The following is a 168,197-nucleotide window of genomic DNA, read 5'->3' as shown; positions in this document are numbered from 1 at the left end:
ATTCAGGGCGGGGTGATTATACCCTCAGTAACGCACGTTAAACTGCATATAACCATACCCCTCGCGAGCACTCTGGCCGTAACTCACTGAGGACGGGTTCAGGGGAATATAACCAAACTCTAAGGTTTCTTCATCTAGGCCTAAAATATAAAAAGTAGCTGCCGATACTAACATAAGTCCCATCATAATGACCATAGGTCCCCCTACCAACTGCCTATCCCTGCGGTTTTCCATTGGTAAAGTCCCGGCTACACGTTTCAAATTTTTAGCTTTTGACTCGGCATCATCAATGATCGAATTTTGAACTCCATACCAAAAGAAAAACTCGTTAGGGTTATTCTGATAAAAAGAGGAGATGGCACTCGCATTCACAAGTGTTACCTGAGACCGGGCCGCTGAATAAGCCTGCCTCGAAGCATAATTCAAATACACATAACTTGCATAAAACAAAAGAGAACCATACAATGAATAGGTGGCAAAATCTTTATACGTATGATCTAAAAAAACGTTTTGTTTATTTTTATAATAAACATCTGTTTTTCCCTCTCTCATCTGCACATCAACCACAACTTCTTCATTATCATGTGCATCCACTGCTCGAAAACTATCTATATGGCCTTCTTTTGAAATTCGTAATCGATTCATTCCCGAAGGAATAGCCAGATGACTTAAAGGTGTTTTACCTAAATACTGTATCCCCAAATAAACATCTGATTCTACATTTGAAGTAACTGTAATAAATGAATTACTCAATTTTAAAGAAAGTTGAACATCCAATAAAAAAGGTTTCCCTTTCTCTAACTGAATTTCTTGTTTATAAGGATGAAACCCTTCTTTGAAAACAAACAAAGACCTTTTACCAACGGGAAATTTTTTTCCAATTAAGGGAGTTTTTCCTAAATAAATCCCATCTAAGTAAACAAGGGCCCCCTCCTCTCCCGCCGCAGAAACTTCCACGGCAGTTGTATCTCTCCCTTGCAGTTTTTCCCTGATGGATTCTCCAAGAGGACCCATTTCTTGATATGCCCGAATGACAGAAGTTTTGTGTTCAAAAGGAATGGTTTTTCCTTCAAAGTCGTCGTAAAGAAACACCTTGGTGAATAGTTCATTATCCTTCACTTCAAAGGAACCACCAACAATATAATCACAATTTAATTTCGTAGCCAAACCAAAAGATTCATCTGGTGTAGGAGCCTTCCTATCCCATTGTTGTTTGATAGTGACTTTTATATAACGTGGATCTTTTTCTGGAGCTAGTTGCTTTTTTCCAGAACGTAAATCTTGTAAGTCTTTCTCGTCATTAATCTCTTTCTTTTTTCTTTTTACATTTGGAGATTCCGCATCTATCTTCTCTTGCAAAGTCAAAACAGGTGCATCTCCAAAAGAATGATACACTACATTGGATTTGGGATGTTCCACATAGGTATATTCTAAATTTCGAAGTTCCGAAAGTAAAACCGAAGGAATCCCTTTAATTAGGTATTCTTTTGTGGGATCAGGAGTGGTAGCAACAAAAGGAAATAAACATAAATTGCGGGACGATTCATAGACAACGCTCCCTTTGTAACTTTGGTTAGGGAAATTATAATAATCATCAATAGAATATAAGGGCAACGTATTAGATACAAGTCCCAAGATGATGAATAATGCTGAAATTTTATGTTTCATTCTTTTTTTGGTTAGATCCCAAAGAATACACCAAAGATAAAATGGCAACTATCGGAAGCAAAACGGAAACAGGTGACTTGTCAAAATAATCTTTAGAAAATGAGATCTGTTCTCCAAGCCCAGGCCCAGTATCACCAAGCGATGTCTGTATTCCCAAATAAGAAAACAAGGCTGTTGTCATCACAACTGCAGGTAATCCGGAAAAAAATAAAAAACCAAACATATCCCGAAGAGCAGGTAGATAATGCAAAAGAATGAGATGATAAGGTTTGGCACCCATGCAGAGAGATGCCGAAAGATAAGGGCTTTGTTTAATTTCGCGAATCTTGGCCGTGAGGGTTTCGTAAGACAATGCCCAATCCGCAACAAGAATCGCAACAAAAATCGCAAATGGATGGTTGGGTAAGAGACTCATTACAACTAGGGCAAATAATAAAGAAGGGATTGCGAGAGACACTGAAACAATTCCTGACAGAACCCATTCCGACCTTTTTGGAAAAAAAAGAGAAAGGGCGGACAGAACAAAGGACACAAAGAGAGTCAAAATTCGAGCGGGAACAACAAGAAGGATCGTGGAGAGAGATCCGTAACAAAATAAAGCAAAATTGTCACGACCCAATCGGTCCGTACCTGCCATAAATCCGGGAGAAAAGATTGGTAAATTGTTATTGGTTAGGTCTACGTTTACCGGTGCAGACAAAACAGTCACACCAACGAGAACCATTCCAAAAAAGAAAACCCTGATTAAGGTAGAAACAGATACCACCTTTAAACACCACCGGAAAAGAATCTTTGTAGATAGAATCCAAGACGATTCAAAACATAAAACAAAAGTCCCGAATACATAAGTAGTGTTGCTAGTAACTTCGTATCCATAGACTTAATCGAATAGTATAAAGACTTTCCAATTCCTGGGAAAAAGAAAATTTCCTCTACAATCATAGCTCCTGATAATAAAGATCCAAAATCTAATACCAAAAGTATCAGGGCAATCGGTAAGACTTTTAAGAAAATTTCTTTTCCAACAATATGACCCCAAGGATAGGATCTTGTTTGTAACAACTGTACATACTTCGAATCTGCTTCTTTACGAATTTCTGGCAATAAATACAAGGACATACGAGCATAAATACGAGAACCAAGAGCGATTCCAGGTAAAACTACATAGTAAGTGTTCCCCAATTCATACCCGCCAGGAGGAAACCATTCCAATCGATAAAAAAATATAATTAACAAGAGTATGGCGACTATGAATACAGGAGTAGATAAAATTAAATTAGAACTAACAGATACAAAATTGTATAACAATCCTGATCGAAAATATGTAGCAGCAAGGGAAAGTCCAAAAGCAAAAAGAGACCCAAAAAGAATACTAAAGATGGCTAAATGAAATGTGGAAAGAAAACGAGCGCCGATATGAGAATATACAGTCTCACCATTTTCAGTTTTACCTCCCGATTCTAAAATCAATGATTTCCAAAACTGAAAATAAGATGATAAAAAATCATTATCTTGATTTTGGATCGTAGTGATCCCTGCATCAGCATACAAATAGGATTTATCTTTTGTGTGGAATTCAGAAACAAAACTACTGATACAAGATAACAGCAGTAAAAAATACAGAAAACGGAAAACTTCCGACTTCACTGGATTAACTTTTGGAAAGGAATGCCTTTTGAATTTCTTCGAAATTTTTGGCTTTGATGAGTTTTTCTCTTTCTTCGGGAATGTTGAGTGTTTTTGCAATTAAAGCCAAAGTTTTGATATGATCCTGGAATTTGTTCTTCGGAACAATCAACATGATAAAAATTTGAACCAAACCGTGATCAAGTGCATCAAAGTCGATACCTTGAGGAGCAATTGCCATAGCACATTTCAACTCATTTACATAATGAACGGAACAATGAGGAATGGCAACTCCACTTCCAATGCCAGTAGACATAGACTTCTCCCGATTCATTAGAGAGGAAACCGTTTCCTCTTCATGACTAGGATCTAACGTTTGTGTGGCGACCATATGAGAGATCATTTTTCGAATGGCATCTTCTTTAGTAGATGCTTTAAAATCGAAAATGATATTTTTAGGGTCAAGAATCTCCAGAAGTTGATTCATATGGTATAACTTACTCCCACCTTTTCAAGATCGACTTATTTTCCAAGAAAAACCCTGACTAAGATGCCTTCTAAAAGAAAAAAAACAACCAAGACCAAAATCGCACTTATCCCCATTTTACCCACAAAAAAGGCAATGGGAAGTAAAATGGCAAAACTGAGCAAGGAAACATAATACGATCCGTAAAAATTCCGGCCTGGACTCATGTGTAAAAAGAAAGCAAGTGCAGAATAAGAAAGAATCCAATTAAAACCTAACTGGCCGGAACCAATCCCCCAAAGGGAAAACAAAAAAAGCCATCCCAGGAAAAATCCAAGTAAAACGGTTCTTCGAAACGATACCCAAGCAACACCCACAAGAACATAAATACCAAGACTATCGGCAAACGATAAATACTCTGTCCCCTTCCAAGGAAGATTGCTAAACCACGGGAGTGTCAAAGGAAGAATTGAATTCTCAAAAGAAATCCCAGTCCAGGAAGTGAGTTCCACAGGAGTCCGGAAGGAATATCCCAACAAAGAAAACACAGTGTCCCAAATCAAAACAAAGAAGAAAACCAAACTAAAAATAGGAACTCGTAAAGAATACTGTTGGCCCAGAAAATAATGAACCACCATCGCAAAAACAAAGGATACCGGTAACAAAATAGGATGTAACCAAGTGGTTGGTAAAACAAGAAAAACAAGGATTAATTGCGACAATAACCCTAACCAATATGGTGATTGGTTGGCCCGAATCGAAAAACCAAAATAGATTAATGTGAGTATAGAAGTGATAACAATTGGTAAAACAGGAATTGGTACTACATGCGCCAATGAGTATCCAAGAAAACCGATTAAAGTCAAAAAATAAAAGAAATCAGCAAATATCTCTGAGGATTTTACCCCCCAACTATTTTCAGATAGAATATAAAGGTTTTTTAGCATATTGTAACGGTAGTTAAACCACAACTCCTTCAATTCGTTTCCGAATATCAATTCCGGAAGGACAATATACAGTACAGATTCCGCAGGATACACAGAGGTTCTTTTCAAACTCTTCAGTTTTCCCTTTAATCAATTGAACGGGATTTGCATGAGTAGGACAATAGTTGTTACATTCCATACAATCGATACAACTGAATTCTTTTCTAGAAGCGGGTAGTTTTTCGTATAAAGTAATGGAGTAGTGTTCGTAAATATTAAAGTAACCAAGAGAACCTACATCCATAGGTTTTACTTCTTCAAATACAGTTTCAAAAGAAGCAATTTTATATCGTTTGTCTAGGTTAGCAGGAATGAAGGCCAAAGCTTGACCATTGGTTAAAAAAAACTGACGAGGTTCTACATCCATTCTTCCTTTACGATCCACCAGAAAAACGGCAAGATGCCTTTTCGTAAAAGGTTCGTTATAGTATAACTTTCGTAAAATATGAAAGATTGTTTCAGCACCTAAAAACAAAACATGATTTTGGATTAAAGATTTTCTAGTTTTATCAACAGACTCATGGAATTGTTTGTGCAAAAAATATTCTGGAATTCCATCGGGATGTTCAAAATTCAAAGTGGGAACTTCAAAAAAATTGGATACTTCAGCTTTCGGAAATACTAATTGTAATAATTCAATAAATGCTAAATACGCATCTTTCATATCCCGAAGGATCATTTCCTCAAAGTTTAAATGTTGGTATCTACAAAATGGTGATAAAACAATTTTGAACGCCAAATCTTTGTTAAATTTTTGAAAGTAATCCTTTAGAGGAGTTTCCATCAAATCCAAAGAATACAAAGCACCTTCATCAAAAGACTCAAGTAGAGTTCCAAAATCATATTTTTTGAAATGATACGGGGAGGTAGTCGACCAAGATCCATCTTGTTTGATCTGGAAGTACTTTTGGTCTGGAGTTAAATTGGCAACTCCATTGACAGGAGCAAGCACCTTCATCCCGTTATGTGCAAGCATAACTTGACCGTGGGTAACTCGAGTGGGATAGGAATCAGAGAGAACGCTGCCCGCAGGAACGGGGATCAGGAATTGACCCTGAATCGTCCGTTCTTTTTTGTTTTCAGTTTTGTGAAGTTTGCGAGCGAAGGCGCGAGGTAACCTGGGGAACAACACGCCGATAATAATTTAGACGGCTTTCACCATGTAGATTTCGTCTTTGATTGGGAGTTCTTTTTTCAAGTTCTTGATATAAGGTAGAATCTCGCCCATTTCTTCATAATACTCGCAGTTGGTTTGCATACGACGAGCTACAGTAAAGTATTTATAAAGTTTTTCTTCACCGGAACGTTTTGACCATTTCTTCTTGTTACATTTGACTCGAAGAATGTATTTATCTTGCTCCGATTCGTATTGGCGAACGACAACACAATGCAAACAGTTCGCGCAGTAGACTTTTTCACTCATGGATGACCCCTGAACCTAGGTTGAATTTACAGCTTTTTGGAAGGAAAGGTTTCGTCAAGTAAGTACCATCGCTCTTCCTAAGCGACGGCACGAAGTTCCTTTTCTGCTTTGGTCGCTGGTTTGAATTTCCAGAACGACTCTGCTACAGAAAGGTAAGAGACATAGAAAAAACCGATAGAATAGAGAACCATAAACCCGATCATATATGGTTTTCCGACCATAAAGGAAAGGTAGATGCAAAATACACAATAGGCACCCATAAAAAATTCAAGGAAAGCACGGTAATCAACAGGAACCACATATTTGATTTTGTCCTGCAAACTATCTCCTTCTTTCTCAATGCGGAGTTTTGGAGTGCGTTTGAAACCTGATTGGACGCCAAAAACAGCTTCCACCCAAGCGTAAGTGTTCATCACGGCAATGCCTGTTCCGATCATCACAAGGATAGGAAGGTAAATCAGTTTGGATTTCCAATCTTTGTGGATTTCTCGTTGAGAATATGCGTAAAAAATAACAGGTCCCATCGATCCGATGGAAAGAACGGCTGCAGATCCAAAAAGAATTTCCATAGGGAGGTCATCCATCTTAAATCCCGCCCAAAATTCCATAAGGAGGAGAGGAGCGGTGAGAAGGATATTGATGATCATGAGAGGATGAACAGAATAATTGATTAAGTGAGTGATCGCCTCGCCTTTGATTTTCCAAGATTCATTCGATTTCCAAATGCGTGGGATTAGCTTCACAGCAGTTTGGATAGATCCTTTGCACCAACGAAATTGTTGTGCTTTGTATGCGTTCATTGTCGCAGGGATTTCTGCCTTACAAACTACATCTTTGATATAACGGAATTTCCAACCTTTGAGTTCAGCACGGTAAGAAAGATCAAAATCTTCCGTGAGGGTGTCGTGTTCCCATCCACCTGCATCTTCAATACAAGAACGTCTCCAGATCCCGGCAGTTCCATTGAAGTTCATCCAAAGGCTTGCCCCGTTTCTTGCGACCTGTTCGATCATAAAATGACCATCGATTCCAAAACTTTGTGCTTTGGTTAAGATATTATAAGTTTCGTTGATATGGCCCCAACGAGTTTGAACCATTCCTATGGATTCATCATCAAAATATCCCATAGTGCGAAGGAGGAAATCGGAGTCTGGTGTAAAGTCAGCATCAAAGATCGCAATATAATCCCCTTTTGCTTTTGCCATCCCTTCATCAAGAGCACCGGCTTTGTGGCCTTTACGGTTGGTTCTGTGAACGTGTTCGATCCAAATTCCTTTTTTCTTGTACTGAGCTACAAGTGTTGCGACCTTTTCAATGGTTTCATCAGTAGAATCATCAAGGACTTGGATTTGGAGTTTTTTTGCAGGATATTCGAGGTTACATGCGGATTCGATCAATCGATCTACAACATAAAATTCATTAAAAATAGGAAGTTGAACCGTAACCGTAGGAAGGTTTTTATCCTTTAAAGAAAGGAGTTTGGTTTCATCCTCCGCACAATTTTGTTTGTATCTGCTATACAGAAACACCATAAGGTAGGTGTGTAACCCGAAGTAGAAGAGAACCAAAATATCAAAGCCGTAAAGAACCAAAAAGGATATAGATAAAAACGTCAGCATAGTTATAGTCAAAATCGGCACATGGGGCGTTTTGGTCAAACATTTTGTGCACCGCCAAATAAAATTAGATTTTCTTTAGTTTGCGAATGTGGCCTATCCAACATCTTTGGTAGCAAATTCTATGGATTCTCAATGGAAACGTTTCTGGGAAACCGGCCTATTCCCCTCACTCGAGTTTAGTCTTAGCCTTTCGATCGGTTATGTGCTTTCTCTATTCTTTTATGTAGCCGGATCTGAACTTGCGCTGATCGACCGAACGGATACGGCCTATCCCGTTTTACAAATACTTCTTGTAGTTTCATTTTCTGTTGGGTTCATTTACAGAAAATACAAACAAACGTTACCTGTTGGTTTGGCAATTGCAATACTTGTAGTAGCCATTCTCCAAATCTTTTGGTTTCTCCGAGCTAACTCTGCAGAGTTTCTAATCGATTATATTTTTTCCTTTGAGTTGGTTTTATTAAGTGGAATTCTCTCTGCATTTTCAGTGGGTATTTATGGGGGATCATTACGTGATTTTCGTTTTTTAAGTTTTGCGCTCGGAGTGACGGCCTTTACTTTTTATTCTTTATTTGAACCCAACCAAAACTACTCCATGAAGGTTTTGTTAGCAGTTCTTTACATCTTATTATCTTTGTATTTGATTAATAGTCTTGTACAAAGAAATCCCTACTCTAGCAAATTTTACAAAATCCGCTCCAAGATCGGCAAACATCCGCTATTTGCACCATTTTATCGATCTGCATTATCACTGCTCATCTCCTATTGTATTTTACATTTATATTTCCAACCCGGCCCTAAAATACCACTGATCTTATCTGTGTCATTTTCTGTGATTTTCGGTAGAGTTTTGTCCCTACTTGGAGGTTTAAGAAAAGAAACAAAAGCTGTATTTTTGATTGGAAGGGTTGCCCTTCTATTTGCATTTTTCTTTTTTATCTACCAAACCTATTGGAGTTCTTTCTTCATTGCACTTTGTATCATCACAGGTTCGATTGTGGGATTTTTTAAACCAAATAAAACAGCATATAAAGAATATATGTTCATTGGGTTAGAAACTAGTATTTATCTTGGCCTTTCTTTTTTGTTATACTTTTGGAACCTACCAATGGGAATCCGAACCGTCTCAGCGCTGTTATTCGTTCCAGTATTAATGTATCCATACTTAATGCAAAAACATATCGTAAGATTGCCAAGAATTTTGATGTTGGTTATGGCGACCATTATCGTATTACTTTTCTTTTCACCACCGACCATTAGAACCAACTCCCCATTTTCAAAAAAAGAAATCTTTGATCCGATTCCTTTTGCTATTACGAATATAGCCTTCAATGAAGAGGATTATATTTTTTACAAATCTGTTTTACCTTTTGAATCCAATCCTTTTTTGCCTAAACGTTCTGAAATCAAAGGGAAAACCGTAGTTTTAGGATTAAGCTCCAACCAATCACAAATCATATCGTATATAGAAAGGTTAAGCCAAGAACAACATCCATTTCTCATTCTTACAACTAGAAACAAATCTAACCAATTCCATCATATCAACGCACTTTCTCTTTTGAGTAGAAAGTCTTATTGGAATTTCGACATTTACTATCCGAGTTATTTGGAATCAAAAATTGGATTTTCGACTGCTCTCCCTGCGGATTGGAAATTCAAATATTTTGCAGAGAAACTGGATAATGCGTCAACCATGGAAGTAGTTGCGACATTAGATTCTATATTAAAATATTCTTCCGGTGACTTACGAAAGGATGCTTTAGAGATCAAACATCTATATTATGAATCCTTTGCCGAATATGCGAGATTTTATCATAACATTGGACAAAACAAACTAGCATTAGATGCCATTGCCGTTGCAAGAAAATTTGAACCTCCCAAACCAGATTTGCTGCGAATTGCTTTTAATAGTTTAAAATTCACAACTCCGGAAGCAGAATACATTCCGATCCTTGAAGATCTTAGTGCCGATTCCGAGTTTCAAGAATTTGCATGGAACTCTTTGATTCCAATGTTTGAATCCTTAGGAGATTGGAATCATGCACTTCTTACAATGAGTTCCTTGGAAAGATTTTATAGATCAAACAATCAAACTGATCAAGCCAACGAGCTAGAGTTAGCTCGAGTTCGACTATTTATCAACCAAGAAAATTGGAAAGAAGTAGAACCGATCATTGCAACCAGGATGAGAGAAAATCCGGAGTCAGTGATTTGGGAAAGATTAAAAAATGAAGTTATAGAAAAAAAAGATTCACTTCGAAGGTTGAGCACTCGACCTGATGTGAGAGAGGCAAGAATCCAATGATCCATTCCACAATTCTCGGAATTCTCGCGGCCGTTTTATCGGTCTTTGTTGCTATTTTGATTGAAGGGGCTTCTTTACGTTCCTTCTTCCATTTACCCGCAATGTTACTAATCGTCGGTGGAACGTTAGGTGCCACTTTTGCATCTTATTCGATTTCGCAAATCACCAAAGCTGTCAGAGATACAAAGTTTGTACTTTCTAGAAAAAAAGAAACAGATCTAAAATTGATCTTCTTTCGATTTTGGGAAAAGGCCAGAAAAGATGGGTTGTTGTCTTTAGAAGATGAAGCAAAAAAACTAGACAATCCTTTTTTACAAAAAGGAATCCAATTGATTGTGGATGGATCTGATCCTCGAACCATTGAAGAAATACTATGGGAAGCTCACGAAGAAGAAGAAAAGAATGATTTAAAATCAGCAAAAGTATTTGAAACTGCAGCAGGATTTTCTCCAACCGTAGGAATTATCGGAACTGTGCTTGGCCTTGTGACAGTTTTGGAAAATTTAGATGGTGGCACCAAGGTTCTTGGACAAGGGATCGCTACAGCATTTATCGCAACCTTTTACGGAATTTCTTTTGCTAACTTAATTCTACTGCCTATTTCCAACCAAATGAAAGTGATCGCAAAACAAGACAGTAACGAACGACAAGCCATCATGAGAGGAATTTTATCTCTTCAGTCAGGTGAAAACCGAAGGATTCTTGCAGAACGCATTGATCCCTTTGTTAAGTATTAAAATTTAAACATTGGATTCAGGCTTTATACAGAAAAGTTGATGGATTTTTTCATCCCGGAAGTCCGCTGGAATTGATTCCTTGGTACGATTTGTACACTGAAATCCTCGTTGAGTCCATTCTTCCTCTGCCACTTCCATTTTGAATTTTCTAAAGTTGGTAGAAAACCAAATTTCACCATTATCGGTTAAGAACTTTGTTAACAATAACAAAAGAAGATTTCTGTGTTTGGTTTGAACATCCCACTCTTCTCTCATTTTTTTACTATTAGAGAAAGTTGGTGGATCAAGAAAAATTAAATCATAACGTTCTCTGTTTGGATTTTTTGTTTCTTCTTCCATCCACTGTAAAATGTCAACATTGATGATTTGATGGTTTGTTGACTTAAACCCATTGTGTTCCAAATTTTTCAAAGCCCAATCACAATATGTTTTGGAAAGATCTACGCTTTTTGTTTTTTTGGCTCCACCTGACGCAGCATAAACGGAAAAAGCTCCTGTATAAGAAAATAGATTTAAGACTGATTTATCCTGAGATGCCTTTCTGATCCAATCTCTCGTGATTCGATGATCTAAAAATAGTCCCGTATCCAAATAATCAGAAAGATTGGTTCGAAATTCCAAATCAGATTCTTTTACCCACTCAAAGTTTCCTTCAATCGATAATTTATCGTATTGGTCTAAACCTTTTTGTTTTTTCCGTCTTTTTAAAAATAAATGTTCTTCATCAATTTGAAAAACATCACGAACAATGGAGGCAATACGATCAAAACGTTCATCGTGTCCATCTTCTGCTTGAAATCGTAAGGAACTTTTATCGTATAAAACAAAACCACTGGGATAACGATCTAAAATACAGGATACTTGTGGGATGTCTTCCGAATAAATTCGGTAACATTCAATGGATTCTCGTTTTGCCCATTTTTCGCGTTCCTTCTTTAGTTTGCGGAGGCGGTTTTCAAACATGGTAAGGGCACCAAATCCCCGTTCGGTCATGGAATTTCCTTTATAGCGGAGGTTGGGAATTTTTAGGTAGATGTCCCCGCCCTATCTAGATTGGGTGGGGTTATCCACCCGCCACCCAATACGCTCCATCTACCACGACCCGCCGAAAAAGTCCTTCATAAATCAAAATCCAAATGATTTTTTTAAATTCAGTTCGTGTTTTTGATTGGTTGAAGAGAGATCACAGAAAAGACTGTCGGCTATGTCCACTAAAGATACCACCTTCATATATTGTGACGGTAGTTCCCGCGGAAATCCAGGCCCAGCAGCCATTGGTGTTTCCTTCCAAAACAATGATGGAATTGAATTTTTTTCTTTATCAGAAAAAATAGGAAACGCCACAAACAATGTTGCTGAATGGCAGGCCTTGTATCGAGGAATGGAAGAAGCAATCAAACAAAACTTACAAAAAATAAAGTTTAGATTGGACTCCGAATTAGTCGTCAAACAGATGAAAGGTGAATATAAGGTAAAAAACAAAGACCTCCTTGTTTTTAAAAACAAATGCGAATCTTTAAAGTCTTCATTTCAAAACTTTGAAATCCAATACATTCCGCGTGAACAAAATGCAAGAGCTGACCAATTGGCAAATATCGCACAGGATACAAAAAATTGATCTTACGAATTCAAAGGAGTCTGCTGTCTATCTTTGTTTTAGTAATCACTTTATCAGATTGTCAAAAATCAGCTTCTCGCCAATTGGATGACTTATTAGATTCTGGATCTTCTTTCACATCAGCAACCTTCTGCGAAAAAAACAAATCTCAATTGATCGAAAGAAAAGAAGACTGTGAAAAGGTCACTAAGTTGGCGCAGGAGGAAATCGATACAATTCTGAATCGAAGGTTAGATTTAGGAATTGCACCAGTGATTGTGGAAAAAAACAAAGGAAAGGAAATTGAAGAATTTCTTCAAGTCCACACTCGAATGGGAATTCGTTATTGGGAAATCTGGAAAACCAACGTTATTTTAGAATAGACAATCTCCCCCCATCGCAGGATAAACAAATCATGGCTGGAGATCCTTCTCAAATACTAAAAAAAATCGGACTCAAAGTAACAAAAAACCGAGAACAAGTTTTGTCCATTCTCCAGGGATCTCCTAGACCTTTAAACCACCAGGAAATCATGGAAAAACTTCCCAAAGAGGAATCTTGGGATCGTGTCACCATCTACAGAGCCTTATCCGATTTAGAAGAAAAAAACCTCTTAAACTCACTCCACTCTACCGATCGAGTCACCTATTTTGAGTTAAAGTCTGATGGGAACCATATTGTCTCAAAAGCACACGGCCACCTCATTTGCAACAATTGCGGTAAAATTGAATGTATAGATGATCCTTGGAACGGAATTCCTTCCGCCAAACAATTGAAAGGTTTTTCTACAGAATCAGTTGAAATTGTTTTCAGAGGCAAATGTAGAAATTGCCAATAGACATTCAATCTCTAGTCCCGAACAACTACCTAAATCATCTACATCAAATTGACTCCGTATTGAAAGGAGCAGGTTACGAATGTTATCTTGTTGGTGGCTCTGTGCGTGATTTGGCAATGGGCAAAATTCCAAAAGAATACGATTTAACAACAAATGCAGAGCCAAAACAAGTAAAACGTTTATTTCGAACTGTCATCGATACTGGAATTGAACATGGAACGGTTACGGTTGTTTTAGACAGAATCAATTATGAAATCACAACATATCGCATAGACAAAGATTACACAGATGGGCGGCGCCCCGATCATGTTGAATTCGGTACAACACTCTCTGAAGATTTAAAACGAAGAGACTTTACGATGAATGCACTTGCTCTCGATATACAAACAGGACTTCTTATCGATGAACATTTTGGTCTGAAGGATATCGAACAAAAAACAATTCGCACCATAGGCAATCCGATCAAACGATTTACGGAAGATGGTTTACGTCCCATTCGTGCATTACGATTTGCGAGCACTTTAGATTTTTCAATTGAACCGGAAACCAAAAAGGCAATTCAAGAAACAAAACAAATCACAAAAAAAATATCCTTAGAACGTTTTCAAGATGAAGTTTTAAAATCCTTTTTAGGTCCGAAACCATCGCGTATGATACAACTTTTGGCTGAGGAAAGTATCTTCCAAATTTTTCTTCCGAATCTGCCGAACCAATTATTTCCGAAAGATGGTATTTTAGAAAGATTAGATCAAACTTCCAAAGATTTAACAGGTCTGCAATTGGCATTGGCATTCTATGCACTGTTAAACGATGTTTCACTGAAAGAATTAGAAATCATTTTAAGGACATTAAAATTCTCTGGTATAAATACCAAAGATTGTTTATTGTTCTTTGAATTTTTAAAAAAATGGGAACAAAAACAAAACTTTACCGATATCGATGAGTTTGTCTTCAAGAAAGAATATTTAGCGCCAGTTAAGCGGCACTTTCAAACTCGACTCTCCGTTGATACCGAATGGATTCAAAAACTCAATCCCATATTCGGACCAGCGACTTCAGAACTGACTCAAATCTGGGGACAAAATCCCCCTCTTCTCCTTGCAGATTTGAAAATCAATGGCAATCATTTGGCAGAATCTTTCCCTGACTTGGCAAAAACTAACTATGGAACCGTTCTAAATCAGCTTTTAGATCTTGTCCTACACACGCCTAAAGAAAATGAATATTCTGGACTATTACGTCACTCTGCCCAAATAATAGGCAATTTGATCAAATAATTTCGTTTCTTGCTCAAACGAGAGGTTCAAATTGTTCTATTATTAATCAAAAACTCATTTTTTTTTCAATGATAACCCATTCAAATACAGCGTTTCTCTTTTTTCTTCCCTAGCTACCCAGTTCCGTCGTCAACCTGGTACACAACTTGCACAACAAGTTCACATAGGAGAATGGCAAATGAGAAATAAATACACTCTGTTGGCGACGATTGTTGCTACCTTATTTTCCCAGGCTTCCCTTTTTGCTCAGGATAAAAAGGAAAAGGATAAGTCTTGGTATGAGTTGGTAAATTTTTCCGGATATGTGGACGTATACTATAACTATACTACAAACAACCGGCAAGGGGCTACCCAAGATACAGCGGGAACTTTCCACACTTACAACAAGCAGTTTGCTGTAAATGCAGTGAAACTCTCGATGGAGAAGTTGGCGGATAAAGAAAGTCCATGGGGTTTCCGTTTAGATATGCAAAACGGACAGAACAACATGTACCAAGAACGTCCGTATCAAACAACAAACTCTCTTCATAATATGCAGTTGTTACAACAAGCTTATGTTTCAGCATACTTCCCGGTTATGAAAGGGTTGACTGTTGACGTAGGTAAAATGGCAACACATATTGGATTAGAGCTTCTTGACTCAAAGGATAACATCGCTTACACGATAGGTTACGTGTTCTTTAACACAATCCCATTTATCCATACAGGTGCGAGAGCAAACCTCCAAATTAATGATAGATTATCAACAGGTCTCTATCTTTATAATAGTGCCCAAGGAACTGGCTACACAGGAAACGGACAGCAATTTGGTTACAATGGATTGGCTCCTTACGGTGATGCAGCAGGTGGATCTAGTTTAACTAGCACTGCACAACATGCATATGCTGATGGTCCAAACCCTACAAGAGCGATTGGAACACAAGTAAAGTATGATGTAGTACCTGATAAATTCCAAGTAGTATGGAACACTTTGCAAGCCAACGATAACATCAAAGGTAGACAAACTAACTCTCTATACTATCTTGAACAAGCGTCCGGAACTACTTTCCCTAAACAGTCATCTTTTAAAACTGACCATTGGATGATCCAAAACTTGATTTTGATCTACAAACCTACTGACAAGTTGACTACTATCTTTGACTATACTTATGGTGAAAGAGCTGGTCAAACCAACACAGCAGCGTATGGTTACGAAGAAACTGGAATCACAAAAGCAAAGTTAGACACAGCTTTACCAGGACATGTGCCTGATTTGCATCCAGGTCTAGTAGCAGCTGGATTTACAAAAGACACAAGTTTCACTCGTCAAGACAAAATCAAAAGAGTTTACCAAACTTACCAACTCCAAGCGAAGTATCAGTTCACGAACTTCTTTGCACTTGGTTTCCGTTTTGAGTATCTCGATGACAAACGTTACGGTGGATCACTTGCTGTAAACCCTCCTCTATTTGCAGTAACTCCAGCAGACAGATACGACCTTAAATTCCAAGATTCTATTGGCGCAAGACCTGTGAGTAACTACGGACAAATCAAAACTCTCACTTTCACACCTACTTTCAACCTAACAGAAAACCTCCAAGTTAAAGTAGACTTAAGAAGAGATTGGGGTCCTGGACAACAATTCGTAGACACTTCCGGAAGACCGGCTTCCCACCAAAATGGTATTATCGTCGGTATGGTAGCGAAATTCTAAGGAGAAAATGATGAAAATGAATAAGAAATCCTTTAAATCTGGTTTAGTAGGAACCTCTTTGGCACTTCTTTTGCTGACCGGCATTGTCGGTTGCACAGAATCCGGTGCTAAAAAAGAAGATAACCCTACGGCTCTACTTTACCTGGTGAACAATTCTGCCGGTGTAAATGATGTTCAGAGGCTTTGTATAGCAGCTTATACGGCAGCTAACTCTTGTGTCGGTGGCAAGGAATACTTCAACGCTGGAACAGGATGCTCTCTCGTCAAATTGGAAGGAAAAACCACTGATGATTTAACTGCACTTAAAGATTGCGTTCTATCAAAAGTAAGTGATCCGATTCAACCATGTAATTTACCTCAGTTCACTTATGGCCTTGCGCAACAAGCCCTTGCAGGTGCTTTTGCAGCATGTAACAAAGCGTATACAACAACTGCCGGTGCAACTGTCGACTTGACCGGTTACTTGGTATACTAAGAAACCTTAAGTCAGGAGACATTCTCTCCTGACTACCTTCTTCTTTTTTAAATCCTTCCCTTCATATTATCGTTTTTAAATTCCTTTAACCGCATTTTTTCACCATAAAATTCATTTTATCGAATCTATCTTATAAAGGATGAGTCATTTAACAGAAGAGATTGTTGGTTCTGGATTTATGTTGAAATACCAAACCACAACAGTTTAGTTTTTTATTTGAACGGAACGACATTTAATGGAAGGAAAATCTTGAGGAAGGATTTACTTCCTCAAGATGACAAAAGATTTATGGTTTTTTATAATCTACTTTTTCAACAAAGTATCTTCGGAAGATTACTGTAATTTCTTTATCAGGAGGAGAGTCTCCAGAAAATTTGCTGATAGGTCTCTTGTACACCCAGTATTCTCTATCTCCTCCTCGTTTGATTTCGTCTGGATCACCGATATACCCTCTTACAAAATTTCCATTTTTACCAGGTAATGTATCTTTGATCTCTTGCCGAAGTTTCATGCCAGCAAGTTGTTCCTCTGTTAGCTGAGCTAACGCCTCTTCACGTTTTTCCTCTTCAGATTGCATGTCTTTTGCCGACTTTGACATAAAATCTCGACATTTCATTTCATCTTGAAAGGTCTTCATACAGTTTTCAAAAAGATTCTCTTGGTTTTTTACTTCCAAGGTGCGTGCGCAGGAAACTGCGACAAACATTAACATTAATATCAGGGATCTGTTCACAAACCCTCCCATTCTTTCCTCTATAAAATTAAATGATTGATTTATTGAATATCAATAATCGTTAGAAGGTAAGCGGATTTTTTTCATACATCTATATATGGATTCAATTTTATATGTCAAAATTTCTCTCTAAGTTTTCTATCCAAAGTCGACTCTTACTTCTGCCAATACCGCTCATTGTATCGCTATTCATCATTCTGCTTATTTTAGTACAGTCTCTAAATGGAACGATTGAATTTGCAAAAAAAGAACAATCAGGAATCCAAACAATCAAACCGATTTATCTCACTTACCGGGAAGGATTGAAACGATTCAAAATTGGAGAAGAAAATACAAAAGACTTATTACCTCTCCTTGAATTAGCAAAAAACAAAATCCAAGAAACAGAACTTTTACAGTTAGATACTAAAGAAATTACAGTCTGGAACCAATACAGTCGGATTACAAATTTTGACCAATCTACTTATAAAAATTTTTTAAACGATACACAAGAACTAGCACTCAAGGTTGGCGACTTCTCTAATCTCATTTTGGATCCTGAAGTGAATTCCTATTATCAGATGGAGATCATCTTCTTCAGAGTCCCGGAAATCCTGAAAAATATAGGTATTTTGAATGAAGTAATCCGTGAAGAGTATTTAAATAACAAAACAACACAATATTCTAGCGTTAGTTACACGAGAGCATTAATTTCAATTAACTCGATTGAATCTACGTGCACCGAGATTCAAAAATCATATACTAAATCGATTGAAGACCAGTCTCCTTATGTGGAGGAATTACAAATTGCAATAGAAGAGTCAAAAAAATCCTGCGAAGTTTATTTAGAGGAATTAAAAAAAACTTTTCTCCATTCTCAAATCAAACCAAAATCCTCAGGAGAACTTTTTTTATTGTTAGAAAAAGGGAATCAATTAGCTGGTAATATTCAAGATCGTTCTATTACAATTCTTGAGAAACTTGTCAACGATCGAATCCAATATTTATCTTTCCAAAGAAACATAAATATTTGTTTGGTTTTTAGTTCATTACTGATTTCTACTCTGTTTGTTGTTTTCATCTTTCGAAGTATCAACAAACCTTTGATAACAGTACTTTCGAAAGTAAATGAATTATCGAGTGGAGAGGCGGACCTCACTAAAACTCTTCCGAACTTTGGTTCCAATGAAATTGGGAAAATCACAAATTCTATTAATCTTTTTTTAAAAAACCTCAATCACATCATGAACCAATTAAAAATATCGGTGAGTGATTCTGAAAAAGTTTCCTATAAGTTAAAACAAGATGCCATTTCTGTTTCAGATAATGCTTCTTCTTTAGCCTCTATTTCGGAAGAATCAGCTGCATCTTTGGAGGAACTTACAACTTCTTTCGAAATAATGTTTCAATTCATTACAAATGAAACAAAAAACATTATAAAAATTACGGAAGAAATGAAAACGATAGAAACATCTATTTTTAATATTGAGAAAGCATTATCACAATTAACAGACCAATCCGTCACTTCGACCGACTTAGCCAATCTTGGGAACGTTTCAGTTCAAAACACAAATCAGGCTATGTCTGAAATTCGTTCCGTAACAAAAGAAATCACAGGAATTGTCGATTTAATTACAGAAATTTCAGAAAGAACCAACTTACTCGCATTAAATGCAAGTATCGAAGCCGCTCGAGCAGGGGATGCAGGAATGGGTTTTGCTGTAGTGGCCGAAGAAATATCCAAACTAGCCGATAAAACTCAAACCTCTGTTAAAAATATTAAACGACTCATTGATAAAAGTAATTCTGTGGTGAACATTGGAGCAAACCATGTCCATGAAACTGTAGATGCACTCAGGGAAATTGTTGAACAATCGAAAAGAATGCAAGTTGGTGTAGACCACTTAAAAGCAGAAATGACAACTCAAACCAATAGTTTGGTCAATGTTACAAACGAACTAAACGGTTTACAAGAAATGGCGGAAACTATTGAATTTTCAAGTCGAGAGCAGAAAAAAGCTTCTGAAGATATGGTGAACACAATCAATACCTTGTCAGGAAATGCGCAAGAACTTGCTAACAATTCAGAAGATTTAAACCAAGTGAGTCAAAAAATTGGAGAAATTGCAGGAACCATTGCAATGGTAACCAACTCTTTTCATACTCAATAGTGAATTGGGACGTTTGCGATAAACACTCCAAGTCAAAACATTATAAAATTTTCCACAAATTCATAAAACCAAATCTAAAAATAGGATTGCTGAATTAAGGGACCTTTCCTTGTTTGGTTTCTATGTTCTCATCTTTCTTTCGTTTTTTTTCAAAATTCCAATTAAATATAATCATTTTTTCCATAATTCAATTAACTATTGCTAGCTGTAATTACACTGATACTGTAAAAGAAAATGACTCACCTATAATGAATTGGATTACTTTATCTTTGATTTCAAATTACTCTTACATCACCGATTTACAAAGGAGTGCTAAAGAAAAGATAGGTATATTACCAAATTCAGCTCCTGGAGCAGAATCAGATAACCAAGCATTAATTAGCTTGGGAAACAAACTTTTTAGAGATAACAAACTGTCTTCTAATCACGTACAATCTTGCCTCACTTGTCATCCGATCGATGGTAATGCTGCAGGTATGGACAGGCAATCCACCTCAAGAGGAACATTTGGACAACTCGGAAAACGAAATACTCCCACAATTCTCAACGTTGGTTTTTTACCGATAATTTTTTGGGATGGTCGAAGAAATACATTGTATGAACAGGCCATTGATCCCTTTGTAAATCCGCTAGAGATGTCTTTATCTTCAGAAACAGAATTATTAACACGAATCCAAAATGACTCCAGTTATAATTCGTTTTTTGCCAATGCTTTCCCTGAATCTCCGACTCCGAGTATCCATGCAATCCGATTAGGACTTGTGGCATTTGAAAGATCCCTAGTATCAAAATCCAGGTTCGATGAATTTTTAGAATCGAACGTTCTCGCATTAAAAACTGATGAATTAAGTGGATTAAAAATATTTTTAGATGTGGGTTGTACAAATTGTCACAGTCAAAATCTCTTAGGTGGATCTCAGTTTGCAAAATTAGATACGACTCACTCTTACAATACAAATGATTTAGGAAGGTCTGAATTCACGGGAAACGCTACTGATCATTTTTTCTTTAAGGTTCCGCCTCTACGAAACGTAACATTAACAGCACCTTATTTTCACGACGGTAGTGTTTCTACAATCAAAGAGGCAGTTCGTCGTATGAATCTTTACAATCTGAACCGGTCCATTAGTGATTCAGAAATTGATTTACTTGTTTCATTTCTAAAAACCTTATCCGACAAAACAAAGACAAACTAAATGTATTGACAAAAAATATCGAGGTTGGGACTGTGACATTACCTTTAGGGAGGAAACAGGTGAAAGTCCTGTGCTGACCCGCAACTGTGATGCATACAACATAGCATAAACTATGTTAGATGATAAGCCAGATCTTCCCCGCAATTTTTTCTCGTGGATTGGGAACTTTGCACACTTACACATTTCTGTTCCAACAACAGATTTTGTAAAGGGGCCCCGAAGGTAAACTTGGGGCACCCGTATGGAAAAAACACTACTTACATATCTATCTATAGATTTTAAGATTTCTCGTCTTTTGACTTGGATAAACCTATTTCCTGTCCGTGTTCCCCTAAATTCAAATCAAGATTTAGGAGAATCTAAATGAAAACCTCACTTAAACTAACACTCGTGATGTTATCTACACTTTTTATCACTGCATGTGCAGATAATGGCAAAGTAGACAAATCGGAAGCTGACAATAATTTAGTATTAGGGTTATTGAAAACAGCAGAGGCATCTGCAAAAGAAGCAGGTCAAATTGAAATTAAAGGTACATACTTTCAAGCTAGCTGTTCTGCTGGAACATGTAGTACTCCTGGCTCCAACACCGTTTCTATCCAATCCAATTTCGGAACCACAACAGGATATTTGTACGTTGATTATGTAAATGGTGCAGGAACATCAACCTATCGAGTAAATGCAGAAATTGTTGAATTTAGCAATACAGATCGGGTGCTTTATTACAAACCAAAAAACAGTGCAAACATTTCGGCCTTGATATGGACGATTACTGCTGAAAATGAAATTTTAATTTGTGATGTATTTAACGGCAAACCAACATTAGCTGAAACTAAGACAGATCTAACTTCAAGAAAAGCATCGGGAACAGTTTATACAACAAATCCCAAAGCTGCAGGTTGCAATGGATCATTTGCATTTAATTTCTTAACTAAAACTTTTTAATATTAAAATTTTTGCCTTTATTCTCTTGGATAAAGGCAAATAGGAGACAATTCATGGGTCAGTTCCTAACAAAATCAAAACTATTCTTGTTCTTAATCACTTTGACTTTTTTGCAATGTTCTGAGAAAGAAAAAACTAATGACCTCATATTACCATTACTAGCACTACCGCTTGCAAATTCTTCTTCTGTGGGTCCATGCCCACCAACAACTTTACCAACTACTATCCCTATTGCAAATACAGTTGTCTCTGCTAATTCCAGCGTGAGTGGATTCAATAACTCATCTAAAGCAATCAATGGTATTTGTGGTGGTGGAGAGTTTTCAGGATCTTTGGATGTTTATGCATTAAATTTAACGGGAGCTGGAGCAACCATTATTTTATCCTGGGCAGGAAAGACAGTAAAGAACGTTACTGGAATTGATTTTATAGTATATGAAAATCCTTTTAGAGTTTCAGAAACTAGTGATCGATATGCCTTTGATCCAATGGTAGTTCAAGTTTCCTACGATGGAACCAACTATTGTGGATTTGATCTAAGTGGCTTTAATTCATCTGTAGCCGATAGTAATAAAATTTCTTCTTGGCCCGGATTTGGTGGTCTTCGGCCTGTTCTTTATAATATGGCCACTAAACCATTTACCTTAACTGAATTGTTTACATCTACAGGAAGTGGATTTTTGTTAGGTGGCGGTGATGGATTCAATCTTGATGATTTAATCGTTGGAGGACCTGGTGCCAATTGCGATACGACTGCTCGTTCTAATATTCAAACAAATGGTTTCAAATTTATAAAAATGATTTCTGCATCGGCAGTTACCAACCCCAATACAGGATCAGGATATGTTTACCCTCATTCATACGATAACGGCTCCGATATTGACGGTGTGGTTGCTAAGTCTATTGAATGAACGAATCCTAATCCATCAATGAAACTACAAAATCGAACTTAAAAATGAATGTATATTTTTTTCCTGATTCGGATTCAAATGAGGACTAAAATTTAAAAAATCCAACTCCCTTCAATGAGAGAAAATTCTCAAGTAAGAGTTGGATTTTTTCCTAAATAGAAGTAAGTTGATTACTTCTTTCTGCGGCTAGACTTTCTTTCTGATCCGCCACCAGAACTTGTAGTGGAAGATACCTGAGGTTTCGTTTTGTTGGATTTAATTTCATTCCCAAACATATCCACTTCCGCTCTCTGCTCCTCACCAATTTTTTTGTATTCTTTTGGTGAAGATTCATCTTGATTGCGATCTGAATCGGTGACTTCAATTTTTAATAAGAAAGAAACAACTTCGTTTTTAAGACTTTCCACCAACTGATCGAACATCTTAAAACCTTGTAATTTGTATTCAATCAAAGGATTTTTTTCACCATATCCAACAGTCCAAATTCCTTCTTTCAAATGATCCATTGCGTAAAGATGTTCTTTCCAACGATGGTCCAAAATATCTAAAAACACATTCCTTTCAATGGATCTCCAAACCTCTTCTCCTATGGAAGAAACTTTGAATTCATACAAATCTTTGACTAATTTTGATACAATTTCAAAAATCTTAAGCTGTGGATTCGATTCTTTTTTGAATTGTTTTGCATCAATATTTTCGTTGATACCTAAACTATGTAGCCACTCATTCAGCGAGTCCATCTCCCAAGCATCCACATTGTTTCCTTCACAATAAACAATGACTTGATTTTCAACAACTTCATCAAAAAAGTCTACGATGGTTCGCGACATGTTTCCTTTATCTAAAAGTTCATTACGAATGCCATAGATGTAAATCCTTTGACGGTTCATTACATCATCATACTCTAACAAGTGTTTTCTGATATCAAAGTTATGACCTTCCACACGTTTTTGAGCTCTGGCAATGGCATTGGATACCATACTATGTTCCAACTCTTGACCTTCTGGCATCTTGAGTGTATCCATAATACGAGCGATACGATCTGAACCAAAAATTCGCATTAGATCATCTTGTAACGATAGATAAAACCGAGAAGACCCCGGATCCCCTTGTCGACCAGAACGTCCCCTAAGTTGGTTATCAATGCGACGAGACTCATGTCTTTCTGAACCAATGATATGCAAACCACCGGCACCTATCACAAAGTCATGATCCACTTTCCATTTTTTTGCTTCGGTTAGAATTTTATTACATTCTTTTTTAACGCTCTCGTTACGGATCTCGGTTATTTTAGATTCGGCTTCTTCAAACTTTTGTTTGATTAAATGTTCCCGGAAACTATAAATGATTTCGATTTCCGCTTTGGCTTTGATACCCAAGGAGTCAGAAACTTCATCCAACTTTTCCAAATCTTCTTTATATTTAGGTGCACCACCGAGTACAATATCTGTTCCTCTACCTGCCATGTTGGTAGCAATCGTAATGGCTCCTGGTCGACCAGCATTAGCAACAATTTCCGATTCTCTCTCATGTTGTTTTGCATTTAAAACGTTATGCGCAATTCCATGTGAAGTTAAGAGTTTGGATAATACTTCAGATTTTTCAATCGAAATCGTCCCAACTAACACTGGTTGTTTTCTGGAAACCTTCTCTTGAATGTCTTTAACGACGGCATCAAACTTTTCACGTTCTGTTTTATAGACACGGTCAGGGTTATCTTGACGTTGGATCTTTAAATTGGAAGGAATCACAATGACATCTAAATTATAGATTTTTTTGAATTCTTCCGCTTCAGTATCCGCAGTTCCCGTCATACCTGCTAACTTTTTATAAATACGGAAATAGTTTTGAAAAGTAATGGATGCTAAGGTTTGTGATTCGCGAGCAATAGTCACACCTTCTTTTGCCTCTAAGGACTGGTGTAATCCGTCAGAATATCGCCTTCCCTTCATCAAACGGCCGGTGAACTCATCAACGATAATGACTTCGCCGTCTTGGACTACATAATCTTTATCTCTATAAAATATCTTATGTGCCTTTAATGCTTGTTGTACGTGATGAACAAGTTCAATGTTTTCAGCTTGATACAAGTTTTCAACACCCAATAACTCTTCCACATGATGGACACCTACTTCAGACAAAATTACATTTTTTGCTTTTTCATCAATTTCATAGTCTTCCCCTTCAATAAGTTTCGGGATAATTTTATTCACTTTGAGATATTTGTCTGTAGATTCTTCCGCAGGGCCGGAAATGATTAAAGGAGTCCTTGCTTCATCTACTAAAATCGAGTCCACCTCGTCCACAATTGCAAAGTTATGTTGTCTTTGTACACGATGTTCTTTATAACTCACCATGTTATCACGCAAATAATCAAATCCAAACTCGTTGTTAGTTCCGTAAGTGATGTCTGAATTATAAGCTTCTTTTCTTTCTTCGTGATCCATATCATGTTGAATCACACCTACCGTAACCTTTAGGAACTCAAACACTGGGCGCATCCAATTCGCATCTCGCTTCGCCAAATAATCGTTTACTGTTACAACATGAACCCCATCGTCGGAAAGGGCATTTAAATAAATCGGCAAGGTAGAAGTTAATGTTTTACCTTCTCCAGTTTTCATTTCAGAAATATTTCCCCAATGTAAAGAAATACCACCCATCATCTGCACATCAAAATGGCGCATACCCAAAGTTCGATAAGCCACTTCACGAACCGTAGCAAACGCTTCCGGCAAAACATCATCTAAAGTTTCTCCAGCCGCCAACCTTTCTTTAAACTTTATAGTTTGTGCAGATAAGGTTGCATCGTCCATCGCTTTGATTGAGGACTCAAAAGAATTAATAGCTTCTACAATTGGATTTAATCTTTTTAAATCCCTTTCATATTTACTGCCGAATAAAATTGTTAATATTTTTTGAAACATACCGAGTCCGTTATAAATTTATAATATTTCGAAATATTGTATTGGCAGTTTCTGCCATTACTTTCTGTTTACTTGCGATTTCAGAAAAATCACCTGTTCCTTTTGCGATAAACTCTTTGTGAACCGACTGCCAAACATTTAACATTTCTAAAGTTGGTTCTAAATGAGTTTGAAAAGCAAAAAGTTTGTTTTTATATGCGAACATCTGATTTGCATAATATTCACTAGCGAGCAAATGTTCTGCACCTACAGGGATATCAAAGATATCTTCATGAAGGTGAAAAGCAAGGATCGACTCTTTCTCTATTCCTTTAAAAATAGGATGTTCTGGTTTTAAAACTTGCAAATCGGAAAACCCCGTTTCAGGTCCTTTGGTTCCAGGGCGAACGTTCGCACCTAATGCCTTTGCAATGATTTGGGAACCCAAACAAATCCCGATGAGTTTTTTGTTTGGTAGTGCCACAACATTGTTTACAATATCATAATACGGTTTAAAAAACTCTTGTTCTGCAGGATCAGCAACAGACTGCGGACCACCTAACATAACTATCAAATCAAAATTCAAATGAATTTCAGGCATCAAATGGATCCGTTTATCATAAGCATTTTGATAACTAATCCTGTAACCTGCTTCGCGAAGTAAGGGTTCTAAAATCCCTGGACCTTCACAATCGATAAATCTTATGAATACTGCTCTCATAATGATTCCATTCCAAATTGATATCGAAAGAAATTGAACTTAGCATCTTTTCGAATGACATCTGCTGATGCCTGTTCCGAAATCGATCCTAAAAAATTATAATACAATCGCATAGGTTTAGTCACAAACAACATCGTCTCCGGTGTTCCAGTGATTAGCCCCCCTTCTTTAACGTGGAAAGGTTTTTTCATAAATACTATGGGAACTTGAATATTTCTATTTTTGACTTCAATATCCATTCTTTCCTTTGCCAACTTGTATACTTCACCAAACGGTCGATCGTCGGTAATATCAGGTACAATTTGGTAAGGATCCACAACCATGTATAAAGCTTTCGAAGGAAACTGACTTTGAATTTCTGCATGGAGGAGATTCAGTGCAGGAATTTCTTTCCAACAAGGAACACAATCTGGGGAGTAAACATTGAGTGCGATTTCTTCCTTTTCGAGTTTGGAAAAAGAAATTTCGGCACCACTTTCGGTAAGCCCGACCCAAGACTCCTCTCCAAAATAGGAGGATTTTGCTGGGGCACAACTAATGAGACATAAACTAACGATTGAGATGAGGGAAATTTTCATATAGCCCGTATGTTGGACGTTCCATTCCCATGGTTTGGACTACAAGAAGGCCTGTAAAGTCCGTTTTCGAACTTTCCCTTGACATCTGACCCCCACCCCTCAGGCTGGTCTAACATTCCACTCACTGCCTCCGGGGAATCAACAAAACATGAGCCAATCGCATAAAGAAGACTTCGATATCGTATCCTTAATAGAACTTTGCCGGGAAAAAAAATACGAAACTTGCGTGGCCGGTTTCAGCACGATCGATAAAATCGAAAAGATCACTCTCCCTAAAAAATTAAAGAACCGTAAACTAACAGTTCAGGCATTATACGCACTTACAAATGATATGGTTCAGTGGAAATATCTTTCCTCTGAAGAAAAAGCCCTTCTCCAAGCAGAAAAAGACAAACTTGCGGGAGTTACTTCCACAGCAGGTGCTTCTTTTGCACCTCATGCGGAAGAAGATATCGAAGAAGATTTTATCCCAGAAGAAGAAGCTCGTAAACCAGAACTTGAAGATGGTTTCGAAGACGAATTTGGTGATGATTCCGACGACGAGGACGAAGAAGACGATGATGATTTCGACGACGACTCTGATGATGACGATGATTCAGATGAGGATGAAGAGGACTAAGAGGTTACTCCCATTCCTCTAGTCCCTCATTTCCAAAACAAACTTCTCTATAACTTCCAAAATTCCGACCAATCTTATCTACACTCAAGAGTCTCCCCTGAAAAGGAGGCTTCGAGGTTTCTAACAGGCTTTCGTACTGATTCTATTCCTGTCGTTTTGGGAATTGGCGCTTTACACATTATTCGCACTTATTTAGAAACACCAAACGAACACCAAACGATCGTTTTCTGGGAAGCTCACAAAGAAATTTATGAATTAGAGGAATTCCAAACGGAAATTCAAACCTTAAGAAATGAGGCAAAATCCAAAGGATTAGTTTTGTTTTTTATTACAGGAAAAAGTCCTAATTGGTCAGATTTAAAAGACAAAATCAAGAACCTTCCACATAATGCCAGATCCTCACAATCAAAATGGAGTTTGTACATCACTCCTAGTTATGAAAGAATGTTTCCGGACCTCACGAAAAACTGCCAAACAAACTTTCAGAAAGAACTATCCATAAACGAAATCAATCAAAACACAATCCAACATTTCAGTAAGTTATGGACACATAATTATTTAAAAAATAGGATCGGTCTTTTTTCCAACAAAACGAGTTTCCAATGGTTCCAATCCTTTGCCGGAAAAAAAACGTCTGTTTTGTTTGTGGGTGCAAGTCCTGGTTTAGAATTGGACCTTCCGAGAATCCAAAAAGAAAGAGACCACTTTCTGATTTTTGCCAGTGACACAGCGCTCGGATACCTCTTACCAAACGGGGTGATTCCTGATTATATTGTTTCCTTTGATTCTGGTCGAGGGACAACCTATCATTTTTTATTAGACCTTCCGAAACATATACCCATCATTACTTGGTTAGGCGGTGCAGCATATATTTTTGAGCTAACCAATCCTAAAATTTTAGTCAATACGGGCCATCCTCTGGACCAAATTATAGAACATTTATTTTCAGAAAGTCTGGGAAAAACATGGCCCCATTATTCCAATCCCAGTTTGAATTTACTCGGGATGGTATCTTCCATTACGGAATCGATAGAAAACAGGGAATTTTTTATAAGCGGTGTTAGTTACTTAGCAGAACGTGGAAAGTCCCATTGTAAAGGAACTGGATACGAAAGATATTATTTACCAGAAACAAATAGATTTAGAAGTTTAGAATTGATCACCAAACGTTTGTATTCTGGTGAGAGAAAAGGCAAAAATCAAAAAGCCTGGGAACAAATGAATCCCAATGGATCACTTTCTGGCATTCAATTTCTTTCAGAAACAAAGGAAATCAGTTTCCGATCAAAAAAAGATCAGGAACATTCCCTAGAAACATTTCAGGGTTTTCCCCCATCATTAGCGGAATTGGCAAAGTGGGCCGACCAAGACCATTCCGGCATCATCCATAGGAAAACTCTCAACACTTGGTTGCGGTTTTCACTAAGTTAAGCACCGAATAGGACCGGTATTTCTTGTAGGTTCCATTCTGCTTTTTCTTTGTTTGCGGGAATTCGATCAAAACCTTTTGTTTTTTTGGATTTTGCCTTAGGTCTTTTTTCTATATCCTCTAAAATTCTTTCCAATCTCTCTTGCATGAGTAAATGCAAATTCATTTGGTCTAACATATCCATAGTGATTTCCTCCACTGTTGTAATCACTATACAAGTCCCCTGGGACAAAATAGAAATTGGATGGGAAAAAAATATCTATTGCGTCCAAAAGAAATTAAAATATAAGAGTGTTACGGGAAAAAGCGTTTGTGAATTTTCAAGATATTATCTCTCAATTAGAGACTGCAAAAGAATCCAGAATCAACTTTTACTTCGTTACAGAAGAACAAAATCAGGAGATATACGCATTACTTGTCCATGTAATGGGGTATATGGATAAACTCTATTTAGTCGAAGTCATCTTCACTGTTCTAAAAGAACTCCTGATGAATGCCAATAAGGCAAATGCAAAACGCGATTATTTTACCCGTGAAAATTTAGACATCCAAAACGCTGGTGATTATGCAAAGGGAATGTCCCGATTCCAAGAAAATATCATCATGAAATGGAATGAACAATTGGAGAGGTTAGACGGTGGAAATTACTACATTAGTCTCCTAATGAAAGTCGAAGGAAAATCCATCCATTTTGCAGTCGAAAACAACGCACCCATTACCAAAGAAGAACTAGCAAGGATTAATCGAAGAATCGAAGTTGCGAAGAACTACAATGACCTATCAGACGCTTTTACGGATGTTTCGGACAGTACAGAATCTGCTGGTTTAGGGTTAGTACTCATTCAACTCCTCTTAAAGAATTCTGGAATTGGATCTGAAAAATTCAAAATATTTACAAATGAAAAGATAACGCGCGCTACACTATCTGTACCAGAAGTTACTACTCCTGTAGAAATCCAAACAGACTTAAAAACAAAACTTCTAAACGAAATTGATGGCCTTCCGCCACTCCCTCATTCCCTTACAAAAATCATCCAACTTTGTAACAATCCTGATTCTGATTTACATATGATTTCGCAAGAAATCGAAAAGAACCCTGCTCTTTCTGCGGATCTTTTGAAACTTTCCAATTCAGCTTTTTTTGCTAACAGAAGCCAGGTAAGTTCCATCTTACAGGCGGTGAAAGTTGTAGGATTAAAAAATCTAAGAAATCTACTCTATGTATCTGGTGTTCGTAAGATTATGGATGGCCAATACGGCAAAATGATGGATGTTTGGGATCATTCCAGCCGTTGCAGTTATTACGCACGTTATCTGGCTACAGAAAACAATCACACCAATAAAATTGCCGATATCATCGCCGTCAGTGCCCTGTTACACGACATTGGAAAATTCCTTTTACTATCTGTGGATCGAGGTTTTTTCAAAAAAATCGAAACCTACCAAAGAGGAGTCGATTCGGGCAACTCAACCCTGTTGGAAGAAATGGCAATTGGACTCAGCCATCCGCAACTTGGAGCCCTACTTGCTGAAAAATGGGAATTTCCTTTAGACTTACGTGTGGCTATTGAATACCACCATAAACCATTCTTAGCACCTCAAGAATTACGTGACCTTGTGGAAGTGATATATATGGCGAATATGATGGCCGATTATCATGAACAAAAAAAGGGATTCTATGCGATTGACAAAATCCTACTCGCAAAATTTAATTTAGATAATATCGATGTGTTCTCTGCTGCAGTGAACAAAATCGAACTATTATTTAAAAAATCGAATGAGTGAAGTGATCCGTTTTGAATCTGTTTCCTTTGTTAGAACAGATAAAAAAATTTTAGACAATGTTAATTTTTCACTGAATCAAGGTGACTCTCTTGCCATCATTGGAAGAAACGGAGCCGGAAAAACAACTCTCATCAATCTACTCTTTGGTTATTCATGGCCCACCACTGGTTCCATTTCGGCATTTGGGGAAACTTATGGTGAAACTCCAATGGCACCCTTACAAAACCGAATTGGAATGGTACAACCCGGCCACCAAGAAACCTTATTACAAAGACTCACCACATTTGAAATGGTACTCACTGGTGTGATCGGAACCCTGGGACTTTATAAAGACCCAACAGAAGTACAAGAAAAAACCGCAGAATCACTGTTACGTTCCATAAACCTAATCCACAAAAAAGACCAAACATATTCCACACTTTCGTCTGGGGAAAAAATGAAGGTTTTACTTTTACGAGCCTTTGGGACAGGAAAAGAAATCTTAGTTTTAGATGAACCAACTGCTACTTTAGACATCACTGCTAGAACCGATTTTGGAAAATCATTATCCCAATTAAAAGATAACAATCCCAAACTCACAAGAATTCTCATCACTCATAGGATCGAAGAAATCCCGGAAGATTTTTCTAAAATTCTTTTATTAAAAGAAGGTAAGGTGATTAGTTTTGGGAAAAAGTCAGAAGTATTGACAGATAAAAATCTTTCGGATCTTTACGATTTGAATTTGTTAGTAAGTGAAAAAAAAGGACAGTATTCCGTTACTATCCTTTCCTAATCCCTAAACCAATCTGCCTTTGATGGGAAGAACCATCAGTTCTTAAATGGATTTTGTGAGTCCTATGTTCTAAACTGTATCGTAGATTGTATACAGTTTAGAACGATTCGTATTCGTGATTAGTAGTAGGGAACTACCAACTAGTTGGAATACATGGATCTTTCAATAAAGTTGGAAGCACTACAACCTGTAGTTCCCACATCGGAGATGGTTTTGTCTTGTGCGATACAGAAGATTTTCCACCAACGATTGGAATGGTTTGGTGCAATGGAATAGTTTCTTACTTCTCCCACACTTCCTTTAAAAACCCGAACATTGGCGCCAGAGATTCCCATAAGAGCTTCTCCCGACCAATTGTAGATACTGTAGTAACGATTTGGTTGATTCCATACTGATCCTTGGAGTGTGATCGTCTCAGGCCCATATCCGGTTGTGATATCATAATCCAAACTTCCGTTACCTGCACCGAGAGGAGTTTTGTTATTCCAAACGATGCGATTGTTAGCTGAATTTCCGTATTGTAAGTGCGAATCCAAGTCACGAGGTTTCGCACCCCAAGAAAGGACCACTCGCATTTCGTTATCAGGAAGGATTGGAGTCACAAGTATGTTTTGGTTTGCCGGTGTTTCCGAACCTGCAGAAACTACTGTTCTGTAAGTAGTGGAATAGTTTTCCGAAACCGAAGTACAATCCCCTCGTTTTCCAGAACCAGAAACTTCTAAAGTATAGTTACCTGGTGGCACAGAAGGAATCACATAAGATCCATCAGTGGAAGTTTTAACAGAACCAATCGTAACTCCATTTGCATCGATGGCATAAGCTCCCGATTTTACATTCACACCAGGTCGAATGCGAGCTGTTAGGTTACAAACTCCTGTGTTATACAACGCCGATAGAGCACGTCCTGAAATCGAACCGCTGGTTTGGCTTCCTGGAACAAAGGTAATGATATCAAAGTTAGTGGTAACATCTGCTTGGATGTCCACAATTCCTTCTACGGATGCATAACCTGCCGAGACAAATCGAACTTTCCAACGACCTGCGTTGATGTTAAAAATTGTGTATTGACTAGCATTGGAGAAAATCGTTGAGCCGGTTGCAATGGAAGAAGGTTGCACACCTGCTGATGGACGTAAAGTCCCTCCATTCGGATCAACAATCTCCAAAGAATACGTTCCAAGGAAAGAAAATCCACCTGGAGTTCGAACAGATCCCGATAAGTGACCACGTCCATCATTGGTAATGATAGGAGTGTTCACAACGACTGTTCCTCCACCAGTTCCCACTTCTACCGGGAAGTAAGTGGTGATTCCATTTTTTTCCACACGGAGTTGGTAAGAACCTGGTGAAAGGAATGGGAAACTATAACTACCGTTTGATTGCGAAGATACGGATCCAACAATTTGGTCGGAACCTGAAGTTCTTGTAGCAGAAACCGAACAATTCGGAGAATCAAATCCACCAGAACAGTCTCTATGAACATCAGCGGTAAAATTACCACCGACCAAACGACCGAGAGTCACGGTAGCACCGCTTACATTTTGAGTGGATACAGCATCTGTCACCACACCAGTGACAGTGGCTCTTGGACTATGCATCACGGTTCCGTTCAGATTGAATACAACAGGAGACGAAGCATATTGGTTTGATGCAACAGTAGATGTGTCTACTCGCAAACTTGTAGAAGATAAGTAACTCAATTGGTAGGACGGAGCCACTCGATCCACAACGATGAGTTGGTAAGAACTTTGACGGAAGTTGTATTCATTACCATTAATCACATCAATAGATGCATTGCTGTCATTAACTCTAGCAATGTTAGGTGATTGCGCGAGAGTCGCGGCAGATCCTGTTCCCAATTGGTATAAAGCATAACCAACGCGACCGGCTTCATCATTCGTAAAAGGAACAGGAAGGATGGTTGGCAAAGTCACCACATAGGAACTACCACCAAAACTAAATTGTCCTGCTGAAGTAGTTGTAATGTGAGCGAGGCTGGATCCATCTGCAGCAGTGTTTCCAAGCAAAACCACAAAAAGTCCCGATTGGCTGGTATGAACAGAGTTAGCAGAAGGAGCCGTATCACGAACAGAAATTGTTCCAAGGATTTGGGAACGAGTTGCAATGGAGGTCATAGAAATGGTTCCCGCATTGTAATTGTTTCCATTCAAACTCACTTGGAGTGGATTGGAAGAACAAGGTGCAGGGTTAGATCCACAGTAGTTTTCAAACCCAGGAGCAGAAATGTAATAAGACCAAAGCCCACTCGCTCCAAGGAAAGATACTTCTTTGGTCGTTGGATTGACTTCATAGAGTTTGTTTCCATAAGTTTGGTATCCCCATGGGCCAGAACCTTGTACGGCCGCCAAACAAGAAGCAGTTGGATTCACTGCGCAGGAACAAATAGAACCTGTTGGATTTAGGGAACAATTGGTTCCCGAGACAGCACTCAGTGCTTCCACAATCCAAAGTTTGACCGCATTCCCAAGTTTAGGATCATCTTTCAAATACAACAGGCGAGACGGCGCTTGGTTTGCCGATGGTCTCACGTTGATCACAGTTCCAGCAACATGGTCACCATTGGAATCTTTTACAAATCCAGTCACAAGGGAAGGTTTTGCAACGATGTAGATGGGATCCGTAAGGGCTACATTTTTGGTTCCTCCAGTAGGAGAAGCAGTAAACAAAAAGGACTGAGACACTGTGTAAAATACAGGGTTTGATACTTCTATGTAATAAACACCATTGGTCAAATAACTGCCTTCAATGGTAAAACTTCCATTTCCAGTGATTTGCACTGTTTGTAAAATCGCACCTTGTTCATTCTTTAATTTGATTGTGAACACAGTAGTAGAGTCAGAAGGAAGGGCTCCGTTCAGAATATTTCCCGTTAAATGGAGGTCACTTTCTGTTGCAGCCATCCAAGGCAGGCTTGTTTCTCCTAAGTCCACTTGAGCGACAGTATTTGGATTGGTTCCAGGGAATGTATAATGAATGAATTCTGTTATATTTGCAAAAGGTTGTCCAGATACTTCTACGGTATCACCAGAATACACAACCGTGTAATTTCCGTTAGGAAGTGGATTGATAGAAATAACGTAAGTTCCATTGGCATTTGTCACACCAGTTCCAACGGTATTACCATTGGCATCAAGAATAGAAACTGTGATCCCAGCAATAGGGCCCGCAGGTACAGTGACTCCACCGCCAGAAAACCCAGGACTTGTCACTACACCGGTAAATTGTGCAGGTCCTTGCCCGTAATACAAACGTTCCGCGAGAAGATTTCCCACATTTACGAGAGTATAAGGATTTTGAGTGGGATCAAAAACAAAAGAGAAGTCTTGGTAAGTATAGTTGAGTCCATATCCTGTATTAATCAATACACGATAGTTATTATTGGGAAGATCAGTTAAATCAAATTGAAATTTTCCATTGGATTCTGCATTGGTTGAAGCAACGAGAGTGTTGTTTTCACCATTAGCAACTTCTATTCTAACAGAGATTAAAGTAAGGTCGATACATCCAGGAGCTTGGGGAGCACCAGGGTTTCCACAAACTACATTGGCAGGAACACCTGCAACTACGGGAACAATGGTTCCAATCACACGAGCCGATCCATGATTAGGAACTTCTTGTTCGGAATTGTTACCAGGCACCTCATCCGGATCGGTAACACCGACGGAATCACCTGGAGGTGGGAGAGGGACTCCATTGGAGTCTGGAGGAGTCACACTTCCATCTCTTGCATCTGATACAGCACCACCGGTTCCTAATAAGAACCAAAACGGCATTGATTTCTTTTTGCGGGAACAACCCACCACTGCCAAAGATATGAGAACGAGAATTGTTAAAATTCCTCGAACGCGCATAGACTTACCCTCTAATCAAAATTCGCTTTGTGGCAAAACCACAGATTTTCCAATACACTTCGGGAAATACCTAAGAACCACCGAAGTGTACCATTTGTAGTCTGTTTCCGTACACAAATCAAACCTTTTTTAGGGGTATCGGCAAAAAAAATAGAAAAGTAACCCAATTGAGGGAAAAATCACCGAAGGTAGGAATTTCGATTGCCCTTGTCCCTAGTTTTTTAGCCTACTCATAGCGGAATATGTGGGAGAATTGGATCACACCAGAACAATGGAAACTCCTGATGATTCCGTTTACTTACGGATTTGTGGGTTGGGTGACCAACTGGTTGGCACTCAAGATGACCTTCTACCCCATCCAATTTCTGGGAATTCCGCCCTATTTGGGCTGGCAAGGGATCATTCCGAGAAAAGCGCATAAAATGGCAAGTAAGTCCGTAGATGTGATCACGGAGCGCCTTCTCAATATCAAAGAAGTCTTTTTAAAAGTAGATCCCAAAAAAGCAGAATTATTATTTTTACCTGCACTAGAACCTAGCATCCGCTATACGATGAAAGAATTCTCAGATAGTTTGGATCCGAAACTTTGGGATATGATCCCTGAAGTGGTTCGAGAAGAAATATACCATAAAGTCAGACGAGAAAGTGGGGTTACCATCAGGAAGGTGATTCGAAAACTTCAGAAAGATATCGATACTCTGTTCGATGTAAAGGCTTTGGTTTTAAAAAAATTATCAGGTAATAATGTAAGTCTTGTAGTCGAACTTTTCCAAGAGGTGGGAGCTCCCGAGTTTCGATTCATTGAACGATCTGGATTTTATTTTGGATTTCTTTTGGGTCTTGTCCAAATGATTTTTATGATTTATTTTCCCATACCTTGGACCCTTCCCATTCAAGGAGTGATCGTAGGGTATCTTACGAACTACCTCGCTTTAGAAATGATCTTTCGTCCCCTACTTCCCAAAAAGTTTTTAGGACTCTTTACTTACCAAGGTTTGTTTTTAAAAAGACAAACAGAGGTCTCCAGACTTTATGCAAAGTTAGTGAGTGAAAAAATTTTGACTCCAAAAAACATTCTCTCTGAACTAATTTTCGGAAAGGCTTCCAAAGATATCCTCGATATCATTCGAAAAGAAGTGATCCAACATGTAGATACAATTACTTTTCTTGCAAAACCAGCACTTTATGCTGCTGGGAAAATAGATGAGTTTGATGCGGCAAAGGAAAGGATAGCTGTTGCTATGGCCGATAACGCTGTAGAAAAATCGTTTCACTTAGAAGAATATTTAGGTGAGGCTTTAGAGATTGAAATGATGATGGGAGATCGAATGTCGGCTCTTGCTCCAAAAGAATTTGAGTCTATATTGCGGTCTGCGTTCCAAGAAGATGAATTGTTATTAATTTTAGTGGGTGCAGTACTTGGTGCTGTAGTCGGATGGTTTCAAATGGTATTTCTCGTATGACAAAAACAATACTCATCACTGGAGGCAGTGGAGTTCTCGGAAAAGAACTTCTGTATGGTTTGATAGAAGACTATAAAATCATAGCTATCGGTAAAAACTATGTTAGTTTTCCAGACTCCCTTCGTTTCCATAAAAATTTTAAGTTCTATGAAAGGGATCTTGCGACTATAAACAAAGCTGAAGAGTTTCTGATTCCCGAATCCATTGATTTAATTCTTCATTTAGCAGCCGTAGTTTCTGGAGTGAAAGTTACGGAAGAAATGTACCACCAAATTAATGTTAATTCCACAAAGTTACTTGTCGAATTTGCAAAATCAAAAAATATTCCTTATTTTGGGTTTGTCAGTTCTGTTTCTGTTTATGGATCCAAAGAAATCGATTTAAATATAAACAGTGAACGATTGGGAAAAACCATTTATGCAAGAACCAAAACCTTGGCAGAAAACTACGTATTAGAATCTGGTAGGACTTATTCTGTATTTCGATTGGCAAGTATCTATGGCAAAGGTACAAAAAGTTTTATCTCAAAATTAAGATCTCTCACTAAACGAAGGATATACCCGTATATTTCCTCCAACCGCAAAAAATCGCTCCTTCATATAACCGATGCCACGAATGCCTTACTTACCTGGACCAAACAAACATTAAATGGAAAATCTCCAAAACCGGTCTATGTATTTTCCCATCCAGAATTTGTGACAGTAAACCAAGTAGTTGCCACCTTTCAGGAACTAGGAATCGCAAAAAGATTCCTCCTTCCCATCCCTGTGGGTGGGTTCACCGGAAAAATCCTTGAGTTTGCCTTTCACACTCTGTCCTTTTTAAGAAGAAAACCCTTTCATGGCTCTCCCCTCCAACCTTTGGTAGAGTCTGTGGCCATTTATGATTCCCAATCCTTTGAAAATTTAGGAATTTTTCCAGAACGAGATTTACGAAAAGGACTCGTCGACTATCAATAATCAAGGTACTCGGGGCCGATATTCTAAGTATGAAAAAGCGACTTTGTCTACTTATTTTATTATGTCTTACTCTTTCTCATTTAGATGCAGCAACTTGGATTGAAGATTCCTTAAGTTTCGCATTTGAATTTCCAAGAGGTTGGGCAAAGTCAGTTTTACGCCACCCGGATACCGTTCGGATCCAGTTTTCGAAAACAAACAGAGAGGCCATCTTACAAATTGATGTCGCTCGCCGTACCAAAGAATACGACATCGACCGGTTTATAGAAGAAACCGTGGACACCTTTCTCACAAAATACCCAGATCTAAAATTGGTTCGAGAAAAAATGTTAGAGAACGAAGTGGCAGGATTTGATGAATCCGTCTTTGTTGTGTTACATTATACAGAACACAAACAATTGGTTTCCAATCGATTTTTGTTTCATAGAAAGGGTGGATTGTATTATGTAATTCAAGCCAAAACACCTAGGGCCTATTTTGCAAAGTATTCCAAAGACCTGGACCTGGTGATGAAAAGTTTTCGAAGAGAAACTCGCACTAAAAATAGATGGCGTAATGATAGTTTGGCGTATTTAGATCCAGTCAAAGATGAACGGATCATCCAATACATATCTATTACCATAAGACCAATCGATTCCTATCCTCATGAACAAGGCGCCACTAATAAACAAGAAGATGGATGGTTGTTTTCTGTAGAAGGAAACAAAAAACCAAATCCAGGGGAATGGGACAATCGCCCAAAACCACAAACTGACAATGGTTATACTCCAGCAGATGTCAAACCTGACACTCCTACCTCAGATGAACCTGTGGTGATTCCTGATAGTTCTGGATTGTAGTTTTTCATTCAACCTTCATTAATACCAATCTTACCGTTAGACCAAGCAAACTTCCCTGGAAATCCGGGGAATTTCTCCAAGCCCTACCTCCCTGAAATTTCTTTCATTTTGGTTGACGAAAATTAAGGACTCAGTAAATCGTATATTTACGATATACTATGGCCCAAAACAAAAAAACAGAATTCCCGGAAAAAATACAAAGAATTGCCGGCTTTACCAAACTACTTTCTCATCCAGCAAGGCTTGCCATTTTAGAAGTTTTAGCCAATCGCCAAACATGTGTTTGTGGAGAGATTGTCGAAATATTACCTCTGGCTCAATCTACCGTTTCCCAACATTTAAAAGAATTAAAAGAAGGTGGGCTAGTGAAAGGAGAAGTGGAAGGAACTTCCTCTTGTTATTGCGTTCACTGGGAAAATTTATCTAAAGCTTTTGATGAATTTTCGGAATATATCGAATTCATCAAAACATTCAAAAAGAATAAGTCGGAGAACTGTTGTGAGTGATGTAAAAAATATTTTAATCCTCTGCACTGGAAATAGCTGTCGAAGTCAAATCGCTGAAGGTTGGATGCGACATTATGCAAAAGAAAAAGCAAATGTATATAGCGCCGGAATTGAAACCCATGGAGTGAATCCAAAAGCAATTGCGACGATGAAAGAAGCAGGAATTGATATTTCAAGCCATACCTCTAATCATATCAATGAATACAAAGGTATCGAATTTCATTTTCTGATCACAGTTTGCGACCACGCAAAAGAATACTGCCCGTATTTTCCTACGAATGCAAAACGTTTCCACCATAACTTTTCAGACCCTTCCAAAAAGATAGGAACGGAAGAAGAAATTAAAGAAAGTTTTGCAACAACTAGAGAAGAAATACGGAACTATTGCGAAAATTTTGTGAACGAAGAATTATAGGAGAAACTAAAAAATGAAAACGCTTACATGGAAAGATTTTAAAACTAATTTAGATTTATATCCAGAACTTCACTTAGAATTTGAATATGGAAAAAACCAAACTATATTTCCTAATTACCATATTACCGAATTCAAACTGGCAAACATCCAATCGGTGGATTGTGGTGGAAAGTCTGATTCTTGGACGGAGATCATTTTACAAGTATTAGAACCAAAAGTAGAAAAAGATACCGATTCGATGACACTTGCTAAAGTAAGCTCCATTCTAAAAAAAGTAACAACTTCAATGGTGATTCCAGAAGATGCTACATTAAGAATTGAATTTGGTAACGAAGAAACGGCAATGCGACAGTATTTTGTATCTGAGATGCAACCAAAAGATCGATCCTTACTCATCCAACTAAAAGATGGAAAAACAGAATGCAAAGCTAACATTAGTTGCGGATTACCAAAAGATATCGTTACTTTTCCAAAATTAGAGAAAACAAATACTTCTTGTTGTACACCGAAAGAAACTACAGAAAACGTAATTGAACCAGCAAGTTGCTGTTAGATGATAAAATTCGACTCAATCGTCATTAAGAATTTTTTCTCATCCAACTTTGGTATCGTTTGGTCAATCTTGACAAACGAATTTGATCCAATAAGAGTCGCAAAATAGGTGATACCTTTACTGTAGGACGTTTATTTTGCGACAAACGATTCAATTGGTAACGAACCATAGCCATATTGGCCAAACCTTTTAAGGTTTTCGATTTCCAGTTTGGTTCTGGCAAAACTGGGATTTCTTGTTTCTCCTCTTTCCAATCATTGGGAAGATTGGGATTGAGGGCAAGAGCAGTAGCAATACCAACAAGAGGAACTCCCGATTCTAAAACTGATTCTGCAATTGGTTTTCGTCGAATTCCACCTGTAACCAAAATGGGAACAGTTGCTGTTTTTGCAACCTCACTTGCAAACTCCAAAAAATATGCTTCCCGAGAAAGTGTAGATCCATCCCGAGACTCACCTTGCATAGCAGGGGCTTCATAATTACCACCTGACAATTCGATAAAATCAACACCTAACTTTTGTATTTTGGAAATAACTTCTTTTGCATCCTCAAACTGAAAACCACCTTTTTGAAAATCAGCAGAGTTCAATTTCACCGCGACTATAAAACTTGGTTTTACGGATTTCCGAACTACACGGATCACTTCCATTAAAAATCTAGATCGGTTTTCTAGACTTCCTCCCCAAATGTCCTCTCTTCTGTTGACTAACGGAGATAAAAACTGACTGATCAGATAACCGTGGGCCGCATGAATTTCTACACCATCAAATCCTGATTCTTCAGCCAACTGTGAAGTTTTTGCAAATCGTTGAATGGTTTCTAAAATCTCTGGTTCGGCCATAGCTTTTGGTTGGCCCAGTAGTTTAGATAAATTTCCAATATCTACTGGAACCGCCGATGGAGCCCAAACCTCACCACCTAACTTTGCCAAAACTTGTCGACCTGGGTGATTGATCTGCATAATGATCTTCCCTCCTGCGACTTTTGCTCGAGATGACCAAGTTTTAAAGGCATCAAGTGACGATCCTGCCTCAAGAACAACACCTCCCGGTCCTGTCATGGCTCTGTGATCAATCATTACGTTACCAGTAATCATTGCCCCAACTCCACCTCGGGCCCAGGATTCGTATAAATTCCAAAGAGCTTTGTCTGGTTCTAAATTAGCATTGGAAAGGTTTTCTTCCATCGCTGCTTTGATCAATCGATTGGGAAGAGTCACTCCATTTGGTAGAACAAAGGATGAAAATAGAGGGGATGTGTTGGCCATTTGTATTGTTTAGACCGCACAAATGAAGAAATGAATGCCTCTTGCGATTTCTATTTATTTATTTTTCGATTCCGTTTGTTTTCATACATACGTGTATCGGCAACCGCCAGTAAGGCATCCGGTTCAATCCCATCTTCTGGATAAAAGGCAATCCCCAAACTGGTTTGGATTTGGAGTTTTGTTGTCTCGAACTGGACTTCACCTTCGACCATCTTTCTTAGGTTACTAAGATGCGCAATCGCAGACTCTTTTGATTCCTGATGGATCATAATGAGACCAAATTCATCCCCTCCCAGGCGAGCAAAAACATCTTGGTCTGGGACTAAATGTGAAAGTCGATTTGCAAATTTGGATAAATAAAAATCACCTGCAGCATGTCCGAGAGTATCATTCACTACTTTCAGACCATCCAAATCAAATAAAGCAACAGTGATATTAGACTTATCATTTTGAAGTCGGATTAATCCCCTTCTTAGATAATCATAAAAGGCAGAACGATTGTAAATACCAGTGAGTGCATCGTGACTGGCAAGGTATGCCATAGATTGAAGACTTTTTTCTCTTTCTGCCCATCTGTATGCATTATGTAAAATGGCTGCCAGTGTACCTGATAACATGTTCAACACATATGTATCGTCAGATGAATAGGCATCAACTTCAGAACTTAGAACTTTTAATACACCCAATATTTCGGAATCAAAATACAAAGGCAAAACAATCATAGAACGAAGGCCAACACGACGACATGCGTCCCTATTGACTCTGTCATCTAATTCGGAATCAATACAGTATAAAGTTTCTTTGGATTGAAGGCTGAGTCCAGAAAAACTACCTTTTATGGGAATTCTAAGGCCAATTTGTTTTTCTGCAATACCACTTGCTGCACGGTAAACTATATCTTCACCTTCTACAAGTTCAAATACAGCACCGCTTGAACCAGTGATCTCTTTTGCACGAATCGTGATGAGATCTAATAAATGAGGTACATCTGGTTTGGTAGCAGTTAATTCTGTTTGGAGTTTTAGTATTTTTTCTAATGTTGAATTAGAGAAGTTTTCCATAGTCACACGTGGAAATATATTCTGAAAACTCCTCTCTTTTAATCTAGCTTAATTTTTTGATTCCCTCTGCTATGCAGTAATTGGCAATCGCAAGTAAGATATGAAAGATATCAACATTCAAAATGGTTCCGGTTGATCCCTTAGTACCAATCACGAGTCCTGCAACAATAAACAAAACAGAACCAATGATTCCCATCACAGCAGCATTTGATTTTCTAGGGAATCGTACTAGAGAACTAATCAGGATGATAAACATCGCAATTCCACCAACTACTGTCGAATAAATACCCAATGGATAGAGATAAGAAAATGCTAAGTAGAGAAGAAACGCGACAGCGATGAAAAGGAAAAAAGTTTTTTCCGACAAAGAACGAAAGGTGAAATGAAAGAATGCCAATCCTAAAAGAGGAACACCCACACATCCAGACAATCCGACAAAAAAACGATAGATAGAATCTAATGTATTGATTCCGAGGAAGTGAATGGAACCAAGTCCTGCTGAAATTCCGATGATGGCAAATCCATACAAAGCGGAACGAGACGGAATGGGAGACTTCCCGACGAACCGATAAGCCATCGCCAGGGAAACTAAGGAAAGGACTAAGTCCGAAAGAAATGTTGAGAAAACCATGGCACGAATTAGAACTAATTTAGTACAAGAAGCAAGATAAAATAAACCAGCCCGTTAGAATAAATTCAGGGAACTATGACTCTTTGGGATTTTAGAACAATGTCTTGGATGATTTCGTCTAGTTCCTTTGCCGAATCCATTAGGTGGTCTAGACTTTTTTTCTCTTCTGCGGGAGATAAGGTTCCCGTTTTGATCAGATCCACAATTCCCATAAGTTTGGCCAAAGGATTTCGCACCACATGGGACTGGGTCCAAGCAATGGCCTTAAGTTTTTCATTTTGAGTTTGAATGGCCGTAATCTGGACAACTCGTTCAGTCACATCATGAAAATTATCCACAATCCCACCGATACTTTCATCCTCCAGTAAGTTGGTGATTGTGGATTCCATCCACCTCCAAGAACCATTCTGGTGTTTGACTCTAAAATTATGGCTCGGAAGGGAATTTCCTTCTGGAAGGGTTACAACCTCTTCCAATCTTTTTTTGATTTTGGGAACATCATCAGGATGGAGGATATCAAATAAATTCATCTCCATAGCTTCGGATTCTGAATATCCCAGAACTTTGGTAATGGATGGAGAAACATATTTAGCATAACCGTTTGTGGTAAGAATGGCAATGGCATCTGCCCCATTTTCAACAAGAGCACGATACCTTCTCTCGCTCGAAACAAGTTCCATTCGTTTCACCATTAAATCGGTAATGTCTTTAGAAAAACAGGCAAGACCTGTGATATCTTGGTTTGTATTTCTGATAGGATTAAAAAATACTTCGCGGTGTTCCTCTTTTCCTGTAATCGGACTTAAAAACCTTTCGTATGTTTTAAAAGTTTCGCCAGATAATCCTCTTTCATAATAACCTTTCCACTTTTCATAAAAAGCTTCCCCTTGGTTTAAAATAAGAACAGAATCTCCTTCTTTGGCAACGGATCCGAGGAGAAAACCCATCACATCCAAAAAAGATTGGTTGGCAGCAATCAAACGGAAGTTAGAGTCTAGCGACCAAATTAAGTCAGAGGTTCCGTTGATCAGGGCTTCTTGGTTTTTTTTAATACGAATCAGATTTTCTTCTGCACTTACTTTTTCAGATATATCACGAGTGACACTGAGTACAGAGATGATCTCTCCTGATTGGTTGGTAAGTGGAACGGCTGTACTTTCCATCCAACGTTTGGTTCCTTTCAGACCGATGATTCGAAACCGTGCACTGGACTGGATTCCTTGGAGGGCATTTTTATGTAAGGATTGATAAAATACCAAATCCTCTGGATAGATTAAGTTTTCTACTTTTTGACCCAAAGCATCTTCTGGGTTGTCGGCTTCTATCATTTGTAAACCAGCAGGATTCATTTCGATCAGGATTCCTTCCGGGGAAACTACTTTCACACATTCCGGTTCAGATTGGAGGATGGTGCTGAGTCTGAGTTCCTTATGCAAAAGATTTTGATAGGCTTCTCTTTGTTCGGTGATGTCCTGGAAAATTCCGACAATTTGCAGAGCTTCGTTCTTAGTACCTCGAACAACTTCGGCAAGAGAGTGAATGATTTTAACTTTTCCTGTTGTGGTAATCAATCTACATTCTAAATCGTAGTCGATTCCCGTTTCTAAAACGTCTTGCATATGTTTGACGGCCCGTTCTCGGTCATCAGGATGAACAGATAAAAATCCATTTTCTAAGTCCACCGGCATATTTGACGGATCCATTTCTAAAATACGAAATACTCCCTCTGACCAATGTAAGGTTTGGTTAACGAAGTTTACTTCCCAATGCCCGAGTTTTCCCAATGTTTCCATTTGGCGAAGGATGAGTTTGTGATTTTTCTCTTCTCCTGTTAAGGCAGAATGAGGGGTTATATGATCATTCTCTTTTTTTTCCACAAAAAGTCATACCCCCTAAACAGAAGTATGATTCTGTCAGACAAAGAAATGGAAGTCAGCCTTTTTTTAACTTAAAAATAGAAAATCTAACATTGTAAAGATGGATGGAAACCGCCAGGGATACGAAGGATGCCGTAGGCACCCTGATTTGGCAAAAAGACAAATCAGGGTGGAGCGAACGCGGACTCCGGAGTAGCCCGCCCGGGCGGCCAAAGAAAAATATTTAGGTTATTTTTTTCTCAAAACAAATGGCTGTAGGATCTGAAACCCATTTCCCAAATGTTGGGATTTCTTTGAATCCAAAGTTTTTGTATAAAGTAAGCGCTTCTGGTTGTGGTGCACCCGCTCGTAGAATCATGGAAGAATAATGATCCATTTGAGCTTGTTTTTCCAGATCAACTAACAAAGATTTGGCGATATTATTTTTTCTGAACTTGGGAAATACATAAACCGCATCCAACTCACACTGCACATCATTGAACTTTGTATAAGCGGCCGAGCCCATTACTTCATTTGTTTCACGATTTTCAGCGATAAAAAACTTACCTTTAGGCGGTAAAAAATCGAGGAAATCCATTGGGTTGGGGGCCCGGAATCCATATCGATTTTGAATTTCTTCCCAAAGATGATTCAAACAAAGTCTGGAATTTGAATCTAAGGTTTCTACCACGCGAATTGTGAAATTTTGCTCCATAATTGTAAAAAGATGAACTTCGTAATATTAAAATTTGCAAATATATTTTTTAAGTGGAGAGAATTTGGCTGGTGTTGTATAGGGAAGTCATTGGGTGGCGGGTGGACGCACCCCACCCAATTCAGGGTGGGGATACCTACATCCAATCCAGTACCGCCGATCCAACCAAACCCAAATCTTCGCCCAAAATAAAAAAACCCCCTGACAATCGCCAGAGGGTTCTTTTAAAACCATTCGGTATTCTATTTGAATATTCGAATTAGTCTTTTTTAGAAGCTGCTTCTTTGATTACGTAAGCTGCAATTTCGTTCTTTTGGATTTGAGTGGTTCCTTCGAAGATTGTGAGGATTTTTGAATCTCTCATTAACTTCTCAACAGGATACTCTTTTGTGTATCCGTATCCACCAAAAATTTGAACTGCGTCAGTAGCACACTGAACCGCACATTCAGAAGCATATGCTTTTGCAATCGCAGAGTATTTTGGAAGGTTAGGATCGTTTGCGTCAGAAAGACGAGCTGCTTTGTAAGTGATCTCTCTTGCAGTTTCTACTTTGATTGACATATCAGCTAACATGTGTTGCACTGCTTGGAAAGTTCCAATTTTAACTCCAAACTGTTCTCTCTCACGAGCGTAACGAGCTGCGTGGTCAAGTGCTGCTTGTGCTACACCCACACCCATAACCGCTACGAACGGACGAGAAGCATTCAAAGTTTGAAGAGCGTAAACGAAACCTAGGTTTTCTTTTCCTACGAGTGCGTCTTCACCTACTTCACAATCTTCAAAGATAACTTGGTGAGTGGAAGATGCTCGGATTCCGAGTTTGTCTTCTTTTTTACCAACAGTAAGACCTTTTGCGCTACGTGGAACGTAGAAACAAGAAACTCCACGTGTTCCGCGATTTTTATCAGTATAAGCAAATACAGTAAAGGCTTGTGCATCAGATGCACCAGTGATCCATTGTTTTGCTCCGTTGATGATCCATTTGTCGCCTTTTTTCTCAGCGCGAGTGGTCATACCAGGAACGTCAGAACCAGCACCTGGCTCAGACAAACAGAAAGAAACTCCGAACTTTCCGTCCGCAATTTCAGGAAGCCATTTTAATTTTTGTTCGTGAGTTGCGCCTTTTAGAATTGGAAGGATTCCAAGACCAGTGTAAGCAAATCCGAGAGCGATTCCGAGGCATCCGCGAGAAAGTTCCTCGATGGCTAAACACTGCTCGATCGCACCAAGTCCCCATCCACCGTATTCTTCTGGAATGACAAGACCGTTAATTCCGAGTTCCGAACGCATTTTATTGATGAGTTCTGTTGGGTGTTGGTTTTTCTCATCCCAGTGCAATGCGACTTCATGTGGGATTTCTTTTTTTACGAAGTTACGAACTAAATCTCTGATTTCAAGTTGTTGCTCTGTGAATTGGCTATACATTCCGGGATGTTCCTTCTGAGAATGGGGTATTTACTACCTTTTTTCGTACGACCCTTCCTGTGCCAAGGGTTTTTCTCTCTTTACAAGAAAGCAAATACACTGTAAAATTTTCCATTTGTATGGCTAAATCGTGTTCTTTATTCCACAACCTCCGACAGCTGTCTGCTGTTTTCCTTATCACCGTTTCCTTCGTCCTAATTTCCTGTTCCGGACGACCGAAATACGAACCCAAAGCAAATCTAAGTTATGCGAACTTTGAAGTTTACTTCCAAGAGAAATTGGCAGAAAGTAAATTAAAAAACCATAGACCGGGAAACGAAGAACGTTATATCAGTTTTGGTAAAAAAACTCCCTTAGCTTTTTTATACATTCATGGATATGGTGCTTCTCGTGCGGAAGGAGAAGAGGTGATGGAAAAATTGGCAAAAAAATTTAAAGCCAATACGTACCTACTTCGCCTACCAGGCCATGGAACAAACAAAGAAGACCAAAGAGATCAAAATTTTAACAACTACTTAGACGCTTCGCGCGAAGCTTTGTATATGATGCAGTCTCAAGGAGACCGTGTAGTTGTATTTGGAAGTTCTATGGGAGGACTCCTTGCCACTTGGCTTGCATCCGAGTACCCGGAAGAAGTGGATGGTTTGGTTTTAGCAAATCCATTTTACGCTCCAGTAGATAGTAGTTTGAATTTATTCAATTATCCGGGTGGCCTTACCTTCATTCATTTACTCAAAGGAAAAGTGCGAGCTTCCGTACACAATAACAATCCCAAGGTGTTGCCAGAAAGAAATAACTATTGGTACCCAGAACAATACTTTGCATCCCTTGCAGGTGTGAATGATTTACGAAATTATGCAGCAGTTCCTGATGTGTTTAGAAAAGTAACTTCTCCCGCATTACTTCTGTACTACTATAAAAGTGATAAAGAACAAGACCCAACAGCAAGTGTTCCTAAAATGTTAGAAGGATATACCAACTTTGGATTGGACAAAACTCCAAATACACTCAACCGCAAGGTGGCTGTAGAAAATGGAATGCACGTTCTGATGTCTAAGTGGGTGATCACAGACAAAGCTTTTATCGAAGCACAAACAGAAAAATGGCTGACTGAGCTTTCTAAATCGAAGTAGATTCAGTCTATAGAAGAAAGGTAGATCAAAACTACCAAAGGAGACTTGATTCCATGAAAGCATCCAAGGAACGTATTGCACTTGTCACAGGGGCCAACCGAGGGATTGGAAAACAAGTCTCCATCGATCTCGCAAAACAAGGAATCTATGTTCTCATAGGTTCCCGAAATCCTGGAGAAGCCGAAGATACACTTGCGGCAGTTCAGACCGTTGGCAAAGGGGAAATCCTTTCCCTTGATGTTTCCAAAGAACAAAGTATCAGCGAAGCATTCGATACCATCACGGGAAGTTTTGGAAAATTAGACATCCTCGTAAACAATGCGGGGATCTTTGCTGATCCCGGCTCTTTCTTTGATACCACAAGTGAGGACTTACATAGAACCCTTCTTGTCAATCTTTACGGGCCACTCCGAATGATTCAGATTTTTTTACCAATGATGATCCAAAACAATTTTGGTCGTATTGTGAATGTTAGTTCAGGAATGGGTCAACTATCCGAAATGGGTGGCGGGTATCCAGCCTACCGTATTTCTAAAACTGCCATCAATGCACTCACAACTCTTTCCAGTGTAGAAGCTGTGGGAAAAAATATAAAAATCAATTCGGTATGTCCTGGTTGGGTGAAAACGGATATGGGCGGTGCCAGTGCCACAAGGCCTGTCGAAAAAGGGGCAGAGACAATTGTTTGGGCAGCAACGCTACCGGATCAGGGACCTACAGGAAAATTTTTTCGGGATAAAAAAGAGATTAGTTGGTAGGAGTGGCGGGACTCATTGCAATCTCAAAACTTCTTGTTGAAGATAGACATATGTGATTCAATCCACCTTTGGTATGTATTTCCATTGACGGACGCCGAGCTAACATAACAAACCTATAGGCGAAAATACAAAAGAGAAAACCATTCATGAAACACAGAACCATACTCTTACTGTTTTTGATTGTCTTATCCATCAATCCACTATTTGGAAAGTTAATTGATACTTCAAAATTAGCAGAGGGAGATATTATTTTTCACGAATCACTCTCTGAACAAGCAACGGCCATTAAATTAGCAACAAAATCCAGATACACACATGTCGGAATTATTTTCAAATATGGGAATACTTACAAAGTTTTAGAAGCCGTTGAACCTGTAAAATTAACAGACTTAAATTCTTTTATACACAGAGGAACAAAGGATCATTATGTGATCAAACGCATTCATAATTCAAAACAAATCTTAAATCCTGAAACAGTTCACAAAATGAAAGATTATGGCAATTCATTACTCGGCAAACATTATGACATCTATTTCGAGTGGTCTGATGACCGAATTTACTGCACGGAACTCGTCTGGAAACTTTATGATCAATTTACAGGAATAAGAATCGGTAATTTAAAAACCTTAAAGGATTTCGATATTTCCTCAAAGCCAGTCCAAACATTAATGAAAAAAAGATACGGAAATCAAATCCCCTATTCTGAACCTGTCATTTCTCCTGTTGATATGTTTGATTCTTCAGAATTAGTGACCGTGATCTCGCACTAATAACCTTTAGTGGATGAATCCAATGAAATCATCCATGCCCCAACCAAATCAAAAGGCATGGATACAATTGCGAACCTATTCCTATCCAATCTTTACTAACAACTTATCCAACTCCAAATAACACTCCGCCATTCCATCTGCTGCGCCAGATTCTACCATCATCTTACACACTTCAGCAGAAGCATATCGGCACACATGTGTCATCAGTGTCCTGTTCCCTTCCGTAGTAAAGGTACGAGATTCGAAAGTTGCGTTCGGATCTTCGGGTGCATTCGGATCAAAAGCCGACATTTCAAAAATGTAATTTTCGGTATTGGCTAGTTTTTCAGGAACAACCACTTCACGAAATGTTCCATAAACACCGGATTTGTTTCCTTTTTGGTCTACATAAAGATAGAGGTATTTGCCACCTACTTTTAGATCTTGTTCGCAAGTATCAAGAACCATACCTTCGGGACCAATTAGCCATTTTTTCATTAACTCAGGTTTGGTGTGACAATCAAACACCAATTCCCTTGGTGCGTCGAAGTAACGTGTAAATACAACTTCCGTTTCACCTCGAAGTTTCACCTTCACTTCATTTTTATTTGTTTCCATTTTTTTTGTCTCCTTTGGTTTGTATGGTTTGTAATTCTATAAGTAGTCCATCTAACACTTGATAACGTTTTTCCCAAATCTGACGGTATTTTTCAATCCAATCGATGGCAGTTTTGAGCGGGGCCGTTTCCAATCGGCGAGGTCTCTCTTGTGCACGAATGGTTGTGGAAACAAGCCCGGCCTCTTCCAATACTTTAAGGTGTTTGGATATCGCAGGTTGGCTCATTCGAAACGGTTTTGCAAGTTCCATAACCGTTAGGTCACCTTTAGCAAGGCGCATAAGGATCGCCCTACGAGTGGGGTCGGCGAGAGCAGAGAATGTGGCATCGAGAGTTTGCATAACTAATTGGTTATATAATCAGTAAGGTATATAAATAAAAAATGTCAAACCAATTTCTGAAGTAGAGAGAAAAGAATTTATGCAAATGGACGAATTTCTGAATTTTTCTTTCGTTTGGCTCGAAGGTTCCTTTAGGAATCAGACCTCGAATCTGTCTAAGGAAAGGTGGGAACGGGGTTGAACCAAGTTTAGAAAGACACCGGCAAAATAAAAAATGAACGTTCGTAAAATTAACAAAAACAATATAGATATCGCAGTCGTTGACTCAGAAGAAACTCTGATTACCGACGGATCCTCTGCCCTCGACTTTTTTGCCACCATCCAGTATGATTCGGACTGCGACCGTTTTGTTTTGAAACGATCTCATTTTGTCCCTGATTTCTTTGATTTAAAAACAGGACTTGCTGGAAACGTATTACAAAAAATAGTCAACTACCGGATGAAACTGGCAATCGTTGGTGATTTTTCTATTGATTCGAGTAAAAGTCTCGGTGATTTTATTTACGAAATGAACTCGGGAAAAGATGTTTTTTTTCTGCATTCAGAAGAGGAAGCAATCAGCCGCCTCAGTGGTGTTTGACAAATTTGTTTGTTACCCAGTTTTTGTTTATGGAAGTCATTACTAAAAAGAACTGGGTAACTTAAAACCAAATTTAAGGAATTGGGTAATCCTTCTCCAAAAATACAATTTTAGACAACAAATCGATATTATGTTTTTCAATCGTGGTTGCAAGTCCAATCCCCATTAGTTCAAACACACGTTGGAACAATTCAACAGATTCAATCTCTTGGTCTTTCAATCCATAAAACCCTAAAACTCCTATGGTTTGGTTGTGAACCTTCAATGGGAATTCCATAAGACAAGAAACACCTAATTCTAATAAGTGGGTGCGAACCCTCGGAGTGAAACTTTCCGCAGTTTTGTTTAGAATGATGGCCGAAGGAGATTCGTTGTTCTTTGCGAATTTAGATTCTTCCTTGGAAAATCTTTGTCCCTCAAAAATTCCATGTACATTTCCTTCGACAAGACTGTATTCCCAATCATCACCAATTTTGGAGGCAATGAGTCCAAGTGGCAAACCAAAAAGTCGAGTTCCTGTTTGTAAATAATTTCGGCATATTGTTGTTAGGTCATTTGATCGAGAGGAAAGAAGACGAAATAATTCCGCCAAAGAATGTTTCACGAAAGATGCTGTATTTAAAGTTTGCGAAATTAAATTTTCATTTTTAAATCGAATTAACTCTTGGCTGAGTTGATCCGCAATCACATCGATGAGTTTTAAATTTTTAAATTTATGTTTGAACTTATCCTCAACAACCATACCAATAACCCCAATTACAGTCCCAATATCAGAACGAATAGGATATCCCAAATACATTGCCGAAGTTTTTTCTAGAAAAGTTTCGGTGAGAGGTTGAAAAAAGGATTCTTCACCCACCAAATTCATTTCAAAAATCATATTGGAATCCACTACATGGTGGCAAGGTACCGAATATTTAGAAACAAGTTCAGGGATATGAAATTCAGAGCGACTCTGAAGTGCCAACAAACGAAAGTTCTGTGATTCTGGAAGGTATTCAAAAATCCATGTAGTAATGATTTCTGGGATCCTTGCGATGGTTTGTACAGTTTGGTTCCATATATGTTCAGAGGGTAAACCTGAAGCAAAGGAATGTAGGTCGTCCGCAAGGTCTGCGGTAAGAGAAATTCCAGAAAAATAATGGTTGGGAGCCAATTCAGAAAGCATATCAAACCACCTCTCCCGTCCATCCCACCAGGACATCTCCAAGGAGCTAGAATCTAAATCTGTTATATGGGATTTTTATCCACTATAACGACCAATATCTTTCCAGTTAGTGCAATCCAGTGCCTTAAGCGACTTCCTTCCCCCGAGCTGCTTCTAAAATAGAAAACCACTCCACTCGAGTGAGAGGATAGGAAAAACATTCGGCGGCTGACTGGATACGATTGGGATCATTCGTTCCCAAAATGGGAACAAGCCCCGCAGGATGGTTTAGAAACCAGGAGTAAAGAATTTGGTCTACGCTACACTCGTATCTGGTAGCAATTTCTTTTAGTTTGGAAACTAAGGCCATTTCTCTTTCCGACTTGGGTGAAAAAATCCGTCCTCCCCCTGTAGGTGACCAAATCATTGGATGGATTTTATGTTCTAACGCCTGGTCGAAAGTTCCATCAAACAAGGGTTCTGTGTGGAATGGATGAAACTCTACCTGGTTTGTAAAAAGTGGTTTCTGATAGGCTGATTGTAACATTCGGAACTGTGAGGGCGTAAAATTCGAAACTCCAAAGTGATTTACCTTTCCCTCACGAGTTAGAACTTCAAATACATCTGCTAGTTCATAAGGATCCATGAGAGGATCTGGTCTATGGATGAGAACCACATCCAATTTGTCGACTTGGAGTTTTCGTAAGGATCGTTCCACGGAATAACGGATATGTTCTTTGGATGTATTGTAATGTTTGGCGGGAAATTTAGATCCAGGTATTTGGATCCCCGTCTTTGTAATGATTTTGATTTTCGATTTTAAAGAAGGTAACTTAGCCAAAGCACGACCAAATAGTTCTTCATTTTCGAAATTTCCATAGATGTCCGCATGGTCAAAGGTATCAATTCCCAAACTGAGACAGGTTTCAATTTTTTCTAGGATTCGCTCTGGAGAAGTTCCTTCTTTGTCTTCATGTAACCTCCAAATCCCATAAACCAGTCTTGAGATAAAAAATTTATGTTTAGGAAATTCAATTTGTGGAACTTTCATTTTCTTTCTCCGGTAGTGAGTGGAGTGACTGGAATCCCTTTGGGTTTTCGATTTTGCGCTTCTGCAAAGTTAATGGTTTGTAACTTAGGAAGAACTGATTTTGCGAATAGTTTAGATTCTTCAATCAAAGGATAACCAGAAAAAATAAAAGCACGAATTCCCATTTGGATGTATCTTTGGATTTTTTCATAAACTTGTTCTGGAGTTCCGACAATCGCAGAACCACATCCAGAACGAGCAAGACCAATTCCCGACCATACCATTGGTTCAATAAAAAGATCAGGATCTGCAGACTTACGAAGTTCATCTTGGCGAAGTACTCCTGCGGAATTAGAATCTAAAGCACGATGTTTGATATCATTTGCTTTATCAATATCAACTCTAGATAACAAACGTTTTGCTGCGTCCCGAGCCTCTGCCTCTGTTTCCCTAACAATCAAATGGATACGAAGACCAAAATCGATTGTCCGTCCAAAGGAAGCTGCACGAAGGCTTAAGTCCTTCATTGTGTCAGCCAGTCTTTCTTCTGTTTCTGGCCACATCAAAAATACATCACAAAACTCAGCACATAGGGCTCTGGCATCAGGAGAAATCCCACCGAAGTACAATAGGGGCCCTCCGTTTTGTTGGTAGGATTTTACAGGATCTGAAGGTAGATCAAACTGATAGTGTTTCCCTTGAAACTTGATTTGATCCTGAGTCCAACCTTGTTGTAAAATTTGGATGACCTCTTTTGAAATTTCATACCTTGTTTTTGAATCTTTTTGGGTTCCGGGAAGGTCAGAGGAAATAATATTGATATTGAGTCTTCCCTTTAACATATGATCCAAAGTCGAAAGAGTGCGAGCAAGCATAGGCGGATGGATTTCACCACACCGAATGGCCGTTAGGAGAGAGATTTGTTTTGTGAATTGGGAAGCAGCCGCAGCGAATGTCAACGTATCCTGTCCTGTTTGGTAAGAAGAAGGAAGTAAAATGTTTTGGTATCCGAGTTCGTCCGCCAAACGGATGATATCCGAACAATGTTCGAAACTGGATCGTAAGGAACCATCTGGCACTCCTAAGTATTCATAGTCTCCATTACAAAGGTCACAAAACCAGGACACTTCTACGGCAGGATTTTCGGATCGAATGGTGGGTGCTTTCGGGATCGGATTCATTGTTTTTCTACTGGAAGATAGATCTCGGACAAAGACAAGAGAGAATTCCCGAAAATCTATCGCTTGCCATAATTTCAGAAAATATCTAATATGGCGAATCAATTATCTGTTATGATAGCTACAACCGATATCTTATTTTTTACAGCCACCTTCGTTCTTGTCCTCGGTGTGGGGATGTATGCCGGCAGAAAGGAATCCTCCTCTTCGGATTATTTTCTTGGCGGACGTAGCCTTCCTTGGTGGGGGATTGCTGGATCCCTATTTGGAACCAATATTTCCGCAAACCACTTGGTCGGAATGCTCGGCATTGGATTTTCCGTTGGATTTGCTCAAAGTCACTATGAATTTGGATCCATTCCTGCCATTGTTCTTTTGGCTTTTGTTTTCCTCCCCCTATTCCGTCGCAAAAAATTCTATACCCTCTCCCAATTTTTACAAGGTAAGTTCGGACCTACCGCCGGCAGGATCTATTCTGGGATCTCTCTTATTTTGATCACTATCCAACTGACTGGTGCCTTGTACATTGGTGCTCGGAGTTTCCTTCCTTTTTTAAAAGATGCGGGAATCCAAATGACCTACACCGAACTTGTCCTTTGGATTGCGTTTACATCTACCATCTACACTTGGTTTGGTGGTTTAAAATCAGTAGTTTACACCGACGTCATCCAAACAGTCCTGATTTTGGCTTCAGGCTTACTTCTAGCCTATCTCTCCATTACAAGACCCGAAGTGGGAGGGATTTTTGAATTATTAGCAAAGGAAGGAAGTCGGACGGATGGACTTAGCAAAATGAATTTGTATCTGCCACCGAACCATCCAACTCTTCCGTGGACTGGAGCATTGAGCGGACTTTTTTTGTTACATATTTTTTATTGGAATACCAACCAATATGTCGTACAGCGTACGCTAGGTGGTAAATCTTTAAGAGAAGCACGACTAGGAATTTTAATTGGAGGTCTACTCAAACTAACAGTTCCTTTTTTTTCCATCCTTACCGGGGTGGCTGCTTACCAAATTTGGACAACACTTGGTGTAGCTACAGACATCGCACCCGACGAAGCTTTTTCGAAACTAGTAGTCCTAGTAGTACCTTTGGGTTATGGGTTGATTGGGGTGATTCTTGCAGGACTCCTCGGAGCAATTTTTTCAAGTATTGACTCGATGTTACATTCTGCAGCAACTCTATTCACAATTGATTTTTATAAACCGTTTAAGGAAAGATCGAATCAAAAACTGACGGATGTAGAAGAAATGAATTCCGGCCGAATTTTCCTTTTGATTTTTTCTGCTTTGGTCACAATCCTAGCCATTCTCTTTGTAGATCCCAATTCAAAGAAAAATTTCTTTATTGAACTATCAAACCAAAGTTCTCATTTTACCCCTGCTCTCCTTGTAGTTTTTTTGTTTGGAATTATAAATCTAAAAATCAGTAGTCGAATGATTTGTATTACTATCCTTCTGACTCCAATATTTTCTTTTTTACTTCCTTCTCTATATTCCAACTTCTCTCCCCTATTTATAAAAGAAATATTTGGTGAAGAACTCAACTTCTTACATCGAGTTTTTTTCAGTTTTCATTTTGCGATTCTGATTCTCTCTCTTGCGGCTTATTTCCAAAACCGAAAAAAGAGAACCAATCAAGATGAAAAATCGAAACTGCTAAAACCTTTGAATAAAAGCATTGAGATTTTTACTCTACAAAGTATTTTAAAATCTAATACAAAGTATTGGATTCTATTTATCGTTTTATTTTTTGGTTTGATCGGCATAAGAATCCTAATTCCAGAAACAAAAGTTTTTATATCTATTGCCGGTTTTTTACTCTTTATGGTTTTTTCGATCTTCATCACACTTCAAAAAAGATCACCAAACCAAAACATAACTTCCTTATTTCGAAAACGCGACGAATGGCTGTATGGAATCCTTTTGGGATTTACATTTTTGTTTTACCTTTGGTTTTAAATTCGTTTTAAAATATGATTAGCCATGATACAATGGAAACATCATGGCTCGAAAATCCAAGTTTAGCATTGCTACAAGAGAAAATCGAATCATACATTTACTCTCCCAAACAGACCACAAAACTTCCGCTCAGTGGGCTTTGGATTGTGTAGAAAGAATATTTTTCTACCTTAAAAACCTCGAATACGAGGAAAATCGTCCGCAAATCGCTTTAGATACATTAAAAGAATGGATAAAAACAGGAAATTTTAGTATGGCAGTCATACGAAAAGCAGCATTGGATTCCCATGCTGCCGCAAGAAAGATCGACACTGATAACGAAACAAAATCTGTAGCACGAGCTTGCGGACAAGCCGTTGCCACAGCTCATGTAAAAACTCATGCGATAGGTGCCGCCAGCTACTCATTACAGGCCATTCATAGAGCAAACTACAATTTAGACCCTGAGATTGCTGTCCAAAAAGAAAGGGATTGGCAATACAATCATCTACTGGAATTACAAACAAGACTTAACACCAACTAACAATGTTTATCTTTGAAAAAGCCAATCAGAATTACAGAAAACCACTTCTAACTTTAATGTTTATTTTTTTAACAATGTTGACTTTGTTTTTTGATCATCCAGAATCTTATGCATTCACACCGAAAAAGGAGTTAGGTTTCAGCCTTGTTTCTTCTATTTTCTTTAACTCTTCTCTCACCGAATGGTTTTCTAATGCAGTATATTTATACATGTTTGCTGATAATATCGAAGATGTAGTGGGGCATTTTTATTTTTTCATTTTATTTATTTTTTTTGGGATCTTAGCCAATCTAACTTATTTTCTATTTCATATAAATTCCATTGTACCCGTAATCGGAACTTCCGGGGTTATCTCTGGAATTCTTGGAATGTATTTTGTATTTTTTCCCAACGTAAAAAGTACGATGGTATTCGAAAAAACTACCATTCATGACGTACCAATCTTTATCAGTCTTAGCGTTTGGATTCTCATTCAATCCTATTTCTATATTGCTGAATCAAACAACGAAGTGCGGAGTGTTTATGGCGGACAGGTTGTAACCTTTTTAACCGGTATGGGTTTTGCCCAAATCTTTATTCGATACCAATTTTTAGACCGACTGGAACATAATTTACGTCTATCGACTTTCATCAATAAAACTGTCCTTTGTCCTTCTTGTAATAAACCGATCCCTGCCAAAAAATATGGAAGGTTTCATTGTTCGGCATGTAATACAAATTTCTTTTTTGATCGCCATGGAAAAAAATTTCTTTAACTCACTAAACAATGAGTTCTAGTTTCGGATTTCTTTTCAAAATTCATTCGGTAAATTAATTTCTCATCGACAATTTCTTTCCCTCATTTAAAATCCTCCGTTACCTCGACGTTGGAGAAACTTAGATGCAAAGAATCTCGTTCCTTTTTATATTGATAACCCTACTCCTCTCCCAGGTTCAAGCGGAAGAAAAACCAACCGCGCCACCCCTCCCTAAAGAAGGTTATTATATCATCACCTATAAAAATTACTCAGTCAACTTAGAGATTGATGCCAATGGCTATGAAGTTCGTGGTGGGAATTCGAATGACGATTCTTCGGGACAAGCAGACATCAACTACTGGATCCTCCCCGGTAAAAACAAAATCAAAATCCGACTGACAGAACGCAAAGGCAAACAGAAGGAAACGGAAGGTCTATCAAAAGAAGCAGAAGTGAAACTACTGATTGGACAAAAAGGACAATTTCCTGATGAAGGACTTCTAATACATCACTTTCAATGGCCTTCGAACAATAATACAAAGTTAGGTGAATGGTTCGAAATAGAATTCAATCCACCATTTAATCCACCAAGTCATTTGTGGGAACAAGCAGAAGCCATCACTCTTACAAAAGAAAAAGAGATTTCTGTCATTACTTTTGCAAAAGAACTCACTGAAATTCTCAACACAAAGGATTCTAAAAAAATCCTTACCTGGACACAATTTCGTTCTAAAGACACATCCGAAGTTCGTTACTATCCTTATGTAGAAGCCGATGAACTAAAATCCATAGCTGGTATGACAAAAGCGATCGGCTCCAGCTGGAAACTGGATACAAAGAATACAAAGTTTACCTTACTCTGTAACAACCAAATCTTAAGTGTAACCAATCAGAAAGGTGATCCGATCATCACTTCCAAAAAAGGAGCTGCCATTCCACTTTATCTAAGTTGGATCGGTGGTAAGTGGGTGATTGTACGTTAATTTATATAGGAAATTCGGATTTAAGGATGGCCATTGGTATCGTTGACCAATAGACATCCTTAAATTTTGTATTGTCTTTTAAGAGACCTTCCGCCTTAAAACCTGCTTTTTTATAACATAGGATTGCAGAGTGATTAAAGTCATAAACGTTCAAAGTAACACGATTGAGTTTTAATTTTACAAAAGCAATTTTTAGCAAATGATGGATCAATTGAAACCCAATCCCCTTACCTCTCAAATTTTCATTTCCAATTAGAACTCGAGAAATGTGAGCAGAACTGTTTTGCCCATCTATGCTAAGTTGTGCATGGGCAATCAGTTGAGAATCCTCTACACTCACAACAGAATACATCTGAAACTTATCTGGATATTCTAAAGAAAACTCCAAATCTTTTTTCAGTTGTTCCCTTAGTGTATCAAATCGATAAACAGGGCCTGCCCATTCTAATAAAAATTTTTGATTTGGCGTCCAAGATAAAATTGCACTAATTTCTTCTTCAGAGAATTGACTTAGGTAAATTTTCATATACTATCAGAACGATCGTAAATCCGATCAGCAACCCATCTTACCATTTCCGTTTCGTTCGTTCTGAAATTGCAAATATCTTCTTTGGAGAACTAATTCCTTTGAGTTTGTGTTCTCCGAGTTCTTCCCAACGAATGGGAATTTGGTTTGCCAAATCCTCAGATGCCAAAACGGCTTTTCCTAATTCCCCACACATACCCGCAATCCGACTCGTCATGTTGACAGCTTCGCCTATCACTGTAAAATCCAATCGTTCAGAAGAACCTATGTTCCCATAAAGGATTTCACCTGCATGTAAACCAACTCCATGATGGATTGGTAGTTTTTTTTCTAATTCTCTAGTTTGATTATGCAAAAACAAACCTTCACCTAACTTTCTAACAGCGAGAAGTACTTTTTTCCCAACAAAAATTTTATTGGATTCGGAATAAGGGAAAACTGCTAAAATTCCATCGCCTAGTAGTTTTAAAACCTCTCCCCCATGAGATTCGATAAGTGGGATCGCAAGCCCGAAATAATCATTTAACAACTGTATAATTTCTGGTGGAGATAACTTTTCACTCATTCCTGAGTAATTACGAATGTCAGAAAACCAAATCACCGATTTGATATTGTCTAGTTCACCTAGATAAATTTTACCAGAATACACAGTAGACCCGGTTCTTTTTCCTAGATAAATACTAAGAAGAGATTCAGTTAATTCATTTTGAATAAAATTCATCCATTGCAATGAAATGATTTTAAGAACTAGGTGTAAAAAATTAAGTTCGTCTTGCGACCAACCATTTGGTTTGTCCGTAACTAAGCTGAGGAAAGCAAAACCAGCTCCTTTTTGGAAAATGGGTACAGCAAAATAACCGGTTGCTCCCAAAGGAGCTAAATCTTCCAGAATGGGATAAGGATACTTATCCCCCGTATGATCTGCAAAACCAAAGTAATACGTCTTTTTGGTAGACATTACATATTGAACAGGGCTTACCGTAAACTGAGAGGTTTGTAACGAACCCAACCGAAAACGAACTTCTCTAAGAAATCCATTTTCAGATTCTATTGTAGTTTTTGAAATTAAGAGTGGATTTGTGGTATCATCAAAATATTCTAATTTTCCTTTAGGAACCCAAGTATACGATAATGACTCTACCTGAGGGTGCATTGTACGTGTTCCCATATTAACTCGTACAATCTGATAATCTAACTTCTGTAAATAACCAATACATTTATCGAATAATTCTGCTGAAGACTTAATTTCAGCCGATTCATTCGAATACCACTCTATAAATTCAGCGATCATTATCCTATTTGACTTCTAACGTTAACTCAAAGTCACCTTCAGTTATATTTTTTGCCCCGCTCACTCCAATAAAAACGCGATAAGGATTACCAACTGCACGAAGTTCGATGGATTGCGGTTCTGCCGGTTTCGAAAAATCAGGAGAGCCAATCCAAGTAGGGTGTGAGGCTTCGCAACTGACGGCTCCATATACTTTGGGAGGAATGTATTTCGGATCAAAACCACTAAATGCATATAAATTAACACGTGTTTTACTATTCTTAGGTTTCACTGTAACGATAAGAGTGGATTTTTTGGGAAGGTCAGTCCAGTAGTAAATTTGATTCCCTTCAAACTCTACATTGCGAATCCCGGGCCAACATGCCATAGAACTTGACTCTGCCCATTCTAAATCTTCCATAATAGCGCCTGTTTTTAAATTACCAATTACAGTGACAGACTTACCCTTCTCCGATTTGATAAAAGAAACACCAGGAATTTCTGACATAGGTTTGATCCGATCAAGCGCGACAATTTCGTCATAACTATCTGCATAACCATCATAATGAATTAGGAACCCTTCCTTTTCTATTTTGATCACCATTCCTGAAAATGACTTCCCCTCTTTTGCATCATATACTTCCACTCTGTCGCCTTTTTTGGGGGAGATTGGATCTGCGAAAAGAGAATTAAATATTAAAAACAGAGAACAAAAAATGTAAAAACATTGTTTCATGGCAATCTCCTTTATAACGGAAATTGAATGTATGAAGTTTATTAGCAATTGCAAGGAAATATTTTATAAGAGGGATAGGAAGTGATAGGTGAGGAGAGGTTAGAAAAACAACGATACACCCTGCCAAACGACAGGGTGTAGGAAACCAAACTTATTTAAGTTTAGAATCCAATCGTTTTTGTACAGCTTCCATAAATTGGAAAGTATCCAATTCTTTTTTGGTAGCTGCTGTAGAAAGAGAAAGTAAGTCTTTTGTCATCTCACCACCTTCGATGGTTTCAATGATTGCTTCTTCCAATTTAAGTGCAAAGTTTACGAGTTCTGGAGTTCCATCAAGTTCCCCACGTTTCGCAAGAGCTCCCGTCCAAGCAAAAATAGAAGCCACAGAGTTTGTAGAAGTGGTTTCTCCTTTTTGGTATTTACGGTAGTGGCGAGTTACTGTTCCGTGCGCTGCTTCGTATTCGTATTTTCCGTCTGGAGATACAAGAACAGAAGTCATAAGACCAAGGGAACCAAAACCAGAAGCAACCATATCACTCATAACGTCACCGTCGTAGTTCATCATCGCCCAAAGTTGTCCACCTTCGTTTTTCATGATTTGTGCAACTGCATCATCAATGAGGTAGTAACTATAAGTAATACCAGCAGCTTTCATAGCAGCTTCTTGTTCTTTTGCCATGTTATCAAAAATATCACGGAAACGAGCATGGTATTTTTTAGAAATAGTATCTTTCGTTGCAAACCAGATGCTGATTTTTTCAGACAATGCGTAAGTAAAACATGCCTTTGCAAATGACTTGATGGACTCATCTAAGTTGTGCATCGCAAGAGCAACACCTGAACCTTTAAAATCGTTTACAAGTAGTCTTTGTTTTTCTTTTCCAGAAGCATCTGTATAAACGAGTTCTACTTTTCCAGGGCCATCAACAAGGATTTCCACGTCACGGTAGATATCACCGTAAGCATGTCTTCCAATTGCGATTGGTTTTTTCCAAGAGTTTACCGCTGCTGGGATGTTTTTGATAATGATTGGTTTACGGAAAACAGTTCCATCAAGGATGGCACGAATGGTTCCGTTAGGTGATTTCCATTCTTGTTTTAAGTTATATTCTTTAACTCGGTCAGCGTTTGGAGTGATGGTTGCACATTTAACACCTACACCATGTTTTTTGATCGCGTTAGCAGAATCTACAGTGACTTGGTCATCTGTTTTGTCACGGTATTCAACACCTAAGTCATAGTACTCCAAAGTGATGTCTAAATAAGGGTGGATGAAACGATCTTTAATTTCTTTCCAGATAATTCTTGTCATTTCATCGCCGTCTAACTCAACAAGCGGTGTTTTTACTTTAATTTTTCCCATTGATTTCTCCTAAACTCGGTAAATTTTTGATTCGTTTGAATTACAGTTACATTGAATTTGCCATATACAAATTCCAAAGATAGTGACAAAACTCCGTAGAATTATTGATCGCTCCTGAAATGGTATGAATTCCCGTAAGGGATGTATATCTTTTTCTATAGGCATCACGATCGGAAATCCCGGAAAGTTTTGATTCCAATTTCTCAAGAACCTCTTTCCAAAATTCACAGTGTTCTTTCACCACTGGATCTGCTGCTTTGATTTTGAGGTCGGCAGCTTTTGTGATCTGGATTTCCCAAAAATGGGATGGAAAAGCAGGTGGTCTGTACCGATCTCTGATGGCTTCTATGTCTCTTTCTATGTCTTGATCTTTGAAAGCAGTAAAAAAGAAAAATCCGCTGATTCGTAATGAAAGGGGGAGGAAAAAACTAAAATTGCGATCGTAAGAAATCATCTGGCCAAGAGTCCATTCAGGAGATTTCCCGCCTGCTCTCTTATCAGCAAAGGTCTTGGCATCCAACAAAGCCAATTCATCAAAACAGTATTGGGCGAACCGGAGTTTCTCTTTCCAGAATATTTCTAATATCTCCGTTACCATGCCCGTTTCGTTCATCCTGGATAGGGGAAAGTATTTTTCAAGTGAGAATCCTTTTTTAAGAACCAAACTCAATCTGCTCCGACCCTCATTGGCATGAAAGAAACCGAAGTTCCTTGGCGCGAGCTTATGACAAAAAAAGAAGAATTCTTACATATCTTAAGAATTCTGAACCACTACTATGAAATGCGGGGTGAAACCAAGTCCAAACAATTTGCCTTTCGGCGCACTTTAGCAGACTCACCCCCTGAATCGGTTCAAATTTTTTTCTCACAAATCGGATCGTTCGAATACCAGGTGGCTTGCCGCATCCTACCCGAAGAACAAATCGAAAGCTGGATTCATATTGATGGAATTGCAGAAGAGAGGGAACGTTTAAAACAAATTGGCAATACTGAACATCCCGTCTTTTCGCTCATTTGTCTGGGAGATTTGTTTGCCCTCTCTCTTCCCAGCACCATTTCGATTTAAAGGAAATCCCCAAGAAAAATCTTGATTCTTTTCCAATCACCCGTTAGGATTTGCCGGTGTTTCGGCAATTCTTTCGACTGATTTGGTTCTTTCTTTTGTTTGCCCTCCTCTCAACAGAAATCCTACTTGGACAAGATTTTAAAACCCAACATTTCCCTGATGAAGGTTATCTCCAGGCTTGGAACTTCACCTTTCGTAATGAAAAATATAATTTATTCGCCACATTTCTTGTAAGTAATTTTGGACCAGGATCACATAACAATGGTATATCGTTACTCTTAAAACCAAAAGACCAACCAGTATTTTATTCCACACGCGAATTCGATGCCGACGAGTATGAATTTAGGAAAGGTCAGTTTTACCAAAAGAGCGGAGAAAATTGGATGGAATACAAAAATGGAATTTATTCTATCCATATGAACTATGGTGATTGGGAAATTAATTTAGATTACAAACCAAGACGAGGATCTGTTCCGATTTCCAAAGGAAGATATCCACTAAAAGAGGAAGGAAAGTTTGTCCAAGCAGACATTCCTTTTTCCTTCTCTCAAGTAACAGGTACGATTCGATACAAAGAAACAATCGAAGAAATCAAAGGTGTTGGTGGCTTGGAACATATTCTGTCAAACGAAGCGGTGTATCAGTTTTCCAAAAAATGGGAATTAGTAAGATCCATTACTAAGGACGGACATAGAATTTTTACGGGTGGTTTTGTTGGGAATGCTAATTTTCCAGGTGCTTTTTTTCGTCGAGTCGCTGTGCTCGATAAAACGGGTCACTTAGTTCTGGAAGGAACAGTGGAAAAAGCAGAAGTTTTGGATTGGGAAAAAGAACCTACTTCTGGTTATACGATTCCAAAAACTGAGATTTTGTATTTTAATGAAGGGACCTGTTCCTTACTTGTCAAACGAACTCGCTCTATTGCCACAATGAGTGCTTTAGAAAACATCTCCTCATTTTTAAGATTCTTTATCCAACTTTTCTTTGCCAAACCCTACCAAATCCATTGGGATGCAGATCTAAAATTAGATTGTCCAGATTGGTCGGGCACAGCAAAAGGATACCATTCCAATTATCTAATCAATGAATGAAGGATGATTGGATTAAGAAGTTGGATACATGACTCATAATCAAACTCAATCCTAATTAAATAAAAACAAATTGATTATTTAAAGAATAAACTTCTGGCCTTCGTGAGCAATATGAACTTGCATTCCACCGGGTTTTAATAGCCGAGCTTCATCTAAAATAATACGAGCCACTTCGTGATCTGTATGATCTGGTTCATGGTGAGTGAGAACAACAGAACGAATCTCCATCATTTCTGCAAACTCTACTGCTTTACTCACAGCCGTGTGGCCCCAACCCAGTTTTTTTTCCGCCTCAGCAGTGCTATATTGTGCATCAATAATAATAAGATCCGCACCAGCAATTTGAGGTTTCATTTTGATTAGATGTTCTCGGTCTTCTTCACGGTATTCAACATCCGTACAAAAAAGGAAAATTTTATTTCCTTCTCGAATCCGATATCCTGTACAAGATCCGGGATGGCGTAGACCAAAAGGAATGATCTTTAATCCGCCTAACATATATGATTCGAATTCTTTCCAAAGATGAAAGTGTTTTTTGGATGCCATCTGTTGCAAAGTCACGGGAAAATTTTCCGGATGTTGTTGGCGCACCAATCTTTCCTCTAAATTTTCAATACATGAGTAAAAATGAATATTACAAGATGGTGAATAACCAGGTTTAAAAAAAGGCCAGCCTTGGATATGATCCCAGTGAGTATGAGAGACAAGGATATGAATGTCCATATCTTCTCCGCTAAAAGCCTGTGGTGCTAGTTGGTTCCCCAGAACCCGAAGGCCTGTCCCCATATCTAAAATGACTTTTTCACCGCCATCCCCTTCAATAAATACACAGGTGGTGTTTCCTCCCAAATCTTGGGAAAGTGGGATAGGTAAGTGGTTTAAAAATTCTTCTTCCGAGAATCCGTCGGGATCCTTTTTCCACTCTTCTTTGGCCATTTGGAGAATCTTTAAAGTTTTTTCCCGTTGTTCCGGTTTAGAGATCGGGGTGGGAAGTGAGCCTCTAACACCAAAAAGAGTTATTTTCATCTAGTTCCTTTTTAAAATCCTGACAATACATCATCGGAAGGAATGCATTTGTTAGTTAACCCGGAAATCCAAGAAAAACTTTGGAAGTTTACTACCAAAACTTCCTATCAATCAGACTTTCTCCTGCAACCTAAAGACCGGGGAAAAAAAATCGACCTAAAAAAATCTTTCCCGGAAGAGATCCAAAACTTTGTTTTAGAACTTGGATCAGGATGGGGCGAAGTTGCTATCGAATTGGCAACAAAAGACCACCAAACAGGTTACCTATTGATGGAAAAGAAGGTAAACCGAATCATACACACCGAAAAACAACGAAAAACGCTAGGTCTAGAGAATATTCGCTATATGACCGTTAACTTCCAGTGGTTTTTCGATGAATTATTAGAGAAAGAAATTTTTGACACAATTATCATCAACTTCCCAGACCCTTGGCCAAAGAAAAAACACCGCAAAAACAGACTCATGCAAAGCCACATGCTCGAACAAATTTATGATTTGTTAAAACCTGGCGGTAAGTTGTTATTTGCGACCGATTACGGTCCGTATGCGAGACGAACCATTTCCTTATTCCGAAAATTTCCTAAATTTGTTTGGGAAGAAAAAGAATATGAATTCGAAAGACCCGGTTTCCCAGTATCCTTTTTCGAGACAGAAAAAAGAAATGAAGGGAAACGGATTTATTACCTAAACCGAACCAAAGTTAGATAAAATTCTAACTTTGAACATTTATTCTTTTTACCAGATCAAAACCATCTCAAGTAAGATCCGAAGTTCCTTACTTGAGAAAAGACTTTGTATTCCGTTCCTCTGAAATTCTAATTAATGATTAGTCTACAGTCACCGTACTGATACGAAGGCCATCACGATCGCCTTTCCAAGGAACAGAAGTTTTGTCACTCCCTTTGATGAGGAGTAATTCTTTTGCTCTACCTTCTACCACAAGCCCGTCCAAAGGATAATAAAAATCTCCCTGAATGGTATAGGAATCCTTCCACTTAGAGCCACCTTTCCAAAGATAAGCGGTATTTTCAGTGTTGATTAGTAAAGACTCAGGATTTTTTACAACGGAACGAATAGACTCAGTATTACCAAGAGAATAAAGTTTTGCTTTTTCCGTTCCCTGATACATTTGATTCCCCAATTGGATCAAACAAGTATCTTCCAGACATCCTAAGATTTGTGCAGATTCCTTTGTATCTTTCTTTGCAACTGGAGCCGATACCTTCTTATCTTTTTCTGAACTAACACCAATGGTAAAAACTTGGATTTGGAATTCTTTCTTTAAATCACGAAGAACGAAGAGTTTGCCTTCTGACGTATGAGAAAAACTTAAAAAATCGTTTCCGTTCCATTCTTCTTCAATTTCTAAGTTGGGATTTGTTCTTACAATTTTACGATCGTTTCCTTTTTCTTTTTCCAAAAGAAGTAAAAATCCATTCCCTTCGGCAGTACCTTGTTTGACCTTCCAACCAACAAGGATTTGTTTTTTGAAACTTACCTTTCCCGATTCAGGATAGATTTTTGTCGCTGTATCATTGGAAACTCCCACTAATTCTTTCCCAGCAACTAAAAGTTGGTAAGGAGTGGAGGTGTATTGTTTCCAAACCAGTTCTTTAGTGATCCGATCATATCCAACAAGAGCCGTTCCATAATTGACGATGATCCTATTAGGATACACAATTGGCGTAGAAACGGGAGTTCCAGATAAATTTAGATCTGTTACATGGAGTGGTTCATCATCCAAAGCATCCGAAGGGAGTAACCTTGCGAATTTAGTTTCTCCGTATTCACGTAAAATTTTCTCTTTTACTTGGTTCCGTTTTGTTTTGACCTTATCTGATGGTGATTGTTTTTGTTTCGCATCTAAAATTCGGAACTGTGCAAACAATGCTTCCGCAGACGGTTCTTCCTTTAGAACACGATCAATGATCTTCTCTGCTTCTTCCAATTTGTTTTCTTTGAAATAAATGTAAGCTAATTGGATTTCTCCATCCATAAAATCAGGATCCGTTTTACGAATGGATTCTAAAATGGATTTAGATTCTTTTGTAAGGTCTTCATTGAAATAAGCAATCGCTAAGTTATACGAAGAAAGTCCAAACTCAGAATCTTTCACTCTTGCCTTTTCAAACTCTCGTTTGGCTGCATCCATTTGGTTTAACTTATACAATGCCAAACCTTTGGCTACGTTACTCGGCGCAAAATTTGGATTTACTAAAATAGAACGATCAAAGTCACCAATGGCCGCTTCGTAATTTTTACGTTTCATGGTCACAAGACCCAACATATAATATGCGTAATAAGAATCTGGTTTTTCTCTTAAGATATCGTAAAATCCGTCTTCAGCTCTTTTCAACTCACCTTTTTTGTAATAAAAGGAGTAAATCCCTTCCTTAAAAGAAATCGCATTTTCTTTATTGGTACGGACAGCATTTTCCAAAATGGAAAGGCCTTTTTCTTCCTCACCTTTTTCAATATAACATTCCGCAATTTTTACAAGAAGTGATGCTTTCGGAACCTTGTCATAAGCTTTTTGGTAAGGAGAAACAGCTTCAATGTATTTTTTACGATTGAATAGAGAGTTTCCTTCCTTAACGAAAGGTAAAATCTCCGCAAAACGAGAGTTCTCTGCTACAGTCTTTTCTGTTTCAATGAGTTCAGGAATGTCTTTCGTATACTTTTTTGACTTTTGAATGAACTCATTCGCACGTGTATAGTTTTCTTTCGAGTTTTCTTCTACAGCACGTTTGTAATACAAACTTCCCAATCGGTAATCAATCGCATCGTTGTTTGGGAATTTTTTCTTCAGTCCCATATAAATGGATTCCGCTTCGTCCCATTTGCTAGCGTCCTCGGCAATCCGACCTAATGTGATGGCACTAAAAGGATCTGTAGCCGAAAGAATCTCTAGTTTTTTGATGTATTCTTTTTCCTTTTTGGTTTCTCCAGTTTTAGCATAAACACGAGCTAACCCTTGCAAGGCGCCTGGATTAGCAGAATCCATTCGGTAAGCTTCTAGAAATGAACTTTCTGATTTTTTATATTCTCCAAACGCAAAGTAACCACGACCAAATGCATTTTGAACCGCAGGATTTTCTGGATTCACACCCATAGCCTTTCCATATTCATCGAAGGCTTGTTTTCGTTTCCCTTGGCGGAGGAAGGTATCCCCATCTGCGATGTATTTTTGTGATTCTGCTAAAACTTTTGCCTTTCGAATGTCTTCTTTTTTAGCCTTGGGATGAGACTCTGCTTTTTTTAATACATCCAAAGCTTCATCAAAACGACCTGAATCAATTAACACATAAGCTAAGTTTAGTTTAGGTTCAAAAAAGTTTGGGTCCCAAGAAGAAGCATCTTGGAAACTAAGAGTGGCTTTTTTAGTTTCCCCCCATTTCCATTCACATATCCCTTGTTTGTTGCGGATCTCTGCGTTTTTAGGAATTTTTCCACCAGCTTGTTTGGACGTTTTTAAACAGTCCGAATAATTATGATTTTGGATGTATACATTACACAATCCAACATAACCACTGGGGTTTGTATCAGCGAGTGAAATGGATTTTTTAAAACTCTCTTCACTTTCTTTGAGTTTGCCGTTTAGTAACTGTGCATTTCCAAGAAAAGACCATAAAGACCCATTTTGTGGTTGTAGGTCAGTGGCTTTTTTGAACTCAGATGTGGCTTCTGTATAATTTTTTTTATTCAGGAAATCATTACCGCGTTGGATGAGAGAGGCAATTTTAGTAGAGAGTTTGGCATCTTTCGCAGTTTTCAATTCAGGATTGAGTTTTTCCGCCTTTGCAAAGTAAGCTTCTGCTTCCTCGTATCTTTTTAGTTCTAAACAGATATCACCTAGTTGGTTTAAAAGTTCGATTGGGTAAGGGAACTCAGGTTTTGATTCCAAAGATTTTAAAACCACAAGACTCTCTTGGTAACGACCTAGGTTTTTTAAAAGGATACCTGTTTTGTATGTATAAATAGTTTCTTCTGGTTTGAGTTGGCTTAAAGTTTGGTATGTAGAAAGAGCTTCTTCGTTTTCTCCCAAAGTGGATTGAACAGTTCCAAGTCCAATGAGTAACTTTTCATTTTTAGGATCTATGTTTTTGCCTTTTTCATAAGCAAGTTTTGCATTTTCATATTCACCTAATTGGTAGTAGGAAGAACCAAGAAGGGAATAACCATCAATGAGTTCAAAAGTTTGGATGGAAGATTTTGCTTTTTCCAAAGCAGAATCCATATTTCCTTTTTGAAATTCGTTACTTCCTTCTGCTACAAGTGCCCTTGCTTCTTCAATTTTTTGGCGATCCGAAACATCGGATTTTTCTACTACCGGATCTTTTACAGTAACAGGTTTGAAATCCCGAGACTGACAACCAACAAATAGAACGAAGGTAAAGATTAAAAAACTAAGTTGTCTCATTTTTGGAGCCTTTCCTCAAACTTAACCATATCAGGATATCGTATTTTTACACCACGAAGAGGTGTGCCCGTAATAGGAGCGTTATGCGGAGTTAAAACACCTATATTCCAAAAAGTTTCAAAATTCCAAGGAAGTTCTTCTACAGTTTTATTTCCTAAGGACAATCGAACCATTTTCTTTTCGATATCAGTCGAAAGTTTTACAGTGCGCCCTTTGAGTTCATCCTCTTTGTCCCAACGATAAGAAGAACGAACAGGAGCTTCCTTCTCTTCGGAAGAAAATTTAATGATATGGAAATCTGTTTTGTCTACATAAACCAAAATTGTATTTTGATTGTGGTCGGTAAAAGACAAACCAAGAGCACCATTCAAATCCTTAACCAGATCTAACACAAGTTCGGCTTCCAGATAATCAGGAATTAGATCTTCGGAATATACTCCATACCAACCAGTAGGAAGTTCTTTGTTTTTTGCAAAGGTCAGTTTGCCAGGAAATGTAGCTGAAAAATTAGGAGAGGCTGAGGTTAGGTTCCAAAACTCTTCCGACTCCCAACCCACTCCATCTTCTAAAGAGATGGGTAAGGCGATGGATGTAATTTGTTTGGGTCTAATTTTAATTCCAGCCTTAGCATATTCAAAATTAGAATCTCTTTGTGTACGAATGAATTGGATCGGATAACTTCCGTAAGGAACACCCGATTCCGCGTATTGTGTTTTTCCCTTTTTTTGACCATCCACTACAATGTCGAGGCCTGGAGGGAAACTGGAAATGACAATGGTTCCTTGGGAAATATCATCGCTCCATTCCTGGAACACACGAGTGGTTTTCCCTGCCCGAATCAAAATATTTCTTTTTACAGGATCTTTGCCTGGTTTTGCAAAAGAGAGGGCATGTTTGCCGTTGATGAGTTGGTAAGAAAGTAAAGGTGCCTTTCCCACTTCCACACCATCCAAATAAATCGTAGTTCCCGGAGAAGTGGAAAATACAGAAACATTTCCTCTTAAAGAAGAAGTAAAATAAGAGCGAAGTTCATCGTCAGAAGGTGTGGAAACTTCAGCGAAGTAAGACGGAACCGTTCCAGTGATTGGTTGGAGTTGTCTTTTGCCATGAAAAACATCAAAGGATTTTACTGATTTAACAACAGGTTCTTTTTCCTCTTGGTAAACAAAAACCGCCTTTCCATAGTTTTGTGACAAAACAGGATCTTTGTATTGTACCTCAACAGAAAGTCTTTCTACATTTTTAGTGAGGGACAATTCCAATAACAAGTCCAAGTCGGAGGTTTCAGAAAATTTAGGGTCTGGATTTTTCGGGGCTTTTTTATATAACCCAAGTTTGCTGTGAGGGAAAAGAATTTTCTCTTCTAATAACAATAAATCTGATTTTGAGAACTCCTCTGGAACCTGTTTCCAGAGGAGGGAAAAATGTGGAGTTGATTTATTTACCAGTCGTTCTTTGTAATCTCTACCCGAAGGAAGGGGTTCCGACTCACCCGGAAGAGGTGTGATGAACTTAGGTTTTGTAAAACTTCGATTCAGTGTTTCGATCTTTGTGACCGAAGAACAATAACCGACTAAAAAACAAAGGACCGGTAAATAAACATATCTCATTTCGTCTTATCAAAACTCTCTTTAGGTGCTAATTTTAAGGAATCTTTTTGAACATCTTTTTTGATGTATTTAGAATCTTCGATAGACTTAGCAGTTGTGATCACTTCATCAGATTTTGATTTAGTAATCTCACGTGATTTTGCTGCTTTTTCCAATTCTTCTACAGAAGATCCAATGTTCAACTTTTGAAGTTCTTCGTTGTTAGTTCGAAGTTCATTCGCAAGGGATTCAAACTGTAACATCTTAGTGTTTTCAAAAGCTAACATTTCTTTCATTTCTGTTAACGACTGTTTGTCCATTGGTTTGATCATTTTATCAGAAATTTTTGTTTCGTTTCCAACTTCAGCTGTTTTCTGTTTGTCGACAACGATTTCGTTTTCTGAGTTTGATTTGCGAATTGCAACTGCTCCGTCAAGAACTGTATACTTAACTACACAGTTTCCTGAACCACAAGCTACGTTCCCACCTTTTGCCGAAGGATTTTCAACATTGGTTAGGAAGATGGTTCCGCGAACACCCGCAATGGAAGTAGGAGTCACTACACTGAAAGATTCTGTTTTTCTTTCTTTGCGAAGAACGGTCACTAATTTTCCGTATTGCATGTTAACTTCTGTTTCGCGTGAACCGTCGTTTGCAGCAAACGCTTGGCTTACACTAAGTGAAGTATTTTTGTTTAACTTAAGTACTCCGTCCTCACCCACAAGGATTTCTACAGAACCGTTTTGTCCAGTGACGATGGTATCTTTAGAAGTTAAAACATCACCTAAGTTTGGTTTCACTTGTCCACTCTCGCGGATTACGACTACATCACCTTTTACAAAGGCAACTACAACGTTACTTTCTTGCTTAGATTTTTCTGTAACAGATGTTACAGATTCCTTAGAATCTTTTTGGCAAGCAGTAAAAAGTATGGCAAAAATCGCCACAAATCCTAATGCCGACAATCGATTGATCATTACACGTTTCATATTCCTTCCTCCGGAAATAACATTCTAAGAATAGATAACAACTGAGTGCTTGGCAACTCTTTTCCCTAATACCTTTTTGTGACAGCTTTTGTCCAATGGTCCCTTCTCGTCACTCGGTATGGGTTTTCTAGGCTCTCGATCATGGATTCTAAGCTTTTTTTTCTGGTTTCATCCATGGATTCGTTCACGTGTTTTCGCATTGGACACTCAGAACCCAGTTCACAGCAATAAATTTCCTGACATGTTTCTTTAATCTTTCGTAATTCGGGAAAACTTTCCCAAAGCTCAACAGGTGTCAGGTGTAGGATGCCCCATTCTTTGACTCCCGGTGAGTCGATAAGAACCGTGTTTTCTTCCAAAAAAAGGGCGAAAGAATTCGTGGTCGTATGTTTTCCTTTTTTAGTGGAGTCGCTGATTAGGTTTGTCCTTTGCACAGTCTTTTTATGGAGATGATTCATGAGGGTGGACTTCCCCACCCCCGAATTTCCACAAAGGAAGGTTCGTTTCCCTTGGATTTTTTCCCACAAAGGTTGGATGGATTCTTCCGAAAGAAGAGAGACAGCCATCACTTCATAACCTAACTCACGATAATATACTTCGCGTTCTTCAATTTCTTCCTCAGTGATTAGGTCTTTTTTGGTAAAAATAATGAGGGGAGGGATTTCTGTTTGGTAAGATGCGGCAAGTAACCTGTCAATAAATCCTGGTTTGGTTTCTGGATCCTTACAGGAGGCAAGGATGGCCACTTGATCTAAGTTAGCACATAACACATGACTGTCGCCCCTATCACTCTTTCGAGTCAGGTAATTCTTCCGCTCCATTCTTTCTGAAATGACCCACTCTTCGCCAGAAGATTTTTCTGCAAGGACCATATCTCCGACAACAAAAGGATGGCGTTCCCCTGAATCCTTTAACCTAAGTTTGCCCTTAAGAACAGCACGCGCGTACGTGGTCCCTTCTGAATAAATTTCATAATAAGCTCCGAAGATGCGCGCGATTGTAAATAGTTCTTTACCCAAGTCGAATTGTACCAAAATAATCTAGTTCGTACATTCTACATAGATGACATGCAAAAACAAGTTTTCTTTCCATTCGGAATCATAATCCTTTCTTCTTTTGGCTGGTTTGTCTTTGCTTATGCCTTAAATACTGTCGATTCGACAAAAAACTTCTCCGTTCCAGCATTTGCCTTTGGTTTTTTGACCCTTTCTCTTTTGTATTTTTTAAGTAAAAAATCAAAATCGACACCAACTGAAAAACCGAAAAAAAGAGATGAACTCGTCCAAAATCTATTTGCATTGGAAAAATTCAAAGAAGAACTGATTTCCTTCAATGACCCAGACCAAATTAGCGAAACCATTAGCCAGTTCCTTGCATCGAAAATCCCAGCAGAATTTGTACAAGTGTATACTTGGGACGAAAAAGAGGGACAATTTCGTCCTAGACCCTTTTTAGAATCACAAAAAAAGAAGTTTTCGGAACTACCTTCCCTTCCGGTCTTCAATCCCTTTTTGTTATGGTTATCCGAACGAGAAGGAATCCATATCAAAGAAAACTTCATTCAGTTTGCTTCAACAAGTCATGAAAAAATAGCCAAACAAGCATTAGTTTTTTTTACAGAAACCAAATCAGAGTTAGTCGCAACTCTTTCGATCAAATCTAGCCTTGTGGGATTTATCCTTCTCGGGAAACATAAAGAAGGGAAAATTTACGATATAGAAGAAATCGAAATCATTTTAGAAATCCTGTCTGTTTCCCTCATGTCTCTTTCCAATTCGATGATTTACCAACAGCTGTTAAATTTAACAGAGACCTTGGAAGCAAAAGTAAGAGAACGAACCAAAGAATTAGAAGAAACCCAAGCCCATCTCGTTCAGTCTGAAAAAATGGCATCACTTGGGGTGATGGTTGCAGGGATCGCTCATGAGATCAACACTCCCGCAGCAGTCATCAATGGTTCCGCTGACAACTTAGATGCCAATTTGGTATTTGTATTGTCCCATTTAGGAGAGATCACCCATCTCATTCAAAATCCTGATTTTCGTTCGATTTACTTAGACATTCTCTTTAGTTTTGTAAAAGAAGATCCCGCAGCCAAAATCGATCCGAAAGATAAATTCAAATTGAAAAAAGAAACCAAGTTTCGATTCATCCAAGATGGAATTCCGGAAAACGATGCTTCCGACCTATCAACTTTTCTAATCGACCACCATCTATTACATATGCAGGACGAACTCATACGAATTTGGAAAGCGGGTGGAAAAGAAACCTTCGAGATGTTAAAGAATACTTTAAGTCTACAAAGAAATATCAAAAACATCAAATATGCGATTCGTAATATTGTACGGATTGTCAAAGCTCTGAAATATTATTCTCATTTGGGACAAGCTTCCTACTCTGTATCCGACCTTCACGAAGGTTTGGAAAATACACTTGTGATCATGCAAAACCAAATCAAACATGGAGTAGAAATCGAAAGGCTTTATGGTACAATCCCACCTGTTCGTTGTAACATTGACGAACTCAACCAAGTATGGACAAACCTCATCACCAATGCCATCCATGCGATGAAAAAAATAGAACATCCAAAACTGACCATCTCCTCGAGAAGGATTGGAGAAGACTATGTAATGATTAGTTTTGAAGACAATGGATCAGGAATTCCCTCAGACATTAAAGATAAAATTTGGGATCCCTTTTTTACCACGAAAGACCAAGGGGAAGGAACTGGGCTTGGTCTTGGCATTGTGAAAGGAATTATTGAAAAACACAAAGGTAGGATTGAAGTGGAATCAGCTCCAGGACGTACTCTTTTTATGATTTACTTGCCGTTAGTTGGCCCTGGAGATGTTCCGAGTATCCCGAAAGAAATCTTCCGGGAAATTCGAGGTTAAGAAAAAAGTGGTCTACCGAGAAGTTTTTCCCAACTTGCTTTAGTTTGTTCAAAGTTCTTTTTTAATACTCCAACTTCGCTTTCATTCGACGATTGTTTTGCCTGTTTCCATTTCTGGTATTCTTGTAAGGCTGATTCACGTAAATTTGTAAGTTGTTCTTCCCAATGACGGAGTTTTTCCTCGCCTACATTCGCATATTTATGGAGAGTTTCTTTTTCTTTCAAAAACATTGTTTTTTGTAAGATTTTTTCTTCAGAAACTTTTTTCAAATTATACGTGAGCCCCAAATAGGAAAGACCTTTAATCATCCATTTAGACGGATCATAATCAAACCAACGAATACCATTTCGATAATCTGATTGGAATTCATGATGGAAGTTATGAAATCCTTCACCAAACGTAAAAAAGGCGATGATCCAATTATCTCTAGCAGTTTGTTCTTTGGAAAAAGTTCGTTCTCCCCAAACATGACAAGCACTGTTGATAAAAAATGTAAACTGGTGAACAACGAATAGTCGAAGAAATCCCGCAACAAACATTCCTTCTAAAAAAGAACCCCAAAACATAGTGATAAGGCCTGGAAGGAAAAAACACATAAAGATCGAAATGGAATAAAAATGGTTATGTTGCCAAAGAACCAGAGGATCATTCACCAAATCTTGAACTCCCTGTTGGACATACTTACGTTTGCGAAACAACCAACCAATATGAGCAAACCAAAATCCTTTTTTGATGGAATAAGGATCTTTGTCTGTATCCACAAATCTATGGTGGATACGGTGGTCTTCACTCCATTCGAGAGCTGTCGATTGAAAGGCCGCGGCCCCAAAAAGAAGTAATAGGAGTTTGATCGGAGCTTTTGCTTCGTAAGCCTTATGAGAAAAAAGTCTATGGTAACCCACGGTGATTCCCATTCCGGTTGCAAAGAAATAAAATACAAACAAGGCCCAAGTACCTAAGTGAATGGTATCATAAAGATAGAAGTAAAGAGATCCGAAGATCCCGACTAGCGGGGAAGTGAGTAAAAATATCGTAGTCACCCAATCCATAGGTGCTTTCGTTTTGATTTCAGCTTGTGTCGTCATAGAGAATTCCTGTTTCATGGAGTCTGAGTCCCAAACCAGGATTTCGGTTGCAAAAAATATGAGTACAGAACGTTACAAACCGGGTTTTTTAGAGCAGTGGGGACGCCGGGTTCTCATCAGCATCGGTTCTCGTGCTCGTAAACCGAAAGACTCTGGCAATAGTTTTGCCTACCATACAAGGATTTTGATCTTTTCAGGTATTTTTTGGTCCTTTGTAATTGGATTTTTACCATCCATTGTTTTTGTTTATCTTTGTACCTACCTCCCCCCTCTTTCTTTTTGGCCGCTCCATTCACTCTCTTTCCCTGCCCTTATGGGATTTGTATTTCTACTGATCCTTGCCACCGTCATAGAATTCTACCTCCTCTTTCGATTGGGTTTTTATCTCTCTTTTCGAATGGCACAGTATGCAGACATAGAACTTGCCGAAGAACCAGAACTCATCACTCCCATTCCAGGAATGATGGCCCGTTTGGTTTTGGAGATTCCAGATCCAAGAGTTCGTTTGTATGGAATTGATCCTTACAAACATCTAAACGAAAGAGCACTTTTTTTTCGCACCATTTTATATAAAAGCAAAGTATTTCTATCCAATATATTCGCAAAACTATTGTTAAAGGTATTTTTAGGAAGAACAGGTCTTCGTTTTTTGATCGAATACATATCTGGGCCAGTGACAGGAATTTGGGATAGTTTAACTACCTATATGATTTTGTACGAACTTCGCAAACGGATCATCACAAGAAAATTATCCGATGCTATGTTACATAAAATCAAATCCAAAAATCGTAGTGAAATATTTATAGAATCCACTGTAAGAGCAGTCGCATTATCCATTGTTTTTACAAAAACTTTCCATCCTAACTTTGAATATTTGCTCTTTCGATTGATTGGACTTTTACCGGAAAAAGACAAATTAACAAATTTAGACGACTGGACTGAGTTTGTCCGTTCCCTCCAAAATCTAACAAAGGAAGAAAGAAAATGGCCCATTGCAATCTTTGCTCTTTGTTCTTCTTTTGATGGAAATTTGAACAAAGAAGAATTGGAGGCGTTTCAAGAAATCACAGAGATTTCACCATCCTGGCTTCTCGACCGTGTGCGCATTTTAGGTGGAGTCATTCGGAAAGGGGAACTGACAGAATCTTTACAATGGATGGAAAAAATCCTTCCCGAAGAATCAAGCCATTGAAAGACTAGAATTGGTCTAAAAACACAAAGGAGACAATCATGGCACAAGTAACACTCAAAGGAAACCCCGTACCACTCGAAGGGAACATTCCCAAGCCAGGGGACAAAGCACCAGACTTCCGAGTCGCAAAACAAGATTTAGGTGATTTAACATTAAAAGACCTTGCCGGAAAGGTGAAAATTCTCGTCGCAGTTCCAAGTTTAGATACAGCAGTTTGTGCTCTTGAAACAAAAAAGTTTAATGAAAAAGCTGCCAAAGAAAACGGTATTACAACTCTTATCATTTCTGGTGACCTTCCATTTGCAATGAAACGATTTTGTTCCACAGAAGGAATTGATTCTGAAAATTTAATTACTGGATCTCAGTTCAAAGATTTTTCATTCTCTAAAAATTACGGAACACATATAGCTGCGGGCCCACTTGCTGGACTATCGGCACGTGCAGTTTTTGTTGTCGATAAAGACGATGTTGTAAGATATTCCGAACTTGTACCAGAAATTGGAAGTGAACCCAATTACGATACAGTTCTTGCAGAAGCTAAGAAACTCGTTTAGTTAATTCATGGATTTGGCAGGGGAGATTTTGGTCCGCTGCCAATTCTTTGATTTTAGAAACAAATTCTCCATCAAAACTAAAGAATACAACCTTCCAATCTTCTTCTGCACTTGCAATACACTGGAGTGTGTATGCCAAAGCGGAATCTCTCCTGTTTGAGTCCATATGCCGAAACGGTTCGTCTAACAAAAGATAGGGCAAATTGAACTGTTTTCCAATCCGAAAAGCATATTCCAAACGTAATACATAAGAAATTTGTTCTTTTGTTCCGGTAGATAAATTTGTATAAACCAAACTTTCTTTTGAAGAATCATTGGTGAGATGAATTTCATCAGAGAAGCCATTCCATTGGATTTGTTTGGAGGGAAGAGATCCTTTTAGAGCATCCATTCTTGTTTGTAAGGATTTGACAAGAGAGGACATTTTGTCCGTACTTTCCACCTGCATCTCAGAAAACACTTCTGACAAAACTTCCAAAGCTTGGAAGTTTCTATCCAAATCGTTTTTCCATTTTTCTTTAATTTCTAAATCTCGTTTGGTATTTTCCCATTCTTTTTGTGCAGGAACCATTTGTGATTCTAGAACTGCCTTACCCGTATCCAATTTTTTTTCTAAGTCTAAAATGGTTCGTTCCAAATCTCGAATTTTATCTGTAAGAGTTTGAATTCCATTTTCTAATCTTAGTTTGGTGGCCCGGTCCTCAGAGGAAAATGTTTTTGAAATTCCCTTTTTGTCCCAATCACTGAGTTTTTCTTTGAGTTTGAGTTTCCATTCTCCTAAATCATCAGTACCCCATTTTTTGGATTCGGTTTTCAAAGATTCAATTAAAGTTTTTAATTTATCTTGTTTCAGTCGAATTTGAACAAACAATTCCGAAAGTTCCGATAAAGAACTAACACCAACTTCTCGCCAAATAGTAGTTAACTCTTTTTCCTTTTCGGAAAGGTTTTCATTTATTTTTTTATCTTCCGATCGGAGACGAGTGATTTCTTCCTCCAAAACCGTCATCGATGTCGCAATGTTTTCCGATTCAAGTTTTTGTTTGGTATAATCCCGATCGAATCTTTGAAACGTAAGCAAAAGTGATTCCATGGTGAGAGAATCCGGTTTCCATTCCCCTAAAGTTTTGGTTTCCATTTCGGAGGCAATACGCCGAATCATTTCCTGCCATTTGGGTTCGTCTCTTTCGACTTGGATCTCTTTCGCACGAAATACAAAATATAAAGACAAACAGGAAAAAATAACAGGTATAAAGTAAATCCAAACACCAAAGTCAGAGAATAAACAAAGGATGAGAGAAAGGATTGCCAAAACTCCTGATCCCCCCGCCAAACTTCGGTACAGTGGGTTCCAAATGATTTTTTGTAACACAGGAGATTCTTCTTGGAATTTACGAAGTGTTTGTTTCCATGTTTCAAAAAAATCAAAATAGGATTCTAGTTTTTTAGATTTTTGTTCTGCTATTGTTTTTTGAGTTTTAGAGGATTCCCATTTCGAATCTAAATTTTGTAATCTTTCTTTTGAAAGAGTCAATTTTTGTTCTAAGGTTTGAATTTCTCCATCCAACAATTTCCCTTTACGATCCCAGTCCGATTTTAGGAATTTTTCTTCTTGTTTTGATTGGGTTTCGAGAGTTTCCCATTGTAATAATTGGCTATACACACGATCGGCTTCACTATGTTCTTCGGTTTCTTTCCATTCAGCAAATGCCTTTTGTTGTTTGGATTGTTCAGCCAAGGTAGAGGTGAGATCCAATTTTAATTTTTGACGTTCTGCCTCCCAGATGGGTAGGTCAGCAAATTGTGAAGAAATTTTATGTAAGGAAAATTCAGAATCGTTAAACTTTTGTTTAGCGGCTTCAAAACCAGACAAAGCCAAATTCCATTCTTTGGCAGATTTTCTAGTTCCTGATTTGGCAGAAAGTTGTTCCACTTGTTCTTTTAATTGCGAAGGATTGTATCCACTATCGAATATTGTTTGTTCGATGGTGCTCACCAATTCCTTTTCGGAACCGACATCCATATTCCCTTCGCGGATCACAAGAGAGTTCAAATATAAATTCTGAGAAATCGAAAGTTTGGGAATTCCCAAATCAGAACTTCGCTCTGGTTTGTATCGGGCATTAAGTAGGGCCCCGTATTTTGTGCTTCCGACTACTTTAACAAGAGCGGAAACAATAGCGTCTAGAATGGTTGTTTTTCCTGATTCGTTGGGACCTGTAAATACAGTCACTTTTTCGATAGGGAATTCTTTTTTGGAAAAGATACCGAAGTTTTCTAATTTTAATTTCATCGGTTTTTCTTTCCTTCCAAAATCAAACGAATGCCTGCGACTCTAGTATGTTTCCAAAGAGTAGAATCCATTTTTTCTTTTCGTTCATTCATTTTGTCTAGGAACTGTTTTACAAATTCGTTTTCGGACAAATGTTGGATGACTGTGATTTGCGATTCGTCGGGATCAAATTCTAGAATACGAAATTTTGATTTCCATTCGCGAAGAACCGATTCTTGAAATTTTTGTTTTTCTGTCATCGAGTCCACATAACCTGCAAAACGAAAAACAACCCAATCCGCGGGATTTGTACCTTTTAAATAAGTTTCGATACTCTCTTCTGGTTTTCCTTCTGTATCGAGAGACACAAGAATTTCTCTGTATTCACCAGCATGTTTCCAATACACAGGTTCTGTTTGTATATTCGATCCATCGATATGAATGAAAATACCACCCCTAGGTCCGGATTCTCCTTTTCTCCAAACACGAGAAGACCCCGCATAACCAACGTCACATTTCCCAACAGTTCCCATACGTGCTCGGTGGAGGTGTCCAATTGCAAGGTAATCCAATCCTAAGTTTTGAATCAGATGAGGATCTAAATACGATCCACCCTCTTCTTCTTCCTCATGAAGGCCGGTAAAACTCATTCCTGAAACAGTTCCGTGTGCAAGCCCTATCCTAACTTTCGTTTGTTTAGGAGGTGGGGGGGAAAGTAATAATCCTGAATAATTTTCTTGATGGGGAATGGCTAAAAATTCAATTCCTGAATCTTCAAATAAAGAATAGGGAGTTTCATCGAGAACTTTTACTTTTGAGGACCAATCATAATCCGCATAACGATTGCTACTTCCTTTTTTTTCAAGAATTTCATGATTTCCAGGAAGAAAATAAACAAGGCCCGAATAGGAAGAAACCTCTTTTAAAAAATCAGAACGTAGTCCCTCTAGGTCAGGAAAGGTATTAAAAAGGTCACCACAGAATAAGATACGATCGCATTTTGTTTGTTCTGCGGTATCAAAAATTTCTTTCAGAACCGTTAAGGAGTAAATTCTTTCGTCCTTAGAACTTTTAGAGAGATGGAGGTCGGAGACTTGTAATAACTTCATATTGTATGATTAGGAGAGAGTTTACCTCCCCCCTGGGACAAATTAAAGAATTCACGAAAAAAAAGCAAGACCCGGTTAGATTACCCGGTCTTTTTTGAAATCTGCAATTTTTTCCTTGGAGTAACCCAAATCACCCAAAATCGCCTCTGTATGTTCCCCATGTTCCGGGGGATCATTTCTGTAGACAAAGGGAGTCTCGGAAAAGTGGAAAGGAGACCCAAATTGGAGGATTGGCCCATATTTGGGATGGTTTCGTTCAAGAACCATTCCCCGGTCCTTCATGTGCGGATCCTCTGAAACTTCTTTCATGTTGAGAATCGGAGATAAACATGCATCAGTATTATCAAATAACGGTTGTAAGTCTGAATAAGTTTTTGATTTAAAATATTCTGTCAACGTTTGTTTAATTAGAGGAATATTTTCTTCGTTCATTGGATGGTCTTTTGTAAGATTCTCCATTCCCGCTGCTCGCAAAAAAGTTTGAAAGAACATATCTTCCAAAGCACCAAGAGCCACATACCTACCTTCTTTGGTTTCATACACATTATAATTTGGTAATTTACCAGAGAGAATATCATTCCCTGCTTCTGGAGATGTTCCAGAAGCTGACAAAATTCCACCGTATAACGAAAGAAATTGGAGAGAAGCATCTGTCATGGAAATATCGATACGTTGTCCTTTACCTGTTTTTTCTCTATAGTAGAGAGCGGCAAGGATGGCAGAAAGAGCAGTGAGAGTTCCGCCTCCCACATCGGCCAATTGGAAACCAGCAGGTCTTGGAGGATTTCCGGTTTGGTCAAGGACTCCCGAGATCGCGAGGTAATTCAAATCATGTCCAGCAAAGTCTACGTACTTACCCGAAATTCCATAGCCAGAAATCCCACAATAAATCAAACGTGGAAATTTTTCTTTTAAGACTTCATAACCAATTCCCATCTTATCCATTCCATCAGGACGAAAACCTTCGAGTAAAATATCAGCATCTTCCAAAAGTTTGAAGAGAATTTCTTTTGCTGATTCTCTTTTTAAGTTCAGTGTGATCGCCTTTTTATTCCGATTCAACATCATATACAAAGCAGGGTATCCAGTTTTTCCTTTAAACATAGCCCTAGAGCCATCGTAGGCTCGAGGGTTCTCGATTTTGATAACCTCTGCTCCCATATCAGCTAAGTGTTGCGAACAGAGAGGCCCGGGAAGGAGTAAAGAAAGGTCGACTACTTTCACACCGGCAAGTGGTCCTTGGGACGTTTGATTTTGATTTTGGCTCATTGTTGTTTATTGCATATCCTGGAAATTTTTTTTCTGATTTAGGGTATTTTTTCTCGTAATATATAAAGGGAGAACCCTAATTGGAAGTCATACGAGGACAAAAGGGAATCATGTTCAGGGTCTGTTTTTCCATCGTCTTCCTCGCTTTCTCCACACTCTCTCTTTCCTGCCAATCCATAACACCCATTAATCTGCAGAGGTTATTCGGTTCTTTTTTTGCGTCTACAACCGGGCAAGGTTCTGTCATTTACGAGTCTGAGAATTTTTTATTTACGAGTGAAAACGGAAGACAAGCAGAATTCACAATTCGTTTGAACATAGAACCCAACAGTTCAGTAAGAATTGGGCCAATCACTGTCTCTGATCCAACTGAAGGTGTCTTATTGTCGGCCACATATCTGGAATTTTCCGAAGAGAACTGGGATACTCCACAAAGCATACGTTTGGCGGGAGTAGATGATCTTATTGCTGACGGAAATCAAAATTATAGGGTCCAAATGGGGACAATGGTTTCCACTGACATCCGGTTTTCAACACAAGGCCTTCCTGTCTTACTCGTAGTTAATACCGATAATGAATCCTCTGGAGTTGCAGCAAGTCCAACTCTTGGTCTCATCACTTCCGAAACGGGAGAAACAGGAACCATTGCTTATGTTTTACAAACAAGACCTATGCGAGATGTTATCATCAGAAACTTTGTTTCAAATGACACCACGGAGGCGACTGTTGCTGCTGTAGAACTTGTTTTTACACCTAACAATTGGGATGTGCCTCAAACTGTCACAGTCACTGGTGTGGACGACTTTAGCGTGGACGATAGTACCTTTCAAATATCAGCAGATCCTACAGTATCAGATGATCCCGCTTATTTAGGAAAAACCGTTCCTACCATTACAGGTACAAATGTTGATGATGATGTTGCTGGATTTACAGTGGTCAATTTATCAGGACTCACAACTACGGAAGCTGGTGGTGCTGTGAGTTTCGCTGTTGTGATGAACACTTTGCCTACCCATTCCGTAACCATTCCTTCGATTGTTGCTACACCTAGTACAGAAGGTACAGCAAGTCCTGCTTCTCTCACCTTTGCACCAGGCGATTGGTTCACTCCAAAAATTATCACAGTGACCGGTGTGGATGATTTTATTGTGGATGGCTCCAAAACCGTCTCTATTGTTTCGGGTGCAGCCACTTCTACAGATACAGATTACAATGGTTTGGCGGGACCAGTGTTTCCTTCCGTTACCAATACCGATGATGATGTCCCAGGATTTGTTCTCACTTCTCCCGGAAGTTTAACGATATCAGAGAATGGAGGTACTCTTTCCTTTGCCATCCACCTATCCTCCCAACCACCTCCAGGATTTACAGTAACACTCACGGGAATTTCAGAAAACAATACCATAACAAACGCTAGCACCACGAATTTAATTTTCACCAATGCCAATTGGAACATAGACCAATACGTCAACATTACAACAAATAACAACTCAATTGACGAAGATACAAGGACTGTTACTTTACAGTTTGGAACAGTGGATACTGGTGGTTCAGCCGATCCTGTTTATAATTCGGTGACACCACCTTCACAAGTGACTATACTTGTGACAGATGATGATACAGCGGGATTCACTGTCACTCCGGTCGGTGGACTTGTAGTTCATGAAAATGGAACACCAACGACCGAAACCTTTACCGTAGTGTTGAACTCACAACCTACGAACTCTGTCAGCATTCCGACAATCACATCAAGTAACACCTCTGAAATTACGGTTTCTCCCAGTTCTTTAAACTTTACTACGGGTAATTGGAACACACCACAAACAGTAACCATTACATCTGTGTTAGATGGTTTAGATGATGGAGACCAAAATGTTAATATTACATTTGGGAATTCATCATCTTCAGATCCGAAATACAGCTCTATCTCCATTCCCGCAGTGACTGCCACCAACACAGATAGTAATGAACCTTTGGTTCGTATTCAAAATCTATCTGCCTCATCGATGGTGGAAAATGGAACTTCTACTATTACTTTTGAAATCAGACTTTCCTTAAAACCAAATGCCAATGTAACGATTGGTCCTATTACCTCCTCGGATGGAACAGAAGCCGTTCTACTCAATAGTTCTGCAGGAGTTGCTGCCTCACGTACATTAACATTTACACCAACAAACGGGCAGGCAGCAAACTATTCAGGTAATACAAGTGATAGTGGTTGGGACGTGGCACAGGTTGTGACCATTCGTTCCGTATCTGATTCTTTTGATGATGGGAACATTCCTGTCACAGTTCATATCCCACAAGCGAGTGGATCTTATTTCACGGGGCTCTATCCAACAGGCAGTTTGCCTGGTTACACAGAAACTAGCGGAGATTTGGTGGTTACAATCACAGACAATGATACAGTTGGTTTCACCATCTCTTCTACAACTCTAAATCTCACCGAGGGGGGAAGTGACGGAACTTTCACTGTTCGTCTGAATGCCGCCCCTTGTGACACTCCCGGCAATTTAGCAGCTTGTGCTTCCGGTTCGGTGACCATTCCGATCACAGGAGAAACTTTTAGTTTACCCGACTCCACTCAATACACATTTTCACCGGCAAGTCTCACTTTCACTCATACCAACTACTCAACAACACAAACGGTGACCATCATGGTCACTAATGATTCCATCAATGAAATTGCCACAAGGACCCACACACTTACGTTAGGTGCAATTTCAGGATCTGGCACTGACTATGAAGGAATGAATCCCGCAGACATCACAATCAATATCGCTGATGATGACAATCCTTCTCCGAGCATTCTATTCACTCTCGATGCAGGGCAACCTTACTTTACCACGGAGTCAGGACAATCAGCGATGTATAGTCTCAGGCTTGGAAGTCGACCCATTCCTGGAAACCAAGTAACAGTGACCGTAGCCACTTCTGATGCCACAGAAGGAATGATCAATGATGGTGGATCTCCCGTTAGTTCTAAACAATATGTATTTGATGAAACCAATTGGAGCACGTCCGTTCCTGTGGAAATCCAAGGAGTTTCCGATGCCTTAACCGACGGGAACGTCAGTTATACGGTAACAGTAAATGGAACAGAAACAGGTTCTATGCCATCTTGGTATGTTAGTTTTGTAGGAAGCACAGGAGCCACTGCAACAATTGTAAATTATAGCACTTCAGAAAATCCAATCACTGTAGTTACACCGACGAGTATGACTCGCGCAGAAAACTCGGCAGCCTTTCCCATTTATATTTTACTCAGCCAGGCCCCGACAGATGATGTCACAGTTCCAATATCTGTCACAACCACTTTCCCTTGCGAATTGATTGTAAGTCCTGCTGTTCCCCAATTTTCTCTATCAGTAAGTTCTTTGACCATTACAAGTGCCAATTGGAATACCATTGGATCCCATAACACAGTCACTGTGACACCGAATGACGACGCTGTGGATGACGGAAATGTATCCTGCCCGATTGTAGTAGGAGTTCTTTCTTCTACAGACGGATTTTATAATGGAGTGAATCCTTATCCATCATCCAACTATCCGATGCTCACCTTAAATGATAATGATAGTGCAGGGGTCACTTCTTCAGGCTTCACACCCGCCACAGTCATCACTTCCCAATCGGGAGCCTCTTCTGCATTTTATATCCATTTGGATTCACAACCCACAGCAGACATCACAGTAAACTTTAGCACAACTCCTGGTGGACTAGTGAGTTTTCCGACAGCACCTCTTACATTCACACCAACTAATTTTGGGACGGGCCAACTAGTCACTGTTACAGGACTTGATACAGCTGCGGTCGGTGATGTGAGTTATACAATATCATCTGTTGTGACATCTGGTGAAACTGGTACAGGGTTCACACCGTCCGCGATTTACAGTGCCCTCACACCTTTAGCCATCTCAGGGAACCACATTAACTATATTTACGACATCATACCATGTACTGACTCCAATCCAATGAATGCCTGTGGGATATCTGCAAATAGCTCCGGTGGTCTTGTCACATCACCTAACCTAATCACTACGGAAATTGGAGGGCAATCCCGAATGCAAGTTCGATTGCGCGCACGACCGTCTTCCAATGTTACCATTCCCGTTTCTAGCTCCAATGTTGCGGAAGGAACTACATCCGTTTCTAATCTAGTATTCACCTCCAGTGATTGGAATACTTACCAAAACGTTGTCCTAACCGGAGTGGATGACTTTCTTGTGGATGGGAATATGGCTTATTCGATTTTATTTGGATCGCTCAGTGGCGGAGGAAGTGGGTTCAATGGAGAATCCTTACCAAGTGTTTCTGTAACAAATCAGGATAACGATTGAATTGATTCTAAGAAAATCAATCCAATGAACTCACTACTGAACATATCCCTGTTTTTTTAAAATTTCTAAAGCATCCGTTCCTAATTCTTGTTTGGAGGAATAAGATTTTTTTTGTCCACCTTCCTTCCAAAAATAAACCTTTGCATTTGGATGGATGATAGGACGTTGGGAACCCGATTCGTATAACAAATCGCAGTTGGACTGACAAGAAGCCATACTCACACCAAAGTATCCTGTAAAAATATCTGATTTTGGGATTTGTTTTTTAGAAAACCATACATTGAACTCTGGAAAACTCACATCGGGATACACTTCGAAACTAATTTCAAAGGGCTTGGTTCGTTTTGTATGAATCCGAACCAATTTTCCCTTCTCTTCTAAATCCAAATCTTCAGGAAGAGTCTCCAGACGAATGGTTCCTTGAGTGACTCGAATTTGGATTTCTGTATCTTTAGATTCTGGTTGGACCGAAAGATGGTACAAAGGAAGTTTGGGTTCCATCGAACGAATATGTTTCCAAAAACGAAGGATCTTCTTTTCCAAAGTTGGATTTAATTTCATATCTTTCAAAGCTGAAATATTGGGAATACGTAACGAATTTTCTTGATTGGGATCTTTTTTAGCATCGGAATACAAATAGAATTCGCTACCCACAGAACCTTGCCAAAATTTTCCGACTTCATGGAAACGATACGATCTTTGCAAAAGGAATTCTGACCCTTCGCCATACCCTTGTGTAAATCTAGTTTCGCCGTAATATGTACGTTTGGTAGTTTCCAAGTTCTCAATTAATGGTTTAAGTGATTTTCCTTGAATGGACTTAGGAATCGAAAATTCACAATAATCAAGAACTGTCGGAAATAAATCAATGGAACGAGTCATAGAAGATATCGACTGTTTGGTGGTTGTACCAGGTAATTTGATAAGTAAAGGCACATGGATATTTTCTAAAAACAAATCCTGACCATGACCATAGTATGTATTCGTTCCTGTAAAAGGAGAAATGGCATGGGCTGCGTTCATCACCTCGCCGTGATCTGCTGTGATAAGGATGAGAGTATTGTCCCAAAGATTTTTGTTTTTTAACTCTTCAAAAACCTTCCCCAACTCTTCATCTACAAAAGCAACTTCACCTAGATAATTTCGTTTCTTTTCATCTAAAATTTCTTTAGTTTGGATTCGACCAGTAAATCCTTCCGGCGGAGTATATGGTTTATGTGGATCATTATAGTTTAAAAATAGAAAAAAAGGTTTTTCTTCAGAAACAATTTCATCTAATACTTCTATTGTTTTTTTTGTAATTTTTTTTGTATCTTCATTGTAATTAGAAAAGTCGTATAATTGATCAAAGCCGACATCTACCCCAAGACCAAACTTATCTGTTAAAAATGGATTATTACCAACCATATAGGTAACAAAAGAATTATCTTTGAGTAATTTAGGAAGTGGGTGTTTTTCTGTCCGATAGAATGCCTCAACCTCTGACTTTGTAGTGGGGTAATCCCAAAAGTTGACAGGATTTGCAGAAGCATACTTTCCGGTAAAAAAAACAAGTGTGGATGGCCTAGTCCAAGCTGCATTTACCAAATGGTATTGGAAGTTGATCGCATTATTTTGAAACAAATCCAAGTTAGGTGTGACACCATAATGACCGATGATGTCACCTCTCAAGGAATCGATGACAATCCAAAGAACATTCGGACGTTTTTTTGTGGTTGAAGGAATCGATTCAGGTTCAGTATCTGAACCTATCTTTTTACAAAAGAAAAAAGGGAAAAAACAAAATAGAAAAACGAATAAAATGAAGTTTATGAAAGCAGATTTTAGTTTCAAAACTTACGACTTAACGTCAAACATTTGCAAGGCGGTAAGCCAAACACCTACCAATATGAATGCAATGCCTAACCACTGCGTTAAGTTTAACCTTTCCTTAAAAAAAAGCGAAGATGCGATAAGAACGATAATAAATCCACTAGAAGTAAATACAGGATAAGCAAGAGAGAGTTTCAAACCTTTACCTAATACATAGCGGTATCCAAGTAGAGCCAAACCGAAACTCGCAAGCCCTCCGATGAAGTAGGGATTAAATACAGTAAAGATTGTATCCCAAAGACCACCCGATAAAGTTTTTGTATGATCTTGCATAGATGAAGATTTGATTAAAATATTAGCCAAGGCATTAAAGAATACGGCTATACAGAAGAAGAGGATGACCTGGAATTGCATGGGATACAGACAAAATCCGATCTAAATCGGGAAGGGTCAAATAGAAAAATGAAATCAAAATCCTTTCGGTTCAGAAACTGGGAATGCGCCTACTTAGATTCGGAAACTCCGGGTCCCGTTCTCGTTTTCTCTCATGCCAATGGCTATAGTGCCGGTTGTTATCAGTATTACTTTAATTTATTATCGAAACATTACCGTGTGCTTGCTCCTGATTTTTTAGGCCACGGTCGTTCTGAATTTAGTTTAGAATTCCATAATTGGAATGTGTTTCGAGATCAAATCTTGGCACTACTCGATCACGAATCCGTTCTAAAAACAAATATCATAGGTCACTCTCTGGGTGGAGCATCCTCGTTACTGGCAGCAGCCAAAGAACCTGATCGATTTGAAAAGGTTCTTGCGATGGATCCAGTCATCCTTGGTTGGAAGATGATCCTACTCTCCAAATTTTTAGAAAACCCACTCGCAATGGGTGCCAAAAAAAGACGAAGTCATTTTAAATCTATCGAACTTGTTAGGCGATCATTCCGAAAGTTCCCTGCCTTTGCAAACTTTGAACCTTCTATATTTGAGGATTATTTAAACTCTTGTTTTGTGAGCACTGGTCATGAAGCGGAGGTCAAACTTTGTTGTGATCCAAGGGTGGAAGCAAAAATTTTTGGGCATGCCCACTTCCATGTCTTCAAAAACTTTTACGGTATCAAAACAGAAAACCATATTGCGATCCCAGAAAAATTCGAAGTCTGTAGTCCCAAACATGCGAACTTACTCACAAAAGTACATCCCAATTCTGATGTGACCATCTTCCCTGGCTTCACTCATTTTTTTCCGTTCGAGAGACCGGAAGAAACTTGGAATTGGATGCAGAAATGTTTGGGGATTAAAGAAGGGCAAATTAGCTAAAGAAAGTGGAGGCAGATAACACAAAGTCTGATATCTTCAACGTTTATCGCAAAAAATAATTTTTGGCTCAAGTTCCTCTGAGTTCTCTATCATACAAATGTATTTTTCATTGTTCTGAACAAATAAAAGATCTTTTTTCAACGCAACCTGAATGGTAATTAAGTTCTTATCAATCTTAAACGATGTGATGGAACAGCTACCACCGCCTGCTTCATAAGCACAAGTGTATATACAAGCCTGATTGTTAATCTCAGAACAATCTTTTGTTTTATAAATATTTCCAATCATATATTCTGAATTTTTTGCTTGTAAGTGAAAAATTGGATAATTATGATTCAGGCGGATCAAACCAACATACTTATTTTTTTCACTTGGACAGTTTTCTTTTAAATAAGCGGAAAATACCCATCCTTTCGTTCCATTAAATTCAACTAGAGACCAATTTGACTGAATGCCATTAATCAAATCCTGATGATTAGATAATTGATAAATATTTAGAGATTCACCGTATTTTAGTATAAAGTGTGTCTTCTCATGAGGACTTGGGTTTTCTCGTAACTTTAATCCATCCATAAATACACATTTAGTTGCAATCGGAACTTCTGTGGATTTTCGATCCGTACCGATACATTGTAATGCGAAAACTGCAAAAATAAAAAAGAAGACCTGTTTCGAAAAGAATATGATCTTTAAATTTTTTTTTGAGTTATGTTTCTTTTTCAATTTCATAAAAAAAATCTCGAGGTCTACTCGGATGGCTCCCCCCCTATATATTAATCGCTTCCCCAAGAACAGCAGCAGCACTTTCCATAATTCCTTCCGAAAGTGTTGGATGGGCATGAATGGTGTTTGCCAGTTCCCTGACTGTGATTTCCATATTGGCACCTAATGTTAGCTCAGCGATCATTTCCGTAGCCCCACTCCCAATGATATGTGCCCCCAAAATTTCACCGTGTTTTTTATCGGAAACAATTTTTACCATTCCCGTTGTGTCACCTTGGGCTTGCGCCCTTCCACTGGCCGTAAATGGAAATTTACCTACAGAGATTTCATATCCGAGTGCTTTTGCTTTTTCTTCGGTAAGACCCACACTCGCCACTTCAGGATGGCAATAAGTACAACCGGGAATATAAGAATAGTTTAGTCTTGAGATTTGTAAATGGTGCGGATTTCCGAGTCGCACAGAAATATCTTCTGCAGCACGAATACCTTCAGCACTCGCCACATGAGCAAGGGAAGGTGTTGGAATACAATCCCCTATGGCATAAATATGATCCACGGTAGAACGATAGTTACCAACAAAGTCGACAAATCCATTTTTTAGTTTGATCCCAATTTCATCCAATCCAATAGAACTAGTATTAGGTGCAATTCCTACTCCAACAATTACCTTATCAAAGTTTAATTTTTCTTTTTTTGCAGATTTACGATCTTGTAAAGTAAGTTCAACCCCCGATTCAGAAACCACGGCCGTTTCCACCCCATGACTTAAATACAATTCGATCCCTCTTTTTTTAAAACTCCGTTCTAATACTCCTGAGATTTCCAAATCTTCATTCGGGAGTAGATGGTCTTGGAATTCAATGATAGTCACTTTAGATCCCATACTGGCATAAAAATCAGCAAACTCAACTCCAATCGCACCTGCACCAATAATAGCAAGATTGGGAATTACTTTTGGTTCAATCATTGCGTCCTTAGCAGATAATACACGTTTGCCATCAAATGGCAAAAAAGGAAGAGCCTTGTTTTTCGCACCTACCGCTAAAATATAAAAATCTGCAGTGTAAGTTGTTGATTCACCAGAACTTGGTTTTACTAGGATGGTTTTAGAATTTTGAAAACTAGCATCTCCATTCACGACGGTGATTTTGTTTTTCTTCATCAGAAACTCAACACCTTTTGCCATTTGGTCAGCAACAGAACGAGAACGTTTGATTACAGCATCAAAGTCTGCTTTGATATTATCACAGGAAAGCCCAAAAGTGGCAGCGTGTTTTAAATGTTCCAATACATGTGCACTCTCTAACAGAGCTTTGGTGGGAATACAACCCCAATTCAAACAAACACCCCCGAGTTTTTCACGCTCAACAACACATGTTTGCAAACCTAATTGTGCGGCACGGATGGCTGCGACATAACCGCCAGGCCCTCCTCCGATAACGATCACTTGAAAATGGTTTGGATTGGACATACGTTCTCCCGATAGATTGGGATACCGTACGCAAAAAAGAAAGTCAAGACCTCTTTTTTGCTACAACGAGCATCCGTGCGCCCGTTTTGATATATTTTTCGCCGTCATAATTGCTATATACATGTAGGACATCAAATTTATTATCATCTAAAAAATTCTGAACTTGCGGAAAATGAAATACCCGCATTGTATGTTTATCTTTTAAATCTTTTTGGTTCAAATTATAAACATAGTTCACTTCGACAATGGCTACGTCATCTGCTCTTGTTAGACGAAATCCCCGATTCCTTCGAATCGATGTATCACCTTGTCTTACGTTACTCACAGTAGTGATTGGTTTTCGTTTGATTCTGTGAATGGGGTCTGCGTTCCAGATTTCTAAAACCAAAAGACCAGCCTGTTTTAAATTTTTATGGCAATTCCTTAAGAAATTTTGGACCAAATCGTCATTGATGAGATAATTAAAAGTTCCATACAAACAAATGATTGCATCTACCGGTTGTTTGGCGACGTAAACTTCCATTTTGCCAAGTTCAAATTGGCAATGAGGAAATCGTGCCTTGGCAATTTCTAACATACGAGGAGAACCATCGATACCAAGTGGTTTGAAACCCATACCTTGGAGTTCTTTGATATGTTCTCCAGTCCCACATCCAATGTCTAAAACAGTACTAATTTTATGTCGCTTAAATGTTTCCCGAAGGAAGAGGATTTCTTCCGAAAACTTGCGGCTTGCTTCTTCGATGGTAAAATAGTATTCAGCCAATTCGGAATAGAGTTTCATTTGCCCCTAGCGGAAAGGGAAAATCAGTTCAGTGAATCCCCATTTTACCCGTTATATTGAGTAACGGCTAAGTCACCATGAAACGATATACAATTCCAACAATTTTTTTTATCATTGGAGTGATCCTTCAGTATACATTCTATTTTTCCTGGGTGAGTTTTACTCTCCTCACCGTTTCTTGTTTGTTACTCGCTTTATTCTTATACAGTTTGGACTTTCAAAAAAGAGATTCTTTCCTCGAACCAAACCGTTTACAAGATTCAGAAACTCCATCAGAGGAAACCCCACATACTGATATAATTTTCGATACAGAAACATCCTTACCGAAAGAACCATCCAACGCAGAACCAAAACAGAAAGAAATCCTCTGGAAAAAAGATCCTATTTTACTTGCGAGAGAGTCAGTTCATTCGGAAGAACGATCTTTGTTTTGCGAAACAGTAAAAGAATTTCCCTATCCTTATCTCACAGAAAAACTCACTTCCATCCAATATGTTTATTATGATGGAAAAGAATTTAAGGAATGTTATTGGCAAAAAGCAGGTATGATGGTCGAAACCGATGACAATCCAGTGGAATGGGAAGAATACGAAGAAGGACGAATCAGAGAATTACTTCCTGCAATTTCAATCGACAAACGAAAGTTATACATCCCGCTCACAATGAATGGCCATTTATTTGGTTATTTATGTTTCTCTACTAAAGAGTCTTGGGATGAATCAGAAATCCAATCTTTCTGGGAAAAGTCGACTATCATCTCAGAAAAAATTATGGTAAAAAGAGAATATGCCAAAGTAACAAAACATCCCATTTCAAAACTTTTCAATGTATCTCACTTTTACCAAATGGCAAAATCAGCATTTGAATCCAAAGAAAAAGTAACACTGATTCTTTTCAAATTCATTGACACTAACTTCCAAACGGAAATTGCGATTGGACTGAACCTACTTGGAAAACAAAATGTTGTTCTTGGTTTGGGTTTGTATCAACTAGAAGAGAATTTATATGCGGCCATTGTTTCCAATGAAAGAGTCGATCGTTTTTCGGAATTTTTTAATCAGTTCATAGAAGAATTGGATAGTCTCGGTTATCCTTCAGAAGTTGCCCTCGGTTATTCCAACCAAAACATTCAAGGAATCAAATTTGATGTTTGGATCAAAGCAGCATACAAATCCTTGGAAGAGAGTATCCTCTACCACGCAGCCTAAATGGATCCGTTAATTGACGAAAAATTCATTCTGACAGTTTCACAAGTATTACCAGAACACTTTCAAAAGTCTCTATTAGTATTTGCGGAACGAGAAGCATACGGACCTTCTAAAAATGAAGGCCTCTGTTTTGAAAATTGTACACTTGTTGAGTTTGTTGGCGATATCAATGGAAAAGTTTATCTGGCCTTAGATGGTTATACCAAACTAAAACTCCTTCCCAAAATTGCGAAAGCCTTTCAAATTGATCCCACTTCTCGTTCGCACTCTGCATCCATCATGATGGAGTTTGCAAACCAAATCGCTGGAAAATTGATTACTGAAATGAGACTGGGGCGTTACGAAATTGATATCTTACCACCAGAAAATTTAAACCATAAACTCGTTCCTATATCCTTAGAACACTTTCGCCAATATATACTTATCTTTAATCTCAAAGATAGAAGAGGAGAAGAGTATATGGGTAGACTCTATTTGATTTTATTGTTGGAAAAATTTCCCACCCCAAAAAACTAATTCCGAATGAAACCTTATGTTTTGGCAATCCCACTCGTTTTGAATTATGCTGGGCTTAAACAAAAAAAACCTTTAGAACGTAAGGAACTCCAATTACCAGGCACAGGCAGACGAGTATTTCATTTTTATCCAACGGGCAAAAATCCGGAATCATTGCCAGGTGTTTATATCCAACACGGAATGAGTGCCATGGGAATTGACGACCCAAGGATTTTGGAACTCGCAGAAAACATTGCAAATTCCAATCACAGTGTAATTCTTCCTGAACTTCCAGAAGTAAAAGGACTTCGAATCGAAGAAAAAACAATATCCAACATAGAAGATTTAATGATGGAAGTTTCCTCCACCAAACATCTATTTAATGGCAATGACTTAGGATATTTATCTGCTAGTTTTTCGGGTGGGATGGGACTCATTGCAGCTTCCAAGTCGAATACAAGAAAGAAAATCAAAACATCAATGGCCATCGGTGCTTATTGCGATTTTTTAGATACCGTACCTTTTGTATTTTCGAACTACGATATCGACCCTTATGCTGTCTATGTCATTCTCTACAATTTTCTCCATTGTTTTGAACCAAAACTTGCAGAGGAATTACAACCTGTATACTATGCAGCGGCCCTCGACAATGGACTCAAACGAACCGGAAAGGACGCCCAGACCGAAACCTTACTCGAAAGAACTTCGGCCCCGGCGAAAGAATTTTTTTCCCAAGTGGGCACTGACGAAAACTTTAGGAAAGATCTTGCCAAACGAGTTCTGAACACTGTCCCAAAAAATCTTCCGGAAAACCTCTCTCCATTTTACCAATTAGAAAGTTTGGATGGCCCGGTTTCCCTCCTTCACGGAAAGACAGACCCCGTCATTTCACCGGATGAGTCAGAAAAACTGGCCTTCCTCTTCCAAAAAAAAGAAATTTCCTATGTCCACCGCACCTCCACAGCGCTAACGCACGGGGACAGCCTCCCCCTCCACTCCCAAATTTTCGGGGTTCCGGCCCTCCTCCAAACCTTCGGAAGTTTTCTATATTGGCTCGACCGATAGAATTTGTCGTTTCTCCTAAGAAACCTGCCGATAATTGTTACAGAATGGACGTAAAAAATGCACCGGACTTCAATCCGGAACGGGGACTGAAAATCCAAATCTCCGAGGATCGACTAACTGCAACTTTGGTGGCAAAACCAATTTGGTTGTTAGGTGGTTCTATGAGCAATATTTTAATTTATGAAGCTCTAGACAATGCAACCGTCCATAGGGATCGAATTTTGATGAAAGAGGTTGATAAAGCCGCCATCGAAATTGATAAAATTCTAAAAGATCCCACTAAGGTAAAAGAAGATTTCAATTTTATAGTTGCTCAAGGGAACCCCGCCAAACAAGGGGAAAGTGGTTGGATTAAATTCTATTTTCCAAGAGCACAACGTGTTGTGTTAAAAGAAGACGGATCCGCTGATTATAGAAATATCAACAAATACATTCACGTAAAAGAAGGCGAAAGACTTGCCACTTTATTTGAAGGTGTTGCTGGGGAACAAGGAATTGATGTTATTGGAAACCCTATTTATCCCAATCCAATTGATAGACCAAGACTTACCTTAGGTAAAAACGTTCTTCCAAAAACAGTAGAAGATCCAGAAAAACCGGGACGACAACTAAAAGAATACTTTGCCGGTCTCAGTGGCGTCGTATTTTCCACGGACAATTCTCTTACAGTATCTCCTGAGTTAAACATCGAAAGTAATATTGGACTAGGAACAGGTAACATCAATTTTGAAGGTGCCATCCGTGTGAAAGGAACTATCGAAGAAGGTGCTGTAGTTAATTGCCAAGGTTCTCTTTATTTAGATGGTAACGTAGAATCTTCCGATGTTGTTGTGGGTGAAGACTTAGAAGTCAAAGGTGGAGTCAAAGCCAAAGGCAAAGGTGTCATTCGAATCAAAGGAGACCTTCGTGCGAAATTCATCGAAAATGGAAATTTAGAAATCGATGGAGATTGTATTGTAGAGAACTTTATTTTAGGCAGTAAAATTCTTTGTTTAGGAAACGTAATCCTAACAGGCGAAAGTTCATCTATCATTGGATCTGACATTGTATCTTACCAAGGAATCACTGTATCTTCTCTCGGTTCCACAGCACAGATGGATACCGTTGTGGAAGTGGGGTTTCATTATCGAAATGATCGACTTTTTACAGAAGGTAGTTCCCGTCTTACTGATTTTGAAAGAGAGTTAGAAGCACTAGTTCCTGAAATTCAAAAGATCAAAGAAGTGGTACAAAGGTCTCGTGGCAAAATAGACGATGCCAGAAAAGAGAAGTTTAAAGAAATCTTTGATGCTTATCAGAAAAAAAGTAAAACCGTTGAACTACTCCGATCAAAAATCGAAGAACTCAAAGGTGCCCGATACAACCAAGATAATGTTAAGGTTGTTGTTCGGAATACAGCCCATCCAGGTGCCGTTATTAAATACAGAAGACAAGTGGAAAAAATCACCAAAGGTCAAACTGCATTTGTGATGAACTTTTTTCCGAACCAAGACAAAGCAATGTTAACTGCTTTTAAAGGCAAATAATCCTAAACTATTATAACTTTAGTCCTAACTTTTTTAGTTTGGGAAAAATTACATAATGGCAGTAGGGATTCTGTGGATTTGAAGTGAAATAGTTTTGATGGTAATCTTCCGCCGGATAAAACTCTGGTGCCGGAGAAATTTCAGTCACTATCGGATCGGGAAACATAAATGCATGTTTTCGTTTAGATTCCACTGCGAGATCTTTTTGTTTTTCATTCAAATAAAATATAACAGAACGATATTGTGTTCCAACATCGTTTCCTTGTCTGTTGAGTGTGGTAGGATCATGAGAAATCCAGAACACTTCCAAAATTTTTGAGTAAGTGATGACCTCTGGATCAAATTCGATTTCTATGACCTCTGCATGCCCCGTCGTGCCAGTACAAATTTCTTTGTATGTGGGGTTTTTGGTCGATCCACCTGCGTATCCTGACCTTACAGAGAGAACGCCGGGAATTCTAAGGTATACAGCTTCTGTGCACCAAAAACATCCACCACCTAAAATTACTTTTTCCGTCATACAGTCTTTAGACGAAGAGAAATCTCTGAAGGCAAAAAACATCCAAATTCTGTGATAAAGTTTTTGATTAAATGAGCTTTTGTAACATCAAAAGAAGGATTTAAGGCACGAGCACCTTGGGGTGAGGTTTTTCCTTCAGGAAATAAATACTTTCCATCCTCAGATTTTAAAAAATCAAATTGAGTGACTTCCGATTCTTTACGCATTTCAATGGGAATTTCTTCTCCCGTTTTTAAATTCAAATCGAAACTATCCTTTGTAGCACATACATAAAAAGGGACACCATGTTCTTTTGCAACAATCCCTAGATTGTAGGTTCCAATTTTGTTAGCTGTATCTCCATTCGCGGCAACTCTGTCACAACCAACAAGAACTGCATCAATTTTACGATGGTTCATCAACCAACCAGACATCCCATCCGTAATGACATAACATTCGATTCCCTCTTCCATCATTTCAAAAGCTGTGAGTCTCGAACCTTGAAGAAAGGGTCTTGTTTCATCAGCATAAACCACTACTTTTTTTCCAGCGTCCCGTAAACTTCGAATGACTCCAAGCGCTGTTCCGTGGCCTGCAGTGGCAAGTGCCCCTGTATTACAATGAGTGATGATATGAAATTCCGATTGGTCTTTAGGAAATAAAGAAACTCCATTTGCACCTAACGCCTTATTGGCGGCCAAATCTTCTGTCATCATTTCCAAACCATAGGTTTCCCAAATCTTTTGGATTGATTTCCAGTCTGTGATTCCTTTTACACGGTTTTTTGCCTCCCGAATGGCATAACTCAAATTAACGGCAGTAGGTCTTGATTCCAAAACTGCGTTAAGTAAAAATTCAATTTCTTCTGGTTTGGCGGTGCCGGTTTTCCCAGTAGCTCCAAGAGTCAGACCAAAAACACCGGTGATGGCAATGGCTGGCGCTCCCCTAACAGCCATTTCGCGAATGGCGACAATTGTTTCTTCGGCTGTGGATAATTTTAAAAATTCCTTTTTCCCGGGTAAAATCCTTTGGTCGAGAAGTTCTAAATATGTGGATTTCCATTGGATGGGCAAAAATTCCGGATGAGGCATCTATCCACTTTTTTGGTGCGTTGCAGGAAAAAAATACAAAAACAGGTTGACAGATTCCTGTGCGGCGCACAAAAAGAGATGGTGCGTTGCACAAAATAAAACCGAAAAGGGGAAATGAAAATGGAACAACAAGTAAAAGACGGATTAAACTTCATCCTAGGCGCAGTAAACACAGCAAAAGTAGAGGCTGAAAAAGCTTTCTCTAACATCAACACTGAATTCCAAAGCCTAGCTGCTAAAGGTGCTCAAGACCAAAGCGAAGTTTCTGTAAATCTTAGAAAATACCTTCAAGAAGGAATTTCTCAAGTAGAAACTATCATTGGAAAAGCTAACACTGTTGTAGCTGATGCAAAAGCAAAAGTAGCAACTGTTACATCTAAAGCTTAATCAAAATTTCATTTTAATACAGCCCGGATACTTCACCTCTATCCGGGATTTTTTTTAATAATTCCTTCTCGCCACTCTTTCCAAAACCCACCAATCTCATTTGTAAAATAAAGTTCCAAGGCACTAAGGTCAGGAAAACTATCATAATTAATTTCAAACGATGTAAAATTTTTTTCCGTTGCGGTCAGTAACCTCGTACGAAACAAATCTATTGTTTCTAATCGAAACTCTTGAAATACTCTTTCCATGTTGATATTTACAAACTGAAAGAATTTTTCTAATGCACTCACAAATATATGGTCAGCCGATAAAAATGAATACTCGACGGAATCCTTTGCCATTTCCACAAAGAGAGACTCCCATAAATCAGCTAAAATACTTTCTTTATTTTTACAATCGTATGCTTGGCAAATAGAAGCTCCGTAAAAAGAAAAGTTTTGGCTTTTCGGATCTCCCGTAAAAATAGGATGAATCATACATCCAATCCGCTCTTTGTTTGGATCCACATATCCCAAGAAGGGACAATTGTAGGTCATATCATCTTTTTTAGGGATATGAGCTTCTTTGGTTTCTCTGTCTTTTCGATAAATAGGAAAACTATGCCTAACTTCAAAATTGACTGTGGTTTGGAATTCTGAAGTTCTTTCTAACAATAAGGTTTTGAATTCTTTTGGTTGTAGTTTTAAATTAAACAAACCACAACAGGCACCACAAGATACATTACCTACATCTGGATGGCATAAACTCAATTCTGCTTGGCTCCTGAAACAAATGGAGTAAGACCGTTAAACACAAGTTCTAAATCACCAGTCTCTTTTTTCTCTTTAAAGTAAGTGGGAAAAGGAATGACGATCTTACGACTTTCATGAACCAAAACGAGGTTTCCTTTTTGTTTAGAAAGTTGCTCTTGTAATTTGTCCTTGGAACCGGGGGAGGATGGATATAAATACGCAGGTTTAATACCCTTAAAATAAAAATGAGGATTTTGATTTTCAGAGACTAAAAGAATACTTACCCGTTCTAGTTCTGAGAATTCTAATAACATATTCTCTAAAAAAAACTGTAAAATGATTTGGTAAGATTCAACCTCTTCCTCTTTAATTTCATCTCGTTCCCAAGATTCCATCCATCCAACAATTTTAAAAATGGTTTCTTTTTGTTCATGTAGAACCGGTAGTGCCATCTCTAAAATACTTGAAATTTTTAGTTTTTGAAAATCCCATACACAACCATAAACAAGTTCCCACCATTTACGTAGCGATACCGCATCATCCGGGTTATTCGGGATGGATTTGTTCATGGCATGTGCGGCGTGGTCGCTAAAAACCATCATCCCTACTACCTGGCTAATCGCCTCAAACAACTTAACCAAACCCAAAATATGGTTTTTTCCTGAAGATTTTGATTTATTAGAATTAACTAACTTAGAATAGGCGACCGCAATCGGTGTAGGGTAAAATTCCAAAACAGAAGTAGGATTCAAAATCTTTGCTGAATGAAAATTCCTTCTTTCTTTTACAAACAAAGAGAAGTCTGGATTTCCGTACAATGCGTAATTTGCCCAAGTTAAATCATTGGCATGATAATTACGTCTTGCAAATTCTTTGGATAAAAACAGGGATTCACCTACTGATTTATCGGAAAATAAAAATGTATAAAACCTGACAGTAAAGTCAATAGTCCTTTCATTATCCAAAATTTCCCAATTGGTTCCTACAAATGTTTTGATACCCGCAGTAAGGAATGCTCCTGCGTATTGATTCATAATATTTGTATTTAATTTTTTACCAGCTGACTTTGCAGACATACAAGAATTGGAAAATACCAAATCCGTATCAATCCCTGTTGATTTGATCTCACGAGCTTTTAATACCTTTCCATCGGACAACAGCCAACCATTCTCCAAAGAATCATCTGAAAAATGAAGATGTCCCGAATAATGAATGATATGTTTGTCTTTGATAAGAGAGAGTAACTTTAGTTTGGTGACTTGTTTTCCGCCGATAAATTCTAATTCCAAAAGATGTGTTGGCACCTTTTGGCTGAGAACAGAAAACAACACCTCCCCTTCTTTTTGTGCATGAGGTAAATCTTCTGTAGGATCTGCTATGATTAACATTTTAATTTTTCGGTTTTCCTGGTGGGTTGGACGGTGTAATCCACCTCGAATGGTTTTACCAATTCTAAATTTATCGGAAAGAAAACTGGTTCCGTCATGTAATAGTTCCCAAGGAATAAGAGCGAGAGCCGGATCAATATTAAAATGGATACTATGTTTAGTTGTGTTTTTTAATTTTTCAATGATGGAGAGTGGGAAAAACTGTTGGTAGAAAGTTTCACCTAACACTTTCAAGTCTTGTAGTATATCTGCATTTAAAATTTGGTTCGGATTGGAAAGAACCGATTGAGAAACATGGACAAGTCTTTCCACTTCTCCTAAATATTCGAATATTAGATCATCGTCTAACGTAGATTGAATATGGGATTCTTCAACAGGGAGGTTATCTTCTAAAACATTGAAGATATTTACGTTACCAACTCTATCGATGATAAGGGAGAGCATGCTCCCATGAACCTATCCGACAAGGATAGACAAGTCAAACGATTTTGATTGGCCAGGGCCTACAAACTCAATGGTGTAACTACCAGGGACTAAACCGGAAAAACTAGCACTGCCTTCCAAATTGATTTTGCTGGAAAGGATGAACCGTCCCTCTCGGCGTAAGTTCACTTGTTGGAAAGTGGGAGATCCCTCTGCTTTGACAGAAAGATAGACTTCTTCCTGGTTTTCCTTTACTATCTGGTAATAAAACTTTTGGTTTTCGCTGGTGGTTTCCTCAAAAATAACAGAGTTTGTATCTCCTGACCGAACTTCTGCGGAGGCCGAACGCATGGCGGGAGCAAACTCAAAACTTTCTCGGATTTGTATGGATTCCACAAGACTATCAATGACTCGGATCCCGGACTGTGTTAGTCGAACGATGAGGCTATCTTTCTTTTCTGGAAGGATTAGATTTTTGCGGGTGTATTCTTTTAAAAATTCGGGAAGAGGGAGTGGAGCTTTCGTCAAAGTAATTTCTGCTTTTGCCAAATCCCAAGACTCTGCAAATGGATGGGTTGTTACCATTTCTTGGCGTAGGCTTGCAAAAAAAGCTTCTTCACAAAATAAGAATGCATCTTGCAATCCTGGATGATTTTGCAACTCATCCTCACTGGGAAATTCACCTCGAATAAAAAGTCCCCTGGCTAGTTCCAGTACCTCTACGTTAAAACCCTGATTTTCCATGTGGACCCCCACCCTGTAAGAGTATGACGAAGGAAATTATTCCTCTCCGGCCATCGAATGCATTTTTTTTTGCATTTTTTCCAAAACTCGGAGTAAGGTGACACTGACTCCACCTTCGGAAATCCCTAAAATTCGAGCAATTTCACGATAAGGGGTTCTTACTAGGAAATGACCCTTTTGTTTCTTTTCGATTAGTTTTTTCCTTTGTTCATACTTCTTGGCAAGAGCATGGTCTAGGCGTTCTTTATAATAGAGTGCTTCTACCGAATCACCCTGAGCTTTTGATTTTTTTTGTTCCTTCAAATCCAGAATATTCAAATACAAAGAAGTGATTTTATCTTCCATTTTTAGGTTTTCTTCTTCACGGCTGGAAAGTTCCTCCCTAAGCCGCAAAACTTCGATTCGGACTTCCTCATCCGAACGATTCGTTTTTTCTGCAACGAAACGAATTTCCTCTGGATCCAAATGAAGATAATAAACGAAGGACAATTTAAATACGACACGGTTCTCAATTTTGATTGTGGAAAGAACAGAATGAAACTGGTCAGAAACATCCAGAGCCAATGCGAGAGCTTCCGAACGTTTGTCCGGTTCGTCTTCGATAGTACTGTATTCTTTTCCATCTTTATTGACTTTCGAAACGGTTTGGGTTTTGACTTCCCTTTTGGTGCGTTGCCAATCGATGAGTAAATTTCGGAGAACGGAAAAAAACCAAGTTTTAAAACTGGATTTTCCTACAAAACTTTTGAAACGTTTTCCAGTTTTCAACCTTTCAAAGGCGTAGATGTAATAATCAGAAGCGTCATCCTCACTTAAGTGAAAGACACGGATGGGGAAATTGTAAATATCTTGTGAATAGATGTCAAAAAAAGTCTGAAGGGACTTTTCATCCCCGGCACCGCAGGCCTTAACAATTTCCAAAATTTCTTCATTGGTATGAGAAGTCAGTTTCATTATCTACTTTCCTAAAAAGGAACCTGCCAGGAGACTTCTCTAAACATGAGAAGTATTGTTGTAGTATTGAGTCTCTTGGCAAGTTTTATTTTAGCAGAGGAGCCGATCTCGGATACAAAACCAGAGTTTGTTTGGCCAATCCAGGGTTTAGAATTACCGGCGCTCATCACAAGTACCTTTGGTGAGTCAAGAAAGGACCATTTTCACAATGGACTCGACATTTCTTCTGTCATGCAACCTGTCAAAAGTATGAGTAAAGGATTCATTCTATACTCTCGTTATGCGGAAGACGATCCATTTGAAGAGGAACGTGGTTCCGGAAATATTGTCTGGGTAGCACATAAAAACGGTTATGTGAGCGGTTATTATCACTTAGGTGGCTCTAGAAATGAAACCGTTCGTGCGGGTAAACAAATCTCTGCCGGGGACACGATTGGAATCGCTGGAAATACAGGTCACTCCACTGGTGGTCACCTACATTTTGTTTTAGGAAAGGATTATGGAAAAACCCTATTAGATCCATTAGCCTACTTACCTCCCGTGGAAGACACTATGCCACCTCAGATTGCAAACCTTTTCATCCATGTAGGTGAAAACTTTACAAACTTAAACGATGGAGATAATATCAATGTTTCCAAGGCTTTTCCTCTCACGGTAAGTATCATCGATGGTGGTATCAAAAATAGCCAAAGGCGAGGTATCAAAGAAGTGAAGTTCCTTTTTAACGGAGAGGCTTACAAACAAGCTAACTTTGGATCCTTACGATTTGAAGACGGAAAATGGAAAACAAAAGAGGGACATAGTTTTGATGATTTGTTTTTCAAAGATCGTTATTTGGTTGGAATTCTGAATTTAAAAGCTGGAGAAAATATCATCAAAGTCCAAACGAAAGACTTTAGTGGAAAAGAATCAGAAAGAAGTTTTAGTATCAACATCACAAGGATTAGTGGAGGAAATTAATACCTCCACTAGTCACTCAAAGCCAACTAAATTTAAATTTAGTTGTTGGAATACAAATTTGAAATATCTGATTTGTATTTGTCAGTAATGACATGTCTCTTTAAAGATAATTTGGCTGTCAGTTCATCTCCCACTTCAAATGGTTTTGGTAACACCACAACACCAACCACTCTTTCAAAAGATTTAAATCCAGTTTGTGCGTTCACTTTAGATTTAATCTCTGATTCAATTTTTTGTATCACTTCTTTTTGATTCCAAAACTCTTTCGTAAGTGGTTCTTCAAATCTAGAAAGATTAGGATAAACAAGAACACTCAAATACTTTTGGTCTTGGCCAACAACCATACATTGATCAATCCATTCTGATTCTAAAATTTTGGATTCGATAGGAACTGGCTCCACATTCTCGCCACCTAACAAAACAATTGTTTCTTTAGATCGACCAACAATCCTTAAATGGTGGTTTGCTGTAAAAACTCCCAAATCACCGGTGTTCAACCAACCATCTACCAAAACTTTATTTGTTGCATCAGGGTTTTTATAATACCCAGCCATCACTTGTTTTCCCTTTACGTGAATTTCTCCCTTACGTCCAAATACAAATTTACCTGCTTCTGTATCTAAAAACACCTCACCAGTATGTAGATCTACGAGACGTAAAAAAGTTTTTGGAAAAATTCGACCAACAGAACCTGGAATAATTTCATCAAATGTTCGCATAGCAAGAACAGGTGCTGTTTCTGTCATTCCATAACCTTCTAATACCGGAATTCCAATTGTGTTGAAAAATTCGTCCACATGATAAGGAAGAGCTCCTCCACCAGAACAAGAACCTCTAAGTTCTCCCCCTGTTGCTTTACGAATCTTAGATAAAACTAAAAAATCAAAAAACAAATGGGGTATACTCACTAAGAAAAAACGATAGAGGTGGTATAAAAAACGAATGGATTGTTTCCAAAAAACAACAGGATGGATATCTAAAACATTTCCCGTAATGACTTGCCTTGAGTTAAAAAATCTTTTGGCAAAGAACATTGAAATTTGAAACATTTTTTGTTTTACTGCAGAAGATTTTGTTAGTGTTCCCAAAATTCCAGAATAGATACTTTCCCAAAGCCTTGGAGCCGATGCCATAAAATTTGGTTTGATCAATTTTAAATCTTCTTTTAGTGTACGAACACTACTATAGTAAGTACAAGCACCATAATACAAACTGAAGATTTCAAAAATTCGTTCAAAGATATGCCAGATGGGTAGAATCGAAAGTGTTTTATCTCCTTTTTGTAAACTGAGAGGTAAGTTTTGTAACTGAAAAAGGATATTACCTTGTGTCAACATCACACCTTTCGGGGTACCTGTGGTTCCCGATGTGTAAATCATAGTAAAAAGATCCGATTCTTTGATGGTGTTATTTAAGAATATAGAATCGGTTGTATCGACTTTGCGAAGTTCTTTCCCTTTACCAACCAACTCTTGTAAGGTAGATATTTTAATTTTCCGCGAACTCATTTCTTTATTTCCTTCTTTCGGAGGATAAATGATCACAATTTCTTTTAAAAATTCCAATTCTGATTCTAAACGAACGACCTTTTTGAAAACGGCTTCGTTCTCCACAAAAAGAATTTTTGATTCGGAATGGTTTAGGATATAAAGAATGTCATGATCTGTTACATCAGAAGCACGAGGAACATCCACTGCGCCTAATAAGGTGACGGCAATACTGGTTTGAATCCACTCGTATGCATTGTCTGCAAAAATGGCCACTTTTTCTCTTTCAGATAAATTTGCCCGTAGCCCAAATGCTAAATCTTTTGCGTCGGACAATAGGTTGTTATATGTTTTAAACAGGTATTCGCCGGCGCTAACTCTAGTAGCAAAAGCATTTTTCTGTCCAAACTTTGGTGGAAGATTTAAATAAAAATCAATCATGGTTCGCATTGAATTTCCTCGTTACAAACCAATTCTATCGAAGAATTATCCCATTGTCGTCTTGGGGAATTCTTTGAGACTTAGAATTTAAAAAGTTTTAATTAGATTTTGATTGTTTACGAAATTCAGAAGGTGTTGTTCCCACGGTTTCTAAAAAAACTCGGTTGAAAGTTGATTTAGAATTGAACCCAACTGCATCGGCGACGGAAAGGATGGATCTTTCTTCAGCTTCTAATAACAAACGTTTTGCCTCATCGATCCTATATTGATTGATATACTGGTAAAATCCAAATCCATACCGTTTGTGAAAGTATTCTGAAAGTTGACCTGGTTTTACTTCGGCCATGTCTGCTAATTTGGAAAGGTTAAGGTCTTCATCACAAAAAATCTTTTCGCGCATCAGTTCGTATAACCTTTGATCAATGGTTTCTAACTGGACCGATACTAATTTAGATTTTTCATATTTATTTCTTTGGATACTATCTCGAACGTCGGCTACAAAAGGGGCCCAAAGTTCACGAGTGAAATAGTAAAAATACATAAGAACAGGCAAAAGATAAGCACTGAGCTTTCGGAAAAAAGGAAGCTGAAATGTAAAACCAATACTTCCGAGTAACAAATCAATCCAAATGAGAAGGACAAATACAAGGGAATAAATTGCTTTTTTAGAAAAGAAAACGGACAAACGAACGTTTGGTATCCACTCTTTCAAAAGGAATAACCCCACCGAAAGCAAAATAGAAATTTTAATTCCAAAGTTTAGACCCACAACAACGGTTCCATATTCCGTTTGTCCCATACTTTCTAAAATGTTTAACCTTTCAGAATCTGAACCAGAGTAGAATGGAATCAAACATAGAACGGATACAAAGGCTGGAAAAAAATGATACACTTTGATTTGAATTGGTTTTTCTAAAAACAAATATTCTAAATACAAATAAAGTAAGGTAGACGCTAAAAAAACAAACGGTATATGGATTAAAGCAATGGAGGGAAAGTAGATATAAAAACCAGTGAACATAAAGGCACCGGTAAGTAACCAAAGTCCTGTAGAAAAAAGAATAAAGGACCAAACAAATCCAGAAAGGTTACGATTCCGAATTAAATTGGAAAGAGACCAAATCAAACAGAAAAAAGCCCCTGAACCCATCCAAAGAAACTCTAATAATAAAGTTAAGGAAAGTGTAGAGGCCTCCACAAATTTTATCCGAAGATTCTCACTTCTTCGCCAACGGTATAACGAACAGCACCTTTTCCAAGTATGTCGGTCAACATTTTCATAAGGTCCGAAGTAATTTCTATTGAAAAATGATCATGGGCACGAATGACTTTTTTTTCATCATCTTTACCAACCAAATGAAAGAACACAGAGGATGCCCCTCGGTGAACAGAAAGAACATCTTGAAGTTTTAAAATCACGTCCCTATTTTTCTCTTCCAACATATTGATTGTTAAATGAAGAGTTTTTTCCATTTTCTTTTCAATGGTTACAGAATTTAGTTCTTCTAATTTATTTACTATGATTTGACCTTTTAACTCCGATTCGTCGGCATCTAGACGTTCTAAGATCCCGCGAATGAAGACTGTATTGTCTTCCGTGAATAGATGTTTAAATTCTGCATAAGTTTTTGGGAAGGCAACACATTCAATCTCACCGGTTTGATCCTCAATCATAAAGTTGACGAACTCTTCTTTTTTCTTTGTGAGTTTGACTACTTTTTTGGAAAGAACCCCAGCAATTTCTACTTTTGATTTCGGGCGAACCTCTTCCAGATTTTCAATGGTCGTTGGTTTTAATGTTTTTAATTGTTCAGTAAATTTATCAAGTGGATGGCCGGAGAGGTACAAACCGGTTGTTTCTTTTTCCCTTCTAAGTAATTCGTCTCCATTCCATTCGATACCATCTTTGGGTAGATTAAGATCTTCCTCACCACCACCGTTGGCACCACCAAACAAAGAAAATTGGCCTTCTTTTTCTTCCGCCTGTTTTTTGTTAGCATAATTTAGAATGATATCGGTTGATTCAGAAATTGTTTTTCTCGTATACCCGAAGGAGTCAAAAGCTCCACCTTGAGCAAGAGATTCGAGTACTTTTTTGTTTGCGAGCCTTGTATCTAATTTCTTTGTAAAGTCACCTAACTGTTTGTAACCACCGATTGAATTTCTATTGGTAATGATATTTTCTGCAGCCAACTCCCCCACACCCTTAATGGAAGAAAGTCCAAATCTTACCGTTTTGTCATCGGTGATTTCAAAGGAGATCCCTGACTCTTTGACATCGGGGCCCAATATTCGAATTCCCATTTCTTTAGCATTGTTGATGTATTTGACCACATCAGTAATTTTAGAATGATCTCCCGATAAAAGAGCGGTTAAGTATTCAATGGAATAATTGGCCTTAAGGAAGGCAGTTTGATATGTTACAAAAGCATAAGCAACCGAGTGCGATTTGTTAAAACCATACTCACCAAATTTTTCTAATTGTTCAAAAAGTTCAATGGCTAGTTTTTCATTGATCTTTTTTTCGATGGCACCTTTGACAAATTTTTCTTTCAACGCAGGAAGTTTTGATTTGTCTTTTTTGGCCATCGCCTTACGAAGAACATCCGAGTCTCCCACAGAGTATCCACCCATAATCCGAGAAATACCCATTACCTGCTCTTGATAAACAACAACCCCATATGTTTCACCCAAAACTTCGGCCAAACTTTCGTGAGGGAAAACCACCTTCTTTTTCCCGTTTTTACGATCTAAATAGTCATCCAACATTCCCGATCCCATTGGACCCGGACGATATAACGCAAGCAAGGCGGCGATCTCTTCGAATTTTTGAACTTGTGCCTTGGCAAAAAGGTCACGAATTCCAGAAGAAGAATCTAACTGGAATATCCCAAGAACATTTGCTTTTCGTAACAAACTAAAAGTGGCCGCATCATCTAAAGGAATTTTATCTAAATCAAGAAGGAGACCATGACGTTTTTCAATGAGTTTAGTTGCATGATGGATGGTAGTTAAGTTTTTTAGGCCTAAGATATCCATCTTAATGAGTCCCACTTGTTCCGACATATTTTTGTCGTACTGAGTGACGATAGAACGTCCGTCCCTACCAGGTTCACTGACTGTGGATAAAGGAACAATTTCTTCGAGTGCCGTAGGTGCAATGACAACACCCGCTGCATGACGTCCCACCTGACGGTAGTTACCTTCCAGTTTTTGCGCGATATAAAAAACTTTTTTATTTATATCTGATTTTTCAGCAATATCACGAAGATCTTTAGATGTATCTACCGCTTCCTGGATGGTAATTCCCAATTTTTTGGGAAAAAGTTTACTCATCTCATTCACTTCGGAAAATGGAACATTAAAAACACGAGCCACATCTTTGATGGCAGCTTTTGCAGCAAGAGATCCAAAGGTAATGATTTGACCAACCCGATTTTCACCATACCGATGTTTGATATAATTAATGACTTCCTCTCGTCTTTCTACACAAAAGTCCGTATCAATATCAGGCATATCCTTTCTGTCCGGATTGAGAAATCTTTCAAAAAGTAAATTGTATCGAATGGGATCGACATTAGTAATACCAAGGGCATACGCAATAATAGAACCCGCTGCAGAACCACGTCCCGGGCCTACTGGAATTCCAGCACGCCTTGCAAAATTAATATAATCTTGAACGATAAGAAAGTATCCTGCGAAATGCATGTTACGAATGGTTTGCATTTCGTATTCAGTTCTTTCTCGTACAACAGGAGTTATGTCCAGATATTTTTCCTTAATTCCTTCCCAAACCAGTTTTTCTAAATAACTATCAGTATCGAAACCAGGTGGAACTTCAAAAGGAGGTAAAAGTGGATTCCCAAATTGAAAATTAAGAGAACATTTATCACGAATGGCTAATGTATTATAGAATGCATCTTTATGGTCAGGGAAAATGTTAAACATTTCCGCTGGAGACTTTACATAAAAGTTTTCATTGAATCCGAAGCGCATTTCATCATCGATGTTTTTACGCATTCCGATACGAAGTAAAATATCTTGGGCTTCTCTATCATCCTTTGTGAGAAAGTGGGAATCGTTTGTAAGTACTAGCGGAATACCTGTTCGTTTTGAAAATCCCATAACAGCTTCTGCAACGATCCGCTGTTCCGGAATTCCATGATCTTGGATTTCCAAATAAAAATCTTCTTTGCGAAAAATTTCATGTAATCGACCAGCTAACGCATAAGCCTTATCTTCTTTTCCTTCTAAGATCTTTCGGTTAACTTCACCAGCTAGGCAAGCTGTTAAACATACAAGGCCTTCGCTATACCTTTCCAATAAATCATAATCAATCCGTGGTTTACGATAAAACCCTTCTGTAAATGATCGGCTCGCCAATTTGATAATATTTCTATAACCAATTTCATTTTTACAAAGTAAAATGATATGGTAAGCACCACCGTCAGCAATTTCATCTAATTCGGTTTCCGCACTACGAGAAGGAGTTACATAAAACTCACAACCGATGATGGGTTTGACATCGTTTTTGACTGCTTCTTTATAAAACTCAATGGCACCGTACATGTTTCCATGGTCAGTGATGGCAACAGAACTCATGCCAAGTTCCTTTACACGTTTCATCAAATCGCTGATCCGTATGGCTCCATCCAACATGGAATAGGTAGTGTGCAAATGTAGGTGTGCGAAATCTTCCATGGCTTGGTGACATAGTAACGCTGATGGGTTCCTACGTAAAGCGCCCGAAGGGAAGAAATTCGGATTTTTTTCGGCCCAAATAACCAATTCCCAAACCTCCCCGTCCCGTCCAAGCCCAAAAACGATGGAAGCTGATACCGCTTTGTTTAGATTGGTTTTGTCTATGTCCCCATTTTCCCTACCCTCCATTTCCCCCTTAACCGATGTTTTGCGAAGTTCAATTCGCAGTAAAATAGACAATAAAACCAAACCTCTGGGTTCCCTTGGTGATTTAGAGACAATCGCCATGCAATTGGCAGAAATCCAAAATACCCTTTCCCCAGAGCTAAAAAATCCTAAACTCATTCTTTTTGCCGGAGACCATGGAATCACAGAAGAACCGGTTTCCTTATATCCAAAGGATGTTACTTGGCAGATGGTTTTAAATTTTTTATCCGGTGGAGCCTGTGCCAATGTCTTCGCCAAACACAGTCATATCGATGTTGAAGTTGTTGATGCTGGTGTTGACCATGACTGGGAAAACGACACTCCACGTCTCATCCAAAGAAAAATTCGAAAAGGTACATCCAACTTTTTAAAATCGAAAGCCATGTCGCAAGAAGAAGCAAAAGATGCGATTTTATGTGGAATCGAATTACTTAATGAAACAAAATATGAACCAACCAATATATTTTTGTTCGGTGAAATGGGTATTGGAAATACTTCTGCAGCATCCATCGTTCTATCTCATCTAACAGATATTCCATTGAGAAAACTTGTTGGACGAGGTACGGGTTTAAATAACAACGCAAAAGAAAATAAATTCAAAATCCTTTCAGAAGCATTCCAAAGAACAGGAAAACTAAAAGATCCGATAGAAGTACTTTCTGAATTTGGTGGATTTGAAATTGGAATGATGGCTGGTGCTATGATTGGAGCGGCTGCACAGAGAAAAACATTTGTTGTGGATGGTTTTATTGCAACAGCTGCATTTGCAATTGCTTTTGCTCTAAATCCAACAGTAAAATATTATGCCATTTTTTCGCATCTATCTGAAGAAGAAGGCCATACAGTTGTTTTAGAACATTGGAAAATAAAACCACTCCTTAGATTGAACCTTCGTTTAGGTGAGGGAAGCGGTGCCCTTGCAGCTTACCCTCTCATTGAACTGAGTGTAAAATTTCTAAATGAAATGGCTTCCTTTGCAGATGCAGGTGTTAGTAATTCAGACTCAAAATAAAGTTTTCCATGCAATTTTTTATAACAGAAATCCGTTTATTCTTTGTTTGTTTATCTTTTCTTTCTAGAATTCCAGCTCCTCATTGGATTGGTTTTCAAGAAGAATGGTTACATAAATCAATCAAATATTCACCTACTGTTGGGATTATACTCGGGACCTTACAATGGTTTGTTTTTATGAGTTTCCAATTATTCTTTGGTCCCACCATTTCCTTTGTCATTTCTTTAGGATTTTTGTTAATCCTCACGGGAGCTTTTCATGAAGATGGATTCTCTGATTTTTGTGACGGGATTGGTGGCGGTTGGAAAAGAGAAGATATTCTTAGGATTATGAAAGATAGCCGTGTAGGAAGTTTTGGAGCTGCAGGGATTTCTTTATTATTAGTTTTAAAAATCCTCGGTGCTTCCGAATCACTCGTAAACAAAGAAATGCACTGGAACCAGTGGTCATTACCTGGCTACGATAACCTTATCACTATTTGGTTGTACTTTATAACAGCACATAGCCTGAGTCGTTTTTTTTCCATCTTTATGATGAAATTACTTCCTTATGCCAAAGAAGAAGGATATGCAAAACCAATGGCAAAAGAAATCACTTGGGCACAAACTCTATTTGCAAGTATTGCAGGCCTATTTCCGTTTATTACATTAACTTTCCAACATCCTTATTTTTTAATGAGTTTGGTTTTTATCCTTCCCAGTCTATATTACATGTATTCCCTTATGAAACGTTGGATCGATGGATTTACCGGAGATTGTTTGGGTGCCGTCCAACAAGTGGTTGAAACTTGTATCTGGATATCAGGAGTTTTTTTATGGATCTCTATTTAATCCGCCATCCGGAAACCACTGCTCCCAAAGGAACTTGTTATGGTCGAACTGATTTTCCTCTCAAATACCCAGTAGAAGATACTGCCGATTCCACTTTCTCTTATCTACCGCCAAACTTTGATCATTTTCTTTCTAGTCCGGCGCCGCGCGCTTTAAAATTATCGTCTGCTCTCTTAGCTAAATACAATCTAAAACCGAAGGAACCTTCCGCAATACCAACTGACGAACGTTTGTGGGAAATGAATTTTGGTGATTGGGATGGTAAACTTTGGGAAAACATTCCAAGAAAAGACACAATCCCTTGGATGAAAGACTTTGTGAATGCCAAAACTCCAGGTGGAGAGGCTTTTACTGATCTAATCTTAAGAATGAATTCTTTTATGGAAGATTGGAAAGAAGGCGGAATATTACGAAAGGAATGGGAAAGGACAAACAATAGGCCCCTTACTTCTTTAATCGTTGTTTGTCATTCAGGGCCGATCCGTGCCGTTCTTTGTAAACAACACGGAACTCCCTATGAAGAAGCTTTTAAATCTCCAGTGGACTTCGGATCTGTCCACAAACTAGAAATACCTTAAACTTTCTTTTTTTCGCCGAGTGGCCCAAGTTTAGCGAGGATCAGATCATTTACAAGTTTCGGATCTGCTTTGCCTTTGGTTTCTTTCATTACACCACCAACAATCGCACCGAGTACCCGATCCTTTCCATTTTTCCAACCTTCCACTGATTCTGGTTGAGATTCAATCACACGAATCACAATCTCTTCAAGTGCTTTATCATCGCGAACCACTTTTAAACCTTTTGTTTCCACAATGGATTCTGGCTGGTCTTTTGTGGTTAACATATCTTCAAAAATAGTTTTTGCTATTTTACCTGTGATCTCTCCCGAGTTGATGAGTTTTACAAGTTTACCGATACGCAAAGGATCAATTGCAAATTCCTGAATGGATATGTTTTCTTTGTTTACAATTCCAAGAATTTCATCTTTCACCCAGTTAGATGTTTTTTTGGCATCACCGGAAACGAGAAGAGCTTGTTCAAAATATTCTGCAATCTCACGTTCACTTGTTAATACTTCCGCATCATAATCCGGAAGGCCAAGTTCAGTTTTATATCTTTCTTTTTTTTGTCTTGGAAGTTCAGGTAAAGTTTTACGAATGTCTTCAATAAAAGAACTAGAGATTTGAATGGTAGGAAGATCTGGTTCTGGGAAATAACGATAGTCATGACTCATTTCTTTTGAACGCATGGGGATGGTTTTGAGCAAAGTCGCATCCCAAAGTTTTGTCATTTGACGAAATGATTCTCCACGAGAATAAACATCTTTTTGCCATTCGATTTCATAGTCTATTGCTTGTTTTACGGCCTTAAAGGAGTTTAAATTTTTGATTTCTACTCGAGTACGAAATCCTTTTTCCCCTTTAGGACGAATAGAGACATTGGCATCACAACGAAGAGATCCTTCTTCCATATTACAATCAGAAACCTGAATGTATCGTAATATTGTTTTTAGTTCGTTTAAATAAACATATGCCTCATCAGAAGAACGTAAGTCAGGTTCCGAAACAATTTCAATGAGAGGAGTGCCCGCACGGTTATAATCAACATAAGAACGATTGATGGATGGATCATGAGAGTGGATTAGTTTTCCTGCATCCTCTTCCATATGGATCCGAGTGAGAGGAATAAACTTCTCATCTGTTTCTCCTTTTAGTTTGATATGAATTCCACCTTGTGTTGCATAAGGTTTATCAAACTGAGAAATCTGATATCCTTTCGGTAAATCAGGATAAAAATAATTTTTACGATCAAATTTTGTAAATTGAGTGATCTCACATCCGAGGGCAACACCTGCACGAACGGCTTTTTCCAAAACAACTTCGTTTAACACAGGCAATGTGCCAGGCAAAGCAACGCAAAGCGGAGAAATATGAGTATTGGGACTACCACCGAATTCGTTTGTAGCCGTAGAAAAAATTTTAGATAGAGTGTTGAGTTGGACGTGGACTTCCAGACCGATGATAACTTCGTATTCCATGGGGTTTGGAAACAGGATTTTCCCGGAAAATCAGCTTGGCAATTCAAATTCCGACAGAAATCAATCGAGAGGGTCTGGAGCCGATTGCATCACCAACTTATATAGTTTTTTTTGCTCCCGAGAAATGGCAATTTCGCCAGCTTGGTGCAATTTTTTCGTAAACTCGGAAAGCTCCCGCACACGGGACTCAAAAGCGATTCCGATTTTTTTATCCTCAAGAGCAATATGAGACAAAAGCCAATTACGAAGGTCCTGAACCAAGTGCAAACCGGCCCGAGGATTTCCTAATTTAAATTCATCATTTCTAGTTTTGATAAAATCAATAAACCGTTTGTGTTGGTTCATATGGTTAACCACATCAGTAAATCGAAAGTACCGCATGATTTTATCTTCCACACCAAAATGGTCTTTTGTGTATTCAATAGCGGCAGCAATCACCCGATGGAACGTATCACTAGAACCATCACCTAACTTAAGAGAGTGATCCAATTCAACGATCATTTTTAATAACCAAACATGTTGTAAATCTATAATAGGAACACCAGTGGAAAGATTATATGTTTTCCAAATGTTTCGAATTTCTTGGATGGTATCAATGGACTGTTCATGTAGAGCAATATGGGTTGTATCCATTTGTACAATGTTTTGATAAATCAAAAGTTGTTCTTTGGAAATTGGATATTTGCCAGATTTTAAAATTTCATTACAGTATGATTTTAAATCAACTCCGCTAGCTTTAAAAAAATCAGCATAATCGGTGTCATCATGTAAGATATGTTGGAATAACCATTTTTTAAGGATCTGTAAAATACCCAAAGCAGCCATTTGGTTATCTTTGGCTTCATAATATTTTTCAGTTAACCGCTCTACAAAATTACGGTGCCCCTTTACATGTTCTTTAAAACTTGGATAATTAAAATGTTCCAGAATGTCTTCTTCTAAAGCAAAATGTTCCGCCACATAATCCAAAGCTTTCCGAAAAGATACGTGAACATCCACATCAGACCCATCTTTTTCGGATTCGACAATGGTTTCTTCCAACTCTAAAATAATATGAACCAACCAAACATGTTGCAAGTCAATGATGGGAATTCCGAGGTGGAAAGGTTCACTTAACCAAGTGATTCGTAAGGAATCTAAATGCGCGGAGTAATCCTTTTGCATAGTTCCACAAAAATAATCACAATTACGATGTCACGAATTAGAATCAATCTTGGAATTGATATTTATCAGTAGTTTTAAAACAACATGTATGGAGAAACAATGATTGAGGTGGAAGGTATTATTAAAAGAATTGAGGAAAAAACTCCCGAGTTTCCCCGGGAGTGTAGTCTTTAATCGAACGTTGTCTAAATAAAGAACTTTGTTGTTAATCTTACAATCAATCTCACAAAACTTGAATAAGGTGGATACATCAACTTAGCGATGGATGCCTTAGGAGTTTGTAAAACAGACCTTTCATGTGAAAAAGTTTTGAATCCAAAAAGCCCATGATAACTACCATGACCTGAATGATTCACTCCACCAAATGGTAGATTTGGGTTCACCAAATGTAAAATCACGTCGTTGATCACAGCCCCACCGGAGCTAGTTCTTCGTAGAACATATTTGGATGTACGGCTTTTTTTTGTGAAAATGTACAAAGCCAACGGTTTTGGTCTTTCGTTGATGATGTGAATGGCATCATCCAAGGTTTTATAAGTAACAATAGGAAGGAGTGGTCCAAAAATTTCATCTTCCATAATACGTGCATCCAAAGACACATGTGTAAGAATGGTTGGTGAAATAAAATTATCGGAACTTCGAACTTCCCCACCGTAAGCAATATGAGCCCCTTTTTTGACAGCATCATCCATATAAGAAGAAACTCGACCAAAGTTCTTTGCATTTACAATACGACAAAAGTCAGGACTCGCTGTAAAGTTTTCAGGTTTCGATTTAAAGAAACTTTCTGTGACTTCTTTAGCGTTGTTTACAAATTCATCCACTTTGGATTCGGGAATTAAAAGATAATCTGGTGCCACACAAGTTTGTCCAGCATTCAGAAATTTTCCCCACATAATTCTTTCTGCTGCCACTTTCATGTCCGCATCTTCTGCTACGATGGAAGGAGACTTACCACCTAACTCCAATGTTACGCTGGTAAGATTTTTTGCAGCTGCTGCCATAACAATTTTACCAACAGGAGTAGATCCTGTAAAAAAGATATGATCAAAAGGTGCTTCGAGCAGTGCCGTTGAAACTGCAACATCACCTTCGAATACAGCAACTTCCTCTTCAGAAAATACTTCGCTTAACATCGCCTTAATGACATCTGCAGTATGCGGGGTAAACTCTGAAGGTTTTAACATTACAGTGTTACCAGCGGCAATGGCTGCTGCCAAAGGAGCTATGGCTAGATGAAAGGGATAATTCCAAGGAGCGATGATCAAACAAACCCCTTTTGGTTCATAGATGATTCGGCTGGTTGCACCGAGTAGAGTCGGTGGAGTCATTACATTTTTTGGGCGCATCCAATGTTTTACATGGCGGATGGCATCATTAATTTCGGCAACGGTAGGTAGAATTTCAGTAATGTCTACCTCACCCGAAGATTTTTTAAAATCAGAGTGAAGAGCTTTTTGGATTTCCGTTTGGTATTTAAGGACAACGTCTTTCAGCTTCTTTAGTTTTGTGATACGAGTTTTGAAATTCGATAACCGAAGTTCCAAAGCTTTTGCCTTCTGTGCTTTGAAGATACGATCAATATCGGATGGAGTAAAACTTTTTGTTTGGATCACAGGCTTTCCAGTGGTAGGGGCTTGCGTAAGAGTGGCTTGAGTCATGGGAATCTCCGTATTACTGACTCTCGTTCATTTACAGAGGAAGTTCAAGAACTTTTTCAGGAATCGGGGCGAATCTATGTCTTTTTTATGCCAAAAACCCCTTCCCAAACCCTGGGGGAGCCCCATTTTGCGCATACAATTCAGTGCGTTCCAAATACAATTTGGCTGCTTTGTCAGAAGGATCGATGGCAAAAACGGCACGAAATCCGGCTCCTGCCTTTTCAAATTCCCCATCCCAAAACAAATTCACACTTTCTTCGAATTGTTCTTTGGTTTTTAATTTTAAATCATAAGACTCTTCGACACCTTCCACCAAAACTTGCGCAATCCCAATTAACGTCTGTTTGGCTGGAATTTTAATAAAGTCCAACAGTCTATGTGGGTAGGAATCAGGATGTTGTAATTCCAGTAGAGCATCTAAACTTAAAATGATTTTGGCGCCATATTTTTTTGTCATAGATTCCAAAGAGTTGGCAACACCCATACAATCGGAGAGAACGGCAGACTCAATACGCTGTTCCTCACCAATAATTCCAAGCATCAGTTCTCCATAATGGATTCCTACTCCGAATTGAATGTCACTCACACGATGGGATTTTGACTTTTTGTTCCACCTTGCAACTGCTTTGTGCATCTCAATTGCAGCAGACAAAGCATCTTCAGGTTGCCTTTCAAACAGTGCGAAGATAGCGTCACCTACATACTTTTCAATAAATCCATTATGGGATCTGATAGTAGGTCCCACTTCGCGCAGATAATCATTTAAAAAAAGAAATGTTTCCTCTGGACTTAAAGTTTCAGAGATGGCAGTAAAATCCCTGATATCAGAAGATAAAACCGTCATCTGTTTCACAATAAAATCACCTCGTTTCACTCGAGCTTTTGTTTGTTGTGAAAACAATTCAATAAGTCGCAAAGGAACAAACTTTGCATAAATTTTATTTGATGATTCTAGATGATTATTAACTTCAATCAATTCTCTTGTTAATGTATCCATCGAGGAATAGAACCTGGCATTTCTTCTGGCGAGTAAAATACCTTGAAATAAAAAGAATATAAATAAAGAAAAAGGCATAAATGGTTGAGACTGGAACCAATAATTCCCTGCCATCAAATCATGAATTGACCCAAGCATAAGTAGTAGAGATCCATAAAACATCAAACTACTATCTTTTTTCTTCTGACGGTAAATTCTAAGAATTACATAAAAGGAACACACACTAAAAAATAGGATCAAAACTTGTGAAAAAATATTTGTTTTTGTAAAAAGTTTTGCATCTGTCAACACAACAAATGAAACATAACAAGCTGTTATACTCCAACAAGAGTATAACATCCATTTGGGGACTTCTGACTTTCCTGGGAATAAACTCTTCAAATAACCTAAGAAAAAACAGACAAGCAGTGGGGCCGATGTATAATCCAAAACCTGCATCCAATGCCATGAAAAATCAGGGAAAGCATAAATTATATAAAAGTTATCGAGTACTACAAGACGAAGTCCTGTAAACAAACAAAACAATGCAAAGAATAGAGAACTTTTCTCCTCTCTTCGAAAGAAAAACACTGTGAGTTGGTAAAGAGCCATAGTCAACATCGTACCAAAGATAAAGACTTCTCCCGCTGAATAAATCAGCGTTTGGTTTTGAATGACTTCTTTGGTTCCAATGTCCAATGGTTTTCTATACCCACCTCTAGCGTGATGGAAGTTACTCACGACAAAAAGTATTTCTTGTTCATAACCTTCTGGTTGAAAGGAAACATATTGAATTTGGTATTTAGGAATGGCATCAAGTTCACTCGTTCCGACCTTTCCAGAACTTGCAATTTTTTGGCGATTGATATAGAGTTCGTAGGAACTAGTTGCTGGTTGAATTCGGAAGTAATAACGAATTTTTGGATCAGGTATTTTCAATGTTAAACGAAAGGTCGCATAACCATCACCACTTGCTTCTTCTGGCCCATATGAGTTCCAAGAGGAAGGAACTTTAACATAAACCTTGTTAGGTTCTTTTATTTTTTCAAATAAACTTTCGCCATAAACTTCTTCCCAATAAAATTCCCATTCACCATTTGTAGAAAGTTTTTTATGGTTTTTTACATATTCGAGGGGAAGTTCCAAATATCCTTTAACTGCCTCTGGAGAAGTTCCAAAATTACAGGAAAAAAATACAGAACAAGAGACAAAAACGAAAAAAACAAAAACTGCAGATTTCATTATTTTTCCCATGCAGAAATCCCATCCCAGTCTTCACCAACACCAGAAGTTTGATAATATTCACATCTTTCAATATAGATTTTTGCTGCGAGGTCTTCTGGATTGTCTACAATTACAGAGCGGAACTTTTTTAATGCAGAAACAAAATCAGCGCGTACATAATCAAAAATTGCGGCTTCAAATTGCCCTCTGTTTGCTATTTTTTTATTGGAAATTGAATCGATATCGGGAATTAAAATCTCGGCAATCATTACCGTTTCTTGTTTTCCTTTAACTCTCACAAAATCCAAAATTCTATATGGGATTGCCTCTAAGTCTTCATGTACCAAAAGTGATGCAAGGCTAACAAGAATTCTTGCGCCGTATTTTTTGGTTAACCCTTGGATTCGACTCGAAAGGTTTACTGCGTCTGCAATGACAGTAGACTCAAATCTTTCTTCTTCTCCCAAAATTCCAAGCATAGTATCTCCAGAATGGATGCCAATTCCAGCATGTAACGGAAGATAACCAAAACTTCGCCTTCGTTCATTGTATTTTTCTAGTTCCCATTGAATGTCTTTGGCAGCTATAATTGAATTTTGAATTCCACCATCGAACAATGCCATAATGGCACTACCAATGTATTTATCGATGAAACCATTGTTTTTTCGAATACAAGGGCCAATCCTTCCTAAATAGGAATTTGTAAATAACATTCTATTTTCAAGAGGGATTGAATAAATTATATCCCAATATTCCCAAATATCGGCGAATAAAACGGTTATTTCCCTCTCGCTACTATCACCTAACCGAACCTCTTCGATACTTTCCTTACCAAGATGGATCAAAAAATCGCGAGGTATAAATTTTGCGTAAAAACGATTTGTTAGAATAAACTGTTCATTGATAGTTTCAAATTCATCTTTTAATAGTATTTTTTTACGAAAGCTCCTTACCGTACGAAGTGTAACAATTGTAGACTGAACACCAAAAAACAAAAATACTGCCAATTGCGACAAAGTAGAATCACCTTCTCCGCTATAAGCCAGAAATACATCATACACAAATCCAACAAATAAAACGAGATATCCTAAAAAGAAAATTCCGGCATCGGGTAATCCTTTCCGCACCATCTGGTACAAACGAATACCTAAAAATATTGCAAATATAATACCGATCGCTTGAAAAACAACTTCAAACTGCGTATAAATCTCAGGTTTGATGATCAAACCATAAACTAACATAAATTGCACGTAGGCGCTAAAGTAACGAATAATTTTTGTATCAATGAAACGAGGAAAAAGTCCGTCTACAAACCATAAAAATAAAATTCCCAAAACAAAAACAGAAGCGTATTCGATATAAATTACTAGTTCCCAAGGAATATTAGGAAAAACTGCATAAATCGTTTTACTTCCAATAAAGGGAATCCTAACAGCAAAGACCAAACAAAAAAACCCAAAGTAAAAAGCTTCCCTTTGTTTACTTCTATAGAAGAATAAAATAAAATGATATAAACCAAACATGAATATAGCACCAGTTAGAGCTAAATCCAACATACTTTGTGCCAAAATATAATTTTGAACACTTTCCCCAAGACCAAAAACAGGCGCACTTGGAAGTCCACCTTCTTTGTGATGAAAATTACTCACCGCAATTTGAATCTGAAGATTTTCTTTGGCACCTATTGTAAAACTCTGCCCTTGCGCACTAGGGGTTGTGGTTTCTTTGGTGATGCCAGGTTCACCTGACACCAAACTCCTGTTACCTGCATTGATTCGAAAAGCGGTTCTAACTTCAGGCAAATATATCGCATAAATTTGATTTTCTTCAGGGAGTTTGATATCGAGAACATAAGTACCGTATCCCTTTCCATCAGCGAACCCAGATAAAACTGGCACTTGGTTCCAAAGACCCGGAACCGGCAAATAGCTAGCCGTTGTCGCATCTGAAGGGACGTCGAGTACACCAGGGTAAAATTTCCAGTCTCCGTGAAGAGCGATGGTTGTACCGGTGGTCAAGGGGAAAGTTCGTAGATCCAAAGTGCCTGATTGGATTTGGGGCGAGGGAGCCACCATGCCGCAGGCCATTGTCAGCAATGCAATGGAGAAGTAGATTAATTTCTGGCGGGTCATCCCTATCCTTCAGGGACTCCCGAAGACATGGATTTGAAAAGGAAGTTTTCGAATCAAAAAAAATAATATTTTTTAGTTTGTACGACCGCTACGATTAGCTATTATGTCTCTTAAATGAAATCTCCTTCTGGATCCAATAAAGCCGCCCTTGCCTACCAAATCTTAGGCCGCTATTTACCGGACGAGGTTTTTGCTCACTTGAGTGATTCTGAAATCGAATCCCTCCTTTTAAAGGTCGAATCGAATCCTTCGCCGACCAAAGGACAAGAAAAAGACATCCTGCTTTCTTTCACCAGATTCTTACAAAAGAAAGGGACCCAAACCAACACTTCCAATCGCCACCGTTCCATTGGTGCGAGCGGCGGAACTACGGATACCAACAAAGGATATAGCGAGTATGCGAATCACACATACCCGCCCAAAAACAGCGGAAAAACTGAGCCTACTCTCGGAAAATCATCGCTCGGGGGCAGTTATGCAAATGACATTGATCCCCACCAAACGATGCGCACAGGAAGTGGGTCAGCGTTTAACGAACATCCAGATACAAATGAACTATATTCTCTCCTCCAAGAAATCTTAAAAGAGGAAGACTCAAAGTCGGGTTCCCCTCTTTGGTCAGAACTTCCTAATTATTCCCTGGAAATGCTCCGAAATTTGACCACGGACGAATCTTCCGAAGTGGTCGCTCGAGTTCTTAGTTTTTCCGACCCGGAAACTGCCTCAGAAGTTTTAGCTGAATACCCAGAAAGTCACAGGGAAGAGATTATTTTGGCACTTTCGGAAATCGATTACCATTCGGACCAGGAAAGGGACCAATTAGAACGTTTCCTTCGCTTCAAAATGGAACTCATCCAGAAAAAAATGCCAGTTTCGAAGATTCGTAGCCGCAAAGCAAAAACTGCGGGGGAAATTCTGACTCGACTTCCTTTTTTGCCATCTCAAAATTTAATTGAACGAATTCAGAAAAAAAGCCCAGAATATGCCGAAACTATAGTAGAACACTACTTTCGTTTGGAAGACCTCCTTCATTTAGGAAGGACGAGTCTCACTCGGTTCTTTTCTGAGATCCATCCACTTGTCATTGCTTGCGCTTTGAAAGGTGTAGAGACGGATTTTCGCGACCAAGTTTATTCCAATTTGGAATCTTGGCTTGTGAAAGAAATTAAGATCGAATGGGATTCGTTAGGTCCTGTCTCTTTAGCAGAAATCGAAGAAGCCCAAAAGGGAATCTTAGATAGACTACGCGAGGCAATGAATGAAGGCAAAGTGAAACTCTGGAGATTGAAGTAAGTATATGGCAAAACTCGTCTTTAAACCCATTCAAATTGCCGACTTACAAGAAGAAGTTGAGATTCAACTTCCTGATAAGTACAAAAAGTTCCATAAAACCGACGAACAAGAAGACTTCGAGATAGACCAAGAAGGGAATATCATCGAACAATACCAAGGTCCATCGATTGAAGAGATCGAAGCGGAACTCCAAAGGTATCGCCAAGAAACAGAAGAACAAGTTCGTCAATTATTAGAAGACGCCAAAAAACAAGCAAAAGCCATTGAAGAAGAAGGTAGAACCAAAGCCTTCCAAATGGTTCAAGACTCCAAAGAAAAAATCAAACTAGAAGAAGACTCTGGCCGTGCCAAAGCGGAACAAATCTTAGATCGTGCTAAGATGGAAGTCGAACGTATGATCAAAGAAGCCGAAATGAAACAGGCTGAGATCGAACACGAGGCATATCAAAAAGGATATGATGCTGGGCGAGAAGTAGGATTTAAAAAAGGCCAAGGTGAAGTTAGGCGACTCATTGACCGATTAGGAACGATCATTGGTAAAGCAATTGATATTCGTGAAGAAATGATTGCTGCCTCAGAAAAACAAATGGTAGAGATGATCCTTGTCATTGCAAGAAAAGTAATCAAAGACGAAATCATTGAACGTAAAGAAATCGTACTTAATAACATTCGAGAAGCAATGAAACGAATCAAAGATCGTGACCGAATTGATATTCGTGTTAACTTTGCTGACTTGGAACTCACAACAGCACACAAAGACGAACTCATCAAACTTATGGAATCACTTCGCAAAGTTAATATTTACGAAGACTCTCGAGTGGATCGTGGTGGCGTTATCATCGAAACAGATGTGGGAGCTATCGACGCAAGGATTTCCACTCAGCTCAAAGAAATCGAAGAGGCCATTCGAAACGTCGAACCGATATGATTTCGAAAACCCGTATTTACCAACTCGTATTCGGGTTCGCATTCGTTTTGTCGCCAACTATTTTCAGTTTGGTGGCAGAACCTTGCGGAACCATGATCACATCTTTCGAAAACCCAGTCGTTTTAAAAACAGATTGGTTATTTCGCAAAGGTGATAACTTAGACTGGAGAGATGAAACTGTTGAAGAATCTTTCTGGGTCAAACGTTCTGTACCAGATTACGGGATTTCAAAAACAGAAAATCTAACAGGATACCATTGGTACAGATGTTCTTTCTTTTTACCTGAAAATTATACAACACCGGTAGAACCCATTGCTATCCAACTTGGCCGTATCCGCGATATTGATGAATTTTACTTAAATGGAACCCTAATCGACAAAACCGGGACTGTTCTTCCTAGAATGGAAGTGGACTTTCAAAAAATTAGAATTTATTCTCTACCGACCCACCTTCTCAAACCAGGCCTGAATGTGATGGCGATCCGTATTTATGCAGCGACAAACCTAAATGGCCTAAAAGAAGCACCAACAATTGCCAAGGAACGACTGTTACGTGAGTCTGCTTTTTCCAAAGAAGCATTTGCAATGGTCTGTGGTTATGTATTTATATTTATGGGAATTTACTTTTTAGTAGGTTCCATTGTTCGCGGACGTGCCGGGGAAAATTTTTTCTTTGCCCTATTCTCTATCTTTATGGGGATTTATGTTTTAATTCGAACTCAACACAGAGATATCTTATTTGAAAGTTTCACTTGGTCCTATGTTGCCGAACTTTTAGTATTAATCTGCTTACCGATATTTTTTATCAATTTTATGCACCAGTATTTAAAGATAAAACGTAACGTTGTTTTATTGGTGTATGAAGTATTTCTTTTTGTTTTATTTGTAATTACTCTATTTTTTAGAACTCCTAAAACTTGGATTCTAGTTATAGCCTTGTTCAATTATGTTTTACCTGTAGCTATGGGCCTTGTGATTTATTTGTTTGTAAAAAACGGAAAGCCAAACATTGCAAAAGTAAAATTCATTCTAATTGGAATTGCATCTTTATTACCTACGATTCTTATCGATAGTCTCTCTGCGTTAGAAATCATTTCTATGCCTGGAACTTTGTATTTGGGATTTTTAATTTTTCTTGTGATGATTTCTATTCAACTTTCGAACGATATTGTATTGGGTTTAGAAAACTTTATCGAACAAGAAAAAGAATTAATCCAAATGGAACGAGTCAAAACAGGATTTTTGATTAATTTATCCTCTGAGTTCAAATCAGGAATGGAAAAAATCAAAAATGCTATAGACAATATATCCGCAAATAGTGGAAAAACTACTTCCAAAGAACAAACAAAAGTTACAACAAAGTCTGCGGCCAAAAAGAAAACCAAAACCAAGGCCAACTCTAAACACGATTTAGACCCAGTTAAACAAGCTGAGGACCATATATCTTATATGAGTTATATGGTAGAAGAAGCAATGCTTCTGCGAAAGTTAGAAGACAAATCTTATATTCCTTTTTATGAATCCTTTTCTGTATCAGAACTAATCAGAAATTGTGTTTCGAGTGTGGAAAACCATTTGGAACAATATAGAAAAAATATCTCGATTGAGGTAAAACCAGGTGATTTAGAAATCTATTTCCCAAAAGAATTATTGTTTTCTATTTTAAGAAACCTTGTTGAAAATGCATACCAATACACAGATCCCAAAACAGATATTAGTATTGAATTTTTTAATCGAGATGGATTCCACCAACTCATTGTTATGGATGAAGGGATGGGTCTTAGCCAATTGGAAATGGAAACCATTTTCCAAAAGTTTGTCCGAGGTTATCGTGACAAAAAAAATGAAATTCCTGGAGCTGGAATTGGCCTTACCTTAGTGGAAGCTACTACAAAATTTTTAGGCGGAACTGTGAGTTTAAAATCAAGCGAAGGTATGGGAGCTAAATTCACAATTCGGATCCCGGAGAAACCTAAAAAATGAAACAGTTTAGCTTTTATAAAATTTTAATCCTAAGTTTCGTTTTATTGGTTACTAATTGTTCGCGTTCCACAGATGAAAATACCATTGTACTCCGTTTGGATGGAGACGACTGGGGAATTTACTTTAATGATAATGCAGATATCCTTAGTAACGAATTTAATGCCAACAACTTAGATATCACAACTGTTCCTAGTAACTTTCGTAACTTAAATCGATCTTATCGTGGTGCGATCTGGATTCGTAAAAGTTTTGAAATCACAACAGAACAACACCAAAAATCTTTAGCGTTACAACTAGGGAAAGTTTATCAATCAGACGAAGTATTTATCAACGGAGTCCTCATTGGAAAAAACAATTCTGCATTTGGAAAAGATCCTGATGAGTTTGCCTTTGGCAGACCAAGAATTTATCCCATCCCACACGATCTACTATTGGAAGGCGAAAACGTTTTAATTGTAAAAATTGAATCTTCACTTTCAACTTCGGCCGGAGTCATCACTGGACCTATTCGTATTGTCACTTATGAAGAAGCATTGAACGGAAATCTTTATGATTCGCTCGTAGAACTTATCTTTGTTGGTTTTTACCTTTTTATTGCATTATTTTTCTTTATCAATTATTTCAACTTACGAGACAAAAAAGAATATTTCAGTTTTAGTATCTTAGCTCTTATATTCTCCGCATATGAGTTATCAAAAAACGAAGTTCGATTTTTTCTAATTAATCAATTTGCAATTTTAAAATTCATCGAATATTCTTTTTTATTAATTTTGCCTTATGGTTTTATAAAGTTCATTCAAGACTTTTTTGAATTAAAACCTTTCAAATACCAAAGAATCTATCTATTCATGCAGTTCTTCTTTATCGCAGTCTTTGCGATCATCCAGAACCCTGTATTCTGGTATAACTTTATTGGATATTGGGACATCCATTTACTTGCTGTGATTGGTTATGCAATCTATGTAACTTTTAATAAGTTTCGGGACCAAACTCGCGGTTCCACAATCCATCTACTTGCACTTGTATACTTACTCTATTCAATTTTAAAAGAAATATTAATTGAAAGAGGATATCTCAACTCACCATCTTCTTTAGAAACAAGTTTCTTAGTATATTTGATTTTAATGACTCTTGCTCTACGATTTCAGTTTTTGATTATGAAAAGAAAACTTCAAAATCGCTACGAAAGATTAAAAGAAGCAGACTCTTTACGCGAAAAGATTTTTTATTATATGGATGTAATGATTTCAGGCCCTCTGAAATTAATGAAAGAAAAGTTGACCGCCTACCGTGAATCAACTCAGAAAACTAAGGACAAAAATTTAGTAAAAGATGTGATTGAAGTGCAATCATCCATTGATAATGTAATGGATGATATCATTGAACTTTCAAGACTGGAAGTTTTAAAAGAAGTACCTGTAAAAGAACAAGTTAACTTTATCTCCTTTATTAACGAAGTGATTCCGGAAGATGACATCACCTATTCTATTAAAGTAAATCCAGAGACAGAAATTCACAATAGTTTGGACTTAATTAACTCTGTTGTGGTAAGATTGGTTGATTTTCCGCCATTTAAAGAATTCAACCACAATGATTTAATCATTACGCAAGATTTGAAAGGGAATGTTCACTTTCGATTTTTATTATTTCATAGTAATCCCAAAGTATCACAAAGATTGTTCAGCGATTTAGTTGAAAACTACAACGTATTAAATCCGATAAAAGTAAAATGGGCAATTATCCTTGAAATCGTACGATTGTTAGGGGCGAAAATTGATTTCAAAATTATCAAAAAGAAATATCTTAAAATCGATTTGGGTATTGCAGCCATTGTTCCTGTTTCCGAGCTACAACCAATCAAAGAATCACAAATAAATTCAGGATCCACATCTTCCGTAACACAAAAGGAAGATTGGAAAGTCACCTTAAAACGATATTGGAAATTTTTAAAAGAAACTGAAATTAAGATCCCTAACTTCAAAAAGAAAAAATAGTACAAATTGATTCTATGATCATCAAGTATCTAACACAACCGAATCCGGAATCCTTAATGAAGGCCTTTGAAGGTTGTCAGGAACTCACCTTTTCAAAAGATGAGTTCTTATTCCATGGCGGCGATACTGTTGCTTATATGGACTTACTTGTTACAGGGGATTTACAAGTATTCAAATACGATGGCAACATGAATGAAGTTACCTTAACTTTTTTTCGTCCTGTAAGTATCGTTGCAGAATGGGCTGTCATTCAAGGCATTCCCTATCCTGCCTCTGGAAGATTTACTAAAAAAAGTACAATCTTACGAATGCCTCTCACGGAAGTACAGAGTCGAATTCATAAAAACATTGAGCTGAATCATATTCTTATGCATTCACTGATGAACAAAATCGACACTTTAAATTTGGCAATCAACCGCGGTCTTACTATGGATGCGATGCAAAGAGTAGCACATTTTTTATTTTATGGAACACCAGATTCCTTACAGCTAAAACAAACTCAAATGGCATCTCTTCTTTACTTAAGGCCGGAAACATTCTCGAGAATCCTAAAACAACTAAAAGACCAAGGCCTTGTTGATACCCAAAAAGGGGAAATCAGCATTCTAGATAAAGAAGGTTTACTTAAAATTTTAGCTTAATTCTTGATTTGCATCAATGAAATGATTCTAATTTTTATTAGAATCAGAATATGAAGATTTCATTCTTTCGTTTCAGTTTTTGGAACACCGCTTTTCGTCCCTTTTTTTGGTTCGGTTCCGTATATGGCATTTTAGTGATTGGATTTTGGTTACTCGTTCTTTCGAATGCAGTCCCTAATCCCATTCAGATCAACTCAATCCATTGGCATTCCTATGAAATGGTTTTTGGATTTTCAAAAGCGATTGTCCTCGGTTTTCTTTTTACAGCAGTCCAAAACTGGACCAACTCAAGCATCTTAAAAGGGAAAAATTTATTTTTTCTATTACTCTTTTGGACTTTGGGAAGGTTTTCAATGTATCCACTTGGATTTTTATCCTATTTATCTTTTGGTTTAGACATTAGTTCGGACCTGATGGTAATTTTCCTACTCTATCCAAAATTGATGGTTCCCACTCAAAAACACAATCAACCAATTGTTTTTCATTATGGATTATTTACCATTTTTCATTTGTTAGCTGGTTTTTCTGCACGTTCCGTTTTAGATCCGGAACAAACATTATTATTTGTCCATTTAGGTATATTTGTAATCCTCTTCCTCATTTTAATCATTGGAGGGAGAGTCGTTCCATTTTTTTCTGGAGTGGTCATTCCAGGATATTCCTTCAAACGAATGCCAAAATTAGAATCAACAATCATCTACTTACCTTTTGTTTTTTACATTTCAAAACTTGTAGAAGGATATTTTGCTTCGAATGTATCTTCTAGAAGCGATTCGCTTAGTTTAACAAATATTATAATTCTGTTTTCTTTTTTGAGTAGTTTTTCGTTGTTTGTTACGAATGTGGTACGTTATTTATCCTGGAAACCATGGAAATCATACCAAAAACCAATCTTATGGATTTTGTATACAGGATACTTTTGGGTTTGTTTAGGGTTTTTACTTTATAGTTTGGTTTCTCTCGGATACTTTCCTATATCTTCTGCGATACACAGTTTGACTGTTGGTGGCATTGGAGTTTTTATTTATGGTATGATCACTCGAGTGAGTTTGGGACATACAGGAAGAAGTATTGTAGCATCACCACTCACAGTAGGTGCTTATATCATTTTGAATTTTGCGGTAATCGCTAGAGTTTTCCTTCCTTTATTCGGAAAGTATAACTTAGCTTATCATCTCTCTGGAATCGGTTGGATCCTCGCATTTATTTTATTCATCCTCCAATACACAAAGATTTTATTCAGCCCAAGACCAGACGGGAAACCATCATAAATCTAAAGTTTAAACTCTTATGGTTCTTCGAAAAAATTCTTGGAGAGAATCGAGGAGCCTTTCGGGATGAAACAACATTTGATAACTTGCATTTCTCATCATCGATGGAATTGTTGGTTTTTCCTCAGTTCCAATTGCCAAAGTAAAAACCTGGACTCCATTTAACAAACATTCACCGACAGCTTTATTTACATCTTCAACCCCGTACTTTCCTTCGTACTTGTCATAATCATTGGGACGAGCGTCTGTAATGAGAATAATCCATTTTTGTTTATAGGACGTTTGTTTGAGTAGGGAGCTCGTATGGCGAAGGGCTGGGCCAACCCGAGTGTACCCAATTGGTGATAAAGATCCCAAACGATCACGGGCAGAACTCCAAGGTTCCGATAATTGTTTCAAATGTAGGAATTGATTAAAATTACGAGTTCTAGAATAAAAACCGGCGATTCCAAAAGGAATTTTTAACTCTTCCAAACATTCAGAGAATAGAAGTAAACTTTCCCTCTCCACATCTAAAATTCTTTTTTCTTGGATCCATGAATCTGTAGACAAACTTATATCAACAAGGAAATACAATACCATGTCCGAAACATCTCGAATGGGGTTCATATAAATTGTTTCTGATGGACTAATCTTTGCTTTGATATCGGCATAACGATCCACAAGAGCATCCAAATCAATATCAGCACCCGCCACCAATCTCTTTTTGATTCGAGTTTGGTTTAAGAGTGCCATCATCTTTTTTTTCAATAACATTAAATTGGAATGTTGTTTCTCTAATATAAGTTTTGTATAATGGCTGTCTTTCTGTTTGGGAAACTCTTCTACTACATTACAGTAGTCTGGTTTGTAGTTTTTTAACTTATAATCCCACTCTGGATAAGAAAAATGATTTCCAATATCCATTTCATCTAAAATTTCCAGAGTGGTTCCAGATCCCGACTCACTGGTTCGAGTGGTATGAACGGGATCTTCCGTTCGAATGATATGTTTTAAGTTTAGCTCTTGTAAAGCATCCTCTTCTTCCATATCCTCTTCACCATCAATGTCACGCCATTGTCCATCAAACTCTTCTACAGTTTCAATTTTTTCGAAATTATGACCTAATGTATATTCCTCGATTTTTTTCTCATCCACTTCCAAAACTTCGGCATCACTTGGGTCCAATTTTTGTTTTGATTCTTTGGATTTTACTTTTTCTTTCTCAGACTTTGATATAAAATCTTTTCCTGTGGGGAACTCATGTTTTAAATCAGAGATAGATGAAGTTGCATGAGTGAATATAGAAGTGATTTTCTGGTATTGAATTAAATCTCTTTTCCGAATTTTTAACTTTTCCATTCGGATTTCTTTCCAATCAGTACGAATGCCAGGAAATACATTTAGAAAATTTCGAAACAAATAAAAAAAATGATCTTTTGTAAAGGACGTTTCTCCATTTATCTTTTTTGTATCCTCTTTCTTCGTTTTTTTAGCTACTTCGAGATAAGAAAGATAGGCAAGTAAGATCCTAACATATTTTTTAGAACTCGATTCTGAAAAAAATAAATGAACCACTTCCGGGAATTTCAAATAGTTTTGTCCAAAACTTATGGTTTCTCCGCTGAAGATCAAAGTGGTTGGTTCATTTTTTAAAGTCTGCAAATATCTTAGGATTCGACCTTCTTCTAACTCCATTCGATATTTATAATATGGATTAGGTGGTGTGAGTTTTTTTCGAATTTTTTTCCAAAGTTTATGACCCTGGTAAAATACAAACTGATCCCATTCCAATGTTGTGACCTAAAAAATCAAATCGAAGCTGTCTTGTAAAGCCGCGACTGTATCATTGTCGTCTGATAGAGGTAAAATGATCGCTGTCCTGCCTGCAAGCCGAGAAGGAAGACCTTTCGCAATTAATTTTGCACAAGAAACAAGAAGTCTTGTCGAAACTGTTTCCGCTAATCCTAACTCTGGTTTGTTCCTCACAAGGTTAGCAAATTGAACTAACTTTTTGGCTAGTGATTCGCTGATACCCGTTTCCCCAACTATGATTTTTTCTTCTACAGCAGTTTTCGGGTAAGGGAAATCCATTCCAAGAAATCGTTGTTTGGTGGAAGGTTTTAGTTCCTTAAATCCTCTCTGGTATCCAGGATTGTAAGATGCTACGAGTAAAAAATCTGGATGGGCACTCACCTCTTCATTTTTTCTTTCTAAAAATAAGGTGCGACGATGGTCGGTTAAAGAGTGAATGGTTACCAGTGTATCAGGCCTTGCTTCTGCAATTTCATCCAAATAAACAATAGCTCCTTCTTTGACTCCTGTAGTTAAGGGACCATCCATCCAAATGGTATCGGCTCCTTTTACTAAAAATCTTCCAACGAGATCTACAGACGATGTTTCATCGTTACACAATATAGTAATAAGTCTACGACCCATTAGGTGAGCCATATATTCTAAAAATCGGGACTTACCGGATCCAGTGGGGCCTTTCAACAAAAGCGGCAGAGAATTCTCTGCCGCCATTTGAAAGATTTCTAGTTCCTTACCGATTGGTTCGTAATAGGGTGCTTTCTTCGTTAACATAAATTAATCGAGATCACCAAGATTTTTTCCAACAGCTTCATTGGAAGGAAGACCATGTCGAATGAAATCCACAATGAAATAAGCGATACCAACAGTAAAGAGGGTAGCCGCAAGTAACATTCCAATAAAATGGAATATGATTTCTTTCTGAACCACAAGGAAGTCCATACCTAACTTACGTTCTAAATACACTTGAGTGATTCCGGCAACAGCGAGCGCCCCCGTCATTCCTAACATTCCGATATTAGAAGCCCAAAATGCCAAATAACCAGACATTCCAGTAAATAGTTTTCTTCCTGTTAGATTTGGCATCGCATAGGAAATGACAGCTAACACTAACATAGCGTAGGCTCCCCAGAATGCAAGGTGCCCGTGCATCGCAGTAATGAGGGTTCCATGAGTCCATTGATTGACAGCCGGCCAAGTATGTGCAAAACCTAAAAATCCGGCACCAATGAAAGACATCATAGCACTTCCTAGAGTCCAATAAAGTGCAATTTTGTTAGGATGGTTTTTTCCTTTTTTGCGATACATATTGAGTGCCCAGATGGCCATCCCGAGAAAAGCTAATGGTTCTAAAGCAGAAAAAATTCCACCGACCATAAGCCAATACTTAGGAGTTCCAATCCAATAGTAGTGGTGACCTGTTCCCAAAATTCCAGAAAGGAAGGTTAAACCTACAACTACATATAACCATTTTTCAATGACCTCTCTATCCACTCCCGTAAGTTTGATGAGTAAAAAAGCAAGGATACCACCCATAATGAGTTCCCATACCCCCTCAACCCAAAGATGAACCACCCACCATCGAAAGTAAGAGTCCAGTGTTTGGTTGTCGAAGTAGATCATACCTGGTAGATAAAGTAAAGCTGCACATAACAAACCAAAGAATAACACAAGTTGTGTTGTACTCCTTTTTTTGGCCTGCCATATAGTCATAGCGATGTTAAACAAAAATGTTAATACATTCACAACAACCAAATAGTCGAGTGGCCTTGGGATTTCTAAGAACTTACGACCTTCCCACCAATTAAAATGAAAACCAATAATGGCAATCACCCCAACAACAACCCAAGATAGTAGTTGAATGTATGCTAGTTTGACACTATACAACTCTCTGTCTGATTCTTCGGGTATGATGTAATAAGCAGCTCCCATAAAACCAGTTAATAACCATACTACGAGTAGATTTGTATGTGTGGCACGAGCGGTATTAAATGGAATAAAATCATGTAGTCCATCTAATCCAATACGAGCAAATCCCATTATGAAACCATATACGATTTGTAAAGATAAGAGTAACATACAAGTTGCAAAGAACCAATATGCGACCTTTTGTGATTGGAATCTCATTGTTTCTCCTTATTTCAATGCAGAAAGGTAAGTTACGATTTCTTTTCTTTCTGGATCAGTTAACGGCAACTTTGGCATATTTGTTCCCGGTTTGATGGCTTGCGGATCTGATAACCAACGATTGAGATAATCAGAATCGAACTTAGACCCGACATGGTCAAGGGCAGGCCCAACATTTCCACCCTTACCACCTACTGCATGACAGGCGATACAAATCTGAGAAAACTTTTCCGGTTGAGACAAAACAACCGCATTTGATTTAACCTGTGGAACTTGCGGAGTGGCAATGGAATCGATCGGAATATTTGGTTTAGGAGGCCATCCGTTGGCATTAATTTTACCAACCCAATCAAGAAACGCAATGACTTGTCCCTTCTCTTCCTTTGTGAAGTTATACTTCACCATTTTCCGTTCTCCAGGAAACATTGCCTGTGGATCATCTAAAAACACATCGATCCATGTGGCCCCACGTCTTTCGACAACCTTTGTAAGATCCGGGGCATAATAAGCTCCTTCACCTAACAATGTATGACATCCCATACAATTATTTTTTTCCCAAATTTCTTTTCCTTTCAGAACATCTTCTGTCAGATTCTGCGCATTGGTTCGGGTATCATTTTGTCGCACGGTATCCACTGTGAGAAACACAAAGATTGCACTGAACAAAAAGGTGCCCCCCAAAAAGAACGCCCTTGCTTGCGATTTAGATAGCATCCTTACCTCCTAATTTTCATAGTATGAATTATAGGTGCAGATTTTAATCCTTGCATTGATTTATATCAAGTACGAATTTGATTTTTTCTATTACCATTTCAAAATAAGATACGAACAGGTGTTAATTGCTTTTTAGAATCAATCAAATATAACACAAACACTGTTCATTCAAAGAACAAAGATACAGAATGTTCGATAGTTTAGGGAATTGGCAAATGGAAAGTCAATAAACTCATTACAAACAAACATTCATTTATTCTGCTATATGAATTGATTTTTAGATTCATTAAAATTTACTTATGCTTTTGGAGGAGTCTATGCAACAAAACAATCAAGATCAAGAAACCTCTCTCTGGTATCCGCCGGGAGGAATCCTCATTTGGATGATTGTAATTGTCGAAGTTCTGACTTTCTGTTTGGGAATCGGTTCCCTTTTGTATGATAAATCAAAGGATCCAAGCGGGTTTTTAATGATGCAATCGCAACTAACAAAAACTTTTGCTTTTTGGAATACGATTTTTCTACTCAGTAGTGGATTTTGTATTGCTCTTGCAGTGTTTTATAAAACCAAACAGAAATTAAACTATTTTACTATTCTTTTATCTACTTCTATTGTATTTGGATTTGCTTTTCTTTTTCTTAAATTTTATGAGTTTAGAGAAAAATGGAACTTAGGTTTCGATTTGGATGGGAACGTATTTTTTAGTTATTATTGGTTACTTACTGGGTTTCATTACTTACATGTAGTTGTAGGGGTGATTATTCTTTTTATAGTATACAGGAGTCGTAAGACCTTATCGTTCGAAAACTTAGAGGCCGGAGCCGTATTTTGGCATATGTGTGATTTGATTTGGCTTTTACTCTATCCAGCACTGTATTTAATTCAATAGGAGAAAATAATGAAAAGTATCTTACTCACATATATCATTTTATTATTCATAGTATATTTTTCTTTTTTTGGAATAGGTTCAACACTTCCTGGAAATTGGAATTTGATTCTAATGAGCGCGGCCAAGTTTCTATTCATTTGTTTTGTATTTATGAATCTAAAAGAGGCTCATCCATTTTGGAAGATTACCTTTCCGATACTCATTGGAATCTATTCTTTTAGTATTTGGATTTTAACTTAAAAATGATCCCAAACGGGAAAGGAATGTGGTTTTTGCGGGATATTGCCTGGTCGGTTTAAAATCACTACATCCATTCCCGCAGAACTTGCGGCCTCAGCTTCCTCTACAATATCAGTAAAAAAACGAATTTGATTCGAGGGAGATTTTAATTCTATAGCGATGTTCTCATAACTTTGTTTATCTCTTTTCCCACCAACGGCAGTATCATAATAAGAAACAAAATAATTTCTCAAATCACCTAACTCTGAATATTGATAAATCAAAATTTGAGCTTCTACTGAACCAGATGAATACACATGATTTTGAATTCCTTCTGCTTGCATTTTTTTTAAGAATTCTAAAACATCTGGATAAACTGTACTTTTGATTTCTCCTGATTCATAACCTTGTTTCCAAATTTTTCCTTGAACTTCTTTTAAAGGGCCAAATTTACGATCCTTCTCAATTAAATACTCAAAATAAGATGGAACAACTTCAGGAGAAAAAGACAAAAGTTCGGATTTCAAATTAGATCCATTCGCTGAGAATCGAGACACAAACTTCTCTTCTCTTAAAACTATATCCTTTTCAAACTCCAATCGAATTTCTTCCCATTTAACTTCTGTAAACTGATAGTTTTTCAGGAAACCAACAATATGTTTTTTGGCATACGGAAATAAGATCTGATGGACAAAGGCAATCGGTGCCGTTGTCCCTTCAATGTCTAGTAAATTATGTTTAATATTCATTTAAACCCAAATCAAATAGAAATTAAACTTTCGAAGCACTTTGTTTCATCAAAACATGCATTCTATTTTCATCTTTTTCATAATTGAACAAAATCAGTAACCATGATAAAGCACACGGAATCCAAAATAAAATGGAAATAGACAATGCAAGGCCACGATCAGGTGTTAATCCTAAAATTACGGCAGACATCACAGGCCCAAGGCCTTTTCCCAAATCATCAGTTAAATTATAGATAGAAAAAATTGCACTTCTCGATTTTGGTTCGTTAACATTGAGTAATACAGCACGGACGTTAGGTCCTGTGACTGAAATCATAATTCCTGTAAAAATATTCAGAGCAATGAATAAACCCATATATGGAACAATATCAAAGGCATATAACAACATCAAAGCAGGGAATACACCAAAAAATGTGGTCCCAATACACAACAGAGGTTGGTACGTTTTTTTAATGTTATAAAGAATTTGGCCAAGCACCCCACCGAAAAAAGTTCCAATAAAAATCCCAACAGCAGCAAAGGTAATCATACCTGCCGAAACTTCTTTTGAAAGATTATAGGTGTGTTCGTAGTAATCAGCCAAGTAAACAAAAAACACTCCCCAAGGAATACAGCCCGGAAGGCCTTGCAAAAAAGCACCTAAGTTGGTTTTACTTTCAAAAAGTAATTTAAAATCTTTTAAACTGATTTTATGTGATAACTCGTCACTAGAAACACCTTCAGCACCACCACGTTTAGGTTCTTTACAAAAAAATAAATAAATGGCTGCAAATAGAAAAGAAGGTGCGGACATATAAATAAAGGAAGCACGCCATCCATTGATTGGATCAGCACCACCTAAAATTCCACCAAGAAGTTGTCCCACACCCACACCAAGCCCCATGGCCAAGGACACATATCCAGTGGCAATGGCTCGCGATTGGCTAGAAAAATAATCACCAATCAAACTAAAGAGTAAGGGAAATATTCCACCAAGTCCAAACCCACAAAGTGTTCGCAAAATCAAAAACTGATCATATGTTTCTACATAAGCAGTTAAAAAACAAGGAATTTCACCTAGTAAGACTGTTGCGAGAAGTAAGTTCTTTCGCGAAAATTTTTGCGAAAGATAACCCATAGACAAAGAAACAATTCCACCCAAAATAAAAAACAAAACAGGAATAATCCCACCTAACTTCCAATCCACTTCATTTGGATCTGTAATTCCAAGGGAGGCACCTATGTTTTTCATATTCGGTGCAATTAAGTTTTGATCGCCAAACAAAAAGAAGGCCATTCCTAAAATGACCCAAAAGGCTAAAATTCCCCTGGCACCATGATCTGCGAGTTCGGCAAGACCGAAAAATCGTAAATAGGTTGTATCTCGTTTTGTTTGTTTTTGGTTCATGGATTGTTTTTCCTTTCTATTTGTTTTCGATAGACAAAAATAAATGAGAGCGTAAATAAAAATCCAAGAAACCCAACTACAGCAAAAAGGGAAAGATCCCAACTGGTAAGAATCGAACCGTTCCAAATTTCTGGATTTGTATTATTGGAAATGGTTGGGAGAGGTTTACCACCGGAAAATGTAAACTCCACATTTGTGCCAAAATCTAAGGAATTAAGTACATAAGCACTAAGACCCGGAGGTACATCTTTGTCTAGTTTGATAACAGGTGTACCTTCTCCGGTTTTAATTTCCATATCTTGAGGTTTAACAAAGATAGGAAATTTTCCGTTTTCCGATTCAACTAACATTCGTTCCGTGAATTTATCATGCTGATTGGGAATGAAGTAAGAAATTTGCACCTCCGATACACCAGGAAGAATGGCTCGGTCAAGTAACCTTCCTCCATTTTTACCTTCAGGTATTCCCAAAGGGATGGCCATTTTACTTCCCGGCTGTTGGATCTGTGCTAAAATCTCGGTCGCTTCTTTTGCAACAGAATATTCTAACGGTGAAAGTTTGGAATCATAAGATTTAGGAGGTTTACTTGAGTTATCAATCAAAAACAGTTTAAAAACACGAAGACCTTTTTTTTCTCGCATAACTTGCATTAAGCTTTTAACTGCAATCTGTTTACGATCCGCACCAGTATCAAACACCGTCACCTCTTGCGGAGATGTACGAAATTTGGTGGTTGGTGGAATCATTTTATTATAATTTACACCTTGGTATTGGATTTGTAAGAGGATGGGTGCTCCTTCTGGCAAATCCGTTTCTGGAAAACGAAATTTACCGGATTGCGGACCAATGTCTGCTAACGGAACCATCGCTCCTTGCAGAGCCAACATTCGAATGGAATCTGCCTTACCAAAACCACCCGTTGTACCATTTTGAATCGTTCCATAAATGGAAAGTTTTTCCGCATAACTTGCGCTTGAGAGAAGAATGAGAGTCAATATTGAAAAAAGATGGCTTCGAAACATTTTGATACTTTTTCTCGTTCTTTCGATTCCAATCCAAGTGAAAAAACGGCAGTTTTTAAAAATTTAGAGGCGACAATAGAGCGAACTGGACATAATGTTTTAGATAGGAAAGGAAAGCCCGGCTACATGAAGCAACTGAGCGAAATCGTTCACAATTCCTCAAAAGATGAGAGGGATATACTACTAGAATACCAAAATATCGATGTTTCCAAGCTGGAAACTTTGAAAGTACTGGGAATTCCCATCGACAACGTCACGACTGACGAAGCCATTGCTAAACTCTTCCGCGTGCTTGAAAAAAAAGAAGGCATGCACCATGTTTTATTTTTAGATCCGATCAAACTTATGAGGATGCGTCCCAAAAAATCACTCCATCGGATCGCTGAAAAAGCGGGAACTATTTTGGTGGAAGGAGCCGGTATTGGTTGGATGACCTCTGGTAGACTCAAAGAGCGAGTTACCCCTATTGCAGTGATGATGGATCTCATTCGCCTTGCAGAACTCAAAGAATTTACAGCATTTATCTTTGGCGCCAAAGACGAAATTGTAGAACGAATTTATTTCAACCTAACAAGACACTTCCCCAAAGTCCGAATTGTTGGAAGGCATGCAGGACATCTCGATAGACAAAGAGAAATGCGAGTCAAAGAAGCCATTCGGAAAACTGGACCCGATATCATTTTCCTTGCAATGGACTTTCCAAACCAAGAAATTTGGATCGAAAATAATACCGGATATTTTGGTAAAGCAGTTGTGATCGGTGTAGGTGGCGCCTTAGATATGTTATCTGGTGCTGACAAAAAAGCCCCCGAATGGTTCAAAGAAAGGGGACTGATTTGGTTTTGGAGGATTATCGCAAGACCTTACCGAATCCAAAGAATGTGGGAAACTTTCTATTTTTTTCTTTTGGGAATTCGCGAACGATTTCGCAAACATTAATCCAAAACACTAACCAAGTATAAACGAATCACGGAGGAAAAAGTCAATTTATCCTCCGTTCTTTTGGCCTTTTCCAATTAGTTACAATTTACTTTTTAATCTCAGTCAGCCGGTCTAGTGTCGGTGCCAACCAGTCTTCTAATAATGGTTCGCGGTCAAGTTTTGCACGAGCAAAAACCAAATCCTTATTTGAGTTTGCAATTTCACTCACAGAACCAATCTTTCTTGCCGTTTCCATTGCTTTCCAATAGTATTTGAGAGCATTAATGGTATCTTGTTTTTTCTCATACACAGCTCCAATATTATTATAAAGGGCCGTTAGTGTTTCATACACTTCTCTATGATCAGAGTTTTCTGTGTCAATTCGACCCAAACTTTGTTCTTTGAGTTCAAAATCGTCCTTTAACTTCAAATAGTTGCCAAGAGCTGCATTGTATTGTCTTGTATAATAGAATGCGTTTCCTTTTCCAAAAAGTAAGGTGGCATTATTATAAATATCTTCTTCTGGAAGTTCCGCCCAAAAATCCAAACTTTGTGCAAAGTCTCCATGGTTATAATCAATCCAACCTAAATAATAATAACATTCTCTTACTATCTTTGGATCTTTAGAAATATCTCGATCGAGGGCCGCAAGAAACGATTCACGAGCCATAAAGAGTCCGTTTCTTCTTTCTTTTTCTTCATAAGAAAGAGTACCAATACTACGTTCTGGATAGATTTTTTTGCCTGGAAACTCTCGTATATTGTCTGTTACATTAATTCCGGCAGCTTCCAGAAACTGAATTTTACCTAAGTTAAACGAAATCCTTCCTGGACTTCCTTCGAGTAAGGTTTCATCCTCATCTCGTTCTCCAAGTCGGTCTCGATAATTTTGGTACCGATCATCCGCTTCTCGCAGTAACTTCACTGCTTCGTCATAATTTTCCGTTTGGATATAATATTCTGCCATTAAAAGAACTGCTAAATAATGACGGATATCATAGGTGGAAGCCAATTCCAACTGTTTGAGGGCGCGGGCTGCTTCCTCTTTTTTGAAATAAAAGCGAGCTCTTTGGTAATATCCTTCAGCAAATTTAGAACCACCCTCTTTTCCATAGGCAATGTTTAAGAGGTATTCCACATTATCATCAATTTCCATCCCAGTGACTTGGTCCTCTGGGTTGATATTGTATTTGATTCTGACTTCTTCGGAATCCAAATCAATATAAAAGGATGCAAGTTTTGCTAATACAAATAGAGACAATTCATCTTCTATATTAAGAGCATTCCGAACTTGTCTGTGGTGGTTGAGAACATACTGAGGATTTTTATCCCGTTTCCACATCTCTATATAAGTTGATAGAATTCCACCATGCCCAATTGCATTTTTGGGATATTTTTCAATGATGTCGTTATAGTATTTAACAGCCGTTCCAAACTCTTGTTTGTTATAAAAAATCTTCGCAATTCCTGCGATAGCATCTACATTATCTGGATCACCGCCATCAGTAAACACTCGTTTGAAATATTCAATGGCAAGATGATCATTTTTATATTTTTTACGATTACTACCAGGTGGAACTTCGATAAAATCCTTTCTATGGAAAGAATGAAAGGTTCCAAGTGCAATGTAAGTATCAATATCGTGGACATTGTATTTGAGGCGAGATGCAATGTATGCGCCCGCTTTTAAAACCTTTCTTGGAACTTTATCTTGAGAAGTAAGATAAAAAGTAAGTTCCGGTAATGGTCTTCTTCCGGCAGTTTCTACACCGGCATCATTCCATTCTGTTTTCTTCGCAAAACCAATATTTGGTACTTCTTTTCTATTTTCCCAAGCACGTTTGTGTTCCTTGTCTTCTGGTTCATAACCAAAATCAGGTTCTACTTTTCCAAAACATTTTTCAAAAGCTCTTTCATAAAGCCCTGCTTTGGTATAAGCAATACAATATTTATTCAAAAACTCTAAGTTATGCGGGAAAATCTCTTCCCCTTTGATAAAATAATTTTCTGCATCAGCTAGAAGTTTTTTCTTCTCTAAAGCATCTGTTTCATAACTAAATTCTTCAATTTTTTCAAGACCGAGTGCATACTGTGCTTTGGCACGATACGGAACAATAACATACTTCCAAAGAGTCACAATTCCAAATACTAGGAATACAGCAGCAGCAGAAGATAATATGGTCCGGCGAACTAACTCTCGTTTGCGGGCAGCACCTTCTTTCGTGTATGCATCGCGACTCGCAATGATGGGAACACCATCCGCAGCAAACTTCCCAGTGGAATCATTAAGTTCGACTCTTTCCCCAAGAAGACCACTTAAGTAACTGGCAATGTCTTCTGGTTTTTGTTGGGCCTTAATGAGTTCAATGATTTCTTTTTGATTACGAACTGGAATCCTTTGGTTCACAATCGTATCAATGATGGTTCGTCTTAGTTTTGGTGGATAACGGAGTAATTCGGACTGAATGACCGCTAACTCTTCATCTGTTAGATTGGCCTCAAGTGATTCTTCTGGTTCATCTTCTTTACCAAGAGACATGAGGTCTTCCTCAAATCCCCCCGGCCCATCAGAACCAAAGTCATCCATTGTGGATACAGGCATATCATCAATCGACGGTGCTAAATCATCAAAAGAAGGAGCTCCTAAGTCATCGTCGAGACTCGGAGGTTCCATTCCCACACCCAAGTCTCCAAATGGATCATCAAACCCACCACCTACATCGGCCGGCTCGTTGTCACGGGATGTAGCGGACGGACTGTCCATATTTCCAAAAGGATCATCCCCAAAACTTTCTGTAGCAGAAGGAGTGGAACCCATATCAGCAAATGGGTCATCACCAAAAGAAGTATCTCCACCAGATGATGGAGTGGACATGTCACCAAACGGATCATCGGCGGAACCGGTATCGGAAGAAGGAGTGTCATCCCCACCTAAATTAGCAAAAGGATCATCGCCAAAACTTTCTGTCGCAGCGGGTGAGGAACCCATATCGGCAAATGGATCGTCACCACCGGAAGAAGGGGCATCATCTCCTGCTCCAAAATCAAAATCATCACCAGGAGGAGTTGGTGTTTCAGCTCCCGTATCAAAACCAGCAAACAGATCTTCGTCGGTCGTTGGAGGAGTATCATCATCTCCACCTAAATTAGCAAAAGGATCGTCACCGATCACAGGTGCCGGTCTGTCCTCTAAGGGAGCTTCATCAATAGCATCTAGATTGGCAAAAGGATCATCGCCAGCAGTTTCTGTAGGAGAACCCATATTCGCAAATGGGTCTGCTTCTTCGGAACTACCTGCATCGGAAGCAAAAGGATCCGCATCATCAGTAGTCGCCGATGGGGCATCGAAATCAAAATCGTCTGTGGCTGCTGGTGTTTGGCTAGGTTTTGGTGAATCTTCACCAAGGAGTTCGTCTAAATCAATTCCATCGTCTTCTTCCGCTTCCCGGTTAGGAAGTTTGGGAGGACCAAAATCGTCGTCCTCATCAGCTAGAGGAGCAAATGGATCTCCTACTTCCGAATCTTCTGCCCCTTCGTTTTCAAAATCATCAAAAGCTGATCCGGAATTTTCGTCCGTATCCGCTTCTGGATCGGACGGAGCCATAGGACTGGTATATCCCAGTTTCTCACGTAAAACCTTCGCCATCGGATTCAGTTCTTCCGATGAAAGCGGATTTTTATTGAGAGCCGAAAACATCGTCTCGATTTGTGTGATTTCTTCCGGACTCAATTTGTCTATCGGCTCAGCCATTTAAGGGTCTATTCCTAATGAATTATCGGCCCCTTCTCAAAATGACAGAATATTTTTTTTATTATGTCAGATGGTTCCTTCGGAAAAAAACCTTTCACTCTCTTTTTTCATTTCTGCCGAAAATTATCTAGAAGGACCCCTTTACGACCAAAGTTATGATGAAATCAAAATCCATCCGTATCGCCCTATTTTTACTCTTTTTTACAGGAATCGGAATCTTTGCCGAGGACGGAATGGAATGGATTGGAAGTTTTTCTTCAAAAGAACTGGAGATGTCCGATGAAACGGAAAACCAAGATACAGTATACTACCTCTGGCAACTGGAAAGTCTCAAAAAAAATATAGCTCCACGTTACATTCGTTATCTCGACGTGGAATCTTACGTGTCCTCGGGTAAACTCATCCATAGAGGAATTCTATTTACTTACAATGGACTCCGGGACGAATCGGTAGAAATCTGCGGAAGTTTTAATAATTGGGAATGTTCCGATATGAAACGGAACCAATACGGAATTTATTATACGGTCATCGAACCCACACAAATTACAGATTCGTATGAAGAGGATCCTGTTTACGAATACAAGTTTCGAGTGAATGGACTTCTAACTTATGATCCGGAAAACTTTGATAAATTAGAAGATGGTTCGGGGTCTTACTATTCCCGTTTTATTTTAGAAAACAAAGATACAGATCGACAAACAAAAACTATGGTTCTCGAAGATTCCGCTAACGAAGAACGAGACTTACGAACCGTTAAATTTCAAATTTATCTTCCAAATGCAGAAGTGGTTCGTGTTGTCGGAAGTTTCAATGATTGGAACCCTGAACACGACTTCTTAAAAAAAGACAGAAAGGGTGTGTTTACTCTAGAAAAGAAATTATTACCAGGTGAATACCATTATCAATTCATTGTGGATGGGGATTATATGTTGGATACATACAACCCATCGACAAATATCAAAGTGGATACCAATGAATCCGTTTCTTCTTTGCTTGTTCCAGAACGGAACTACGCTTTAGAACGTAAGATGTAAGCTGGCAAATTCATTCAAAAACAAATCAACACCTATTCAAACTAAAGAAACTCTTATCTCCATTCCTCTTTTTTTATTTGAATATTGGGGAACCAAAAAGGATTGATAGGAATGACAACGTTATCTTTATTTCTTACTTGAGTTGCATAACTATTCCATTTCAGGTCATCGAATGGTTTTATAAAAATTGAATTTCTAACTAAAACAAGAAAAATCACACTAACAATCAAGGCTGTATAAAAATTTCTTTTAATATCTTCACCATTAAACATTACAGAAAATACTGATATACAAAATATAAAATAAGGGACTATTCCATATCGATTCACTAGGAGGTTAATCACATTTAAAAAATACAAAGAATCTTTCGTACCATTCACTAAAGCCAGAAACGAAGTTTGTTCTTCATTCAAAACCAAACCACCTCTAAGCAGAATCGGGACAAAAATAGCGACCAAATAACTTGCAAAAAACAATGTATTTTGGATTCCATTTTTTTCAAAAGTTTTAAAATAAAAAAACAGGAAGAGAATTTCCAATATCCAAAAATATTTAAAATAACTAACAAAGGACAATGAATTGGGATTTATGAAATAAATGGAAAAGGAAACACGAATTAACTTTTCTATATTCAAAGGTATGGATAAAAATTTCCAATCTATTTCTGCAATAGTTCCTCTCGTTCCAAGATAAAACATCGAGATAAGGTAACCAACAGTGAGCAAAAAAATAACACCAAAAATCCATCTTAAACGATCGGTTGTACATAAGATTGGCCTAATTAGAAAAAGAGGAATATAACAAATTGCAAGAGGTGCAGATAACATCCCAAACAAAACATATATAAATATACCTATATAACTGAATCCATTAAGTTTACCACCAATCAAAGCATATAAAAAGACGCCAAAAGATAAGTAAAAATGAACATTCGTGACATTGCCAATAGACTCAATGCCGACAGGAGCAAAACAGATTAATATAACAACAATGGATCTAAGAAAGTCACTTTTAATAATATATCGATATCTACTGATTGAAAAAATAGAAACGGAAAAGGCTGCGATTAGAATTGCTGAAAAATTAAATACGAAAGGGATCAGTTCGTAAGGAAAAAAATTAGCAATAAAAGCAATAACCCTAGGTACTAGGTGAATGTAACCTGCATAAAGGATTAATATAGTATCAGGGAATCCGATAACCCACTCATCACGAAGGAAAATTTGTCCATCTTCAGCCCATAATTGTGGGTTCAATAATGAATCTGGCTTCCGAAGAAATAATACGAAAAAACAAATAATCAAATTAGTAAAAAACAATTTAAGGTCATAATTGTTTTTGGGTAGGTCAGAAGAAACGTAGGAATTTCGAAAATTTCGAAAAGCATTTACTAAACGTTCTCGAAAAAAGAACCTCAATTCATTTTGGATCGTTTTACTAAATTCACTGAAACTCATTAATCTGTATTGCATTCTTATGTATCCTATTATTCTATACGAGGATAATTATCGATGTATCACTGGATGATAACTTCTGTTTTCGAAATTAATATTGATTGGTAAAAAAGGAATAGATTCTGAATCTATCAAGTAACTTTTTTATAGTATAATCAAGATCATACGGAGTATTTATAGGAAACAAATCATATATTATTGTTCTAAGGTTGCGGTCATGGATCCTTTGGAAGAACTCATTCGATGGTCAGGTCCATAGTTTAAGATCCGTTCGTGGACAAATTCGGCGTGTTCCAATTCTCCAGAAAAAACAATAGTTTTCTTTCTAGTGTCTACTTCGACTGCATGTTGAAATGCCTTTTCCCATGGCATTTGACAAACATCCATAAGCATTTCAATCACGTACTCGTAAGTGTGAAAATCATCATCCCAAAGTACAACCTTCCAAGGCCCGTCACTCCGACGAGGCCTCACTTCCGTTTCTTCTAAGATGGATGGTTGGGACGCTCCAGAACCGGTCATAACCCCAACCAAAACCTTATTTTTTCTTTTTGGAAATTGCGATTTCTACGTGGGACACAACATCTTTTGCGCGTAAACCGAAGTAATCCAATAGACCACTCCAAGTTCCGGACTTTCCGAATGTATCTTTCATTCCCACTTTGATCACAGGGACAGGATACTCTTCCGAAAGAAGTTCCGATACAGCAGAACCAAGACCACCAATGACATTGTGTTCTTCACAAGTCACGACAGCCCCACATTCTTTTGCTTTGGCGATGATGGCTTCTTTATCCAAAGGTTTGATGGTCGCCATATTGAGAAGGCTTGCATGAATTCCTTTTTCTTTGAGTAGACCCACTGCGATCATAGCTTCGTTGACCATTACACCATTGGCAATGATACACACGTCTTTCCCTTCAGAGATTACTTCTGCTTTTCCTATTTGGAATTTGTAGTTTTCTCTTTCGATGACAGGAATGGCTGGTCGGCCAACCCGAACATACACAGGGCCTTTGTAATCAGCAATGGCATGAATGACTTGTTTGGTTTCGTTAAAATCAGAAGGACAAATGACAGTCATTTCTGGGATGACTCGCATGATAGCAAAGTCTTCTATACATTGGTGGGACGCACCGTCTTCTCCCACAGTGATTCCACCATGAGATGCAACTAGTTTTACGTTTACTTTTGGGTAAACAACACTGTTACGAACCACTTCCCAAGCTCTACCAGATAAAAACATAGCAAAACTAGAAGCAAAAGGAACAAATCCAGATAAAGCAAGACCTGCTGCATGACCAACTAAGTTTTGTTCAGCGACACCAACATTAAAAAAACGTTCAGGATATTTTTTCTTAAAATCTGCAGTTTTAGTGGAACCGGAAAGATCTGCATCTAAAACTACAACATCTTGCCTTGAAGCACCTAACTCGACTAAGGCTTCGCCGTATGCATCCCTTGTTGCTTTTTTGTCTGATGTAGATTGGCTAGGTGCTCCCATAATTATCCTTTTTTTAAAGCGTCAGCTTTATCTGTTTTTTCCCAAGTAAATGTACTACCTGTTCTACCGAAGTGGCCATAAGCCGCTGTTTCTTGGTATTTTCTTCCTTTTCCAAGAAGATCAAGACCATCCACAATTCCTTTCGGAGTGAGTTTAAAATTTGCAAGAACTCGTTTAGAGATTTCTTCGTCTGCAATGGTTCCTGTTCCGAAAGTATCTACAAGAACAGAAACTGGTTCTGCAACACCGATTGCGTAAGCAAGTTGCACTTCACATTTATGAGCAAGACCAGCTGCTACAACGTTTTTCGCAATATAACGACCGATATATGCTGCTGAACGGTCAACTTTAGATGGATCCTTTCCAGAGAATGCTCCACCACCATGACGACCCATTCCACCGTAAGTATCTACGATGATCTTACGTCCAGTAAGACCAGTGTCACCATGTGGACCACCAATTTCGAATTTACCTGTTGGATTGATAAAGTAACGAGTATTAACAAGAAGTTCTTTCGGAATCATTTTTTTGATACATTCTTCGATCACTGCTTCTTCGATTTGTTTGTGAGTCACACCTGGTTTGTGTTGTGTAGAAATCACAACTGTATCCACTCTTTTTGGTTTTCCATCTTCGTATTGGATGGTTACTTGTGACTTTGCATCAGGACGAAGCCATTCGATTTTATTTGTATGACGCAGGTCCGATAGATGTTCCAAAAGTTTATGAGAATAATAAAGTGGAGCTGGCATTAGTTCCGGAGTTTCTGCAATCGCAAAACCAAACATAAGCCCTTGGTCTCCGGCTCCTTGTTCCACATGTAAACCTTCGCCTTCGTTTACCCCTTGGGCAATATCAGGTGATTGTGCATGTACGTGGGAGGAAACCACTGCGAAATCAGCATCAAAGTACATATTGATATCGTTATAACCAATTTTACGAATGACATCGCGTGCGATTTCTTGAGTGTCCACTTTTCCTTTACTGGTAATTTCACCAGCAATCACAACAAGGTTTGTTGTTACGAGAGTTTCACAAGCAACACGAGACTTTGGATCTTGAGCTAAATAGGCATCGAGAATGGCATCAGAGATTTGGTCGCAGACTTTGTCTGGGTGTCCTTCAGATACGGACTCGGAAGTGAAGATATAGTTTTTAAGAGAGGACATATTTTTACCTTACTTGGTTAAATTTTAGATTTTAGGCGGTACGTCAATAGAATTGTCGGGGTATAATCCACGCACATAGGATTCCAGAGTTTCCGCATTTTTCCCCATGGCAATTTCCAATTTTTTGGCATATTCGTCCATTTGGCTCTCGGAAAGGCCTTTAGGAACAAAGAAAGGTTCTCCGTATTGGATGAAAAGTCGGGCACCAAATTTGGGGAAAAAATGTCTGTCCCAACTTTTGAAAGTATAAGCCCTGTCATAACAAGAATGTAAGTAAAGAATGGGAAATCCGGTCAGAGAGGCAGTCACGATGACCCCAGGTTTTACTTCCCGTCTCGGCCCTTTGGGTCCATCCACAGTGAAAATTGGAACAGCACCTTGTTTCATCTCTTTTAGGATATTACGAAAAGCACCCGTCCCCCCCCTTGTAGAAGAACCTCGCACCGAACGAAGGTTAGATCGAGCAAAGGTTTGGTGGATGATTTCACCATCTTTGGATTGAGAAACAAGAGCAACCATATCAGCTTTTTTCTTTCGTTTCAAATACTGAGTCGCATGCCTATAAAGAGAGAGTGTAGTTTCGTGAAAAACAGCAATGATATATCCAGAACCAGTTTCGATGACTTTGGCACTTTCTTCCGGGATGATGAACTTTTGGTTTCTGATGAATAAATACCAAACCCTGACTATGAAGTGAACCACCCAACTCAGAATGATGTATTTGGTTTTGGAATAAGGTTTTTGTTTGTTGTCGGGAATCAAAAAGAATGGTCCTTACCGATCTCCCAAAGGACATCGTTTTCATAAATTTTCACTGTAGCCGAAGTATTTGGTTCCGGTTTGTCATGTAACAAAGAATGAATCATGGATTTGGCAACATACTCACCAGGAATCGGTTTGTATTTTTTGAGTCCAAGGAGACCAAAAGGAATGAGATTCCCAAGAAACTCACCCACCTTCTCTCCCACTCGAACTTCTTCTCTTTCTCCAATGAGTAAAGAGGGCCGAAAGATTCCTAAAAAAGGAAATTGTAAATTACGGAGTTCAGTTTCAATTTCCCCTTTCACTCGATTATAAAAAATAGAAGAGTTAGAGTCAGAACCCATAGCTGTAATGATATAGAATCCAGGAACCTTTTTTGTTTTCGCTTGTTTTGCGGCAAGTAATGGATATTCGTAATCAATTTCTTTGAATTTTTCCTGGCTTCCAGCTTTGTTAATCGTTGTACCCAAACAACAAAAAACAGCATCCAAACCATCCGGGATGGAAACCTTTCCGGATTGAAAGTCTTCCCAGTTTACTTGTACCACTTCAATAGGGACATTGGGATTAGAGGCAGATTGTGAGTTACGAGCCCAAACAATTACTTTTTTTATTTGTGGATAAAACACAAGAGAAAGTAACACTTGTTTACCGATAAGGCCGGTTCCACCAAGGAGTAGAATTTTCATTTGATCTCCAAACTACGTGCGAGCATTGAATCGGTAAGATTGAGTCTTTCCTGAAACTGGATTCCTGCAATATAGTAGATTACATTTTTGATTTTTGAAGTCTGGGTCCACATGACAGTCCCTTCAAAGAACATACGTTTGGTGCCCTTTGCCCAAACGATACTGCCCAAAACTTGGGACTCGATTTCATCGCTGAGTAAGTCATCCTCACCCAAAAAACAAAGGCCTTCTTCCGAAATATTCCCTAACTTTCCGAACAATGTGATCCCTTCCAAATCCAGTTGGACCTCAAATTCAGAAAAGTCACCGGGAGATATTCTTGGAAGCCTTCGCTCACTTTCCATAGCAACAAGGTACAATGATTCCCATTATTGGAAACGAAAAAAGCAAATTAGAACTGAAAGTAAATGAACGGAACAGAATTTTCCGGTGTAGCTAAATTTAAGACAAGAAAGAGAATGGGATAGAGGGCAAATTCCAAACTGGCCGGTATTTGTTTCCCTTTTCCCTTTTCAAAGATCAAATAACCAATGATATGGCCTAAATACAGGAAAAACAGGATCCAAAGGAAATCTTTCCACATATAAGGTCGGATTTGTCCTGTTTGAAAGGTAAAGATTCCCCGAATGTGAATCCAAGCATTCTCCCAATTGAGAGAACGAAAAAAAACTGCCCCCAAAAAGAAAATGGAGCTATTGAGAAGGTTCTGAAAAAGCCAAAGAGGAGCGTTATACCAATGTTTTGTTGTGGCATTCTCTTTTTTGTCTGGAAACCATTCCTTCCAAACCTCTTCCAAAACATAAAAAAATCCGTTGAGACTTCCCCAAAACACAAAAGTCCACTGCGCTCCGTGCCAAACCCCACTTACGAACATTGTAAACCAAAGGTTGAATTTTCGTCTTACGGATGTTACCCGACTTCCTCCCATTGGAATATAGATATAATCTCGTAACCAGGAATTTAAAGTCATATGCCACCGGCGCCAAAAACCAGAGACCGAAGTGGCAAGAAAAGGAAGGTTAAAATTGGTAGGAAGTTTATAACCGAGTAACATGGCACTACCAATGGCCATATCGGAATACCCACTAAAATCCAGGTATACTTGGATTCCACCGAGGGCCGCTGCAATTAACAAAGCATAGGCATGATGGCCGGACGGATCTGCATATATAGTATCAATGGTAGGAGCGACCATATCGGAAAGGACTGCTTTTTTAAAGTAACCCAACATAAAAAAGCGAATCGCTACTCGAAACTCAATATCTTCCAGTTTTTTAGGACTGTATAATTGAGGCATAAAGGTTCTTGCCGTCACAATCGGACCTGCCACAAGTTGTGGGAAAAAACTCACAAACAGAGCAAACCGAATGAAATCCTTTTCTGCCGGAATTTCTTTTCTATAAACATCAATGGTATAAGACAAAGATTGAAACGTAAAAAAGGAGATTCCTGCAGGAAGAATGATTTTAAGAACAGGCAAAACATCTGCACCAAACATTGGATTGGTGACAGTATTAATCGAAGTGACTAAGAAATTATAATATTTAAAAAATCCTAAAATAAAGACAAGGTTAGTGATTAAACTAAAGAGCAAAAGATAATATCTTATTTTCTCTCTGGTTTCTGAACTAAGTTTGATTCCTACATAATAGTCAATAGCAGTGGAAAGTAGGATGAGCGCACCAAAGCGATAATCCCAAGACATGTAAAAGAAATAACTGCTGATGAGAAGGAATGTATGTAAGATTCGTGTTTCTCTAGATTGATTGGAAAAAATGGCTGGGAATAGATACCAAACCGTAAAAAAAACGAAGAGAAAGAAGACAAAGTATTCAAAATCGGAAAAGATCAATGGGACATGCCTTCTATTCAGACCAAATTCTTCGAAAAAATAACAATGTCAATCATTTCGGCTTGCAGATGGTTGCAGAATCGCCTAAGATTGGTCTCTAGTTTTTTTAGTTCAGAACTAAGAGGTAAAAAATGAAAAAAATATTAAAAACAGGTCTCGTGGGACTTTTATCCTTTGGTCTTCTTTCCAATTGTTTTGGAAAGTTTGGTGCAATCAAAGCTGTATACTCTTTTAACGGAAACATCCAAATCGGATCAGGTAAACTTGCTAGTTTCTTTCGTTCCTTACTGATGATCTTCCCTCTTTACATTGCATATGGAATTGGAAGTTTCTTAGACATTCTCGTTTTTAACCTTATTGAATTTTGGACAGATCGAAATCCAATCGCAATGGCTGAGTATGACTTTGATGGAAAACTAGTAAAAGAATACTCTCAAGACGGACAAACAATCACCCTTACTTACTCTGAATGGGGTAAAGTATTAAGAATGGATGCTCCTACTAAAAAAGGAATGGAAACTGTGTATTTCTTAAAAGAAAAACCAGAAAAAGCATTCCGTTTAGTCAATGGAAAGTATGTAGAGATCCTACAAGCAAGTGGACCCATCCTTCCTCCTACTAGCATAAAACAGTTCTAAGTAGAACATTGCCCCTAATTTTAGGGGCAATCTCTGGCCGATAATTACATTATGAATCGTTTGTATTTGATTTCCTTCCTGTTACTCCTTACTTTCGGATGTGAAACTCCGCAACAGGTAATCACCCCAACATTTCCTACCCATACAGAACAAATCAATCTGAACCGCATTCGAATGATTACCAAATCCGAAGCAGTCCATTCAGAATCCAAAGAAGGAAAAAAACCTCTCACCCAAGAACCAGGGGTGAGTGTGGAATATTCGGAAAACAAAATTCCCTTCATTCAATTGGATTTGTTTTTTGAAGATGCAGGAATCAGTATCATTGAAGAAATCATCGCAGGTACTATTTTAGACCACCATATCATTGTGTTAAACCAAAAGGGAGAAATCATCGCCAAACAACCTGTTAATTTCCAAGCCTATGAAATTTTGGAAACAAAAACGGAAGTTATGCGAAACAAAGTGATCGTTGGGGAATCGAAAAAACCTGTGAAGGTGAATAGCACTACCCCAGAAACCAAAATCTCACGTGAGGCCATCGAAAGACAATACACGGATAGAGACAGTGTTCCGCAAGTATTAGAAATCCAAGAAGGCAAAGTTCCAAATCCAGGTGAATACATCAGTATCTACTTAGAACTCACTTTTGTGAACCCACACCTAGAACCCAATTGTGAATCATATTCCGGAAACTGTAATGGTCCAAAGGACTATTTTTTTGAAGATGTGACAAGACGCAATCGTAGGGAATTGGATATTTTACGAAATCGTTATGTAGATGGGGAAGTGGCCCAGTTTCCAAATCTAACCAAAGAAGAACAAACGAACTTTAAAACAAATATCAAAACCAAAATGGAATCCACGAATGGAACGTATGGCCCAAAACACGGATTTACTAAATTTATGTTCCGAGAGTGGAATCTGGTTTCTTCTCCAAGATATTTTCGTATTTTGTCAGTAGTTAAAAATGGAAAACAATCATTACAAGAAGAACGCAGTGATGAAAAAAAATTAACCGACGAGTCCGGGGAAAATTCCAAAGGAGATCAAAACGATAACCATTCTATTTTTGATTCTCCAACCCATACGAAACATAAAAAAAGAACGATACCTACTCCTTAAGAAATTTAACGGGTGATGGAATTTCCAACACCCGCGAATCATTTTTAAGCAACCTTTGATTCTTTTTTGCGAGCACTATCAAAACGCACGGTAGAAGCAGTCACTTTGATTTTGGATTTACTTTCTCCTTCTGGACTTTTCCACCGGTTTTGTTTCAGATTTCCCATCACAGTAACCTTACTCCCCTTTCTCAGGTATTCAACACAGTTCTCTCCCAGTTTTTCCCAAGCTTCTACTTCAAAGTAAGAGACATCTTCTTTGTCTTTTCCTTCTTGGTTGTTTGCCGTATGGTTGACTGCCACTGTGAAATTAGCGAGTGATTTACCTCCCGCAATGGTTCTTTCTTCTGGATCTGCGGTTAAATTTCCGTCCAGAATGACATACGATAGATTTTTCATTTGAGTATCCTTAAATCAATTTTCTTGGCCATACAATGACCGGTGCGTTTTTGTACGAGTTGGTTGTAAAAAAAGGTGGATTCCGAATAAATTTATAAAATCTATGATCCACAATTCGCATTTCGGATAGACAATCCAATGGGACCAATGAAGAATTTCTTTGTGGGACTTCCCGATTCAGAAATACTCCACCTAGTAACTGCTATTAGCCGAGAGTTGGTATGTTTACACGAACCGGATGGAACTTACCTATACGTTAGCCCTAACTCAGAAAAAATCATTGGGTATCGATCAGAAGAGTTGATTGGAAAAAATCCTTATGATTATTTTCATCCTGATGAAAAAAGGATGATTCAAGAAAGATCTCACCAACCCCTACTTCGTGGCGAAGAAAACATTCATTCCACTTTTCGATTTTTACATAAAAACGGAAACTATATATGGCTCCAGTCTGACAATCGTTTAACGATTCATCCTACAACCGGGCAAAAGTACCTCCATACATCTTCCCGGGATATTTCTGAAAAAATAGATACAGAAGCAAACCTAGCACTTGCCGAACGAAGATTCAAAACTTTGTTCCATGACTCTCCCATTGGACTAGTACTTACAGGAAAACACGGTTACATCGATGAATCCAATGAATCCTTTGCTATTTTTTTGGGTTATAAAAGTTACGAAATTGTTGGAAAACATTTTTCTGAAATCAGTGCTGTGGATGAACTCGAAGAAAATTTAAAACTGCGAGATGAAGTACAAAAAGGAATCATCGATAACTATTCCATTGAAAAACAATACATTCACAAATCAGGAAAAAAAGTTTGGGCTTATACCACAGCAACTGTCCTTCGCGATGACAGAGGACAACCAATCCATTACTTAGCACAAATCATTGATATTGATGAAAGAAAAAAATCTGAAACTTTACTCCGCGAAAACAATGAACACCTACAGGCAACAACCAATTCTCTTTTAACTCAAAACAAACAACTCCAAGTATACAACCAAATCATTTCTCACCACCTGAGAGCCCCTGTAAGTAACCTAAAAAGCCTTCTTGATTTGATGAAAGAAGCAAACCAACTTTCAGAAATTAGAGAATTGGAAGGGCATTTAGAAGAAGTTACCAACACTTTGGAAACGGTCCTCTCTGAACTGATCACCACATTACAAATTAAAAATCCAGATTCCTATAAACAAGAATCTCTGAAAATTTCGGAATCCTTATCCGACGTGGTCCATTTGATGGAGGGGGAACTTGCCAATAAAGAGATAACAATCCAATCCAATTTTTCGGCAAAAAAAACTGTGTTTTTCTCCAAAGAATTTTTGGACACCATCTTCCTCAATCTTTTGAGCAATTCGATCCGGTTTGCCCACCCAAATCGGAAACTTCAGATTTCGGTAGAATCCTTTTCTTCGGGCTCGCAGACGGTCATTTCCTTTTCAGACAATGGGATCGGGATCGATTTGGACCGTTACGGTGATCAAATTTTTCAGCTTCGAAAGACTTTTCATCGTCAGATAAGTGGTAAAGGTTTGGGATTATTTTTGGTTCAGTACAAATTAGAATCGGTAGGGGGAAAAATTGAAGTTCGTTCCCAACCACAGGAAGGGACTACCTTTCTTATGTACTTTCCGGATGGGAGTGAAACCAAATGACTCCCAAAATTTGTGTCATCGACGATGATAAAATCTACCAATTCACTACAAAAAAAATCATTTCCAATGCCGGAATCAAAGGAGATGTTTTGGTGTTTTCTGACGCTGAAAATGCATTGGATTTTTTTCATACGGAAGTGCAAAATAAAGACCAATTGCCCGATATCATCTTTCTCGATATCAATATGCCCTTTATGGATGGTTGGCAATTTTTAGATGCCTTCGAAAAGATCCGTCCTCAGTTTCCCAAATCCATAGAAGTATTTTTAGTGAGTTCTTCCGTAGACATTGCAGATACGGATCGTGCGGCAAAAATTCCCATTATCTCTGGATACATATTCAAGCCGTTTACGAAAGAAAAACTTTTGGAATCTCTTTCACACGTCCAATCTTAGCTTGTCATTATTTTGTTTCGTATATAGAAATGGACGCACCACTTATGGATCAAATACTCAGTTGGATCGAAACCTATCCCTTGGCCTCCACTCTCGTTGGATTGATATTGTTTCTTGTGTCCGTCTTTATCCGAGACGTTACGCAAAAAACGCACACGATTCAGAGAAACTTCCCCATAGTAGGACGGCTCCGGTATTTTTTAGAAATGATCGGCCCAGAACTCAGACAATACTGGGTAGCCCATGATAAAGAAGAACGTCCTTTTGATCGAACGGAAAGAAGTTGGATTTATGCAACGGCCAAAGGTCAAAACAACAATTTTGGATTTGGAACCACAGAAATCCAATACGAACCTGGATATCCCATCATCAAACACAAAGCCTTCCCTTACCCCGAAGCAAAGGCTTATATTCACAACCAAGACCCAAGTTGTATTCCTTGTTTAAAAATCATTGGGCCTAAACGTAAGTTCCCATACAGACCCTATTCCATTGTTAATATTTCTGCAATGTCCTTTGGTTCTCTCGGTAAAAATGCGGTGATGGCTCTCAATAGAGGAGCTAGAGATTCCGGCGCCTATCAGAACACAGGTGAAGGTGGCTTAAGTCAGTATCATATGGAAGGGGCGGATATGGTTTGGCAAATTGGAACCGGATACTTTGGTGCCAGAGACAAATCAGGAAAGTTTAGTTTGGATGTTCTCAAAGAGAAAGTGGGAAAAAACCCTTGTATCAAAATGATTGAAATTAAACTTTCGCAGGGCGCCAAACCAGGGAAAGGTGGAATCCTGCCAGCAAAAAAAGTAAATGCTGAAATTGCAGCCATTCGTCATGTCGAAGAAGGAAAGGATTGTATATCGCCCAATTCTCATAGCGAATTTACGAATGTCAAAGAACTCGTTCAATTCATAGAAAAAATCGCTTCGGGAACAGGACTTCCTGTAGGAATCAAAAGTGCGGTAGGTGAAATTGAATTTTGGGAAGAACTATCTCGCGAAATGAAACAAACGGGACAAGGTCCTGATTTTATCACTATCGACGGCGGTGAAGGAGGAACGGGAGCCGCTCCTCTTACTTATGCCGACCATGTTTCTCTACCTTTCAAAATTGGATTCCAAAGAGTTTATACTCTTTTCCAAAGAGAAGGACTATCAGAACAAATTGTTTGGATTGGATCGGGCAAACTAGGGTTTCCAGATCGAGCAGTCGTTGCGATTGCCATGGGTTGTGATCTCATCAATGTGGCAAGGGAAGCCATGTTGTCCATTGGTTGTATCCAAGCACAAAAATGCCATACAGACCATTGTCCAGCCGGTGTTGCCACTCAAAATTGGTGGTTACAACGTGGTGTCGATCCTACAATCAAAGGGAAACGTGCCGCCAAATACATTCAAGGATTTCGAAAAGAACTTTTGAGTTTAGCTCACTCTTGTGGTTATGAACATCCCGGACAATTCACTGGTCAAGATGTTGAAATTAGTATGGGCATGAATCGTTACCAAACTTTAGAAGGTCTACTCGGTTATAAACGAGACGAAGTCAAATTTACGAAACTTCAGGATTATACGGTTTTTCCGAAACGACAAGCTTAAATGAAAAAAATCTTTTTTGTTCTTTTGTTCCTTCACCTCAGTTGTCTTTCAGAGGAGAGGAATGTAAAAGCAGAAATTGTAAAAGGTTTTTTAGACCTGAGCAATCATTCCTTCACCGATCAACCGTTTGTTGCACTTACCGGCGAATGGAAATTTTTTTGGAATACGGCACCCCTTCAAATTCAAGAAACAGATACTGATTTATTTCTTAACCTTCCTAAACATTGGAATGGATACCAGATGTCATACGGATCACTTGGTGGATTTGGACATGCCAGTTTTCGAATCAAACTCAAACTGGCAGACAATCTTTCGGATACCATGGCTCTTACTGTCCACGAGCAGGACACTTCGTACGCTATTTATGTAAACGGGAAGTATTTAGGTGGATCGGGAAAACCAGGATCGAATGCAAATGAATACACTCCTGAAGTCAAATCCAGCATTGTCGTTTTACCACAAACATCAAACTTAACTATAGATCTTTATGTTGCCAACTATATACACAGAAAGGGTGGGATTTGGAATGATATCATAATTTCTCCATATACCAAAGCAGAAAACAGACTCACCAAACGAAAGATCAACGAAACCATGTTATCTTCTGTTTTGACCTTTGTTGGTTTATTCTTTTTGGTGATGTATTTTTATAATCGTGATGGCAAACACACTATGGGAATCTTTTTGTTTTCTTTAGCTGTTTTGTTTAGAACCATTTCCACCGGGGAACGAATTTTAGTCGAATTTATTGATGTTCCCTATTGGATTCTATTACGTTTGGAATATGTTTCTTGGTTCTGGTCTGCCCCTCTTCTCTATCATTATTTTTATACCGTTTTTCCAGAAGACTTCTCCAAACGGATGGGGATTTTCTTTTATATTTTATCATCCATCTTAACACTTGGTTTGTTGTTACCACCAGTATATTTCACAGAGACCGCATCCATTTACCCGATTGCCTTTGTTGCCAATGGCCTTCTCATATTTGTTTATTTATCCCGCGCTTACAAAAGAAACCGAATGGAATCCACACTATTATTGTTTGGAATGCTTTTGGTACTTGTGGGTGCAACCAATGATGTCTTACATGCAGAATCCTACATTCATACAATGTACATAGCACCTGCTACAGTGGTTATCTTTGTTTTTTTACAAGTCATTACATTTGGCCGAATTGTTCGACAAAACATAACAAAAACCCTAGAATTTGCTCAGGAGCAAAAACAACTCAGTGGCTCTTTTAGTCGATTTGTCCCAACAGAATTTTTATACCATTTAGGCAAAACAGATATTCGTCATGTGGATTTAGGAGACCAAGTTCAAAAAAGGATGAGTATCCTTTTTGCTGACATCAGATCTTTTACCGAGTTTTCAGAAACACTCACCCCTAAAGAAAACTTTGACTTTCTAAATAGTTACTTACAACGAGTAGGCCCCATCATCAGACACAACAATGGATTCATTGATAAGTTCATTGGTGATGCTGTCATGGCGCTTTTTCCTTATGATATCAATGATTCCATCAAAGCGGCAGTGGAAATGCAAGAGGCCATTCGCATCTACAACAGCCATAGAGCCAACTGCGGTTATATTCCGATTGAAGTAGGAATTGGAATTCATACAGGAAATCTCACCTTAGGAATATTAGGTGAACACAAAAGAATGGAAGGAACTGTTATCTCCGATGCTGTGAACCTAGCTTCACGAATTGAAGGAATTACCAAACTCTTTTCATCTCGTATTGTCATCAGTGCGGATACTTTTATCGAAGCATCTGATGGGTTAGGGTACCATTACCGGTTACTCGACCGGGTAGCAATCAAAGGAAAAACAGAATCTGTTTTTGTAGTGGAAGTTTTGGATGGGTATGAACCGGAAAAGGCATCTCGACTCAAATCGACTAAAGATGAATATACCTTAGCCCTAGACGCATTTCGTCGGGATGATTTTGAAGAAGCGATCGAAGGATTTGCCAAACTATTGGATAAAAACCCTGATGATTCTGTATCGAGGTTGTTTTTGGATCGTAGCCAGGAAGCAAACGAAAAATCAAAAATGGAACTGGGTAGTTAATTCAATATTCATATTGAATTGAATTTTGATTCCAAACTCATTGTCAATTTCATTGAATTCACGCTAAACCAATACCAGCCAATCGATTGGATTCCACTTAAACTCCGTTACCTTTTGGATTGGAAACGGTAACCAATTGCAAGTAAAATCCCAAACCCTAGAACCCCAAGAGCCAAATAGGGTTCAGAAAAACAAACGGAACCACAAGCCACAATCCCTAGAACCAGAGCCACAAAAGGAAACACCGGATACAATGGAGCTTTGTAGGGCCTGGGCATTTGTGGTTCTTTTTTTCGCAAAATAAAATACGAAACAAGACAGAGTAAATACATTCCACATGCACCTAATGCAGATATGGTGATAAGTTCGGCTGTATCTAAAAAACACATACAAAAAATACCTAATAATCCACCACTAAGAACGGCATTTTGCGGAACCAAAGAACCTGAACTTAATTTAGAAAGATAGGTTGGTAAATATCCGTCTTTTGCCATAGCATAAATCAATCGCGAGTTTCCAAGAATGATCCCAAATAGTGATGCAACAAGACCAAACAAACCAATGAATGTAAATACGAAAGGCCAAACCAAATCAACACCATATAACTTTTGCAATACATAAGATAATGGATAATCCAACTCGGCTATTTCTTTGATATCAACAACCGATGCAGTAAAAACAAAAATGAGTCCCGCCAAACAAAGTAAAGTAAAAATGCCGGCGGTGTATCCAATGGGAATGTCTCGTGCAGGATTACGAACTTCTTCTGCAGCCAAAGCCACTCCTTCTACCGCCAGGAAAAACCAAATCGCAAACGGTATTGAAAGAAAAACCGAACTCCAAGAAATAGAACTGACTGCAGGCAAAGACGGAATTCGATCCAACGAAACATGGGGGACAAGAAAGGCTAAATAAAACAAAAGTCCAAACACAGCCACAAGAGTGACTAGGAGTTCAAATCGTGCTGTTTGTTTGATACCCGTTAAATTAATTAACAATAACAAACAAAACATAACGATACCAGCACCAAACGCAGGTATAACGGGAAAAAGAAAATGAATGTAACCACCGAGAGCAGAAGCAATCGCTGGTGGTGCGAGTAAAAATTCCACAAGAACCAAATACCCAGTGACGAGTCCAAATAAATCGCCAAGAGCCCGTTTTGCATAAGCGGACGGTCCTCCCGATTGAGGGATACTGGCAGCAAGTTCTGTAAAACAAAGTGCAAATAACACATAGAAAGTGGCAATCCAACCAACGGCCAAACTGAATTCCCAAAAACTGGCCTTGGACCATCCAAAGTTCCAACCAAAATAATCACCGGAAATCACAAGTCCCACGGCAATGCCCCATAAATGTACAGAATGTAGTACTTTATGCATCTTTTGATCTTCTTTCATGTAACCTCAATATTACAAAACATTTGTTTCAAAATAAAAACCAAATCCACATCCCAATGAAAAAACAATGTAATATACGAATCAAACTACATCTATTAGCGACAACTTTTTTCGGATTCGATATAGATTGTTTGGTGGGAAACCTGTGTCATTTTGCTAAATGAATACCTATTTCTCGAAGTATTTCTGTTAAATGAATAAATTCGGTATTGCAAATGATTCTAAATTTTAATAATATAGGGAAAATACTAGAAAACGGACCTAAACAATGCGAAACATCTATTTAACCTTAATTATACTATTATTTGCAATTTTTCCCTTGAGCGCGGTGCAAACCATCCTTCTCAAACAAGGTAAATCCATCAAAGGGATTGTGACCAACCAAAATGTGGATAGTGTCGAAGTGGACACACAAAATGGAAAACATATGGTCATTTCCAAAAAAACTGTTTTGAAAATCATCTATAAAGACATTGCAGAATCGGAAGAAGAAAACATCCGTAAAGAAGAAGAAGAAAAACGAAAACTCGAAAAAGAAAAAGCCATCGCCGCCAAACAAGAAGAGATTCGTAAACGTAGAGAAGAATTAACACGACAAGAATCAGAAAGAAAAGCCAAAGAAGAAGGTGGTGAAGTGGTAACCCATAGCCTTCGTGATTCCTTTGTCCTCGGTTCCGTTGCCGATGGAAATATGATCACACTTGCGCCCGACTCGGCAAAATGCCAAACCTTCAATGAATATCCAGAATACTTTTGGTTGTTTGGTGGTTTAAGGTTCAAAGAACCAGATTGGAACGTTTTACTACCAAAGGACAACCGCCCCGTTCGCATCAAACAAACTTCTACTTGGACAGATATGGCAGTGACCCTTCTCGGAGGATTTCTCATCACGATCACTCGTAAAACCATTATCGTTGATGTTTGTGAAGGGAGTGGATACCGTATGGTTTCCGATTCTGAAATCAAACGCATTAAAGACGAAGCCGTGGAACAAATCAGAACGGAACAAGAACTAAAAGAAGCCGAAGAAAAATACGAATTAGAACAACTAGAAAAAGATTTAGAATCTTTGAAAAAGAAAAAGTAATTACTAGGTTCATTCCAATGCAATTGATAAATTTTGAAATGTTTTCCTATCTTCAAATGAAAAAAGGAATTGGGTTGTTACTCCTTTCCTTTTCATTGTTTCAAAATTGTTATTTCAACCCGATTGTGAATGGAATACTGAATCCAAAGGTTGAAGAAGCTGACACATCCGCATTACTTGGATTAGCCGGAGGATTTGGGAGCCAAGCCGTTACCGTTAGTATTACAGGGCAAATCAAAAAACTAGGAACTGCTTTTGCTAATACTGAGGTCAGTCTCATCAATCCCTCATTTACTTCCAAAAACAATGCAAACTCATCAACCACTGATAGCGCCGGTAGATTCTCTCTTAATGTCCCAACAGGATCAGCGACTTTACAATTTTCTGATGCCGGTACCCCTGTAAACATCCAAATTGAAGTCTCACAAACGGCAGCAAAAATCCTTTTTATTGATAACACTAATTTCACAATCCAAAACCTAGATGTTTATGTTCTTGGGGTAGAGCCACCGGTGTATTTGGAATTGATATCATCCATTCCCTATGATGGCTTACTCATTGATGATAGTAACTACAGCACGATTACTATGGGTGGGTTTAAGTTTAAATTTTCCGAAGATTTAGAATATCCATCTAATCAATCGGTTTGGCTTGCGGAAAATTTTATAACGAATCCAACCATTGGTTTTGAATTTCCCAGTATTTCCAAAAGTGATGTAACCATTGTGTTAAGTAGTTCACTAAGTCCATTAACTCCTTATACAATTACGTTGAATTCTGGGATCAAAACAGTCGCAGGAAAATCAATTAAACAAACAACAATCCAGTTTTTGGTTGGCCCTTTAGGATTATAAGCCCAAAGAGGAGAATGAAATATGAAAGTGCAAAATCGTAAGATCCATTTTCTAATTCTCTTTCTTTCTATTTTTTCTAACTGTTACCTCAACCCCGTTGTGAATGGACTATTGAATCCAGTAGAAGAAGAAAATAACAATGTTTCCCTTGGCCTCCTTGGGGCCGCGTTAGGAACACCAACCCTCCTCATCACCGGTCAGATTCGTGATCCCAATGGGGTGGCAATGGTAGACCTCGTTTTAGAATCTTCTACTACAAATAATACTAGATCAACCCTATCACCTTACAGGACAGATGCGGGAGGAAGGTTTTATCTTCCCTACCAATTTGGTAGCCAAAACTTTACAGTGCTTAAAGATGGGTCTTCTTTTTTTACATTGGTAATCACTGTTTCCAGCCCAAGTGAAGTTTCTTCTGTAACGAGTGGAGCTCCTCCGGGACTAGAAATATTGAGTTTGAGGACAATCAATGGAAGTGAATCAAATAACTTCTTTGAGTTGGTAGATGCACATTATATATATCAATCTGGATCGATGGTGGCTCGTCTCCATAGTGCGGTGATTAATAATTATATAGAATCGATTGTGTTTACATTTTCGGAAGCACCAATACAAACCTCGGCGAGTGGGCCTTTGACGGAAGCATGGTTATCACAATACATTTCCATTTCGCCTTCTGCAATCTTTCAAAATTTTACATCTGCCCCAGGAAATACATTAACGATTGCTCCCTCTACTATTGCAGGTCTGCAGGTGTACGATTTAACCTTAAAACCAGGAATTCTTTCTGCCACGGGGAAGGCACTAACGCCAAGAACGATTCGTTTTAATTATGCATATGCACCTTAGTCAGGATAAAAATCGGCTTGAATGTATTTCTGACCCCAAGAAGAAATAGCATTGATTCCGCGTTTTGATTTTTCCGTTTGGGAGTGTAAAATGATCACAGTAAGTTTCAGGAGCTAATGAAAACCGCAATCGCTACCCGGTCTCGTTATTTAACTTAAATCCTACGCAAAGCCCCTTCCCAACCCCTCTCTTTGTTAAAGAAATTTCTTGCCAAACATTCCGGTCTTCTATAATATTAATGTCTTGGGTTCTTTCCTCCATGACAAAGTTCAATTTCTAAAACCATCACCCAAACTTGCGGAGCCAATTTTTATGAACCGACATCCTAAATTACCAACTTCACTTGTTTTAATATGTTTATGGTTTTTACTCGGAAACTGCTATTTCAACCCTTTGGTGCAACCCATAGTCAATCCAGAAGTGGAAGAGGGAACAGAGGCAGTCCCTTTCTTGGGGATTGCGGCGGTGCTTTCAGGATCAAAAATCCTAATAACAGGCCAAGTTGTTAACGCGAATGGTTCTGCAGTCGCTAACGGCACCCTAACTATCCTTAGCCGAACAAATCAAGAATCTGGTCTAGCAAACACAATTACATTAGATGGTGGAGGAAGGTTTTATCAATCATTCAGTATCGGAGAAACGGCAATCAAAGTCTTTGACCAATCGGGAACGGAATTATTTACGTTTAAACTGTCGATCACTGGACAAGGTATTGCATCCCTAGCTGAAACATCCGTTGCCGGAGCAGGAGTCATCAATATTGAATTTTATATGGAAGGATCCATACCAGCTTATATTGATATCGCGTCTACGTCACCTATAGTTGAAGGAACAACATTTACTACATGGCCAACTTATCTTTATATTAGTTTCTCTGAAAACTTGGAAGTACCATCAAATATGCAAAGTTTTTTAGATGCAAATGTCATCACAAATCCAACGATACCGCTCATTGGTACAAATTCTGACATAACTAACAACATTCTTACAATTTATAATTCAGGAGTTGGTGCTATTGGACCAAATACATATACATTTGGATCAGGAATTAAATCTACATCAGGTAAAAGTTTGAAACCGCGTACACTGACGTTTCTTTGCCAACCCAGTTGTAATGGATCATAATTGTATCTCTTACTCTATATTTTCCGCATTAGAAGAAGAGAATGTTCGATCAATTTCTTTCTCCTTTACTTTCTAACCACCTTACAGTATCTATTTTATATTTGACAATCGTGCGATCAAGACGAATTAAAATTCCGATGGGGTCGAAATTGCCGATTTTGTAAGTTAAGACTCTAGAATTCATACAGTTTCCGGGTAAGGCAAGCTGTTCCGCATAAGAGGTTCCTCCCGCATCCAGTTTCATTTCCTTCAAATTCCAATCACTTTGTCCTCCTTAACTCTGACTTGACAAACAAAAGAAACCTCCTAATGTTTAGCGGTCGTGAATGCACCTTTCCCAATAAGACAAAACTTCCTTCCTAAATATTTACTGATCCTAACAGTAATGATCCCCCTACTCTTTACTACTTTTTGTTCCCCTACCAACGAAGAATCCATCGACTCTCTTATTTCCAAGGTTCCGAACCCAAAAGAACTCAGGAACAGTTGGGTGGAGGACAGTGCTGGTGTTTTGACAGACACGGCTTCCATTGACCAGTTGATCAATAAGGAAGAGGCGGCATCTGGATTAGAAATTGCCGTTGTCACTCTACCGACAATTGGAAGTTATGTGCCAAAAGATTTTGCCGTTGCCCTATTTAATTATTGGAAGATTGGGAAAAAAGGCAAAGACAATGGAATCCTCGTTTTACATATCATCGACCAGAGAAGAGTGGAAATAGAAATCGGTTATGGTCTCGAAGGGGATCTTCCCGATGTGGTTGTCAAACGAATCATTGATACTTACACCATCCCCGCATTCAAAGCAGACAATTTTCAAAAAGGGCATATCGAAACCGTAGCCGCATTGATTACAAAACTCAACCACCCTGAACGAGAAGTGGACCAACTTCTCACGGAACCAAACAGTGTGGCCGTAACGGACGTTGCAGTAGAAGACACCAACAATCAAACCGTACCCGAAAGAACTGACTATTATGATTATCAAGGGAAGTCCTATACACAACTGAGCGAAGAAGAGAAACAAATTTTAGACAGAACCGTTGAAACTTACAATACAACGTCTAATTATTTTTTAAATGACGAAGAATCGCGATTGTTAAATGAAAAATTTTCTGAAGAAGAAAAAATCGAAAAAGAAAAAACCAGGCAAACCAAACAGTACTTTATCTTTGGTTATATTTCCCTTTTTGCATTCTTACATTTATTACAAAGGATTGTTGTTTGGATCATCCCTTCCCCTACGGCAAAATACCATATTGTCCATAAAACAGACTTTCCTTTATTCTACGGTGTCATTATCACGCCAGTAATATTCACCATCACTCTTCTCTCTGAGTTTTTGGATGATGCTTTATTTCCCATTTCGATTTTTCTTATCATTGGTAGCATCATTCTCTTTTTTATTTTTTGGGGTGACTTACGAATGCGTAAGTTAAGCGAAAGACTATTAAAAATTAGAAATATCCCCAGAAACTGCAAAAAATGTGGAGCCGTAATGGTTAAACTTTCCGAAGAAGCAGATAACAAACATTTGTCGGAAGGCCAAATTTCTGAAGAAATTCTCAATTCCGTAGATTATGATGTTTGGGTCTGTTCAAGTTGCCATTCTAATTCCATTCTAAAGTTCCGAAATATCGACCCTGAATATATTTACAAAGGAACATCTTTTCCAAAAATCAAAGTTTGCCCAGACTGTAAGTTTGAAACCTTTGTTTGTAAATCGAGTAAAATCTTAAGTGAAGCAACCTATAGTAGTTCCGGATCTGTGGAAGTCCGAAGAACCTGTGCCCACTGCAAACACAGTGCCGTTGAATATGAAACCATTCCTAAAAAACAAAAAAGTAGCTC

At 38.3% G+C, this 168,197-nt stretch carries 145 protein-coding genes and 1 riboswitch; of the genes, 68 read left to right on the top strand and 77 right to left on the bottom strand.

Annotated elements, in window-relative coordinates; genetic code table 11:
* Positions 1-24: 24 nt before the first annotated feature.
* The 8 genes from EHQ49_RS17505 to EHQ49_RS17470 all read right to left on the bottom strand — a co-directional run bounded on the left by EHQ49_RS17505 (position 25) and on the right by EHQ49_RS17470 (position 7,788).
* A complete protein-coding gene (locus EHQ49_RS17505; protein WP_135581084.1) occupies positions 25-1,668 on the bottom strand; it encodes a PEGA domain-containing protein in 1,644 nt (547 codons plus the stop codon).
* Positions 1,658-2,392, bottom strand: coding sequence for an ABC transporter permease subunit (locus EHQ49_RS17500; protein WP_135581082.1), 735 nt, complete (start codon positions 2,390-2,392; stop codon positions 1,658-1,660). The genes EHQ49_RS17505 and EHQ49_RS17500 overlap by 11 nt, the downstream gene beginning before the upstream one ends.
* A 44-nt stretch (positions 2,393-2,436) precedes the next feature.
* Positions 2,437-3,315 (bottom strand): ABC transporter permease subunit, encoded by an 879-nt coding sequence (locus tag EHQ49_RS17495; RefSeq protein WP_135581080.1) that lies wholly within the window; start codon positions 3,313-3,315, stop codon positions 2,437-2,439.
* A 4-nt stretch (positions 3,316-3,319) separates the two neighbouring features.
* Positions 3,320-3,781: a PTS sugar transporter subunit IIA gene (locus EHQ49_RS17490; protein ID WP_135581078.1), complete on the bottom strand. Its 462-nt coding sequence runs from the start codon at positions 3,779-3,781 to the stop codon at positions 3,320-3,322.
* Between the two features lie 35 nt (positions 3,782-3,816).
* Positions 3,817-4,740, bottom strand: a complete 924-nt coding sequence (locus tag EHQ49_RS17485) for a hypothetical protein (RefSeq protein ID WP_244241541.1) — start codon at positions 4,738-4,740, stop codon at positions 3,817-3,819.
* The gene (locus EHQ49_RS17480) at positions 4,721-5,722 is read right to left on the bottom strand and encodes an ATP-binding protein (protein WP_135581076.1); all 1,002 of its coding nucleotides are present in this window, start codon (positions 5,720-5,722) and stop codon (positions 4,721-4,723) included. Before EHQ49_RS17480 ends, EHQ49_RS17485 begins: the two co-directional genes overlap by 20 nt.
* Positions 5,723-5,890: 168 nt before the next feature.
* Positions 5,891-6,169: a hypothetical protein gene (locus EHQ49_RS17475; RefSeq protein WP_002973362.1), complete on the bottom strand. Its 279-nt coding sequence runs from the start codon at positions 6,167-6,169 to the stop codon at positions 5,891-5,893.
* 77 nt (positions 6,170-6,246) lie between these two features.
* The gene (locus EHQ49_RS17470) at positions 6,247-7,788 is read right to left on the bottom strand and encodes a cellulose synthase family protein (protein ID WP_167483025.1); all 1,542 of its coding nucleotides are present in this window, start codon (positions 7,786-7,788) and stop codon (positions 6,247-6,249) included.
* A 121-nt stretch (positions 7,789-7,909) separates the two neighbouring features.
* Between EHQ49_RS17470 and EHQ49_RS17465 the strand changes: the two genes are divergently transcribed.
* Together EHQ49_RS17465 and EHQ49_RS17460 are read left to right on the top strand one after the other, a co-directional pair.
* Complete coding sequence (locus EHQ49_RS17465) at positions 7,910-10,093, top strand: hypothetical protein (RefSeq protein WP_135581074.1); 2,184 nt, start codon at positions 7,910-7,912, stop codon at positions 10,091-10,093.
* Entirely contained in the window at positions 10,090-10,830 is a 741-nt protein-coding gene (locus EHQ49_RS17460; RefSeq protein ID WP_135581072.1) for a motility protein A, read from the top strand. The genes EHQ49_RS17465 and EHQ49_RS17460 overlap by 4 nt, the downstream gene beginning before the upstream one ends.
* Before the next feature lie 3 nt (positions 10,831-10,833).
* Here EHQ49_RS17460 and EHQ49_RS17455 read toward each other — a convergent pair whose 3' ends face one another.
* Positions 10,834-11,823: a class I SAM-dependent methyltransferase gene (locus tag EHQ49_RS17455; RefSeq protein WP_135581070.1), complete on the bottom strand. Its 990-nt coding sequence runs from the start codon at positions 11,821-11,823 to the stop codon at positions 10,834-10,836.
* Positions 11,824-12,034: 211 nt separating this feature from the next.
* Between EHQ49_RS17455 and EHQ49_RS17450 the strand changes: the two genes are divergently transcribed.
* The 6 genes from EHQ49_RS17450 (at position 12,035) to EHQ49_RS17425 (ending at position 16,710) form a co-directional block, all read left to right on the top strand.
* Positions 12,035-12,448, top strand: a complete 414-nt coding sequence (locus EHQ49_RS17450; protein ID WP_135581067.1) for a ribonuclease HI family protein — start codon at positions 12,035-12,037, stop codon at positions 12,446-12,448.
* On the top strand, positions 12,445-12,810 hold the full coding sequence (locus EHQ49_RS17445) for a hypothetical protein (protein WP_208732247.1): 366 nt from the start codon (positions 12,445-12,447) through the stop codon (positions 12,808-12,810). Before EHQ49_RS17450 ends, EHQ49_RS17445 begins: the two co-directional genes overlap by 4 nt.
* A 32-nt stretch (positions 12,811-12,842) precedes the next feature.
* Entirely contained in the window at positions 12,843-13,265 is a 423-nt protein-coding gene (locus EHQ49_RS17440; protein WP_135581065.1) for a Fur family transcriptional regulator, read from the top strand.
* A complete protein-coding gene (locus EHQ49_RS17435) occupies positions 13,256-14,542 on the top strand; it encodes a CCA tRNA nucleotidyltransferase (protein ID WP_135581063.1) in 1,287 nt (428 codons plus the stop codon). The genes EHQ49_RS17440 and EHQ49_RS17435 overlap by 10 nt, the downstream gene beginning before the upstream one ends.
* A gap of 178 nt (positions 14,543-14,720) precedes the next feature.
* Positions 14,721-16,235 (top strand): outer membrane beta-barrel protein, encoded by a 1,515-nt coding sequence (locus tag EHQ49_RS17430; RefSeq protein ID WP_135581061.1) that lies wholly within the window; start codon positions 14,721-14,723, stop codon positions 16,233-16,235.
* 10 nt (positions 16,236-16,245) lie between these two features.
* Entirely contained in the window at positions 16,246-16,710 is a 465-nt protein-coding gene (locus EHQ49_RS17425; RefSeq protein ID WP_135581101.1) for a hypothetical protein, read from the top strand.
* A 286-nt stretch (positions 16,711-16,996) separates the two neighbouring features.
* Here the strand turns inward: EHQ49_RS17425 and EHQ49_RS17420 are convergent, their stop codons facing one another.
* On the bottom strand, positions 16,997-17,347 hold the full coding sequence (locus EHQ49_RS17420) for a hypothetical protein (RefSeq protein ID WP_244241539.1): 351 nt from the start codon (positions 17,345-17,347) through the stop codon (positions 16,997-16,999).
* A 209-nt stretch (positions 17,348-17,556) separates the two neighbouring features.
* Here EHQ49_RS17420 and EHQ49_RS17415 point away from each other — a divergent pair, with 209 nt between their 5' ends.
* The 4 genes from EHQ49_RS17415 (at position 17,557) to EHQ49_RS17400 (ending at position 22,645) form a co-directional block, all read left to right on the top strand.
* Complete coding sequence (locus tag EHQ49_RS17415) at positions 17,557-19,593, top strand: methyl-accepting chemotaxis protein (protein ID WP_135581058.1); 2,037 nt, start codon at positions 17,557-17,559, stop codon at positions 19,591-19,593.
* Between the two features lie 248 nt (positions 19,594-19,841).
* Complete coding sequence (locus EHQ49_RS17410; protein WP_244241538.1) at positions 19,842-20,789, top strand: cytochrome-c peroxidase; 948 nt, start codon at positions 19,842-19,844, stop codon at positions 20,787-20,789.
* A gap of 4 nt (positions 20,790-20,793) precedes the next feature.
* A riboswitch (cobalamin riboswitch) is annotated at positions 20,794-20,946 on the top strand.
* Between the two features lie 206 nt (positions 20,947-21,152).
* Positions 21,153-21,734, top strand: a complete 582-nt coding sequence (locus EHQ49_RS17405; RefSeq protein ID WP_135581054.1) for a hypothetical protein — start codon at positions 21,153-21,155, stop codon at positions 21,732-21,734.
* Positions 21,735-21,787: 53 nt separating this feature from the next.
* On the top strand, positions 21,788-22,645 hold the full coding sequence (locus EHQ49_RS17400) for an LIC_13355 family lipoprotein (protein WP_135581052.1): 858 nt from the start codon (positions 21,788-21,790) through the stop codon (positions 22,643-22,645).
* Between the two features lie 170 nt (positions 22,646-22,815).
* Here the strand turns inward: EHQ49_RS17400 and secA are convergent, their stop codons facing one another.
* Genes secA through EHQ49_RS17385 form a run of 3 tightly spaced genes read right to left on the bottom strand, consistent with a single transcriptional unit; the run spans position 22,816 to position 26,850 of the window.
* Positions 22,816-25,572 (bottom strand): preprotein translocase subunit SecA, encoded by a 2,757-nt coding sequence (gene secA, locus EHQ49_RS17395; protein WP_135581050.1) that lies wholly within the window; start codon positions 25,570-25,572, stop codon positions 22,816-22,818.
* A gap of 10 nt (positions 25,573-25,582) precedes the next feature.
* Entirely contained in the window at positions 25,583-26,272 is a 690-nt protein-coding gene (locus EHQ49_RS17390) for a type 1 glutamine amidotransferase (RefSeq protein ID WP_135581048.1), read from the bottom strand.
* Positions 26,269-26,850, bottom strand: a complete 582-nt coding sequence (locus EHQ49_RS17385) for a hypothetical protein (RefSeq protein ID WP_135581046.1) — start codon at positions 26,848-26,850, stop codon at positions 26,269-26,271. The genes EHQ49_RS17390 and EHQ49_RS17385 overlap by 4 nt, the downstream gene beginning before the upstream one ends.
* Positions 26,851-26,998: 148 nt before the next feature.
* On the opposite strand from EHQ49_RS17385, the gene EHQ49_RS18755 reads away from it, so the two are divergent.
* Positions 26,999-27,469 (top strand): DNA primase, encoded by a 471-nt coding sequence (locus EHQ49_RS18755; RefSeq protein WP_167483024.1) that lies wholly within the window; start codon positions 26,999-27,001, stop codon positions 27,467-27,469.
* 156 nt (positions 27,470-27,625) lie between these two features.
* Positions 27,626-28,900, top strand: coding sequence for a 6-hydroxymethylpterin diphosphokinase MptE-like protein (locus tag EHQ49_RS17370; RefSeq protein WP_135581044.1), 1,275 nt, complete (start codon positions 27,626-27,628; stop codon positions 28,898-28,900).
* Here EHQ49_RS17370 and EHQ49_RS17365 read toward each other — a convergent pair.
* Positions 28,897-29,109 (bottom strand): hypothetical protein, encoded by a 213-nt coding sequence (locus EHQ49_RS17365; RefSeq protein ID WP_244241537.1) that lies wholly within the window; start codon positions 29,107-29,109, stop codon positions 28,897-28,899. The two genes, EHQ49_RS17370 and EHQ49_RS17365, sit on opposite strands and share 4 nt — an antisense overlap.
* Before the next feature lie 101 nt (positions 29,110-29,210).
* Between EHQ49_RS17365 and EHQ49_RS17360 the strand changes: the two genes are divergently transcribed.
* Positions 29,211-30,683, top strand: a complete 1,473-nt coding sequence (locus tag EHQ49_RS17360) for an HDOD domain-containing protein (RefSeq protein WP_135581042.1) — start codon at positions 29,211-29,213, stop codon at positions 30,681-30,683.
* Positions 30,676-31,458, top strand: a complete 783-nt coding sequence (locus tag EHQ49_RS17355; RefSeq protein WP_135581040.1) for an ABC transporter ATP-binding protein — start codon at positions 30,676-30,678, stop codon at positions 31,456-31,458. Before EHQ49_RS17360 ends, EHQ49_RS17355 begins: the two co-directional genes overlap by 8 nt.
* A gap of 140 nt (positions 31,459-31,598) precedes the next feature.
* On the opposite strand, the gene EHQ49_RS17350 is transcribed toward EHQ49_RS17355, so the two are convergent.
* Positions 31,599-35,330 (bottom strand): Cna protein B-type domain protein, encoded by a 3,732-nt coding sequence (locus EHQ49_RS17350; RefSeq protein ID WP_135581038.1) that lies wholly within the window; start codon positions 35,328-35,330, stop codon positions 31,599-31,601.
* Positions 35,331-35,614: 284 nt separating this feature from the next.
* Here EHQ49_RS17350 and EHQ49_RS17345 point away from each other — a divergent pair, with 284 nt between their 5' ends.
* From EHQ49_RS17345 to EHQ49_RS17320, 6 genes are all read left to right on the top strand, one after another.
* Positions 35,615-36,793, top strand: a complete 1,179-nt coding sequence (locus EHQ49_RS17345) for a DUF445 domain-containing protein (protein ID WP_135581097.1) — start codon at positions 35,615-35,617, stop codon at positions 36,791-36,793.
* Entirely contained in the window at positions 36,790-37,752 is a 963-nt protein-coding gene (locus EHQ49_RS17340) for an NAD-dependent epimerase/dehydratase family protein (protein ID WP_135581036.1), read from the top strand. The genes EHQ49_RS17345 and EHQ49_RS17340 overlap by 4 nt, the downstream gene beginning before the upstream one ends.
* Positions 37,753-37,781: 29 nt before the next feature.
* Positions 37,782-38,591, top strand: a complete 810-nt coding sequence (locus EHQ49_RS17335) for a hypothetical protein (protein WP_135581034.1) — start codon at positions 37,782-37,784, stop codon at positions 38,589-38,591.
* A gap of 158 nt (positions 38,592-38,749) precedes the next feature.
* On the top strand, positions 38,750-39,097 hold the full coding sequence (locus EHQ49_RS17330; protein ID WP_135581032.1) for an ArsR/SmtB family transcription factor: 348 nt from the start codon (positions 38,750-38,752) through the stop codon (positions 39,095-39,097).
* On the top strand, positions 39,090-39,512 hold the full coding sequence (locus EHQ49_RS17325; RefSeq protein ID WP_135581030.1) for an arsenate reductase ArsC: 423 nt from the start codon (positions 39,090-39,092) through the stop codon (positions 39,510-39,512). Before EHQ49_RS17330 ends, EHQ49_RS17325 begins: the two co-directional genes overlap by 8 nt.
* Before the next feature lie 13 nt (positions 39,513-39,525).
* On the top strand, positions 39,526-40,065 hold the full coding sequence (locus EHQ49_RS17320) for a DUF6428 family protein (RefSeq protein ID WP_135581028.1): 540 nt from the start codon (positions 39,526-39,528) through the stop codon (positions 40,063-40,065).
* A gap of 25 nt (positions 40,066-40,090) precedes the next feature.
* Here the strand turns inward: EHQ49_RS17320 and EHQ49_RS17315 are convergent, their stop codons facing one another.
* The 6 genes from EHQ49_RS17315 to EHQ49_RS17290 all read right to left on the bottom strand — a co-directional run bounded on the left by EHQ49_RS17315 (position 40,091) and on the right by EHQ49_RS17290 (position 47,021).
* Positions 40,091-41,332 carry an NADH:flavin oxidoreductase/NADH oxidase family protein gene (locus EHQ49_RS17315; RefSeq protein WP_135581026.1) on the bottom strand — a complete coding sequence of 414 codons (1,242 nt, stop codon included), beginning with the start codon at positions 41,330-41,332 and terminating at the stop codon, positions 40,091-40,093.
* A gap of 50 nt (positions 41,333-41,382) precedes the next feature.
* Complete coding sequence (locus EHQ49_RS17310; protein WP_135581024.1) at positions 41,383-42,393, bottom strand: sensor domain-containing diguanylate cyclase; 1,011 nt, start codon at positions 42,391-42,393, stop codon at positions 41,383-41,385.
* Between the two features lie 43 nt (positions 42,394-42,436).
* Positions 42,437-43,024 (bottom strand): DUF6962 family protein, encoded by a 588-nt coding sequence (locus tag EHQ49_RS17305; protein WP_135581022.1) that lies wholly within the window; start codon positions 43,022-43,024, stop codon positions 42,437-42,439.
* Positions 43,025-43,089: 65 nt separating this feature from the next.
* The gene (locus tag EHQ49_RS17300; protein ID WP_135581020.1) at positions 43,090-44,901 is read right to left on the bottom strand and encodes a PAS domain S-box protein; all 1,812 of its coding nucleotides are present in this window, start codon (positions 44,899-44,901) and stop codon (positions 43,090-43,092) included.
* 223 nt (positions 44,902-45,124) lie between these two features.
* Entirely contained in the window at positions 45,125-45,571 is a 447-nt protein-coding gene (locus EHQ49_RS17295; protein ID WP_244241535.1) for a GNAT family N-acetyltransferase, read from the bottom strand.
* A gap of 283 nt (positions 45,572-45,854) precedes the next feature.
* Entirely contained in the window at positions 45,855-47,021 is a 1,167-nt protein-coding gene (locus tag EHQ49_RS17290; protein ID WP_002973371.1) for an acyl-CoA dehydrogenase family protein, read from the bottom strand.
* A 59-nt stretch (positions 47,022-47,080) separates the two neighbouring features.
* Between EHQ49_RS17290 and EHQ49_RS17285 the strand changes: the two genes are divergently transcribed.
* From EHQ49_RS17285 to EHQ49_RS17275, 3 genes are all read left to right on the top strand, one after another.
* Positions 47,081-48,154 carry an alpha/beta hydrolase gene (locus tag EHQ49_RS17285; protein ID WP_135581016.1) on the top strand — a complete coding sequence of 358 codons (1,074 nt, stop codon included), beginning with the start codon at positions 47,081-47,083 and terminating at the stop codon, positions 48,152-48,154.
* Between the two features lie 53 nt (positions 48,155-48,207).
* The gene (locus tag EHQ49_RS17280) at positions 48,208-48,912 is read left to right on the top strand and encodes an SDR family NAD(P)-dependent oxidoreductase (protein WP_135581014.1); all 705 of its coding nucleotides are present in this window, start codon (positions 48,208-48,210) and stop codon (positions 48,910-48,912) included.
* Between the two features lie 146 nt (positions 48,913-49,058).
* Positions 49,059-49,682 carry a YiiX family permuted papain-like enzyme gene (locus tag EHQ49_RS17275; RefSeq protein WP_135581012.1) on the top strand — a complete coding sequence of 208 codons (624 nt, stop codon included), beginning with the start codon at positions 49,059-49,061 and terminating at the stop codon, positions 49,680-49,682.
* 81 nt (positions 49,683-49,763) lie between these two features.
* On the opposite strand, the gene EHQ49_RS17270 is transcribed toward EHQ49_RS17275, so the two are convergent.
* Entirely contained in the window at positions 49,764-50,279 is a 516-nt protein-coding gene (locus EHQ49_RS17270; protein WP_135581010.1) for an SRPBCC family protein, read from the bottom strand.
* Positions 50,266-50,619 (bottom strand): ArsR/SmtB family transcription factor, encoded by a 354-nt coding sequence (locus EHQ49_RS17265; protein ID WP_135581008.1) that lies wholly within the window; start codon positions 50,617-50,619, stop codon positions 50,266-50,268. The genes EHQ49_RS17270 and EHQ49_RS17265 overlap by 14 nt, the downstream gene beginning before the upstream one ends.
* 214 nt (positions 50,620-50,833) lie before the next feature.
* Between EHQ49_RS17265 and EHQ49_RS17260 the strand changes: the two genes are divergently transcribed.
* Positions 50,834-51,199 carry a DUF4180 domain-containing protein gene (locus tag EHQ49_RS17260; protein WP_135581006.1) on the top strand — a complete coding sequence of 122 codons (366 nt, stop codon included), beginning with the start codon at positions 50,834-50,836 and terminating at the stop codon, positions 51,197-51,199.
* A 73-nt stretch (positions 51,200-51,272) separates the two neighbouring features.
* Here EHQ49_RS17260 and EHQ49_RS17255 read toward each other — a convergent pair whose 3' ends face one another.
* The 3 genes from EHQ49_RS17255 to EHQ49_RS17245 form a co-directional block, all read right to left on the bottom strand.
* Positions 51,273-52,403 carry a GAF domain-containing protein gene (locus EHQ49_RS17255; RefSeq protein ID WP_244241533.1) on the bottom strand — a complete coding sequence of 377 codons (1,131 nt, stop codon included), beginning with the start codon at positions 52,401-52,403 and terminating at the stop codon, positions 51,273-51,275.
* Positions 52,404-52,491: 88 nt separating this feature from the next.
* A complete protein-coding gene (locus tag EHQ49_RS17250) occupies positions 52,492-53,397 on the bottom strand; it encodes an aldo/keto reductase (RefSeq protein ID WP_135581004.1) in 906 nt (301 codons plus the stop codon).
* Positions 53,394-54,557: an LLM class flavin-dependent oxidoreductase gene (locus EHQ49_RS17245; RefSeq protein WP_135581002.1), complete on the bottom strand. Its 1,164-nt coding sequence runs from the start codon at positions 54,555-54,557 to the stop codon at positions 53,394-53,396. Before EHQ49_RS17245 ends, EHQ49_RS17250 begins: the two co-directional genes overlap by 4 nt.
* Before the next feature lie 90 nt (positions 54,558-54,647).
* Between EHQ49_RS17245 and EHQ49_RS17240 the strand changes: the two genes are divergently transcribed.
* The 4 genes from EHQ49_RS17240 (at position 54,648) to EHQ49_RS17225 (ending at position 58,762) form a co-directional block, all read left to right on the top strand.
* The gene (locus EHQ49_RS17240) at positions 54,648-56,519 is read left to right on the top strand and encodes an SLC5 family protein (RefSeq protein ID WP_135581000.1); all 1,872 of its coding nucleotides are present in this window, start codon (positions 54,648-54,650) and stop codon (positions 56,517-56,519) included.
* Between the two features lie 43 nt (positions 56,520-56,562).
* Positions 56,563-57,042: a putative immunity protein gene (locus tag EHQ49_RS17235; RefSeq protein WP_135580998.1), complete on the top strand. Its 480-nt coding sequence runs from the start codon at positions 56,563-56,565 to the stop codon at positions 57,040-57,042.
* 2 nt (positions 57,043-57,044) lie between these two features.
* Positions 57,045-57,797 carry a rhomboid family intramembrane serine protease gene (locus EHQ49_RS17230; RefSeq protein WP_135580996.1) on the top strand — a complete coding sequence of 251 codons (753 nt, stop codon included), beginning with the start codon at positions 57,045-57,047 and terminating at the stop codon, positions 57,795-57,797.
* A 125-nt stretch (positions 57,798-57,922) separates the two neighbouring features.
* A complete protein-coding gene (locus EHQ49_RS17225) occupies positions 57,923-58,762 on the top strand; it encodes a hypothetical protein (RefSeq protein ID WP_135580994.1) in 840 nt (279 codons plus the stop codon).
* A 1-nt stretch (position 58,763) separates the two neighbouring features.
* Here the strand turns inward: EHQ49_RS17225 and EHQ49_RS17220 are convergent, their stop codons facing one another.
* The 5 genes from EHQ49_RS17220 to EHQ49_RS17200 form a co-directional block, all read right to left on the bottom strand.
* Positions 58,764-59,288: a GNAT family N-acetyltransferase gene (locus EHQ49_RS17220; protein ID WP_135580992.1), complete on the bottom strand. Its 525-nt coding sequence runs from the start codon at positions 59,286-59,288 to the stop codon at positions 58,764-58,766.
* A 40-nt stretch (positions 59,289-59,328) separates the two neighbouring features.
* Positions 59,329-60,579, bottom strand: coding sequence for an adenylate/guanylate cyclase domain-containing protein (locus EHQ49_RS17215; protein ID WP_135580990.1), 1,251 nt, complete (start codon positions 60,577-60,579; stop codon positions 59,329-59,331).
* A 4-nt stretch (positions 60,580-60,583) separates the two neighbouring features.
* Entirely contained in the window at positions 60,584-61,294 is a 711-nt protein-coding gene (locus EHQ49_RS17210) for an MBT domain-containing protein (RefSeq protein ID WP_135580988.1), read from the bottom strand.
* Between the two features lie 151 nt (positions 61,295-61,445).
* A complete protein-coding gene (locus tag EHQ49_RS17205; protein ID WP_135580986.1) occupies positions 61,446-62,657 on the bottom strand; it encodes an NADP-dependent isocitrate dehydrogenase in 1,212 nt (403 codons plus the stop codon).
* 46 nt (positions 62,658-62,703) lie between these two features.
* Entirely contained in the window at positions 62,704-63,270 is a 567-nt protein-coding gene (locus EHQ49_RS17200; protein WP_208732245.1) for a hypothetical protein, read from the bottom strand.
* A 78-nt stretch (positions 63,271-63,348) separates the two neighbouring features.
* Here EHQ49_RS17200 and EHQ49_RS17195 point away from each other — a divergent pair, with 78 nt between their 5' ends.
* Positions 63,349-63,723, top strand: a complete 375-nt coding sequence (locus tag EHQ49_RS17195) for an LIC_13246 family protein (protein ID WP_135580982.1) — start codon at positions 63,349-63,351, stop codon at positions 63,721-63,723.
* Positions 63,724-63,779: 56 nt separating this feature from the next.
* Positions 63,780-64,814, top strand: a complete 1,035-nt coding sequence (locus EHQ49_RS17190) for a hypothetical protein (RefSeq protein ID WP_135580980.1) — start codon at positions 63,780-63,782, stop codon at positions 64,812-64,814.
* 78 nt (positions 64,815-64,892) lie between these two features.
* Here the strand turns inward: EHQ49_RS17190 and EHQ49_RS17185 are convergent, their stop codons facing one another.
* The gene (locus EHQ49_RS17185) at positions 64,893-65,840 is read right to left on the bottom strand and encodes an MBL fold metallo-hydrolase (protein ID WP_135580978.1); all 948 of its coding nucleotides are present in this window, start codon (positions 65,838-65,840) and stop codon (positions 64,893-64,895) included.
* A 48-nt stretch (positions 65,841-65,888) separates the two neighbouring features.
* On the opposite strand from EHQ49_RS17185, the gene trmB reads away from it, so the two are divergent.
* Positions 65,889-66,548, top strand: a complete 660-nt coding sequence (gene trmB / locus EHQ49_RS17180; RefSeq protein ID WP_135580976.1) for a tRNA (guanine(46)-N(7))-methyltransferase TrmB — start codon at positions 65,889-65,891, stop codon at positions 66,546-66,548.
* A gap of 118 nt (positions 66,549-66,666) precedes the next feature.
* On the opposite strand, the gene EHQ49_RS17175 is transcribed toward trmB, so the two are convergent.
* From EHQ49_RS17175 to rsgA, 4 genes are all read right to left on the bottom strand, one after another.
* Complete coding sequence (locus EHQ49_RS17175; RefSeq protein WP_135580974.1) at positions 66,667-70,260, bottom strand: tetratricopeptide repeat protein; 3,594 nt, start codon at positions 70,258-70,260, stop codon at positions 66,667-66,669.
* Positions 70,257-71,870, bottom strand: coding sequence for an LIC10124 family lipoprotein (locus EHQ49_RS17170; protein ID WP_135580972.1), 1,614 nt, complete (start codon positions 71,868-71,870; stop codon positions 70,257-70,259). The genes EHQ49_RS17175 and EHQ49_RS17170 overlap by 4 nt, the downstream gene beginning before the upstream one ends.
* The gene (locus EHQ49_RS17165; RefSeq protein ID WP_135580970.1) at positions 71,867-72,838 is read right to left on the bottom strand and encodes a FecR family protein; all 972 of its coding nucleotides are present in this window, start codon (positions 72,836-72,838) and stop codon (positions 71,867-71,869) included. The genes EHQ49_RS17170 and EHQ49_RS17165 overlap by 4 nt, the downstream gene beginning before the upstream one ends.
* Before the next feature lie 65 nt (positions 72,839-72,903).
* Complete coding sequence (gene rsgA, locus EHQ49_RS17160) at positions 72,904-73,857, bottom strand: ribosome small subunit-dependent GTPase A (RefSeq protein WP_135581093.1); 954 nt, start codon at positions 73,855-73,857, stop codon at positions 72,904-72,906.
* A gap of 48 nt (positions 73,858-73,905) precedes the next feature.
* On the opposite strand from rsgA, the gene EHQ49_RS17155 reads away from it, so the two are divergent.
* Complete coding sequence (locus tag EHQ49_RS17155; RefSeq protein ID WP_135580968.1) at positions 73,906-75,732, top strand: sensor histidine kinase; 1,827 nt, start codon at positions 73,906-73,908, stop codon at positions 75,730-75,732.
* Here the strand turns inward: EHQ49_RS17155 and EHQ49_RS17150 are convergent.
* Positions 75,729-76,817 (bottom strand): acyl-CoA desaturase, encoded by a 1,089-nt coding sequence (locus EHQ49_RS17150; RefSeq protein ID WP_135580966.1) that lies wholly within the window; start codon positions 76,815-76,817, stop codon positions 75,729-75,731. The two genes, EHQ49_RS17155 and EHQ49_RS17150, sit on opposite strands and share 4 nt — an antisense overlap.
* A gap of 58 nt (positions 76,818-76,875) precedes the next feature.
* Here EHQ49_RS17150 and EHQ49_RS17145 point away from each other — a divergent pair, with 58 nt between their 5' ends.
* Both EHQ49_RS17145 and tpx read left to right on the top strand, forming a co-directional pair.
* Positions 76,876-78,009 (top strand): LBF_2804 family protein, encoded by a 1,134-nt coding sequence (locus tag EHQ49_RS17145; protein WP_135580964.1) that lies wholly within the window; start codon positions 76,876-76,878, stop codon positions 78,007-78,009.
* 38 nt (positions 78,010-78,047) lie between these two features.
* The gene (gene tpx, locus EHQ49_RS17140) at positions 78,048-78,563 is read left to right on the top strand and encodes a thiol peroxidase (protein ID WP_135580962.1); all 516 of its coding nucleotides are present in this window, start codon (positions 78,048-78,050) and stop codon (positions 78,561-78,563) included.
* Here the strand turns inward: tpx and EHQ49_RS17135 are convergent.
* From EHQ49_RS17135 to EHQ49_RS17125, 3 genes are all read right to left on the bottom strand, one after another.
* Positions 78,547-80,856, bottom strand: coding sequence for an ATP-binding protein (locus EHQ49_RS17135; RefSeq protein WP_135580960.1), 2,310 nt, complete (start codon positions 80,854-80,856; stop codon positions 78,547-78,549). The genes tpx and EHQ49_RS17135 overlap by 17 nt on opposite strands.
* Positions 80,853-81,944: a metallophosphoesterase family protein gene (locus EHQ49_RS17130; protein WP_135580958.1), complete on the bottom strand. Its 1,092-nt coding sequence runs from the start codon at positions 81,942-81,944 to the stop codon at positions 80,853-80,855. Before EHQ49_RS17130 ends, EHQ49_RS17135 begins: the two co-directional genes overlap by 4 nt.
* Positions 81,945-82,019: 75 nt before the next feature.
* Positions 82,020-83,213 (bottom strand): CaiB/BaiF CoA transferase family protein, encoded by a 1,194-nt coding sequence (locus tag EHQ49_RS17125; protein WP_135580956.1) that lies wholly within the window; start codon positions 83,211-83,213, stop codon positions 82,020-82,022.
* A gap of 80 nt (positions 83,214-83,293) precedes the next feature.
* On the opposite strand from EHQ49_RS17125, the gene EHQ49_RS17120 reads away from it, so the two are divergent.
* Positions 83,294-87,553, top strand: a complete 4,260-nt coding sequence (locus tag EHQ49_RS17120; RefSeq protein WP_135580954.1) for a beta strand repeat-containing protein — start codon at positions 83,294-83,296, stop codon at positions 87,551-87,553.
* Between the two features lie 33 nt (positions 87,554-87,586).
* Here EHQ49_RS17120 and EHQ49_RS17115 read toward each other — a convergent pair whose 3' ends face one another.
* A complete protein-coding gene (locus EHQ49_RS17115; protein ID WP_135580952.1) occupies positions 87,587-89,386 on the bottom strand; it encodes a sulfatase in 1,800 nt (599 codons plus the stop codon).
* A gap of 3 nt (positions 89,387-89,389) precedes the next feature.
* Positions 89,390-89,779, bottom strand: coding sequence for a DMT family transporter (locus tag EHQ49_RS17110; protein ID WP_135580950.1), 390 nt, complete (start codon positions 89,777-89,779; stop codon positions 89,390-89,392).
* Between EHQ49_RS17110 and EHQ49_RS17105 the strand changes: the two genes are divergently transcribed.
* The gene (locus tag EHQ49_RS17105) at positions 89,774-90,682 is read left to right on the top strand and encodes an alpha/beta fold hydrolase (RefSeq protein ID WP_135580948.1); all 909 of its coding nucleotides are present in this window, start codon (positions 89,774-89,776) and stop codon (positions 90,680-90,682) included. The genes EHQ49_RS17110 and EHQ49_RS17105 overlap by 6 nt on opposite strands.
* Positions 90,683-90,718: 36 nt before the next feature.
* Here EHQ49_RS17105 and EHQ49_RS17100 read toward each other — a convergent pair whose 3' ends face one another.
* From EHQ49_RS17100 to EHQ49_RS17090, 3 genes are read right to left on the bottom strand one after another with little or no spacing between them, the layout of a single operon-like run.
* Positions 90,719-91,411 (bottom strand): SH3 domain-containing protein, encoded by a 693-nt coding sequence (locus EHQ49_RS17100; protein WP_167483022.1) that lies wholly within the window; start codon positions 91,409-91,411, stop codon positions 90,719-90,721.
* A gap of 37 nt (positions 91,412-91,448) precedes the next feature.
* The gene (gene lpdA / locus EHQ49_RS17095; protein ID WP_135580944.1) at positions 91,449-92,876 is read right to left on the bottom strand and encodes a dihydrolipoyl dehydrogenase; all 1,428 of its coding nucleotides are present in this window, start codon (positions 92,874-92,876) and stop codon (positions 91,449-91,451) included.
* A gap of 43 nt (positions 92,877-92,919) precedes the next feature.
* On the bottom strand, positions 92,920-93,660 hold the full coding sequence (locus tag EHQ49_RS17090; RefSeq protein ID WP_135580942.1) for a class I SAM-dependent DNA methyltransferase: 741 nt from the start codon (positions 93,658-93,660) through the stop codon (positions 92,920-92,922).
* Between the two features lie 77 nt (positions 93,661-93,737).
* Here EHQ49_RS17090 and EHQ49_RS17085 point away from each other — a divergent pair, with 77 nt between their 5' ends.
* The 4 genes from EHQ49_RS17085 to EHQ49_RS17070 are packed head-to-tail and all read left to right on the top strand — an operon-like array spanning position 93,738 to position 97,954.
* Positions 93,738-94,868 carry a hypothetical protein gene (locus EHQ49_RS17085; protein WP_135580940.1) on the top strand — a complete coding sequence of 377 codons (1,131 nt, stop codon included), beginning with the start codon at positions 93,738-93,740 and terminating at the stop codon, positions 94,866-94,868.
* Positions 94,869-95,384: a chemotaxis protein CheX gene (locus tag EHQ49_RS17080; protein WP_135580938.1), complete on the top strand. Its 516-nt coding sequence runs from the start codon at positions 94,869-94,871 to the stop codon at positions 95,382-95,384.
* 6 nt (positions 95,385-95,390) lie between these two features.
* Positions 95,391-96,428, top strand: a complete 1,038-nt coding sequence (locus EHQ49_RS17075) for an alpha/beta hydrolase (RefSeq protein WP_135580936.1) — start codon at positions 95,391-95,393, stop codon at positions 96,426-96,428.
* A gap of 44 nt (positions 96,429-96,472) precedes the next feature.
* Positions 96,473-97,954: a DUF342 domain-containing protein gene (locus EHQ49_RS17070; protein ID WP_135581091.1), complete on the top strand. Its 1,482-nt coding sequence runs from the start codon at positions 96,473-96,475 to the stop codon at positions 97,952-97,954.
* Between the two features lie 10 nt (positions 97,955-97,964).
* Here EHQ49_RS17070 and msrA read toward each other — a convergent pair whose 3' ends face one another.
* Both msrA and mtnA read right to left on the bottom strand, forming a co-directional pair.
* The gene (gene msrA, locus EHQ49_RS17065; protein WP_135580934.1) at positions 97,965-98,474 is read right to left on the bottom strand and encodes a peptide-methionine (S)-S-oxide reductase MsrA; all 510 of its coding nucleotides are present in this window, start codon (positions 98,472-98,474) and stop codon (positions 97,965-97,967) included.
* On the bottom strand, positions 98,471-99,544 hold the full coding sequence (mtnA, locus tag EHQ49_RS17060; protein ID WP_135580932.1) for an S-methyl-5-thioribose-1-phosphate isomerase: 1,074 nt from the start codon (positions 99,542-99,544) through the stop codon (positions 98,471-98,473). The genes msrA and mtnA overlap by 4 nt, the downstream gene beginning before the upstream one ends.
* Positions 99,545-99,664: 120 nt before the next feature.
* On the opposite strand from mtnA, the gene EHQ49_RS17055 reads away from it, so the two are divergent.
* Complete coding sequence (locus EHQ49_RS17055) at positions 99,665-99,931, top strand: sigma-54 down-regulated protein (protein ID WP_135580930.1); 267 nt, start codon at positions 99,665-99,667, stop codon at positions 99,929-99,931.
* A gap of 38 nt (positions 99,932-99,969) precedes the next feature.
* Here the strand turns inward: EHQ49_RS17055 and EHQ49_RS17050 are convergent, their stop codons facing one another.
* From EHQ49_RS17050 to EHQ49_RS17035, 4 genes are read right to left on the bottom strand one after another with little or no spacing between them, the layout of a single operon-like run.
* Positions 99,970-100,680, bottom strand: a complete 711-nt coding sequence (locus tag EHQ49_RS17050; protein ID WP_135580928.1) for a hypothetical protein — start codon at positions 100,678-100,680, stop codon at positions 99,970-99,972.
* Positions 100,677-102,494, bottom strand: coding sequence for a CHAT domain-containing protein (locus EHQ49_RS17045; RefSeq protein ID WP_135580926.1), 1,818 nt, complete (start codon positions 102,492-102,494; stop codon positions 100,677-100,679). The genes EHQ49_RS17050 and EHQ49_RS17045 overlap by 4 nt, the downstream gene beginning before the upstream one ends.
* A gap of 12 nt (positions 102,495-102,506) precedes the next feature.
* The gene (locus tag EHQ49_RS17040) at positions 102,507-103,217 is read right to left on the bottom strand and encodes a hypothetical protein (protein WP_135580924.1); all 711 of its coding nucleotides are present in this window, start codon (positions 103,215-103,217) and stop codon (positions 102,507-102,509) included.
* Between the two features lie 36 nt (positions 103,218-103,253).
* A complete protein-coding gene (locus EHQ49_RS17035; protein ID WP_135580922.1) occupies positions 103,254-104,171 on the bottom strand; it encodes a sigma-70 family RNA polymerase sigma factor in 918 nt (305 codons plus the stop codon).
* A gap of 45 nt (positions 104,172-104,216) precedes the next feature.
* Here EHQ49_RS17035 and EHQ49_RS17030 point away from each other — a divergent pair, with 45 nt between their 5' ends.
* The gene (locus EHQ49_RS17030) at positions 104,217-105,131 is read left to right on the top strand and encodes a M23 family metallopeptidase (RefSeq protein WP_135580920.1); all 915 of its coding nucleotides are present in this window, start codon (positions 104,217-104,219) and stop codon (positions 105,129-105,131) included.
* Between the two features lie 38 nt (positions 105,132-105,169).
* Here the strand turns inward: EHQ49_RS17030 and EHQ49_RS17025 are convergent, their stop codons facing one another.
* From EHQ49_RS17025 to dnaE, 3 genes are all read right to left on the bottom strand, one after another.
* On the bottom strand, positions 105,170-107,068 hold the full coding sequence (locus EHQ49_RS17025) for an AMP-dependent synthetase/ligase (RefSeq protein ID WP_135580918.1): 1,899 nt from the start codon (positions 107,066-107,068) through the stop codon (positions 105,170-105,172).
* 88 nt (positions 107,069-107,156) lie between these two features.
* A complete protein-coding gene (locus EHQ49_RS17020; protein ID WP_425269888.1) occupies positions 107,157-108,209 on the bottom strand; it encodes an AraC family transcriptional regulator in 1,053 nt (350 codons plus the stop codon).
* A gap of 53 nt (positions 108,210-108,262) precedes the next feature.
* Positions 108,263-111,760, bottom strand: a complete 3,498-nt coding sequence (gene dnaE, locus EHQ49_RS17015; RefSeq protein WP_135581090.1) for a DNA polymerase III subunit alpha — start codon at positions 111,758-111,760, stop codon at positions 108,263-108,265.
* A gap of 163 nt (positions 111,761-111,923) precedes the next feature.
* On the opposite strand from dnaE, the gene cobT reads away from it, so the two are divergent.
* Genes cobT through EHQ49_RS17000 form a run of 3 tightly spaced genes read left to right on the top strand, consistent with a single transcriptional unit; the run spans position 111,924 to position 114,387 of the window.
* Positions 111,924-112,979 (top strand): nicotinate-nucleotide--dimethylbenzimidazole phosphoribosyltransferase, encoded by a 1,056-nt coding sequence (cobT, locus tag EHQ49_RS17010; RefSeq protein ID WP_135580913.1) that lies wholly within the window; start codon positions 111,924-111,926, stop codon positions 112,977-112,979.
* An 8-nt stretch (positions 112,980-112,987) separates the two neighbouring features.
* A complete protein-coding gene (locus EHQ49_RS17005) occupies positions 112,988-113,809 on the top strand; it encodes an adenosylcobinamide-GDP ribazoletransferase (RefSeq protein WP_135580911.1) in 822 nt (273 codons plus the stop codon).
* The gene (locus EHQ49_RS17000; protein ID WP_135580909.1) at positions 113,794-114,387 is read left to right on the top strand and encodes a histidine phosphatase family protein; all 594 of its coding nucleotides are present in this window, start codon (positions 113,794-113,796) and stop codon (positions 114,385-114,387) included. Before EHQ49_RS17005 ends, EHQ49_RS17000 begins: the two co-directional genes overlap by 16 nt.
* Here the strand turns inward: EHQ49_RS17000 and gatB are convergent.
* From gatB to EHQ49_RS16975, 5 genes are all read right to left on the bottom strand, one after another.
* On the bottom strand, positions 114,384-115,847 hold the full coding sequence (gene gatB, locus EHQ49_RS16995; RefSeq protein WP_135580907.1) for an Asp-tRNA(Asn)/Glu-tRNA(Gln) amidotransferase subunit GatB: 1,464 nt from the start codon (positions 115,845-115,847) through the stop codon (positions 114,384-114,386). The two genes, EHQ49_RS17000 and gatB, sit on opposite strands and share 4 nt — an antisense overlap.
* Before the next feature lie 60 nt (positions 115,848-115,907).
* Entirely contained in the window at positions 115,908-117,011 is a 1,104-nt protein-coding gene (locus tag EHQ49_RS16990) for a bacteriohemerythrin (protein WP_135580905.1), read from the bottom strand.
* Positions 117,012-117,196: 185 nt separating this feature from the next.
* Positions 117,197-118,672, bottom strand: coding sequence for an aldehyde dehydrogenase family protein (locus tag EHQ49_RS16985; RefSeq protein WP_135580903.1), 1,476 nt, complete (start codon positions 118,670-118,672; stop codon positions 117,197-117,199).
* An 85-nt stretch (positions 118,673-118,757) separates the two neighbouring features.
* Positions 118,758-120,902 carry an adenylate/guanylate cyclase domain-containing protein gene (locus EHQ49_RS16980; RefSeq protein WP_135580901.1) on the bottom strand — a complete coding sequence of 715 codons (2,145 nt, stop codon included), beginning with the start codon at positions 120,900-120,902 and terminating at the stop codon, positions 118,758-118,760.
* On the bottom strand, positions 120,890-123,004 hold the full coding sequence (locus tag EHQ49_RS16975) for an adenylate/guanylate cyclase domain-containing protein (RefSeq protein WP_135580899.1): 2,115 nt from the start codon (positions 123,002-123,004) through the stop codon (positions 120,890-120,892). Before EHQ49_RS16975 ends, EHQ49_RS16980 begins: the two co-directional genes overlap by 13 nt.
* Positions 123,005-123,118: 114 nt before the next feature.
* Between EHQ49_RS16975 and EHQ49_RS16970 the strand changes: the two genes are divergently transcribed.
* From EHQ49_RS16970 to EHQ49_RS16945, 6 genes are read left to right on the top strand one after another with little or no spacing between them, the layout of a single operon-like run.
* Positions 123,119-124,297 carry a FliG C-terminal domain-containing protein gene (locus EHQ49_RS16970; protein ID WP_135580897.1) on the top strand — a complete coding sequence of 393 codons (1,179 nt, stop codon included), beginning with the start codon at positions 123,119-123,121 and terminating at the stop codon, positions 124,295-124,297.
* 4 nt (positions 124,298-124,301) lie between these two features.
* A complete protein-coding gene (gene fliH, locus EHQ49_RS16965; protein ID WP_002973208.1) occupies positions 124,302-125,225 on the top strand; it encodes a flagellar assembly protein FliH in 924 nt (307 codons plus the stop codon).
* A complete protein-coding gene (locus EHQ49_RS16960; protein ID WP_135580895.1) occupies positions 125,222-127,207 on the top strand; it encodes a sensor histidine kinase in 1,986 nt (661 codons plus the stop codon). Before fliH ends, EHQ49_RS16960 begins: the two co-directional genes overlap by 4 nt.
* Complete coding sequence (locus tag EHQ49_RS16955) at positions 127,204-129,201, top strand: 7TM-DISM domain-containing protein (RefSeq protein ID WP_135580893.1); 1,998 nt, start codon at positions 127,204-127,206, stop codon at positions 129,199-129,201. The genes EHQ49_RS16960 and EHQ49_RS16955 overlap by 4 nt, the downstream gene beginning before the upstream one ends.
* Positions 129,202-129,215: 14 nt before the next feature.
* On the top strand, positions 129,216-129,842 hold the full coding sequence (locus tag EHQ49_RS16950) for a Crp/Fnr family transcriptional regulator (RefSeq protein WP_135580891.1): 627 nt from the start codon (positions 129,216-129,218) through the stop codon (positions 129,840-129,842).
* 50 nt (positions 129,843-129,892) lie between these two features.
* Positions 129,893-131,113 carry an NnrS family protein gene (locus EHQ49_RS16945; protein ID WP_135580889.1) on the top strand — a complete coding sequence of 407 codons (1,221 nt, stop codon included), beginning with the start codon at positions 129,893-129,895 and terminating at the stop codon, positions 131,111-131,113.
* A 9-nt stretch (positions 131,114-131,122) separates the two neighbouring features.
* Here the strand turns inward: EHQ49_RS16945 and EHQ49_RS16940 are convergent, their stop codons facing one another.
* From EHQ49_RS16940 to EHQ49_RS16925, 4 genes are read right to left on the bottom strand one after another with little or no spacing between them, the layout of a single operon-like run.
* Positions 131,123-132,886, bottom strand: coding sequence for a nitric oxide reductase activation protein NorD (locus tag EHQ49_RS16940; RefSeq protein ID WP_135580887.1), 1,764 nt, complete (start codon positions 132,884-132,886; stop codon positions 131,123-131,125).
* Positions 132,887-132,895: 9 nt separating this feature from the next.
* Positions 132,896-133,678 (bottom strand): CbbQ/NirQ/NorQ/GpvN family protein, encoded by a 783-nt coding sequence (locus tag EHQ49_RS16935; protein ID WP_135580885.1) that lies wholly within the window; start codon positions 133,676-133,678, stop codon positions 132,896-132,898.
* Positions 133,679-133,681: 3 nt separating this feature from the next.
* Complete coding sequence (locus tag EHQ49_RS16930; RefSeq protein ID WP_135580883.1) at positions 133,682-135,031, bottom strand: cbb3-type cytochrome c oxidase subunit I; 1,350 nt, start codon at positions 135,029-135,031, stop codon at positions 133,682-133,684.
* Positions 135,032-135,040: 9 nt separating this feature from the next.
* Positions 135,041-135,745 carry a c-type cytochrome gene (locus EHQ49_RS16925; protein ID WP_135580881.1) on the bottom strand — a complete coding sequence of 235 codons (705 nt, stop codon included), beginning with the start codon at positions 135,743-135,745 and terminating at the stop codon, positions 135,041-135,043.
* Between the two features lie 317 nt (positions 135,746-136,062).
* On the opposite strand from EHQ49_RS16925, the gene EHQ49_RS16920 reads away from it, so the two are divergent.
* Both EHQ49_RS16920 and EHQ49_RS16915 read left to right on the top strand, forming a co-directional pair.
* Positions 136,063-136,635, top strand: a complete 573-nt coding sequence (locus EHQ49_RS16920) for a cytochrome c oxidase subunit 3 (protein WP_135580879.1) — start codon at positions 136,063-136,065, stop codon at positions 136,633-136,635.
* Between the two features lie 9 nt (positions 136,636-136,644).
* A complete protein-coding gene (locus EHQ49_RS16915) occupies positions 136,645-136,875 on the top strand; it encodes a prokaryotic cytochrome C oxidase subunit IV (RefSeq protein WP_135580877.1) in 231 nt (76 codons plus the stop codon).
* On the opposite strand, the gene mtnC is transcribed toward EHQ49_RS16915, so the two are convergent.
* From mtnC to EHQ49_RS16900, 3 genes are read right to left on the bottom strand one after another with little or no spacing between them, the layout of a single operon-like run.
* A complete protein-coding gene (gene mtnC, locus EHQ49_RS16910; RefSeq protein ID WP_135580875.1) occupies positions 136,872-137,603 on the bottom strand; it encodes an acireductone synthase in 732 nt (243 codons plus the stop codon). The two genes, EHQ49_RS16915 and mtnC, sit on opposite strands and share 4 nt — an antisense overlap.
* A 22-nt stretch (positions 137,604-137,625) precedes the next feature.
* Positions 137,626-138,990, bottom strand: a complete 1,365-nt coding sequence (locus EHQ49_RS16905; RefSeq protein ID WP_135580873.1) for an MFS transporter — start codon at positions 138,988-138,990, stop codon at positions 137,626-137,628.
* Positions 138,987-140,012 carry a hypothetical protein gene (locus tag EHQ49_RS16900; protein WP_135580871.1) on the bottom strand — a complete coding sequence of 342 codons (1,026 nt, stop codon included), beginning with the start codon at positions 140,010-140,012 and terminating at the stop codon, positions 138,987-138,989. Before EHQ49_RS16900 ends, EHQ49_RS16905 begins: the two co-directional genes overlap by 4 nt.
* Positions 140,013-140,138: 126 nt before the next feature.
* Here EHQ49_RS16900 and EHQ49_RS16895 point away from each other — a divergent pair, with 126 nt between their 5' ends.
* Positions 140,139-140,951 (top strand): WecB/TagA/CpsF family glycosyltransferase, encoded by an 813-nt coding sequence (locus tag EHQ49_RS16895; RefSeq protein WP_135580869.1) that lies wholly within the window; start codon positions 140,139-140,141, stop codon positions 140,949-140,951.
* Positions 140,952-141,039: 88 nt separating this feature from the next.
* Here EHQ49_RS16895 and EHQ49_RS16890 read toward each other — a convergent pair whose 3' ends face one another.
* On the bottom strand, positions 141,040-144,684 hold the full coding sequence (locus EHQ49_RS16890) for a hypothetical protein (protein ID WP_135580867.1): 3,645 nt from the start codon (positions 144,682-144,684) through the stop codon (positions 141,040-141,042).
* A gap of 155 nt (positions 144,685-144,839) precedes the next feature.
* Here EHQ49_RS16890 and EHQ49_RS16885 point away from each other — a divergent pair, with 155 nt between their 5' ends.
* Complete coding sequence (locus EHQ49_RS16885) at positions 144,840-145,718, top strand: glycogen-binding domain-containing protein (protein WP_244241529.1); 879 nt, start codon at positions 144,840-144,842, stop codon at positions 145,716-145,718.
* Positions 145,719-145,771: 53 nt separating this feature from the next.
* Here EHQ49_RS16885 and EHQ49_RS16880 read toward each other — a convergent pair whose 3' ends face one another.
* The 8 genes from EHQ49_RS16880 to EHQ49_RS16845 form a co-directional block, all read right to left on the bottom strand.
* Entirely contained in the window at positions 145,772-146,974 is a 1,203-nt protein-coding gene (locus EHQ49_RS16880; protein ID WP_135580865.1) for a hypothetical protein, read from the bottom strand.
* Positions 146,975-147,367: 393 nt separating this feature from the next.
* Entirely contained in the window at positions 147,368-147,694 is a 327-nt protein-coding gene (locus EHQ49_RS16875; protein ID WP_135580863.1) for an ATP-dependent Clp protease adaptor ClpS, read from the bottom strand.
* Between the two features lie 16 nt (positions 147,695-147,710).
* A complete protein-coding gene (locus EHQ49_RS16870; RefSeq protein ID WP_135580861.1) occupies positions 147,711-148,676 on the bottom strand; it encodes a transketolase family protein in 966 nt (321 codons plus the stop codon).
* Positions 148,677-148,678: 2 nt separating this feature from the next.
* Complete coding sequence (gene metK, locus EHQ49_RS16865) at positions 148,679-149,845, bottom strand: methionine adenosyltransferase (protein WP_135580859.1); 1,167 nt, start codon at positions 149,843-149,845, stop codon at positions 148,679-148,681.
* Between the two features lie 24 nt (positions 149,846-149,869).
* Positions 149,870-150,607: a lysophospholipid acyltransferase family protein gene (locus EHQ49_RS16860; protein WP_135580857.1), complete on the bottom strand. Its 738-nt coding sequence runs from the start codon at positions 150,605-150,607 to the stop codon at positions 149,870-149,872.
* On the bottom strand, positions 150,604-151,296 hold the full coding sequence (locus EHQ49_RS16855) for an NAD-dependent epimerase/dehydratase family protein (protein ID WP_135580855.1): 693 nt from the start codon (positions 151,294-151,296) through the stop codon (positions 150,604-150,606). Before EHQ49_RS16855 ends, EHQ49_RS16860 begins: the two co-directional genes overlap by 4 nt.
* Positions 151,293-151,640, bottom strand: coding sequence for a PilZ domain-containing protein (locus tag EHQ49_RS16850; protein WP_244241528.1), 348 nt, complete (start codon positions 151,638-151,640; stop codon positions 151,293-151,295). The genes EHQ49_RS16855 and EHQ49_RS16850 overlap by 4 nt, the downstream gene beginning before the upstream one ends.
* Positions 151,641-151,687: 47 nt before the next feature.
* Positions 151,688-153,148 (bottom strand): MBOAT family O-acyltransferase, encoded by a 1,461-nt coding sequence (locus tag EHQ49_RS16845; RefSeq protein ID WP_135580851.1) that lies wholly within the window; start codon positions 153,146-153,148, stop codon positions 151,688-151,690.
* A gap of 131 nt (positions 153,149-153,279) precedes the next feature.
* On the opposite strand from EHQ49_RS16845, the gene EHQ49_RS16840 reads away from it, so the two are divergent.
* Together EHQ49_RS16840 and EHQ49_RS16835 are read left to right on the top strand one after the other, a co-directional pair.
* Complete coding sequence (locus EHQ49_RS16840) at positions 153,280-153,786, top strand: DUF3332 family protein (protein WP_135580849.1); 507 nt, start codon at positions 153,280-153,282, stop codon at positions 153,784-153,786.
* 51 nt (positions 153,787-153,837) lie between these two features.
* Positions 153,838-154,911 (top strand): hypothetical protein, encoded by a 1,074-nt coding sequence (locus tag EHQ49_RS16835; RefSeq protein WP_135580847.1) that lies wholly within the window; start codon positions 153,838-153,840, stop codon positions 154,909-154,911.
* 44 nt (positions 154,912-154,955) lie between these two features.
* Here the strand turns inward: EHQ49_RS16835 and EHQ49_RS16830 are convergent, their stop codons facing one another.
* Complete coding sequence (locus EHQ49_RS16830; protein WP_135580845.1) at positions 154,956-155,309, bottom strand: single-stranded DNA-binding protein; 354 nt, start codon at positions 155,307-155,309, stop codon at positions 154,956-154,958.
* Positions 155,310-155,447: 138 nt separating this feature from the next.
* On the opposite strand from EHQ49_RS16830, the gene EHQ49_RS16825 reads away from it, so the two are divergent.
* From EHQ49_RS16825 to EHQ49_RS16810, 4 genes are read left to right on the top strand one after another with little or no spacing between them, the layout of a single operon-like run.
* Positions 155,448-156,971, top strand: coding sequence for a sensor histidine kinase (locus EHQ49_RS16825; RefSeq protein ID WP_208732243.1), 1,524 nt, complete (start codon positions 155,448-155,450; stop codon positions 156,969-156,971).
* Complete coding sequence (locus tag EHQ49_RS16820) at positions 156,968-157,366, top strand: response regulator (protein WP_135580841.1); 399 nt, start codon at positions 156,968-156,970, stop codon at positions 157,364-157,366. The genes EHQ49_RS16825 and EHQ49_RS16820 overlap by 4 nt, the downstream gene beginning before the upstream one ends.
* Positions 157,367-157,395: 29 nt before the next feature.
* Positions 157,396-158,958 (top strand): FMN-binding glutamate synthase family protein, encoded by a 1,563-nt coding sequence (locus EHQ49_RS16815; protein WP_135580839.1) that lies wholly within the window; start codon positions 157,396-157,398, stop codon positions 158,956-158,958.
* Positions 158,959-161,031 (top strand): adenylate/guanylate cyclase domain-containing protein, encoded by a 2,073-nt coding sequence (locus tag EHQ49_RS16810; RefSeq protein WP_135580837.1) that lies wholly within the window; start codon positions 158,959-158,961, stop codon positions 161,029-161,031. It abuts the gene before it with no gap.
* 107 nt (positions 161,032-161,138) lie between these two features.
* Here the strand turns inward: EHQ49_RS16810 and eat are convergent, their stop codons facing one another.
* Positions 161,139-162,431 carry an ethanolamine permease gene (gene eat / locus EHQ49_RS16805; RefSeq protein ID WP_135580835.1) on the bottom strand — a complete coding sequence of 431 codons (1,293 nt, stop codon included), beginning with the start codon at positions 162,429-162,431 and terminating at the stop codon, positions 161,139-161,141.
* 268 nt (positions 162,432-162,699) lie between these two features.
* Here eat and EHQ49_RS16800 point away from each other — a divergent pair, with 268 nt between their 5' ends.
* The 5 genes from EHQ49_RS16800 to EHQ49_RS16780 form a co-directional block, all read left to right on the top strand.
* Positions 162,700-163,518, top strand: coding sequence for an LA_0442/LA_0875 N-terminal domain-containing protein (locus EHQ49_RS16800; protein WP_135580833.1), 819 nt, complete (start codon positions 162,700-162,702; stop codon positions 163,516-163,518).
* Between the two features lie 38 nt (positions 163,519-163,556).
* Entirely contained in the window at positions 163,557-164,372 is an 816-nt protein-coding gene (locus tag EHQ49_RS16795) for a carboxypeptidase-like regulatory domain-containing protein (RefSeq protein WP_135580831.1), read from the top strand.
* A 21-nt stretch (positions 164,373-164,393) separates the two neighbouring features.
* Positions 164,394-165,221, top strand: a complete 828-nt coding sequence (locus EHQ49_RS16790) for a hypothetical protein (protein WP_135580829.1) — start codon at positions 164,394-164,396, stop codon at positions 165,219-165,221.
* A 312-nt stretch (positions 165,222-165,533) separates the two neighbouring features.
* Positions 165,534-166,346, top strand: coding sequence for a carboxypeptidase-like regulatory domain-containing protein (locus tag EHQ49_RS16785; RefSeq protein ID WP_135580827.1), 813 nt, complete (start codon positions 165,534-165,536; stop codon positions 166,344-166,346).
* A 490-nt stretch (positions 166,347-166,836) separates the two neighbouring features.
* On the top strand, positions 166,837-168,197 hold a 1,361-nt coding region (locus EHQ49_RS16780), incomplete at its 3' end, for a TPM domain-containing protein (protein ID WP_135581086.1).

This window comes from Leptospira perdikensis (assembly GCF_004769575.1).
Classification (GTDB): Bacteria; Spirochaetota; Leptospiria; order Leptospirales; family Leptospiraceae; genus Leptospira_A; species Leptospira_A perdikensis.
The sequence above is the reverse complement of the archived record's forward strand: the minus strand, read 5'-3'. Positions and strand labels throughout refer to the sequence as shown.

Excerpts from the sequence above, each read along its gene's own strand:
- EHQ49_RS17035 (WP_135580922.1), bottom strand. The coding sequence starts at position 104,171 with ATGAAACTGACTTCTCATACCAATGAAGAAATTTTGGAAATTGTTAAG.
- EHQ49_RS17430 (WP_135581061.1), top strand. The coding sequence starts at position 14,721 with ATGAGAAATAAATACACTCTGTTGGCGACGATTGTTGCTACCTTATTT.
- EHQ49_RS17080 (WP_135580938.1), top strand. The coding sequence starts at position 94,869 with ATGGATCCGTTAATTGACGAAAAATTCATTCTGACAGTTTCACAAGTA.
- EHQ49_RS16890 (WP_135580867.1), bottom strand. The coding sequence starts at position 144,684 with ATGGCTGAGCCGATAGACAAATTGAGTCCGGAAGAAATCACACAAATC.
- EHQ49_RS16835 (WP_135580847.1), top strand. The coding sequence starts at position 153,838 with ATGAATCGTTTGTATTTGATTTCCTTCCTGTTACTCCTTACTTTCGGA.
- EHQ49_RS17045 (WP_135580926.1), bottom strand. The coding sequence starts at position 102,494 with ATGCTCTCCCTTATCATCGATAGAGTTGGTAACGTAAATATCTTCAAT.
- EHQ49_RS17185 (WP_135580978.1), bottom strand. The coding sequence starts at position 65,840 with ATGAAAATAACTCTTTTTGGTGTTAGAGGCTCACTTCCCACCCCGATC.
- EHQ49_RS16955 (WP_135580893.1), top strand. The coding sequence starts at position 127,204 with ATGAAACAGTTTAGCTTTTATAAAATTTTAATCCTAAGTTTCGTTTTA.
- gatB (WP_135580907.1), bottom strand. The coding sequence starts at position 115,847 with ATGGAATACGAAGTTATCATCGGTCTGGAAGTCCACGTCCAACTCAAC.
- EHQ49_RS17025 (WP_135580918.1), bottom strand. The coding sequence starts at position 107,068 with ATGCGAACCATGATTGATTTTTATTTAAATCTTCCACCAAAGTTTGGA.
- EHQ49_RS16850 (WP_244241528.1), bottom strand. The coding sequence starts at position 151,640 with ATGGAAAGTGAGCGAAGGCTTCCAAGAATATCTCCCGGTGACTTTTCT.
- EHQ49_RS17255 (WP_244241533.1), bottom strand. The coding sequence starts at position 52,403 with ATGTCCTGGTGGGATGGACGGGAGAGGTGGTTTGATATGCTTTCTGAA.
- EHQ49_RS17175 (WP_135580974.1), bottom strand. The coding sequence starts at position 70,260 with ATGAGACAACTTAGTTTTTTAATCTTTACCTTCGTTCTATTTGTTGGT.
- EHQ49_RS16935 (WP_135580885.1), bottom strand. The coding sequence starts at position 133,678 with ATGTTAACGAAGAAAGCACCCTATTACGAACCAATCGGTAAGGAACTA.
- EHQ49_RS16800 (WP_135580833.1), top strand. The coding sequence starts at position 162,700 with ATGCGAAACATCTATTTAACCTTAATTATACTATTATTTGCAATTTTT.
- EHQ49_RS17345 (WP_135581097.1), top strand. The coding sequence starts at position 35,615 with ATGATTCCGTTTACTTACGGATTTGTGGGTTGGGTGACCAACTGGTTG.
- EHQ49_RS16905 (WP_135580873.1), bottom strand. The coding sequence starts at position 138,990 with ATGAACCAAAAACAAACAAAACGAGATACAACCTATTTACGATTTTTC.
- EHQ49_RS17340 (WP_135581036.1), top strand. The coding sequence starts at position 36,790 with ATGACAAAAACAATACTCATCACTGGAGGCAGTGGAGTTCTCGGAAAA.
- EHQ49_RS16840 (WP_135580849.1), top strand. The coding sequence starts at position 153,280 with ATGAAAAAAATATTAAAAACAGGTCTCGTGGGACTTTTATCCTTTGGT.
- EHQ49_RS16875 (WP_135580863.1), bottom strand. The coding sequence starts at position 147,694 with ATGACCGGTTCTGGAGCGTCCCAACCATCCATCTTAGAAGAAACGGAA.
- EHQ49_RS17355 (WP_135581040.1), top strand. The coding sequence starts at position 30,676 with ATGAGTGAAGTGATCCGTTTTGAATCTGTTTCCTTTGTTAGAACAGAT.
- lpdA (WP_135580944.1), bottom strand. The coding sequence starts at position 92,876 with ATGTCCAATCCAAACCATTTTCAAGTGATCGTTATCGGAGGAGGGCCT.
- cobT (WP_135580913.1), top strand. The coding sequence starts at position 111,924 with ATGTCCCCATTTTCCCTACCCTCCATTTCCCCCTTAACCGATGTTTTG.
- EHQ49_RS17405 (WP_135581054.1), top strand. The coding sequence starts at position 21,153 with ATGAAAACCTCACTTAAACTAACACTCGTGATGTTATCTACACTTTTT.
- EHQ49_RS16920 (WP_135580879.1), top strand. The coding sequence starts at position 136,063 with ATGCAACAAAACAATCAAGATCAAGAAACCTCTCTCTGGTATCCGCCG.
- EHQ49_RS17270 (WP_135581010.1), bottom strand. The coding sequence starts at position 50,279 with ATGGAAACAAATAAAAATGAAGTGAAGGTGAAACTTCGAGGTGAAACG.
- EHQ49_RS17350 (WP_135581038.1), bottom strand. The coding sequence starts at position 35,330 with ATGCGCGTTCGAGGAATTTTAACAATTCTCGTTCTCATATCTTTGGCA.
- EHQ49_RS17165 (WP_135580970.1), bottom strand. The coding sequence starts at position 72,838 with ATGAAACGTGTAATGATCAATCGATTGTCGGCATTAGGATTTGTGGCG.
- EHQ49_RS17455 (WP_135581070.1), bottom strand. The coding sequence starts at position 11,823 with ATGACCGAACGGGGATTTGGTGCCCTTACCATGTTTGAAAACCGCCTC.
- EHQ49_RS16970 (WP_135580897.1), top strand. The coding sequence starts at position 123,119 with ATGAAATCTCCTTCTGGATCCAATAAAGCCGCCCTTGCCTACCAAATC.
- EHQ49_RS17440 (WP_135581065.1), top strand. The coding sequence starts at position 12,843 with ATGGCTGGAGATCCTTCTCAAATACTAAAAAAAATCGGACTCAAAGTA.
- EHQ49_RS17150 (WP_135580966.1), bottom strand. The coding sequence starts at position 76,817 with ATGACGACACAAGCTGAAATCAAAACGAAAGCACCTATGGATTGGGTG.
- EHQ49_RS16990 (WP_135580905.1), bottom strand. The coding sequence starts at position 117,011 with ATGCAAAAGGATTACTCCGCGCATTTAGATTCCTTACGAATCACTTGG.
- EHQ49_RS16960 (WP_135580895.1), top strand. The coding sequence starts at position 125,222 with ATGATTTCGAAAACCCGTATTTACCAACTCGTATTCGGGTTCGCATTC.
- fliH (WP_002973208.1), top strand. The coding sequence starts at position 124,302 with ATGGCAAAACTCGTCTTTAAACCCATTCAAATTGCCGACTTACAAGAA.
- EHQ49_RS16915 (WP_135580877.1), top strand. The coding sequence starts at position 136,645 with ATGAAAAGTATCTTACTCACATATATCATTTTATTATTCATAGTATAT.
- EHQ49_RS16895 (WP_135580869.1), top strand. The coding sequence starts at position 140,139 with ATGAAGCAACTGAGCGAAATCGTTCACAATTCCTCAAAAGATGAGAGG.
- EHQ49_RS17030 (WP_135580920.1), top strand. The coding sequence starts at position 104,217 with ATGAGAAGTATTGTTGTAGTATTGAGTCTCTTGGCAAGTTTTATTTTA.
- EHQ49_RS17335 (WP_135581034.1), top strand. The coding sequence starts at position 37,782 with ATGAAAAAGCGACTTTGTCTACTTATTTTATTATGTCTTACTCTTTCT.
- EHQ49_RS18755 (WP_167483024.1), top strand. The coding sequence starts at position 26,999 with ATGAGCCAATCGCATAAAGAAGACTTCGATATCGTATCCTTAATAGAA.
- EHQ49_RS17425 (WP_135581101.1), top strand. The coding sequence starts at position 16,246 with ATGAAAATGAATAAGAAATCCTTTAAATCTGGTTTAGTAGGAACCTCT.
- EHQ49_RS16975 (WP_135580899.1), bottom strand. The coding sequence starts at position 123,004 with ATGACCCGCCAGAAATTAATCTACTTCTCCATTGCATTGCTGACAATG.
- dnaE (WP_135581090.1), bottom strand. The coding sequence starts at position 111,760 with ATGGAAGATTTCGCACACCTACATTTGCACACTACCTATTCCATGTTG.
- metK (WP_135580859.1), bottom strand. The coding sequence starts at position 149,845 with ATGTCCTCTCTTAAAAACTATATCTTCACTTCCGAGTCCGTATCTGAA.
- EHQ49_RS16870 (WP_135580861.1), bottom strand. The coding sequence starts at position 148,676 with ATGGGAGCACCTAGCCAATCTACATCAGACAAAAAAGCAACAAGGGAT.
- EHQ49_RS17155 (WP_135580968.1), top strand. The coding sequence starts at position 73,906 with ATGCAAAAACAAGTTTTCTTTCCATTCGGAATCATAATCCTTTCTTCT.
- EHQ49_RS17505 (WP_135581084.1), bottom strand. The coding sequence starts at position 1,668 with ATGAAACATAAAATTTCAGCATTATTCATCATCTTGGGACTTGTATCT.
- EHQ49_RS17460 (WP_135581072.1), top strand. The coding sequence starts at position 10,090 with ATGATCCATTCCACAATTCTCGGAATTCTCGCGGCCGTTTTATCGGTC.
- EHQ49_RS17290 (WP_002973371.1), bottom strand. The coding sequence starts at position 47,021 with ATGTATAGCCAATTCACAGAGCAACAACTTGAAATCAGAGATTTAGTT.
- EHQ49_RS17465 (WP_135581074.1), top strand. The coding sequence starts at position 7,910 with ATGGATTCTCAATGGAAACGTTTCTGGGAAACCGGCCTATTCCCCTCA.
- EHQ49_RS17125 (WP_135580956.1), bottom strand. The coding sequence starts at position 83,213 with ATGAGCCAAAATCAAAATCAAACGTCCCAAGGACCACTTGCCGGTGTG.
- EHQ49_RS17280 (WP_135581014.1), top strand. The coding sequence starts at position 48,208 with ATGAAAGCATCCAAGGAACGTATTGCACTTGTCACAGGGGCCAACCGA.
- EHQ49_RS16980 (WP_135580901.1), bottom strand. The coding sequence starts at position 120,902 with ATGGGAAAAATAATGAAATCTGCAGTTTTTGTTTTTTTCGTTTTTGTC.
- EHQ49_RS17390 (WP_135581048.1), bottom strand. The coding sequence starts at position 26,272 with ATGAGAGCAGTATTCATAAGATTTATCGATTGTGAAGGTCCAGGGATT.
- EHQ49_RS17220 (WP_135580992.1), bottom strand. The coding sequence starts at position 59,288 with ATGAAAATTTACCTAAGTCAATTCTCTGAAGAAGAAATTAGTGCAATT.
- EHQ49_RS17170 (WP_135580972.1), bottom strand. The coding sequence starts at position 71,870 with ATGAGATATGTTTATTTACCGGTCCTTTGTTTTTTAGTCGGTTATTGT.
- mtnC (WP_135580875.1), bottom strand. The coding sequence starts at position 137,603 with ATGAATATTAAACATAATTTACTAGACATTGAAGGGACAACGGCACCG.
- EHQ49_RS17330 (WP_135581032.1), top strand. The coding sequence starts at position 38,750 with ATGGCCCAAAACAAAAAAACAGAATTCCCGGAAAAAATACAAAGAATT.
- eat (WP_135580835.1), bottom strand. The coding sequence starts at position 162,431 with ATGAAAGAAGATCAAAAGATGCATAAAGTACTACATTCTGTACATTTA.
- EHQ49_RS16930 (WP_135580883.1), bottom strand. The coding sequence starts at position 135,031 with ATGAGATTCCAATCACAAAAGGTCGCATATTGGTTCTTTGCAACTTGT.
- EHQ49_RS17245 (WP_135581002.1), bottom strand. The coding sequence starts at position 54,557 with ATGAATCCGATCCCGAAAGCACCCACCATTCGATCCGAAAATCCTGCC.
- EHQ49_RS17110 (WP_135580950.1), bottom strand. The coding sequence starts at position 89,779 with ATGCAATTCCAGGTCATCCTCTTCTTCTGTATAGCCGTATTCTTTAAT.
- EHQ49_RS17085 (WP_135580940.1), top strand. The coding sequence starts at position 93,738 with ATGAAACGATATACAATTCCAACAATTTTTTTTATCATTGGAGTGATC.
- EHQ49_RS17250 (WP_135581004.1), bottom strand. The coding sequence starts at position 53,397 with ATGAAAGTTCCACAAATTGAATTTCCTAAACATAAATTTTTTATCTCA.
- EHQ49_RS16985 (WP_135580903.1), bottom strand. The coding sequence starts at position 118,672 with ATGACTCAAGCCACTCTTACGCAAGCCCCTACCACTGGAAAGCCTGTG.
- EHQ49_RS16825 (WP_208732243.1), top strand. The coding sequence starts at position 155,448 with ATGGGACCAATGAAGAATTTCTTTGTGGGACTTCCCGATTCAGAAATA.
- EHQ49_RS17410 (WP_244241538.1), top strand. The coding sequence starts at position 19,842 with ATGAATTGGATTACTTTATCTTTGATTTCAAATTACTCTTACATCACC.
- EHQ49_RS17195 (WP_135580982.1), top strand. The coding sequence starts at position 63,349 with ATGAAAGAAACCGAAGTTCCTTGGCGCGAGCTTATGACAAAAAAAGAA.
- EHQ49_RS17000 (WP_135580909.1), top strand. The coding sequence starts at position 113,794 with ATGGATCTCTATTTAATCCGCCATCCGGAAACCACTGCTCCCAAAGGA.
- EHQ49_RS17135 (WP_135580960.1), bottom strand. The coding sequence starts at position 80,856 with ATGAAATTAAAATTAGAAAACTTCGGTATCTTTTCCAAAAAAGAATTC.
- msrA (WP_135580934.1), bottom strand. The coding sequence starts at position 98,474 with ATGACGGAAAAAGTAATTTTAGGTGGTGGATGTTTTTGGTGCACAGAA.
- EHQ49_RS16810 (WP_135580837.1), top strand. The coding sequence starts at position 158,959 with ATGAAAAAAATCTTTTTTGTTCTTTTGTTCCTTCACCTCAGTTGTCTT.
- EHQ49_RS17315 (WP_135581026.1), bottom strand. The coding sequence starts at position 41,332 with ATGGCCAACACATCCCCTCTATTTTCATCCTTTGTTCTACCAAATGGA.
- EHQ49_RS17450 (WP_135581067.1), top strand. The coding sequence starts at position 12,035 with ATGTCCACTAAAGATACCACCTTCATATATTGTGACGGTAGTTCCCGC.
- mtnA (WP_135580932.1), bottom strand. The coding sequence starts at position 99,544 with ATGCCTCATCCGGAATTTTTGCCCATCCAATGGAAATCCACATATTTA.
- EHQ49_RS17205 (WP_135580986.1), bottom strand. The coding sequence starts at position 62,657 with ATGGGAAAAATTAAAGTAAAAACACCGCTTGTTGAGTTAGACGGCGAT.
- EHQ49_RS17235 (WP_135580998.1), top strand. The coding sequence starts at position 56,563 with ATGGCTCGAAAATCCAAGTTTAGCATTGCTACAAGAGAAAATCGAATC.
- EHQ49_RS16945 (WP_135580889.1), top strand. The coding sequence starts at position 129,893 with ATGAAGATTTCATTCTTTCGTTTCAGTTTTTGGAACACCGCTTTTCGT.
- EHQ49_RS17305 (WP_135581022.1), bottom strand. The coding sequence starts at position 43,024 with ATGGTTTTCTCAACATTTCTTTCGGACTTAGTCCTTTCCTTAGTTTCC.
- EHQ49_RS16795 (WP_135580831.1), top strand. The coding sequence starts at position 163,557 with ATGTTTTCCTATCTTCAAATGAAAAAAGGAATTGGGTTGTTACTCCTT.
- EHQ49_RS17145 (WP_135580964.1), top strand. The coding sequence starts at position 76,876 with ATGAGTACAGAACGTTACAAACCGGGTTTTTTAGAGCAGTGGGGACGC.
- EHQ49_RS17200 (WP_208732245.1), bottom strand. The coding sequence starts at position 63,270 with ATGAACGAAACGGGCATGGTAACGGAGATATTAGAAATATTCTGGAAA.
- EHQ49_RS17130 (WP_135580958.1), bottom strand. The coding sequence starts at position 81,944 with ATGAAGTTATTACAAGTCTCCGACCTCCATCTCTCTAAAAGTTCTAAG.
- EHQ49_RS17385 (WP_135581046.1), bottom strand. The coding sequence starts at position 26,850 with ATGAAAATTTCCCTCATCTCAATCGTTAGTTTATGTCTCATTAGTTGT.
- EHQ49_RS17040 (WP_135580924.1), bottom strand. The coding sequence starts at position 103,217 with ATGGAAAATCAGGGTTTTAACGTAGAGGTACTGGAACTAGCCAGGGGA.
- EHQ49_RS17320 (WP_135581028.1), top strand. The coding sequence starts at position 39,526 with ATGAAAACGCTTACATGGAAAGATTTTAAAACTAATTTAGATTTATAT.
- EHQ49_RS17480 (WP_135581076.1), bottom strand. The coding sequence starts at position 5,722 with ATGCTTGCACATAACGGGATGAAGGTGCTTGCTCCTGTCAATGGAGTT.
- tpx (WP_135580962.1), top strand. The coding sequence starts at position 78,048 with ATGGCACAAGTAACACTCAAAGGAAACCCCGTACCACTCGAAGGGAAC.
- EHQ49_RS17070 (WP_135581091.1), top strand. The coding sequence starts at position 96,473 with ATGGACGTAAAAAATGCACCGGACTTCAATCCGGAACGGGGACTGAAA.
- EHQ49_RS17400 (WP_135581052.1), top strand. The coding sequence starts at position 21,788 with ATGGGTCAGTTCCTAACAAAATCAAAACTATTCTTGTTCTTAATCACT.
- EHQ49_RS17075 (WP_135580936.1), top strand. The coding sequence starts at position 95,391 with ATGAAACCTTATGTTTTGGCAATCCCACTCGTTTTGAATTATGCTGGG.
- EHQ49_RS17420 (WP_244241539.1), bottom strand. The coding sequence starts at position 17,347 with ATGAAGACCTTTCAAGATGAAATGAAATGTCGAGATTTTATGTCAAAG.
- EHQ49_RS17265 (WP_135581008.1), bottom strand. The coding sequence starts at position 50,619 with ATGCAAACTCTCGATGCCACATTCTCTGCTCTCGCCGACCCCACTCGT.
- EHQ49_RS17500 (WP_135581082.1), bottom strand. The coding sequence starts at position 2,392 with ATGGTTCTCGTTGGTGTGACTGTTTTGTCTGCACCGGTAAACGTAGAC.
- EHQ49_RS16925 (WP_135580881.1), bottom strand. The coding sequence starts at position 135,745 with ATGCTATCTAAATCGCAAGCAAGGGCGTTCTTTTTGGGGGGCACCTTT.
- EHQ49_RS17275 (WP_135581012.1), top strand. The coding sequence starts at position 49,059 with ATGAAACACAGAACCATACTCTTACTGTTTTTGATTGTCTTATCCATC.
- EHQ49_RS17055 (WP_135580930.1), top strand. The coding sequence starts at position 99,665 with ATGGAACAACAAGTAAAAGACGGATTAAACTTCATCCTAGGCGCAGTA.
- EHQ49_RS17310 (WP_135581024.1), bottom strand. The coding sequence starts at position 42,393 with ATGGAAAACTTCTCTAATTCAACATTAGAAAAAATACTAAAACTCCAA.
- EHQ49_RS17020 (WP_425269888.1), bottom strand. The coding sequence starts at position 108,209 with ATGGGTTCAGGGGCTTTTTTCTGTTTGATTTGGTCTCTTTCCAATTTA.
- EHQ49_RS17470 (WP_167483025.1), bottom strand. The coding sequence starts at position 7,788 with ATGCTGACGTTTTTATCTATATCCTTTTTGGTTCTTTACGGCTTTGAT.
- EHQ49_RS17475 (WP_002973362.1), bottom strand. The coding sequence starts at position 6,169 with ATGAGTGAAAAAGTCTACTGCGCGAACTGTTTGCATTGTGTTGTCGTT.
- EHQ49_RS17005 (WP_135580911.1), top strand. The coding sequence starts at position 112,988 with ATGCAATTTTTTATAACAGAAATCCGTTTATTCTTTGTTTGTTTATCT.
- EHQ49_RS17225 (WP_135580994.1), top strand. The coding sequence starts at position 57,923 with ATGCAAAGAATCTCGTTCCTTTTTATATTGATAACCCTACTCCTCTCC.
- EHQ49_RS17090 (WP_135580942.1), bottom strand. The coding sequence starts at position 93,660 with ATGAAACTCTATTCCGAATTGGCTGAATACTATTTTACCATCGAAGAA.
- EHQ49_RS16815 (WP_135580839.1), top strand. The coding sequence starts at position 157,396 with ATGGACGCACCACTTATGGATCAAATACTCAGTTGGATCGAAACCTAT.
- secA (WP_135581050.1), bottom strand. The coding sequence starts at position 25,572 with ATGTTTCAAAAAATATTAACAATTTTATTCGGCAGTAAATATGAAAGG.
- EHQ49_RS17210 (WP_135580988.1), bottom strand. The coding sequence starts at position 61,294 with ATGAAACAATGTTTTTACATTTTTTGTTCTCTGTTTTTAATATTTAAT.
- EHQ49_RS16820 (WP_135580841.1), top strand. The coding sequence starts at position 156,968 with ATGACTCCCAAAATTTGTGTCATCGACGATGATAAAATCTACCAATTC.
- EHQ49_RS16785 (WP_135580827.1), top strand. The coding sequence starts at position 165,534 with ATGAACCGACATCCTAAATTACCAACTTCACTTGTTTTAATATGTTTA.
- EHQ49_RS17230 (WP_135580996.1), top strand. The coding sequence starts at position 57,045 with ATGTTTATCTTTGAAAAAGCCAATCAGAATTACAGAAAACCACTTCTA.
- EHQ49_RS17100 (WP_167483022.1), bottom strand. The coding sequence starts at position 91,411 with ATGAAATTGAAAAAGAAACATAACTCAAAAAAAAATTTAAAGATCATA.
- EHQ49_RS17415 (WP_135581058.1), top strand. The coding sequence starts at position 17,557 with ATGTCAAAATTTCTCTCTAAGTTTTCTATCCAAAGTCGACTCTTACTT.
- EHQ49_RS16855 (WP_135580855.1), bottom strand. The coding sequence starts at position 151,296 with ATGAAAATTCTACTCCTTGGTGGAACCGGCCTTATCGGTAAACAAGTG.
- EHQ49_RS17260 (WP_135581006.1), top strand. The coding sequence starts at position 50,834 with ATGAACGTTCGTAAAATTAACAAAAACAATATAGATATCGCAGTCGTT.
- EHQ49_RS16900 (WP_135580871.1), bottom strand. The coding sequence starts at position 140,012 with ATGTTTCGAAGCCATCTTTTTTCAATATTGACTCTCATTCTTCTCTCA.
- EHQ49_RS16790 (WP_135580829.1), top strand. The coding sequence starts at position 164,394 with ATGAAAGTGCAAAATCGTAAGATCCATTTTCTAATTCTCTTTCTTTCT.
- EHQ49_RS17215 (WP_135580990.1), bottom strand. The coding sequence starts at position 60,579 with ATGATCGCTGAATTTATAGAGTGGTATTCGAATGAATCGGCTGAAATT.
- EHQ49_RS17490 (WP_135581078.1), bottom strand. The coding sequence starts at position 3,781 with ATGAATCAACTTCTGGAGATTCTTGACCCTAAAAATATCATTTTCGAT.
- EHQ49_RS16830 (WP_135580845.1), bottom strand. The coding sequence starts at position 155,309 with ATGAAAAATCTATCGTATGTCATTCTGGACGGAAATTTAACCGCAGAT.
- EHQ49_RS16950 (WP_135580891.1), top strand. The coding sequence starts at position 129,216 with ATGATCATCAAGTATCTAACACAACCGAATCCGGAATCCTTAATGAAG.
- EHQ49_RS16885 (WP_244241529.1), top strand. The coding sequence starts at position 144,840 with ATGATGAAATCAAAATCCATCCGTATCGCCCTATTTTTACTCTTTTTT.
- EHQ49_RS17240 (WP_135581000.1), top strand. The coding sequence starts at position 54,648 with ATGGCGAATCAATTATCTGTTATGATAGCTACAACCGATATCTTATTT.